Origin of the sequence: Sulfurivirga caldicuralii, from assembly GCF_900141795.1 — a bacterium.
GTDB classification, from domain to species: Bacteria; Pseudomonadota; Gammaproteobacteria; order Thiomicrospirales; family Thiomicrospiraceae; genus Sulfurivirga; species Sulfurivirga caldicuralii.
This window is the reverse complement of record NZ_FSRE01000003.1, coordinates 166,115-388,444: the sequence shown is the minus strand read 5'-3', so window position 1 is coordinate 388,444 and position 222,330 is coordinate 166,115. Positions and strand designations below refer to the sequence as shown.

224 protein-coding genes, 7 tRNA genes, 1 other RNA gene and 1 pseudogene (2 of these 233 only partly in view) are annotated in these 222,330 nt (G+C 59.9%); 137 read left to right on the top strand and 96 right to left on the bottom strand.

Annotated features, from left to right (window positions below):
• On the bottom strand, positions 1-1,690 hold the 5' portion of the coding sequence (locus BUQ81_RS07735) for a valine--tRNA ligase (protein ID WP_074201802.1). The gene continues 1,085 nt to the left of window position 1, outside the view; only the first 1,690 of its 2,775 coding nucleotides appear in the window; it begins with the start codon at positions 1,688-1,690; its stop codon lies beyond the left edge, outside the window.
• Between the two features lie 298 nt (positions 1,691-1,988).
• Here BUQ81_RS07735 and BUQ81_RS07730 point away from each other — a divergent pair, with 298 nt between their 5' ends.
• Entirely contained in the window at positions 1,989-2,414 is a 426-nt protein-coding gene (locus tag BUQ81_RS07730) for a hypothetical protein (protein ID WP_074201801.1), read from the top strand.
• 140 nt (positions 2,415-2,554) lie between these two features.
• Here BUQ81_RS07730 and BUQ81_RS07725 read toward each other — a convergent pair whose 3' ends face one another.
• The 3 genes from BUQ81_RS07725 to BUQ81_RS07715 all read right to left on the bottom strand — a co-directional run bounded on the left by BUQ81_RS07725 (position 2,555) and on the right by BUQ81_RS07715 (position 5,074).
• Positions 2,555-3,331: a flagellin N-terminal helical domain-containing protein gene (locus BUQ81_RS07725; protein WP_074201800.1), complete on the bottom strand. Its 777-nt coding sequence runs from the start codon at positions 3,329-3,331 to the stop codon at positions 2,555-2,557.
• 141 nt (positions 3,332-3,472) lie between these two features.
• Positions 3,473-4,717, bottom strand: a complete 1,245-nt coding sequence (locus BUQ81_RS07720; protein ID WP_074201799.1) for an ammonium transporter — start codon at positions 4,715-4,717, stop codon at positions 3,473-3,475.
• Positions 4,718-4,735: 18 nt separating this feature from the next.
• Positions 4,736-5,074, bottom strand: a complete 339-nt coding sequence (locus BUQ81_RS07715) for a P-II family nitrogen regulator (RefSeq protein WP_074201798.1) — start codon at positions 5,072-5,074, stop codon at positions 4,736-4,738.
• Positions 5,075-5,267: 193 nt separating this feature from the next.
• Between BUQ81_RS07715 and BUQ81_RS07710 the strand changes: the two genes are divergently transcribed.
• From BUQ81_RS07710 to fabB, 4 genes are read left to right on the top strand one after another with little or no spacing between them, the layout of a single operon-like run.
• Positions 5,268-6,053 (top strand): class I SAM-dependent methyltransferase, encoded by a 786-nt coding sequence (locus tag BUQ81_RS07710; RefSeq protein WP_084188308.1) that lies wholly within the window; start codon positions 5,268-5,270, stop codon positions 6,051-6,053.
• Entirely contained in the window at positions 6,037-8,775 is a 2,739-nt protein-coding gene (gene glnE, locus BUQ81_RS07705; protein ID WP_074201796.1) for a bifunctional [glutamate--ammonia ligase]-adenylyl-L-tyrosine phosphorylase/[glutamate--ammonia-ligase] adenylyltransferase, read from the top strand. The genes BUQ81_RS07710 and glnE overlap by 17 nt, the downstream gene beginning before the upstream one ends.
• 37 nt (positions 8,776-8,812) lie before the next feature.
• Positions 8,813-9,328 carry a 3-hydroxyacyl-[acyl-carrier-protein] dehydratase FabA gene (fabA, locus tag BUQ81_RS07700; protein WP_074201795.1) on the top strand — a complete coding sequence of 172 codons (516 nt, stop codon included), beginning with the start codon at positions 8,813-8,815 and terminating at the stop codon, positions 9,326-9,328.
• Positions 9,329-9,339: 11 nt separating this feature from the next.
• Positions 9,340-10,560 (top strand): beta-ketoacyl-ACP synthase I, encoded by a 1,221-nt coding sequence (fabB, locus tag BUQ81_RS07695; protein WP_074201794.1) that lies wholly within the window; start codon positions 9,340-9,342, stop codon positions 10,558-10,560.
• Positions 10,561-10,823: 263 nt separating this feature from the next.
• On the opposite strand, the gene BUQ81_RS07690 is transcribed toward fabB, so the two are convergent.
• The 4 genes from BUQ81_RS07690 to ftsY form a co-directional block, all read right to left on the bottom strand.
• Positions 10,824-11,201, bottom strand: a complete 378-nt coding sequence (locus BUQ81_RS07690; RefSeq protein ID WP_074201793.1) for a hypothetical protein — start codon at positions 11,199-11,201, stop codon at positions 10,824-10,826.
• Positions 11,202-11,278: 77 nt separating this feature from the next.
• The gene (locus BUQ81_RS07685; protein WP_074201792.1) at positions 11,279-11,839 is read right to left on the bottom strand and encodes a transglycosylase SLT domain-containing protein; all 561 of its coding nucleotides are present in this window, start codon (positions 11,837-11,839) and stop codon (positions 11,279-11,281) included.
• A gap of 1 nt (position 11,840) precedes the next feature.
• A complete protein-coding gene (locus tag BUQ81_RS07680) occupies positions 11,841-12,851 on the bottom strand; it encodes a DUF2914 domain-containing protein (protein ID WP_074201791.1) in 1,011 nt (336 codons plus the stop codon).
• Complete coding sequence (ftsY, locus tag BUQ81_RS07675) at positions 12,848-14,122, bottom strand: signal recognition particle-docking protein FtsY (RefSeq protein ID WP_074201790.1); 1,275 nt, start codon at positions 14,120-14,122, stop codon at positions 12,848-12,850. Before ftsY ends, BUQ81_RS07680 begins: the two co-directional genes overlap by 4 nt.
• Positions 14,123-14,373: 251 nt before the next feature.
• Here ftsY and BUQ81_RS07670 point away from each other — a divergent pair, with 251 nt between their 5' ends.
• The 9 genes from BUQ81_RS07670 (at position 14,374) to folM (ending at position 21,090) form a co-directional block, all read left to right on the top strand.
• Complete coding sequence (locus BUQ81_RS07670) at positions 14,374-15,735, top strand: M16 family metallopeptidase (protein ID WP_234947399.1); 1,362 nt, start codon at positions 14,374-14,376, stop codon at positions 15,733-15,735.
• 8 nt (positions 15,736-15,743) lie between these two features.
• Positions 15,744-17,051 (top strand): M16 family metallopeptidase, encoded by a 1,308-nt coding sequence (locus BUQ81_RS07665; protein ID WP_074201842.1) that lies wholly within the window; start codon positions 15,744-15,746, stop codon positions 17,049-17,051.
• Positions 17,052-18,086, top strand: a complete 1,035-nt coding sequence (locus tag BUQ81_RS07660; protein WP_074201788.1) for a nuclease-related domain-containing DEAD/DEAH box helicase — start codon at positions 17,052-17,054, stop codon at positions 18,084-18,086.
• A 129-nt stretch (positions 18,087-18,215) separates the two neighbouring features.
• The gene (locus BUQ81_RS08735; protein WP_159432277.1) at positions 18,216-18,368 is read left to right on the top strand and encodes a hypothetical protein; all 153 of its coding nucleotides are present in this window, start codon (positions 18,216-18,218) and stop codon (positions 18,366-18,368) included.
• A gap of 340 nt (positions 18,369-18,708) precedes the next feature.
• Complete coding sequence (locus tag BUQ81_RS08730) at positions 18,709-18,876, top strand: hypothetical protein (RefSeq protein ID WP_159432276.1); 168 nt, start codon at positions 18,709-18,711, stop codon at positions 18,874-18,876.
• Entirely contained in the window at positions 18,876-19,466 is a 591-nt protein-coding gene (gene rsmD / locus BUQ81_RS07655; protein ID WP_074201787.1) for a 16S rRNA (guanine(966)-N(2))-methyltransferase RsmD, read from the top strand. Before BUQ81_RS08730 ends, rsmD begins: the two co-directional genes overlap by 1 nt.
• On the top strand, positions 19,463-19,939 hold the full coding sequence (coaD, locus tag BUQ81_RS07650) for a pantetheine-phosphate adenylyltransferase (protein WP_074201786.1): 477 nt from the start codon (positions 19,463-19,465) through the stop codon (positions 19,937-19,939). The genes rsmD and coaD overlap by 4 nt, the downstream gene beginning before the upstream one ends.
• Positions 19,939-20,337: a gamma-glutamylcyclotransferase family protein gene (locus BUQ81_RS07645; RefSeq protein ID WP_074201785.1), complete on the top strand. Its 399-nt coding sequence runs from the start codon at positions 19,939-19,941 to the stop codon at positions 20,335-20,337. Before coaD ends, BUQ81_RS07645 begins: the two co-directional genes overlap by 1 nt.
• Before the next feature lie 33 nt (positions 20,338-20,370).
• Entirely contained in the window at positions 20,371-21,090 is a 720-nt protein-coding gene (gene folM, locus BUQ81_RS07640) for a dihydromonapterin reductase (protein WP_074201784.1), read from the top strand.
• Positions 21,091-21,272: 182 nt separating this feature from the next.
• Here the strand turns inward: folM and BUQ81_RS07635 are convergent, their stop codons facing one another.
• The 3 genes from BUQ81_RS07635 to BUQ81_RS07625 form a co-directional block, all read right to left on the bottom strand.
• A complete protein-coding gene (locus BUQ81_RS07635) occupies positions 21,273-21,836 on the bottom strand; it encodes an HdeD family acid-resistance protein (RefSeq protein ID WP_074201783.1) in 564 nt (187 codons plus the stop codon).
• Positions 21,837-22,141: 305 nt separating this feature from the next.
• The gene (locus tag BUQ81_RS07630; RefSeq protein WP_074201782.1) at positions 22,142-23,518 is read right to left on the bottom strand and encodes an NAD-dependent succinate-semialdehyde dehydrogenase; all 1,377 of its coding nucleotides are present in this window, start codon (positions 23,516-23,518) and stop codon (positions 22,142-22,144) included.
• A gap of 9 nt (positions 23,519-23,527) precedes the next feature.
• Positions 23,528-24,862, bottom strand: coding sequence for a dihydroorotase (locus tag BUQ81_RS07625; protein ID WP_074201781.1), 1,335 nt, complete (start codon positions 24,860-24,862; stop codon positions 23,528-23,530).
• Between the two features lie 131 nt (positions 24,863-24,993).
• Between BUQ81_RS07625 and BUQ81_RS07620 the strand changes: the two genes are divergently transcribed.
• Together BUQ81_RS07620 and yidD are read left to right on the top strand one after the other, a co-directional pair.
• Positions 24,994-26,985 (top strand): putative bifunctional diguanylate cyclase/phosphodiesterase, encoded by a 1,992-nt coding sequence (locus tag BUQ81_RS07620; protein WP_084188306.1) that lies wholly within the window; start codon positions 24,994-24,996, stop codon positions 26,983-26,985.
• Positions 26,967-27,248, top strand: a complete 282-nt coding sequence (gene yidD, locus BUQ81_RS07615) for a membrane protein insertion efficiency factor YidD (RefSeq protein ID WP_074201779.1) — start codon at positions 26,967-26,969, stop codon at positions 27,246-27,248. Before BUQ81_RS07620 ends, yidD begins: the two co-directional genes overlap by 19 nt.
• A gap of 102 nt (positions 27,249-27,350) precedes the next feature.
• On the opposite strand, the gene folE2 is transcribed toward yidD, so the two are convergent.
• The 7 genes and pseudogenes from folE2 to BUQ81_RS07585 form a co-directional block, all read right to left on the bottom strand.
• Positions 27,351-28,301, bottom strand: coding sequence for a GTP cyclohydrolase FolE2 (gene folE2 / locus BUQ81_RS07610; protein WP_074201778.1), 951 nt, complete (start codon positions 28,299-28,301; stop codon positions 27,351-27,353).
• 74 nt (positions 28,302-28,375) lie between these two features.
• Positions 28,376-28,729, bottom strand: coding sequence for a CZB domain-containing protein (locus tag BUQ81_RS09025; RefSeq protein WP_234947409.1), 354 nt, complete (start codon positions 28,727-28,729; stop codon positions 28,376-28,378).
• Between the two features lie 114 nt (positions 28,730-28,843).
• A pseudogene (locus BUQ81_RS09020) lies at positions 28,844-29,260 on the bottom strand (methyl-accepting chemotaxis protein); the annotation flags it as partial.
• Between the two features lie 611 nt (positions 29,261-29,871).
• The gene (locus tag BUQ81_RS07600; RefSeq protein ID WP_074201776.1) at positions 29,872-30,420 is read right to left on the bottom strand and encodes a PAS domain-containing protein; all 549 of its coding nucleotides are present in this window, start codon (positions 30,418-30,420) and stop codon (positions 29,872-29,874) included.
• Positions 30,421-30,432: 12 nt separating this feature from the next.
• On the bottom strand, positions 30,433-31,614 hold the full coding sequence (locus BUQ81_RS08930) for a methyl-accepting chemotaxis protein (RefSeq protein WP_084188305.1): 1,182 nt from the start codon (positions 31,612-31,614) through the stop codon (positions 30,433-30,435).
• Between the two features lie 43 nt (positions 31,615-31,657).
• The gene (locus tag BUQ81_RS07590) at positions 31,658-32,626 is read right to left on the bottom strand and encodes a CobW family GTP-binding protein (protein WP_074201774.1); all 969 of its coding nucleotides are present in this window, start codon (positions 32,624-32,626) and stop codon (positions 31,658-31,660) included.
• Positions 32,623-33,279 carry a metal-dependent transcriptional regulator gene (locus BUQ81_RS07585; protein WP_074201773.1) on the bottom strand — a complete coding sequence of 219 codons (657 nt, stop codon included), beginning with the start codon at positions 33,277-33,279 and terminating at the stop codon, positions 32,623-32,625. Before BUQ81_RS07585 ends, BUQ81_RS07590 begins: the two co-directional genes overlap by 4 nt.
• A gap of 102 nt (positions 33,280-33,381) precedes the next feature.
• On the opposite strand from BUQ81_RS07585, the gene BUQ81_RS07580 reads away from it, so the two are divergent.
• Positions 33,382-34,599 (top strand): Nramp family divalent metal transporter, encoded by a 1,218-nt coding sequence (locus BUQ81_RS07580; RefSeq protein WP_074201772.1) that lies wholly within the window; start codon positions 33,382-33,384, stop codon positions 34,597-34,599.
• Positions 34,600-34,610: 11 nt separating this feature from the next.
• Here BUQ81_RS07580 and BUQ81_RS07575 read toward each other — a convergent pair whose 3' ends face one another.
• The 5 genes from BUQ81_RS07575 to BUQ81_RS07555 form a co-directional block, all read right to left on the bottom strand.
• A complete protein-coding gene (locus tag BUQ81_RS07575; protein WP_074201771.1) occupies positions 34,611-35,570 on the bottom strand; it encodes a chemotaxis protein in 960 nt (319 codons plus the stop codon).
• A 53-nt stretch (positions 35,571-35,623) separates the two neighbouring features.
• Positions 35,624-36,760, bottom strand: a complete 1,137-nt coding sequence (locus BUQ81_RS07570; protein WP_074201770.1) for a GGDEF domain-containing protein — start codon at positions 36,758-36,760, stop codon at positions 35,624-35,626.
• Positions 36,757-37,128 carry a dihydroneopterin aldolase gene (locus tag BUQ81_RS07565; protein WP_074201769.1) on the bottom strand — a complete coding sequence of 124 codons (372 nt, stop codon included), beginning with the start codon at positions 37,126-37,128 and terminating at the stop codon, positions 36,757-36,759. Before BUQ81_RS07565 ends, BUQ81_RS07570 begins: the two co-directional genes overlap by 4 nt.
• Positions 37,129-37,226: 98 nt before the next feature.
• Positions 37,227-38,387, bottom strand: a complete 1,161-nt coding sequence (locus tag BUQ81_RS07560) for a DUF5666 domain-containing protein (protein ID WP_074201768.1) — start codon at positions 38,385-38,387, stop codon at positions 37,227-37,229.
• Entirely contained in the window at positions 38,384-39,220 is an 837-nt protein-coding gene (locus BUQ81_RS07555) for a DUF6502 family protein (RefSeq protein WP_074201767.1), read from the bottom strand. The genes BUQ81_RS07560 and BUQ81_RS07555 overlap by 4 nt, the downstream gene beginning before the upstream one ends.
• 140 nt (positions 39,221-39,360) lie before the next feature.
• On the opposite strand from BUQ81_RS07555, the gene BUQ81_RS08725 reads away from it, so the two are divergent.
• Entirely contained in the window at positions 39,361-40,092 is a 732-nt protein-coding gene (locus BUQ81_RS08725; protein ID WP_074201766.1) for a hypothetical protein, read from the top strand.
• Positions 40,093-40,178: 86 nt separating this feature from the next.
• Positions 40,179-40,877: a hypothetical protein gene (locus BUQ81_RS07545; protein WP_074201765.1), complete on the top strand. Its 699-nt coding sequence runs from the start codon at positions 40,179-40,181 to the stop codon at positions 40,875-40,877.
• On the opposite strand, the gene bioD is transcribed toward BUQ81_RS07545, so the two are convergent.
• The 3 genes from bioD to BUQ81_RS07530 are packed head-to-tail and all read right to left on the bottom strand — an operon-like array spanning position 40,858 to position 42,970.
• On the bottom strand, positions 40,858-41,583 hold the full coding sequence (gene bioD, locus BUQ81_RS07540; protein ID WP_074201764.1) for a dethiobiotin synthase: 726 nt from the start codon (positions 41,581-41,583) through the stop codon (positions 40,858-40,860). The two genes, BUQ81_RS07545 and bioD, sit on opposite strands and share 20 nt — an antisense overlap.
• Positions 41,576-42,469 (bottom strand): phosphoribosylaminoimidazolesuccinocarboxamide synthase, encoded by an 894-nt coding sequence (locus tag BUQ81_RS07535; RefSeq protein WP_074201763.1) that lies wholly within the window; start codon positions 42,467-42,469, stop codon positions 41,576-41,578. The genes bioD and BUQ81_RS07535 overlap by 8 nt, the downstream gene beginning before the upstream one ends.
• 9 nt (positions 42,470-42,478) lie before the next feature.
• On the bottom strand, positions 42,479-42,970 hold the full coding sequence (locus BUQ81_RS07530; protein ID WP_074201762.1) for a phosphate-starvation-inducible protein PsiE: 492 nt from the start codon (positions 42,968-42,970) through the stop codon (positions 42,479-42,481).
• A 107-nt stretch (positions 42,971-43,077) separates the two neighbouring features.
• Here BUQ81_RS07530 and rpe point away from each other — a divergent pair, with 107 nt between their 5' ends.
• The 11 genes from rpe to BUQ81_RS07475 all read left to right on the top strand — a co-directional run bounded on the left by rpe (position 43,078) and on the right by BUQ81_RS07475 (position 51,974).
• On the top strand, positions 43,078-43,785 hold the full coding sequence (rpe, locus tag BUQ81_RS07525) for a ribulose-phosphate 3-epimerase (RefSeq protein WP_074201841.1): 708 nt from the start codon (positions 43,078-43,080) through the stop codon (positions 43,783-43,785).
• Between the two features lie 66 nt (positions 43,786-43,851).
• Positions 43,852-44,538 (top strand): phosphoglycolate phosphatase, encoded by a 687-nt coding sequence (locus BUQ81_RS07520; protein WP_074201761.1) that lies wholly within the window; start codon positions 43,852-43,854, stop codon positions 44,536-44,538.
• A 4-nt stretch (positions 44,539-44,542) separates the two neighbouring features.
• A complete protein-coding gene (gene trpE, locus BUQ81_RS07515; protein ID WP_074201760.1) occupies positions 44,543-46,027 on the top strand; it encodes an anthranilate synthase component I in 1,485 nt (494 codons plus the stop codon).
• A 146-nt stretch (positions 46,028-46,173) separates the two neighbouring features.
• Positions 46,174-46,353, top strand: a complete 180-nt coding sequence (locus tag BUQ81_RS07510) for a hypothetical protein (RefSeq protein WP_074201759.1) — start codon at positions 46,174-46,176, stop codon at positions 46,351-46,353.
• Between the two features lie 10 nt (positions 46,354-46,363).
• A complete protein-coding gene (locus BUQ81_RS07505; RefSeq protein ID WP_074201758.1) occupies positions 46,364-46,948 on the top strand; it encodes an anthranilate synthase component II in 585 nt (194 codons plus the stop codon).
• The gene (trpD, locus tag BUQ81_RS07500; protein ID WP_074201757.1) at positions 46,945-47,970 is read left to right on the top strand and encodes an anthranilate phosphoribosyltransferase; all 1,026 of its coding nucleotides are present in this window, start codon (positions 46,945-46,947) and stop codon (positions 47,968-47,970) included. The genes BUQ81_RS07505 and trpD overlap by 4 nt, the downstream gene beginning before the upstream one ends.
• Positions 47,967-48,776, top strand: a complete 810-nt coding sequence (gene trpC, locus BUQ81_RS07495) for an indole-3-glycerol phosphate synthase TrpC (protein WP_074201756.1) — start codon at positions 47,967-47,969, stop codon at positions 48,774-48,776. The genes trpD and trpC overlap by 4 nt, the downstream gene beginning before the upstream one ends.
• A 5-nt stretch (positions 48,777-48,781) precedes the next feature.
• Positions 48,782-49,219, top strand: coding sequence for an OsmC family protein (locus BUQ81_RS07490; protein ID WP_074201755.1), 438 nt, complete (start codon positions 48,782-48,784; stop codon positions 49,217-49,219).
• A gap of 192 nt (positions 49,220-49,411) precedes the next feature.
• Complete coding sequence (gene speD / locus BUQ81_RS07485; protein WP_074201754.1) at positions 49,412-49,897, top strand: adenosylmethionine decarboxylase; 486 nt, start codon at positions 49,412-49,414, stop codon at positions 49,895-49,897.
• Positions 49,894-50,748 (top strand): polyamine aminopropyltransferase, encoded by an 855-nt coding sequence (gene speE / locus BUQ81_RS07480; protein ID WP_074201753.1) that lies wholly within the window; start codon positions 49,894-49,896, stop codon positions 50,746-50,748. Before speD ends, speE begins: the two co-directional genes overlap by 4 nt.
• Before the next feature lie 41 nt (positions 50,749-50,789).
• Positions 50,790-51,974: a type III PLP-dependent enzyme gene (locus BUQ81_RS07475; RefSeq protein ID WP_084188303.1), complete on the top strand. Its 1,185-nt coding sequence runs from the start codon at positions 50,790-50,792 to the stop codon at positions 51,972-51,974.
• 24 nt (positions 51,975-51,998) lie between these two features.
• Here BUQ81_RS07475 and BUQ81_RS07470 read toward each other — a convergent pair whose 3' ends face one another.
• The 4 genes from BUQ81_RS07470 to BUQ81_RS07455 form a co-directional block, all read right to left on the bottom strand.
• Positions 51,999-53,048: a succinylglutamate desuccinylase/aspartoacylase family protein gene (locus tag BUQ81_RS07470; protein WP_074201752.1), complete on the bottom strand. Its 1,050-nt coding sequence runs from the start codon at positions 53,046-53,048 to the stop codon at positions 51,999-52,001.
• A gap of 3 nt (positions 53,049-53,051) precedes the next feature.
• Positions 53,052-53,957, bottom strand: a complete 906-nt coding sequence (gene rimK, locus BUQ81_RS07465; protein ID WP_074201751.1) for a 30S ribosomal protein S6--L-glutamate ligase — start codon at positions 53,955-53,957, stop codon at positions 53,052-53,054.
• Entirely contained in the window at positions 53,954-54,421 is a 468-nt protein-coding gene (locus BUQ81_RS07460) for an ATP-dependent zinc protease family protein (RefSeq protein ID WP_074201750.1), read from the bottom strand. The genes rimK and BUQ81_RS07460 overlap by 4 nt, the downstream gene beginning before the upstream one ends.
• Positions 54,422-54,698: 277 nt before the next feature.
• Positions 54,699-55,595, bottom strand: coding sequence for a LysR family transcriptional regulator (locus tag BUQ81_RS07455; RefSeq protein WP_074201749.1), 897 nt, complete (start codon positions 55,593-55,595; stop codon positions 54,699-54,701).
• A gap of 104 nt (positions 55,596-55,699) precedes the next feature.
• On the opposite strand from BUQ81_RS07455, the gene BUQ81_RS07450 reads away from it, so the two are divergent.
• The 15 genes from BUQ81_RS07450 (at position 55,700) to BUQ81_RS07380 (ending at position 71,530) form a co-directional block, all read left to right on the top strand.
• Positions 55,700-56,263, top strand: a complete 564-nt coding sequence (locus tag BUQ81_RS07450; RefSeq protein WP_074201748.1) for a flavodoxin family protein — start codon at positions 55,700-55,702, stop codon at positions 56,261-56,263.
• Between the two features lie 38 nt (positions 56,264-56,301).
• The gene (locus tag BUQ81_RS07445; protein WP_074201747.1) at positions 56,302-56,715 is read left to right on the top strand and encodes a hypothetical protein; all 414 of its coding nucleotides are present in this window, start codon (positions 56,302-56,304) and stop codon (positions 56,713-56,715) included.
• Entirely contained in the window at positions 56,712-57,266 is a 555-nt protein-coding gene (locus tag BUQ81_RS07440) for a cytochrome b/b6 domain-containing protein (RefSeq protein WP_074201746.1), read from the top strand. Before BUQ81_RS07445 ends, BUQ81_RS07440 begins: the two co-directional genes overlap by 4 nt.
• Positions 57,266-58,219 carry an MFS transporter gene (locus tag BUQ81_RS07435; RefSeq protein WP_074201745.1) on the top strand — a complete coding sequence of 318 codons (954 nt, stop codon included), beginning with the start codon at positions 57,266-57,268 and terminating at the stop codon, positions 58,217-58,219. Before BUQ81_RS07440 ends, BUQ81_RS07435 begins: the two co-directional genes overlap by 1 nt.
• On the top strand, positions 58,158-58,409 hold the full coding sequence (locus tag BUQ81_RS07430) for a hypothetical protein (protein WP_159432275.1): 252 nt from the start codon (positions 58,158-58,160) through the stop codon (positions 58,407-58,409). Before BUQ81_RS07435 ends, BUQ81_RS07430 begins: the two co-directional genes overlap by 62 nt.
• A gap of 31 nt (positions 58,410-58,440) precedes the next feature.
• Entirely contained in the window at positions 58,441-59,517 is a 1,077-nt protein-coding gene (locus BUQ81_RS07425; protein WP_143598479.1) for an efflux RND transporter periplasmic adaptor subunit, read from the top strand.
• Positions 59,510-62,596, top strand: coding sequence for an efflux RND transporter permease subunit (locus tag BUQ81_RS07420; protein ID WP_074201742.1), 3,087 nt, complete (start codon positions 59,510-59,512; stop codon positions 62,594-62,596). Before BUQ81_RS07425 ends, BUQ81_RS07420 begins: the two co-directional genes overlap by 8 nt.
• Positions 62,597-63,341: 745 nt before the next feature.
• Entirely contained in the window at positions 63,342-63,629 is a 288-nt protein-coding gene (gene groES / locus BUQ81_RS07415; RefSeq protein ID WP_074201741.1) for a co-chaperone GroES, read from the top strand.
• A gap of 37 nt (positions 63,630-63,666) precedes the next feature.
• Positions 63,667-65,301: a chaperonin GroEL gene (groL, locus tag BUQ81_RS07410; protein ID WP_074201740.1), complete on the top strand. Its 1,635-nt coding sequence runs from the start codon at positions 63,667-63,669 to the stop codon at positions 65,299-65,301.
• Positions 65,302-65,403: 102 nt separating this feature from the next.
• Entirely contained in the window at positions 65,404-65,943 is a 540-nt protein-coding gene (locus tag BUQ81_RS07405) for a hypothetical protein (RefSeq protein ID WP_074201739.1), read from the top strand.
• On the top strand, positions 65,940-67,598 hold the full coding sequence (locus tag BUQ81_RS07400; RefSeq protein WP_074201738.1) for a GNAT family N-acetyltransferase: 1,659 nt from the start codon (positions 65,940-65,942) through the stop codon (positions 67,596-67,598). Before BUQ81_RS07405 ends, BUQ81_RS07400 begins: the two co-directional genes overlap by 4 nt.
• A 534-nt stretch (positions 67,599-68,132) precedes the next feature.
• Positions 68,133-68,426, top strand: coding sequence for a hypothetical protein (locus tag BUQ81_RS07395; RefSeq protein ID WP_074201737.1), 294 nt, complete (start codon positions 68,133-68,135; stop codon positions 68,424-68,426).
• A gap of 120 nt (positions 68,427-68,546) precedes the next feature.
• A complete protein-coding gene (locus BUQ81_RS07390; protein ID WP_074201736.1) occupies positions 68,547-69,866 on the top strand; it encodes a porin in 1,320 nt (439 codons plus the stop codon).
• A gap of 12 nt (positions 69,867-69,878) precedes the next feature.
• Positions 69,879-70,790 (top strand): metal ABC transporter substrate-binding protein, encoded by a 912-nt coding sequence (locus BUQ81_RS07385; protein ID WP_074201735.1) that lies wholly within the window; start codon positions 69,879-69,881, stop codon positions 70,788-70,790.
• Positions 70,790-71,530, top strand: coding sequence for a metal ABC transporter permease (locus BUQ81_RS07380; protein ID WP_074201734.1), 741 nt, complete (start codon positions 70,790-70,792; stop codon positions 71,528-71,530). Before BUQ81_RS07385 ends, BUQ81_RS07380 begins: the two co-directional genes overlap by 1 nt.
• Before the next feature lie 51 nt (positions 71,531-71,581).
• On the opposite strand, the gene BUQ81_RS09015 is transcribed toward BUQ81_RS07380, so the two are convergent.
• Both BUQ81_RS09015 and BUQ81_RS07370 read right to left on the bottom strand, forming a co-directional pair.
• Positions 71,582-71,887 carry a hypothetical protein gene (locus BUQ81_RS09015; RefSeq protein ID WP_074201733.1) on the bottom strand — a complete coding sequence of 102 codons (306 nt, stop codon included), beginning with the start codon at positions 71,885-71,887 and terminating at the stop codon, positions 71,582-71,584.
• An 81-nt stretch (positions 71,888-71,968) separates the two neighbouring features.
• Positions 71,969-72,967, bottom strand: coding sequence for a hypothetical protein (locus BUQ81_RS07370; RefSeq protein ID WP_143598478.1), 999 nt, complete (start codon positions 72,965-72,967; stop codon positions 71,969-71,971).
• A gap of 255 nt (positions 72,968-73,222) precedes the next feature.
• Here BUQ81_RS07370 and BUQ81_RS07365 point away from each other — a divergent pair, with 255 nt between their 5' ends.
• Positions 73,223-74,038 (top strand): esterase/lipase family protein, encoded by an 816-nt coding sequence (locus BUQ81_RS07365; protein WP_074201731.1) that lies wholly within the window; start codon positions 73,223-73,225, stop codon positions 74,036-74,038.
• Positions 74,039-74,107: 69 nt separating this feature from the next.
• Here BUQ81_RS07365 and BUQ81_RS07360 read toward each other — a convergent pair whose 3' ends face one another.
• The 10 genes from BUQ81_RS07360 to BUQ81_RS07315 all read right to left on the bottom strand — a co-directional run bounded on the left by BUQ81_RS07360 (position 74,108) and on the right by BUQ81_RS07315 (position 83,693).
• Entirely contained in the window at positions 74,108-74,788 is a 681-nt protein-coding gene (locus BUQ81_RS07360; protein WP_074201730.1) for a c-type cytochrome, read from the bottom strand.
• 12 nt (positions 74,789-74,800) lie between these two features.
• Positions 74,801-76,093, bottom strand: a complete 1,293-nt coding sequence (locus tag BUQ81_RS07355) for an FAD-dependent oxidoreductase (protein WP_084188301.1) — start codon at positions 76,091-76,093, stop codon at positions 74,801-74,803.
• A 15-nt stretch (positions 76,094-76,108) separates the two neighbouring features.
• Entirely contained in the window at positions 76,109-76,474 is a 366-nt protein-coding gene (locus BUQ81_RS07350) for a c-type cytochrome (RefSeq protein WP_074201729.1), read from the bottom strand.
• A 13-nt stretch (positions 76,475-76,487) separates the two neighbouring features.
• Positions 76,488-77,711, bottom strand: a complete 1,224-nt coding sequence (locus BUQ81_RS07345; RefSeq protein ID WP_074201728.1) for a hypothetical protein — start codon at positions 77,709-77,711, stop codon at positions 76,488-76,490.
• 14 nt (positions 77,712-77,725) lie between these two features.
• Positions 77,726-79,093 (bottom strand): c-type cytochrome, encoded by a 1,368-nt coding sequence (locus tag BUQ81_RS07340; protein ID WP_074201727.1) that lies wholly within the window; start codon positions 79,091-79,093, stop codon positions 77,726-77,728.
• Positions 79,094-79,231: 138 nt separating this feature from the next.
• Entirely contained in the window at positions 79,232-79,699 is a 468-nt protein-coding gene (gene msrA, locus BUQ81_RS07335) for a peptide-methionine (S)-S-oxide reductase MsrA (protein WP_074201726.1), read from the bottom strand.
• A gap of 4 nt (positions 79,700-79,703) precedes the next feature.
• Positions 79,704-81,152, bottom strand: coding sequence for an NAD(P)H-hydrate dehydratase (locus tag BUQ81_RS07330; protein ID WP_234947397.1), 1,449 nt, complete (start codon positions 81,150-81,152; stop codon positions 79,704-79,706).
• On the bottom strand, positions 81,140-81,904 hold the full coding sequence (locus BUQ81_RS07325; RefSeq protein ID WP_074201724.1) for an undecaprenyl-diphosphate phosphatase: 765 nt from the start codon (positions 81,902-81,904) through the stop codon (positions 81,140-81,142). Before BUQ81_RS07325 ends, BUQ81_RS07330 begins: the two co-directional genes overlap by 13 nt.
• Complete coding sequence (locus tag BUQ81_RS07320) at positions 81,871-82,431, bottom strand: mechanosensitive ion channel domain-containing protein (RefSeq protein WP_074201723.1); 561 nt, start codon at positions 82,429-82,431, stop codon at positions 81,871-81,873. Before BUQ81_RS07320 ends, BUQ81_RS07325 begins: the two co-directional genes overlap by 34 nt.
• Before the next feature lie 83 nt (positions 82,432-82,514).
• Positions 82,515-83,693, bottom strand: a complete 1,179-nt coding sequence (locus BUQ81_RS07315) for a class I SAM-dependent methyltransferase (RefSeq protein ID WP_074201722.1) — start codon at positions 83,691-83,693, stop codon at positions 82,515-82,517.
• 76 nt (positions 83,694-83,769) lie between these two features.
• Here BUQ81_RS07315 and BUQ81_RS07310 point away from each other — a divergent pair, with 76 nt between their 5' ends.
• The gene (locus BUQ81_RS07310) at positions 83,770-84,234 is read left to right on the top strand and encodes a FliG C-terminal domain-containing protein (protein ID WP_074201721.1); all 465 of its coding nucleotides are present in this window, start codon (positions 83,770-83,772) and stop codon (positions 84,232-84,234) included.
• Entirely contained in the window at positions 84,234-84,701 is a 468-nt protein-coding gene (locus tag BUQ81_RS07305) for a FliG C-terminal domain-containing protein (protein ID WP_074201720.1), read from the top strand. Before BUQ81_RS07310 ends, BUQ81_RS07305 begins: the two co-directional genes overlap by 1 nt.
• A 3-nt stretch (positions 84,702-84,704) precedes the next feature.
• Here the strand turns inward: BUQ81_RS07305 and folB are convergent, their stop codons facing one another.
• Complete coding sequence (gene folB, locus BUQ81_RS07300; RefSeq protein WP_200770569.1) at positions 84,705-85,073, bottom strand: dihydroneopterin aldolase; 369 nt, start codon at positions 85,071-85,073, stop codon at positions 84,705-84,707.
• Positions 85,074-85,103: 30 nt separating this feature from the next.
• Here folB and plsY point away from each other — a divergent pair, with 30 nt between their 5' ends.
• The gene (gene plsY, locus BUQ81_RS07295) at positions 85,104-85,715 is read left to right on the top strand and encodes a glycerol-3-phosphate 1-O-acyltransferase PlsY (RefSeq protein ID WP_234947394.1); all 612 of its coding nucleotides are present in this window, start codon (positions 85,104-85,106) and stop codon (positions 85,713-85,715) included.
• Here the strand turns inward: plsY and BUQ81_RS07290 are convergent, their stop codons facing one another.
• The 4 genes from BUQ81_RS07290 to tsaD form a co-directional block, all read right to left on the bottom strand.
• Positions 85,716-86,417 carry a PepSY domain-containing protein gene (locus tag BUQ81_RS07290; protein WP_074201718.1) on the bottom strand — a complete coding sequence of 234 codons (702 nt, stop codon included), beginning with the start codon at positions 86,415-86,417 and terminating at the stop codon, positions 85,716-85,718.
• Positions 86,414-86,911 (bottom strand): FMN-binding protein, encoded by a 498-nt coding sequence (locus tag BUQ81_RS07285; protein WP_074201717.1) that lies wholly within the window; start codon positions 86,909-86,911, stop codon positions 86,414-86,416. Before BUQ81_RS07285 ends, BUQ81_RS07290 begins: the two co-directional genes overlap by 4 nt.
• Positions 86,912-86,956: 45 nt before the next feature.
• Entirely contained in the window at positions 86,957-88,060 is a 1,104-nt protein-coding gene (locus BUQ81_RS07280; protein ID WP_074201716.1) for a porin, read from the bottom strand.
• A gap of 158 nt (positions 88,061-88,218) precedes the next feature.
• Entirely contained in the window at positions 88,219-89,247 is a 1,029-nt protein-coding gene (gene tsaD / locus BUQ81_RS07275; protein WP_074201715.1) for a tRNA (adenosine(37)-N6)-threonylcarbamoyltransferase complex transferase subunit TsaD, read from the bottom strand.
• A 231-nt stretch (positions 89,248-89,478) separates the two neighbouring features.
• Between tsaD and rplU the strand changes: the two genes are divergently transcribed.
• The 11 genes from rplU (at position 89,479) to ssb (ending at position 101,810) form a co-directional block, all read left to right on the top strand.
• Positions 89,479-89,793: a 50S ribosomal protein L21 gene (gene rplU, locus BUQ81_RS07270; protein ID WP_074201837.1), complete on the top strand. Its 315-nt coding sequence runs from the start codon at positions 89,479-89,481 to the stop codon at positions 89,791-89,793.
• A 19-nt stretch (positions 89,794-89,812) separates the two neighbouring features.
• Complete coding sequence (gene rpmA, locus BUQ81_RS07265) at positions 89,813-90,070, top strand: 50S ribosomal protein L27 (RefSeq protein ID WP_074201714.1); 258 nt, start codon at positions 89,813-89,815, stop codon at positions 90,068-90,070.
• 165 nt (positions 90,071-90,235) lie between these two features.
• Positions 90,236-91,327 carry an Obg family GTPase CgtA gene (gene cgtA, locus BUQ81_RS07260; protein WP_074201713.1) on the top strand — a complete coding sequence of 364 codons (1,092 nt, stop codon included), beginning with the start codon at positions 90,236-90,238 and terminating at the stop codon, positions 91,325-91,327.
• A complete protein-coding gene (gene proB, locus BUQ81_RS07255; RefSeq protein WP_074201712.1) occupies positions 91,314-92,441 on the top strand; it encodes a glutamate 5-kinase in 1,128 nt (375 codons plus the stop codon). The genes cgtA and proB overlap by 14 nt, the downstream gene beginning before the upstream one ends.
• A 201-nt stretch (positions 92,442-92,642) precedes the next feature.
• Positions 92,643-94,646: a transketolase gene (gene tkt / locus BUQ81_RS07250; protein ID WP_074201711.1), complete on the top strand. Its 2,004-nt coding sequence runs from the start codon at positions 92,643-92,645 to the stop codon at positions 94,644-94,646.
• An 81-nt stretch (positions 94,647-94,727) separates the two neighbouring features.
• Positions 94,728-95,732: a type I glyceraldehyde-3-phosphate dehydrogenase gene (gene gap / locus BUQ81_RS07245; RefSeq protein ID WP_074201710.1), complete on the top strand. Its 1,005-nt coding sequence runs from the start codon at positions 94,728-94,730 to the stop codon at positions 95,730-95,732.
• A gap of 105 nt (positions 95,733-95,837) precedes the next feature.
• Positions 95,838-97,040 carry a phosphoglycerate kinase gene (locus BUQ81_RS07240; RefSeq protein WP_074201709.1) on the top strand — a complete coding sequence of 401 codons (1,203 nt, stop codon included), beginning with the start codon at positions 95,838-95,840 and terminating at the stop codon, positions 97,038-97,040.
• Positions 97,041-97,174: 134 nt separating this feature from the next.
• Positions 97,175-98,626 (top strand): pyruvate kinase, encoded by a 1,452-nt coding sequence (pyk, locus tag BUQ81_RS07235; RefSeq protein WP_084188297.1) that lies wholly within the window; start codon positions 97,175-97,177, stop codon positions 98,624-98,626.
• Positions 98,627-98,681: 55 nt separating this feature from the next.
• On the top strand, positions 98,682-99,746 hold the full coding sequence (gene fba / locus BUQ81_RS07230) for a class II fructose-bisphosphate aldolase (RefSeq protein WP_074201708.1): 1,065 nt from the start codon (positions 98,682-98,684) through the stop codon (positions 99,744-99,746).
• A 74-nt stretch (positions 99,747-99,820) separates the two neighbouring features.
• Positions 99,821-101,239, top strand: coding sequence for an MFS transporter (locus BUQ81_RS07225; RefSeq protein WP_074201707.1), 1,419 nt, complete (start codon positions 99,821-99,823; stop codon positions 101,237-101,239).
• Positions 101,223-101,810, top strand: coding sequence for a single-stranded DNA-binding protein (gene ssb, locus BUQ81_RS07220; RefSeq protein ID WP_074201706.1), 588 nt, complete (start codon positions 101,223-101,225; stop codon positions 101,808-101,810). Before BUQ81_RS07225 ends, ssb begins: the two co-directional genes overlap by 17 nt.
• A gap of 66 nt (positions 101,811-101,876) precedes the next feature.
• On the opposite strand, the gene BUQ81_RS07215 is transcribed toward ssb, so the two are convergent.
• Positions 101,877-102,077: a YgaP family membrane protein gene (locus tag BUQ81_RS07215; protein ID WP_074201705.1), complete on the bottom strand. Its 201-nt coding sequence runs from the start codon at positions 102,075-102,077 to the stop codon at positions 101,877-101,879.
• 105 nt (positions 102,078-102,182) lie between these two features.
• Between BUQ81_RS07215 and BUQ81_RS07210 the strand changes: the two genes are divergently transcribed.
• The 4 genes from BUQ81_RS07210 (at position 102,183) to BUQ81_RS07195 (ending at position 105,217) form a co-directional block, all read left to right on the top strand.
• The gene (locus BUQ81_RS07210) at positions 102,183-102,584 is read left to right on the top strand and encodes a winged helix-turn-helix domain-containing protein (RefSeq protein ID WP_074201704.1); all 402 of its coding nucleotides are present in this window, start codon (positions 102,183-102,185) and stop codon (positions 102,582-102,584) included.
• Positions 102,585-102,588: 4 nt separating this feature from the next.
• Positions 102,589-103,644 carry an N-acetyl-gamma-glutamyl-phosphate reductase gene (gene argC / locus BUQ81_RS07205; RefSeq protein ID WP_074201703.1) on the top strand — a complete coding sequence of 352 codons (1,056 nt, stop codon included), beginning with the start codon at positions 102,589-102,591 and terminating at the stop codon, positions 103,642-103,644.
• Positions 103,645-103,705: 61 nt separating this feature from the next.
• Positions 103,706-104,050 carry an iron-sulfur cluster insertion protein ErpA gene (gene erpA, locus BUQ81_RS07200; RefSeq protein ID WP_074201702.1) on the top strand — a complete coding sequence of 115 codons (345 nt, stop codon included), beginning with the start codon at positions 103,706-103,708 and terminating at the stop codon, positions 104,048-104,050.
• 9 nt (positions 104,051-104,059) lie between these two features.
• Positions 104,060-105,217, top strand: coding sequence for a citrate synthase (locus BUQ81_RS07195; RefSeq protein ID WP_074201701.1), 1,158 nt, complete (start codon positions 104,060-104,062; stop codon positions 105,215-105,217).
• Positions 105,218-105,514: 297 nt separating this feature from the next.
• Here BUQ81_RS07195 and BUQ81_RS07190 read toward each other — a convergent pair whose 3' ends face one another.
• The 4 genes from BUQ81_RS07190 to proC form a co-directional block, all read right to left on the bottom strand.
• Positions 105,515-105,745 carry a hypothetical protein gene (locus tag BUQ81_RS07190; protein WP_074201700.1) on the bottom strand — a complete coding sequence of 77 codons (231 nt, stop codon included), beginning with the start codon at positions 105,743-105,745 and terminating at the stop codon, positions 105,515-105,517.
• A 106-nt stretch (positions 105,746-105,851) separates the two neighbouring features.
• Positions 105,852-106,124, bottom strand: a complete 273-nt coding sequence (yggU, locus tag BUQ81_RS07185; RefSeq protein ID WP_074201699.1) for a DUF167 family protein YggU — start codon at positions 106,122-106,124, stop codon at positions 105,852-105,854.
• A gap of 3 nt (positions 106,125-106,127) precedes the next feature.
• A complete protein-coding gene (locus tag BUQ81_RS07180; protein WP_074201698.1) occupies positions 106,128-106,706 on the bottom strand; it encodes a YggT family protein in 579 nt (192 codons plus the stop codon).
• Positions 106,706-107,545, bottom strand: a complete 840-nt coding sequence (proC, locus tag BUQ81_RS07175) for a pyrroline-5-carboxylate reductase (RefSeq protein ID WP_074201697.1) — start codon at positions 107,543-107,545, stop codon at positions 106,706-106,708. Before proC ends, BUQ81_RS07180 begins: the two co-directional genes overlap by 1 nt.
• A gap of 106 nt (positions 107,546-107,651) precedes the next feature.
• On the opposite strand from proC, the gene BUQ81_RS07170 reads away from it, so the two are divergent.
• The gene (locus BUQ81_RS07170; protein ID WP_074201696.1) at positions 107,652-108,665 is read left to right on the top strand and encodes a hypothetical protein; all 1,014 of its coding nucleotides are present in this window, start codon (positions 107,652-107,654) and stop codon (positions 108,663-108,665) included.
• 28 nt (positions 108,666-108,693) lie between these two features.
• Here the strand turns inward: BUQ81_RS07170 and BUQ81_RS07165 are convergent, their stop codons facing one another.
• The gene (locus BUQ81_RS07165) at positions 108,694-109,434 is read right to left on the bottom strand and encodes a YggS family pyridoxal phosphate-dependent enzyme (protein WP_074201695.1); all 741 of its coding nucleotides are present in this window, start codon (positions 109,432-109,434) and stop codon (positions 108,694-108,696) included.
• Between the two features lie 58 nt (positions 109,435-109,492).
• On the opposite strand from BUQ81_RS07165, the gene ppk2 reads away from it, so the two are divergent.
• From ppk2 to BUQ81_RS07145, 4 genes are all read left to right on the top strand, one after another.
• A complete protein-coding gene (gene ppk2 / locus BUQ81_RS07160) occupies positions 109,493-110,290 on the top strand; it encodes a polyphosphate kinase 2 (RefSeq protein WP_074201694.1) in 798 nt (265 codons plus the stop codon).
• A 3-nt stretch (positions 110,291-110,293) separates the two neighbouring features.
• Positions 110,294-110,527, top strand: coding sequence for a hypothetical protein (locus BUQ81_RS07155; protein WP_074201693.1), 234 nt, complete (start codon positions 110,294-110,296; stop codon positions 110,525-110,527).
• A gap of 235 nt (positions 110,528-110,762) precedes the next feature.
• Positions 110,763-111,236 (top strand): YbhB/YbcL family Raf kinase inhibitor-like protein, encoded by a 474-nt coding sequence (locus BUQ81_RS07150; RefSeq protein WP_084188296.1) that lies wholly within the window; start codon positions 110,763-110,765, stop codon positions 111,234-111,236.
• 49 nt (positions 111,237-111,285) lie between these two features.
• Positions 111,286-111,975 carry an SIMPL domain-containing protein gene (locus tag BUQ81_RS07145; protein ID WP_074201692.1) on the top strand — a complete coding sequence of 230 codons (690 nt, stop codon included), beginning with the start codon at positions 111,286-111,288 and terminating at the stop codon, positions 111,973-111,975.
• Positions 111,976-111,993: 18 nt separating this feature from the next.
• Here BUQ81_RS07145 and BUQ81_RS07140 read toward each other — a convergent pair whose 3' ends face one another.
• Entirely contained in the window at positions 111,994-112,383 is a 390-nt protein-coding gene (locus BUQ81_RS07140; protein ID WP_074201691.1) for a zinc ribbon-containing protein, read from the bottom strand.
• Positions 112,384-112,437: 54 nt separating this feature from the next.
• On the opposite strand from BUQ81_RS07140, the gene leuS reads away from it, so the two are divergent.
• From leuS to BUQ81_RS07120, 4 genes are read left to right on the top strand one after another with little or no spacing between them, the layout of a single operon-like run.
• Complete coding sequence (gene leuS, locus BUQ81_RS07135; protein WP_074201690.1) at positions 112,438-115,026, top strand: leucine--tRNA ligase; 2,589 nt, start codon at positions 112,438-112,440, stop codon at positions 115,024-115,026.
• Complete coding sequence (locus BUQ81_RS07130) at positions 115,023-115,505, top strand: LPS-assembly lipoprotein LptE (protein WP_074201689.1); 483 nt, start codon at positions 115,023-115,025, stop codon at positions 115,503-115,505. The genes leuS and BUQ81_RS07130 overlap by 4 nt, the downstream gene beginning before the upstream one ends.
• 42 nt (positions 115,506-115,547) lie before the next feature.
• Entirely contained in the window at positions 115,548-116,531 is a 984-nt protein-coding gene (gene holA / locus BUQ81_RS07125; RefSeq protein WP_074201688.1) for a DNA polymerase III subunit delta, read from the top strand.
• On the top strand, positions 116,528-117,784 hold the full coding sequence (locus BUQ81_RS07120; protein ID WP_074201687.1) for a glutamate-5-semialdehyde dehydrogenase: 1,257 nt from the start codon (positions 116,528-116,530) through the stop codon (positions 117,782-117,784). The genes holA and BUQ81_RS07120 overlap by 4 nt, the downstream gene beginning before the upstream one ends.
• A 296-nt stretch (positions 117,785-118,080) precedes the next feature.
• Here the strand turns inward: BUQ81_RS07120 and BUQ81_RS07115 are convergent, their stop codons facing one another.
• Both BUQ81_RS07115 and BUQ81_RS07110 read right to left on the bottom strand, forming a co-directional pair.
• On the bottom strand, positions 118,081-118,668 hold the full coding sequence (locus BUQ81_RS07115; protein ID WP_074201686.1) for a DUF302 domain-containing protein: 588 nt from the start codon (positions 118,666-118,668) through the stop codon (positions 118,081-118,083).
• A gap of 153 nt (positions 118,669-118,821) precedes the next feature.
• A complete protein-coding gene (locus BUQ81_RS07110; RefSeq protein WP_074201835.1) occupies positions 118,822-119,964 on the bottom strand; it encodes a 4-phosphoerythronate dehydrogenase in 1,143 nt (380 codons plus the stop codon).
• 4 nt (positions 119,965-119,968) lie between these two features.
• Here BUQ81_RS07110 and BUQ81_RS07105 point away from each other — a divergent pair, with 4 nt between their 5' ends.
• The 6 genes from BUQ81_RS07105 to BUQ81_RS07080 all read left to right on the top strand — a co-directional run bounded on the left by BUQ81_RS07105 (position 119,969) and on the right by BUQ81_RS07080 (position 127,860).
• A complete protein-coding gene (locus tag BUQ81_RS07105; protein WP_084188294.1) occupies positions 119,969-120,580 on the top strand; it encodes an alpha/beta hydrolase in 612 nt (203 codons plus the stop codon).
• Positions 120,581-120,697: 117 nt separating this feature from the next.
• Positions 120,698-122,065, top strand: coding sequence for a TolC family protein (locus tag BUQ81_RS07100; RefSeq protein ID WP_074201684.1), 1,368 nt, complete (start codon positions 120,698-120,700; stop codon positions 122,063-122,065).
• A 12-nt stretch (positions 122,066-122,077) separates the two neighbouring features.
• On the top strand, positions 122,078-123,190 hold the full coding sequence (locus tag BUQ81_RS07095) for an efflux RND transporter periplasmic adaptor subunit (protein ID WP_074201683.1): 1,113 nt from the start codon (positions 122,078-122,080) through the stop codon (positions 123,188-123,190).
• A 3-nt stretch (positions 123,191-123,193) separates the two neighbouring features.
• Complete coding sequence (locus BUQ81_RS07090; protein WP_074201682.1) at positions 123,194-126,526, top strand: efflux RND transporter permease subunit; 3,333 nt, start codon at positions 123,194-123,196, stop codon at positions 126,524-126,526.
• A gap of 902 nt (positions 126,527-127,428) precedes the next feature.
• A complete protein-coding gene (locus BUQ81_RS07085; RefSeq protein WP_074201681.1) occupies positions 127,429-127,638 on the top strand; it encodes a hypothetical protein in 210 nt (69 codons plus the stop codon).
• 12 nt (positions 127,639-127,650) lie between these two features.
• Complete coding sequence (locus BUQ81_RS07080; protein WP_074201680.1) at positions 127,651-127,860, top strand: hypothetical protein; 210 nt, start codon at positions 127,651-127,653, stop codon at positions 127,858-127,860.
• A 39-nt stretch (positions 127,861-127,899) separates the two neighbouring features.
• Here BUQ81_RS07080 and BUQ81_RS07075 read toward each other — a convergent pair whose 3' ends face one another.
• Entirely contained in the window at positions 127,900-128,901 is a 1,002-nt protein-coding gene (locus BUQ81_RS07075; RefSeq protein ID WP_074201679.1) for an FAD:protein FMN transferase, read from the bottom strand.
• 77 nt (positions 128,902-128,978) lie between these two features.
• Between BUQ81_RS07075 and BUQ81_RS07070 the strand changes: the two genes are divergently transcribed.
• Positions 128,979-129,611: a hypothetical protein gene (locus tag BUQ81_RS07070; RefSeq protein ID WP_074201678.1), complete on the top strand. Its 633-nt coding sequence runs from the start codon at positions 128,979-128,981 to the stop codon at positions 129,609-129,611.
• 20 nt (positions 129,612-129,631) lie between these two features.
• Here BUQ81_RS07070 and ispB read toward each other — a convergent pair whose 3' ends face one another.
• Positions 129,632-130,600, bottom strand: coding sequence for an octaprenyl diphosphate synthase (gene ispB, locus BUQ81_RS07065; protein WP_074201677.1), 969 nt, complete (start codon positions 130,598-130,600; stop codon positions 129,632-129,634).
• A gap of 283 nt (positions 130,601-130,883) precedes the next feature.
• Between ispB and rpsU the strand changes: the two genes are divergently transcribed.
• The 5 genes from rpsU (at position 130,884) to BUQ81_RS07040 (ending at position 135,610) form a co-directional block, all read left to right on the top strand.
• Entirely contained in the window at positions 130,884-131,105 is a 222-nt protein-coding gene (rpsU, locus tag BUQ81_RS07060; protein WP_074201676.1) for a 30S ribosomal protein S21, read from the top strand.
• 12 nt (positions 131,106-131,117) lie between these two features.
• Complete coding sequence (locus tag BUQ81_RS07055) at positions 131,118-131,567, top strand: GatB/YqeY domain-containing protein (RefSeq protein WP_074201675.1); 450 nt, start codon at positions 131,118-131,120, stop codon at positions 131,565-131,567.
• 98 nt (positions 131,568-131,665) lie between these two features.
• Complete coding sequence (gene dnaG, locus BUQ81_RS07050) at positions 131,666-133,387, top strand: DNA primase (RefSeq protein ID WP_074201674.1); 1,722 nt, start codon at positions 131,666-131,668, stop codon at positions 133,385-133,387.
• A 267-nt stretch (positions 133,388-133,654) separates the two neighbouring features.
• Positions 133,655-135,436 (top strand): RNA polymerase sigma factor RpoD, encoded by a 1,782-nt coding sequence (gene rpoD, locus BUQ81_RS07045; protein WP_074201673.1) that lies wholly within the window; start codon positions 133,655-133,657, stop codon positions 135,434-135,436.
• 100 nt (positions 135,437-135,536) lie between these two features.
• Positions 135,537-135,610: transfer RNA gene (locus tag BUQ81_RS07040), tRNA-Ile, on the top strand.
• Between the two features lie 168 nt (positions 135,611-135,778).
• On the opposite strand, the gene BUQ81_RS07035 is transcribed toward BUQ81_RS07040, so the two are convergent.
• The gene (locus BUQ81_RS07035) at positions 135,779-136,369 is read right to left on the bottom strand and encodes an IMPACT family protein (protein ID WP_074201672.1); all 591 of its coding nucleotides are present in this window, start codon (positions 136,367-136,369) and stop codon (positions 135,779-135,781) included.
• Between the two features lie 20 nt (positions 136,370-136,389).
• Between BUQ81_RS07035 and BUQ81_RS07030 the strand changes: the two genes are divergently transcribed.
• On the top strand, positions 136,390-136,956 hold the full coding sequence (locus BUQ81_RS07030; RefSeq protein ID WP_084188293.1) for a M48 family metallopeptidase: 567 nt from the start codon (positions 136,390-136,392) through the stop codon (positions 136,954-136,956).
• A gap of 199 nt (positions 136,957-137,155) precedes the next feature.
• On the opposite strand, the gene nrdA is transcribed toward BUQ81_RS07030, so the two are convergent.
• From nrdA to BUQ81_RS07000, 6 genes are all read right to left on the bottom strand, one after another.
• Complete coding sequence (nrdA, locus tag BUQ81_RS07025; protein ID WP_074201671.1) at positions 137,156-139,423, bottom strand: class 1a ribonucleoside-diphosphate reductase subunit alpha; 2,268 nt, start codon at positions 139,421-139,423, stop codon at positions 137,156-137,158.
• 380 nt (positions 139,424-139,803) lie between these two features.
• A complete protein-coding gene (locus BUQ81_RS07020) occupies positions 139,804-140,781 on the bottom strand; it encodes a CobW family GTP-binding protein (RefSeq protein ID WP_074201670.1) in 978 nt (325 codons plus the stop codon).
• The gene (locus BUQ81_RS07015; protein WP_074201669.1) at positions 140,778-143,864 is read right to left on the bottom strand and encodes an EAL domain-containing protein; all 3,087 of its coding nucleotides are present in this window, start codon (positions 143,862-143,864) and stop codon (positions 140,778-140,780) included. Before BUQ81_RS07015 ends, BUQ81_RS07020 begins: the two co-directional genes overlap by 4 nt.
• A complete protein-coding gene (locus BUQ81_RS07010) occupies positions 143,861-144,886 on the bottom strand; it encodes a cytochrome-c peroxidase (RefSeq protein WP_159432274.1) in 1,026 nt (341 codons plus the stop codon). The genes BUQ81_RS07015 and BUQ81_RS07010 overlap by 4 nt, the downstream gene beginning before the upstream one ends.
• The gene (locus BUQ81_RS07005; protein ID WP_074201668.1) at positions 144,883-145,929 is read right to left on the bottom strand and encodes a GGDEF domain-containing protein; all 1,047 of its coding nucleotides are present in this window, start codon (positions 145,927-145,929) and stop codon (positions 144,883-144,885) included. The genes BUQ81_RS07010 and BUQ81_RS07005 overlap by 4 nt, the downstream gene beginning before the upstream one ends.
• A 2-nt stretch (positions 145,930-145,931) precedes the next feature.
• Complete coding sequence (locus BUQ81_RS07000; protein WP_074201667.1) at positions 145,932-147,119, bottom strand: pyridoxal phosphate-dependent aminotransferase; 1,188 nt, start codon at positions 147,117-147,119, stop codon at positions 145,932-145,934.
• Positions 147,120-147,235: 116 nt separating this feature from the next.
• Between BUQ81_RS07000 and uvrB the strand changes: the two genes are divergently transcribed.
• The 3 genes from uvrB to BUQ81_RS06985 are packed head-to-tail and all read left to right on the top strand — an operon-like array spanning position 147,236 to position 151,226.
• Positions 147,236-149,245: an excinuclease ABC subunit UvrB gene (uvrB, locus tag BUQ81_RS06995; protein ID WP_074201666.1), complete on the top strand. Its 2,010-nt coding sequence runs from the start codon at positions 147,236-147,238 to the stop codon at positions 149,243-149,245.
• Complete coding sequence (locus BUQ81_RS06990) at positions 149,242-150,165, top strand: nuclear transport factor 2 family protein (protein ID WP_074201665.1); 924 nt, start codon at positions 149,242-149,244, stop codon at positions 150,163-150,165. Before uvrB ends, BUQ81_RS06990 begins: the two co-directional genes overlap by 4 nt.
• Entirely contained in the window at positions 150,162-151,226 is a 1,065-nt protein-coding gene (locus BUQ81_RS06985; protein ID WP_074201664.1) for a L,D-transpeptidase family protein, read from the top strand. Before BUQ81_RS06990 ends, BUQ81_RS06985 begins: the two co-directional genes overlap by 4 nt.
• 146 nt (positions 151,227-151,372) lie before the next feature.
• Here the strand turns inward: BUQ81_RS06985 and lysA are convergent, their stop codons facing one another.
• Together lysA and lptM are read right to left on the bottom strand one after the other, a co-directional pair.
• On the bottom strand, positions 151,373-152,647 hold the full coding sequence (lysA, locus tag BUQ81_RS06980; protein ID WP_074201663.1) for a diaminopimelate decarboxylase: 1,275 nt from the start codon (positions 152,645-152,647) through the stop codon (positions 151,373-151,375).
• Positions 152,644-152,769 carry an LPS translocon maturation chaperone LptM gene (lptM, locus tag BUQ81_RS08860; protein ID WP_234947390.1) on the bottom strand — a complete coding sequence of 42 codons (126 nt, stop codon included), beginning with the start codon at positions 152,767-152,769 and terminating at the stop codon, positions 152,644-152,646. Before lptM ends, lysA begins: the two co-directional genes overlap by 4 nt.
• On the opposite strand from lptM, the gene BUQ81_RS06975 reads away from it, so the two are divergent.
• Positions 152,768-153,406 carry an alpha/beta hydrolase gene (locus BUQ81_RS06975; protein WP_074201662.1) on the top strand — a complete coding sequence of 213 codons (639 nt, stop codon included), beginning with the start codon at positions 152,768-152,770 and terminating at the stop codon, positions 153,404-153,406. The genes lptM and BUQ81_RS06975 overlap by 2 nt on opposite strands.
• Positions 153,399-154,334 carry a PilZ domain-containing protein gene (locus tag BUQ81_RS06970; RefSeq protein WP_074201661.1) on the top strand — a complete coding sequence of 312 codons (936 nt, stop codon included), beginning with the start codon at positions 153,399-153,401 and terminating at the stop codon, positions 154,332-154,334. The genes BUQ81_RS06975 and BUQ81_RS06970 overlap by 8 nt, the downstream gene beginning before the upstream one ends.
• A gap of 235 nt (positions 154,335-154,569) precedes the next feature.
• Here the strand turns inward: BUQ81_RS06970 and BUQ81_RS06965 are convergent, their stop codons facing one another.
• From BUQ81_RS06965 to metX, 5 genes are all read right to left on the bottom strand, one after another.
• Positions 154,570-154,830 carry a FeoC-like transcriptional regulator gene (locus BUQ81_RS06965; protein ID WP_074201660.1) on the bottom strand — a complete coding sequence of 87 codons (261 nt, stop codon included), beginning with the start codon at positions 154,828-154,830 and terminating at the stop codon, positions 154,570-154,572.
• Positions 154,831-154,833: 3 nt separating this feature from the next.
• Positions 154,834-157,155 carry a Fe(2+) transporter permease subunit FeoB gene (gene feoB, locus BUQ81_RS06960; RefSeq protein ID WP_084188313.1) on the bottom strand — a complete coding sequence of 774 codons (2,322 nt, stop codon included), beginning with the start codon at positions 157,153-157,155 and terminating at the stop codon, positions 154,834-154,836.
• Between the two features lie 58 nt (positions 157,156-157,213).
• A complete protein-coding gene (locus tag BUQ81_RS06955) occupies positions 157,214-157,486 on the bottom strand; it encodes a FeoA family protein (RefSeq protein WP_084188290.1) in 273 nt (90 codons plus the stop codon).
• Between the two features lie 213 nt (positions 157,487-157,699).
• A complete protein-coding gene (metW, locus tag BUQ81_RS06950; RefSeq protein WP_074201659.1) occupies positions 157,700-158,335 on the bottom strand; it encodes a methionine biosynthesis protein MetW in 636 nt (211 codons plus the stop codon).
• Positions 158,332-159,468, bottom strand: a complete 1,137-nt coding sequence (gene metX, locus BUQ81_RS06945) for a homoserine O-succinyltransferase MetX (RefSeq protein WP_074201658.1) — start codon at positions 159,466-159,468, stop codon at positions 158,332-158,334. The genes metW and metX overlap by 4 nt, the downstream gene beginning before the upstream one ends.
• A gap of 44 nt (positions 159,469-159,512) precedes the next feature.
• Here metX and BUQ81_RS06940 point away from each other — a divergent pair, with 44 nt between their 5' ends.
• Entirely contained in the window at positions 159,513-160,079 is a 567-nt protein-coding gene (locus BUQ81_RS06940) for a Tll0287-like domain-containing protein (RefSeq protein ID WP_074201657.1), read from the top strand.
• Positions 160,080-160,379: 300 nt separating this feature from the next.
• Here the strand turns inward: BUQ81_RS06940 and BUQ81_RS06935 are convergent, their stop codons facing one another.
• A complete protein-coding gene (locus BUQ81_RS06935) occupies positions 160,380-161,453 on the bottom strand; it encodes an anhydro-N-acetylmuramic acid kinase (protein ID WP_074201656.1) in 1,074 nt (357 codons plus the stop codon).
• The gene (locus BUQ81_RS06930) at positions 161,454-162,794 is read right to left on the bottom strand and encodes a peptidoglycan DD-metalloendopeptidase family protein (RefSeq protein WP_074201655.1); all 1,341 of its coding nucleotides are present in this window, start codon (positions 162,792-162,794) and stop codon (positions 161,454-161,456) included.
• A gap of 121 nt (positions 162,795-162,915) precedes the next feature.
• Here BUQ81_RS06930 and glyQ point away from each other — a divergent pair, with 121 nt between their 5' ends.
• From glyQ to thiO, 13 genes are all read left to right on the top strand, one after another.
• A complete protein-coding gene (glyQ, locus tag BUQ81_RS06925; RefSeq protein WP_407702709.1) occupies positions 162,916-163,833 on the top strand; it encodes a glycine--tRNA ligase subunit alpha in 918 nt (305 codons plus the stop codon).
• Positions 163,833-165,902, top strand: a complete 2,070-nt coding sequence (gene glyS, locus BUQ81_RS06920; RefSeq protein WP_074201654.1) for a glycine--tRNA ligase subunit beta — start codon at positions 163,833-163,835, stop codon at positions 165,900-165,902. Before glyQ ends, glyS begins: the two co-directional genes overlap by 1 nt.
• 2 nt (positions 165,903-165,904) lie before the next feature.
• The gene (gene gmhB, locus BUQ81_RS06915) at positions 165,905-166,447 is read left to right on the top strand and encodes a D-glycero-beta-D-manno-heptose 1,7-bisphosphate 7-phosphatase (RefSeq protein WP_074201653.1); all 543 of its coding nucleotides are present in this window, start codon (positions 165,905-165,907) and stop codon (positions 166,445-166,447) included.
• Positions 166,438-167,280: a lysophospholipid acyltransferase family protein gene (locus tag BUQ81_RS06910; RefSeq protein ID WP_084188289.1), complete on the top strand. Its 843-nt coding sequence runs from the start codon at positions 166,438-166,440 to the stop codon at positions 167,278-167,280. Before gmhB ends, BUQ81_RS06910 begins: the two co-directional genes overlap by 10 nt.
• 7 nt (positions 167,281-167,287) lie before the next feature.
• Positions 167,288-168,115, top strand: a complete 828-nt coding sequence (locus BUQ81_RS06905) for a motility protein A (RefSeq protein ID WP_074201652.1) — start codon at positions 167,288-167,290, stop codon at positions 168,113-168,115.
• A complete protein-coding gene (locus tag BUQ81_RS06900; RefSeq protein ID WP_074201651.1) occupies positions 168,116-168,847 on the top strand; it encodes an OmpA/MotB family protein in 732 nt (243 codons plus the stop codon).
• Positions 168,840-169,595 carry an OmpA/MotB family protein gene (locus tag BUQ81_RS06895; RefSeq protein ID WP_074201650.1) on the top strand — a complete coding sequence of 252 codons (756 nt, stop codon included), beginning with the start codon at positions 168,840-168,842 and terminating at the stop codon, positions 169,593-169,595. Before BUQ81_RS06900 ends, BUQ81_RS06895 begins: the two co-directional genes overlap by 8 nt.
• Positions 169,596-169,896: 301 nt before the next feature.
• Positions 169,897-170,172, top strand: a complete 276-nt coding sequence (gene rpsT, locus BUQ81_RS06890; protein WP_074201649.1) for a 30S ribosomal protein S20 — start codon at positions 169,897-169,899, stop codon at positions 170,170-170,172.
• A gap of 67 nt (positions 170,173-170,239) precedes the next feature.
• Positions 170,240-171,769, top strand: coding sequence for a murein biosynthesis integral membrane protein MurJ (murJ, locus tag BUQ81_RS06885; protein WP_268807733.1), 1,530 nt, complete (start codon positions 170,240-170,242; stop codon positions 171,767-171,769).
• A complete protein-coding gene (gene ribF, locus BUQ81_RS06880) occupies positions 171,770-172,741 on the top strand; it encodes a bifunctional riboflavin kinase/FAD synthetase (RefSeq protein ID WP_074201647.1) in 972 nt (323 codons plus the stop codon). It begins immediately after the preceding gene.
• Positions 172,734-175,556 (top strand): isoleucine--tRNA ligase, encoded by a 2,823-nt coding sequence (gene ileS, locus BUQ81_RS06875; RefSeq protein WP_074201646.1) that lies wholly within the window; start codon positions 172,734-172,736, stop codon positions 175,554-175,556. Before ribF ends, ileS begins: the two co-directional genes overlap by 8 nt.
• Positions 175,549-176,037, top strand: a complete 489-nt coding sequence (lspA, locus tag BUQ81_RS06870; RefSeq protein WP_234947388.1) for a signal peptidase II — start codon at positions 175,549-175,551, stop codon at positions 176,035-176,037. Before ileS ends, lspA begins: the two co-directional genes overlap by 8 nt.
• Positions 176,034-177,140, top strand: coding sequence for a glycine oxidase ThiO (thiO, locus tag BUQ81_RS06865; RefSeq protein ID WP_200770568.1), 1,107 nt, complete (start codon positions 176,034-176,036; stop codon positions 177,138-177,140). Before lspA ends, thiO begins: the two co-directional genes overlap by 4 nt.
• On the opposite strand, the gene BUQ81_RS06860 is transcribed toward thiO, so the two are convergent.
• Positions 177,137-177,499, bottom strand: a complete 363-nt coding sequence (locus tag BUQ81_RS06860; protein ID WP_074201644.1) for a PilZ domain-containing protein — start codon at positions 177,497-177,499, stop codon at positions 177,137-177,139. The two genes, thiO and BUQ81_RS06860, sit on opposite strands and share 4 nt — an antisense overlap.
• 39 nt (positions 177,500-177,538) lie before the next feature.
• On the opposite strand from BUQ81_RS06860, the gene BUQ81_RS06855 reads away from it, so the two are divergent.
• The 4 genes from BUQ81_RS06855 (at position 177,539) to BUQ81_RS06840 (ending at position 181,730) form a co-directional block, all read left to right on the top strand.
• Positions 177,539-177,832, top strand: a complete 294-nt coding sequence (locus BUQ81_RS06855) for a heavy-metal-associated domain-containing protein (protein ID WP_074201643.1) — start codon at positions 177,539-177,541, stop codon at positions 177,830-177,832.
• Positions 177,829-180,063, top strand: a complete 2,235-nt coding sequence (parC, locus tag BUQ81_RS06850) for a DNA topoisomerase IV subunit A (protein ID WP_074201642.1) — start codon at positions 177,829-177,831, stop codon at positions 180,061-180,063. Before BUQ81_RS06855 ends, parC begins: the two co-directional genes overlap by 4 nt.
• A gap of 90 nt (positions 180,064-180,153) precedes the next feature.
• On the top strand, positions 180,154-180,996 hold the full coding sequence (locus BUQ81_RS06845; protein ID WP_074201641.1) for a motility-associated protein: 843 nt from the start codon (positions 180,154-180,156) through the stop codon (positions 180,994-180,996).
• A 2-nt stretch (positions 180,997-180,998) separates the two neighbouring features.
• Positions 180,999-181,730 carry an OmpA/MotB family protein gene (locus tag BUQ81_RS06840; protein ID WP_074201640.1) on the top strand — a complete coding sequence of 244 codons (732 nt, stop codon included), beginning with the start codon at positions 180,999-181,001 and terminating at the stop codon, positions 181,728-181,730.
• Between the two features lie 68 nt (positions 181,731-181,798).
• Here the strand turns inward: BUQ81_RS06840 and BUQ81_RS06835 are convergent, their stop codons facing one another.
• The 4 genes from BUQ81_RS06835 to hemA are packed head-to-tail and all read right to left on the bottom strand — an operon-like array spanning position 181,799 to position 185,755.
• A complete protein-coding gene (locus tag BUQ81_RS06835) occupies positions 181,799-182,551 on the bottom strand; it encodes a HesA/MoeB/ThiF family protein (RefSeq protein WP_074201639.1) in 753 nt (250 codons plus the stop codon).
• On the bottom strand, positions 182,539-183,393 hold the full coding sequence (gene prmC, locus BUQ81_RS06830) for a peptide chain release factor N(5)-glutamine methyltransferase (RefSeq protein WP_074201638.1): 855 nt from the start codon (positions 183,391-183,393) through the stop codon (positions 182,539-182,541). The genes BUQ81_RS06835 and prmC overlap by 13 nt, the downstream gene beginning before the upstream one ends.
• A complete protein-coding gene (gene prfA / locus BUQ81_RS06825) occupies positions 183,390-184,478 on the bottom strand; it encodes a peptide chain release factor 1 (RefSeq protein ID WP_074201827.1) in 1,089 nt (362 codons plus the stop codon). Before prfA ends, prmC begins: the two co-directional genes overlap by 4 nt.
• Entirely contained in the window at positions 184,478-185,755 is a 1,278-nt protein-coding gene (gene hemA / locus BUQ81_RS06820; protein WP_074201637.1) for a glutamyl-tRNA reductase, read from the bottom strand. Before hemA ends, prfA begins: the two co-directional genes overlap by 1 nt.
• A gap of 114 nt (positions 185,756-185,869) precedes the next feature.
• Here hemA and BUQ81_RS06815 point away from each other — a divergent pair, with 114 nt between their 5' ends.
• The 8 genes from BUQ81_RS06815 to BUQ81_RS06780 all read left to right on the top strand — a co-directional run bounded on the left by BUQ81_RS06815 (position 185,870) and on the right by BUQ81_RS06780 (position 191,462).
• Positions 185,870-187,570 (top strand): tetratricopeptide repeat protein, encoded by a 1,701-nt coding sequence (locus BUQ81_RS06815; RefSeq protein WP_159432273.1) that lies wholly within the window; start codon positions 185,870-185,872, stop codon positions 187,568-187,570.
• Between the two features lie 87 nt (positions 187,571-187,657).
• Positions 187,658-187,732: transfer RNA gene (locus BUQ81_RS06810), tRNA-Gln, on the top strand.
• 39 nt (positions 187,733-187,771) lie between these two features.
• Positions 187,772-188,737: a ribose-phosphate pyrophosphokinase gene (locus BUQ81_RS06805; protein WP_074201635.1), complete on the top strand. Its 966-nt coding sequence runs from the start codon at positions 187,772-187,774 to the stop codon at positions 188,735-188,737.
• 187 nt (positions 188,738-188,924) lie between these two features.
• Positions 188,925-189,521 (top strand): 50S ribosomal protein L25/general stress protein Ctc, encoded by a 597-nt coding sequence (locus tag BUQ81_RS06800; protein WP_074201634.1) that lies wholly within the window; start codon positions 188,925-188,927, stop codon positions 189,519-189,521.
• Between the two features lie 33 nt (positions 189,522-189,554).
• On the top strand, positions 189,555-190,142 hold the full coding sequence (gene pth / locus BUQ81_RS06795; RefSeq protein ID WP_074201633.1) for an aminoacyl-tRNA hydrolase: 588 nt from the start codon (positions 189,555-189,557) through the stop codon (positions 190,140-190,142).
• Positions 190,143-190,144: 2 nt separating this feature from the next.
• Positions 190,145-191,236: a redox-regulated ATPase YchF gene (ychF, locus tag BUQ81_RS06790; protein WP_074201632.1), complete on the top strand. Its 1,092-nt coding sequence runs from the start codon at positions 190,145-190,147 to the stop codon at positions 191,234-191,236.
• A gap of 49 nt (positions 191,237-191,285) precedes the next feature.
• Positions 191,286-191,372 (top strand) — tRNA-Leu (locus tag BUQ81_RS06785).
• 13 nt (positions 191,373-191,385) lie between these two features.
• Positions 191,386-191,462, top strand: a tRNA-Val gene (locus tag BUQ81_RS06780).
• Between the two features lie 5 nt (positions 191,463-191,467).
• On the opposite strand, the gene BUQ81_RS06775 is transcribed toward BUQ81_RS06780, so the two are convergent.
• From BUQ81_RS06775 to smpB, 7 genes are all read right to left on the bottom strand, one after another.
• Complete coding sequence (locus tag BUQ81_RS06775; protein ID WP_074201631.1) at positions 191,468-193,117, bottom strand: Na/Pi cotransporter family protein; 1,650 nt, start codon at positions 193,115-193,117, stop codon at positions 191,468-191,470.
• Positions 193,118-193,353: 236 nt separating this feature from the next.
• Positions 193,354-194,444 (bottom strand): IS3 family transposase gene (locus BUQ81_RS06770; protein ID WP_143598477.1). Its coding sequence is split into 2 segments (ribosomal slippage): positions 193,354-194,189 and positions 194,189-194,444, totalling 1,092 coding nucleotides; the frame shifts between segments, so codons are not numbered across the junction.
• A 79-nt stretch (positions 194,445-194,523) separates the two neighbouring features.
• Positions 194,524-196,287, bottom strand: a complete 1,764-nt coding sequence (locus tag BUQ81_RS06760; RefSeq protein ID WP_074201628.1) for a DUF262 domain-containing protein — start codon at positions 196,285-196,287, stop codon at positions 194,524-194,526.
• 39 nt (positions 196,288-196,326) lie between these two features.
• The gene (locus tag BUQ81_RS06755; protein WP_074201627.1) at positions 196,327-196,527 is read right to left on the bottom strand and encodes a hypothetical protein; all 201 of its coding nucleotides are present in this window, start codon (positions 196,525-196,527) and stop codon (positions 196,327-196,329) included.
• 32 nt (positions 196,528-196,559) lie between these two features.
• A protein-coding gene (locus BUQ81_RS06750) for an IS3 family transposase (protein ID WP_407702708.1) occupies positions 196,560-197,647 on the bottom strand; the annotation gives its coding sequence in 2 pieces (ribosomal slippage) (positions 196,560-197,389 and positions 197,389-197,647; 1,089 coding nt in all).
• Between the two features lie 442 nt (positions 197,648-198,089).
• Positions 198,090-198,444, bottom strand: a transfer-messenger RNA (tmRNA) gene (gene ssrA, locus BUQ81_RS06740).
• Between the two features lie 58 nt (positions 198,445-198,502).
• Positions 198,503-198,988, bottom strand: coding sequence for an SsrA-binding protein SmpB (smpB, locus tag BUQ81_RS06735; RefSeq protein ID WP_084188311.1), 486 nt, complete (start codon positions 198,986-198,988; stop codon positions 198,503-198,505).
• Between the two features lie 31 nt (positions 198,989-199,019).
• On the opposite strand from smpB, the gene BUQ81_RS06730 reads away from it, so the two are divergent.
• Positions 199,020-199,454, top strand: a complete 435-nt coding sequence (locus BUQ81_RS06730) for a type II toxin-antitoxin system RatA family toxin (RefSeq protein ID WP_074201623.1) — start codon at positions 199,020-199,022, stop codon at positions 199,452-199,454.
• Complete coding sequence (locus BUQ81_RS06725) at positions 199,444-199,755, top strand: RnfH family protein (protein ID WP_074201622.1); 312 nt, start codon at positions 199,444-199,446, stop codon at positions 199,753-199,755. The genes BUQ81_RS06730 and BUQ81_RS06725 overlap by 11 nt, the downstream gene beginning before the upstream one ends.
• Before the next feature lie 19 nt (positions 199,756-199,774).
• On the opposite strand, the gene BUQ81_RS06720 is transcribed toward BUQ81_RS06725, so the two are convergent.
• A complete protein-coding gene (locus BUQ81_RS06720; RefSeq protein WP_074201621.1) occupies positions 199,775-200,143 on the bottom strand; it encodes an outer membrane protein assembly factor BamE in 369 nt (122 codons plus the stop codon).
• Positions 200,144-200,241: 98 nt separating this feature from the next.
• Between BUQ81_RS06720 and fur the strand changes: the two genes are divergently transcribed.
• The 5 genes from fur to BUQ81_RS06695 all read left to right on the top strand — a co-directional run bounded on the left by fur (position 200,242) and on the right by BUQ81_RS06695 (position 203,611).
• On the top strand, positions 200,242-200,688 hold the full coding sequence (gene fur / locus BUQ81_RS06715; protein WP_234947386.1) for a ferric iron uptake transcriptional regulator: 447 nt from the start codon (positions 200,242-200,244) through the stop codon (positions 200,686-200,688).
• 4 nt (positions 200,689-200,692) lie between these two features.
• Positions 200,693-201,403, top strand: a complete 711-nt coding sequence (locus BUQ81_RS06710; RefSeq protein WP_074201619.1) for a BamJ family beta-barrel-assembly machinery protein — start codon at positions 200,693-200,695, stop codon at positions 201,401-201,403.
• Positions 201,404-201,456: 53 nt separating this feature from the next.
• Positions 201,457-201,533, top strand: a tRNA-Met gene (locus BUQ81_RS06705).
• A 56-nt stretch (positions 201,534-201,589) separates the two neighbouring features.
• Complete coding sequence (locus BUQ81_RS06700; protein ID WP_074201618.1) at positions 201,590-203,038, top strand: glycosyltransferase family 39 protein; 1,449 nt, start codon at positions 201,590-201,592, stop codon at positions 203,036-203,038.
• Positions 203,039-203,611, top strand: coding sequence for a PhnA domain-containing protein (locus BUQ81_RS06695; protein ID WP_074201617.1), 573 nt, complete (start codon positions 203,039-203,041; stop codon positions 203,609-203,611). It begins immediately after the preceding gene.
• 61 nt (positions 203,612-203,672) lie between these two features.
• Here BUQ81_RS06695 and ubiB read toward each other — a convergent pair whose 3' ends face one another.
• Genes ubiB through hslU form a run of 7 tightly spaced genes read right to left on the bottom strand, consistent with a single transcriptional unit; the run spans position 203,673 to position 208,902 of the window.
• Complete coding sequence (gene ubiB, locus BUQ81_RS06690; protein ID WP_074201616.1) at positions 203,673-205,295, bottom strand: ubiquinone biosynthesis regulatory protein kinase UbiB; 1,623 nt, start codon at positions 205,293-205,295, stop codon at positions 203,673-203,675.
• Complete coding sequence (locus BUQ81_RS06685; protein ID WP_074201615.1) at positions 205,282-205,932, bottom strand: ubiquinone biosynthesis accessory factor UbiJ; 651 nt, start codon at positions 205,930-205,932, stop codon at positions 205,282-205,284. Before BUQ81_RS06685 ends, ubiB begins: the two co-directional genes overlap by 14 nt.
• Positions 205,932-206,681, bottom strand: coding sequence for a bifunctional demethylmenaquinone methyltransferase/2-methoxy-6-polyprenyl-1,4-benzoquinol methylase UbiE (gene ubiE, locus BUQ81_RS06680; RefSeq protein WP_074201614.1), 750 nt, complete (start codon positions 206,679-206,681; stop codon positions 205,932-205,934). Before ubiE ends, BUQ81_RS06685 begins: the two co-directional genes overlap by 1 nt.
• Positions 206,659-207,015 (bottom strand): gamma-butyrobetaine hydroxylase family protein, encoded by a 357-nt coding sequence (locus BUQ81_RS06675; protein WP_074201613.1) that lies wholly within the window; start codon positions 207,013-207,015, stop codon positions 206,659-206,661. The genes ubiE and BUQ81_RS06675 overlap by 23 nt, the downstream gene beginning before the upstream one ends.
• Positions 207,012-207,338, bottom strand: a complete 327-nt coding sequence (locus BUQ81_RS06670; RefSeq protein WP_074201612.1) for a type II toxin-antitoxin system PemK/MazF family toxin — start codon at positions 207,336-207,338, stop codon at positions 207,012-207,014. Before BUQ81_RS06670 ends, BUQ81_RS06675 begins: the two co-directional genes overlap by 4 nt.
• Complete coding sequence (locus BUQ81_RS06665; protein ID WP_074201611.1) at positions 207,332-207,544, bottom strand: antitoxin MazE family protein; 213 nt, start codon at positions 207,542-207,544, stop codon at positions 207,332-207,334. The genes BUQ81_RS06670 and BUQ81_RS06665 overlap by 7 nt, the downstream gene beginning before the upstream one ends.
• A 38-nt stretch (positions 207,545-207,582) precedes the next feature.
• On the bottom strand, positions 207,583-208,902 hold the full coding sequence (gene hslU, locus BUQ81_RS06660; RefSeq protein WP_074201610.1) for an ATP-dependent protease ATPase subunit HslU: 1,320 nt from the start codon (positions 208,900-208,902) through the stop codon (positions 207,583-207,585).
• 110 nt (positions 208,903-209,012) lie between these two features.
• Here hslU and dapF point away from each other — a divergent pair, with 110 nt between their 5' ends.
• The 5 genes from dapF to BUQ81_RS06635 are packed head-to-tail and all read left to right on the top strand — an operon-like array spanning position 209,013 to position 212,538.
• Positions 209,013-209,852, top strand: a complete 840-nt coding sequence (gene dapF, locus BUQ81_RS06655) for a diaminopimelate epimerase (protein ID WP_074201609.1) — start codon at positions 209,013-209,015, stop codon at positions 209,850-209,852.
• Complete coding sequence (locus BUQ81_RS06650; protein WP_074201608.1) at positions 209,842-210,534, top strand: DUF484 family protein; 693 nt, start codon at positions 209,842-209,844, stop codon at positions 210,532-210,534. The genes dapF and BUQ81_RS06650 overlap by 11 nt, the downstream gene beginning before the upstream one ends.
• Positions 210,515-211,438 carry a tyrosine recombinase XerC gene (locus BUQ81_RS06645; protein WP_074201607.1) on the top strand — a complete coding sequence of 308 codons (924 nt, stop codon included), beginning with the start codon at positions 210,515-210,517 and terminating at the stop codon, positions 211,436-211,438. The genes BUQ81_RS06650 and BUQ81_RS06645 overlap by 20 nt, the downstream gene beginning before the upstream one ends.
• A 1-nt stretch (position 211,439) precedes the next feature.
• Positions 211,440-211,991, top strand: coding sequence for an ATP-dependent protease subunit HslV (gene hslV / locus BUQ81_RS06640; RefSeq protein WP_074201606.1), 552 nt, complete (start codon positions 211,440-211,442; stop codon positions 211,989-211,991).
• Positions 211,978-212,538 carry a YqhA family protein gene (locus BUQ81_RS06635; protein WP_200770566.1) on the top strand — a complete coding sequence of 187 codons (561 nt, stop codon included), beginning with the start codon at positions 211,978-211,980 and terminating at the stop codon, positions 212,536-212,538. The genes hslV and BUQ81_RS06635 overlap by 14 nt, the downstream gene beginning before the upstream one ends.
• A gap of 16 nt (positions 212,539-212,554) precedes the next feature.
• On the opposite strand, the gene BUQ81_RS06630 is transcribed toward BUQ81_RS06635, so the two are convergent.
• The gene (locus BUQ81_RS06630) at positions 212,555-213,364 is read right to left on the bottom strand and encodes a YdcF family protein (RefSeq protein WP_074201825.1); all 810 of its coding nucleotides are present in this window, start codon (positions 213,362-213,364) and stop codon (positions 212,555-212,557) included.
• Positions 213,365-213,499: 135 nt separating this feature from the next.
• On the opposite strand from BUQ81_RS06630, the gene clpB reads away from it, so the two are divergent.
• The 4 genes from clpB to BUQ81_RS06610 all read left to right on the top strand — a co-directional run bounded on the left by clpB (position 213,500) and on the right by BUQ81_RS06610 (position 217,628).
• Entirely contained in the window at positions 213,500-216,073 is a 2,574-nt protein-coding gene (clpB, locus tag BUQ81_RS06625) for an ATP-dependent chaperone ClpB (protein WP_074201605.1), read from the top strand.
• 112 nt (positions 216,074-216,185) lie between these two features.
• Positions 216,186-216,261: transfer RNA gene (locus tag BUQ81_RS06620), tRNA-Thr, on the top strand.
• A gap of 12 nt (positions 216,262-216,273) precedes the next feature.
• Positions 216,274-216,350 (top strand) — tRNA-Pro (locus tag BUQ81_RS06615).
• A 219-nt stretch (positions 216,351-216,569) separates the two neighbouring features.
• Positions 216,570-217,628 carry a porin gene (locus BUQ81_RS06610; protein ID WP_074201604.1) on the top strand — a complete coding sequence of 353 codons (1,059 nt, stop codon included), beginning with the start codon at positions 216,570-216,572 and terminating at the stop codon, positions 217,626-217,628.
• Positions 217,629-217,805: 177 nt separating this feature from the next.
• Here the strand turns inward: BUQ81_RS06610 and BUQ81_RS06605 are convergent, their stop codons facing one another.
• A complete protein-coding gene (locus tag BUQ81_RS06605; protein WP_159432272.1) occupies positions 217,806-219,017 on the bottom strand; it encodes a hypothetical protein in 1,212 nt (403 codons plus the stop codon).
• A 28-nt stretch (positions 219,018-219,045) separates the two neighbouring features.
• Here BUQ81_RS06605 and BUQ81_RS06600 point away from each other — a divergent pair, with 28 nt between their 5' ends.
• The 4 genes from BUQ81_RS06600 to recA all read left to right on the top strand — a co-directional run.
• Complete coding sequence (locus BUQ81_RS06600) at positions 219,046-219,471, top strand: methylated-DNA--[protein]-cysteine S-methyltransferase (protein WP_074201602.1); 426 nt, start codon at positions 219,046-219,048, stop codon at positions 219,469-219,471.
• Positions 219,472-219,660: 189 nt separating this feature from the next.
• Entirely contained in the window at positions 219,661-220,947 is a 1,287-nt protein-coding gene (locus BUQ81_RS06595; RefSeq protein WP_234947383.1) for an OmpP1/FadL family transporter, read from the top strand.
• Positions 220,948-221,127: 180 nt separating this feature from the next.
• Positions 221,128-221,988, top strand: coding sequence for an SDR family oxidoreductase (locus BUQ81_RS06590; protein WP_074201601.1), 861 nt, complete (start codon positions 221,128-221,130; stop codon positions 221,986-221,988).
• Positions 221,989-222,051: 63 nt separating this feature from the next.
• Positions 222,052-222,330: the 5' end (the start) of a recombinase RecA gene (recA, locus tag BUQ81_RS06585; protein WP_074201823.1), read on the top strand. 753 nt of this gene lie beyond the right edge of the window; the window shows 279 of its 1,032 coding nt (coding positions 1-279); it begins with the start codon at positions 222,052-222,054; its stop codon lies beyond the right edge, outside the window.

The following is a 222,330-nucleotide window of genomic DNA, read 5'->3' as shown; positions in this document are numbered from 1 at the left end:
TCTTTTTCGCCTTCTGCGGCTGCATCATGCCGTAGGTGCGTTTCTTGACCAGGCTTTCCAGATCGATGCCGTCGATAATGTCCAGCGGGTCGAGCACGTTGCCCTTGGACTTGGACATCTTCTGGCCTTCGGCATCGCGCACCAGGCCATGTACGTAAACCTGGTGGAACGGTACTTCGTCCATGAACTTCAGGGTCATCATGATCATGCGCGCGACCCAGAAGAAAATGATATCGAAGCCGGTCACCAGCACATTGGTGGGGTGGAACTTGCGCAGTTCTTCGGTATCCTCCGGCCAGCCGAGGGTGGAGAAGGTCCACAGCGCCGAGCTGAACCAGGTATCCAGCACGTCCTCGTCCTGCTTCAGCGGCGTGTCGTCCAGGTTGTATTTTTCGCGCACTTCCTCTTCCGAGCGGCCTACATAGACGTTGCCGGCCTCGTCATACCAGGCGGGAATGCGGTGGCCCCACCACAGCTGGCGGCTGATGCACCAGTCCTGAATATTGCGCATCCACTCGAAGTAGGTGTTCTCCCAGTTTTTGGGTACGAATTCGATATCGCCCTTTTCCACCGCTTCGATGGCCGGCTTGGCGAGGGATTCCACCGCTACATACCACTGGTCGGTCAGGTAGGGTTCGATCACGGCGCCGGAGCGGTCGCCGCGGGGCACCATCAGCTTGTGATCTTCGATCTTTTCCAGCAGGCCCAGCTTTTCCATGTCGGCAACGATGCGCTTGCGCGCCTCGAAGCGGTCCAGGCCGCGGTAGGCGTTCGGCGCATTATCGTTAATGGCCGCATCGATGGTGAAGATGTTGAGCAGTGGCAGATTGTGGCGCTGGGCGATCTCGTAGTCGTTGAAATCGTGGGCCGGGGTGATCTTGACGCAGCCGGTGCCGAACTCGGGGTCCACGTAGTCGTCGGCGATGATGGGAATGTCGCGGTCTACCAGCGGCAGGCGCACGGTCTTGCCGATCAGGTGCCGGTAGCGCTCATCCTCGGGATGCACGGCCACGGCCTGGTCGCCCAGCATGGTTTCCGGACGGGTGGTGGCCACCACCAGATGGCCACTGCCGTCGCTGAGGGGATAGCGGAAGTGCCACAGGTGGCTGTTTTCCTCTTCGTTGATCACTTCCAGATCGGAGATGGCGGTGTGCAGCACGGGGTCCCAGTTCACCAGGCGCTTGCCGCGGTAGATGAGCCCTTCTTCATACAGGCGCACAAACACTTCGCGCACTGCATTGGACAGCCCTTCGTCCATGGTGAAGCGCTCGCGGCTCCAGTCCAGGCTGGCGCCCATGCGGCGCAACTGGCGGGTGATGGTGTTGCCGGACTCTTCCTTCCACTGCCACACGCGCTCGAGGAACCTTTCGCGTCCCAGATCGTGGCGGGACTTGCCTTCCTCGCGCTCCAGCAGGCGCTCCACCACCATTTGCGTGGCGATGCCGGCGTGGTCGGTGCCGGGCTGCCACAGGGTTTCATCACCCTTCATGCGGTGGTAGCGGATGAGGATGTCCATGATGGTGTCCTGGAACGCATGCCCCATGTGCAGCGAGCCGGTGACATTGGGTGGGGGAATGACGATGCAGTAGTGCTCACCGGTGCGGCTGGGCTGGGGTTTGAAGTAGCCCTTGCTTTCCCATTCTGGATACCACTTGGCTTCAATGTTTTTGGGGTCGAAATGCTTGTCCATGCTGCAAAATCCGTCAAATTCGTTTAATCGTGCAATTATAGCAAGGGGGCCTGCTCGGCACGCCGAATGCATGCGCATTGCGACAAAAAGCGAAGGCGCGCAATGGCGTAAGCGGGGTACAGGGCATGGACGTCGAATTCAGACAGATGAAGCATGGGGGTATTGCGGCACTGAGGGGCGGGCGCAGGTGGCATTCGGGAGGGGGGGGGGCCGACTTTTTCAAGGTCGGTTTTTTGTCGCGTGTCTGCGGGCCTCAGTAGAATGGAGAAAAACGGTTTTCACAAGGAGAAAAGCCCCCATGAGCTGCTGTGGCGGCAATTTCTGCAATTTTGAGTTTCCGCCGGGGCCGCCCCTGCTGGATCTGCCGGTGGCGCACCTGAAGGCGCGGTATCTGTTTCTGCCCTACGGCACCCTGCTGGAAAGGGGGGAGAAAGTGCGCATCTGGATGGAAAACGGCAAAACGGAAACCGTGTTCATCGGTGACAAGTGGCCGGTGGACTTTGCCGTGAATCCCCCGCGAATCATAGCGGAGGCGCCTCCCACATGGGCGCAGGTGGCGCTCGATTCTGGTCGGGAAGAAGATGACCTGCTTGGCTGGGCGTTCAACCCTCTGCATAATCCGCAGGCACCCGCCTGCGTGGTGCGATTCGAGCACATCGCCGTGGCGCAGCCCACACTTAAACAGCGCCTGTACGCCTTGCTCTACAAGCTACGCACTCTCTAGCCTCTGACTACTCGCCAGCACTCACCGGGTCTGTCGTGTTCTGATCGCGAAGGCGAGGTGCCACATGTCGGGCGGCCACGCGTCCGCAGAGGGCGTCTTTTACGGCGACGGGGTCGTGGAGGTTTTTTATCAGGGTTGTGTTAACTCAGCAGGTTAAGCACGTCTGCCTGACTGTGATTGCGGTGGCTCAGCATGGCGATATGCGCCTGTTCCAGAATGCGATTGCGGGTCAGTTCGGCAAAGGCTCTGGCCATGTCGGCATCACTGATCTGGCTGCGGCTTTCCAGTGTGTTGAGGCGCGTGTTGGCCAGGTTATCGGCCGCGTGGGTCAGGGCGTTTTGTTTGGCGCCGATTTCTGCACGGCTTTTGGTCAGCGTTTCCAGTGCGGTATCCAGCCCATTGATGGCGTTGAGCGCATTGGCCGGGTTGCTGATGTCCAGCGTGTCGATGCCCAAGGTTTGCGGGCGGGCATCAGGCAGGTTGATGGCCGTGCCGCTTTCACCCAGCTGAATATTGACCTGCTGCGCCTGCTTCAGCAAGGGGCGGCCATTGAACTGGGTGGATTCCGCCACGCGGCCCAATTCTTCGCGAATCTGGTCAAACTCGGCCTGCACTGCCTGGCGCTCCGCCGCATTCAATGTGCCATTGGCAGATTGTACGGCCAGTTCGCGCATGCGCTGCAGGCCTGCTGTGTAGCCTTCGAGCGCGCCGTCGGCGGTCTGCACCAGACTGATGCCATCGTGGGCATTGCGGTAGCCCAGGTCCTGACCGCGGATCTGTGCGGTCATGATCTGCACAATGGCCGCACCGGCCGCATCATCGGCGGTATGGTTGATGCGCTTGCCGCTGGTCAGCTGTTCGGCTGGTGTCAGGGTGTTGGCGTTTGAGATAAGGTAGGCATCATTCAAGGTAATCATGGTAGTCCCTCCCCTTTTCTTCTGAATATAGCACCTGAGCTTTAAAAATCAACTGCTTGGCCGCCTGGGCAGTTTTCAGGCTTGCACAAAAAAGCCCCGCAAAAGCGGGGCTGAACACTTGAACCGAAGTTGAGGAAACGATCAGCTCTTGGTGAACTCCGGATAGGCTTCCTGGCCGCACTCCACCAGATCCAAGCCTTCGTATTCGTGCTCCTCGTCCACGCGGATGCCCATCACAGCCTTGAGAATGGTCCACACGATCAGTGAGGTGAAGAAGACCCAGGCGAAGATGGTCAGGGCACCGATCAGCTGTGTGCCGAAGGTGGCGTCGCCGTTGGTCAGCGGCACGATCATCAGGCCAAAGAAGCCGACTACACCGTGTACGGAGATGGCGCCGACCGGATCGTCGATCTTCAGTTTGTCTAGTGCGATGATGCTGAAGAACACAATCACGCCAGCGATCAGGCCAAAGAGCGTTGCTTCCAGCGCGCTCGGGTTCAGCGGTTCAGCGGTAATCGCCACCAGACCGGCCAGAGCGCCGTTGAGCATCATGGTCAGGTCAACCTTGCCGAACACCAGACGTGAGCTCAGCAGGGCGCCGATGACGCCGCCGGCAGCCGCCATATTGGTGTTGACGAACACCATGGAGACGGCATTGGCTTCATCGATACTGGAGATCTTCAGCTCGGAACCGCCGTTGAAGCCGAACCAGCCCAGCCATAGGATGAAGGTACCCAGCGTGGCCAGTGGCAGGTTGGCACCGGGGATCGGTTTGATTTCGCCGTTGGGGCCGTATTTGCCCTTGCGAGCGCCCAGCAGCAGTACGCCAGCCAGTGCAGCGGATGCGCCGGCCATGTGTACGATACCGGAGCCTGCGAAGTCCTGGAAGCCCATCTGATCCAGGAAGCCGCCGCCCCATTTCCAGTAGCCTTCAACCGGGTAAATGAAACCGGTGAAGACAGTGGCGAAGATGAAGAACGCCATCAGCTTCATGCGTTCTGCCATGGCACCGGAGACGACGGACATGGCGGTTGCAACAAACACGACCTGGAAGAAGAAGTCGGCCATGTTGGAGTAGTAAGGTGCATCGTCGTCGCCTTTCAGCACGTCGGCCACAGCGTTGTCACCGCCCAGCAGGAAGCTGATGCTGGGAAATACGCCCGTACCGTCGCCGTACATGATGTTGTAGCCCACCAGCATGTACATCACACAGGCAATGGCGAACAGGCCGACGTTCTTGGCCAGAATCTCAGTCGTGTTCTTGGCGCGGACCAAGCCGGCCTCCAGCATGGCAAAGCCTGCGGCCATCCACATGACCAGTGCGCCGGATACCAGGGAGTAGAAGGTATCCAGTGCATAAGCGAGTTGAATTGCTGGTTGTTCCATAAGCGTTCCTCCAGTGTGTTACAGCGCGTCTTCGCCGCTTTCGCCGGTGCGAATGCGAACTGCGTTGTCCAAGGGGGTGATAAAGATCTTGCCGTCGCCGATTTTGCCGGTCTGTGCAGCCTGGACGATGGCTTCAACAGCCGCATCGACCAGGTCGGCCTTGACGGCCACTTCGACTTTCAGCTTGGGCATGAATTCAATGGCATATTCCGCACCGCGGTAGATTTCGGTGTGGCCCTTCTGGCGGCCATACCCCTTTACCTCGGTGACGGTCATGCCTTCGATATGGATCTCGTGCAGTGCTTCACGCACGGCATCAAGCTTGAACGGCTTGATAATGGCGGTGACCAGTTTCATACTAACTCCTCATAAGGTTGCACATGTTTCAGGTTTGCTCGGCATGCCCCGAATTGGAACGGCATCGACCGGTTTCCAAGCTATCAAGGCGCCAAGCTTAACAAGGCCTTTTATTACAATGCGTTAAGGCGTTTTCTTATATGTTTGCTGCCGGACTTGACCCCTTGAAAGTGGTGCAAAATTGAAAATATTGGTGCAATCCCTGCTGCTTCAGGGGGTGGTTTTCGCCTTGCTATGGATGAGCGTGCGCTTTTTGCCCGTGTGGGTGCCGCCGCCCTATCCCCTGTGGCCTTTTGTGGCCGCCCAGTCGCTGCTGACCGCCGCTATCGCCTGGATGCTGCGCTGGCCGCGTTGGTGGGTGGTGATCCAGCTGCTGTTTCCTCCGTTGCTGGTCGGAGCCCTGGCGTGGCAGGTGCCGGGCTGGATTGTCGTTGTCCTGGTAATCCTGCTGGTGCTGGTGTTCTGGAACGCCGGCGGTGAGCGGGTACCGCTTTATATCAGCAATGCGTCCACACAGCGTGCGCTCGGGCAGTTGACCCGGTCCTTGGCGCCAGTGCGTTTTGTGGATCTGGGCTGTGGCTGGGGCGATGTGGTGGCGGCCATGGCGCGACAGACTCATGTGGAGGAAAGTGTCGGGGTGGAAACAGCGCCGCTGAGTTATCTCATCGCCCGTTGGCGCGCCCGTGCCGCGGGTGGTATCGTGCTGGGCAAAAGCCTCTGGGATATGGATCTGAGCCGTTTTAATGTGGTGTACGCCTTTCTCTCGCCTCAGCCCATGGCGCAGTTGCAGGACAAGGCGCTGGCCGAGATGGCGCCGAACAGTCTGTTTGTCAGCAATAGCTTTCCCTTTCCTGATGTCGAGCCTAGCGAAATCTGGCAGGTCAATGACCGTCGCCAGACGCTGCTCTATGTGTACCGTTTTGATGAGAACAGGCAGCTTGTGCCGCCCGAGGATGTGAGCGATGAGCCAGCGTATTGAACCCGTACTACAGTGGAGCCCTTTTGTCGCCGAGGTGTTGCGGCGCTTCCCCGAGGTGGGCGAGGAGGCCTTCTGGGGGCCGGCGTGGCCCGAGTGGTCGGCATTGCGCTGTGAACTGGCTGATGCCGTGCGGGCCAGTCTGAATCTGGAGGATCTCAAGCAGCGTACGCGACGGCTGCGCCAGCAGTACACCGCTCGGGTAGCCATTCGCGATGGACTGGGTCTGGATGGCGTGCAGACAACCCTGCAGGCGCTGACGGTCATTGCAGAAGGCATTGTCGCCGGCACGGTGGACTGGCTGCATGCGCAACTGGTGAGCCGCTATGGCGAGCCCATTGGCGAGGAGAGTGGCGCGCCGCAGCGGCTGTCGGTGTGGGGCATGGGCAAGCTCGGTGGCGGTGAACTCAACTTTTCCAGTGATATCGATCTGATCTGCTTTTATGCGGAAAACGGCCAGTGCGATGGCCCAGGGCAGCTGGATAATCAGCAGTTCTTTATTCGGCTGGTGCAGCAGCTGGCGCCTGCTCTGTCAGACATGACGGCCGATGGTTTTGCCTATCGTGTGGACCTGCGCCTGCGCCCCTTCGGCAGCAGCGGACCGCTGGCGATCAGTGCAGGGGGCATGCTGCAGTATTACGAAACCCACGGGCGCGCGTGGGAGCGCTATGCGTTGGTGAAGGCGCGCACCATCGCCGGCGACATCGAGACGGGCGAGGCGCTGCTGGCGCAACTGTCACCCTTCGTCTATCGCCGTTATCTCGATTTCAGCGCGCTCGATTCCATGCGTGAGCTGAAGCAGAAAATCAGCGCCCAAGTGGCGCGGCGCGGGCTGGCGGACAACATCAAGCTGGGTCCTGGCGGTATTCGCGAAGTGGAATTCTGGGTGCAGGCGTTTCAGCTGATTTACGGCGGTCGCCGTGCTGCTTTACGCACGCCGAGCCTCTATGCGGCGCTGGATGCGCTGGTGGCAGAAGGTCTTGTTGAGCAGAATGAGGCTGCCGCTCAGCGAGCTGATTACGAGTTGCTGCGGCGCGTGGAAAACCACCTGCAGATGATGCGCGATGAGCAGACGCATGCGCTGCCGCAAACGGTTGATGCTCAGCAGGCGCTGGCGCTTTCGTTCGGCCACGACGACTACGAAGCCTTTCTGGACACGCTGGCACCGGCGCGCGCTCGCGTGCAGGCACGCTTCGATGCCCTGTTTGCGGAGGAAGAGGCCTCGGACATATCGCCGTGGCGCCAGCTGTGGGATGGTGTGCATCCCGAGCCGGATACGCTGCTTGAAGCCCATGGACTGGACCCGGATGCCGTATTGAAGCAGCTGGCACAGTTGCGTGACAGTGCGTCTGTGCGGCGCCTCAGTGAAACGGCGCGCAGCCGACTGGATGAAACCCTGCCGCTACTGCTGGAGACACTGGTTGGGGCAGAGGATTGCGACCGTATGACCGCGCTGGGGCGGCTGCTGGATCTGGTCGCGGCCATTGCGCCGCGCAGCGTCTATCTGCTGCTGCTCAAGGAAAATCCCCAGGCGCGGGTAGAGCTGATTCGCCTAATTTGTGCCAGCACCTGGCTGGCGCAGATGCTTACACGAACACCGGCGCTGCTGGATGCCTTGCTCGACCCCGCGGCGCTCTATGCGCTGCCGCAGGCAGATGATTACCGTCGCGAGGCTGAAACGCTGGCGCAGGATTACTATGATGATGAAGAGCGGTTCATGGATCAGCTGCGTCAGTGGCGCCATCGTCAGGTCTTCAAGGTGGCGGCCATGGACGTGATGGGCGTGCTGCCGGTGATGCAGGTGAGCGATCACTTGAGCTGGATCGCCGAAGGTGTGCTGGATGCTGCGGCAGACTGGGCGGTGCACTGGATGCGGGCGCGCCATGGCGGGTTTGCCGCGCTCAAGGATCCGCTGGAAGGTCTGCTCATTATCGGCTATGGCAAGCTGGGCGGCTACGAGCTGGGCTATGGATCTGATCTGGATGTGGTCTTTCTCTATCACGGTCTGCAGCCGGCGCAGTGGAGCGATGGCGCGCAGCCGCTGGAGGCGCAGACCTGGCATATCCGTGTGGCGCAGAAGATTCTTAATCTGCTGACGCTGCCCATGCCCTCGGGTCGCGCCTATGAAGTGGATACCCGTCTGCGTCCCAACGGCAAGGACGGTCTGCTGGCCAGCAGTCTGGAGAGTTTTGAGCAGTATATTGAAGATAAGGCGTGGGTATGGGAGCACCAGGCGCTGGTGCGTGCCCGCGCCGTGGTGGGCAGTGCAGATGCGCGACAGGCCTTCACGGTGTTCCGTGAAGCGTTTTTGCGTCAGTCCCGCGATGTTGCTCACGTGGCGAAGGAAGTGGTGGCCATGCGCAACAAGATGCGTGCGCACCTGGACAAGAGCAACGCCGAACTGTTTGACCTCAAGCAGGGACGCGGCGGCATGGTGGACATCGAATTCATGGCGCAGTATCTTGTCCTGACGCAGGCCTGCGAGGCGCCCGAGCTGGCGCGCTGGACCGATACCATGCGCATTCTCGAGACGGCCGGCGAGGCCGGTGTGCTGGCATCAGAGCAGGTGCATACGCTGCAGCGTGCCTGGCAGCACTATCGTACGCTGGGCCATCGTCTGGCCCTGCAGGATCGTCCGGCGCGCGTGCCGCATGCACAGGTGGCTGAAGATGTAGAGCGGGTGCGCGCGCTCTGGTCCGCCATGTTGGGTGATGAATTGATATAATTTGCAAGTTATATCAAAAGGATTTACAGGAGTTGGCATGGAGCGCAAATCAAGCTACGACTACGATGACCTGATCGCCTGTGGCCATGGCGAGCTGTTCGGCCCGGGCAACGCCCGCCTGCCGCTGCCGCCCATGCTGATGTTCGATCGCATTACGCACATTTCGGACGAAGGCGGTGCGCACGGGCTGGGCGAGATCAGGGCGGAGCTGGATGTAAAGCCTGATTTGTGGTTCTTCCAGTGCCACTTCGAGGGGGATCCGGTGATGCCGGGCTGTCTGGGGCTGGATGCCATGTGGCAGCTGATCGGCTTTTTCCTCGGCTGGAGCGGTGGCCCCGGTCGCGGGCGAGCACTCGGCGCCGGTGAAGTGAAGTTCTACGGTCAGGTGCTGCCGGATGCGAAGAAGGTGGAATATCACATCGACATGAAGCGCGTCATCAAGCGTAAGCTCTATATGGGCATCGGCGATGCGAAGATGTATGTGGATGGGCGCGAAATCTACAGCGCCAAAGACCTGCGTGTCGGTCTGTTTACCGATACCAGCAAATTCTGAGGAGCGGCGAGATGAAGCGTGTCGTCATTACCGGCCTGGGTGTGGTTTCCAGTCTGGGTAACAACAAGGACGAAGTGACCGAAAGTCTGCGCGCCGGACGCAGTGGCATCGTGTTTGCGCCGGAATATGCCGAGGTAGGCATGCGCTCACAGGTGCACGGCGCGGTCAAGAATCTGGACTTCTCCGACTGGATCGACCGCAAGCAGTTACGTTTCATGGGGGATGCGGCCGCCTATGCCACCATCGCCATGAAGCAGGCCATCGCCGATGCGGGGCTGAGCGAGGAGGAGGTGTCCAATCCGCGCGTGGGCGTGATTGCCGGCTCCGGCGGCGCCTCCAACGAAAACGTGGTGGAAGCGGCCGACATCGCCCGCGAAAAGGGCGTCAAGCGCGTCGGTCCCTATCGCGTGCCGCGCACCATGGGCTCCACGGTATCCGCCAACCTGGCCACGGTGTTCAAGATCAGGGGGATCAACTTCTCCATCAGCTCAGCCTGCTCCACCAGTGCCCACTGTATCGGCACTGCCGTCGAGCAGATCATGCTGGGCAAGCAGGACATGATCTTTGCCGGTGGTGGCGAGGAACTGCACTGGACCCTTTCCATGCTGTTCGACGCCATGGGCGCGCTCTCTACCAAGTACAACGACACGCCAGAGAAGGCCTCGCGCGCCTATGACGCCAATCGTGATGGCTTCGTCATCGCCGGCGGCGGCGGTATCGTGGTGGTGGAAGAGCTGGAGCATGCGCTGGCGCGCGGCGCGAAGATTTATGCCGAAATCGTCGGCTATGGTGCCAACTCCGACGGCTACGACATGGTGGCTCCGTCCGGCGAGGGCGCCGAGCGTTGCATGCGCCTTGCGCTGGAAACCGTGGATGGGCCCATCGATTACATCAATCCGCACGGCACCTCCACGCCGGTGGGCGATACCAAGGAAATCGGCGCCATCAAGGCCGTGTTTGGAGACGCCATTCCCCGCATCAGCTCCACCAAGTCCATGTCCGGCCATTCGTTGGGCGCGGCCGGGGTGCACGAAGTGATCTACTCCCTGCTGATGCTGGAAAACGACTTTATCGCCCCATCGATCAATATCGAACAGCTCGACCCCGAGTGTGAAGGGGTGCCCATCGTTACGGAAAGGGTGGACAACGCCGGCCTGAAGCGGGTGATGAGCAACAGCTTCGGTTTCGGTGGCACCAATGCGTGTGTCGTGATGGAGAAATACGACGGCTGACGGACTTTTTGCAGCGTTCACATCCCGGCCGCATCCGAGAGGGTGCGGCTTTTTTATCGGGTCTGGAAAATGCCTGTCGTCCTGCAGCGATGTATTTATCGCGGCTTGCGGTTTTTTGTCGCTTCGGATCATTTCAAGTCCTGCGGCGAGGAGCAACAACAGTCGAGAAAGATTGGGAAGCGGCGTGCTTACAGTGGAGCTTCATGCCGGTGCCGGCATTGAGGGGCATGAGCATGCAAATGTGCCCGGGCTGCGGGCCGCTCTCAGGGATTGCTGGCGGCGACAAGGGGCGCTTGGCAGCCCATGACCATGGTGGTGGCGGTGCCACTGATGCGCAGAATCACCTTGCTCTGGCCGCCGTCTTCGTCAATCACGCAGGCGTGCAGCAGTCGATCCGGGCTGCTGAAGTAGCGGCGATTGGCCTTGGTGAGGGTCTGCATGTAGCGGACGTTGCCGACTTGTAGTTGATCGCCCGTATCTGTGACCTGCATGACTTGTTTGTTATCCACCGTGACGCGTTTGCCGTCCTTTTGCGCCCACTTTACATGACACGTGAGTGGGGTGGTATCACTTGCGGGTTGTGCAGCTGCAAGATGCAGGGGCAAGCTCAGCAGAAAAAGGGGCAGCAGTCTGTTCAGCATGGATTGTCTCATGGGTTGGACAATTCAAATATAACCAAGGCTTTCATCCGCGTAAAATTTCGCCATGGCAGGGGTGGTTACAGACCGCAGCGTTTCATCTGCTGGCGGTAGCGCCAGGCCTGATTGGCCACCTTTTTGGCCAGGTCCTTCACCCACGAGCGGCGCTCGTAGCTCTTGCGGGCAAAGCCGCCACGCCCTTCGTGGTAGGCGAGATAGAGGTTGTAGGCGTCCCAGCGGCTGATGCCAAGGCGCTTGTGGCTGAGGTAGTTGTACCAGCCGATAAAGTCCAGTGCATCGTAGATGTCCTCGCGACTGGCATCCCAGTGGCCGGTGGCCTTGCGGTATTCATCCCAGGTGGCATCTTTGGCCTGCGCGTAGCCATACGCTCCGGAGCTGGATTCGGCATCGTGGAGAAAACGGGACTCCTTGTGAACAAACGCCAGCAGGATATGCGCCGGTGTGCCCCACTTGCGTTCCGCGCGCTTGGCGGCGTCGTAGAAGATGCGGTCGTGGGCTGTTAAGGCACAGATGTTTTTTTGAGTGTGCGCCGGCGGCTGCTCCGGGCTGTAGGTGGGCGTGCTGGAGCAGCCGCCGAGAAGGAGCAGAGCGCTCAGCAGTGTCAACAGGTGTTTATTCATTTTAATGGGTCTGACCGTAGATAAAGAATTTCCGTGCAATGACCTGTCCTTTTTCATCGGTAACATCGATATGCCAGCGGCCTTGCCATGCCGGGCTCATACGCTTGGACGACCAGGTGCGGTAGCGGTCGCTGCCAATGGGCAGGGTGATGTCAGCCATCAGGGTGTCGCCATAATACCAGCGGTGGTGCAGCGAATGGCCTGCGCCATTGGCCACCTCGGTAAAGAAATAGAGCTGGCGCACCGAGCGTGGAATGGACTCGCCAAGCAATTCGCCAGGCTCCCGATTTTGAATGGTGCGTGCAAGCGAGCTGCGTGCAATCCTGATGGCATGGTCGACTACGGGGGGCAGCGTTTCTGGGCGGGTGGGTCTGGCAGCAATACGCTGCTTGGCGCGCGCTTCTTCATCCAGCAGGCCCGTATCCTGTGGAGCGGGCATTTCCGTTTCAGAAGATGAGAGAGCTGCGGCCGTTTGCGGCGGTTGCCCTTCAGCCTGCTTTTCAGGCTGCACCACAGGCGACTCATTAGTTGAAGCGGACCTTGCCTGTATGCCGGCATTATCCGACTGAAGGCTCAGCGAAGAGGGGTCCCCGACTTTTTCAGATGAACTTTTTTCCGCGGCCGGTTCCTCGGTGGGTTTGGCAGGCTCTGGGGCCGTCTTAATGGCATTTTGCGCCATTGGCCCCTCTTTTGAGGCATTGGCAACGGCCTGAACCGAATCAGGCCGCTTGTCCGCCTGAATCTGCTGGATCATGAGCCAGGCGGTGCCCACGCCGGCCAGCGCGGCGAAGAACAGCCAGATGATGCGCTTGCGCGGAGTCAGGCCGTCGCCTCGGGGCGGGGTCAGTTCTGCCTGCGCCTGCTCGTAGCCCTGCATGAAATAGTCGCGCAGCCACGGCTGGGCGCGCACAGTGACGGGCATTTCGTTGAGCGGCTTGCCCTGCTTGCCAAAGCGGTAGCCCTTTTTGAAGGCCCAGATGGCCTCGGCGCTGTCGGTATGCGGCAGCCTCATTGGTCGCTGGCAGTTTCCCGGTCAAACAGGGCGGCGACGAAGGCCTCGGCATCGAAAGGCTGCAGGTCGTCGATGCCTTCGCCCACACCGATATAGCGAATGGGGATGCCGAACTTGTCGGCCAGTGCAATGACGATACCACCCTTGGCGGTGCCGTCCAACTTGGTGAGCGTCAAACCGGTCAGGCCGACGGCGTCGTTGAAGATCTTGGTCTGGTTCATGGCGTTCTGGCCGGTGCTGGCGTCGATCACCAGCATGACTTCATGCGGTGCCCTTTCATCCAGCTTGGCCATGACGCGCTTGACCTTTTTCAGCTCTTCCATCAGGTTGGACTGGGTGTGCAGTCGCCCCGCGGTATCGGCAATGAGCACATCCATGCCGCGGGCCTGAGCGGCCTGTAGCGCATCGAAGATAACGGCGGCGCTGTCGGCACCGGTCTGCTGAGCGATGACCGGCACATTGTTGCGCTCGCCCCAGGTCTGCAACTGCTCCACTGCGGCGGCACGGAAGGTGTCGCCGGCGGCAAGCATGACTTTCTTGCCGTCTGCCTGCAGTTTTTTCGCCAGCTTGCCGATGGTGGTTGTTTTGCCGACGCCATTGACGCCCACCATGAGGATGACGAAGGGCTTGTCGCTGGCGGGGATTTCCAGCGGCTGGGCTACCGGCTTGAGGATGTCCAGCAGCTGCTGGCGCAGGGCGTTGAGCAGGGCCTCGGGGTCCTTCAACTCCCTGCACGATACCTGCTTGGTCAGTGCCTGAATGATGCGATCCGTGGCGTCAATGCCCACATCTGCGGAGAGCAGGATCATTTCGATCTCTTCCAGCAGCTCGTCGTCGATCTGCTTGCGCCCAGCAATCAGGCTGCCGAGGGCATCGGCCAGACCGCGCCGGGTTTTGCTCAGGCGCTCGCGCAGGCGGGCAAAAAAGCCGCCCCTGGGTTTTTCGCGCACGGGTTCGGCAGAGGACGCGGTGGTTTCTTCAGCAGCCGTCGCAGGTGTGTCTGGACGTTCGGCCAATGCGTGTGTTTCGATGGGGACGGTCGCAGGCGTGGGTGGTTCGGTTGGTTCGAGCGGTGCTGGCTCGGCATGCGGTGCCGAGGCGGGTTGCTCCTCCGCCACCGCCCCAGCCTGCGCGGCAGAGGCTGTTTCAGCAGTTTCCTCCGGCGCAGGCCTATCGGATTCAGCAGGCGTTTCATCCTGCTGCACAGGCTGTTCTGCAGGCGATTCTTCTTCGGCGTGCGTTTTCTTTTTGCGCTTGAATAGTCCAAACATAATGACTTCACTTGAATATCACATTACCCGTATTATAAAGGCACCTGCGCAAAACCTCTGGATACGCTCACGTCTGCAATCCAAAGGGACAGAGCGACTCTGGCTCAAGGCGGTGTTGTGGCTCGCTTACATGGAATGACCATGCTGCGCTCACCACGCTTTGCCTTGAGCCAGAATCGCCACTGTCGTGACCGTTCAGAGGCTTTGCGCAGGTGCCTAAACGTCCATTATTAAACGAAACCGGGATGCCCATGAAACGTCTTGCCTTTCTGTTGCTGTTCATGCTGGCCCTGCAGCCGGCGTGGGCGAAGATCTACAAAACACAGCTGGAGAACGGCCTGACGGTGCTGGTCAAGCCGGATCACCGTGCACCCGTGGTCGCACACATGGTGTGGTATCGCGTGGGTTCCAATTACGAGCCCAACGGCATTACCGGCATCAGCCACATGCTGGAACACATGATGTTCAAGGGCACCGAAACACTGGGGCCGGGCGAGTTTTCCCGCCGCGTGTCGCGCATGGGGGGGCGGGAGAACGCCTTTACCAGCCGTGACTACACCGCCTATTTCCAGATCGTCGGCAAGCAGCATCTGAATGATGTGATGGCATTGGAAGCCGACCGCATGCGCCATTTGAAGCTGGACGATAAAGAGTTTCAGAAGGAACGGCAGGTGGTGATGGAGGAGCGACGCTGGCGCGTGGAGGATCAGCCGCCAGCCAAGCTGTTCGAGCTGTTTAATGCGGCCGCGTTCGTCAACAGCCCGCCCCATCATCCTGTTATCGGGTGGATGACCGATATTGAACACTACACCATTGATGACCTGCGACAGTGGTATCAACGCTGGTATGCGCCCAACAATGCCATTCTCGTGGTGGTGGGCGACGTAACGCCCGAACAGGTGGTCTCGTTGGCGAAAAAGCACTACGGCCCGCTCAAGCCGGAAACCATCGTGCCGCCCAAGCCGCAGAAGGAGATCGGGCAGAGCGGCGTCCGCACGATGGAGATGAAAGGGCCGGTAAAAGTGCCGCAGCTCCTCATGGGCTTTCATGTGCCCTCGCTGGTAACGGCGAAGGATAAGAAAGAGGCCTGGGCGCTGGAGCTGGCAGCAGCCATTCTGGATGGCGACAGCAGTTCGCGCCTGAGCACGGAGCTGGTGCGCGGCAAGCAGCTGGCGGCGGCTGCGGGTGCCGGCTACAACAGTATCAGCAAGTGGGACCCTTTGTTTGTGCTGGAGGGTACGCCGGCGGATGGCGTCAGCATTGAAAAGCTGAAACAGGCATTGCTGGAGCAGGTGGAGCGTCTCAAGACGACGCCCGTCTCCGAGAAGGAACTGGCGCGGGTACTGGCCCAGGTGGAAGCCAGCCGGGTGTACAGCAAAGATTCGGTCATGGGGCAGGCGATGGTGATGGGCATCCTTTCCGCTGTCGGGTTGCCGCCGGATCTGGACGAAAAATGGGCGGACAAGCTGCGCGCGATCACCCCCGCAGACATTCAGGCGGTGGCGAAAAAGTATTTCACCCAAGACAACCTGACGGTGGGCATCCTCTACCCCAACGGTGAGGCACCGAAAAAGGCGGCAATGCCGGCAGCCATGGGAGGACACCTGCGATGAAAGCGATCATGCGTGTAATGACGGGCCTGCTGTTGCTGGCCTGGCTGGCAACGGGCTGGACGGCGCCCAAAATTGAAACCTGGCACACCGCCAACGGCGCGAAGGTGCTCTATGTGCATACCCCCGATCTGCCCATGGTGGATATCGAAGTCACTTTTGATGCCGGTTCGGCCCGGGACGGCAAGGCATGGGGGCTGGCTGCCATAACCAATGCGCTGCTGGATGCCGGCACGAAAGGGCACGATGAAAACGCCATTGCCGAGGGCTTCAACGCGCTGGGCGCACAGTTCGGCACCAGTGCCGACCGGGACATGGCCTCACTCACGCTGCGCACCCTGGCACGCCAGCCCATCATGGACGAGGCGGTAGCGCTGTTTACCGAAGTGCTCAGCCAGCCTGCCTTTCCGGAGGGTCCCTTTGTGCGCGTCAAACGCAATACGCTGACGGCGCTGAAGGAGGAGGAAATGAAACCCTCCACGTTGGCCGCACGCGCCTTCTGGAAAGCGCTTTACGGTGATCACCCCTACGCTCATCCCGTCAGCGGCCTGCCGGAGACGGTGAAAGGGCTGCAACTGGAGCAGGTGCGCGCCTTTTACAAGCGCTACTATGTGGCCAAAAACGGCCTGATCAGCATCGTCGGTGCCGTTGATCGCAAGCAGGCCGAAGCGTTGGCCGAGCGCATTATGGGTGCCCTGCCTGCCGGTAAAAAAGCCGCGCCGCTGCCTGCACCCAAGCCACTGGACAAGGCCGTGGACATCGAAAAACCATTTCAGTCCACCCAGACCTACTACTACCTGGGTCAGCTGGGCATCAAGCGCGGCGATGCGGACTATTACGCCCTGTTTCTCGGCAACCATCTGCTCGGTGGCGCCGGTTTCGGCAGCCTGCTGATGGAAGAGGTGCGCGAAAAACGCGGGCTGGTGTACAGCGTATACAGCTACTTCCTGCCGTTGAAACAGCCGGGCCCGTGGTTGGTGAGTCTATCCACCAAAAATGCCACTGCATACGAGGCTGACAAGGTGGTGCGCCAGACGCTGAAGGCCTTCATGCAGCACATCGACCCCGACAAGCTGCAGGCCATCAAGGACAATCTGCTCGGCGGCTGGCCGCTGCGCTTCGATAGCAACGCCAAGATCCTCGGCTATATCAACATGATCGGCTTTTACGATCTGCCGCTGGATTATCTGGAGCGCTTCCCCAGGGAGATCGAGCGCCTCACTGCTGATGATGTGTTGGCAGCCTGGCGACGTCACATCCATCCCGACCGCCTCGTCAAGGTCATGGTGGGTGGATTCAAGGCGTCCAAGGCGCAGTAAATGGCCACCGAAAACGCCTTTCCCAGTCTGGGGACCGTTCAGGCGCGCATGACGGCGGGCGAGCGCCGTCTGTATCAGCAGCTGCAGAAAAAACTTCTGCCCGATGACTGGTTCTGGTACGACCAGCCCATGAAGCAGAGGGGCGCATGGGCCGACTTCGTCATTCTCAGTCCGGAACAGGGCATTCTGCTGCTAGAGGTGAAGGACTGGAAGGCGGAAACCATCCTCTCTGCCGATCCGGAAAACTTTGAAATTCAGACGCCCCAGGGCCCCAAGCGGGTGGCCAATCCCCGGCAGCAGGCATGGCGCAACCTGCTGGCGCTGGTGCAACGGCTGCAAAAGGATCCTGTGCTTGTACAGAAGGACGGTGCCTATCGAGGCAATCTCGCCTTCAATTATGCCCACGGTGTTGTTTTTCCAAACTTGACACGCAAGCGTTTCGAGGCGCTGGGACTGGATGGCGTGATGCCAGCCGAACAGGTGCTCTGCGCCGACGAAATGACAGGTAGTATTGACGCAGGCGCTTTCCGTCAGCGTCTGTGGGGAATGTGTGAATACCGCTTTCAGCGTCCCTTGTCACCCGCGATGGTGGATCGTGTGCGCTGGCATCTTTTTCCTGAAGTCCGGGTCGGTCAGCAGACGCAGTTGTTCGATGATGTGGAAGCGCTGCCGTTGGATGAACAGATCCGCCTGCTGGATCGGAAACAGGAACGACTGGCCCGCTCGCTGGGGGATGGTCATCGGGTCATTCATGGGGTATCAGGCTCCGGCAAGACACTGGTGCTGATGACGCGCGCCCGCCTGCTGGCCCAGGCCGGCGTCAAGCCTGTTGCGCTGGTCTGCTTCAACCGCACGCTGGCCAAGGTATTGCGTGATCGGGTTGCGGATGACTCAGGCGCAATTGAGGTGCTCCACTACCATGGCTGGGTGCGCCAGCGATTGGAACAAACGCTTGAAGCGCTGCAAGCGCGCGAGCCGCGGATGCTGGAGTACAAAATTCAGCAGGGATCCTCGTTGGAGTGTGTCAGTGCGTAAGGTGCTGCTGTGCGTATCGGGTCTGTCGCCGCAGGTGGTGACGGAAACGGTCTAGGCGCTGGCACACCAGCCCGCCCCCTCGTTGCCGGATGGAATCTGGTTGCTGACCACACGCTTGAGCGCGACGGCATGACACATGCCTTTGTGCGTGATCGCAAGAACCGCATCAAGAGTGCGTTGGTGGAAGCGCTGGGCGTGGCAGGGAAGCAGTATGCCATTTCCAGTGTGGGTCGCGGCCTGCAGGGGCTGGTCATACCGGGGGAGTTATTCCATTTTGTTTAGGCACCAGCGCAACATCTCTGAATGGGCTTGCGTTGCAGGTGCATGACAGCCGATACAAGATGCGCGTTGCAGGGTTTGGCGTGTTCAAATCCCGGATGTGCAACGCAGTCGATGCTGTCATTTTGTCGCAACCCGGAGGTATCAGGTGATTTTGACGCAATGCAGTGTTATACCAGGTGGTGAAATGACCGTTTGGTGCGTCCTTGAACCAAAATTGCCACTGTCGCGACCGTGCAGAGGTTTTGCGGATGGGCCTTTGGACGTTGGGAGGCGTGATGGTTTGGATCCGTCCTGCCCCACAGTGAATCCGGCAACGGGGCTGCCCATGGCGGATTGCAGCATGGATGTGGCTGGCAATTCCTATGGTACTGGCGAGAATAGGCTGCATAGCGGCGTAAGTGATGCGCTGTTTTCTGACACGTTTTCAGACAGCTTTGGTGATACATGGAGTGACCCCTTTGATGACTGGGCCCACACCGATGATATGTTTGGCCGCTGGGATGATTGATGGCAGGTCATAAGGGAAAGGGGCGTATCCGCATTGTCGGCGGCGAGTGGGCGCGGCGGCAGCTGCCGGTGATCGATGCGCCGGGGCTGCGGCCCACATCGGACCGCATGCGCGAGACGCTGTTCAACTGGCTGCAGTTTGACCTGCCGGGGGCACGGGTGCTGGATGCCTTTGCCGGGACGGGCGCGCTCGGCCTTGAGGCCCTGTCCCGCGGCGCGGAGGCGGCGGTGTTTCTGGAGCGCTCGGGCAAGGTGGCGCGGCAGCTGGCGGCGAATCTGAATACGCTGGGTGCTGCAGCACGGGGGCAGGTTGTTAACACGGATGCATTGCGCTGGCTGCGGCAGCCGGCTGCGCACGTCTTTGATATTGTGTTTATCGATCCGCCGTTTGATGCCGCCCTGCAGCAGGTCGCGCTGGATGCGCTGGAGGAAAATGGCTGGCTGGCACCGGGTGCGCGGGTGTATGTGGAGCAGCCCAGGGGGCAGGCATTGCCGCAGGTTCCGCCAGACTGGGCGCTGCACCGCGATAAAATAGCCGGTGAGGTGCGCTATCTGCTCTATCACCTGCCCACAACGGACACCGACGCATGACTATTACCGCCGTCTATCCCGGAACCTTCGACCCCATTACCAACGGCCACACTGATCTGGTGGCCCGCGCCGGCCGCCTGTTCGACCACATTATCGTGGCCGTGGCGGATAACCCGAAAAAGCAGCCGCTGTTCACGTTGGATGAGCGCATTGCATTGGCCAGTGCGGTGTTTGCAGAGATGCCGAACGTGAGCGTGTGTGGCTTCTCGGGCCTGCTGGTGGATTTCGTGCATGAAAAACAGGCGCAGGTTATTCTGCGCGGGCTGCGGGCGGTGTCGGACTTTGAGTATGAATTCCAGTTGGCCACCATGAACCGCCGGTTGGCCCCGGAAGTGGAAACCGTCTATCTCACGCCGGCGGAGCAGAACACCTTTATCAGCTCTTCGCTGGTGCGCGAAATCGCGCTGCTGGGCGGCGATGTCAGTCAGTTCGTGCACCCTGCGGTGGCGGAGGCGCTGCAGCGCAAGCGCTGATGGGACGGGTGTTCGTCTATGGCAGCCTGATGCGGGGTGGCGAGGGTCATTATCTGCTGGCGCGGGCGCGCTATCTGGGGGAGGCGCGCACCTGTGAGCCCTATTTTCTGCACACGGGCTGGCGCTGGCCGCTATTGATCGATGAAGCGCCGGATGCGCTCAAGGCGTCCATCTGCGGTGAATTGTATGGTGTGTCGCAGACATTGCTGCGCCAGCTGGACGCCTTCGAAGACGAAGGCACACTGTATGCACGTAGGCAGATTAGGGTGTGCACAAAAATGGGCGAACAGGCCGCCTGGTGCTGGTTTGCTCGCGATAAACGGCTGATTGCCGCCGCCTTGCGCACCCCCAGGCCCGCTTGGGCGGCAGATCGCCGCTGTCAGAAATTTCGCGTTTGAAAAAAGTCGGGGACCCCCCCCTCTGGAGAAGCCATGTCGCACGTGCGTAATGCCATTTTGATCACCGGTGCGGGCCAGCGCATCGGTCTGCATCTGGCCGAACGTTTTCTGGATGAAGGCCATCCGGTGCTGTTTACCTACCGCACGCCGCGGCCCAGTGTTGCAGCGCTGGAAGCAAAGGGTGCCCATGGCCTGCTGGTGGATCTGGCGGAAGCGGATGCCAGCCAGAAGGTGGTAGGCTTTGTGGCCGAGCATGCGTTGTCTCTGCGCTGCGTGATTCACAATGCCTCGGTGTGGCTCAAGGATGTGGAGCTGCGCAACAGCCCGCAGAATCTGGCGGCGCTGATGCGGCTGCACCTGCAGGTGCCCTATGAGCTCAATATCCTGCTGGAGCCGTGGCTGCGCGCCAGCGATGCCGAACTGAAGGACATTATCTCCATTTCCGACTTCAATACTGCCCGCGGTTCGGATCAGCATGCCTTCTATCTGGCCACCAAGGCCGGGTTGCAGAACCTGACCAAGTCCTTTGCCAAGAAGTATGCGCCCGAAATCAAGGTCAACGACATTGCGCCGGCGCTGATCCTGTTCAACGAAGACGACAGCGAAGAATATCGTGCGCAGCGCCTGAAAAAATCCCTGCTGCAGATCGAGCCGGGGCCCGAAGTGGTATGGCAGACGGTGAAATTCATCATGGAAAACCGCTATCTCACCGCCACATCCATTCCTCTCGACGGCGGGCGCAGTGTGGTATAAAGAAGGCGGACAGCTGTCCATCGTTCAGGCAACAGGGAGGGGATGTCATGAACTTCGCATGGATGGGGCTTGGAGCGGCTGCGCAGGCGATCGCCCAGACGCACCACCGTTTCATCTGGTCGGGCAAACAAAAAGCGCACCCGTGGGTGCGCTATTTATGAAAGAGCCAACGGAGCATAAGCTTATTCGATTTCCACCTTATGCTTTTTCTTCAGCTCCCAGCCGACGCGGGTAAATACGGCGCCGTCCAGAAACAGGCTGATGCCCACAATCACGCCGAGGAAAACGCCCGATGTTTCCGGCCAGCCATAAGCCGCCAGCAGGGCCAGCACAAAGGTGACGATGCCGTTGAACACCATCCAGCCCCAGCCTTTCATGGGATAAATCTGCCTGGCCAGCGCGAAGTTGATGGCGGCATCCATGATGAAATAGAGCGCCAGCAGCAGGGTCAGTGTGGCAATACCTGCCGTCGGAAAGACGAACAGCAGAATGCCTACCGCCAGCAGTAGGATGGGCTTGAGCCAGCTGGACAGGTCCTTATAGGGGGTAATCCAGGTGAGATAGCCCATGAACACGGCGGCCAGAATCAGCAGCCAGGCGAGAAAGTAGTTGATGGTCAGCGCCAGAAACTCTGGCAGGAAAATCCCGATCGCACCGACGATCAGCAGGGCGATGCCCAGCCAGAAGGTCTGCTTGCCCAGCTTTTCCGCCACCGGTTCGGGGCCGATTTCAAAATAGATACTCATGGTGTCACCTCCTCATTGAAAAAATGTCGCTGTGATTTTCATGGCCCCGATTCAGGGGTTTTCAAGTGATGCAGGCACTTTCGCACGCCACTGAATGGTCGCGACAGTAGCGAGTTTGTCCCAGGGCAGGGTGTGACGAGCGCAGCATGGTCATCCCATGCACGCGAGCCGCAACGTCCCATGGGCGCAAAAGCGCCCTGCCCCATGGGGTTGCGGCACGATGGCGCAACTGCGCAGTAGATCACCTGAACTTGAGTCCGTTTACGCCTGTGGTTCGGGTTTTGCCTGCGGTAACGAAAGCGTATTTACTTTATCCACAGGGTCTTGATGTTCACAAACTCACGGATGCCATATACGCTCAGTTCGCGCCCATAGCCGGAGTCCTTGATGCCGCCAAAGGGCAGGCGCGGGTCGGACCTGACCATGTCGTTGACAAAAGCGCAGCCGCACTGCATGCCGCGGGCGATGGCCTCGCCAGTGGCGATGTCCGTCGTCCACACGGAGCCACCCAGCCCAAAGCGGGTGGCATTGGCTAGCCCCAGCGCATGAGAGGGTTCGGTGTAAGTTGTGACCGTTGCCACCGGGCCGAACAGTTCTTCCTGAAACGCCGGGTTGCTGGTGGTGACATTGGTCAACAGCGTGGGCGCATAGTAGGCGCCGGGGCGATCCAGTGTCTGGCCGCCGGTTTCCACCGTGGCACCATAATCCTGAGCGCGGATCACCTGGTTGTGCAGCTCCTCCATCAGGTCGCGGCGTGCCATGGGGCCGAGGGTGGTGGCAGGGTCCATGGGATCGCCGGGCACAAAGTAGTCTTCAATGGCGACCTTGAAGCGCGCCACAAATTCATCGTGCATGGTTTTATCCACCAGAAAGCGCTTGGCCGCAATGCAGCTTTGCCCCATGTTGATAAAGCGGGCCTTGAGCGCCATGGGGACCACTTCGTCCAGATCAGCATCGGGCAGGATCACAAAGGGGTCGGAGCCGCCCAGCTCTAGCACAGTCTTTTTCAGTTCACGTCCGGCGATGCTGGCCACGGCGCGGCCGGCGGGTTCCGAGCCGGTGAGCGTCACGCCGCGCACGTCGGGATGACAGATGGCGCGTTCCACCTGCGCGGAGGTGATCATCAGGCTCTGGAACAGGTCTTCGGGGAAGCCGGCTTCCTTGAACAGTCCTTCGATGGCCAGCGCACACAGGGGCACATTGCTGGCGTGCTTGAGCACGACGCCGTTGCCGGCCACCAGTGCCGGCGCTGCGGCGCGGAATACCTGCCAGTAGGGGAAGTTCCACGGCATGACAGCGAGGATGACGCCCAGCGGCTGATAGACCACCAGTGAGCGAGTGGCTTCCGTTTCCACCACCTCGTCCGCCAGCATGGCGGGGGCCTGATCAGCATAGAAGTCGCACACCCAGGCGCACTTTTCCACTTCGGCTTCGGCCTCGCCGATGCGCTTGCCCATTTCCCGCGTGGCCAGTTCGGCCAGTTCGCGCTTTTTGACGCGCAGCAGTTCTGCGACATTGCGCAGCAGTTCACATCGGGTTTCAAGGGGTGTCTGCTGCGCCCAGTCGCGTTGTGCGTAGCCGGCGTAGCGCAGCGCCGTGTCCAGCTTGTCGTCATCCCAGACGGGGATGCGGGCGTTTTCTTCCTCGGTGGCGGGGTTGATGGAAATGAATTCCTGAGCCATGACCTACTCCTATCGGTTGAATTCTAGCCGCTTGCCCGGTGTGAAGTCGCTGAAGGCGCCTTCCCAGTACTTCAGTTCGCCATTGACCAGTGTGCCGACAATGGTGCTCTTGAAGGTGTGTCCTTCCCACGGCGACCAGCCGCACTTGTAGAGCGCCTTGTCGCGGGTGTCGGTTTCGGGTCGGTTGAGGTCCACCAGCACCAGATCGGCCCAGTAGCCTTCGCGGATATAGCCGCGGTCCCTGATTTGGAAGCGTTCGGCCACGGCGTGGCTGGTCTTTTCAACGATCAGTTCCAGCGGGAACACGCCCTGATGGTACAGATCCAGCAGCGCCTGCAGGCTGCGCTGCACCTGCGGCAGGCCGGCGGGCGCCTTGAAGTAGGGCTGCGCCTTTTCCTCGAGCGTGTGCGGGGCGTGGTCGGTGGCGATCACATCGATGCGCCCGTCGATGACGGCCTGGCGGATGGCGTCGCGGTCGGCGCAGCTTTTGATCGCGGGGTTGCACTTGATCAGGCTGCCCTTGGCGTCATAGTCCTCGTCGCCGCAGAACCACAGATGATGCGTGCAGGCTTCACTGGTAATCTGCTTGCCGGTGACGGGGCCGGGCTCGAACAGATTTAGCTCCTCGGCGGTGGTGATGTGCAGGATATGCAGCTGCGCGCCGGTCTCTTTCGCCAGCGCCACGGCGTGGGAGGAGGATTTGTAGCAGGCTTCTCGGCAGCGGATCTCCGGGTGGGCGCTGAAGGGGACGTCGTCGCCATAGCGTTGCCGATACTCTGCCTCTCGGGCCTGAATCATGGGTGTATCTTCGCAGTGGGTAGCGATGAGCACCGGGCTGTGGGTAAAAACCTGCCGCAATGCTTCGTCGCGATCCACCAGCATGTTGCCGGTGGAGCTGCCCATGAAGATTTTTACCCCGCACGCCTGTTTGGGATCGAGGCGCTTGATTTCTTCGATATTGTCATTGGTGGCGCCCAGATAGAAGCTGTAGTTGGCCCAGCTAACTTCGGCAGCGCGGGCGTGTTTGGCTTCGAGCGCTTCCAGCGTGACCGTGGGTGGATTGACATTGGGCATTTCCATGAAGGTGGTGGTGCCGCCGGCAACCGCCGCGCGCGATTCAGATGCGATGTCGGCTTTATGGGTGAGGCCCGGTTCACGGAAATGCACCTGATCATCGATCATGCCGGGCAGCAGGGTCAGGCCTTCGGCGTCAATGGTGCGGGTGGCGCGGATGTCGATGGTGGGTGCGATTTTTTCGATGCGGCCATTGCGAATCAGTACGTCGGCTTGGGTTTGCGCCCCTTCGTTGACGAGGGTGGCGTTTTTGATGAGAAAGGTGTTCATGGTGTGTCTCGTTATCGTTAGTGTGTCATTTTTCTATTATGCCCACAAATCATGGGTGAGGCGGATTTGTATATTTTGATTTTCGGCCCTGTGTGATAAGGTTTGATGCATCACATTTTTTGGGAGTTCTGATGAAGACACCCATGAAAAAATACCAGCGGCTGGTGTATGCCATGCTGGTGCTCTTTTTTGTCGGTACGGTGCTGTTTAATGTGTTCTGGCAGCGATGGGCCGGGATGCATGTATCGGACTATCACTTTTCGTGGGGACAGCTTGCTCTCGTCGTTGCGGTAGCGCTGGCAATTGTCGTCTGGCTGACCGCACTTTATCGGCGCACATTGCGCATGGAGCGTGATCTGGCACTGGAAAATGCGCACCTGACAGCACTGGCGCAGTCGGTGCCGCTTGCGCTGGTCGAGGTGGATCGGGCTGGTCACGTGGTGCGTTTCAATGGGGCGGCCGAGCAGCTGTTTGATGTCATCAGCGAGAACGTCTGTGGTCAGACCATCGATGCCATTGCCGACTTTGAGCTGGATGAGGAAAGTCAGGGTGGCGTGCTGCAGGCGCTGGGGGTGAACTTTGATCAACCGGGTCAGCAGGTCTGTGCACGGCTCGAGGCGGTGTTGAAAAGCGGCCGCGAGGTCAAGCTGGATGTGGATGTCACCGTGGTGGAAGTGCCAGCTACCCAGGGAGAGGGGACGCGTCCGCTTGCGCTGGTGGTCTTTCGTGACGTCACCGAGGAGGAAAAAACGCGTAAGCACATCATGCACCTGGCCTACTATGATCAGCTGACCCATTTGCTGAACCGAAATGGTCTGTTTGAGCGGGTGCGGCGACTGGCCTCGCAAATAAAAGAGAATGATGCACTGGCTCTGATCCTGATTGATGTGCGCCGTTTCCGCGAAACCAACGATTTTCTGGGGCAGGAGGGGGGCGATGAACTGCTTAAAATTATCGCACAGCGGCTGCGTGGAACCGTGCGCAGTCGGAATGTGAACCTGCTCGCACGCACGGGACCAAACGAGTTTGCCATATTGCTGTGGCTGCCGCGCATTGCTGGTGAACATGACAGGCAGATCAGTCTGGTGGAGCGGATTTGTCAGCGTGTTCACGAGCGTCTGAAGCAACCCTACGAGATCGAAGGCAAGTGCGAGCAGATTAGCGTCAATTTCAGCATGGGCGCGAGTCTGGAGAATGGTGGCGCAGCCATTGAGCAGCTGCATCGGCAGGCCGATTTGGCCCTGGCTGCAGCCAAGCGGGATGAGGAAAACCTGTGCCACTTCTTCGATGAGAGCATGGAAACGCGCCTCATGCGCACCAAATTGATCGAACATGCGCTGCACGAGGCATTGGCGCAGAATCAGTTTTTCCTGGTCTATCAGCCGCAGTTTAGCGCACAGACGGGTGCGCTGGTGGGGTGTGAAGCGCTGATTCGCTGGATTCATCCCGAGGAAGGCTTTATTCCGCCCGACGAGTTTATCAGTGTGGCCGAGCATGTCGGGCTGATCAGTGCCATCGGCGAGTGGGTCATTGATGAGTCCATTCGCCAACTGGTGCGCTGGCGAGAAATGCCAGTTCTCAAGAATATCCGCATTGCCATTAATCTCAGCAGTGTGCAGCTGGAGGACAAAACACTGCTGGATCGCCTTCAACGGAAGCTGAAGCAGGCTGGCGTTGCGCCCGACCTGCTCGAGCTGGAATTGACCGAGCGCGTGGTGATGACCGATGCGGCCGAAAACGTATCGCGCTTCCAGGCTATTCGCGCCCATGGGTTCGATCTGGCGGTGGATGACTTCGGTACCGGTTACTCGTCGCTGGCCTATCTGCAGAAGTTCCCCCTGTCGGTGCTGAAGGTCGACAAGCAGTTCGTGGATCCTATTCCGGATGACGAAGGCGCCTGCGCCATCGCCAACGCCATTGTTTCGCTGGCGCACAGTCTTGACATGAAAGTCGTGGCCGAAGGTGTAGAGACGGGTGAACAGGTGCACTGGCTGTACCGCGCTGGCTACGACCTGTTACAGGGCTATTACCTGGGCCGCCCCATGAAGGCGGAGGACTTCCAACAGTGGGCGCTTACCGACTATCCTGTTATCGTGGCGAAAGTATGGGGCCATCCGAGCTGATCCGCAAGGTCACCACCTGGCCGGTCATCCTGCTGGTCCGTGGCTATCAGCTGTTTATCAGCCCGCTGCTGGGGCCGCGCTGCCGTTTTTATCCCACCTGTTCCAGTTACACCATCGAGGCGCTGCGGCGGCATGGATTGATTTGCGGCGGCTGGCTGGCCATCAGACGCATCGGCCGCTGTCATCCGGGCAGCGAGGGGGGTGTGGATCCCGTGCCGTCCTGCGGCTGCCACTGCGACGAGAAGCATCAGGAGCCTGAGTAATAGGGGGGGTCCCCGACTTTTTTAAGAAGCAATTTCTTCGCGGGTGGAAAGGATTGGCCCCTGAACGGTTGTAAGGGCATAAAACGATGGATCAGGCGTGTTTTAGCGCTTGCAGACCAGTTCGGGATCGTCTGAATAGCCCCCGGGCACGCCCTTGGTGACCACGGCCACGGCGTCGTGGGGGTGCAGGCTTTCGTAGTGGTTGACGCGTGCCCAGAAGTCGGCGAAATGGCTCTCCGCCGCATTCAGCGCGGCCTGCAGGCGGCGCGCAGCATCTTCGCAGAACATGAGATTGGCGGCGTTCAGACGGGCGAACTCCTGCTCATCCTCGCGCTTGACAGCAGCCTGTACCGGCGTCTGCAGCGCCCCTTCAATCAGGCTGATCAGTGCGGAAATATCGATTTCCTGCCCGGGTTGCAGGCGTACGCGGATCTGGGCGATGGAGCGCTGGCTGTGCGGGGTGGCATTGACGCCTTCGGGGGTGGCCAGCCAGGCTAGCGCTTCGTCCAGCGCCACCGATTCCTGTCCGGCGAAGCGTTCGGCAAAGTGTTCCATGATCAGCTGGCGGGACAGTGCGGCGGAGCAGGGGCAGGTGGATGAGTAGGGAATTTCAACCCCCAGTTCGCACATAAAGCCGCCCGGACCGAGCTGGGCACGGATTTCGGCCGGGTAGTGCTTCCAGCCGCTATTGTCGCTGAGCAGCGAGGCGCGGCGCTCGTAGTAGTCGAAGCGAAACGCCACATGCGCGCGGTCGCTGAGTCCCGCATGCGAGTCGATAAAGTCGGCCAGCAGTCCCTGTAGCCGCTCGACACTGACAGCCCCCCCCAGCGAGAACTGATCCAGTCGCAGATAGAGGCGCGACATGTGGATGCCCTTGCTGTTGGGATCGATCAGATTGACGAACGCGTCAGCCAGTGTGGGTACGCGTACAGGCTGATCTTCACCGTCCAGCACTTCGATGGGCAGCTCGATCTGGCTCATGCCGACCCAGTTGAGGCGACCCCGGGTTTCGGACTGGGCTTCACAGGCGACGTCAGGCAGGGGCTTTTTCATGGAATTTAACCACCAAGTTTCGTAAAGAATCGCATTTTAGCAGATTCGTGCCTGCCTATTGATCACCCCCATTTTCATGCATTTTTTGGCGGGTTTTCGCTGTGGCGCTGCTGCAGCAGCGCGTCGATCAGCTGGATTACATGATGGCTGGCTTCCTGCGCCTCACGCATGGCGGTGATGATGCTTTCCAGCGCGTGGTCATCGTGCATCCAGTCCTCGCGGGCGGCCTCCAGGGCCCGGTGCACGCCGGTATGCACCTGCGCATGCCAGGGCTCCAGTTCGCGATAGGCGGGCAGATCTGCAAAGCGTTTCTTGCCATAGCCTTCGTAATACCACTTGCCGAGACGGCAGTTGTGATGGTCCACGAACACGGCTTTCGCTTCGTCACTGTCGGCGCCTTTTTCTGTGGCGATAAAGGCGCGCTGCATGTAGATGATGTGATCCAGCTTGACCAGTGCGCCGAATAGCCAGTCTTCTCCCTTGCGCAGAGCGTCGGCGATCTGCTCCGAACTTTTTGCCAGCTGCGCGAACTGCTGCTCGAAACGGGCGATTTCCTCATGAATGGCCGCGCTCTGTTCACGCATCTGCTGGGTGCTGGTAACCATTTCATTGATGCGCCCCTGCAGGGAGTCAATGATCTGTTGGATGTCTTCGGTGGCGTGGGCGGTGCGCTCTGCCAGCTGACGCACTTCGTCGGCGACGACGGCAAAGCCGCGGCCGTGTTCGCCCGCACGGGCCGCTTCGATGGAGGCGTTAAGCGCAAGAAGATTGGTCTGCTCGGCAATATCCTTGATGACATTGACCGTTTCACCGATGGAGGCGCTGGCCCGATCGAGCTGTTCAGCATCGGCGCCCATGGCGTCCATCTGCTGATGGAATGTTTCCACGGTGGCGGTGATGCCGGCGACCACCTTGCGGCTGGCAGAAGCCTGCTGGCGATTGGCTTCGGAGACGGTCATGACTTCTTCCAGCTGATTGTTGACCTGGACGACGGATTGCTGATTGGCCAGCAGCGAGGGCACCAGATTGGTGATATTGAGGTGATGCAGTTCGCCCATGAGGCGGTTGCGCTGCGCAAACTCGTGCGACTGGTGCATGGCCTCAATGCCGGCGTCAATATTGCCCAGTGTCATGCGCCAGTTGGCCGGGAAGCCCTGCTGAATGGGCTTGCGAGCGTAGTCGTTGCGGCTGGCGGCGGCAAAGACATTGTCCGCTTCCTTGAGGAAGATTTCCACGATGTCGAAAAAGTCATTCAGATCCCAGATGATTTCGCCCAGTTCGCCGAGACCTTGGGTATCCAGGACGCGGTAGGCGGTATTGCCGGCGAGCGCTTCGTTCAGGCTGGTTTTCACTCCTTCAAGAGCGCGGCCAGCCTGTTTGAAGGTGCGCCAGGTCCAGGCGGAGATGCCCGAAAAGACAAGCAGGGCAATGCCCAGCAGCACGGTAAACAGGTCAGCGCCCTCCATGACGATGTTCGCCACGAGCAACAGGGCGGTAAAAAGAGGGGGGACAGCCAGCAGGACTTGAATCTTGCGGCGCAATAGCGGGATTCGGGCGCTGATGTGCTGTCTCATGCAAACGCCTCCTCACACGCTGGTGCGTGCTGCAGATAGCTCTGAAGGATAAAGTCCCGGTAGCTTGCATAACCTGCCTGGTGGATGGCCGCCATCAGGTGTTTTAGTGCCGCCTCCATGTCCGCCTTGTCGCCGTATCGGCTTTCGATCTGACGCATTTCGGCATACAGCGTTTCAATGGTGGGCTTGAGTGCATCGGGCATGGTGCGTCGTACTGAGTAGTAGCCGATGGGTTTGCCATCCTGATAATCAGTGGTGACATGGGCAAACACCCAATAGTAGTTGCCGGTGCGGGTTCGGTTCTTGACATAGCCAAACCACTCCTCCCCCCGTTTTATGGTGTGCCAGAGGTGATAGAACGCGGCCTTTGGCATGTCAGGATGGCGAATGATGTTATGCGGCTGACCGATCACCATGACATGGGGATAGTCCGCCACCTCCATGAACGTGCGGTTGACGTAGGTGATGATTCCTCGGGGATCGGTCTTGCTGATGATGAAGCGGTCTTCCGGTACAGGGACTTCATGAGGGGTGTGTGTTGTCATTGTGGGCACTCCTTACCGGGTCTTGAAGCTGCGTACCAGCGTTTCGAGAGCCTGTACGAGTTCATACAGCTGAGCACTGGCAGAATGCAGGTCCTGTGCGGCCTTGTCCACGTCTGCAAAAGAGATGTTCAGGGTTTCGATTCGCTGGCTGGCGGTGGCTACCAGTTGATCCTGATGGCGGCTGGCCTCGGCAATTTCGCGGTTGAGCTGGTGCACGCTGTTCACCTCTTGCTCAATGCGCTCGAGCGCCTGCTTGGCTTGCGAGCTTTGCCTGGTGCTCTCCTGTGCCAGTTCGCGGGCGGAAGCGGCACGTGCCTGGGTGCCCCGCGCCTGCTCCTGCACATCGCTGACCATCTGCTGGATTTCACTTACGGAGGTTTCGGTGCGGCTTGCCAGCTCGCGCACTTCATCGGCGACGACGGCAAAGCCGCGACCGTGTTCGCCCGCGCGGGCCGCTTCGATGGCGGCATTCAGCGCCAGCAGGTTGGTTTGTTCGGCGATTTCACGAATCACTTGCAGGATGGTATTCATGGCGTCACTCGCCTGAGTCAGGCGCTCGATGCGCTGGGCGATCTCTTCGGTGCTTTCCGCCAGCGACTGGATCGAGTGCAGGGTGGCCTGGATCTGCTGGCTGCCTTCGCGCGTCAGCTGACGGGCGCGTTCCACGGCATCTCTGGCCCGCTCGCTGCGGATGGTGACGCCCTGGGCCGTTTCCTTGACCTGTTGCATTTCCTGCTGAATGTTTTCGGCCTCGGCGCGTTGCGATAGTACTTCTTCGCAGGATGCGTCGGCCCGTTCACCCAAGTGTTTGGAAACCGAGTCCAGTTGGGTGGCGTTGCTGTTCAGTTGCTGCACGATATCGCGCAGGTTCGCGGTCATGCGGTTGATGCTGTCGATGATTTCTCCGAGGGTATCGGCACTCTGCATGGTGCAGGCGTGACTGACGTCGCGATTGCTCACGGCATCGGCAATTTCGGCGATGCGCTGTAGCTTGCCCAGCAGAATGATGCGCATCATCCAGTAGTTGATCAGCCCGACCATGACACCGGCCACCAGTGCGGCCGCCACAAACCAGCCATACATGCCCGGCTTCCATTCCACGAACAGGCTGGCGAAAAACGGAAAAATAATGCCCATGACCAGCCCGAAGGCCAGATAGGACAGCAGCAGGCGTCTCAGAATGCTAGGGCGCACGGGAATTCACCTTGTCGAATCAAACCATCCGGAAATTAAGCACTTATTGTGCCAGCTTCAGCAGAATCGAGTCTTTGAGGCGGGTTTCAAATGGCTCAATGGCGTCCGCACGATCGAAAAAAACAAGCAGGCGGCTGTCGCGTTGCCAGGCTGTTTCCTGAAGCGACAGGATATTGTCGGCCCATTGCAGACTCTGCCAGCGCTTGCCGGTGCGAATCAGCCCCTTGCCGCGGTGCGGGGCGGTATCGGCAAAGACCTGCCGCAGGGCAGGCCGGGAAAAGACCGCCTCCGGTCCCCAGCGATAGCCGAGGGTAATAAGTCCGTCGCTTTCGCTTCGTTGAGCGTCGATCAGCCCCGGCAGATCGGTTTCGTGGGGCATGAACGACGTGCATTGATGGGGTTTGTGCTGCCAGATGAGCAGCGGCGGCGGGCTGTGGGGTTTCAAAAGGTCATGCAGCTGGCAGTCTGCATGGCTGGCGCGCAGGATTGTTTGCGGCGGACGTGGTTGCTGGCACAGCAGTTGTTCCGCCTGTTGGATTACGTCAGCCGTGGCCAGGTCAATCTTGTTCAGCACGACGAGATCGGCCAGCATGGCCAGATCGCGCATGAGAGCCGACTTTTCCCAGCGTGCCGGTGTGAGCTGTTGCGGGGTCATGACGGCGACAATGGCCTGCAGCTCGAGCGCGGGATGGTGCAGAAACAGATCGGTGATCTCGGCGGGGTGGCTGACGCCGGTGGGTTCGACCAGAATGCGGGTAATACCCGCTTTCAGCAGGGCATCCAGCGCCTGACGCAGGCCGTGCTGGGCGCTGCAGCACACACAGCCGCCGCGCACTTCGACGATTTTATCGGCGCCGGCAACCAGCGTCGCGTCAATGGTGAGTGGGCCAAAGTCATTGATGATAATGCCCCACTTTTCTTCGGACGGCTTCTGTTTCAGCAGGTTTTGCAGCAAAGTGGTCTTGCCGCTGCCGAGCAGGCCGGTAATCAGGTGAACGGGTGTGGTGCTCATTGCACGTGAATGGCCTGCGCCAGTTCCGGCGAGAGGCTGGTTTCGCCGCTGGCGGTGCGTATGGTGATGGGGCCATCAAAGGGCGCGCGTTGCACAATCTGCACCGCTTCGCCGGGGCGGATGCCCTGCTGGGCGAAGTAGCGCAGCTCTTCGGGCGAGCGCTCCACCAGACGCACGATGGTCGCAGGGGTGTTATCGGGCCATTCGCTCAGCGGCGTGCCTGGCTGGTGCGGCACATGGCCATCGGCATCCGGAATCGGCGAGCCGTGAGGGTCGTGGCTGGGACGGCCGAGGACTTCCCACATGCGATCCACCATCTTGTCGGAGACGGCGTGCTCCAGTACCTCGGCCTCTTCATCCACCTCGTCCCAGCGATAGTGCAGGACTTCCTGCAGGAACTGCTCGATGATGCGGTGGCGGCGCACCATGTTGACCGCTTCGCGGCGGCCGCTTTCGGTGAGACGGCTGCCCTGATAGGGGACGTGTTCGACCAGACCGGCGTCCGCCAGTTTCTTGATCATGGCGGTGGCCGATGCCGGCGCGACATGCAGGCGTGCCGCCAGCTCCGAAGTGCTGACCGGCGTATCGTTGTGTTGCAGTTTATAGAGCGCTTTGAGGTAATCCTGAACGCTGCGGCTGTGCATATCGGGCATGGGCAGAAAACTTTTTTCCGTATTTTAGCGACAAGGTTGCTGGTTGAAGGTGTCTAAATTATAATTTAGGCAAGGCTAAAAAATGATTTTAGGGGTATTGATATGTTGCGTCGTCCTTTCTGGTTTTATCTTGGACCGGCCTTTCTGGTGTCGGTGGGCTATATGGACCCCGGCAACTGGGCCACATCCCTGGAAGCGGGCAGTCGCTATGGCTACGCCCTGCTGTGGGTCATCACCCTGGCGTCCGCCATTGCCATTCTGATGCAGCTGCTGGCCGCACGGTTGGGTGTGGTCACCGGGCAGGATCTGGCGCAGCTGATCGCGACCCGCTACAAGGGGTGGCGTGCCAGGGGGCTTTTGAGCACGGCGGTGCTGGCGATGATGGCCACGGATCTGGCCGAGTTTCTCGGTGTGGCGGTGGCGTTGAACCTGCTGCTGGACATTCCGCTAGTGCTGGCCATTTTCCTGACCGTTTTTGACGTGCTGCTGATCCTGTGGCTGGAGCGTTTCGGTTTCCGCTGGGTGGAGATGACCATCATTGCCTTTGTGGCTACTATCGGCTTGGGCTATGTGGTGGAACTGTGGATTGTGCAGCCGGACTGGACGGATGTGGCGGTCAACTGGTTTGTGCCCAATGCGCAGGTGTTTGACAATACAGCGCTGTTTATTGCACTGGGCATCATCGGCGCCACGGTGATGCCGCACAACATTTTTCTGCACTCCTCGCAGGTGCTGACGCGCATGAGTGATGAGGGGGATCATGACAGGCGCCGGATACTCAAGTTGATGCGCTGGGATACGGTGGGCGCCTTGACAGCCGCATGGCTGGTCAATTCGGCGATTCTGATCACCGCGGCGGCTGCCTTTCACGAAAAAGGGCTGCTGATTACCGATATCGATCAGGCCTATGTAACGCTGGGACCCCTGTTTGGCGAGGCGGCAGCACTGACGTTTGGTTTTGCACTGCTGGCATCGGGGATTGCCAGCTCGACCACGGCGACCATGGCGGGGCAGATCGTGTTCGAGCCTTTCCTTGGCCGCAAGGTGAATGTGGCCAAGGTCAGGCTGTGGCTGCGCCTTGCCACCATGATCCCGGCGGTGATCGCCATCCTGCTGACCGCCAAGCCATTGAGTCTGCTGGTGCTGTCGCAGGTGATTCTGTCCATGCAGCTGCCATTTACGCTGGTTCCGCTGATTCTGTTCGTGAGCAGTCGTTCGCTGATGGGCGAATTCCGTCCACCACAGTGGCAGCTCAACCTGGCGTGGGCGTGCGCCCTGCTGATTATTGCGCTGAACCTGTGGTTCCTCGGGGCGGCCTGACGGCGCGGGGATTAGCCCGTTTGTTTGCTCAAACGTTGCTGAGCCAGCGCCAGCAGACGTTCAGCGAGGGTGTTGGCGTCCCACTTGGTAAGGAAGTCGCTGGCACCGGCTCGCATGGCGGCCTGCTCGCCGATCTCTGAGCTGATGGAGGAGTTGAGGATAATGGGTGTTGTTTTCAACTGGGGGTGGCGGCGAATGGCTTCTGTCAGCATATAGCCATCCATTTCCGGCATTTCCACATCGCTCACCACCGCCAGCAGGCGTTCGTGCACGGGCGGTGCCATGCCGTCCTCTGCGTCCATCACCATCCTGCCGAGCAGGTCGAGCGCTTTCTTGCCGTCCTCTGCCAGCTGGAAGTCCACACCCAGGTGCTCGAAAATCTTTTTGAGGTGATTACGCGCCACGCGCGAATCGTCCACGCCGATAACGGTGAACCGCTTCATTTGTTCAGGATCAATATCGACTGTGCTGTCCAGTTCCAAGCTCTCCGGCAGAATATCGGCCAGCACGCGCTCGATGTCGATGATCTGCACCAGTTCGCCTTCAAAGGGGGTGATGGCGGTGAGATAGGGGTTGTGAGACAGGGTTTCCGGTGGCAGGCGCACGTCATGCCAGTGAACGTAGATGATTCGCTCCACATTGCGCACCAGAAAACCCAGCTGCTGGCGGCTGAATTCGGTATAGAGGCAGGTGGCTTCTTCGCCCTGGGGATCGAGCGGCGGCAGCTCAAGGGCGCGGGCCAGATCGACCACCGACAGGATCTGGCCGCGCAGGTCGATCAGGCCGATAGTGCGCGGATCGGCCATGGGCACCAGGTTTACCGGTGGGCAGGGCAGGATTTCCTTGATCTTGAAGACATTGATGCCATACAGCGTCCTGTCGTCCAGACGGAACAGCAGCAGTTCCAGCTGACCAGCACTCTTGCCGGTGCCGGTGCTGGTTTCAATACGGGATAGCAGGTCGGATTTCATAATGGGCGCTATTGCATTTTGATGCCTAAAAAACAAGCAGGATTGATGCCAGTTTAGCGTGCTGCGGTTGGCGGTTCGAAAGAGAGCAGAATTGGGGTGCATGCATGCGGCGCACATACGTGGCTGCGTCCCTTTTCCTTGGCACGATAGACCAGTTTGTCGGCCGCCTTGAGCAGATCCTTGAGTGCATGATGCGAGTTGATGTCCAGAGCTTCTACACCGATGGACAGTGCAACAGGGAGCGGTTCACCATTCCAGCGCGGCGGGTTTTCCTGCAGGTGCCGGGCCATTTCTGTCAATCGCTGGTGAGCAAGGTCCAATGGGGTATTCGCGGCAATGAGCACAAACTCATCCCCACCCAGACGGGCGACCAGGTCACTCTTGCGTTTGAAAAAACGATGTATCAGGTCCGTGAGATATTTGAGGACGTGATCGCCTGCATCGTGGCCGAAGGTGTCGTTTACGTGCTTGAAATAGTCCAGGTCAATCACGGCAAGAGCAAGCGGGGATACGGTGCGGTAATGGGTGTTGAACAGGACTTCGCCATGTTCCTTAAGTCCGCGGCGGTTGAGTGCGCCGGTCAAAGGGTCGTGGGTGGCCGAATGGCTCAGTTTTTCCAGTGTGGCATGCAGTCGTTGCAGCAGGGAGCGCAGCAGCATGCCGAGCGTTCCGGTAACCAGTGCCGAGGCACCCAGCGTCATTTCGTAGATTAGAATCTGGACATATGAAAGCATCTCCTGGTTGCCCGCTTCGAGCAGGAAGGGCAAGGTCGCTGCTACGGCCGTGGTCAGCAGCCCGGCTGAGCTATTTATGATCAGGAACGCGAGCATGACTGGAATCAGCGCGGTGAACAGAGCCGGAAAAAGCGTCGGAACGGAAAGGATGATGGGCACGAGTCCCGCACAGTAGATGAGCAGGTTGAAAAGCAGGATAGTACCACTGCGTTCTGGGGACAGCCAGGTGGCCGCCGCACTGCCCAGATGGATAAAAATGAGTGCTCCCAGCACGACGGCGTGCAGGCTGCCCAGCGGGAAAAGACCTGCTAACCCTGTGACAAGGAAAAACCCCATCAGCGCGGCATTGGTCAGCAGAATGAGACGCACGAGATCGGGGTTCAGCAAGGTGTCAGACAGCGCATCCTGCTTGCCATAGAGCAGGCGGGCGAAGTGTCGGCGGATTAAGCGGATCATGTACGTTCGGCTTCCAGGGCAATGGAGACGGATTCGGCAAAGCGGATGGCGTGGGGCTTGTCGATCTCCACGCGGGCCCACTCGACCCCTTCGAAAGCCATGACTTTGTCGAGCACCTGTCGCACCATGACTTCCAGCAGCTCGAAGCGGTTTTCCTCTACAAATGGGATGATGGTCTTGACCACCTTCTTGTAGTCCAGGGTCTGGTCGATGGCGCCTTCGGGTGCGTTGAGGATGCGGCTGCAGCGCAGGGTGATGTTGATGAGGACGTCCTGCTTCTTGACCTTTTCTTCCGGGTTGATGCCAACGTAGGTGCGCAACAGCAGGTTCTTGATATGAATGGTGCCCTGAGTGTAGTGCTGGGGCATGAGCGAGCGCCTTGTCTGAGTCAAGTGATAGGATCGTTCATTATAGAAAAAGGGAAAGGTAGGAGAAAATGAATGGAAAAGGGAAAAGGCGAGCTTAATCAGTCGTCCTGCCTCCCGTAGCCCTCTTTTTGTTCCTTGATATCCTTGATCATTTCGCGCTGTTCCTTAAGCGCTTCCCGCTGTTCCTTGAGTTGCTCCTGCTGGTCTTTGAGCGCATCTCGCTGTTCTTCCAGCAGAGACTTCTGCGCCTTGAGCATGTCCTGCTGATCCTTCAGCTCGTGCTTGCTTTCTTGAAGCGCTTCCCGACTTTCCTGCAATGCTTCCCGCTGCTCCTTGAGCACGTCGCGCTGGTTCTTCAGGTGCTCGGTCCGTTCGTGCATGGCTTCGCGGGTGTGTTCAACGTCGAGGCGGTTACGATACACTCTTGGCTGTGCCATCTGTTCGTACCGCTCCCGCACCAGTTCGTGCCAGTCCACCTGCCAGCTATGCAGGGCGCGCACGGCCGTCATGCGCCAGCCTGCACGCTGCTGCTCCACGGCTGCAAGCGCGAGGCGCTCGCCACGCCAGTCTGCGGCATCGCCCAGTTTGAGATGGTAGGGCTCCAGCCAGGCGCTGCCGTCCCGAATTACGACGCCCCCTTCAATCAGCGCCTTGCGGCTGTTGAGGGCATCAAGGGCGGGTTTTTCCACGCGGGCCATATGGGTCGGGTTTGGATCGATGCGCGTCGCCAGCCAGCGATCCGTGCCCTGCGGCCAGCCGCTAACTGCAACCCAGTCGCCCGGCTGCAGTGTTTTCAGACCGCGGGTGTGTGCGTCGAGGGTAATCAGTTGGCCATTGACCACAATGCGGTTACCGTCCCGTTGCTGAACCTGTCCGCTTATGGGATAAAACACTTCCACATAGTCGGTCAGCAGGGCGTCTTGCCGGGTGCGGGTGATCACTTGTTGGCCGATTGCGAGTTCGACAGGGTGGCCTAGATTGCTGGTGATGGTCAGGCCAGAGGCCAGTTCGATCTCGAGGCCATTGACCCAGATGGAGCCAAAATCCGTAATGGTGCCGATGACGCCGGTGCCGCCAAAACCGCAGTCAGCGGTATGGCCAGTGCCGCCAAAGCCGCTATCGCCGGGGAGGAGGGCGGCAGCCGGGCAGCTTGGCGCCATTCCGGTGCCGCCAAAGCCGGACTCGGCAGCCAGTTGTGTCCCGACAGGCTGGGCACAGCTTGCAAGCAGCAGGCTCAGAATCATCAGCAAACGAATCATGATGGCTCCGAGGCGTCTCGATCGCGATAGAAATAGGCACCCAGGTGAACCTGCTCGGTCGCTTCTTCAGGTGTTTCGAGGCTCTCGAACTGGAGTCGCGCCGCCTCCTTGTTGAAGCGTATCAGCAACTCCAGGGCATGCTCGCGCGCCCACTCTTCCAGCGTGTCTGCCGCCTCGGGGGTCAGGTGGTAGTAATAGACGGCGCGGTCAAGGCGCGGAGGCTGTTCTTTGAGCAGATTGTGGACGACAGTATCGCTGTGGGCGCCCAGATTCTTGCCGGCAAAAAACAGCTTTTCTTCCCAGCTCTGGTCAGGCACATAGCCCGCTTCTGCAAGTTCGATCAGACCATCTTCCCGTTGCTGCACCAATCCGACGATTTTGAGTGATTCCAGCAGCGTTCTCGGATGAACATCCTGCGTAATGCCCCGAACCAGCGCATAAAACGACGGCGTGTCTGGCTCATCACTTTGGTATGGAAGGGGGCGAGGGCGGCCATCGCTGAGGGTTGTGGCGTCGCTACCAAGCCATTGGCTGACGATCTGGGCGGAGACGGATGCCTTGCGTTCTTCCAGACTTTTGGGTTGGTCGAGGGTTTCCAGCAGGCGCTTGATCTCCTTGCGGTGGATGCCGGTCAAGGTGCTCAGACGGCTTACGGTCACCCTGCCTTCTTTCCGCTCTTCTTCGGCCAGCGCAGCTTCTACATATAACTGTTTCGCCAGTTCCTGAAGCGCCTGCAGGGCGATGCCTTTTCGCACGAACAGACGAAAAAGCGGCCGCAGGGCGTTGCGCAGGGCCTTGAGTAGCGCTGAGTGTTGAGGTGTCCCAGTATCCATGGATTTTTATTATACCTACATATCAAATGTAAAAAAACACCATTTTTTATTGAGAAGGGGTTGACCCTGCTCCGAGTGTCATTACAATGCAGACACACAGAATGTAAAAATTTCCCATTTAAGCAAAAAGGAGAAGTGTGATGAAAATGAAAGCGGTTGCTCAAGTCTTGATTGTTGCAGGTGTCATAAGTGCAGCGCCTGTGTACGCAGATATGGACGTAAGCGCAAGCATGGAAGTGCAGGAAGAACATGCAGAAAAGGCTGTTCGACTGCAGGAGAAGGCTGAGCGCATGCAGGAGCGCTTTGCCGAGAAAGCCGAACGCATGCAGGAACGGGCTGACGACATACAGGAACGTTTTGCTGAAAAGGCGGAGCATATGCAGGAGAAGGCTGAGCATATGCAGGAACGCTTTGCTGAAAAGGCCGAACATATGCAGGAAAAGGCCGAGGACATGCATGAGCGCTTCGCCGAGAAGTCGGAAAAGATGAAAGAGCGTGCCGAGCACATGCGCGAGAAGTTTGAAGAAAAGGCCGATCGCATGCAGGAGAAAGCGGCAGAAATGAAAGCCAAGTTCATCGAAAAGGCCGAAGGCGTTGAGGTTGAGCATGATGTTGAGGTCGAACATGAAAATGACATGGAAGGCGACGGCAGCACAGCAATGACCATTGAGAGCTCAACCGAGGTGGACAACACCGTTGTTGTCGAGCCCGTAGCCGGTGCAACCGATACAACCGGGGCTACTGATGCTGCCGGTACAACTGATACAGCCGATACTGCTGGTACAACCGATACTGCTGGTACAACCGATACTGCTGGTACAACCGATACTGCTGGTACAACAGCTGTAGCGGATACAACCGGGCAGCTCTGATATACCCCGGTACAGGCAAGGCGCGACGGTCTATAATGGCCTTCGCGCTTTATTGATGTAAAAATATTTGAATGAAGGAGATGCGTATGAAACGCATTGTATTGGGATTGTGCGCCTTGGGTGTTGCAGCTTCCGTGCAGGCAGCGCCCACTGTGAAGCTGTCTACGGGCTATTTCTATGCCGATGGTCAGAGCAATGATTTGAATACACCGGACAGCACCATTCAGTCGGTGCCATTCAGCGTCAAGATCAAGGAGGGGCCCTGGGGGCTGCGCCTTGGCAGCAGCTGGCTGGAAATCAAGAACAAGGGCAGCAAGGCCGAGTCTGGCATGGGGGATGTCACAGCAACGGTCAGCTACGACCTGAATGACGCCTGGAGTGTCAGTCTGAAGGAGAAGTTTACCACGGCGGACAAGGACAAGGGCCTGACCACCGGCTTTAACGACACCAAGGTGCAGGTGGATTACTTCGCTACGCTGGATAACCGTCATTCCTTCTTCGCAACCGCTGGCTATACCTTTAAGGGTGGTCAGGATGACAAACCCGACTATCAGAACGGCGTTTATCTGTCAGCAGGCATCGGCCGTGTGCTTGCAACCGGCTGGACGGGCGGTGTTTCACTGGACTGGACACAGGCCACCAACCGCAAGCTGGACGACACCTTTGGCGGGTCGCTGTTTATTGGGCATAAGGTGAATGCTCAGTGGAGCGTGAGCCTTTTCGGTGGTTATGACAACAACAGCACCACCTCTGCCGGGCTGGGGATCAGCTATAAACTGCAGTAATCCACGCGCTCAGTGCCGGATCGAGCCGCTGCGGGCCACAGTGCCACAGCGGCTTTTCTTTTAGATAACGTTTCAATTCCTGAGGCGTAGGGCTGTTTTCAACTGGCAGCGGCCCGTCATTGAGCACCACGCCCGCCAGTTTCAGCCCGCGGCGCTCAATCGCTTCCAGTGTAAGCAGGGTGTGGTTAATGCATCCCAGTCTATGCGCCACCACCAGCAGGACCGGCAGGCCAAGCGCTTCGGCTAGGTCGGCATTAAGGCTGCCGTCAGAGCCCAGTGGGGAGTAGAAGCCGCCGGCGCCTTCCACCAGCGTCCAGCGCCTTTCCGGCACGCGGCAGGCATCGATCAGCTTTTCCAACGATGTATCGCAGCCTGCCTGCCGTGCCGCCTCGGCGGGGGAGATGGGTGGTTCAAAGGTGTAGGGGGTGATGCGCTGCAGTGGCTCGCCGGTGGCATCGGCAAGGGCAAGGGTGTCAGGTGCCCACAGTCCGCGGCGCGTGCGCTGGGCACCGCTGGCGACGGGCTTGCGGGCGCTCACGGGAGGGGGGTCCCCGACTTTTTCAGCGGCCGGTTTTTTTCCGGTGGAACCGGTGCCTGAAAAGGCAGGGTTTTTAAGGCTTTTAAGCAGGTTTTGGCTCACCCACGTCTTGCCGACGTCGGTATCGGTGCCGGTGACGAACAGTCCCCGTTTGGGCAGCTCAGTCATCCGGGTTTTCGACCAGGCGGTCCTTGGCTTCGGTGTATTTCTCGATGGTCTTGCGCACCACGTCATTCGGCAGCTCCGGACCCGGCGGGGTCTTGTCCCAGTCGAGACTTTCCAAATAGTCGCGGATGTACTGCTTGTCGAAGCTCTTGGGATCGGTGCCTGGCTGGTAGTCCCGGGCTGACCAGAAGCGGGAGCTGTCGGGTGTGAGCGCCTCGTCGATCAGGTAAAGTGTGCCAGCCTCATCCAGTCCGAACTCGAACTTGGTGTCGGCGATGATGATGCCGCGCTTGAGGGCGTAGTCGGCGGCGAAGGTGTAGAGTTTCAGGCTGATGTCGCGCACCTGCTCGGCCAGTTCGCGTCCGATGCGCTCGGCCATTTCCTCAAAGGTGATATTGATGTCGTGATCACCCACGTCGGCCTTGGTGGAGGGGGTGAACAGCGGCTCGGGCAATTTGGCCGCCTTGGGCAGCCCTTCCGGCAGTGGAATGCCGCAGACGGTGCCGGACTGCTGGTACTCCTTCCAGCCGGAACCGATCAGGTAGCCGCGCACGATGGCCTCGATGGGCAGCGGCTTGAGCTTTTTCACCACCATAGCGCGGCGGCTGATCTGCTTACGTTCTTCAGGCGTAAGCAGGGGGTTGACGTCAAAATCCTCGTCCAGATGGTTGGGGATCATGTGCGCCGTCTTGTGAAACCAGAACTCGGCCACTTCGGTGAGGATGCGCCCCTTGCCTGGAATGGGGGTGGGCAGGATGACGTCGAATGCACTGATGCGGTCGGTGGTGACGATGAGCATGCGTTCGTCATCGATATCGTAAATGTCGCGCACCTTGCCACGGGCAAGCAGGGGCAGGCTGGTCAGATGGGTTTCGTAAACGGCGTCCATGTGGGTTCCTCAGTCGTCAATGCGCTGGCGGGTGAATGGGGGCTCGGGGTGGCGCCCTGGTGCTTGACGCCCCGGAATCTTGCGGGCCCCCCAACGCTCGCTGTTCTTGTACGGGAACTTCTGATGGCCGTAACGCAGCACCAGCACCGCGCCTGCCAGCAGCAGGATGGTGGCGGCGATAATCAGCATGGACAGGGCGTCCAGCTCCTTCATGTCCAGTACCAGAAAGCGCGCTAGCGCCACAATGGCGATGTAGATGGGTAGGCGAATCGGCAGCTTGCCGCTGTCCAGATAGATGGCGGTCATGGCCAGCACCTCCAGGTAGAGGAAGAGCATGAGCAGGTCCGCCAGCGTGACGCGGTGGGCGTTGATCATGTTGCCGATATCTTCCACCGCTGCGAAGATGGTGGCGATGGCGATAATGATCAGACCAACGATTTCCAGCAGGTGGATGCTTTTCTTGCCGACCTGGGCCAGGGTGCGTTCAAGACGTTCAGACATTCGGTCGCCTTTGCAGTCGTGATAAAATGCGATAGGTGAGAATTTTAGTGCATTCGGCAAAGGCCGCACAGCTTTTGCTGAATGCATTTTTGAATGAGGATGAAAACATGGCCAAGAAAGAAAACTGGATCGCGCCTTCCATTCTGTCTGCGGACTTCGCGCAGCTGGGTCAGGATGTGAAGGATGTATTGAACGCCGGTGCCGACGTGGTGCACTTTGACGTCATGGACAACCACTATGTGCCCAACCTGACCATCGGGCCGCTGGTGTGCGAGTCGCTGGCCAACTACATGAGCCGCGAAGGGCTGGAAGCGCCCATCGACGTGCACCTGATGGTTAAGCCGGTGGATCGCATTATTCCCGACTTCGCCAACGCGGGTGCCAGTTACATCACCTTCCACCCGGAAGCGTCCGAGCACATCGACCGTTCCCTGCAACTGATCCGCGACAGCGGCTGCAAGTCCGGGCTGGTATTCAACCCGGCGACCCCGCTGGACTACTTGGATTACGTCATGGACAAGATCGACATGATTCTGATCATGTCCGTTAACCCGGGCTTCGGCGGTCAAAGCTTCATTCCTACCGCCCTTCGCAAGCTGAAGGAAGCCCGTCAGCGCATTGACGAAAGCGGCTATGACATTCGCCTGGAAATCGACGGCGGCGTGAAGGTGGACAATATCGCCGAAGTGGCGGCAGCCGGCTGTGATACCTTCGTGTCCGGTTCCGGCATCTTCGGGAAGGCGAACCCCAACGACCCGAACCGTTTCGACACGGTTATCCAGCAGATGCGTGACGAGCTGGCCAAGGTTGGCTGAATCGCGCACGCCGAAACAAACCCTGCGGAGCCGCCGTGTGGCGGCTTTGTTGTAAGGATTGAATACATGGAAAAAATGCGACCCGATTTCGTGCTCATTGATCTGGATGGAACGCTGATCGACTCGGTACCTGACCTGGCCTACTGCGTCGATGAAATGATGAAGCGCCTGGATATGCCTGTCCGCGGTGAAGCCTCGGTACGCAACTGGGTGGGCAATGGCGTAGAGCGCCTGGTGCAGCGTGCGCTGATAAACGCCATCGATGGCGAGCCCGACCCTGAGCTTTATGCCAGGGCGCTGCCGATTTTCAAGGAACTCTATGCCGAGAACACCTCGCAGCGTTCCGTGGTCTATCCCGGCGTCAAGGAAGGGCTGGATTGGCTCAAGGCGAATGACTACCGTATCGGCTGCGTTACCAACAAGGCAGAAGCCTTTACCATCCCGCTGCTCAAGGACAAGGGTCTGTACGATTACTTTGAAGTGGTGGTCAGTGGCGACACCTGCAGCAAGAAGAAACCCGATCCCGAGCCACTGCTGTATGCCGCGAAGCAGATGGGCGTCGCTCCCGACCATGCGTTGATGATTGGCGACTCCAAGTCGGACGTCAAGGCCGCGCGCGCCGCCGGCTTCCGTATTTTCTGTGTGCCCTACGGCTACAACCACGGCGAGGACATCCGTGCCTATGAACCGGATGTGGTCATCGACAGCTTTGCCGATCTGCCCAAGTATCTGAAAGCGAAGGGCGAGGCCTGACGTGATGGACGCTGCCCGCTTCACCGCCTACGCCGAGCAAGGCTATCGCGCCGTGCCGCTGATGCGCACGGTGCTGTCCGACTTCGATACGCCGCTGTCGGTGTATCACAAGCTGGTGGATGGGCCGTGGGCCTATCTGCTGGAGTCGGTGCAGGGCGGCGAGAAGTGGGGGCGCTATTCCATCATCGGCCTGCCGGCGAAAGAGCGGGTGGAAATCCGCGGCCATCAGCTGCGCCATGTGCATGCCGATGGGCATGAGCAAACCATTACCCATGACGATCCACTGGCCTGGGTGGAGCAGCTGCGGCAAAGCTATCGCGTTGCCCCGGTGGAAGGGTTGCCCAAGTTCCATGGCGGGCTGGTGGGCTATTTCGGCTACGACACAGTGCGCCTGATCGAACCGCGTCTGGCTGAAACTGCGCCAAAGAACGACCCGCTGGGCACGCCGGATATTCTGCTGATGCGTTCCGACGAAGTGGTGGTGTTCGATAATCTTTCCGGTCAGGTGCACGTGATCGTGCACGCCGATCCCACCGAAGCGGGGGCCTATGAGGCGGCGCAGGCGCGGCTGGATGATTTGCAGCGTGCCCTGCGCCAGCCCCTGGCCATGCCGGACGACAAGCCACTGGCGCAGCCGCTGGACGAGAGCCAGTTTGTCTCCAGCTTTGGCGAGAACGCCTTCAAGGACGCCGTCGCCCGCATCAAGGAATACATCCTCGCAGGCGACGTGATGCAGGTGGTGATCTCTCAGCGGCTCTCCATTCCGTTCGAACAAAGCCACAGTATGGATCTCTACCGCGCGCTTCGGCACCTGAATCCGTCACCCTATATGTATTATCTGGATCTTAAGGATCATCACATCGTTGGTTCCTCGCCGGAGATTCTGGTGCGGCTGGAAGACGAGGAAGTCACCGTGCGCCCCATCGCCGGCACGCGCAAACGCGGCGCCACGCCGGAGCAGGATCGGGCGCTGGAGCAGGAGCTGCTCAACGATCCGAAGGAGATCGCCGAGCATCTCATGCTTATCGACCTGGGGCGCAACGATGTGGGCCGTATCGCCCAGATGGGCAGCGTCAAACTCACCGACAAGATGGTGATCGAGCGCTATTCCCACGTGATGCATATTGTCTCCAATGTGACCGGTCGGCTGCGTTCGGGCATGAGCGCCATGGACGTGCTCAAGGCCACCTTCCCGGCGGGCACAGTCTCCGGCGCGCCCAAGATCCGCGCCATGGAGATTATTGATGAGCTGGAGCCGGTGCGTCGTGGCATCTACGCCGGTGCGGTGGGCTATCTGGGCTGGCATGGCAATATGGATACCGCCATTGCCATCCGCACCGCCGTGCTCAAGGACAATGTGCTCAATATTCAGGCTGGTGCGGGCATCGTGGCCGACTCCATTCCCGAGCTGGAGTGGAAGGAGACCATGAACAAGGCTCGCGCTATGTTCCGTGCCGCCCAGTTTGTCAGCGAAGGCCTGCAGCCGTGACGCCGCAGATATTGTTGCAACAGGCGCAAGGCGTGCTTGACAAACTGAACCGGCAACGGGAAGGTCTTGATCAGGCCCGCAACGTCGTTGTGCCACTTTTTCCGCTGAACGAGGAACGGCTTGCGGCGCTCGATGTGTAGGAGAGCATGCTGCTGGAGCGTAAGGGGTTGCTGGATGAGCGTGCCCGCGGTGGCGATGTGGATATTCTGCTGGTGGCGGAGGATGCGCTGGATATGCCGGTCGATTTTTTAGGGTACAGCCGCCGATCGACCACTGGGCCTGCTGTGGTTCGGCAGGCCTTTGCCACAGGGCAACGTTTACTATAAGGAATTTACCATGTTGTTGATGATCGACAACTACGATTCGTTTACCTACAACCTGGTGCAGTATTTTGGCGAGCTGGGGCAGGACGTGGTGGTGCACCGCAACGACCAGATCACGCTGGATGAGATCGCAGCGCTGAAGCCGGATTATCTGGTCATCTCGCCCGGGCCGTGTACGCCCAACGAGGCGGGCATTTCTGTGGCCGCCATCCGCCGCTTTGCCGGGGAGATTCCCATCCTGGGCGTGTGTCTGGGTCATCAGTCTATCGGCCAGGCGTTCGGCGCCAGAATCGTGCGTGCCAAAGAGGTGATGCACGGCAAGACCTCGCCGGTGTATCACAAGGGTGTGGGCGTATTCAAGGGGGTGGCCAACCCGGTCACGGTGACCCGCTACCACTCGTTGGTCATCGACCGTGATAGCCTGCCGGATGAACTGGAAGTCACGGCCTGGACGCAGACGCCGCAAGGCGAGTTTGACGAGATCATGGGTGTGCGCCACAAGACCCTGCCGGTGGAAGGTGTGCAGTTCCATCCGGAGTCCATTTTGACCGAGGCGGGGCACAAGATGCTCAGCAACTTTCTGGAGCAAGCGCGATGAACTTCAAGGCGATTCTGCAAAAACTGCTCGACCGTCACGATCTGCACCACGATGAAATGCATGCCCTCATGCAGGCGCTGATGCAGGGTGAGGCCACCCCAGCGCAGATCGGTGCCGTGCTGATTGCCCTGCGCATGAAGGGTGAAACGCCGGCGGAGATTGCCGTTGCGGCTGAAGTGATGCGTGAACTCTCTGCCAGGGTGCCGGTGCGCAGCGTGGCCCATCTGGTGGATACCTGCGGCACCGGCGGCGACGGGGTCAACACCTTCAACATTTCCACTGCGGTCGCCTTTGTGGCGGCGGCGGGCGGTGCGAGGGTGGCCAAGCACGGCAATCGCTCCGTCTCCAGCAGCACTGGCAGCGCCGATGTGCTGGAAGCGGCTGGTGTCAATCTGAACCTGACACCGGAAGAGGTGGCCGAATGCATCGAAACCGTGGGTGTGGGCTTCATGTTCGCCCCGGCGCACCATTCTGCCATGAAGCATGTCATCGGTCCGCGCCGCGAGTTGGGCGTGCGCACGATTTTCAACATGCTGGGGCCGCTCACCAACCCCGCCGGCGCGCCCAATCAGGTGGTCGGGGTGTATGACGCTGAGCTGTGCGATGTATTTACCGAGGTATTGCAGCGCCTCGGCAGCGCCCATGTAATGGCGGTGCATGCGGAAGATGGTCTGGATGAAATTAGCATCGCCAGTCCCACCCGCGTCAGCGAGCTGAAGAGCGACACCATCAAGCCGTGGTGGATCGATCCGGCCGAGTTCGACGCGGCTCACGAAAGCCTCGAGCCGCTGAAGGTTTCCAGTGCCGAGGAAAGTCTTGCCATGATCCGTTCGGCCTTTGCTGGGGAGACAGGACCGCACGCCGACATTATCGCCCTCAACGCCGGTGCCGCCCTGTATGTGGCTGGACTGGCCGCCGACTACGCCGAAGGCGTGCGCGAGGCTCGTAAGGTGCTCGCCAGCGGTGCCGCGCAGCAGAAACTGGACGAATTTATCCAAGCAACGCAGCAGTTTGCGTCATGAACGATACGCCTACCATTTTGAAAAAGATTGTCGCCCGCAAGGCGGAGGAAGTGGCCGACGCTAAAACGCGGGTGCCCCTGCGTGAACTGGAAGCACGGTTGGCGGATGCCCCGCCCGTGCGCGACTTTGTCGGCGCGCTGCAGACGAAACTGGATGCCGGGCAGAGCGCGGTGATTGCTGAGGTAAAAAAGGCCTCGCCTTCAAAGGGTGTGCTGCGGGAAGGTTTCGATCCAGCTGCCATTGGACGCAGCTATGCCGAGCACGGGGCCGCCTGTCTGTCTGTGCTGACCGATCGGGATTTCTTTCAGGGGGCGCCGGAATACCTGCAGCAGGCGCGTAATGCCTCCGCTCTGCCGGTGCTGCGCAAGGATTTCATGATCGACTCCTATCAGGTGGTGGAAGCACGCGTCATGGGTGCCGACTGCATTCTGCTGATTGCCGCCTGCCTGAGCGATGCGCAAATGGATGAATTGGCGGCGCAGGCGAAGGCATTGGGCATGGCGGTGCTGGTAGAAGTGCACAATGCGGACGAGCTTGAACGTACGCTGGCGCTGTCCACGCCGTTGCGCATGGTGGGCATCAACAACCGCAATCTGCACACCTTTGAGGTGAGCCTGCAGACCACGCTGGATCTGCTGCCGCAGATTCCCGAAGACCGTCTTGTGGTGACGGAGAGCGGCATACTGGGGCCGGACGATGTGGCACTGATGCGCAGCCACGGCGTGAATGCGTTTCTGGTGGGGGAAGCGTTCATGCGCGCCGATGAACCGGGCGAGAAGCTGGCAGAACTGTTTTTCAAGGGGTGAACAAAATGGAAAAAATTACCACGGTTAAATGGCTCGACAACCTCACCATGGTGGCGGAAACCGCCTCCGGCCATGCGCTGGTGATGGATGGTCCGCCCGACATTGGCGGCCGGAATCTGGGCCCACGTCCCATGGAAATGGTGCTGGTGGGCCTGGGCGGCTGCACCAGCGTGGATGTGATCATGATTCTGCAGAAGGCGCGTGAACAGGTACGCGATTGCCGCGTGGAAGTTTATGCCGAACGGGCCGACACGGTGCCGAAGGTCTATACCAAAATCCACGTGCACTATGTGGTCAGTGGCCACAATCTCGATCCGAAAAAGGTGGAGCGGGCGGTCAAGCTCTCTGCCGAGAAGTACTGCTCGGTTTCGAAAATGCTGGAGCAGGCCGCAGAGGTGACCCACGACTTTGAAATCGTGGACGAAACTGCGCCAAGTGATTGACATGCCTATTAAAAAGCGCTAATATTTACAAATTCGATCCCGTGAAACAAACGGGCGAAAGCAGAACCTCTGGTTGGCGGTGATCGCATCACCCAATCAGAGGTTTTTGTTTTGGGCTGGGGTGCATGTGCACTTTGGTATGGATGGGCGAGCGTTGAGCACGCCGCCCTTGTGATGAGGTGAATACAGACCATGTCAGAAAACGTTCTGGTAACCAAGAACGACCATTTCGAAGTGGTGGAAAAAACGACGCTGGTGGACGATAGCTGGCCCACCCATGACCAGGCCGTTGCCGATAGCACGCTGGACCATTTTATCGTGCGCGACGGCAAGGTTTTTGCCGGCACGCATCTGATCGCCGATTTCTGGGGGGCGAGTCGGCTGGACGACCTCAAGCTGATGGAGGCGGCGCTGCGCAAGGCGGTAGAGAAGGCAAAGGCGACGCTGCTGCATATTCACCTACATCACTTCACCCCCAATGGCGGCATTTCCGGCGTGGCCGTGCTGGCGGAGTCGCACATTTCCGTGCACAGCTGGCCGGAGCGCGATTTCGCCGCCTTTGACGTCTTCATGTGCGGTGATTCCGAGCCGGAAAAGGCGATCGAGGTGCTGAAGGAAGCCTTTACGCCTGATCGTGTCGAGTTGCATACCGTCCTGCGTGGCGAGGTGAAAGAATGAGCGCCATGCTGTTTTCGGAAACGTTGCACCGCGGCTGGTGGCAGACTTTCGAGGTGGAGCGCATTCTGTTCGAGGTGCGTACCGAACACCAGCATCTGGTGATCTTCAAGAACCCCTTCTGGGGCACCGTCATGGCGCTTGACGGCGTCATTCAGACCACCGAGCGTGATGAGTTCATCTATCATGAGATGATGACGCATGTGCCCATCCTCGCCCATGGTGAAGCCAAGAAGGTGCTGATCATTGGCGGCGGCGACGGCGGCATCCTGCGGGAAGTGGCGCGCCACAAGCGCATCGAGGCCATCACCATGGTGGAGATCGACGGCAAGGTGGTGGAAATGTGCAAACAGTATTTGCCCAACCATTCCGCCGGGGCCTTCGACGACCCGCGCCTGAATCTGGTCATCGACGACGGCATCCGCTTCGTGCAGTCCACGCGCGAAACCTTTGATGTCATCATTTCCGACTCCACCGACCCTATGGGGCCGGGCGAAGTGCTGTTTACCTCTCCCTTTTACAAAGGCATCAAGCGCTGCCTGAACCCGGGCGGCATTTTTGTGGCGCAAAACGGCGTGGCCTTCATGCAGGCGGACGAGGTGGAAACCACCTACAAGCGGCTCTCGCCCCTGTTTGCGGATGCCGCCTTCTACCACAGCGCGGTGCCCACCTATGTGGGCGGCAGCATGACCTTCGCCTGGGCGAGCGATGATCCGACCAAGCGTCAGCAGCCGGTGGAGGTGATCCGCGAACGCTACGAAGCCAGCGGTATCGACACCCGCTACTACACGCCCGAACTGCATGTGGGCAGCTTTGCCCTCCCCAAATATGTGCAGGACTTGATGAAGGCCTGATACCAGCCGCCGTCAGGCGGCTTTTTTGTCTGGAGCCCAGCATGGATTCACAAGCGCTCAACCACCAGTTCGCCACCCACAGCCACTCCCAGCCTCTGAGTGATCTGGACCGACAAACGCTGCGGCAGCTGGCCCAGATTCATGGCACGCCGCTGCTGGTGCTCAATCTGAAACGGGTGGACGAACAGTATCAGCGTCTGCAGGCGGCGCTGCCAGGCGTCAAGCTATTCTATGCCGTCAAGGCGCTGGCCCATCCGGCGCTGCTGATGCGCCTCAATCAACTGGGCGGGCACTTTGACCTGGCCACGGCCGGCGAGGTGAACATGGTGCGCGATCTGGGCATTGTGGCCGAGCGCTGCATTCACACCCATCCCATCAAGAAGGATAGCGAGATCCGTGAAGCGCTGGATTTTGGCTGCACGCGCTTTGTGGTGGACAATCTGGCGGAAGTGGACAAGTTCGTGCCTTACAAGGACAGGGTGCAGCTGATCGTGCGCGTCAGCTACCGCAGTCAGGATGCGGTGGTGGATCTGAGCCGCAAGTTCGGCTGCGCGCTGGAGGAACTGCACACGCTGCTCGAGCATGCGCAAACCCAGGGATTGACGATTCATGGTCTGTCCTTTCATGTGGGATCGCAGTCCGGCAGCCCGGCGGCGCATGTGAAGGCCATTGAGGCATCCATTGAGGCCATGCGCACCTTTGATCAGATCGACTGGAAATGGCTCGATATCGGCGGAGGCTTTCCCGTGAGCTACCAGACGCCGGTAATGGAAATTGAGGACTTCTGCGCACCCATCCGCGAAGCGCTCGCACAGGTACCGGAGAATATTGAAATCTGGGCCGAGCCGGGTCGCTACATCGCCGCCCCCAGCATGGTGGAACTGCTCTGCGTCATGGGGCGCGCCCGCCGCGGCACGCGCATGTGGTACTACCTGGACGACGGCGTCTATGGCGCGCTGTCCGGCCAGATCTACGACCATGCGCTCTATCCCATCTGCCTGCTGGAGCCGCGCGAAGATGACCTGCAGCCCAGTGTGCTTGCAGGCCCCACCTGCGACTCCATCGACGTCATCGACGAAGACATCGACCTGCCGGAACTGCAGATCGGCGATCTGCTAGTGGCGCGCATGATGGGTGCCTACACGCTGGCCTCCGCCACCGAATTCAACTTCTACCCCAAACCGCAGGTCGTGGTGGTGGAGGATCTTTCTCAACCGGGCGGTTAAACCTGAGAGGATTCTACGGTATAGTCAGAGCAGCTGCCAGGGCGGCAGGAAGGGGTCTTCCTGATCATCGAACGCATTCAGCTCGGAGGCGAGGGTTGCCGCCTGCGCGGCTTCGATACAGCCAATGTGAATTATGGCTTCACCTTCATTGACCAGCGGGAGGGTTGCCGTACCGATAATGACGCCGTCGTAGGGTGCATAAAGATCGATGCGGTTGCTGCCATAGGGATCGGTTATCTGCCCCAGAATCTGTCCAGTGCTCACGTGGCTGCCCAGCTTGACGGCGAGGTGGAGCAGGCCGCTTTCCGGCGCGCGCACCCAGCTGGAGCGGTAGATTTTCATCGGACTACCCCGATTTTCCTGACCGGCGTGTTTGGATGGAATCATGCCTGCCTGGCGCAACACGTTAATGACGCCACGGGTTCCCGCACGAATGGACACTTCATCAAAGCGCAGCGCTTCACCGGCTTCATAGACCAGCACTGGGGTATGTCCCTCCGCGTGCAACGTTTCCCGCAGAGAGCCGGGGCGCAGGGGGGCGTGCAGCACCACGGGTGCGCCAAAGGCTTCGCTGAGGGTTTGGGTGCGCTCATCCTTCAGATCGCAGCGAATCTGCGGCAGATTGGTGCGGTAAATGGCGGCCGTGTGCAGATCGATGCCGCAGTCGAAGCCCTTTACCAGCTGCAGGAAGGCGTCCGCCAGCCGAGCGGCCATGGAACCGCTGGGGCTGCCGGGAAAGGAGCGGTTAAGATCCCGCCGGTCGGGCAGGTAGCGGCTCTTGTTCAGAAAGCCCCATACATTCACCACCGGGATGATCAGCAGGGTGCCGCGCACATGCCGCAGCGCGGAAGACTTGATCAGCCGTCGGGCGGTTTCCACGCCGTTGATTTCGTCGCCGTGAATGCCCGCGCAGACAAACACCTTCGGGCCCGGGCGGCGTCCATGAATGATGTGCACCGGCATAACGACGGGCGTGTGGGTGTAGAGTTTGGCGATGGGGATATCGAGGGTTTGTCGGCTGCCGGGCGCCACTCGTGTGCCGGCAATTTCGATCGCTTCCGCCTTGGTGCGCATGGATCAGCCCTTGCCGCGCGTGCGCGTGGTGCCCTTGGCCGCGTTGCGCTCGAGAAACTGGATGATCATACCGGCGATGTCCTTGCCGGTGGCCTTTTCGATGCCCTCTAGTCCCGGCGAGGAGTTGACTTCCATCACCAGCGGTCCGTGGTTGGAACGCAGCAGATCCACGCCGGCCACATTCAGTCCCATGACCTTGGCGGCGCGCACGGCAACGGAGCGCTCCTCCGGTGTGATGCGCACCACCTTGGCCTCGCCGCCGCGGTGTAGGTTTGAGCGGAATTCGCCCTCCTTGGCCTTGCGCATCATGGCGCCGACCACGCGGTCGCCAATGACGAAGCAGCGGATATCGGCGCCGCCGGCCTCCTGAATGAATTCCTGCACGAGGATATTCTGTTTGAGGCCCATGAAGGCCTCGATAACGCTTTCCGCCGCCTTCTGCGTCTCCGCCAGCACCACGCCGATGCCCTGGGTGCCTTCCAGCAGTTTTATCACCACCGGTGCGCCGCCCACCATCTTGAGCAGATCGTCCACATCGTCTGGCGAGTGGGCGAAGCCCGTCACCGGCATGCCGATGCCCCTGCGCGCCAGCAGTTGCAGCGAGCGCAGCTTGTCGCGGGCGCGGGAGATGGCGACCGATTCGTTCAACGGATAGACGCCCATCATTTCGAACTGGCGCACCACCGCCGTGCCATAGAAGGTGATGGAAGCGCCAATGCGCGGGATGACAGCGTCGAAGCCGGTGAGCGCCTGGCCGCGGTAATGGATCTCGGGGCGGTGCGAGGCAATGTTCATGTAACAGCGCAGGGTGTCGATCACATGGATTTCATGCCCGCGCGCTTCAGCAGCTTCGACCAGCCGACGGGTGGAGTACAGTTTCGGGTTGCGGGAAAGCAGTGCGATTTTCATGGTGTGTCTTTTAAATGAGTGGGGTGTCCCAGCGTTTGTTTCAGGCGGCAGTCCACCAGAAAGTGGTTCGCCAGTGCGGTGCGTCCCACTAGCATGCGAAACTGCATGGTATCTCGCGCGGTCAGGGTCATTTCGATCAAATAACGCTGGTTCCCCATTTCAAGCGGTGTTTCAATCACAAAGCGTTCCTCCACCTCGCCGTTTGAGCTGCGAACCGGCCGTCTGTCCTTGACGGGCAGCACCCGCTCCACCGCCATGGAGTCATCACCATGCAGCGGGTGCAGGCCGAAGCGCACATGGGGGATGCCGTCGATTTCGCAGGGTTCCGTGTAGTAGGCGTGCAGGGCACTGGTACGTGCGCCTGTGTCTATCTTGGCCAGCACGGGCGGGATTTCCAGCGCGGGGAGTATCACCCATTCCTGCCAGCCGATGATAGGAAGATCAGGTTCAGGATGGTGCGTCATCGGATCACCTATTGACGTAAGGTTAATTTAAACACATTATAGGCCAGGGAGATCAGGGCGTGATAAAACAGACTGATCGTGTGTCCGCTGTTTAAGGCTGGAAGAAGAAGGGCGCATCTATCCCAAGCCACAGGTCGGCGTGAAAGGCCTTTCAATTTCACTTCCGCCGTGTACTGGCGTCGGCAGGAGGATCACTAACAGAGGGGGTCCCCGACTTTTTTCAAGCCCCTTTTTCGCGCTGCGGTGTGCAGGCTCATTTTTCCCTCTGCTGGGTGCCTTAAAGCCTTAGTGCACCAGCCTTGAGCTGCTCTACCAGCCAGTGCAACCCTTTTCCTGTAAGTGGTGTGAGCCAGGCAGCGTTAAGGCTCGGCGCGGGCGGCTGCTCTTGCGTTGGCAGTACAACCAGTTCGCCAGCCGCAATGGCCTTGTCAATCAGATGGTAGGGTAGCCAGCCGCACCCCAGCCCCAGTTTTTGAGCTTCCACTTTTTGCGCGAGTGTGCCGACCCGAAAGACGGGTTGGCCCGGTTGCAGTCCGATACTGCGTTGTGGCAATTTCTGTGCACTGTCTGCGACGGTTACGATGCGATGTTGTCGGATATCGTCGGCCGTGAGGGGGCGTTTGAGGCGTGCGAGCGGGTGGTGCGGCACCACTGCAAACACCATTTTTACCGTGCCCAGTGTCATGGCTTCCGTGTTGGGCAGCTCGGGTCGGGGCTCTGGAGCGCCAATCACCAGGTCAGCCCGATCCATGACCAGCGCATCCCAGCACCCGTTGAGCACCTCGCGATGCAGTGCTAACTCGCACATGTCCGGCGCTATATTCAGATAGTTCTCACACAGTTTCAACACGGGCTCAATGGGGACGATGTCGTCCACGGCAACTCGTAGACACCGTTCCCAGCCGCTGGCGACCGTTTGCACGTGGCGCTGCAGCTGTTGGGCGCCGGTGAGCAGTTGCGCGCCCTCTTGGCGCAGAAGTTCGCCTGCAGCGGTGAGCTTGAGGTGTGGCCCTGCACGGGCAATGAGCGGTGTCCCCAGATGCTGTTCCAGTTTTTTGATGCTGTGATGAAGTGTGGATGGGCTCTTGTGCAGGTGTTCACTGGCAGCAGTAAGGCTGCCATGTTCGCACAGGGACAGAAAAACCTGTAGGGCATCCAGAGGAAGCGGCTTCATTTTGCATAATCTCGAAAATTGTTGTTATTGTTTTTCAATTTTAACGGAGAGGACGGGCGGTAATCTATTCGTGCGGGTTTGATTCGCCATCGGGAGGAAATGGAATGAAGCATGTGGAAATTGTCTATCACTCAGGTTATGGCCATACGGCAACCCTCGCAGAAGCCGTGCAAACAGGGGCTGCGCGGGTGGAAGGGATCGAGGTGAATCTCCAGCCTGTGGAGGCGCTGGACTGGGACCGGCTGGATGCGGCCGACGCCATCATTTTTGGCTCGCCCACCTATATGGGCAGCGTGTCGGCGCCCTTCAAGGCGTTCATGGATCAAACCTCCCATCGGTGGTTCGAGAGAAAGTGGTGCAACAAGCTGGCGGCGGGATTTGCCTGTTCGGCCAGCTGGTCCGGCGACAAACTGAATACGTTGATCCAGATGGCGATCTTCGCGGTGCAGCACGGCATGATCTGGGTCGGGCTGGATGTATTGCCCGGTTACAACAGTTCCAAGGGCACGCCGCAGGACCTCAACCGTGTCGGCAGCTATCTGGGCGCGATGGCGCAGGCCAATAACGACGAGGGACCGGATGTGGCCCCGCCGCAGGCAGACAGGGAAACGGCTGCACTGCTGGGGGAGCGTGTGGCGCGTGCCACGCTGGCCTGGCGGGGTCTGTAAGAATTTTTTTCTTAAAAGTCATAAAAGGAGGACAAGACATGTCAGGAAAAATCAATGTTGTATTCGGGTTTGCCTATTTCGTTACCACGCTGGCGCTGGGCATGTATCTGGCCAGCAAGTTTCAGCAGCCGCCCGAGGCGCTGCAGGCATGGATGCAGTCACCGCATCATGCCATGCTAAAGGCGGCCCATGTGCATGGCAATATGGAAAGTTTGCTGAATATTGTCATCGGTCTTGTGCTGATGAAATTCGCGCTTAAGGCTTGGATCGCGCGCACGGTAAGCCTTTTGCTGATCGTTGCGGCGATTTTCCACTCCGGCATGCTCTATCTCACCGGTCTTGGGGTAGGCGGTGCCGCAGCATTGACACCGATTGGCGCCATTGCGCTGATAGCCGTCATGGTGCTGATGGCGCTGGGCTTTGCCCAGTATCGCAATGATGCCAAGGCATGAGCTGGCCTGCGGTCGTTCGCGCCACCCATTGGGTGAATGTTCTGCTACTGAGTCTGTTGTGGCTCAGTGGCGGGGTGCTCTGGCTTGAGGGCGATGCCGCCCTCGGCTGGCTTGTGCACGCCCATGCCCTTACGGGTTTCGCGCTGATGACCAGCCTGCTGATCCGCATTGCGGCGCTATTCGATTCTGAACAGCCGCGCGCCCACTGGCGCGACATGGTGCCGCTGACTGCCGGGCAGCGCGCCGTTTTTCGTGCCACGCTCAGACACTATCTGACCCTCGGGCGCGCGCCCGATCCCGACTGGCAGGGGCATAATCCGCTGGCGGGCATGGTTTATCTGCTGCTGTTCGCGCTGTTGCTGCTGCAGGGCTTGCTGGGCGCGCTGATCTATCTGCAGGGCGTGGATGCGCTCAAATCCGTGCATGGGGTGCTGGCGCTGGTGTTGCTCGTGCTGGCGAGCGGGCATGTGCTGATGGTGTTTTATCACGAATGGCGGCAGAAAGGCTGTCGCATTTCGGCCCTAGTGCATGGTGGAAATGACCCGCCGTGATGTCTGACCGACGCCTGATCGCTATCGTGGTGCTGCTGTCGATGCTGGGCCCTTTCAGCATCGATGCCTATCTCCCATCCTTCCCGGATATAGAGCAGGCGCTCAACAGCGACCGCGCGGCCATGAGTCAGGCGCTGGGACTTTATCTGTTTGCTTTTGCGGTCAGTGCGCTGATCTGGGGGCCGGTGGTCGACAGTGTCGGACGCAGAAAAACGATCCGGCTGGGATTGTGGCTCTATCTGCTGGGCTTGGCGCTGGCAGTGTTGGCGCCTCAGGTGGATGTCCTGCTTGTAGGCCGATTGCTGCAAGGGGGGGCTGGGGCTTTCGTGGCAGGCCGTGCGCTGCTGCTTGACGGCCCCGCGCCGCAGGTCATGTTCTGGTTTACCATCGCGCCGGCGCTGGCGCCGGTGCTGGGCGACTGGCTGGATCACGCCTTCGGCTGGCGCAGCGTGTTTAGCTTTCTTCTGCTCTATGCGGCAATCCTGTTGCTGCTGAGGTGGCGCTTGCCGGAAACACTGCCGGATGCCCACCGCCAGTCCCTGCACTGGCGAGCCGTTGCGTGTCGTTACCGCGATGCGCTCGCAGATCGCACCTTCCGCAACACGATTCTCACTGCGATGATGGTGTTCGCCGCCCTTTTTCTCTATATAGCCGGGGCGCCCACGCTGTTGCATGACCTGCTGGGCCTGGGGGCTCGACTTTGGCGCCCAGTTCATCCCTATGGTGGCAGGAATGATGGCAAGTTCATTACTATCGGCTCGTCTGAGTGGACATTGGGCGCCGGATCGGGTGGTGAAGGCAGGGCTTGCCGTGATGTTGCTGGCAGTTGGCGGGCAGGGATTGCTCCTGCAGCTGATGCCGTTTTCCCTGTGGCTGCTGGTGGGGGCGCTGATGCTATTCGCCTCAGGTCTGGGCATGGCCATGCCGGCGTTGAGCCTGCTGGTGATGGATAGCCTGCCCACGCAGCGCGGGCTCGCCACCTCCCTGCAGGGTGCGGTGCAGATGATGGGTAATGCGGCGGTGGCCAGTGTGGTGGTGCCACTGTTTGTCGTGCATCCGGCGGCGGATGCCTTCTGGGGGGTGCACGCCGCCTTCTTTGCCGCGGCGCTGTTTTTCTGGTGGCGGCGGTGCACAAGCTCTTAAAATGAACGCCTGACATTTCAGGGACATGGGCATGAAACTATTCAAGGGCTTTCTGGCGCTGGTGATTCTAGCGGCCGCCGTGGGCGGGTTTGTCTGGCTAAAGCAGACAAGGCCTACTCCGCCGCAGAGCAGTCTGCCATCGAAAAGCTGGCCGGTGGCGGTGGTCACGGCTATGCCCGGCGAATATGTGCCGGTGCGTGAGGTCTTCGCCGATGTGGTGCTGCTGGGCAGCGGCTGGCAGCTGCAGGCGCCCTTTGCCGCTTGGGTGCGTGCTGTGCCCGTCAAGCCGGGTGATCAGGTGCAGGTAGGCACCTCGCTGGTAAAGCTGGATGCTACTGATGCGGTGGTGGCGCGGGTCAATGCCGAAGCACAGGTGGCCCAGCTGGAGGCGAAGATTGCCCTGACCCGTCAGCAGCTCAAGGCACGCCAGAAGCTGGCGCGCCAGAAATTGGCCGGCGAACTGGATGTGGAAACCTTCCGTCAGCAGCTCAAGGAGCTGCAGGTCCAGCTGAAGCAGGCGCGGGCGCAGCTGAAACAGGTGCAGCGGGATACAGCCGAACCGGTGCTGAAGGCGGATGCGGACGTGCGCATTACTGAGGTGAAGGTGGCTGCAGGACAGCGTGTCAATGTGGGGCAGACGCTGGTAATGGGCTACCGCCCCGAGGATGTGCGCTATCAGGTGGTGCTGCCGGAAAGTGTCTGGCGGCAGGTTGAAACGCATTTGCATGAACTGGCACTGACTGACGGCGTGCACCAGTATGCTTTTGATCGCGCAGCAGAACAGGTTTCGCCGCTGGGCAAGACACTCTGGTTTCGGGCCGATAACACCGCCCGCCTGGGTGACCTGCGCAAGCTGACGCTAAAGCTGCCGCCGCTGACCGATGTGGTGGCGCTGCCTTACAGCGCTCTGTATGGCGAGGATCATGTCTATCTGGTGCAGGACGGTATCCTGCACCGTCAGCCAGTGCAGTGGCGTGGCGAAATCCGCCGCGATGGCAAGACCTGGGCGCTGCTCGAAGGCGTGCCGGATGGTGCGCAGGTTATGATCACCCATCTGCCCAATGCCATCGACGGTCTTCGCGTCAAGGTGAGCGCGGCCAATGGCTAAGGTTCACTCCCATGGCCTGATTGGCGCCTTCGCCCGCCATCCTGTGGCGGCGAACCTGACCATGATCATCATACTGCTGCTGGGTGCCGTGGCGCTGATGAAGCTCAATGTACAGTTCTTTCCCAACTTTCAGCTGGAGATGATCCAGATCAGGGTGATCTGGCCGGGCGCTAATGCGGAGGATGTGGAGCGCAGCATTACCCGGTCCATTGAGCGCGCCTTGCGCACGGAAGATGGACTGGATCAGATGAGCTCCACCTCGTCGGAAGGCATGGCGGTGATCATGCTTAAGTATCTGGACGGCACCAATATGATCGAGGCGCTGGAACGGGTACGCCAGAAGGTTACTGCGCTGCGCAACCTGCCCGAGGATGCGCAAAAGCCGGTGATCGAGCATGTGCAGCGCTACGAGCGCATCGCCAAGATCACGCTGGTGAGCGAGCAGGGCGACCTGATGGCGCTGCGTGCCTGGGCGCAGCGCTTTGAGCGGGAGCTGCTGGATGCGGGCGTGGATCGGGTGATCTTTTCCGGTCTGCCGGATCTGCGCCTGCGGGTGGAAATCCCGCAGGAAAACCTGATTCGCTCAGATCAGACGCTGCCTCAGTGGGGCAGCCTGATCGCCCGCCAGAGCCGGGACCTGCCGTTGGGCAGCGTGGGCGAGCGGGAGAGCGCCCGCGACCTGCGCTTCAGCGAAAAGCGCGAATCGCCCACGGCAGTGGCCAACCTGTCCGTGCCGACAGCGGATGTGCCGGATCTGCGCCTGCGCGATATCGGCACGGCGCGCTGGGCGGTCTCCTCCTCGGCGCCGCTGGAGTGGCTGGGGCAGGCCCGTGCCGTAACGCTTGAGGTGCAGCGCTCGGAAAACGGCAACACCCTCAAGTCGGCCAAAATCGTCTATGACTGGCTGCAGCGGGCCCGTGCCGAACTGCCGCAGGGCATGAAGCTGGTGATCCACGACGAAACCTGGAGTCTGGTCAAGCAGCGCATCATGCTGCTGGTCAACAATGGTCTGGGGGGCCTCCTGCTGGTGCTGGCAGTGCTGTTCATTTTCATGAACGGTCGGGTGGCCTTCTGGGTGGCGGTGGGTATCCCCACCAGTTTTGCCGCCACGCTGGCGATCATGTGGCTCACCGGTGGCAGCATCAATATGGTGAGCCTGTTCGCGCTCATTATGGCGCTGGGGATTATCGTGGATGATGCCATCGTGGTGGGCGAGGACGCACTGGCCCACTATGAGCGGGGCGAGCCGCCGCTTCAGGCCGCCGAAGGGGGCGCCCACCGCATGGCCGCGCCGGTCACCGCCGCCAGTCTGACGACCATTGCGGCGTTTCTGCCGCTGATGATGCTCACAGGCACCATGGGCAACATTCTCGAACCCATTCCCATGGTGATGGTGGCGGTGGTGGCGGCCTCGCTGCTGGAAAGCTTTCTGGTGCTGCCCGGGCACCTGCGTCATGCACTGGCCAAAATCGACCCCCAAAAGCCCAATCCCATTCGCCAGAAGCTGGAACGAGGCATCGACCATTTTCGTTTTGTGTGGTTCCGTGCAGTGGTGCGCTGGGCGCTGGCCAACCGCGCCCTCGTGCTCAGCGCCACGCTGGGGCTGATGATTCTCGCCATCGGCCTGCTGGCGGGCGGGCGCGTGCCGTTTACCTTCTTCCCCTCACCCGAGTCCAACAAGGTGAGTGCCTACATTCAGTTTGTTGCCGGGACGCCTGCGGAGGATACGCAGGCCTATGCGCAGCGGGTACGTCAGGCGGCGCTGGATACTGCCGATGCGCTGGAGCCGGGCATGCTCAAGGTGGCGATTCTGCGCCTGAACAAGACCCGTGCGGCGACCGGTCAGCACTACGCGACGGTGGATCTGGAGTTTGTGGATTCCGACCAGCGCCAGACGCGCAACACCACCTTTATCGAAGAGTGGCGCAAGCGCATTGGGCCGGAGCCGCCAGGACTGGACAGTCTGATCATTGCCACGCCCAAAATGGGGCCACAGGGCGCGGATTTCGAGGTGCAGATGTACGGCGCCCCGCTGGAGAAATTGAAGGCGGCGTCCCTGCGCCTGCAGCAGGCGCTCTCCGAGCAGCCGGGCGTGTATGCCATCGAAGATGACCTGCCCTTTGGCAAGGTGCAGTGGGTGCTGCATCTGACGCCCGCGGCGCAGGCGCTGGGCATGACAGTGGAGGATCTCGCAGCCCAGCTTTCGTCCGCCTTTGCTAGCAGACTGGTGCAGATCTTTACCCACGGCGAGGACGAGGTGGAGCTGCGCGTACAGCTGCCGCAGGCGCAGCGCACCGAGCTGGCCACCTGGCGCGCGCTGCAGATCAGGACGCCGCAGGGCTGGGCGCCACTGGATCAGCTGGTCCACATCGAAGAGAAGCAGGGCTTTGAGGTATTGCGCCATGTGGATGGCCGCCTGGGTGTGACCGTGCGGGCAGATGTGGATCATACGCGCAACAATGCCAATGCCCTGCGTGCGCAGTTTGAAAAGACGCTGTTCCCGCAGCTGGCGCAGGAATATGGGGTGAAGTTCAGCGAGCAGGGGCGCGCCCGCGACCAGAAGGCAACGCTGGAGAACATGAAGATCGGCATGTTGGTGGGGCTGGCGCTGATCTATCTGATTCTTGCCTGGGTGCTGGCCAGCTACGGCTGGCCGCTGCTGGTGATGATGGCGATCCCATTTGGCCTGATCGGTGCGATTTTCGGCCACTGGGTCATGGGGCTGGACCTGACCATTTTGTCCCTGTTCGGTTTCTTTGCGCTGGCGGGGATCGTGGTCAACGACTCCATTATTCTGGTGACTTTCTACAAGCAGTTGCGCCAAAAGGGCATGGCGGTGCAGCAGGCACTGGAAGAGGCCTCCGTGCAGCGGGTGCGCGCGGTGCTGCTCACTTCGCTCACCACCATCGGCGGGTTGCTGCCGCTGCTGTTTGAAAAGTCCTTGCAGGCGCAGTTCCTTATCCCCATGGCCACTGCCATCGCCTTTGGTCTGATGGCCTCCACGCTGCTGATCCTGCTGGTGGTGCCGGTGCTGCTCAGTCTGTACGAGCAGTTGGCCGGTGAGAAGATGCGCGCCTAGGCGTCCGGATTGGGGGTGAGCCGTTTCAGAAACGCTTCGCTCACATCTGCCCAGCGGTAATCTCGCACGCTTTGTTGTTCTGTTCCATTCCCTTCGGAATCAGATAGCTGGCTTGCGCCAGTAGTGGACGGCAAACCCGACCAGAATCAGCGCCACGATCAGCAGCCCGAGCTGCGCCCGGCGTAAGGCACTATATCGGGCAAAACCTGCTCCCTCTGCCTGGCCTCATGGACGTCCTGGCCATTGTGGAGCACAGTCACCGGTTCACTCAACATGTGCGGCAAGGGTATCGACAGGGCAACGGTTTACGGGCACGGGCGGCCAGGCGCGCAACGCTTTTTTCCGCGCAGCTGAGCTGCCTGCCATCGTCATTAATGAAGCGTGCGTCGTAGCGATTAGGCGGGAAAGGTTTGATAGAAACGATCCGTGCCTGTTCCTGCTGCAAGGTGGATTTGGCAGGCAGCCATTGAACAAATGATCAGAGTGACTGCAATGGCGCTGTACATGCTCAGCACCCGCAGCTTGACGGGGGTGCTTTATTGGCATGCTACCGTTGATGACGCTCAAGTTGCCAGCTTGCCTTGAAAAAGTGGTTTTGACCTCTTGAAAGCTGTTTTTTCATCCCCATTGGATAGTTGACACGCTGTGAGTGCTGGCTACAATTGTTAGCACTCTCGTCCGGGGAGTGCTAACAGCAGCGCTTGAGTCAATTACCGGAACCGAATTCAAACAAAGGAGTGGAACTATGGCTGTTAAACCTCTGCACGATCGCGTCATTATCCGTCGCATGGAAGAGGAAGAAGTCACTGCAGGCGGCATCGTGCTGCCCGATACGGCTAAGGAAAAACCCCTGAAGGGTGAAGTGGTGGCCGTAGGCCCCGGCAAGGTGGCTGACAATGGTCAGACCATCCCCATGAGTGTAAAAGTGGGCGATACCGTGCTGTTTGGCAAGTATGCCGGTCAGGACATCACCGTGGACGGCGAAGAGCTGCTGGTGATGCGTGAAGACGACATCGTGGCCATCATCGAGTAATCCAACGGAATTCCACAGCTAAAGGGAGAGGACGAATATGTCAGCGAAAGAAGTGAAATTTGGTTTTGATGCGCGCGAGCGCATGGCCGACGGCGTGAATGTGCTCGCCGACGCAGTGAAGGTTACTCTGGGTCCCAAGGGCCGCAACGTGGTGCTGGAAAAGTCCTTTGGTGCGCCGACCGTGACCAAGGACGGTGTGTCCGTCGCCCGTGAAATCGAGCTGGAAGACAAGTTCGAGAATATGGGTGCGCAGCTGGTCAAGGAAGTGGCCTCCAAGACCAACGACGAAGCCGGTGACGGTACCACCACCGCGACCGTGCTGGCGCAGGCCATCGTGCGCGAAGGCATGAAATCCGTGGCTGCCGGCATGAACCCGATGGACCTGAACCGCGGCATTCACAAGGCGGTGAACGCCATCGTGGAAGAAATCAAGGCCATGAGCAAGCCGTGCGACACCACAGAGGCCATCGCGCAGGTAGGCACTATTTCTGCCAACAACGACCCCGAGATTGGTAACCTGATCGCGCAGGCGATGGAAAAGGTTGGCAAGGAAGGTGTTATCACCGTCGAGGAAGGCAACAGCCTGACCGACGAGCTGGAAGTTGTAGAAGGTATGGAGTTCGACCGTGGTTATCTGTCCCCATACTTCGTGAACAACCAGGAGAAGATGATCGCCGAGCTGGACAACGCCTTCATCCTGCTGCATGACAAGAAGATCAGCAACATCCGCGACCTGCTGCCGATTCTGGAGCAGGTTGCCAAGCAGGGCCGTCCGCTGTTGATCATCGCCGAAGACGTGGAAGGCGAAGCGCTGGCCACACTGGTAATCAACAACATGCGCGGCATCGTGAAGGTCGCAGCCGTTAAGGCGCCTGGCTTCGGTGAGCGTCGCAAGGCCATGCTGCAGGACATCGCCGTATTGACTGGCGGTACTGTGATCTCCGAAGAACTGGGCATGACGCTGGAAAGCGCCACCATTGACGATCTGGGTCAGGCCAAGCGCGTCGTAGTCGGCAAGGACAGCACCACCATCGTTGACGGTGCCGGCTCCAAGGAAGACATTGAGGCACGCATCGCGCAGATCAAGGCGCAGATCGAGCAGACCACCTCTGATTACGATCGCGAAAAACTGCAGGAGCGTCTGGCCAAGCTGGCAGGCGGTGTTGCCGTGATCAAGCTGGGTGCGGCCACCGAAGTTGAAATGAAAGAGAAGAAGGACCGCGTGGACGACGCCCTGCACGCAACCCGCGCTGCGGTGGAAGAAGGCATCGTGCCCGGTGGTGGTGTTGCCCTGATCCGCGCCAAGGCGAACCTGGGTGATAAGGTAAAAGGCGACAACCAGGATCAGCAGGTTGGCGTGGAAATCATCATGCGCGCCGTGGAAGAGCCGCTGCGTCAGATCGCCTTCAACTGCGGTCTGGAAGGCTCTGTAGTGGTGAACAAGGTGGCTGAAGGCGAAGGTAACTTCGGCTTCAACGCTGCCACCGAAGAGTACGGCGACATGATCAAGATGGGTGTGATCGATCCGGCCAAGGTGACCCGTACTGCGCTGCAGAACGCGGCATCCGTTGCAGGTCTGATCATCACCACCGAAGCCATGGTGGCCGAAAAGCCCAAGCCTGAAGCGCCTGCCTCGGCCGGCGGCATGGGCGGCATGGGCGACATGATGTAATCAAGCCTCCTCGTTGCTTCAACGCGAACCCCGCAGCCCGAAAGGGCGCGGGGTTTTTTCGTTTTGCTATGATGAAAGTTGTCACAAACGGAGTCATGCATTATGCGCTTGTTAACCCTTTTTCTAGCCGCGCTGATACTGGCGGGGTGCCAGAGCACGTCCCCCCGTCCCTATGCGGGCATCAAGCATTTCATGCTTGAGAAGCCTGTGGCCATTGCTGCCGGCACGACACGCACCTTCTTTCAGCAGGGTGTCGCCAAGCCCTATATGGCGGTGGACTGGTATGCACCATGGTGTGCGTTGGAAGTGCGCACCCTGAAGGAAACGGCCACAACCGTCCAGCCCGATACCTTTGCCATCACCCGCGTTCAGCTGGATGAAATGGAGGTGGCGGTGCGTCCGGGTGTGCAGCTGGCCGCACTGTGGAAGGGCGGCGTGGCGCTGGCGCTTGGAGGGCAGGAGCGGCCTCAGACCATGGATGCCGTGCATCTTTACCTGCACAGTCCCCGGCAACCGAATGTGCTGCGCCTTACCTGTGCCGGACGGCTCAGCGATGGCGATCCGCAGGATGCCCCCGACAGCTGGCGGCCCGATCCGGCACGTATCAATACCATTCTGGGGCCGTACGGACGGCTTGAATGAGTCTGAACGCCTGGCTGCAGCAGGCAAGGAAACGCCTGCATGCCGGTCGTCAACGCAGCCTGTTGTGGCTGGCCGATGAGCCGGGCGCTTTGCAAGCTGCGATCGATGCGCTTACTGAGCCAGCGCAGTGGCTCTGGCTCGACAGCGGCGGGGTATCCCCCCTGCATGTGCCAGACGGTGTGGTGCAGGTGTATCCCAATCAGGCGCAGCATTATCTGGGTAGCGAATGGCAGGGGCTGATCGTTGATGGCTTCAGCGGCTTTGACCCGGACATGTTGCTGGCCCTGAGCGCTACGCTACAGGCCGGCGGTGTGTGCCTGTTGCTCACGCCGCCGAACTGGTCGCAGCAATCCAACCAGGCCCTGCAACGCTGGCTGAGTGCCGGCCAGCGGCTGCCGATCAAAAGTCGCCTGGCCGCCTGGCTTGGCCAGCCGTGGCAACATTATCGGGGCTCACTATCTGAACTACCTTCTCTACCCACCTGTACCCCTCAACCACGACCTGAAGGGCTGACCTATGATCAGCAGCAGGTGCTGGCTGCGCTGCATACCCTCAATGACTCGGATATCTGGCTGATCCGCGGGCGCCGTGGTCGCGGCAAAAGCACGCTACTGGCCGAGCTGGTGCAGGCTGCCCGGCCCGCCCGAACGATCCTACTCAGCAATCATCCCGCGGCGCTGCGCACCTTTCTTAACCGCCTGCAGGCACTGGGATGGCAAAAAACCGCCCGAAACGCCTGGCAGGCAGGCACTGGCGCAACCGCGAAAAATGTGCCGTTGAAAAAGTCGGGGACCCCCCTTCCAGAATTGAAAATCATGGCGCCGGATACCTTTCTGGCTACATCCCCATCGTGTGATCTGCTGCTGATTGATGAGGCGGCGCGGCTGACCCTGCCGGTGCTGGCGCGGCTGCTGTTGACGCCTGCACCCATTATCATGGCCAGCACGGACGAGGGCTATGAAGGCGCAGGGCAGGGGCTGCGTCTCAAACTGAATCAGCACATTCCCGCAGGGCGCGTGCTGCGCACGTTTGAATTGAATACGCCTACCCGCTGGTCAGCCGATGATGCGCTGGAGCGGATACTCGATCAGACCCTTCTGCTGCATGCCGAACTCCCAGAGGCGCCGTGCGGCGATGGGGTCAGCATTGTGCCCTGGAATCGGGATGACATGCGTCTGTTGCCGCACCTCTGGGCGCTGTTGCGCACGGCCCATTATCAGACGCGCCCGCGTGATCTCCTGCAGCTGCTGGACGCGCCGGGGCAGCATGTATGGTTGGCGTGGCGAGCGAGTCAGGTGGTGGGTGCCGTATGGGCATTGGAGGAGGGCGGACTGGATGCAGTGGAAGGGCATGTGCGCGGCCATCTGGTGGCGCAGCGGCTGGCGCAGCTCCGTGATGATTCGCTTTGGCTGCGCCAGCGCAGCCTGCGCATTACCCGCATCGCCGTACATCCTGCGCTACAGGGGCAGGGCATTGGCAGCCAGCTGGTGCAGGCGGTATTGCTGGCGCCGGTGGATTTTGTTTCCGTCAGCTGTGCCGCAGAAGCGTGCTTGCAGCGGTTCTGGCAGCGGCAGGGTTTTGAACAGGTTCATGTGGGTGCCAAACCCAATCGCGCCAGCGGAGTACCCTCAGCCATTTTTATCAATCATCGTTGATTTACAAGTTATCCAGCATGGTTTTTCTCTAAAAAACCTTTACTGACAATCACTTATATGTTGGGAGCAAATAAACTGTCCGGACTTGTAGCACGTGATTTGTCCGGTTTCATGATCACCAAGGAGGTGAGCTATGAGACGGATAGAACTGCTACAGGAGATCCGGAAAATGCGATTCGAAGAAGCCTATACGGGATGGACCGAGAAACGGCTGACCCAAAAAGAGGCGGCGCGGCTGCTGGCCTTTTTCTACGCCACGCTGCACCTGCTGGCGTTTGAACTGAATCTCTGCTCAATGAATTGCCCGCACAGGTGCTGGAAAAGCCCTATGTCACGCTGGGCATGGCCGCCTGGCTGCTGCTGGCGCCGCTGGCGCTCACCTCCACCACGGGATAGCAGCGGCGCCTGAATCCTTGCGGTTGGGCGCAAGCCATATGGGCATGGCGTGGGGCAGGTATCTTGCGTCTGCCGTCTTCCTGTCTCCGGGGGCTGTGGTTATAATCCCGCGGTCGAGATTGAGCGAAGCGAGTTGGGATGAAGCACGGAATACAGGCACCATGGCTGGCCGCACTGCTGGCATTGGCTGTCGTGCTGGCCCAGTCCATCGTGGTGGTGCACGATGAAGTGCATCTCGGCTTGGATGGCGACGATCACTGCCTCATTGCTCAATTCGCTAATACCCTGCACGCCTCATCCGAGGCGCTTGCCTTTCATTGGACGCTTGTCAGCCTGTCATGGCAGCGGCTGAATCCCCCGCTTTTCTTTCCGCTGTTTTCACATTTTTTTCGCTTTGACGGCAACCCCCGCGCACCGCCTGTTCTGTTTTAAATCGCTTTCCCAATTTTGATCCTTAAACAATGCAAGCCTATCGAATCAGGTTTTTTTCCTGTTCAAGGGTTTGTAGTGTGCATTGACTTGAATTAATAAAAACAGAACAGGAGTTATCCCATGTTTAAAAAACATTATCTGGCTGTGGCATTGGCCTTGGCCACCAGTGCCCATGCAGCTGACACGACTGAACAGCAGCGCCTGCAGCAGCTGGAAGCCCAGCTCAAGCAGTTGCAGCAGACTTATCAAGCGCAGCTGCAGGCCATGCAGCAGCAGATTGAAACATTGAAAAAGCAGGCGGCCGCCCAATCCAAGGCTGCTGTGGCTGCCGCACCTGTGACGCCTGCACCCGCTGGAGATACTACGCGAGCGAACGGTTTCAATCCGGCCATCAGTGCCGTTCTGACAGGCACCTATGCCAATCTGAGCAAGGATCCGGAAGACTATCGCCTGGCGGGGTTTGTGCTGGGGGATGAAGAAGTGGGCCCTGGCAGCCGGGGTTTTTCGTTGGGTGAATCTGAGCTGACCTTGTCCGCTACGGTGGATAACTGGTTCTACGGTCAGCTTACTGCTGCGCTGACGCCGGAAAACGAGGTGGAGTTGGAAGAGGCCTATATTCAGACCCTGGCATTGCCGGCAGGGTTGACCGGCAAGTTCGGTCGTTTCAAGTCGGGCATCGGCTATCTCAACAGCCAGCACAGCCATGTGTGGGACTTCGTGGATGAGCCGCTGGTTTATCGCGCCTTCTTCGCGGGCCAGTATGCGGATGATGGGGTACAGCTGACCTGGCTGGCACCCACCGACACCTATCTGCTGATCGGCGGCGAAGTGTTCCGCGGCGACAGCTATCCCGTCGCCGGAGCAGCCCACGACGGGCAGGGCACCTATACCCTGTTTGCCAAGCTGGGCGGTGATGTGGGCCTGAGTTCCAGCTGGCAGCTGGGACTTGGTCATCTTCATGGGGACGCCAAGGAACGCGAAACGGATGATCTGATCTTTACCGGCGAAAACAGCGTCAATGTAGTGGATTTTGTGTGGAAGTGGGCGCCCAATGGCAATACCACCGTGCGCAACTTAAAGCTGCAGGCGGAGTATTTCTGGGACAACGAAAAGGGCACCTATGATGGCCTGGGCAAGGTCGATCTGCACCGCAAGGGCTGGTATGCGCAGGCCGTCTATCAGTTCATGCCGCGCTGGCGTGTCGGCGCCCGCTACGATGAGTTGACGCCGGATAAGGTGCCGACAGCATTGCAGGGAACGGCGCTGGATGCGGAAGGTAAAACACCCCGTCGCAGCAGCGTGATGCTGGATTACAGCAACAGCGAGTTCAGCCGCGTGCGCCTGCAGTTCAACCGCGACGAATCCAGTGGGAAGGCGGATGATCAGGTGTATCTGCAATACACCATGAGCCTGGGTGCCCATGGCGCGCACAGCTATTGAGGAGTGAAGGTCATGAAAAAGTTTGTATTGGTTGTATTGGCCTGGTTGGTGGTTCAGGCGCCTGCTTACGCCAAGTTGAATGTGTTCGCTTGCGAACCGGAATGGGGCGCGCTGACGCGTGAGCTGGCGGGCGATGCAGCAGAGGTGTTTGTCGCTACCAGCGCATTGCAGGACCCGCACCACATTCAGGCGCGCCCCAGCCTGATCGCCAAAATACATCGTGCAGACATGGTGGTATGCACAGGTGCGGACTTGGAAGTGGGCTGGCTGCCTGTCCTGTTGCGTCGCGGTGCCAACCCGAAAGTGCTGCCGGGACAGCCCGGCTATTTCGAAGCCGCGGCCCATGTGCCACTGCTTGAACGGCCGCAGCGGCTGGATCGCTCAGAAGGGGATGTGCATCCACAGGGCAATCCGCACATTCAGACGGACCCACGCAATATCTATCGTGTGGGTCAGGCGCTGGCACAACGCTTGATGGAGATAGATCCCGAGCACGCGGCCCATTACCGTGTCCGCTGGGCGGCCTTCTCCACCCGTTGGCAGCAGGCCATGCAGCACTGGAATGCCCTGGGTGCGCCGCTGAAGGGCATGCCGATCGTCACCCATCACAAGGGCTGGACTTATCTTGTTCACTGGCTGCAGCTCAATGAGGTTGCCACGCTTGAGCCCAAGCCAGGCATTCCGCCGTCCAGTGCACACCTGCAGAAACTGGTTGCGCTGCTGAAGGTGAAGCCGGCCAGGGCGATTATCCGTGCCCCCTACCAGGATCCGAAACCGTCCGAGTGGCTGTCGGCCAAAACCGGCACACCGGCTGTCGTGCTGCCGTTTACCGTGGGCGGTACACCGCAAGCTAAGGACCTGTTTACCCTGTTTGACGACACCCTGGCGCGCCTGCGCAAGGCCGCCGGTGTGGGTACACCATAATGTTCGATTGGGGACTGTTGCTCCCGCCCTTTGTGGCGGGTGCGCTGGTGGCGCTGACCCATGTGCCCCTGGGGCGGGAAGTGCTCGCTCGCGGCGTGATCTTCATGGATCTGGCCGTGGCGCAGATTGCCGCGCTGGGCTATCTGATGGCGCAGCTGTTGCACTGGGACCAACCTTTTCAGGCGCAGGCTGCGGCAGGTGCAGCCGCCCTGATCGGTGCGGGATGGCTGCTGCTGTGTGAGCGCTACTGGCCAGCTATTCAGGAAGCGCTGATCGGTGTCACCTTTGTGCTGGCATCGACAGCCAGCCTGCTATTGCTGGCCAATAACCCCCATGGGGGTGAACACATGCGGGACCTGCTCAGCGGGCAGATCCTGTGGACCCTGTGGGATCAGTTAATACCGCTGGCTGGTGTGACAGTTGCTGTGGGCCTGCTGCTGTTCGCACAGCGCTGGCTGGGGCGGGCGGCATTCTATATTGCCTTCGCACTGGCGGTGACTGCTTCCGTGCAGTTGCTGGGGGTCTATCTGGTGTTTGCGACACTGATTGTGCCGGCGATTGCCGTGCGCCATCTGCATGGGTGGCGAGCGGCAGGCATGGGCTATGCCATCGCTGTGATGGCCTATGCCTTGGGGCTGGTGCTCTCCAGCCTGTATGACCTGCCTGCAGCGCCACTGATCGTCTGGTGTATCGTGGCGGTGGCGCTGGCAAGTCGTCTGATTCCCTTGCGGTCTTCCTGAAGACTGGAATCAACCGTGCGTGCTGCCGCGTCAGGCTGCACGCCTTTTCATTTATTCACGTCCCGCCGAACATGTCGTGGTGCAGGCATCGCCACCGCTGCTGGGGGTTTCCGCTTCGCCTTTCTGGCTGTTGTGTCTGCTGCTACAGCTGTCGTTGCAGCCTCCGGAAAGTATGGCTTCTTCCTTGCGCGCATCGTCCAGAATGCGCCGGGCACCGCGCAGGACCACGGCGGCGATAATGAGTCCAATGATCAGATCCGGCCAGCGCGTATCCAGCGAGTCGGCGATGAGCGCTGTGGACTGGGCCAGCCAGCCGACGATAATCTCCAGCAGGAACAGGGTGGCATTGATGCCCAACAGCCAGTGGAGGGTTTTCTTCTGGCTGGCGTCCTTGATTTCAACTTCGCATCCGCAATCGCTCAGGCACGATCTCCCGTCTTAAAAGTGCCACAGTGCCCGGGCACCATAGACCCATGTATCCGTCTGTTGGCGGATAAATTGCACATCGGCGCTGATATCCCAGTGGGCATTGATACGGTAGCGCAGATAGCCTTCGCTCATATGGCGATCTGGCGCATTGAGCGGGCCGCTGCCCAGTGTGGTGGCATGACCAAGGCCAAGGGTCCAGCGGTTCCAGCTTTTTTGCGCAGCGAGGCTGGCGAAGCGTGCCGCATCCTGGGCCGTGTCATCGGCCCACCCCAGGCGCAGGTTCCAGTCCAGCCCGCCCAGTGATTGATCGGTGGTGAGATAGGTTCCCCAGCTGTCTTTTTCGTCCTCTGCACCTTCTCTATACCATGCGCCGATATGCAGGGATTCATTCAGCCAGTGGGTTTCAGCTAAGGTAAAAATGCCAGTGCGATGGTTGGTGAGAGAAAAGAGACGGTGATAGTCGCTGCCGTTATCAGCAAGGCCAGTGTTTTTTGCCAAGAGAATATTGAGGCGCGCTGATGTCCAGGCAAGGCCCAGGTCGTGATCCGGAAATGAAATGGTGCTGTTGTTTACCAGATCGGCATTGAGGAACTGGGTGGTTTCGTCATTGGCGACGTCAGAGGTATCGGCAAAACCGGCCAGATCGATCAGCCCAATGTGGAGTTGGCCGTTTAACATGCCGAAGCTGGCAAAGGCTTCGGAAAGCTGGATGCGGCCCTCGCCGTCCTTGTCGGTGGCGACACCGGCTGCTGCCTGGGCACCCAGTGCACTGGGGCCGCGTGCGTCTGGGGTGTTGTTGCCTTCCAGGTGCACCAGCCAGCCAATTTGTTTCCAGTGTCCTTCGGCGAGGAAATCGCCGGAGAGGGTGTTTTCCGGTTTAACGGCTCCCAGATCGGAACGCTGATGCGTCCACATCAGATTACCGCTGACTTCGGCGGGTGCAGCAGCAGTTGCGCTAACTGTGACTAGCCAGATCAGAAAGAAATAGGAAAGGGAGTGCTTACTCATGATAATGGTTCACATTTGTATTGGGTGAAAGCATTCTAATGGGATTTTCCCGATGAGTAAGGGGGGGTCCCCGACTTTTTGAAATCGATTTTTTTCACATCCTCGCAGCGGGGCACTTATATAAGCGAAAACTCAAGCATTTGCCTCAAAAAATAGGCCTTTTTACAATCATATCAATGGCATCCGCGCCAAACCCGTCCCATTGCGACCATTCGGGATAGATTGTGCGGGATGCCCCACCAGAGGAGGGGGGTGATGAAACGTGCAACGCTGCTGGTTATTCTGCTGGTTTCGCTGCTTGCGGGCAGTGCGTGGGCGCGCACGGCGGTGCTGATTTACGGCATGGTGAGCAATCCGGATGCGTGGTACAAGCACAAGGTCATTCAGCCGCTGCTGGCCAGTGGCTGGGCAGATGGCGGCATGTTGCCAATGCTGCCCAATTGGGCGGCGCAGAAGGCACCGGATGTGGTTTATACCGTGCGCATGCCCTGGTGGCTGCCGTTGGAAGCGCAGGCGCGCTATCTGGATCAGGTGTTGCGGCGCATTTATGCGCTGCGCAAGGAGCCTGTGATTCTCGTCGGCCACTCCAGCGGCGGTATCGTGGCGCGGCTCTATTCGCTGGCACCGGAAAAATGGCGTGTACCGGTGGCGGGCGTGATTACCATTGCGTCGCCCAATCTGGGCACGCCGTGGGCAAAACTGGGCTGGCAGATGTTGCGTTCTCCCATGGGGCGCATGCTCAAGGAGATGGACGACAAGTCCGAGCGGCTCTACGCCGCCCGCTACCTGCTGTGGGAGCTGGCCTCCGACAAGCGCGGCAACACCATCCACCGCATGGCTTACATGCGCCATCCGGAAGGGGTGAAATACATCAGTCTCGTGCATATGCGCAAATGGGGTGGGCGACGCATGGATGACTGGGTGGGGATGATGGTGCCGCCCAAGTATCAGGATCTGCGACGGGTGCCCGCACTGAGTGGGCGCGCCATGACCATTCCGGTGTCGGCAGGCCATCAGCTGGACAAGCGTGATGGCTGGGTGCTGGCGCAGCTTTTGCGGCGCGAGTTCTGACAGGCAGACAATATCGGTATAAAAAAGCCCCGCAGCGCGGGGCTTTTTGTTGGCAGGCAGAAGGACAGGTTATTTCTGTCCGTTGCCGTAGTACTGCGCCAGCGCCTCGATCTCCTCGTCGGTGAGCTGCTCGGCGACAAAGCGCATGCCTTCTTCCACATCGTTGCGACGCTTGCCGGACTTGTACATTTCCAGCTGACGCTTGATGTAGAAGGCACTCTGGCCGCTGATCATGGGCGTTTCATTCACGCCGCCCTCACCGCGCACCCCGTGGCAGGAGCTGCAGGGTGTCAGCAGGCGGGTGTGGTCGCCGCGGCGAGCCAGTTGATCCGCCACGTGATTGGGCTTTTCCACCCGCTTGAAAAACGGCTTGGGCTGCTGTGCATAGTAGGCGGCCATGTCGGCATAGTCCTGCTTGGTGAAAGTGATGGCTGCATTGTGCATCACGTCATCCTTGTGGTCAGCCCACCAGCGCTTGCTGGCAAAGTCCAGCATGGTCTTGTAGAGGTAGGCCTGGTTCTGACCGGCCAGGGAAGGCGCGTTGCGTGACGGTGCATAGCCGCGATCGCCATGGCAGGTGTAGCAGTAGCCTTCCTTGGCCAGCTGTGCCCCTCGCGCTGCATTGCCATAGGGCATGTTGCGCAGGGTTTCATGCCAGGCTTCAGCCGTCCATTCCGGGGCTGTATTTTGAGGCTCGCCGGCCCACAGGGGGCTGGCAAAGGCCAGTAAAAGCAGAAGTCGCTTGTTCATCGGTCACCTCCCTTATTCAAAAATGTCGCGACGGAATGTACGCTGCCAGTTGCGCGCGATGGCAACCCGTTCAGCGTTCAGGTGCGGATTGAGGTTGACGGGCGACTGGATAGTCTCCTGCAGCTCAATCTTGCCGTCGTGGTAACGGAAGGTGTCAGTAATGGTCATGCCGAAATCTTCGCCGGCCATGGCCACACAGTTGTTGGTCCACAGTGGATAGCCGGGATCCTTGCCGGTCATTTCGGCAAGGATCACCTGTGCCACCCACTTGGCCTGGTTGGAGGCCAGGTAGCCGGTTTTTACCATCGGATCTGCTTCGGTGGTATCGCCGATGACAAACACGTTCTTGTCCACTTTGGAGCGGAAGTCGAACGGATTGATCGGTACCCACTGCTTGCCCATGGTCAGGCCGGTATCAAAGGCGAACTTGCCGGCCTTGTGCACCGGGATGATATTGATGACATCGGCCTTGATGGTTTCGCCATCCGCGGTTTTGACGCTGCGGGTATTCGGGTCGAGGCTGACCACCTTGCCGCCATTGTGTTCCCCGACCCACTCGATCATGGCGTTGTCGGTGCCATAGCCGAATTTTTCTTTCCAGTAGGTTTCATAGTGGGGCTGGAAGATGAAATCCGGTTTGCTGTCCAGAATGAGGATCTTCGCAGTGGGGTTGTGTTCCTTCAGCCACTCCGCCATGAAGCTGGCGCGCTCATAGGGTGCTGGTGGGCAGCGGTAAGGCATGGGCGGGGCGGAAATCACCACCACGCCGCCGGTGCGCATGCCCTGATACAGCTTTTTCAGCTTCAGGGTCTGTGGGCCAGCTTTCCAGGCGTGCGGGAAGTCGCCTTCTGCCAGTTCACGGCTGTAGCCTTCTACCGCATCGAAGACGAAATCCGGACCGGGAGAGACCACCAGCCAGTCGTAAGCGATGCGCTCGCCCTTGGCGGTGCGCACGGTCTTCTTGTCGTAGTCGATGGCGGTGGCCTTGTCCAGCACCACATTGACGCCATAGCGGTTGCGGATGCTGTCATAGGTGACAGTCTGTTCCGCTAGGGTGACCTCATCGTTCAGCACCTCGTTGCTGCCCGGACAGAAGACGTATTCCCTGTTGGGCTCAATGAGTGTGATGCGAATGCTGGGGTCCAGCATGCGCATGTATTTGGCGGTGGCCGTGCCACCCACGCCGCCGCCCACGATCACCAGGTGGGGTGCCGACGCAGAAAAGGCTTTGGGGCTGACACCCAGCGCGGCTGTGGCCGCCGAGGCGCCAAACAGCTTAATCAGGTCTCTGCGAGTCAATAACATGATGGGTTCCTCCCATTAATGCAGCGTTTGTTTTTTCCAGGGCAAGGCGGGAATGCTGGAGAAATAATCCGCCATCCGTTCGATCTCTTCGTCCGTGTAGGCCTTGGCGACGTCGTTCATGACGATGGTGGGACGCACCTCGTTCTTGAAATCCTTCATCAGCTTGATAAAGGTGTCCCGATCCATGCCGGCCAGTGGCGGCATACTTTCGTCAAACACGGCGCCACGGGTACCGTGACAGGCGGAGCAGTTGTCCCCCAGCACCCGGCCGCTCACGGCCGGGTCCTTGGCATAACGCTCGGGTGGAATAAAGATATCGGACTCGGCCCACGCGTTCAGGCCGATCGTCAGCAACAGGTTCAAAAGCAGTATCCGTTTCATGTTCGTCCCTCCCTCAGAAGCTGCGAATGGTCATCAGCAGGAAATAGACTGCGGTCCAGAAGACCATCAGACCAATGTTGAAGCGAGCCCATACATGCATGATGGGCGAGGCTTCGTACACGCCTTCGGTCTTGCCGGCTTTCCATACCACGGTCAGCAGATAACCCAGAGTGGAGAAGCCGAGTACCAGGAAGGTGAACAGGAACACATCCGTGGTGAACCAGTCCAGATTCACCTTGTAGTCCATGAAGTTGTAGTAGGGGATAACCGCATAATAGCGCAGCATTTCCCGGGCGATGGCAATCAGCAGCATGCCCACAAAGGCCACGATAAACGGGCGGTAGCCGCAGCGATACCCGGCCTTGCCGGCACGCCAGGCCACTAGCGCAGGCAGCAGGGCGCCGATGACCCACAGCGCAGCCCAGAGGGAGGTCTGGAACGCATGCAGTTTCTCGGGCAATGTGGCCAGATAGACGATGGCCAGTGTTGTGGTAATCGCTGCCCCCACCATGGCCAGCTTGCGACCCAGGGTAAAGGCGAACTCAAGGTAGGCCGCATCCTGATCCTTGCGGGTGGACCAGTAAGTGGCATAAGCCATCAGGTAGGTGCCGATCACCGGTACGCTCAGCAGGATAAAGAACACATAGCGGATCACGTTGAAGTCATGCAGCTTGGTGCCACTGTTGTCCACCACGCCATTGGGGGCATACCACTGCAGCCACTTTTCCGGGCTCAGGGTCTGATAACCCAGGCTGTGCATGATGAAGCCCACCAGCAGGTAGCCCAGCAGCGCACCGCCCAGTGACCACAGCGACTTGGGCGTGCCCTCGCGCTTCTTGTTGCGGAAATAGAACACATAGTGCAGTGAGTAGGCCACGATCAGCGCCAGCACGAAGGTAATGACCCAGTAGGCGCTGAGCACGTTGGAGGTGTACCACATGGGGTCGTAATACACCTGCACGGCCAGCAGGGGCGCCACGCCCAGCACGATGGCGACGGACACGGCGATCTTGCTCACGTCGGCCATGGCGTAGCCCAGCTTGCGCCAGTAGGGGTTGTCCTGGCGCACGCCGTAGAGGGCCACGCCTGCACCGCCGATCATCACGGCCACGGCAAAGAAGTGCATGGCGAAGGTGAGAATGCCTACGCCCCAGAATGCCCACGGGAAGAAGGGCAGGCCTGCAGGATCCCGCAGGGCATACAGCATGTCATGAACTGCAGCTGGATTCATATCCATTGTTTGGTTCCTCCTTATTTCGCTGCAAGCGTTTTGGCGTTATCGCCATTGAGATGGGCGATATAGGTGGCCAGTGCGTCCAGTTCGGCCTCCTTCAGCGGAATGCGCGGCATGTACATGATGTTGCCGGCCACCACGGTGCCCTTCAGATAACGCTTGATGCGATCCACATTGGTTTCACCCCCAAAGTAGTCGGTCAGCGGGCGGATGCCTTCCGTTTTGGTGACCTGGTGGCAGTTGGAACACATCACCACGGCGATCTGCTTGCCCACGGCCAGCTTGTTCTCGGCTGTCACGGTGCGCAGATTATCCGGCAGGAAAGGGTGAACCTTCAGAATGCCATATTTCTCTACCTTGGGCAGTTCCGCCTTGATGCCCATGCCCGGAACGTCGCGAGCGATGATCTGGTTGGAGTAGACATACTGCCCGGCCACATAAGGCTTGCGCATGGACTCGCGGGTAATCTCTTCCGGGAACAGACCCAGCACGGTAATCACCACCACCATCGCCCCGGCAATTACCGGCGTCAGCAGCCGAGTGTTGAACAGGGCGACGATGAAGTAGAGCAGCATCAGTCCGAAAGTGGCGATGATGGCCGGCGCGAACCAGCTCGGCATGCGGTTATGCATCACTTCCAGTGCATTGGCGGGAACGGTCTGCACGTACCAGAAGTAGGTACCGATCATAATGCTGACGCCCAGCAGCCCGAAGCCGGCCAGCTTGCGCAGCACTTCATCCTTGAGCGCGTCATCCTTGAAGGCGGATGCAATGATGCTGCCCACTACTGCAGTGACCGCCATGGCAAAACCGGTGCGGATCATCAATTGGGCAAAGGTGTTCTGGCCAAAGAAGGAATACAAGGTGCCGCCTTTCTCGAACCACTCTGGTGAGCCAGGCCACATCATGAAGGAGAGGATACCCAGGATCAGCATCATGGTGGCATATGATGCCGCGGCGAAGATGAATGCAATATAGGTGTGTGTCCGCTTGTCCACCTTGCCGACCAGGTATATCACCAGATAGACGCCCACTACCTCAATGACGAAGAAGACCCATTCGGTTGCCCATTTCCATACGAAGGAGTGAATCAGGGCGGAGATCCCCTTCGGCGAGCCGACCGTGGTGGAGTACCAGATACCCGGCCCGGTGATGGAGCCCATTACATAGGAGAAAATGAGCAGGAAAATACCGTATTTCTTGACGAATTCCAGCAGCTCCGGCCGATCTTCGCGATACGCCTTGTTTACCAGATAGGCGAAGAAGATCGCCGCCCCGACCGAGGTATGGGAAAAGAGCACGTGGATCGTCGCGATGAGCGCAATCCAGTAGCCGGATCCCATGGCCGGATCATACCAGGTGGGATAGAGGCTGATCAGTTCCATGATAATGACTCCTTATTGCCCGCATTAAAAAAAGTCAGGGTTTCAGTGTAGATAATAGAGGTATCAACAAAATTTATTAAATAGAAATTATTGAACTGCAGGTATTAATAAATTTTTTATTAGAGTATGTGTGGAAATTTACAGGTGGCAGTGGCCGCCACGGCGCTTGAGATAGTGCTGGTGGTAGTCTTCCGCCGGCCAGAAGGTGTCGGCGGTTTCAATGGTGGTGACGATGGGGCGAGGGAAATGCCCCTGCCAGCGCTGAATACCCGCTTCCGCTTCGGCGCGCTGGCGGTCATTGACGGGAAAAATGGCGCTGCGGTACTGGGTGCCGATGTCGGGACCCTGTCGGTTCAGCTGGGTGGGGTCGTGCAGCTGAAAGAAGGCGTCCAGCAGATCCACATAGGCGATCTGCTCCGGGTCGAACACCGCCTTGACCGTTTCCGCATGGCCGGTGGCGCCGCTGCACACGCTGCGGTAGTCCGGATTGGGCAGGTGCCCGCCCATATAGCCGACTTGCGTTTCCACCACGCCCGGCAGGGCATCGAGGCGCGCCTGCACGCCCCAGAAGCACCCTGCAGCGAAGTAGGCTGTTTCCCGTTTCATGGAGCTAATTTAACAGATGCTGCATCGGGGCGAGCAGCTGTGTGGGATCAAGCCCGCGCGTGCCGTGCTGAGCCGCAGCCAGATCAGCCGCCGCAGCGTGCAGGCAGACACCGCTGCGGGCGGCCTCGGGCAGCGGCAGCCCTTGGGCAATCAGGGCGGTGAGGATGCCGGTGAGTACATCCCCCATGCCGCCGGTGGCCATGCCGGCATTGCCGTGCAGACACAGATCAACATGTTCGCCATCATCAATCAGGGTGCCGGCGCCCTTGAGCACGATCACGCCACCATAACGCTGCTGCAGTTTGCGCACTGCCTGAATGCGGTCGGCCTGCACCTCGGCCACGCTGCAGCCGAGCAGGCGCGCCGCTTCCCCGGGGTGTGGGGTGAGAATCCAGTTGTCGGCCCGCATGGCTGTCTGTGCCAGCAAGTTGAGAGCGTCGGCGTCCAGTACCCGCGGCGTGTCGCGATGCAAAATCTGGCGCAGCAACTGTCGTCCCCAGTCGTTTTGTCCCAGTCCGGGGCCGATGCCAATGGCGCTTGCCGCTTCTATACGGTCTGGCGACAGGGTGTCGTACACCATGAGCGCCGGATTGCGGCACAGCAGGGCAGTGCGGTGTTCGGCTCGGGTCACCACCTGCGTGAGTCCTGCACCGGCGTGCAGGGCGGCTTCCGCCGTCAGTGCAATGGCGCCCGCCAGTGCGTCGCCGCCGATGAGCAGGGCGGTGCCGCAGCGGCCCTTGTGGGCATGGGCCGGACGAGGCGGTAAAACGCAATCCTGCCAGCGAAGACCGCGTGCCACTGGCGTTTGCATGGCAAGGGTATGAAGGGGGACGCCTAAATTTTCGCAAACGATTTTTCCGGCGCATTCCCGTCCCTGCTCCATATAGAGGCCCACCTTGGGCACGATGAAGGTGGTGGTCAGATGGGCCTTGACGGCGCTGCCCAATACCTGGCCGGTGTCGGCGGAAAGACCGGAAGGAATGTCCAGCGCCAGCACCGGTCTGCCGCTGGCGTTGATGGCCTCAATGGAGTCGCGGTAGGCGCCTTCAACCGGGCGATCCAGCCCGGTGCCCAGCAGGGCGTCCACAATGACATCCGCCTCGGCGAGGGTATTGGTGTCAAACGGCAGACCGCTCAGGCCCAGATCGGCCATTTCGTGCAGCATGGTGAGCGCATCGCCACGGATTTTATGGGTGGGGCCCACCTGCAGCACATCCACCTGCAGGCCGGCAAGAGTGGCGTATTGCGCCAGCGCAAAGCCGTCGCCGCCATTATTGCCTACACCGCAGACCACGGCGATGCGCTGCGCCTGAGGCCAGTGGGCACGCAGGTGTTGAAAGGCGCTGAAGGCGGCCCGTTTCATCAGCAGAATGCCGGGCACGCCCGCCTGTTCGATGGCGATGCGGTCGATGGTGCGGGCCTGTTCGGCGCTATAGAGGTTCAGTACAGCCACAGCAGCAGGACTCCAAAGGCGATACGGTACCAGCCGAAGGCGCGGAAGGTAAAGCGTTGCAGAAATTCCAGAAACAGCTTCATGGTGAGCCAGGCGGTGATAAAGGCCACGGCAAAGCCCACCGCCAGCGGTGCCCAGCCGGTGGTGGCAAAGTCATCGTAATGCTTCACCAGATCAAAGCCGCAAGCGCCAGCCAGAACCGGCAGGGCCAGCAGGAAAGAAAACTCCGCCGCCGTCTTGCGGTCCAGCCCGGCCACCACGCCGCCCACAATGGATGCACCGGCCCGGCTCGTGCCCGGGATCAGTGCAAAGGCCTGAAACACGCCGATCCACAGCGCCTGGCGCAGGGAGACCTTTTCGATGTCGCGGGTGCGGTGGGTGCCTTCATTATAGAGCGCTTCCATAATGAGAAACACGATGCCGCCAATAATGAACATCCACGCCACCACTTCCACCGTGAACAGCGCCTTGATCTGATGGTGAAACAGCAGCCCCAGCGCGCCGATGGGCACAAAGGACACCGCCACCTTGAACCACAGTGGCAGGTGCTCGACAGAGAACTTGTCGCGGTAGTGGGTAATGACCGCAAGAATGGCGCCCAGCTGGATAATGACTTCGAACGCCTTGTTTTCGGCGTTCTGCGGCAGGCCGAGCCAGTCGGCCACAATGATGAGATGCCCGGTGGAGGAAATGGGCAGATATTCGGTCAGGCCCTCGATCAGGCCCAGGATGGCGGCTTGCAACAGATCCATGGAGTCTCCTCAGTTTTGCGGTTGGGGTGGCGTTGGCACGCGGACGGGGGTTCCCCCTCGCCGTGATTGCGGCGCAGCACCACTTCGATGGGCTTGACGACATCCAGGTGCACATCCCGCTGCGGGAAGGCGATGACGATGCTCGCCTTTTTGAAGCGGTCGTTGATGGACTGATTCAGCTCCGAGCGAATGGTGAAGAGGTCGTCGATGTTGTCGATGTAGGCTCGGAGCACCAGATTGAGGGTGTTGTCGCCAAAGCCGCTGAACCCGGCGGACGGACGGGGGTTGCGCAGGACCTTGGGGTGCGCCTGCGCCTGCGCCAACAGGGCGGATTGTGATTTGGCCGCGGCGTCCGTGGCGTTGTTCAGCGCCTGCTGCGCCGTCTGAATCTTGCGGGCAAGCTGATCCAGCTGTGCCTGCAGGGTCCCGGCGGCATAGACAGCGGGAAAGGCGCTGGCGAGAAGCAGACCGGCCAAAAACAGGACAAGGCGGAGGCCTGAAGCGGGGTGGATGGACAAGATGCGCACGCAAACACTCCAGTCATAAAAAGGTAAGTCGTAAGCCCGCTTAACCGACAGGCGTCCCGCTATTGTATGAATTTCGGGTCGATCTAAAGCCTGTCACGCAGATCCACCAGCTGAAAGCCCATCAACGGCGTATCCACTCCCTTGGTCAGCGCCATCACCTTGAAGATTTCGCCCATTTCATCCGGAAGGGTGAGCGTCTTGATCTGCTGGCTCAGCTTGAGCTGTTCGGTCACAGGCAGGTCGGCGGGGATGCTTTCCAGCAGGCCGGTGCTCATCAGAAAATGTGCCTGGGTGGTGAAGCCCGCCACGCGGAAACCGGCGTCGAAGCCCGACTCCGCCACTTCGGTGAAGTCCACATGGGCGGTGATATCCTGCAATCCCGGCCACAACAGCGGGTTGTCGTGCACGCGGTGCTGGTAAAAGCAGCGCAGGGTGCCGTTGAGCCGTTCCTTCTGATAGAGCTCCTGCTGCGGAAAACCGTAGTCGATGAGCAGCACGGCGCCGGCCGCCATAAAGTCGCTCAGGCTTTTGAGCCAGGGGTGAATGTTGAGGTTCACTTCCGCCTTGTAGCCCAGCGATGTGGGCTTGATCAGGCTGCGCAGGCCATTGACAACCCGCTGCAAGGTGGCATCGCTGATGGGCAGCTGCGTCCAGATCAGTTGACCGCTTTCATCGGCATCCACGCCCATACGCCAGCTGGTGCCCGGTTCCAGATAGAAGCGTTCCACCGGCATGGCGTCCAGTACTTCGTTGGCCACCACCACACCGCGCCAGCCGGGGGCGGGCAGACGCTCCAGCCATTCGACCCGCGCATACAGCTCGGGCGGGAGCGATTCCTGCAGAAAGGCCTGCTGGCGGGCGCGTAGGTCGGCGCTCAGGTCGAGAATCTGGTAGCGTTCCGGCAGGGCGTCCGCATCGGCCAGCGTAAGCAGGATGTCCCGCGCCATGCGCCCGGAGCCGGCACCGAACTCGAGAATATTGCCGCCGCCCAGTGCTCCCAGGATCTGATCCAGCTGCCGCGCCACGCATTGGCCGAACAGAGGCGAGCTTTCCGGTGCGGTGGTGAAGTCGCCCGTCGGCCCCAGTTTGGGCAGGCCATTGCTGTAATAGCCGAGACCGGGTGTGTACAGCGCGCGCTGCATGTATTCGGAAAAGGGCATGGGGCCGTTCTGGCGGATGGCGCGCACAATGCGTTCGCGCAGGGTTTCGCTGCGCTGCAGGGCGTCGGGGTCGGGCGTGGGCAGGTTGAGCTGTTTTTTCATGATGGTCTCGCAAGGCCTTTTTTGGCGCAATGCTTGCTATGATTGCACTATTCAGAAATCGCGCGGTGATTGTACGATGAAAGTGGGCATACGCAAGGTGCATGAGGATGAATGGTGGGTGGAGGCCGGCTGTGCGACGGTACGGCTCAACTACTTTGAGGTGGAACTGCTCAATATCCTGCTGCAGGAAGGGGTGCGTCTGAGTGAAGGCGGTGAGTACAACCTGCTGGCCGGGTTTATCAAGCTGGCGCACAAGCTGGACCTGCTCAGCGATGAGGATTTGCAGAAGGTGTTGCGGGCGGTCAGTGATCGGGATCTGGTGCTGATGCTGCGTGCCTTGAATGAGGGGGATTTTCGCGCCCGCATCCTGCGCAATGTGGGCCCGCTGCTGGCCAAGCAGCTGGAGCGGGATCTGCACATGGACGCGCCGCTGGATGTGGAGGCGGCCAAGGCGGCCATCGAGCGGATCATGCGCACCGCCTTTGAAATGGAGGCACGCGGCGAGATCGAGTTTCAGACGGCGGTGACGGAGTATATCTGATGGATATTGAGGTTAGACGCCTGAAAAACGGTGAGATTCAGCTGGATTTCGGCAGGGTGATGCTCAATCTGCAGCCTGCGGTGATCAAGGCGCTGCAGCAGGCGCTGGATGCGCGTCTGAACGCCTGCGGTGAAAAGGAGCGGGCAGCCATCAAGAAGAAGCTGGCAGTATTTAGCGATCTGGCAAAGAAGCTGGCGGCGGTGGATGACCGCATCATGCAGCGCATGTTGTCGCAGTTGACCGCCGAGCAGCTGGTGACACTGGCGCGTCTCGGCGGTGAGGCGGTGCTGCGTAAGATCGAGCGCAATCTTTCCAAGACCAACCGACGCCAGTTTGAAGAGGATTACGCCCGGCTCAACCGCATTACTGAGCACCAGGCGGTCATTTATATGGAACAGATCGTGCCGGTGCTCAAGAAGATTGCGCAGGAGCAGAAGGCGCTGGAAGCGCAGATGGCGAAGGAATAAGCGTCAGCGCCCCCGCCAGATCTCCACACCCACGCTGCGCGCAGCCTGCACTGCCGCGGGCTTGTGCACACGCAGGTGTACCTGCTGTACGGCCGGGTAGGTGCTCAGCAGCGCATGGCAGACCTTTTCCGCCACGGTTTCGATCAGTTCGTGGGGCGTGCTTAACAGGGATTCGATACGCTGCGCCACCTCGGCATAGTCCACCGTTTTTGACAGGTCATTTTCTTCGCCCGCTGCCCTGAGCGGAAGCAGCAGCTCAATATCAAAACGCAATGGTTGCGGCACCTGCTTTTCCCACGGCAGGATGCCGATAATGCACTTCACTTCCAGCTGTTCGATAAAGATGCGATCCATGGGCGTTTGCGCCTGCATGCTAAAATCTCCGTTCATTTTTACAGGGGAATGGTATCACCGATGCTGTGGGGATTGAGTGCACTCGCCTATCTGCTGGGTTCGGTTTCGTCGGCCATTATTGTCTGCCGGCTGATGGGGCTGGGCGATCCGCGCGAAGCAGGTTCCGGCAACCCGGGTGCGACCAATGTGCTGCGCATTGGTGGCGAGCGCGGCAAGCTGGCCGCGGCGATTACGCTGCTGGGTGATCTGCTCAAGGGCCTCGTGGCGGTGCTGGCGGCGCGCTGGGCGGGTCTGGAGGGCTGGCAACTGGGTGTGGTCGGTTTTGCCGCATTTCTCGGTCATCTCTATCCGCTCTTTTTCGGGTTTCGCGGCGGCAAGGGCGTGGCCACGTTTCTCGGTGTGCTGTTTGGCCTGAACCCGTTGATGGGGCTGGCGTTTGCCGTGATCTGGCTGTTTGTTGCCAAGGTGCTGAAGATTTCCTCGGCCGCTGCCCTGGCGGCCAGCGCCCTGTCGCCGCTGTACGTGTGGTGGTTGTCGGGGCAGGATCAGGCGCTGACAGCGGTGATCACGCTGATGGCGGTGCTGTTGTGGTGGCGCCACCGCAGTAATATCGTGCGCCTGCTGCGCGGCGAGGAAAAGGCGCCGACACAGTCGAGGTAGTCAGTGCTTGCGGCGGCGCAGCGCCAGCCCGCTGAGGATCATGGCGATGATCAGCAGGCCGAATGCGTCCAGCAGCCACGGCCCGGCACGCCCAAAAAGTGTGCCGTTGTGCAGCTTTAGCAATAGCGTTTCCCAGCTCAGGTGCTGCGCCCGTTTCCACGCCTGCAGAACCTGTTCCCGTGCCATGAGGGATGCGCTCGCCTGGGCGGGAAGTGGGAGCGTAGATGCGACAGGGGGTCGAGAGCAGGGGTGCCATTGCAGAGTGGCCATGTCCAGTTGCGAGCAGCCGGTTTTTTCGTCGTCAAAAGTAATGGGCCACGCTTCGGCCAGCTGTCCGGGTGGTTTGCCCAGTTGCGTAATCAGCGCGCCGTTTTTGTCATATAAAAACAACTTCTCTCCAGCAACCACCAGCCAGCCAATGGACAGGGTGTAAACGCTGATTCGGGTTATCTCCTCCAGCCAGTGGGGGGACACCAGACTACCGGCGTCTGTGCTGACGATCGGTGTTTTGGCCAGCATCCAGCTCTGACGGATGTGGGGATGTTGTGCATCCATAAGGTACGTTGCTATGGCATTGGGCAGGAGGCGCTGATCCAGTTTCAGGTCGTGGCTGTGGTTGAGCAGCAGGCCGGTGCCGGTAAGAAAAAGCAGGATGATGGCGCCCGTCAGCGCCAGCGCGTGATGAAAGCGACGCCATTTCATGGGCGTATCACCTGCCGGTGCAGATAGAGGGCCAGGCGCACGAGGCGTTTTAGACCGCGAACCGACAGGGTGGCGCCGGTAATGCCGTCGATGGTGCGGGACAGGCGCTGGTCATCGGTCAGTTCAATGCCCCGATATTGGCGCAGATAGCCGGGGTCCATGATCTCCCAGCCACGCGGTTCCTTGAATTCGAGAATGCGGGTGGTGATGACGCGCCCATTTTCAATGACAATGCCGGCGATAAAGTATTCATCCTTGCCTTTTTCCTGCAGAATCCAGACTGTACGAGACCCCTGCTGCCAATAAGGCACGGCAAGACGTGGATAGGGATGGCCGAGGATGCGGATGGCGGCCTGCTTGTGTTTTCCGGTAAACCAGAATACCTTTTGGTGTCGCTCGGGGGCATCGATCCATTGTTGAAGGAAGTCGTCATATTGGCCCGCCGTTGCTCCGGCCGACACGCACAAACCGAGTGTGAGCAGTATCCATTTCATAATGCAATCGCTGAAAAGGCCCGACCCGTTGGCCGGGCGGGTTGATCAGAAGCTGTAACCAATACCAAGGTTGAAGCCGCTGTTATCCTTCTGGGATTGATAGTCGGCCTTCAGCACGGCACGGGGGTGCAGCCAGTAGTTGACGCCCACGTCCCAGCGATCCTTCTTGTCGTCCGCATCGGTGTACCAGTTGCTGTAGCGGGCAAAGGCGCCCAGCTTTTCGGTCAGCTTGTAGCTGGGCTCCAGATAGTAGCCGGTCTGCTCATCCCGGTTGGCCTGTCGCGCGGCGGTGCCCGACAGGCGCCACTGGGCATAGAGCGCTTTCAGGGTTGCGTTGCCGAACTCAAACTGGCCGTGGACTTCCCCCAGCGTGGCGCTGACTGCTTCGTTTGTCTTTGAGCGATCACCCTGGGTGATATCGTTCTGGTAAAAGAGGCTGACGCCCAGGTTGACGCCCGGTGCAGGAGAGACGCGGTAGGCAAGGGTGTAGCCCAATGATTCGGAGCGGGTCTTGGCGCTTTTTTGCCGCGCTTTGCGGATCTGAGTGCCGCTGGGGTCGTAGAGGCCCTCGGTCACCATCAGCTGCCATTGGCCAGTGCCGCTGTTACGGACTTTCATGCCCACGCCGGCGCCCCACCAGGTGGTGGGGATGATGTCCTTTTCCACAATGGGGCGTTCGACGCCGTAGAAAGTATCCGGTTCATGGGTTTCGTTAAGAAAGCCGATGGGCTGCAGCATGACGCCACCCTGCAGGCTGACACGGTCATTCAGTGTCCAGTCCAGATAGGCCTGTTCCAGTTCGACTTCGCCTTTCTGGCCGTCGCCGCTGATGGCGTGTTCCAGCTCAAGCTCGGAGTAGAGCTTCAGGTTTTCGCTGAAGGTGTGGTTGAAAAAGAGTACGAAGCGGTGGAAGTCGAAGGTTGGTGACTTGCCTTCAATATTGTTATAGTGAAGTTCGCCATACCCTCCAATGGACGTTGCGGGGGCGGTGGTCGGATGCACTTGGGTCGCAGCAAGTGCATCCACTTTTTCTTCCAGCTGCTGGATGCGCTGTTCCAGTTGCTTCTTTTCCAGGTCATTTTGTGCCCAGCCGGGCAGGCTGGCGGCTGCCAGCAGGGCGGCGACAGTCGCAGATGCCGTTCGCTTCATATTGACACTCCATTTGTAAGTGAAAGTGAGAATGATTTCCATTAACTGGAATGGGTGTGCATTATGCATTCATCTGGCGGCGTGTCAATGCAAATGGGAGTGATTATCAAAAATATTTTCAAGAGGGTGTGGTTAAAGAAGAGAGCGTGCTGGAAAGCTCAGGCGATGGGAGGCAGGTCTTCCAGCGACCAGCGTGCTCTGGGAGAGAAGTCGAGCCCGGTGCGTTGCCCGGCCTTGAGGCGCAGGTGGCCGGCGTAGGCGATCATGGCGCCATTGTCGGTGCAGAATTCGGGACGGGGAAAGAAGGCTTCGCCGCGCAGGGCCTCTGCCACCTGGGTGAGGCGCTGGCGGATGGTGGTGTTGGCGCTGACGCCGCCGGATACGACTAAGGTGCGGTAACCGGTTTGCTGCAGCGCACGCTTGCACTTGATGGCGAGGGTTTCGGCCACGGCGGTTTCAAAGGCGCGGCAGATGTCTGCCTTTGTCTGTTCGCTGTCGTCGCCGGCGGTCACCGCCTTGTTCCAGGTATTGAGTACGGTGGTTTTCAAGCCGGAAAAGCTCATGTCCAGCCCGGGGCGATCCACCATAGGACGGGGGAAGGTATAGCGGTCGGGATCCCCCTGTTGCGCCAGCTTTGACACGGCCGGGCCGCCGGGGTAGCCCAGTCCCAGCAGTTTGGCGGTCTTGTCGAAGGCTTCGCCGGCGGCATCGTCGAGGGTTTCGCCCAGCACGGTGTAGCGGCCCAGTGCTTCGACGCCCACCAGCATGGTATGCCCGCCGGAAACCAGCAGCGCGACAAAGGGGGGTTGGATGGCGTCGGTCTCCAGCATGGGCGCGAGCAGATGGCCTTCCATGTGGTGCACGCCGATGGCGGGAATATCCAGCGCGTAGGCGAGTGAGCGGGCGACGCCCGCGCCGACCAGCAGCGCGCCCAGTAGGCCGGGGCCGGCGGTGTAGGCGATGCCGCTGATGTCCTGCAGAGTGCAATTGGCCTGGCGCAGCGTTTCCTGAATCAGTGGCACGACACGACGGATATGGTCGCGCGAGGCCAGCTCCGGTACCACACCGCCGTATTCGGCGTGCAGCGCCACCTGGCTGTGCAGGGTGTGCGCCAGCAGGCCGTCGGTGTCGTGATACAGCGCGACGCCGGTTTCGTCGCAGGAGGATTCAATTCCCAGGGTGATCATGTTGCTTCTCGGTGGGTGCTGGCGGTATTCTAACCGGTACCGTCGCACGGGGGTCCCCGACTTTTTCACGGCGCGATTTTTGCCGCCTGCAAAAAGTTGGCTAAAGTTTTGACCTCACAGGCTTTCATGGCTATAATTCCGCTTTTCTTGAATGCATGGCAGCGCAAGTCATCTGAATTTGAGCGGCGTCAGCCGGCGCGCTGGCGTTTGAAAGTTGTGGGAGAAACACACATGTACGCAGTCATTAAAACCGGTGGCAAGCAGTATAAAGTGCGCGAAGGCGACGTGCTGCGCATCGAAACCATTGAGGCCGGTGAAGGCGACAAGGTTGAGTTCGACGAGGTTCTGCTGGTCGGCGAAGGCGAAGACATCAAGGTGGGCGCACCTGTTGTGGATGGTGCCAAGGTTGAGGCAGTGGTCAAAGGTCACGGCCGTGGCAAGAAGGTCACCATCATCAAGTTCCGCCGTCGCAAGAACCGCTCTCGTCTGAAGAAGGGTCATCGTCAGAACTTCACCGAGGTTGAAATCACCAAGATTTCCGCATAATTGCAAGAGGATTTGAGACATGGCACATAAGAAGGCAGCAGGTTCTACGCGTAACGGTCGCGATTCCAACGCCAAACGCCTTGGTATCAAGCGTTTTGGCGGTGAAGCGGTTCGTGCCGGAAACATCATCGTGCGTCAGCGTGGCACCAAGTTCCACGCGGGTGACAATGTTGGTCGCGGCAAGGACGATACCCTGTTCGCGCTGGCGGACGGCAAGGTAGCATTCGTGCGCAAGGGCAAGCCGGTTCGCACCTACGTGACCATTGTGACTGAATAAGATTCGGCCGCAATCGCACGCAGTACGCCCCGCTTGTCGGGGCGTTTTTGTATGGCCCGACTGCAAATGCCCCGTAGGCGTGCAGGGGGCGGATTAAAATGAATGGGTGTATTGCGCTGAATGCCACATTCAGCGGAGTGCATCCTTGCAGAAAGGATAGGCAGCATGAAATTTGTAGATGAAGCCACGATTCACGTGCAGGCCGGTCGCGGCGGCGACGGCATCGTCAGCTTCCGGCGTGAAAAATACATTCCGTTCGGCGGCCCCAATGGTGGCGACGGCGGCGACGGTGGCAGCGTGTATCTGGTGGCTGACCGCAATCTGAACACGCTGGTGGACTTCCAGTATGTGCGCGACTACAAGGCGGAAAACGGCAGGCCCGGGCAGGGGCAGCAGAAAACCGGCCGCTCCGGCGAAGATCTTTATATCAAGGTGCCGGTGGGCACCACGGTCATCGACGCGGATACGCAGGAGGTGATTGGTGATCTGACCGAGGATGGGCAGACGCTGCTGGTGGCGCGGGGCGGCAAGCACGGGCTGGGCAACGTGCACTTCAAGTCCAGTACCAACCGCACGCCACGGCAGTGCACCAAGGGTGAGCCGGGTGAGGCGCGCAACCTGAAGCTGGAAATGAAGGTGCTGGCAGACGTGGGGCTGCTTGGCCTGCCCAATGCCGGCAAGTCCAGCCTGATTGCAGCCGTTTCCGCGGCGCGGCCCAAGATTGCCAACTATCCCTTTACCACGCTGTACCCCAATCTGGGCGTGGTGCGCATTTCTCCCGAATTCAGTTTTGTTATCGCCGACATTCCGGGACTGATCGAGGGCGCTTCCGAAGGCGTGGGGCTGGGGGTGCAGTTCCTCAAGCATCTGTCGCGCACCGGGCTGCTGCTGCACGTGGTGGATATCGCCCCTATGGACGGCAGCGATCCGGCGGAGAATGTGCGCATTGTGGAGCGCGAGCTGGCGCAGTACAGCGAAGAACTGGCTAACAAGCCACGCTGGCTGGTTTTCAACAAGATCGATCTGCTGCCGGAGGATGAGGTGCAGCCGCGGGTGGACGAGATTGTGCAGCAGCTGGACTGGAAAGGGCCGGTGTTCGCCATTTCCGCCGCCGAGCGCCGCGGCACGGATGATTTGATGAACGCCGTGGCGAAAGCGCTGGCCGCCCGCCGCAAGGCAGCCTTCGAGGCGGATGACGCTGCTGCAGAACAGGCGAGTGCTGAACAGGAGGAGGCGACAGTCCATGATCCGGCGTGATCGCCTGCCCGAAAGCCGCCGTTGGGTGGTCAAGATCGGCTCCAGTCTGCTGACCAACGACGGCCGCGGGTTGAACCTGCCCGCCATTCACGACTGGGTGCGGCAGATGGCCGCGCTGCGCGAGCAGGGCGTGGAGGTGCTGGTGGTGTCGTCCGGTTCGGTTGCGGAAGGTATCAAACGGCTGGGCTGGTCCGAGCGGCCCAGTGAATTGAGCAAGCTGCAGGCGGCTGCGGCGGTCGGGCAGATGGGGCTGGTATGGGCCTATGAGCAGGCTTTCAGCGAGCATAATTACCATACTGCGCAGATTCTGCTGACCCATGCGGATCTCTCCGACCGACAGCGTTATCTCAATGCCCGCAATACCCTGCGCACGTTGCTGGACAATCAGGTAGTACCTGTCATCAATGAAAACGACACGGTGGTCACCGACGAAATCCGTTTTGGTGACAACGATACCCTGGCGGCACTGACGGCCAACCTGGTCGGCGCGGACGTGCTGGTGATTCTGACTGACCAGCAGGGCCTGTACGAAGCCAATCCCCGTACCCACCCCGATGCGCGCCTGCTGCACGAGGTCAGGGCCAGCGAGCCGGGTCTGGAGCAGATGGCCAGCAGCGAGGGCGGTGCACTGGGGCGCGGCGGCATGTATACCAAGGTGTTGGCGGCGAAGCGCGCAGCGAGATCCGGCACGGCGACGCTCATCGCCAACGGGCGCGAGAAGGATGTGCTACTGCGCCTGCATGCCGGTGAGGAGCTGGGCACGCTGTTTGTGCCGGATCTTGAGCCCTATTCAGCACGAAAGCGCTGGATTGCCAGTCAGCTGCAGGTAAAGGGTCGGGTGTGGCTGGATGCCGGTGCGGTACGCGCTCTACGGGAAAAGGGGCGCAGTCTGTTGCCCGTGGGCGTGACCCGTGTCGAAGGCAATTTCCGCGCGGGGGATGTGGTGGCGTGCCTGGGGCCGGATGGCCGGGAAGTGGCGCGGGGCCTGGTCAACTTTGACGCTGAGCAGGCGCGACAGATCGCGGGGCGGGATAGCGGGGCGGCACGCGAAATCCTCGGATTCGAGACGGAAGAAGAGCTGATTCACTGCGACAACCTCGTTCTTGCGGACTGACGCTTAACCCGCCCTTTCCTTGCAACTTTTTCCCCAATCGGCGAAAATGTCCGGCTAATGCCCCTATAAAGCATTGTTTTTGCACTGCTTCGGGCCTGGCGCCGATTCCGGGTGGTATCCATATTGAGTGAACACCTCTGTGCGGACGTCCAATGCGCCTGCAGAGACGTGTTAATTCTTTTAGTCAAGAGGAGGCGTAGTATGCCTACACGCAGAGATCTCGCCAATGCCATCCGTGCCCTGAGCATGGATGCGGTTCAGAAGGCCAAGTCCGGCCACCCGGGTGCGCCCATGGGAATGGCGGACATCGCCGAAGTGCTGTGGAACAGCCACATGCGCCACAACCCCAACAACCCCAAATGGGCTGACCGTGACCGCTTCGTGCTCTCCAATGGTCACGGCTCCATGCTGATCTACTCCATTCTGCATCTGACCGGCTATGACGTGTCCATGGAGGACCTCAAGCAGTTCCGTCAGCTGCACTCCAAGACGCCTGGCCACCCCGAATATGGCTACACACCGGGCGTGGAAACCACCACAGGCCCGCTGGGTCAGGGCATTACCAACGCCGTGGGCTTTGCCCTGGCCGAGCGTACCCTGGCGGCTACATTCAACCGTCCGGGTCACGACATCGTTGACCACTACACCTATGTGTTCATGGGCGACGGTTGTCTGATGGAAGGCATCTCGCACGAGGCCTGCTCCTTTGCCGGCACCATGGGGCTGGGCAAGCTGATCGCCTTCTGGGATGACAATAACATTTCCATCGACGGTCACGTGGACGACTGGTTCTCCGAAGATGTGCCCAAGCGCTTCGAAGCCTATGGCTGGCATGTGATCCGTGACGTGGATGGCCACGATGCGGAAGCGGTTGATCAGGCAATCCGCGAAGCGAAAGCGGTCAACGACAAGCCGACGCTGATTCAGACCAAGACGACCATTGGTTTCGGTGCGCCGAACCTGTGCGGCACCCACGACTGCCACGGTGCGCCGCTGGGCGAGGAAGAGATCAAGCTGACGCGCGAAAATCTGAACTGGCCGTATGCGCCGTTTGAAATTCCGGAAGAAATCTACGCCGGCTGGGATGCGCGCGAGAAGGGTCAGAAGCTGGAAGACGAATGGCAGGCGAAATTCGAAGCCTATCGCAAGGAATACCCTGAACTAGCCGCCGAGTTCGAGCGCCGCATGAACATGCAACTGCCGGCGCAGTTCGATCAGGTGATGATGGACTATGCGCGCGAGCTGCAGAAGGAGGGTCCGGTGGTGGCCTCCCGCAAGGCGTCACAGATGGCCATCGAGAAGATGGGGCCCATCGTGCCCGAGCTGCTGGGCGGTTCTGCCGACCTGACGCCGTCCAACCTGACTGCGTGGTCCGGCTCCAGGAAGATTACTCGCACCGTGCACGACGGTAACTACATTTCCTACGGCGTGCGCGAGTTCGGCATGGCGCACATCATGAACGGTATCGTGTTGCACGGCGGTTTCCGTCCCTATGGCGGCACCTTCCTGATGTTCATGGAATACATGCGCAATGCGGTGCGTATGGCTGCGCTTATGAAGGTTCCGACCATCTTCGTCTATACCCACGACTCCATCGGTCTGGGTGAAGACGGACCAACCCACCAGCCGGTTGAGCAGATCGCCACGCTGCGTGTGATCCCCAACATGGAAGAGTGGCGTCCGTGTGATGCGGTTGAATCCGTCATCGCATGGAAAGAAGCGATGGACCGCAAGGACGGGCCTACCTGCCTGATCTTCTCTCGCCAGAATCTGCAGCATCAGCAGCGTGACGATGCGCAGTTGGAAAACATCAGCAAGGGTGGCTACATTCTGGTGGATACGGACGGTAAGCCGGATCTGATTATCATCGCCACGGGCTCCGAAGTGGCTCTGGCTGCTGATGCCGCCAAAGTGCTGGCTGAAAAGGGCATCAAGGCGCGCGTGGTGTCTATGCCCTCCACCAAGCGTTTCGACGCGCAGCCGCAAGCCTACAAGGACATTGTCCTGCCGGCTGATGTGCCGAAGATGGCGGTGGAAGCCGGCGTGTCCGACAGCTGGTACAAGTATGTCGGTCTGAACGGCGAAATCGTGGGCATGGATCGCTTCGGCGAATCCGCACCGGCCGGTGAACTGTTTAAGGAGTTCGGCTTCACCGTGGACAATGTCGTGGCCCACGCCGAAACCCTGCTGGAAAAGAACAAGTAAGCACGGCTTGCCGCCCCGCCTGAGTGCGGGGCGTCCTTCTTCTGTTTAAATCTGTTTAAAAATGCTCCAAAGGAGATAACCATGACTGTACGAGTTGGTATCAACGGCTTCGGCCGTATCGGCCGCATGGCGTTCCGCGCCATCGCGCAGGAAGCGGAATTCGACAATCTGGAAGTGGTCGCCATAAACGACCTGCTGGACCCTGATTACCTGGCTTACATGCTGAAGTACGACTCTGTTCACGGTCGCTTCAAGGGTGATGTCTCCGTTGAAGGCGGCAACCTGGTGGTCAACGGCAAGACCATTCGCATCACCGCTGAAACCGATCCGGCCAACCTGAAGTGGGATGAAGTGGGCGTTGATCTGGTGCTGGAGTGTACCGGTTTCTTCCTGACCGAGGAAAGCTGCCAGAAGCATATCCAGGCGGGTGCTAAAAAGGTGGTTCAGTCTGCCCCGTCCAAGGACCACACCCCCATGTTCGTGTATGGCGTAAACCACAGCGACTATGCCGGTCAGGCGATCGTTTCCGCTGCGTCCTGTACCACCAACGGCCTGGCGCCTGTGGTCAAGGTGCTGAACGACAACTTCGGCGTGAAGCGCGGTCTGATGTCCACCGTTCATGCTGCCACAGCCACCCAGAAAACCGTTGACGGTCCGTCCAAGAAGGACTGGCGCGGTGGCCGCGGTATTCTGGAAAACATCATTCCGTCTTCCACCGGTGCTGCAAAGGCCGTTGGCAAGGTGCTGCCCGCACTGAACGGCAAGCTGACCGGCATGGCGTTCCGCGTGCCCACTTCTGACGTGTCCGTGGTAGACCTGACCGTTGAGCTGGAAAAGGAAACCAGCTACGACGATATCTGTGCTGCCATGAAGGCCGCCTCTGAAGGCGAGTTGAAGGGTGTTCTGGGCTATACAGACGAAGCCGTGGTCTCTACCGACTTCCGTGGCGTGGCGCAGCCTTCCATCTTTGACGCCAAGGCGGGTATCCAGCTGGATCCCACCTTCGTCAAGGTGATCGCGTGGTACGACAACGAGTACGGCTACACCTGCAACATGCTGCGTGTCGCCCGTCACGTTGCCGCCTGATCATGCCTGCATGAGGGGTGCTTTGGTACCCCATTCACTGAACCCCATCGCAGTCGCGGTGGGGTTTGGTGAATGAATTCAGACCAACCTTAAAGGAGCCGCATCATGGCAATCATCAAAATGGAAGATCTGGCCAAAGAAGGCAAGCTGGCCGGCAAGCGCGTGCTGATCCGCGAAGACCTGAACGTACCCGTCAAGGACGGCAAGGTCACCTCTGACAAGCGTATCGTGGCATCCCTGCCCACTATCAAGATGGCAATGGACGCCGGTGCGAAAGTGATGCTGATGTCCCACCTCGGCCGTCCCACTGAAGGTGAATACGACGAGCAGTATTCTCTGGCGCCCGTCGCTGCAGACCTGTCCGAAAAGCTGGGTCGCGAAGTGCCGCTGATCAAGGATTACCTGGACGGTAACGTTGAAGTGGGTGAAGGCGAAGTGGTGCTGCTGGAAAACGTCCGCTTCAATGTGGGCGAGAAAAAGAACGATGAAGCGCTGGCGAAGAAATACGCCGCCCTGTGCGACGTATTTGTCATGGATGCATTTGGTACTGCCCACCGTGCACAGGCGTCCACCTATGGTGTCGGCGTTTACGCACCGATCGCGGCAGCCGGTCCGTTGCTGGCAGCCGAGCTGGAAGCGCTGGGCAAGGCGCTGGAAAACCCGGATCGCCCCATGGTGGCCATCGTGGGTGGTTCCAAGGTGTCTACCAAGCTGACCGTGCTGGAATCCCTGGCAGAAAAGGTGGATCAGCTGGTTGTGGGTGGCGGCATCGCCAACACCTTTATCGCCGCTGCGGGCTACAACGTGGGCAAGTCCCTGTATGAGCCCGATCTGATTCCCACCGCGAAGCGCCTGATGGAAACCATGGAAGCCCGTGGTGCAGGCGTGCCCATCGCCAAGGACGTGGTCGTCGCCAAGGCGTTCGCTGAAGACGCCGAAGCTACGCTGAAGAAGGTGGATGAAGTGGCTGACGACGACATGATCTTCGATATTGGTCCCGAGTCCGCTAAGGAGCTGGCCGACATTATCATGCAGGCGGGCACAGTGGTGTGGAACGGTCCCGTGGGCGTGTTCGAGTTCGATCAGTTCGGGAAGGGAACCGAAACCATCGCCAAGGCGATTGCTGCCTCCAAGGCCTTCTCCATCGCAGGGGGTGGTGACACGCTGGCCGCCATCGACAAGTATGGCGTGGAAGACGGCGTGTCCTACATTTCTACTGGTGGTGGTGCATTCCTGGAGTTCCTGGAGGGCAAGAAACTGCCCGCCGTTGAAATGCTGGAGAAGAAAGCCGCAGAACTGGGCCTTTAATCTCTGATAGAACACGTCTGCCACATGTGCAGGCGTGTTCATCGTTCTGTCATGCAACGCATGGCAGAATGCTTCCAAAATAGCCCTTTTGAAAGCATTCTGACAAATATCATTGAAAAAGGATAAGCAATCCTATGAGCACCCGTCCCGTTTTGCGTCGCACCAAAATTGTTGCCACGCTCGGCCCAGCAACGGACAAGCCCGGTGAATTGGAGCGGCTGATCAAGGCTGGCGTCGATGTGGTTCGCATCAACATGTCTCACGGCGAGGCGCAGGATCACATTGATCGTGCAGCCAAGGTGCGTGAAATTGCCAACAAGGTGGATCGCCAGGTGGGGATCCTGGTGGATCTGCAGGGCCCCAAGATTCGCATCGCCCGGTTCCGCGAGGGTGTGGTGGAGCTGATGGAAGGCGCAAAGTTTGCGCTGGACAGCGAATGGGATCCCAATGAAGGCGATGAGCATATCGTCGGGCTGACCTACAAGGAGCTGCCCAACGATGTGGAGCCAGGCGACGAATTGCTGCTGGACGACGGTCGCCTGGTGCTGCGCGTTGATTCCGTTGAAGGCACCCGCGTCAACACCACCGTGATCGTGGGTGGCCAGTTGTCCAACAACAAGGGCATCAACCTGCGCGGCGGCGGTCTGTCGGCTTCGGCCATTACCGAAAAGGACAAGGAGGACATCAAAACGGCCGCGGTGATCGGTGCCGATTATCTGGCGCTCTCCTTCCCTCGCAGCGCCGAAGACGTGGAAGAGTGTCGCCGCCTGGCGCTGGAAGCCGGCCTGAATGCAGGCATTGTCTCCAAGATCGAGCGCGCCGAAGCCGTCGCCGATGACTATACACTGGACAGCATTATTCTGGCGTCCGATGCGGTCATGATTGCCCGCGGCGACCTGGGCGTGGAAATCGGCGACGCGCAGCTGCCCGCCATTCAGAAGAAAATCATTAAGCGTGCCCGGCAGCTCAATCGCGTGAGCATTACCGCGACGCAGATGATGGAGTCCATGATCAACAACCCCATCCCGACCCGCGCCGAAGTGTTCGACGTGGCCAACGCGGTCATGGACGGCACTGATGCGGTGATGCTGTCCGGAGAAACCGCAACCGGCAAGTTCCCGGCGCTGGTGGTGGAGTCCATGGGACGCATCTGCAAGGAGGCGGAAAAGGCGCGCATCACGCGCGAATCCACGCACCGTATCGATGAAAGCTTCGCGGCTATCGACGAAACCATCGCCATGGCCACCATGTACGCCGCCAATCACTTTCCGGGCGTGCGCGCCATCGCAGCACTGACTGAGTCCGGTAATACGGCACTCCTGATGAGCCGCATCAGCTCCGGCATCCCAATTTATGCGATGACGCCGCATCTGGAAACACGCCGCAAGGTCACGCTGTATCGCGGCGTGTACCCCTCCACCTTCGAATACGGTGACGAGGACGATGCAGCATTGCAGAATCGCGTTCTGGAGACGCTGAAAGGCTATGGTGTGGTGGCGTCCGGCGATCTGGTCATCATGACCCGTGGCGCTGCGCGAGGTGTACTGGGCGGTACCAACAGAATGGAAATCGTCAAAGTCCCCTGATAAGATAGCTCGATAGACTTTTTTGCATTTTGAAAACCATTAAGGAGTCCGACCTATGGCAATGATTACATTGCGTGAGCTGATGGATTACGCGGCAGAGCATGGCTTTGGCATGCCGGCGTTCAACGTGAACAACATGGAGCAGGTCAAGGCCATCATGGAAGCGGCCAAGGAAACCAACTCGCCGGTTATCCTGCAGGGTTCTGCCGGTGCGCGCAAGTACGCAGGCGAGCCTTTCCTGCGTCACCTGGTAGCGGCAGCCGTTGAAATGTATCCTGATATTCCGATCGTCATGCACCAGGACCACGGTTCTGATCCGGGCGTATGTCTGCGTGCGATCCAGTCCGGCTTCACTTCTGTAATGATGGACGGCTCTCTGATGCCTGACATGAAGACCCCATCCACCTACGAATACAACGTGGAAGTAACCCGCAAGGTGGTTGAAATGGCGCACTCTGGCGGTGTATCCGTGGAAGGTGAGCTGGGCTGCTTGGGTTCACTGGAAACCGGCAAGATGGGTGAAGAAGACGGTCACGGCGCGGACGGCGTATTGGATCACTCTCAGCTGCTGACTGACCCCGACGAGGCAGCAGATTTCGTTAAGCAGACCAACGTTGACGCCCTGGCGGTTGCTGTAGGTACCTCTCACGGTGCTTACAAGTTCACCAAGAAACCGTCTGGTGACGTGCTGCGTATCGACCGCATCAAGGAAATCCACGAGCGCATCCCCACCACGCACCTGGTCATGCACGGTTCTTCTTCCGTACCGGAAGAGTGGCTGGAAATCATCAACAACTACGGTGGTGACATGGGTCAGACCTACGGTGTGCCAGTTGAAGCCATCGTGGAAGGCATCAAGTATGGCGTGCGCAAGGTGAACATTGATACAGATCTGCGCATGGCCTCTACGGGTGCAATCCGCAAGCATCTGGCGGAAAACCCATCCAACTTCGATCCGCGTAAATTCCTGAAGGCGGCACAGGACGCCATGAAGGAAATCTGTAAGGCACGCTTCGAAGCCTTCGGTTCTGCCGGCCATGCCGACAAGATCAAGCCGCTGGGTCTGGAAGTCATGTACCAGCGCTACGAGTCTGGTGAACTGGATCAGAAAGTTAACTGATACGGTTTCAGACCTTATGACAACGCCCGGCTTAGACCGGGCGTTTTTCGTTTAACCAGGATGGTTCAAGTCTTATGAAACAAATTCCCTTGAGCATGACGCCAGAAGAGCGCAAGGCCACCTTTGCCATTGCGGGCGTATTTGCCACGCGCATGCTGGGTCTGTTCATGATTTTTCCGGTGTTCGCCATTTTCGCCCACCAGGCCTTTGCGGAAGCCACCGGCACGCAGATCGGGCTGGCCATGGGAATCTACGGCCTGACGCAGGCCCTGCTGCAGATTCCGTTCGGACTGGCCTCTGACAAGTGGGGGCGCAAGCCACTGATTATCGGCGGCATGCTGGTATTTGCCATCGGCTCGGTGATCTGTGCCGTGGCGCCGGATATGGAAACCATGATTTTTGGGCGTGCCGTGCAGGGCATGGGTGCCGTAGCCGCAGTATTGACTGCTTTGGTCGCAGACCTGGTGCGCGAGCCGCTGCGCCTGCGCGCCATGTCCATCGTCGGCATGACCATTGGCCTGTCGTTTACTCTGTCCTTGATTCTGGGTCCGATTCTGTCCCAGTTCTGGGGTGTGCGCGGCATCTTCTGGGCCATCGCGGCATTGGCTGTGATCGGCATGCTGCTGGTGATTTTTGTGGTGCCCACGCCAAAAACACACAAGTTCCAGCGCGAGGCCGAAGTGGATCCACGCATGATCGGCGAGGTGCTCAGGCATCCTCAGTTGTTGCGTCTGGATTTCGGTGTCTTCAGCCTGCATGCGATGCTCACAGCGATGTTCGTGGTGGTGCCGCTGTTGATCGCGCACAAGGCCGGTCTGGATACACAACACCACTGGAAGCTCTATCTCCCTGTGATGTTGCTTTCCTTCCTGCTCATGGTGCCCTTCATTATTCAGGCGGAAAGCAAGGGGCGCATGAAGCAGATTTTCATCGGCGCCATTGCAACCCTGGGGCTGGTAAACATTGCCTTCAACCTGGTGGCGCCCGGTTACTGGAGCCTGTTTATCCTGTTGATGGTGTTCTTTACTGCTTTCAATTTGCTGGAAGCTTCGCTGCCATCGCTGGTGGTCAAGCTGGCCCCGCCGGATAAAAAAGGCACCGCCTCAGGCGTCTATTCCACCAGTCAGTTCCTCGGTGCTGCACTCGGTGGTGCTTTGGGCGGTTGGCTCTATCAGTATTACGGCATGGAAGCGGTCTTCTGGGGCGTGGCGTTGCTGAGTTTGCTGTGGCTGGGTGTGGCCATTACAATGGAGAAACCACAACCTTTGAGTATCGCGTCCATCCCCATTCCCTTTGCGGTGACCGAAACCAACAAGACGCTGGTGGAACTGCTGATCAGTGAGCAGCCGGGTGTAGCGGCCGCTGTCGTGGTTCCGGAGGAAAACACCGCTTACGTGAAGATCGACCGCAAGGTCACCAACGAGGTGATTCTGGGCGAGGTGCTCGAAGACTCAAATGAAGACAAGGATGTAAAAGATGGCGAGAGGCGTTAACAAGGTTATTCTAGTGGGCACCTTGGGGCGTGACCCCGAAGTGCGTTATGCGGCCAATGGCAATGCCATTGCCAACCTGAGCGTGGCCACCAGCGAACAGTGGAGCGACCGTCAGACCGGGCAGCGCCAGGAGCGCACCGAGTGGCATCGCGTGGTACTTTTCGGCAAGCTGGCGGAAATTGCGGCGCAGTATTTGCGCAAGGGCCAGCAGGTCTATCTGGAAGGCAAGCTGCAGACGCGAAAGTGGACCGACCAGAATGGCATGGATCGCTATACCACCGAAGTGGTCGTGGATCAGCGTGGCACCATGCAAATGCTGGGTGGCGGTGGTGGCCGTGGCCAAGGCGGCGATGTGCCCTTTGATGACGGCGCGGCCTATGGTGACGCACCGGCAGGCGGTATAGGCGGTGAAGGCATGCCTGCTCAGCCATCGCAGGGCGCGGCGCCCGCTCAGCAGCCTGCTGGCCAGCCCAGGCCTGCGGCACAGCAGCAGACGCAACCCGCCAACTTCGCACCGCCGCCACCGACACCGGCCGGCATGGATTTTGATGACGATGATGTACCCTTCTGAAGTGCACCTGAGGTAAAAAAACCGGAGCAGCGCTCCGGTTTTTTTGTTGAAGGGTTATCGTTAAGATCAGCTACCGTATTTCTGCTCGGCCAGGCCGCAGGTCTGAAAACCAAATATGGCATACAGCGGGCACCAGCGGAACAGTCCGGTCAGCAGTGGAATGAGTCCGATCCAGCCCCAGACGCCAATGGCTCCGGCAGCAGCCAGGCCGACCAGAATAATGCCCACAAGAATGCGCAGCCAGCGATCCAGTCCGCATACGTTCATGTCTATTCTCCTCTTGATGAATTGCATGATTGAATTTAGCGAGAAACGGTGGATTTTGTCAAACAGATTAGCAACCGCTTAACCCCGGCGTGCCATAATAAAAGAATGTGTGCGGCACCCAAGACAGGCAACAAGTTGCCAGGCGATGCTTATACGGCTCATCTGCGTGCCCGCTTCTGGCTGGTAAACCCGGAAACGGGCGAATATGTGGGCAAGGGGCGCGTGGCCCTGCTGGAAGCGATTGCCCGCACCGGTTCCATTCGCCAGGCAGCGAAGGAGATGGGCATGTCCTACAAGCGGGCATGGACGTTGGTTCAGGCCTTGAATGCACTGGGACCTAAACCCATGGTGGAAAAGGAGGCGGGCGGGCGCGCCGGTGGTGGTGCGCGGCTGACCCCTTTTGGCGAGCGTACGCTGGCCGTGTATCATGGCCTGCAGCAGGATCTGGCCCGGCAGGCGCAGGAACTCGAGGCGCGCTGGCTGGCGCACTGGCTCAATGAGGAATGAAGACATGACTGAGAACGGCAAACTGGAAATCGGCATTGTGGGCGGCACCGGCTATACCGGTGTGGAGCTGTTGCGTATTCTGGCGCAGCATCCGAAGGCGTTCGTAAAGGTGATCACCTCCCGTTCCGAGACGGGGCTGTACGTGTGGGAGCTGTTTGCCAACCTGCGCGAGGCCTATCCCGACCTGCAGTACAGCGAGCCGGATGTTGAGAAGCTCAAGCGTTGCGACGTGGTCTTTTTCGCCACGCCCCATGGCGTGGCCATGAAGCTGGCGCCCGAGCTGGTGGAAAACGGCGTGAAGATCATCGATCTGGCGGCTGACTTCCGCATCAATGACCTGCGCGTGTGGGAAAACTTCTACGGCATGCCCCATGCAGCACCGGAATTGATGGAGGAGGTGGTGTATGGCCTGCCCGAGCTAAACCGCGAGCGTATCCGCACGGCGCGCATCATCGCCAACCCGGGCTGCTATCCCACTGCGGTGCAGCTGGGCTTCTGGCCATTGCTCAAGCACAGGCTGGTGGATGTGGATCATCTGGTGGCGGATGCGAAGTCCGGCGTCAGCGGTGCCGGGCGCGGTGCCAAGGTGGGCTCGCTGGCAGCGGAAACCTCCGAAAGCTTCAAGGCCTATGGCATTCACGGTCACCGCCATCTGCCGGAAATCGAACAGCAGCTCAACCACATGGCGCAGACTCATGTTAACCTCACCTTTGTGCCGCATCTGGTACCCATGATCCGTGGCATCGAGGCCACGCTGTATGGCAAGCTGACCCGCAGCATTTCCGAGGACGAACTGCAGCATATTTTTGAGGAAACCTACGCCGAAGAGCCGTTTGTGGATGTGATGCCGCGCGGCAGCCTGCCGGATACGCGCATGGTCAAGGGTTCCAACATGTGCCGCATGGCCGTGTACCGCCCGCAGGGGCGCGATACGGTGGTGGTCACCTGCGTGATCGACAATCTGGTCAAGGGTGCATCCGGACAGGCGGTGCAGAACATGAATCTGATGTTCGATCTGGATGAAACCCTGGGTCTGGAGGCGCCGGCGCTGCTGCCCTGATAGGCGGGCATGTTAGAATAGCGCCCTTATTTCGATTATCCCGAACAGGAAGGAGCAGGCCATGAGCGAACTGCCCAAGGATACGGTCATCTTTACCGATGCTGCGGCCAACAAGGTGAAAAGCCTTATCGAGGACGAGGGCAATCCCAACCTCAAGTTGCGCGTGTATATCACCGGCGGCGGCTGCTCGGGCTTCCAGTATGGTTTTACCTTTGACGAAAACCAGGCGGAAGACGACACCGTGGTAGAGAAGAACGGCGTCACCCTCCTGATCGACCCCATGAGCTTCCAGTATCTGGTCGGTGCCAAGATCGACTATCTGGAAGATCTGCAGGGCGCCCGTTTCGTGATCGAAAACCCCAACGCTACCACCACGTGCGGCTGCGGCAGTTCCTTCAGCGTCTGAGAGCGATCCATGAGTTGTAAAGAATATATTCCCGGTCTGGCGGGGGTGCCCGCCACCAAGTCGGCCATCTCCTGCATCGACGGTGAAAAGGGCATCCTCACCTATCGCGGCTACGATATTGCCGATCTGGCAGAAAACTCCACCTTCGAGGAAACCACGCTGCTGCTGCTCTACGGCGAGCTGCCCAACAGAGCGGAGTTGGAGGCCTTCGATCAGCAGATGCGTGAAAACCGCCGCGTCAAGTACAACCTGCGCGAGCTGATGAAAAACCTGCCGCACACCACCCACCCCATGCACATGCTGCAGACGGCGGTGGCGTCGCTGGCCAGCTTCTACCCCAGCACCGAATACCTGGAAGGGGGCGAGGAGAGCCGCGACTATATCAACGAGGTGACCATCAAGATCATCGCGCACATGGCCACGCTGGTGGCCATGTGGGAGCACCTGCGCCACGGCTATGATCCCATCGAGCCGCGCAAGGACCTCACCTACGCGGAAAACTTCCTCTACATGCTCAACGGCGAAGAGCCCGACCCGGAATGGGCGCGGCTTCTGGATGCCTGTTTGGTGCTGCACGCCGAGCACACCATTAACGCCTCCACCTTTACCACGCTGGTGGTGGGCTCCACGCTGGCCAACCCCTGTTCGGTCATGTCCGCTGCCATTGGCGCGCTGTCCGGTCCGCTGCACGGCGGCGCAAACCAAAAAGTGATCGAAATGCTCGACGAGATCGGCGACGTGAAAAACGTGCGCCCCTATATCGAAAAGCGCCTCAAGAACAAGCAGGTCATCTGGGGCATGGGGCATCGCGAATACAAGACCAAGGATCCTCGCGCCACCATTCTGCAGAAGCTGGCTGAGGAGGTGCTGCGCGACAAGGCAGGGCTGTCCAAGACCTTCGAGATTGCCCGCGAAGTAGGGCGGGTGTGCGAAGAGTATCTGGGGCCCAAGGGCGTCTATCCCAATGTGGACTTCTACTCCGGCATTCTCTACCGGGAGATGGGCTTCGATCCGCTGATGTTCACGTCTATCTTTGCGGTGGCGCGCACAGCCGGCTGGATGGCCCACTGGCGCGAACAGCTGCAGAACAACAAGATCTTCCGTCCTACGCAGATCTATACCGGCCCCGGCCCGCGCTGCTATATCCCGCTGGAACAGCGCGGCTGAGGTGTGGCCGCCCGCACCCCGGCACCCCCTTGGCGGCGCCCGCAGCCTATCGGCTTGCGCCCTCACGACACCGCATGAATCAACGCCCGGAGCGCCATGAACCTCTAAACGCTGATCAGTGAGTGCGGGTATCTCGCCATTATCGAGGGCACCTTTTTCGAGGGCGAGACCATTCTGGTTCTTGGAGCGGTGGCCGCCCGCCTCGGCTATCTCGAGCTGCAGTGGGTTATCGTCAGCGCTTTTGTCGGTTCATTGACGGGCCGATCAGCTCTGGTTTTTTCTGGGCCGCTATCGCACTCAGGCGCTGCTCAAGCGCTTTCCCCGCTGGCGCAGTTCGATCAGGTCGCCAAAGCGCTTCAGCCACCGCTCTTCTGGCAGACCACAGATTCTCAGCCAGGAGTTGCTCGCCGACTTGAGGCGCTCGGCGATTTCATCCAGGTCGGCGTCATCGATCTCCAGAAAACCATTTCGCGCATAGTCGATCAGATGAATTTCCGGCGATGGGCTGCTGTCGGCATTCTCGACCATGGGGGCAGTGCTCCGATTTGCGTGAAGGCATACAGGTTAACCCTCTTTTGTCTCTGTTTCACTTCGTCGCTCCCGGTGATTCGGCATGAGGGCGCAGTGGGTCCGCTCAGAGCTGCAGTTGCGGCGGCAGTTTTTGCGGTGCGTGAATGCGCACGCGCTTGTGGCGGTTCAATTCGCCCGCTTCCAGCGTGATGGCGCTTTTGGCTACCTTGAACTGCTTGCTGAGAAACTTGAGCAGATGGGCGTTGGCCTTGCCATCCACCGGCGGGGCGGTGATGGCGATTTTCAGCTCATCGCCCTGCCAGCCGACAATCTTGTCGCAGCTGGCCTTGGGCTGCAACAGAATGGATAGAATCAGATCCTCGCCGTCCCAGCGCATGGCTCACATGCCCATGGGTGGCACGAAGCCCTGTGCAAAGCCAGCCAAGGGGCCGACCAGCAGAATCTGCGCCAGCTTGATGGCCACAATGGCGACGATTGGCGACAGGTCCAGCCCGCCCAAGGGCGGGATCAGACGCTGGAAGGGGCGCAGGATCGGCTCGGCCATTTGCTGAAAAATGGCCAGGTTGGGGTTGTAGCCGGGCTGAATCCAGCTGAGAATCACCGCAATGATCACCAGCCAAAAGAGCGTATCCAGCAGGACATTCAGCGTTTCTGCCAGTGCGATAAAGACAACGCCCACGCCAAAACTGCGGCCGGTGACAGTGCCGATGAGCAGCACATAGACCATTTCGATCAGGAATGCGGCGGCCAGCGCGGCCAGATCCCAGCGGCCTCGGATAGGAATAATGCGTCCCAGCGGTGCACATGCCCAGTTGGTGAGGCGTGCGACCACGTGCACCAGCGGCAGGCGCCAGTCCACAAAGGTGGCGCGCATGAGAAAGCGCACGATAAACAGAAAGACCACCAGGCCGAAAACGACCTGCAGCAGAAATACCAGTGCCTGTGTGCCTGCGCCCATCAGTTTGTCTCCTTTGTATCGCGGCCAAGTTGTTCGGCCAGTTCACCAGCGCGCTGATAGGCGGCCTGTGCCGCCTGATCGATGATTTCGCTGCAGCCTTCGCGGCCAAATACCTTCAGTGCGGCTTCGGTGGTGCCGCCCGGTGAAGTGACTTTCTGCCGCAGCGTGGCAAATGGCTCTTCGCTTTCCATGGCCATGCGTGCCGCGCCCAGTGCGGTTTGCAGGGTCAGCAGGCGAGCATCCTCTGCCTCGAGGCCGAGCCGTTCGCCGGCTTCGCTGAGCGCCTCCATGAACAGGAAAAAGTAAGCCGGCCCGCTGCCGGATACTGCAGTGACGGCATCCAGCAGGGTTTCCTTGTTGACCCATACGGTGATGCCGACGGCGCGAAGAATATTTTCCGCCAGCTCCTTCTGTTCCGGTGTCACCGCTGCATTGGCGTACAAACCGCTGGCACCACTGCCCACCAGCGCAGGTGTATTGGGCATGGCGCGCACGATGGCCATGCTGCCGCCCAGCCAGCGGTCGATGTCGTCCGAGCGGATGCCGGCAGCAATGGAAACGATCAGCGGCTTGTGCTGCTGCACGGTGTCCGCCAGCTCGCGGCACACGGCCTGCAGCTGCTGCGGCTTGACCGCCAGCACCACCACATCGGCCTTGCCGGCGGCCTCGTGGTTGTCTGCCAGAGCGCTGATGCCCAGTGTGCTGGTGAGCTGCTGGCGGGCGTCCTCGTTGGGATCCGTCGCCAGCAGGCGCTGGCGGTCATAACTGCTGTTGATCAGTCCGCCGATCAGGCTGCGTGCCATGTTGCCGGCGCCGATAAAAGCGATGGTTGCGTCCATGCTTGTCCATCCATTGAAAGGTTATCCTCATTTTAGTGGCTGCAAGAGGCTTCTCAAGGTTTTCTTGCTGCTGCCGATAGCCTTCAGGCAGCAGGGAGAACGGGCCATGAACAACATTGCATCTGCCTCATCACTCCTCGGCGCTCTGGCCGAGCCGAACCGCGATAACCCACTGCTTGCCGGAGCTCGTCAGAAACCGGCACCACATCATGCAGAGCATGGTCACCCATCCCGCCGCCCCATCACGGCTGCGGCCATTGGTGCCCAGTCAATGTGGCAGGTGCGCATGAGCAATACCCTCACCTTCGAGCTGACTACGCAGGAAGGGGACCGTGTGCAGGTGAGCGTGCGCCAGAAGCTGGGGGCCATGCAGCAGACAACCCTGGTGGCCGCAGGTGCGACAGATGGACAGAACACCGCACTGGTGGGCAGCCTTTCTCAGCTGCAGGCCGGGCAGTTTGAAGCGGGCATCGGTATCCATGTACAGGGCGATCTCAACGAAGACGAGCTTGCGGCGCTGCAGGCGGTGATGAAGCAGGTGGGCGAGCTGGCGCAGGACTTTTTCAATGGCGACATGCAGGGTGCACTGGATGAGCTGAGCCAGATGCACTTCGATAAAAGCCAGCTGGCCTATTTTGATCTGAACATGCGCCAACGCGTACAGGTGCATCAGCGTCAGCAGGCGGCGGTGCAGGTATATCAGCAAGTGGTGCGCCCGGGGCATGGACCGCGACCCGCCCATCCGCTGGTGCAGCAATTGCGTGTGGAGCAGTGGCAGGCACAGATGACGCAGGCGGAGCAGTCGCTCAGCGCCCACTTCAGGTTTGCCGATACCTCTGTGGAAGGCATGATGGCTGCCTTGGGCAGTGAGGATGGTCAGGATGTGGATGCCTTGACCCAGGTTATCCAGCAGCTGCGTCAGCAGATGGCCGAACTGCTTGGCACCAGGCTGGATGCGCCGACTGCAAATGAGACTGAAACGGGCGAAGAAAACGAGCAGACAGGTGAGGCGGCAGCCGATCAGGCGTCAGCGGCGCAGGCTGCTGAGCAGGAATCCGTTGAATCCTCCGCTGCGCGGGCGGAGGCAAATACCCCGCGTCCGGAGACATCAACCGCCTGACGGTTGGGCCCGGCTTTCAAAAAGGAGATCACCCCGCCTTGTGCGGGGTTTCTTGTTTTTGCGCTCCGTAATCCCGCGGGCCGAACAGGTCGGTGCCGATGCGCACAATGGTGGCGCCTTCGAGAATGGCGGCTTCCAGATCGGCGCTCATGCCCATGGAAAGGGTGTCCAGCTGCAGGCCGCGCTGATTGAGCTGTTCCAGCAGCTCGCGCAGCATGCGAAAAGGGCTGCGCTGTTCCTCCAGTGTGGTGCTGCGCGCAGGAATGGTCATCAGGCCGCGCAACTGCAGGCTGTCCATTTTGGCAATGGCCTGGGCCAGTTCTTCTACCTGCTCGGGTGGCACACCCGCCTTGCTGGCCTCGCCACTGGTATTGACTTCAATCAGGACGGGTAATGGCCCCTTTTCGGGCGGGCGCTGTTCGTTGAGCCGCCGGGCGATCTTGAGGCGATCGATGCTGTGCACCCAGTCGAAATGTTGCGCGATCAGCTTGGTCTTGTTGGATTGAATGGGGCCAATCATGTGCCAGCACAGGTCGGGACGTTGCATCTGCTTGTCCACACCTTCCTGCACGTAGTTCTCGCCGAAGTGCTTCAGTCCCAGTTTCGCATAGGCATTGACCATTTCGATGGGTTTGGTCTTGCTGACCGCCAGCAGGGTAATGTCGGCCGGATTACGCCCGGCCTGTTCGCAGGCACGGGCAATGCGGCTCTGTACCGTTTCAAGACGTTGGCGTGCTTCGCTTTCAAATTGATCTGGATCAAGATTCATATAAACTCTAACTTATATAATTAATAGTTTATCGCTGATAAGAGAGGAGTCACTATCAATGGGTAAAAAGATTGTATCAAGCCAGAACGGCTACCCTTACGAAGAAAAGATGTCGCGCAATGAGTACGAGGCGCAGAAGCGCCTGCTGCAGATTGAGCTGCTCAAGCTGCAGAAGTGGATCAAGGAGTCCGGCGAGCGGCTGATGATCCTGTTTGAAGGGCGCGATGCAGCCGGCAAGGGGGGCACCATCAAGCGCTTCATGGAACACCTGAATCCCCGTGGCGCACGCGTGGTGGCGCTGGACAAGCCCTCCGAAATCGAAAAGGGGCAGTGGTATTTTCAGCGCTATATCAGCCATTTCCCCACCTCGGGCGAGATGGTGTTCTTCGACCGTTCCTGGTACAACCGTGCCGGCGTGGAGCGGGTGATGGGCTTCTGTACCCCCAGCGAGTACAACCAGTTTTTGCATCAGGCGCCCGAGCTGGAGAAGATGATCGTGGAGGAAGGCATCCACTTCATGAAGTTCTGGTTCTCGGTGAGCCGCAAAGAGCAGTTGCGGCGCTTCAACGCGCGCAAGAAGGACCCACTCAAGCAGTGGAAACTGAGTCCCATGGACCTGGCCTCGCTGGACCGCTGGGACGACTACACCAATGCGAAGGAAGACATGTTCTTCTATACCAACACCAAGCATGCACCGTGGACGGTGATCAAGTCGGACGACAAGAAACGCGCCCGTCTGGCGGCCATGCGCTATGTACTGAGCCATTTCGATTATGATGGCAAGGATCAGGAGGTGGTCGGGCAGCCCGATCCGCTGATTCTGGCCAGTGGCGACGATATTTTCAAGGAGGACTGAGTAATGAGAACACAAATCCGCAAGCGAGCTGAAGGGGTGGTGCAGCGTTTTGAAGAAATGCTGCCTGATGAGGTGGCGCAAACCATCGACCGTGAGCACTTTGATGAACTGTTGCTGCTGGTGGAGGCGGCCATTGGGGATGTCTATGCCACCACCATGCACGATGTGGCCAAGCGTCTCGAAACGCTGGCGCATGAGTTCCGTCAGGAAGAGCGTATTCTCAGCGAAGAGCTCTGATGCCTGGGGTACCGTTGCGCAGCCTGTGCGCCAGCGGCGTGGGATGCGGCGGTGCTTTTGGGAATGTGGCCTGACACACGCGAGGCGAGTGCCATCATCTTCTCGCTCTATTGTGACGGGCGGGCAACAGCTTTTGCGAATGGAAAGCTTAGCCCGTTCGCATAAGACAATGGCTTCTCTTTTTGCCTCCGTGGGCGTAACATGAAACTGTCAAACGTGGCAAAAGGAGGGTGTCATGGAGTTGAGAAGTCCAGCGCTGGGTGAATGGTTCCCGCTGCGCTATGTGTATCGCGGCTACGGCTGTACGGGGGATAACCTGTCGCCACCGCTGGAGTGGCGTGGCGAGCCGCCCGGTACGCAGAGCTTTGCCATCACCATGCACGATCCGGATGCGCCTCACCCCGGTGGCTGGTGGCACTGGATCGTATTCGATATTCCGTCCACCTTGCACAGTCTCCCGGAAGGGGCGGGGCCCTGGCTGCGGGAACTGGGTGCGGTGGAAAGCGTGACCACCTTTGGCGAGCCCGGCTATGGCGGCCCCTGTCCGCCCGTGGGGCATGGGCCGCACCGTTACTACATTACCGTGTGGGCACTGCCGGTGGCCAAGGCGCCGCTCACGGTGGATACACCGCCCGAGCAGGCCGCACGCTGGATCGAGGGGCATGCGCTGGATTCCGCCACCATCATGGCGCGCTTTGAGCGCAGCTAAGACGGGGGTCCCCGACTTTTTCAAAGCCACTTTTTCCGGAGATGCTTTCATGCCCCGTTATATTGCCCTTTTAAGCGCGTTTTTGCTGCTTTTGAGCCCAGTAAGTCAGGCGACGGACTGTGCCGGCACGCAGATCAGCTTCAGTGTGGCGCGCAGCCAGTCGGTTGAGGTGGATCGTCTGCACGCCAAGCTGTATGTGGAAGTGCAGGCAGGCAATGTGGCGACTATCAACCGCCAGCTCAACCGCATTTCCCAACAGGTTAAGGCGGCGGCAGAGCCTTATGCGCCGGAGGTAGAGGTGCAGACACGCACCTTTAGCAGCTGGCCGGTCTATGACAGCAAGCGCAAGGTGATCATTGCCTGGCGCGGGCGCTATGGGGTTCTGCTCAAGGGGCCGGTGGCGGATCAGACCACCCGCGCGCTGGCGGCGCTGCAGCGTTACCTGACCCTGTCGGGGATTACGCCAGTGGTGTCCGAGCTACGGCGTCGTGCTGCAAGGGAAGCGCTCGAGCTGGCCGTACTCAAGGAGGCCCGCAAGCGGGCCGAAGCTCATGGGCAGGCGCTGGGCCGCAGCGAAGTGGCGATTCAGACGGTTAATCTTTCCGGTGGTGAGGCGCCACGCCCCGTGTTTCGGGCCGCCATGGCCAAAATGATGGACGCAGCGCCTGCGCCCGCCATTCAGGCGGGCACGCAGGATGTGCGCGTTTCAGCGCATGTGCAGGCGTGCGTGATGCGGTAGAACGATCAGAAAGGGCGATTACGATTTGGACGTATCGTGCTTTGCGTGCGTTTTCATGGCTGCGAGCAAGCGCAGCTTGAGCAGTTCCAGCTGCGCCGGGTCGGCCAGCTTTTCCGACAGCTCGAGAAACTTCTCTTCCAGATAGGCCGCATCCATGGTGAGGATCTCTTCCAGCCCTTCGCCCACTTCTTCAAAGTAGTTGGCAACGGCGTTGAGGTCCTCTTTCAGGGCTGCCTTGACCTTTTCCAGCTCTTCCTTGCTCAGCTCGGCAAATTCGGCTTCCACTTCCGAGGCCTTGTCGATCACCTCGTGCATGGTCTCAAGGATTCTGTCTTCGGCTTCCTTTGCTGCTTCCTGCGCGCGCTTGAGCAGGGCAGCATAGGCGCGTTTCTGTTGTTCGTTGAGCATAGGGGTCTCCCGTTATAATTGTGCAATTGCGATTTTTTTATTATGGGGTTTAGCATGCAGGAATACCAGCCGCAGACGCTTGAAAAGGCGATTCAACAGGTTTGGAACGAAAACAGAACCTTCAAGGCCGTAGAAGATCCCGATCGGGAGAAGTTTTACTGCCTGTCCATGTTCCCCTATCCCTCCGGCAAGCTGCACATGGGGCACGTGCGCAACTACACCATCGGCGACGTGATCGCCCGCTTCCAGCGCATGCAGGGCAAGAATGTGATGCAGCCCATGGGCTGGGATGCCTTCGGCCTGCCGGCGGAAAATGCCGCCATTCAGAACAAGGTGGCGCCAGCGCAGTGGACACGCCAGAACATCGACTACATGAAGGGGCAGCTCAAGAGCCTTGGCTTTGCCTACGACTGGGATCGGGAGCTGGCCACCTGCGATCCGGACTACTACAAGTGGGAGCAGTGGCTGTTCACCAAGCTGTACGAGAAGGGGCTGGCCTACCGCAAGAAGTCGGTGGTGAACTGGGATCCGGTGGATCAGTGCGTGCTGGCCAACGAGCAGGTGATCGACGGCAAGGGTTGGCGCTCCGGTGCGCCGGTGCAGCGGCGTGAGCTGGAGCAGTGGTTTGTGAAGATCACCGACTACGCCGACCAGTTGCTGGACGACCTGGACAAGCTGGACGGCTGGCCGGAACAGGTCAAGACCATGCAGCGCAACTGGATCGGCCGCTCCGTGGGGCTGGAGATCGACTTCCCGCTGGCGGATGAGACCGACCGGCTTTCCGTCTATACCACGCGTCCCGATACCCTGATGGGCGTCACCTATGTGGCAGTGGCGCCGGATCACCCGCTGAGCAAGCGCGCCGCTGAGAACAACCCCGAGCTGGCGGCGTTTATTGAGAAGTGCGCCCATATCGCCACCTCTGAAGCAGTGGTGGAAACGCTGGAGAAGGAAGGCGTGGACACCGGCATCCGCGTCAGGCATCCCATTACCGGCGAGCAACTGCCGGTGTGGGCGGCCAACTTCGTGCTCATGGGCTACGGCACCGGCGCGGTGATGAGCGTGCCGGCGCACGACCAGCGCGACTGGGAGTTCGCCAAAAAGTATGGCCTGCCCATCAAGGTGGTGATCAAGCCGGTGGGCGGCGAGCTTCCGGATGTTTCCGAAGGCGCTTACACCGAAAAGGGGGAGCTGGTGAACTCCGGCGAATTCGACGGTATCAGATCCGAACAGGCGCTGGAGGTCTTTGCGAAAGTGCTGGGCGAAAAGGGTCTGGGCCGCAAGCAGGTCAATTACCGCCTGCGCGACTGGGGCGTGTCCCGTCAGCGCTACTGGGGCTGTCCGATCCCCATGATCTACTGTGACAGCTGTGGCGTGGTGCCGGTGCCGGAAGAGGATCTGCCGGTGCGCCTGCCCGAAGACGTGGTGCCCGACGGCGCCGGCTCGCCGCTGGCGAAAATGCCGGAATTTTATGAGACTACCTGCCCGAAATGCGGTGGCAAGGCGCGCCGCGAGACGGATACCTTCGACACCTTCTTCGAGTCCAGCTGGTACTACGCCCGCTACGCCTGCCCGGATCAGGACAAGGCCATGCTGGACGAGCGTGCCGACTACTGGCTGCCGGTGGATCAGTATATCGGCGGCATCGAACACGCCATTCTGCACCTGCTGTATGCCCGCTTCTTCCACAAGCTAATGCGCGACTTCGGTCTGGTGCACAGCGACGAGCCGTTTGCCAACCTGCTCACCCAGGGCATGGTGATTGCGGAAACCTGGTACCGCCAGAATCCGGATGGCTCCAAAACCTGGTACAACCCGGCGGATGTTGAAGTCCAGCGCGATGACAAGGGTCGCATCGTTGGCGGCGTGCTCAAAAGCGATGGCCAGCCGGTGGAATTCGGCGGCATCGAGAAGATGTCCAAGTCCAAGAACAATGGCGTGGACCCGCAGGCGATGGTGGACAAATACGGTGCTGATACCGTGCGCCTGTTCACCATGTTCGCCGCGCCGCCGACGCAGAGTCTGGAATGGTCGGATGCCGGCGTGGAAGGGGCGCACCGCTTCCTCAACCGGTTGTGGCGACTGGTGCAGCGTCATGCCGAGGAGGGCACGGCTGCGGCCGTGGACAAGGCTGCACTGACGTCCGAGCAGAAGGATCTGCGTCGCGCTGCGCACGAAATGCTCAAGCAGGCCACTCACGACATTCGCGACCGCCTCCACTTCAACACCGCCATCGCTGCGGTGATGAGTCTGGTGAATACGCTGAGCAGGTTCGAGCCGCAGAACGATCAGGATCGCGCCGTGCTGCAGGAGGCGCTGGAACTGGCGGTGCTGGTACTTTCGCCCATTACGCCCCATATTGCCCAAGCGCTGTGGGAAGCGCTTGGCCATGAGGGGCTGATCGTGGATCAGCCCTGGCCGCAAGTGGACGAGGAGGCGCTCAAGCAGGACGCCATCGAGCTGGTGGTGCAGGTCAACGGCAAATTGCGCGGGCGCATTCAGGTACCGGTGGATGCCGACAAGACGGCGATACTCGCCGCTGCCCGGGCGGAGCCCAATGTGCAGAAGTTCATCGAGGGCAAGGAGATCGTCAAGGAGATCGTGGTGCCCGGCCGTCTGGTCAACCTGGTGGTGAAGGGATGAAGCGGCGCGCCTTTCTCTCCCTGCTGGGCGCAGTCACAGTCAGTGGCTGCAGCGGCTGGCACCTGCGCGGCATGAATGAGACCCGTGCCCTGCCGTTCAAACGGCTGGCCGTGGATGAGACGATCGCCGAACCGGCGCTGGTGCAGCGGCTGCTGGATCAACTGACGCAGCTGGGGGTGGCCGTGGACAGCACCGTCGACTGGCGTCTGCGCCTCGGTGAAACCCGCTGGCATGTCAGCCGCACAGCCTACACCCTCACCGGCGACACCGCCGCGGAAGCCCTCTCGCTCAAGCAGCCGTTTGAAGTCTGGTACAACGGCACGCTGGTGCTGCGCGACGAGGCGGTGGTGTATCGCGATCACCGTATCGACACCAATGCGCTGGCGGCGGCCGAAACCGAACGGCGCGACCTGCAGGACGCCATGCGCCGCGAAGCGGTTAACCAGATTCTGCGCCAGCTGAGTTATCTCAAGCCATGAGGTGCGGGTGCCCGAGCCGATGCAGCATGAGGACACGCATGTATGATCCCTGCTGACGCCTACTTGCGCAATCCGTTGCCCTTGCCGCCAATTGTGCTGGTGCATGGGGATGAGCCCTGGCACCAGCAGCAGGTGCGCGATGCCCTGTGGCGGCAGGCGCAGGAAAGGAGGTTGAGCGAGCGCATCAGCATCGAGGTGGGCGCCGACAGCGACTGGGATGCCATTGCCCAGCAGACGCAGTCAGGCAGCCTGTTTTCCGCCGGTCAGTATTTTCAGCTGGACCTGCCCAAGGGCACGCCCGGAAAGGACGGCGCCGCGTTTTTCCGCCAGTGGGCGCAGCAGCCGCCTGCCGATGCCGTGCTGGCCATCTTCAGCGGACGGCTGGACGGCCGCCAGCTAAAGAGTGCCTGGGTGCAGGCGATCGAGCAGGCGGGGCTGGTGATTCAGGCACGTGAAGTGCCTCCCATGCAGCTGCCCAACTGGTGCATCCAGCAGGCGCAGGCCCACGGGCTGACGCTTACGCCGGATGCAGCCGCGTTGCTGGCAGAGCGGGTGGAGGGCAACCTGCTGGCGGCGGCGCAGGCGCTGGAAATTCTGGCGCTGCGCTACGGCGAGGGCGCCACCATCGACGTGCCAGAGGTACGTGACAATGTGGTGGACGAGGCGCACTATCAGCTGTTCGCCCTGGGCGATGCGCTGCTGTTCGGCGAAGTGGGTCAGGCGCTGCACACCTTGCAGCGCCTGCGCCAGACTGGTACCGACGCCACTTTGATCGTATGGCTGCTGGCGCGGGAAATACGTCTCTATTATCAGCTGGCGTTGGGGCGCAGCGCACAGGCATTGAAGATCTGGCGCACTCAGCAGGCGCGTTACCAGGCGGCGGCACAGCGCCTTGACCCGGCACGCTGGGCGGCGGCGCTGGCACAATTGGGAGAGATCGATCAGATGAATAAGGGCATTCGCAGCGGCGATCCGTGGATCGCGCTGGATGGTATCGTGAACACGATTTGCGGAGAAACACTATGAACGACGTCAAGCAGTACATGCAGCAATTGGGTGCACAGGCGCGCGAAGCGTCCCGGACGCTGCGCCGTGTCTCCACCGCGCAGAAGAATGCGGCGCTGCAAGCCATTGCGGACGAGATCGCCCGCAAGCGGGAAACCCTGCAGGCGGAAAACGCCCGGGATCTGGAAGCAGGCCGTGCCAACGGGCTGGATGTGGCATTGTTGGATCGTCTCGAGCTTTCCGACAAGGTCATCGACACCATGATCGACGGCCTGAAGCAGATTGCGCAGTTGCCTGACCTGGTGGGCGAGATCACCGACATGCGCATGCGTCCGTCCGGCATTCAGGTGGGCAAGATGCGTGTGCCGCTGGGCGTGGTGGGCATCATCTACGAATCGCGTCCCAATGTCACCGTGGATGCGGCGGCGCTGTGTCTGAAGTCGGGCAATGCCGCCATTCTGCGCGGTGGCAGCGAGGCCATTCACTCCAACCGTGCGCTGGCCGAGTGTATCCGCACCGGCGTTGAGCAGGCGGGTCTGCCGTCGGCCACCGTGCAGGTGGTGGAGACCACCGATCGCGCCGCGGTGGGTGAGCTGATCACCATGCCGGAATATGTGGATGTAATCATCCCCCGCGGCGGCAAGGGACTGATTGAGCGCATCAGCCGTGACGCGCGCGTACCGGTGATCAAGCATCTGGATGGCATCTGCCATGTGTATATCGACCGGGACGCGGACGTGGACAAGGCCATTAAGGTGGCCTTTAATGCCAAGACGCAGCGCTACGGTGTGTGCAACGCCATGGAAACCCTGCTGGTGGACGACGATATTGCCGCAACCGTGCTGCCGCCGCTGGCGAAGCTGTATGCGGAAAAGGGCGTGGAGCTGCGCGGCTGTGAGCGCACCCGTGCCATTATCGATGCCAAACCGGCCACGGAAGAGGACTGGGCCAGCGAATATCTGGGGCCGATTCTCTCCATCCGCGTGGTGGATGATGTGGATGCGGCCATGGATCATATCGCGCAGTACAGCTCCGGCCACACTGAATCCATCATTACGGAAAACTTCACCACCGCACGGCGCTTTTTGGCCGAGGTGGACTCCAGCTCGGTAATGGTGAATGCCTCCACCCGCTTTGCCGATGGGTTTGAATACGGGCTGGGCGCAGAAATCGGCATTTCCACTGATAAATTCCACGCCCGTGGTCCGGTTGGGCTGGAAGGGCTGACTTCGCAGAAGTGGATCGTGTTGGGCGACGGCACCATTCGCGAATAACAGTACCTTAGACTCATCCAAATACGAAACGCCCCAAATGGGGCGTTTTTTATTATCGGGCCTGTGCTGTGTGCTGGCGATTTGTGGGACGGGAAAGTTTTCGGGAGGGGAAAAATGGACAGCCGTATCGCTGCTGCCCCTTGCAGGAGAGGGGTCCCCGACTTTTTGAAAAGGCGTTTTTTGCGCACTCGCTGGTGCACGGGCCAAGAAGGGCAAAAGGGCCCTTGCGTGCACAGCAGGCAATAAAAACCCCGCGCGAGGCGGGGTTGGATGATCGATGATGTTCGGGGTCGAACTTAGAAGGCGCCAGTAGCACCCGCTTCCATCATCTTGGCGATGGTGTCACGTACCTTGATAGCTTCCTTTTTCAGCTCCGGAGGCAGTTTCTTGCCCATCTTCACCATCATATCCATGTTGAGGGTGTAGAGCCACAGTTCGTTCTTGCCGGTCTTTTCGTTCTTGCGCTCGACCACAACGATACGGCAGGGCAAGTAGGCCGCCATGTGGGGTGAGAAGCTGACCATGTGGCGAGCAGTAACCGGGTTACAGAAGGAATACACTTTCAGGTAGCCGGTTTCGATGCCGCGCGCCTTCAGTTCGTCAGACAGGGGTAGGGTGCCGACCGGCTTGATACCCATTTCGGTGGCCACGGACATCAGGGCGTCTTCGATGTCTTCGGGGGTGATGCCCTCTTCAACCTTGCGCTCCCAGGTTGTGGCGCAGGCGATTTCGCCGCCACACTCAACCCATTTGTCCCACAGCTGCATGGCGGTTTCGCCAGCGCCGTCTTCCAGGTTGCTGACCGCTTTCATGGTGCCGCAGGCAGACAGGGTGGCGATCGCGGCGGTCAGGAAACCGAGCTTGATCAGATTCATTACTTTCATAGGGTGCTCCTCGTTGTAATTTAGGCCCGTTGTCATGCGTAAAGCATAGGGTGGTAGCTTACGCCCCATCAGGGCTATTGCAAATTTGAAAAATTTGTCGTTTTCATAACTTTTACTTATAAAGGATTGCTTATACAGTTAAATTAGCAATTCTTAATAGGTGGAAAAATCCAATGCGCACAAGCGCTTACGTCCGTCTTCCTGTGCGATTTGTGCCACTTGCCAGGCTGCCCATTCACGTCGAGGGGGATAGTGGCGGCGGTAGTATTCGAAGTGTGCATGGGTTTCTTCAATGTTCGGCTGCCGCAGCTGGGCATCGTCCTGATAAAAGTCATACGCCTGCTGCACGGCCCAGTGCAGCAGGGCTTCTCCCTGACACGCGGCGGGTGCTCGCAGGGGGGGCGGGGCAGGCGGCAGGCAGCCATCCACGACATCAGCCTCCAGCACTGGCAGCCCCAGAAAGCGGCGCAGGGCATTGCTGGCCATGACACCGCCGCGCAGCTTGGCATCGAGGCTGTGGCCGGCGATATGAGGTGTGGCCAGTTGAGCGGCCGAAAGCAGCGCAGCATTGATCTGCGGCTCGTTTTCCCAGCAGTCCACCACCTTGTCGCCTGGATGCTCGAGCCAGGCGGTTTCGTCGATGATGCCGCCCCGAGCTGCATTGATAATCAGTGTCTGGGGCGGCACGCGTGCCAGCCGTTCGGCATTCAGTAGATGGTGCGTGGGATGTGTGCCGGTTGTGATTAGAGGGGTGTGCACCGTGAGCAGATCCACCTGCGGCAGTAGGGTTTCCAACGGTGTATGGGGAAAATCGGCTTCTCTTTCGGCGCGGGGCGGATCGTTGAGCAGACAGCGCAGGCCGAGCGCCTCGGCGCGCTTGAGCACTTCTCGCCCCACATGACCCACACCGATAATGCCCAGTGTCCTGCCTCGCAGGGTGGTGCCGTGGCGATGGGCCCAGTCCAGTAGCGCAAAGATCACATATTCCGCCACCGCGACACTGTTGCAGCCCTGGGCGGAAAAGAAGTGGATGCCTGCCTGCCTCAGCCAGGGCTGATCCACATGATCCAGCCCCACCACCGTGCTGCCCACAAAGCGCACGCGGCTGCCGGCCAGCAAGCTGGCATTGACCTGCGTGCGCGAACGCACGATCAGTGCGTCCGCCTCCTTCACCGCCTCGGCATCGATGGCCCGGCCGGGCAGCAGGGTGCATTCACCCAGATCGCCGAACAGGGTTTCGGCGTGGGGTACGGCGTCGTCAATTACAATGCGGCGCAAGGGTTTACTGGAGGACATGAGCATGCATCCCAAGGCTGAAGAGCGGTTTGTCGAAGGGCCTGCCGGGCCGTTGCAGACCCGTATTTTAGACAACGGCGGCGGGCGTTGGGCGCTGCTGTGCCATCCCCATCCGCTGTATGGCGGCAGCATGGACAACAAGGTGATCGTGACTACAGAGCGCGCGCTGCAGCAGAAAGGGTGGAGTACCTGCGTGTTCAATTTCCGCGGCGTGGGCGAGAGTGCCGGTGAATACAGCGGCGGGCAGGGTGAGCGACTGGACCTGCTGGCGGTGCACCGCCATCTGCAGGATCAGCACGGCATGGCTCACCTGCTGCTGGGCGGCTTTTCCTTTGGGGCCTATATCAGCCTGAGCGCCTGGCCGCAGATCGCGCCGCAGCAGCTGCTGTCGCTGGCGCCGCCGGTGGGCTTGTGGCCCTTCGATGCCATCCGCACCCCCGAGTGCCCGTGGGTGGTGATTCAGGGGGGGGCTGACGAGGTGGTGGCGCCCGGTGCCGTGTGGGACTGGCTGTCTTCACTGGAGCGGCGACCAACCCTGTACTGGCGCGACGGTGTGTCGCACTTCTTTCACCGGCAGCTGATCTGGCTGCGTGAGGTGATAAAGCTGGAATATTAGATTTCTCTAATATAAAATAATCAGCATTTTCTTATATGGCGATAAGTTTGAGTTATGAATCAGGGCGGTTTACCCTGAATCCATTTGCCAACTGTCGCACAACGCGAGGATAAGCCGATGAAACTTCGACCCCTGGTGGCCGCTGTGGCCCTGAGTCTGCCTTTGTGGGCCCAAGCCGAAGTGTTGAGCCTGAAAGCCTGTGTGCAGCAGGCGCTGCAAAACAATCCCGAGATCGCCGCGGCGGATGGTCAGATCCAGCAGGCGGCGGCTGCGCTGAAGGCTGCGAAGCGCTCGCGACTGCCGCAGATCAATCTGGAACTGAACGTTATCAACAGCAACGATGCGTTGAATGTATTTGGCATGAAGCTGCAGGAGCGCCGTGCCACCTTCAACGACTTTGGTGCCAATGAATTCACGGGGCCGAGTGCGCTGGGCGTCAAGCCGAAAAACCTCAACCAGCCCGGTGACTGGACCCATTACAACGGCAAGCTGCAGCTGCTCATCCCCATCTGGAACGGCGGCAAGATCAGCGGTTTCCAGGATCAGGCCGGTGCACTGATGGAAGCGGCTCAATATGGCAAGGAGGCGGTGCGTCAGTTTCTCGCCTATAACGTCTTCCGCGCCTACGACGCCGTACACACGGCCCGCGCCTATATCGAAGTGTCCAAAAAGGCGCTGAAAGCCGCTGAAAGCTATGTGAAGACAACTCGCAACCTGGTGGAAGAGGGTGTGGTGGTCAAGGCTGAGCTGCTGCGCGCCGAGGTGCACCGTTCCGAAGCGGCGCTGGCATTGGAAACAGCGCAGAATCAGGAGCAGCTGGCGCTGGCCGCGCTGCGTACCCTGTTGGCACTGGACGAAAGCCACGAACTGGATGTGGCCCAGCGCGTGAAGCTGGAACTGCCTTCCGAGGATGTCGCCGAGATGGTCAGCATGGCATTGAGCGACAACCCCAAGCTGAAGGCGATGCGCAAGCAGTATGAAGCCGATCTGGCTGAAGTGAAAATTGCCCGCGCTGACAAGTACCCTCATCTGAACATGCTGGCGGAGGAGAACGCCTATTCCGACCACGCCGGGCTGGGCGAGTATGCCTATACCGTTGCAGCGCAGGCCAAGTGGAAGCTGACTGACTTCGGCGTCACTGATGCCGCCGTCAGCCGCATGCGTGCCAAGGCCTCTACCCGCATGAGCAAGCTGGCCTCGGCAGAAAACCAGACGCGTCTGGAAGTCATTCAGGCGTGGCGGAAGCTCAAGATCGCCAACCGCCGCATTCTCACCACGGATCTTAACCAGCGTCAGGCGCAAGAAGCGAACCGCCTGATCCGCAAGCGCTATGAGGCGGGTATTTCCACCATTACCGAATTGCTGGCCAGCCAGGCCCAGCTGGACAAGGCGCGTGCCGATCACGTGGCCGCCATTTATGACGCCAATATTCAGAAGGCGAAACTGCGCCTGCTGACCGGCACCATGACCCCGGATAGTTTTTAAGGAGTGATGACGATGAAAGCACGACAGTTTGCATTGTTGACCCTGCTGGCGGCCACCATCGGGCTGGTTGGCTGCCAGTCCGGGCAAAAGGAAACGGCTGCCAAAAGCGCAGCGCCTATGGAAACGGCTGATGTCACTGTTACCAAGGTCAATCTGGGGACCGTGCCCCTAACCGTCGTCGTCCCCGGGGCGGTGGTGCCCGATGAGCAGGCCCAGATCGCCTCGCGCCTGATGGGTTTTATTCACGATCTGAACGTGAAGGAAGGCGATCACGTCAAGAAGGGCCAACTGCTGTTCACGGTTGACCCCACTGACGTGAAGAGCCAGATCGCCCAGGCGGAGGCGGCTTACCGTCAGGCGAAGGCGGCGTTGGATGATGCGCTGGCCGATTACGAGCGCTTCAAGAAGCTCTACAAGGAAGCCTCCGTCTCCAAGCAGCAGTTCGACAAGGTACGTCTGCAGTATCAGGTGGCGCAGCAGAACCTGGCCGCTGCCAAGGCTGCATTTGATCAAGCCCGGGCGCAGCTGAAATATGCGCACGTGAAAGCGCCGTTTGACGGTGTGGTGGTGAAGAAAATGGCCGCCAACGGTGACCTGGCCGCGCCGGGCAAGCCGGTGCTGATCGTCGAAAACCTGGAGACCATGTCGGTACAGACCGATGTGGCGGAAGACCTGTATGCGCGCCTGCGTATCGGGGATGAGGCCACCATGTGGATCGACGGCGTGGATCATCCGGTCAAGGGTGTGATCTACACCATGGTCTCCGCCGCTGATCCGAAAACCCGCACCCACACCGTCAAGCTCAGCCTGCCCAAGGATCTGAAGAACATCAACTCCGGCACCTTCGTGCGTGTCAGCTTCAAGGTGGGCGAGCGTCAGGCCATGATGATTCCTGCGCAGGCAATGGTGGTGCGCGCCGGCATCACGGGCGTGTTTGTGGTGGATAGCGACAACAAGGCACATTTCCGCATGATCCGACCCGGTCGTCGCATTGACGACATGATCGAGGTGCAGGCCGGCCTGAGCCTGGGCGAACGTATCGTCGTCAGCCCCAACAACAAGACGCTGATGAACGACGAGCCGGTCAAGGTTGTGAAAACGCTGGACAGCGACAAGGGAGCCTGATCTATGGCACACGAAACCCATACACAGGAGCTGAATCTGGCGGGCAAGCTGGCCGCCATGTTCATCCACTCCAAGATTACCCTGCTGATCATGCTGGCGCTGTTTCTGGCCGGCATGCTGGCGCTGGTGCTGACGCCGCGGGAGTACAACCCGCAGATCGTGGTGCCGGCGGCCAATATCATCGTGCCCAAGCCGGGTGCGACGCCGCAGGAAGTGGAAAACATGGTGGTCAAGCCGCTGGAGAGCATCATGAACGCCCTGCCCGGGGTGGATCACACCTACGGCATGGCCATGAATGATGTGGGCATCGTCACCGTGCAGTTCGAGGTGGGCGAGGATCAGACCCGTTCGCTGGTGAACCTCTACAACCAGGTGATGCAGCACATCAACGAGATCCCGCCGGATACGCTGCAGCCGATTATCAAGCCCATCAATGTGGACGATGTGCCCATCATGACCCTGGCGGTGAGCTCCGAGCACCTGTCCAGCTTTGCGCTGCGCGATGTAGCGCTGAAGCTGGTGGAGCATATCCGCAATATTCCCGATGTCTCCTTCACCAATGTGGTGGGCGGCAAGCCGCGTGCCATCAATGTGTGGCTGGATGCACAGAAGATCGCCATGACCGGGCTGTCGCTGGATCAGATCCGCGACATGCTCAAGGGCAACAACGCCTCGCTACCCGTGGGCGAGCTGATCAACAGCAACAAGGCCCATCCGGTGCGCGTCTCCGGCTATCTGAAAAATGTGGATGAAGTGGGCGACATCATCATTGGCGTGGTGCAGGGCCGCCCCATTTTCCTGAAAGACATCGCCCATATCGTCGATGGCCCCATGGAGATTGATCAGGACACCCGTATCGGTTTTGGCCCGGACGGCGACAAGGCGGGCCTGCATGAGGAGATCCCGCAGGTGACCATTACTATCGCCAAGAAGCCGGGGACCAATGCGGTGACCGTGGCCAACCGCGTACTGGCCAAACTGGAAGAGATGAAGCGCTCCGTGATTCCGCAGGGCGTCGAGGTAGTCGTGACCCGTAACGATGGCGAAAAGGCCGACGATGCCGTCAACACGCTGGTGGAGCATCTGGGCATCGCTGTGGGCTCGGTGGTGATTATCCTGATGATCTTCCTCGGCTGGCGTGAAGCCGGTATCGTCACCCTGACCGTGCCGCTGATCCTGTTTGTGGTATTGGTGGTGGGCCTGGTGGCAGGGCAGACCATCAACCGTATTACCCTGTTCGCGCTGATTCTGTCGCTGGGCCTGCTGGTGGATGCTGCCATCGTGGTGATCGAGAATATTCACCGCCACATTCACGAGGGCTTCGATCCCAAGCGCTTCGATCAGATGCTGATCCAAGCCACCAACGAGATCGGCAACCCCACCAATATTGCCACACTGGCGGTGATTCTGGCGTTTATCCCCATGCTGTTCGTAACTGGCATGATGGGGCCGTTTATGGCGCCGATTCCCTTCAATGTGCCGGTGGCCATGATCGCCTCGTTGGTCATTGCCTACATCCTTGTGCCCTATGCGGTCTATCACTGGATGGGCAGGCGCGCCATCGCCGAAATGGAGAAGCGTGAGTCCCTGCTGGAAGAAGAGGAGCGCAAGGAAGACTGGCTGCAGCGTGGTTACGAGCGCTGGATCGTGCCGCTGATCGAAAGCCGCACCAAGCGCAATCTGTTCTTTGGTGCCACCCTGCTGGCGCTGATTCTGGCATTGTTGCAGCCGGCGCTGCCGTTCCTGCAGAAGGATCTGAACGGCCCGCTGCCGCCCATGGGCGTGGAAGTGAAGATGCTGCCCTACGACAACACCAACACCCTGCTGGTGGAAGTGAAGATGCCGGAGGACGCAGCCATCGAAGCTACCGATCAGGTGGCCCGTGCCGTGGGCGACGTGCTGCGTGATACCCAGTTTGTGACCGACTACAGCACCTATCTGGGCATTACCGCACCGGTGGACTTTGCGGCACTGGTGCGAGGTGACCTGCTCAAGATGGGGGCCTATCTGGCGCAGATTCGTGTCAATCTGGTCAACAAGCACCATCGCGATGTCAGCTCCCACGAAATCGCGCAGCGCCTGAACAAGGCGCTGGACAAGGTGCGCACCATCTATCCGGAAGCGGAGCTGAACATCTACGAAACCCCGCCGGGCCCGCCGGTGCCCAAACAGATTCTGGCCGAGCTGTATGGGCCGGACTATGATCAGCTGCGCACTGCGGCCCGCGAGGTGAACGGCCTGTTCAAGCAGGTGTATGGCATGATCAACGTCAACGACACGGTCACTGCCAATGTGGAAACCTACCGCATCGTCATTGACCGCGATCAGGCCAACCTGCTGGGCGTCGCGCCGGCGCAGGTGGGCAAGATGCTGCACGACTATGTCTCCGGCTTCAAGATTGGCGCCATGCACCTGGATGACGCCCGCGAGCCGGTGCATATTGTGGTGCGCCTGCCACGCTCCGAGCGCTCGGCGCCGGAGCAGCTGATGAGCTTGCGTGTGGCCTCGCGTACCGGTGCGGCAGTGCCAGTGAGCGCCGTGGCCAAAATCGAGAAGGTGATTCAGGCCAAGCCGATTCTGGATCGCGATCAGCATCAGATGGTGATGGTGGGCGGCGAGCTGCTGAAATCCAGTCCGGTGTATGCCGTGCTGACGCTGGACAAGTGGCTGGACGGACAGCCGCTGCCGAAGTCCGGGCTCACCTTCCATACCGCCAACCTGGGCTTTGTGGAAGCGCAGCCGAAGGACATCACCGACTACACCGTTCTGTGGGGCGGCGAGATGCGCCTGACGCTGGACGTGTTCCGCGACATGGGCAGCGCGTTCATCGTGGCGCTGATCTTTATCTACCTGATTCTGGTGGCTTACTACCGCTCCTTCATGATTCCGGTGATCGTGATGGGCGCGATTCCGCTCACCATGATCGGCGTGTTCCCGGGCCACTGGCTCACCGATCAGGCGTTTACTGCCACCTCCATGATCGGGGTGATCGCGCTGGCGGGAATCGTGGTGCGCAACTCGCTGCTGCTGATCGACTTTATCCTGGACTACCGCAAGCAGGGCTACAGCCTCAAGGATGCGGTGATCGAAGCCGGCAAGGTGCGGGCGCGCCCGATCATCCTGACCGCGCTGGCGATCATCTTTGGTTCCGCCATCATGATCACCGATCCGGTGTTTGGCGGGCTGGCAGTGTCGTTAATCTTCGGCACCCTGTCGTCCACCCTGCTGACGCTGTTCATCATTCCGCTGCTGTATTACATCTGGCAGCTTTATTTCGGCGACGAGGATCCGCAGGCGGATCCATCCATGCTGGAAAAGGAACTGAAACAGGCCTGATAGGCCCTTTCAGCATGCCATATCAACCCCGCCGCCCGGCGGGGTTTTTTGTGCCTTGAAAAAAAGTCGGGGACCCCCGATGCAGACTTACGAGTGAGCCCATAGGTTAGGATTAGAATGAGCACTCTGGTATTTGCAAAGGGTTTCCTATGGCGTCTTCAAAAAATTGGGGAAGTTCAGAAGTTTTTTCTCAGGGATTGTCTGGCAACGGCCAGCAGCCGTCAGTAGAACTGACACTATGTGTAATAAGAAAGGAATATAACCGGTGAGCAGTGAAAGGGAAGAGGGCACCGATCTGCCTTATTCTCTCTTTAAGGGATCTTGATACAAGTGGTCACATCATTATTTCAAAGAGTTTGCGAGATTGTGGCTGCTTAAATCAGAAAAGAGAGCTCCCCTGAAATCATTTCAAAGTGTTTTCAATTTCGGTTTGCGCGCGTCAGTTCATAATCGGCCACAAACAAAAATGTGGGGGTGCAAAATTTAAAGCGACCCCTTCCTCTTCCGTAAGGCTTTAATATGGCTTGCAAGAATTCCACAGGGCGCGAATTAGAAAATACCCAAAAGGGCTCCCGATGAGAAAAAAACCAAATATCAGGGCGCTTCGCAAGAGTATATCTTTCCGCCTGATGGTTTACCTTGCAGCGAGAAGCAGCGGCGGCTTACATGTATCGCGGCTATAAGATAGACAGTAAGAAAGATTTTCAATTGATAACATTGTATTCAGCGAGTTAATCACCGGGATGCACGAGGCGCTGGCATACGCCAAGGCCTTCACAAACACAAATATGAAGGGGCCCAAAGCGGTTTTTGGGGATCATGGCAGATAAAGACCTGCTGACGCGCTACCTTGGCATTCTTGAATGGGCAGAAGAGAAACGCAAACAAATGGAGGTTGCAAAATGAGAAAGGAAGACCCAGAGCTGCGAAAAATCGTGGAGAAGATGGTAGATGAATCAAAATCAGCCGGATATTTTAGGTATCTTGATCATATAATCACCAGAGATTTAACGCCAGAAGAGCGCGAACATCTCATTGACCTTATCCTTGAGGATGATTACGGAGCGATTAGAAAGCTTCCATTTATTCAGGTTTACCGTGCGATTGATTGATGGTGAAGGCCGATGATGCCGCAAAACGCCTTTAATGAAGCAACGGATGTCGTTGCAGTGGCTCAGGTTGCGCTTGACTATCTGGAAGACCCAGACGCAAAACAGGGCAAGGCGCAGACTGAAGAGGCGCGCGATGCGGCGCAAAACGCGGCGCGAATCGAGCAACATATAATCCGCCTTAAATCGGTTGCCATCATTGCACTGGTAACGAGCACACTCTGAAGTCTTGCGCAGCCTTCTTGGGGGGGGCACCTTTCAGGGTCAGGGAGGCATGGGGTGCCAGCGTGCCTGCATGGCGGGGGTCATCTGGATCATGCCGTGCTGATCGATGACCGCGGCGGTGGTGACGCCCATGCGTTTGGCCGCCGCGCGCCAGCGTTTGGGGCCGGCTACCAGCAGGGCGGTGGCGGCTGCATCGGCAGTGGTGGCATCCGGGTGGATGACCGTCACCGAGACCAGTCCATGGGCGGGCCAGCCGGTGGTGGGGTCGAGGATGTGACTGTAGCGGGTGCCCTGCCAGTCGAAATAGCGTTCATAGGTGCCGGAGGTGACCACCGCCTCCCCATCGCGCAGGTCGATGCGTGCCAGAATCTGACGCGGCTGAAAGGGATCTTCCACGCCAATGTGCCAGGGCGTGCCGTCTGACTTGCTGCCCAGTGCCTTCATGTCGCCGCCGATATTGACGATTGCATGGCGAATGCCGAACTGCTGCAGGGTTTCCAGCGCCATGTCCAGCGCCAGTCCCTTGGCATTGCCGCCAAAGTCGAGACGGACAGTGGGGTTGCGGCTGATGAGGCGGCCGCCCTGAAAGGCGAGGTCGCAGATGGAGGGACGCTGTTTGCGCCATCTGTCAATCTCATGCTGAGGTGGAGGCGGGCCGTGCCAGTCTTCGCCATGAAAGCCCCACAGGTCGATCAGCGCACCAATGCCCGGGTCGAACAGGCCGCCTGAGGCACGGCACAGCTGCTGTGATTTCAGAATGAACGCCTTGACGGAAGTGGGCACTTCGATGGGCTGGCCTGAAGCGATGGAGGCATTGATTCTGGCCACAATGCCGCCCGGTTCCCAGGCGTGCCAGTCGTGATGAAAGTGCTGAAAGCGCTGGTTCAATGCCGCAAAGGCCTGTTCAGCCTGTCGAGGATCGTCGGCATAGAGCGTCACGTTGACTTGCGTGCCGAAGACATAGAACGTTCGGCTGTGGGGCGCGGGTGCCTGGCTGCAGGCAGTCAGGAAAACAAGTAAAAATAGGATGATCGGGCGCATGAGGGCATTTTAGCCGCTGCTACTCTCCAGTTTTGCCTGCATCGGCCGATAGTGAGAGTATCGGGAGTGGAGAAACGATGGCAAAGCAGAAAAAGGAAACTCAGGATCGCAGACAGCGTCGGCGCAAGAACGAATTGCCGGCGCAACCGGCGCTATTCTATTTTATGCGCCTGCTGGAGCGGGCGGAAGACCGCGCCATGGTGCGCGAGTTTGAGCAGGCGGACAGCCACCATTTTGTTTCCTTTGAGTTGGTGGAAAAGTTCATGCGTCAGGTGCGCCAGCAGAACATCTTTGTGTTTGTGCCGGGGTGGAGCGGCAAGTCGGAAAGTCTGCTCATTACCAAGGTGAGCTTTTCCATGGGGGGCGTGGTCCGGCTTTACGAGGGCATCAGTGTGCGCGATGAGGACAACAGCTTCCTGCGCATCTATCCGGATCCCAAACGAGGCAAGATTGTAGTGGAGCGGCTCAGAGGGCCCGACTATGTGCCCAAACTGATCTATGCGCACCGCGACGAGTGCCACATCATTCGCTTTATCGCCCACTGGATTATCGACCGCATCGACTGGAAGAAGACACGCTTGCGCAATCTGGACCTGTACAAGCTGTTCGTGCGCACCCGTGATGAGCGCCTGCACCGTCAGCTGCGCGAGCTGAATGAGCACCGTCAGGTCAGAAATATCATGGGGCGCGGGCGCGCGGCGAACGGATAGTCGCCAGGGTTTTCGGTGGTTCAGTGATCCCGTTGGACGGCCAGTTCGGCCAGGGAAGCCAGGGCGTCCCGATAGGGGGATTCCGGCAGAACAAACAGCAGCTTCTTCGCCTTGTCGGCTTCTTCACGGGCACGCTGCAGCGTATAGTCCAGCGCGCCGCTGCGCTTGATCACTTCGATGACCTCGTTCAGATACTGCGCACCGTCTTCGGATTCGATGGCTTTCCGGATGAGCGCACGATCCGCTTCATTGCCCTGATGCAGCACGTGAATCAGTGGCAGGGTCGGCTTGCCCTCCGCCAGGTCGTCGCCCACGTTCTTGCCCAAGGTTTGCGGGTCGCCCATATAGTCCAGCGCATCGTCCACCAGCTGAAAGGCGGCCCCCAGATGGCAGCCATACAGAGCCAGCACCTCTTCCCAGTCGGGGCGGTCCACCAGAATGGGGCCCACGCGCAGGCCGGCCTCGAACAGCTTGGCCGTCTTGCGATTAATCACTTCCATGTAGGTGGCTTCATCCACATCGGCGTTGTGGATATTGAGCAGTTGCATCACCTCACCCATGGCAATGACGTTGGTGGCTTCCGCCATCATCTCCATCAGACGCATGGAGCCGGGTTCCACCATCAGCTGAAACGAGCGTGAATAAAGGTAATCCCCCACCAGTACGCTGGCTGCGTTGCCCCAGACGTCGTTGGCGGTGCGCCGTCCGCGGCGGGTATGGGATTCATCCACCACATCGTCGTGCAGAAGCGTGGAGGTGTGAATGAACTCGATGGCCGCCGCCATGACATGATGGTGTGTCCCTTCGTAGCCACACGCCCGGGCGCCAAGCAGGACCAGCAGGGGGCGGAAGCGCTTGCCACCACTGTTGATAATGTAGTGCCCAATCTGGTTGATCAGCACGACATCGGAGGCGAGGCGATTGAGGATCAACGCATCGGTGGCTTTTATGTCATCTTTAATCAGGGTGCGAATGGATTCCAGATTCATGCACGGCGTCCGTTAATCTTGAGTCGCTACATTGTAGCCAAAAGCGTCTGGTCGAGGGTTTGCGCTGACGCACAAATGCATGCGCTGAATAGCTGTATAAAGGTTATGGAGAGGGGAGCGTGTGCAGTCCGTGGCCGGCATGCTTGAGGCAGGCGTTATTCGTTCAGCATGGGCATGCCAGCGCGGCGTGAAAACTGAAATTGTGTAAACGTTTGCAATGACTTAACGCCATGGTTATAATTCGCCTTTCTTTGAAAACCCTTAACAGGACGGAAACAGAATTATGCCAGTAGTCAAGATTCGTGAAACCGAGCCGTTTGACGTCGCCCTGCGTCGTTTCAAGCGTGCATGTGAAAAGGCCGGCATCATCGCCGAAGCGCGTCGCCGCGAGTATTACGAAAAGCCCACCTGGGCGCGCAAGCGCAAGAAAGCTGCTGCGATCAAGCGTCTGGCCAAGCGCCTGTCACGCGAGCGTCGCCGCATGATGCAGAACCGCCGTCACTGATCGGTCCAGACCATGTCTGATCTCAAGGCGCAGCTGACTCAGGAAATGAAAGCCTGCATGAAGGCAGGCGACAAGAAGCGTCTGGGCGTCATCCGCAGCATGCTGGCCGCCATCAAGCAGGTGGAAGTGGACAGCCAGAAACACCTGAGCGATGACGACATCATTGCCGTGCTCGACAAGCAGGTCAAGCAGCGCCGCGATTCCATCGAGCAGTATGAAAATGCCGGACGCCCCGAGCTGGCCGAGCAGGAACGCTACGAGATGGAAGTCATTCAGGAGTTCCTGCCGCAGCCTCTGAGCGAAGCCGAGATCGACGCCATGATCGAGGCGGCCATCGCCGAAACCGGTGCCAGTGGCATGCAGGGCATGGGACAGGTCATGGGCGTGCTCAAGCCGAAAATGCAGGGACGTGCCGACATGGCTGAAGTCAGCAAGAAGGTGAAGGCGAAACTGGCCGGTTGAAAAAACGCCGGAATCACTGTTCAATGAAAAGCCTGCCGATGTGCAGGCTTTTCTGTTTCTGGTACCTGTAAAGGGGTGCCGCACCCATCAGGAGGCGTATGGCCGGTCAGATCCCGCGGGCGTTTATCGAGCAACTGCTGGCGCAGACTGATATCGTTCAGGTTATCGGCCAGCGCGTGCCGCTGAAAAAGGCGGGGCGCAATTACGTGGCCTGCTGTCCCTTCCACAGCGAAAAGACGCCATCGTTTAATGTCATTCCCTCCAAGCAGTTCTATCACTGCTTCGGCTGCGGTGCCAGCGGGGATGCCATCAAGTTCCTGCAGGAATACGATGGGCTTAGCTTTACCGATGCCGTTGAGGCGCTGGCGCAGCAGGTAGGCCTGCAGGTGCCCTATCAGAAGCTGACGCCGGAGCAGGCGCAGCGTCAGAAGGCGCAGGCCACACTCTACGATCTGATGGCACACGCCGCGCGCTTCTACCGCCAGCAGTTGCGCGACCATCCCGATGCGGAAGCGGCCAAGGCCTATCTGCGTCAGCGTGGCCTAACCCCCGAAATCGCCAAGCGCTATTACCTGGGGTTCGCGCCACCCGGCTGGAGCAGTCTCGATCGTGCCTTTACGCCCATCACAGACTACGAGGAGGCGCTGGAAACGGTGGGGCTGCGCATCCGCAAGGAAGGCAAGCAGGGAACCTATGATCGCTTCCGCAACCGCATCATGTTCCCTATCCGTGATGTGCGCGGCCGCGTACTGGGCTTTGGCGGGCGCGTGCTGGGCGATGAAAAGCCCAAGTACCTCAATTCGCCGGAAAGCCCCATTTTTCACAAGGGGCAGGTGCTCTATGGCCTTTATGAAATGCACCAGGCACGGGTCAAAGCCGATCTCATCATCGTGGTGGAAGGCTATATGGACGTGATCGCCCTCGCGCAGCACGGCTTTCCCAATGCCGTGGCGACGTTGGGCACCGCCGTGACCGAAGCGCATCTGGATCGGTTGTATCGCGAAGTGAATACGGTGGTGTTCAGCTTTGACGGCGATGCTGCCGGACGCAAGGCGGCTTGGAAGGCCGTGGAGCTGCTGTTGCCGCGCTTGAACGAAAGGCAGAGTGCGCGTTTTCTGTTTCTGCCCCCGGGTGAAGATCCCGACAGCTGGGTGCGCAAGCAGGGCAAGGCGGGTTTTCAGCAGCAGCTCGATTCGGCCCCGCCGCTGGTCGACTTTGTGGTCGAGCAGATCGTCGCCGCGTTGCCGGTGCCGCTGAGCGAGCAGGAGGGACGGCGGCTGTTTCTGGCGGAAATCAAACCGTGGCTGCAGCGGGCGAAGGGGTGGTATCAGTCCGCGCTGGCCGAGCAGGCGGCCGGTGCATTGGGCATTCCGGCATGGCGGCTGGGCAGGGAGCTGGGCATCTATCTGCCCTATGCCCGCAGCGAAGGCGTGAAGAAACCCCAGTGGCAGGCGCCGCCGGTGGTGGGGCTGGCGCATCGTCTGGCGCGTCATCTGCTGGCGGAACCTGCGAGGGCGCGCGCCTGGTTCAGTGCAGACGATGTGGCACTGTTGCGGGCGGCGCCGGTGGAGGGCGCACCCATGCTGGCGTGGCTGATCGAAACGCTTCTGAATGACGCGGACGAGGCCACCGTGGTGCAGGCCTTGCGAGAACATGGACAGGAGGCGCTGGTGACGATCCTGCAGCGGCTGGAGCTGCCTCCGCCCGGCGAAAATCGCGATGCCGAGTTTCAGGCGCTGCTGCAGCGACTGATCGAGGCCATCGAGCTGGCGACCACCGACGATATTTCCGCCATCGCCGCCTTGAAACGGGGTGAATAGGCCCTATTTACACGGCATGACCGTTCAAGTTTTTCGGCGTGGATGCCGATAAGCTGTTGAAAGGTGTTATAATTTATCATTTGATCCGACTTATTGGTTAGCAGAGTAGTCGCCCGAACATTTCCGGACTGACCCCCTGAAGCGTGATCCCGTCGCGGCACCTCAGCGAGTGTGTCACCGGTTGGCTTTTGAGCTCAAAACTGGCGAACATGCGTGACCCGTCCCCAGCTGGACACCGATTGCAATTGTGGAGGACACAGCACAACTATGGCCCAGGCTACTCGTCAAGAACGCAAACAGCAACTCATCGACCTGATCGAACGTGCCAAGGAACTTGGCTATCTGACCTATTCCGACGTCAACGACGTCATGCCGGAAGATGCGGAAGAGGATCAGGTCAATCAGGTTATCACCATTCTCAAGGACTTTGGCATCCCCTTCTTTGAATCCACGCCCGACTCTGACGAGTTGATGACCGTGGAAGGCGGCGTCTTTGATGAAAAGGCCGCCGAAGCCGCGATGATCGCCCTGTCTGAAGTGGACTCGGAATTCGGCCGCACCACCGACCCGGTCCGCATGTACATGCGCGAAATGGGCTCGGTGGAACTGCTCAGCCGCAAGGGCGAGATTGAAATCGCCAAACGCATCGAAGCCGGTCAGCGCGGCATGATGAGCGGCCTGGCCCGCTACCCGCTGCTGGCGGAGCGCATTCTCGAAGCCTTTGAGCGCATGGACGAGGGCGAAGGCAAACTGGCTGACGTTGTTCAGGGCTTCCTGCGCCCCGAAGATTTCGAGGATATTCCGGACGAAAAGCTCAACCCGGATATCGACAAGATGGACAAGGACGGCATGGACCCGAAAGAGGTCAAGGCGTTCGTGGACAAGCTTCGCAAGCTGCATACGGCCGCGGAAAAGGCCGAGCAGAAATACGGTGCAGACGATGAGCGTGCGCGCAAGAAGCGGGAAGCGGTGGTCGAGCACCTGAAAATGGCCAAGCTCACCCCTAACTTCACCAATGCGTTCCTGGCTGAGCTGAAGGGCAAGATTTCCGAGATCCGCAAGTTCGAGCGCGTTATTCTCGATCTGGTGGTCAATCAGGCCGGCATTTCGCGCAAGGACTTCCTCGAGCTCTACGTGGGGCACGAAATTGATCGCGACTTCGTCGATCGCCTCATCGAGCGCTTTCCCCAGAAGGCCGAGCAGCTGGAGGCGCTGCGTCCCGAGATCAACCGGGCGCAGAAGCGTCTCAAGATGATCGAAAGCCGCATGCCCATCAGCCACTTCAAGGAGCTGTACAAGGACATCAGTCGCCACGAGCAGAAGATGCGCGCCGCCAAGCGTGAAATGGTGGAGGCCAACCTGCGCCTGGTGATTTCCATCGCCAAGAAGTACACCAACCGTGGCCTGCAGTTCCTCGACCTGATTCAGGAGGGCAATATCGGCCTGATGAAGGCGGTGGACAAGTTCGAATACCGCCGCGGCTACAAGTTCTCCACCTATGCCACCTGGTGGATCCGGCAGGCGATTACCCGCTCCATCGCCGACCAGGCGCGCACCATCCGTATTCCGGTGCACATGATCGAGACCATCAACAAGCTCAACCGCGTGCAGCGTGTGCTCATCCAGAAGCTGGGCCGCGAGCCCACGCCGGAAGAGCTGGCCGAAGAGATGGAAATGCCGGAAGACAAGGTGCGCAAGGTGATGAAGATCGCCAAGGAGCCCATCTCCATGGAAACCCCGGTGGGGGACGACGAAGACAGCTCACTGGGCGATTTTATCGAGGACACCAATATTCCCAACCCGTCCGAAGTGGCAGACAGGGAAGCCATGTCCGAAACCGTGCACGAAATGCTGGCTTCCCTGTCGCCGCGCGAGGCCAAGGTGCTGCAGATGCGCTTTGGTATCGGCATGAACACCGACCACACCCTTGAGGAAGTGGGCAAGCAGTTCGATGTCACCCGCGAGCGCATCCGTCAGATCGAAGCCAAGGCGCTGCGCAAGCTGCGCCACCCCTCGCGGGCGGATCGCCTCAAGAGCTTTCTCGAATAAGCGGTTTATCAGCCGTTCGGGTATAATGCCAAGCCGCCTTCGGGCGGCTTTTTTGTGGCCGCTTCTTGCGAAATGGCTGCTGTTGTTCTGCCCGTATTATGCCCCCTTAGCTCAGTTGGTTAGAGCTGCCGACTCATAATCGGTAGGTCGCTGGTTCGAGTCCAGCAGGGGGCATACCCCCTTCCTTGTCCACGCCTGAAGGTACTGTAAATCATTTCGTTTTCGTTTTTGTTCCCGTTCAAATGTGCAGCCGTGTACGCAGTATTGCCCGCAGACAGCGCAGAGATTATGCGCCATGGCTTGAAAGAGAAGGTACCCAGCAAATTCAGGCAGGGCGCACTTTCAGACGGGTGTGATCTGCCATGTATGCGGCCACTCGGCCTGGCTGCCGGACGATTCGGGAAGGGATACCTCTGCTGCGATACCCTGGCTCTCATAGGTGAGGGTATCCAGCGTGCCGCCGTACTGAGCGAGCAGGTGTCGTAACGCATGTTCGTCTGAAAATGGGAGCGCAATGTGCAGCCGCTGCATGGGCGCGCGTTCCACCAGCTCGGCGTGGTCGAGCACCGATTGGGCGGCCTGACTGTAGGCGCGTGTTAACCCGCCGGCACCGAGCTTGATGCCGCCAAACCAGCGCACCACCACAATGAGGGTATCGCCCACTTTTTTGTGCTGCAGCACGTTCAGAATGGGGCGACCGGCGGTGCCGGCGGGTTCGCCGTTGTCGTCCATGCCGGCGGAAGCGCTGCCCGCCGGATTGCCGAGCAGATAGGCCCAGCAGTGATGTCGCGCATCTGGGTAGCGGGCTTTGAGCGCATTTACTTCTTGCAGGGCCTGTTCACGGTCGGTAATTGGGAAGGCAAACGCATGGAAGCGACTTTTCCTGATTTCGATTTCGGCATCGGCCGGGGCGGCAAGGGTCAGATAGGCCATGGGCGCATTATAATCGCGCTATGATGATTCACAGCCCACCCTTTCAGATTCCGGTCAAGGTGCATCCACGACGGCGGCGCATGGCGTTGGTAATGACCGATACCGGCGTGGAGGTGCGCGTGCCACCGCACGCGTCCCGCCGCACCATCGAAGCTTTCGTGGTGGCCAACCATGCCTGGATCGAGAGCGCGCTGTCCCGGCAGACACCGCGACAAACCTTTCTTTGGGGTGTGTCGCATCCGCTGACCAGCATTGACGCCCGCGATGCCCTGCAAGTGTATTTGTCGGAGCGGCTTCCAGTATGGAGCGCGCGCATGGGGTGTGAACCGAACCGTGTGGTCATTACCAACATGAAAAGCCGCTGGGGCAGCTGCTCCAGTCGTGGGCGTGTGGCCTTTGCACTCAATCTTGCACAGGTGCCTAAGCCGCTGGTGGACTATGTCATCGTGCACGAGCTGGCCCATTTGCATGAAATGAACCACTCCTCCCGTTTCTGGGCCCATGTGGCCGCCCAGCTCCCGGATTATCAGACCTTGCGGACCCAATTGCGCGATTGGGGCCGGCGCATCGGACCTCTGCAGCCCTGAGGTGAGGGGCGAAAAAAATTGCCGCTCAAAAAAGTCGGGGACCCCTTCGCAGAGCACCGCTTGGCGGCAGCATTTTCCTGAAACCATTCGTTGCTGGTGCACGGGCCGTTCGTGCATGCACAGCAGGGCTGTTTTCGGCAGAGGAATAAAAAACCGCGCCGGAGCGCGGTTCGTCAGTGGCCTGCGCTGCTGCAGGGTCTTACAGCTTGCAGGCGCCGCCGGCGCAGCCGTCGTCTTCCTGCGCGTCGGAAACGCCGTCGCGGGTGTTGTGGTAGTAGAGCGTCTTCACACCCAGCTTGTAGGCGTAGAGGATGTCCTTCAGGATCGCCTTGATGGGCACCTTTTCGTCCGGGAAGCGCTTGGGATCGTAGTTGGTGTTGGCCGAGATGGACTGATCCACGAACTTCTGCATGATGGCCACCAGCTGCAGATAGCCCTTGTTGTCCGGAATCTGCCACAGCAGCTCGTAGTTGTCGCGCAGCGTCTTGAACTCGGGCACCACCTGCTTGAGGATGCCGTCCTTGGACGCCTTGACGGAGACGTAGCCGCGCGGCGGCTCGATCCCGTTGGTGGAGTTGGTGATCTGCGAGGAGGTTTCGCACGGCATCAGCGCGGTGAGGGTGGAGTTGCGCATGCCGTGCTGTTTGATTTCTTCGCGCAGGCTGTCCCAGTCCAGATGCAGCGGCTCGTCACAGATCTCGTTGACATCGTCCTTGTAGGTGTCAATGGGCAGAATGCCTTGGGCGTACTTGGTTTCGTTGAACCACGGCGCCGGTCCCTGTTCCTTGGCCAGATTGACCGACGCCTTGATCAGATAGTACTGGATCGCCTCGAAGGTGCGGTGCACCAGCCCGTTGGCGGAGCCGTCGGAGTAGCGCGTGCCGTGCTTGGCCAGATAGTAGGCCAGGTTGGTCACACCCACGCCAAGGGTGCGGCGGTTGAGGCTGCCGCGCTTGGCCGCCGGGATGGGGTAGTCCTGATAGTCCAGCAGGGCATCCAGCGCGCGCACGATCAGCTCGGACAGCTCTTCCAGCTCGTCGAGATTCTCCAGTGCGCCCAGGTTAAAGGCGGACAGGGTGCACAGCGCGATCTCGCCATTGGGGTCGTTCACCTCTTCCAGCGGCTTGGTGGGCAGGGTGATTTCCATGCACAGGTTGGACTGACGCACCGGCGCTACCTGCTCGTCGAAGGCGCTGTGGGTGTTGGAGTGGTCCACGTTCTGCACGTAAATACGGCCGGTCTGGGCGCGCTCCTGCGCCAGCATGGTGAATAGGTCGATCGCCTTGATGCGCTTCTTGCGAATGGAGTCATCCGCTTCGTAGATGTGGTACAGGCGTTCGAATTTGTCCTGATCGTTGAAGAAAGCGTCGTACAGCCCGGGCACGTCAGAGGGGCTGAACAGGGTGATCTCGCCGCCTTCGATCAGGCGCTTGTACATGAGGCGGTTGATCTGCACGCCATAGTCCAGATGGCGAGCGCGGTTCTCTTCCACACCGCGGTTGTTCTTCAGCACCAGCAGGCTTTCCACTTCCAGATGCCAGATGGGGTAGAACAGCGTGGCTGCACCGCCGCGCACGCCGCCCTGGGAACAGGACTTCACCGCCGTTTGGAAGTGCTTGATGAACGGAATCAGCCCGGTGTGGAATGCCTCGCCGCCGCGGATGGGCGAGCCCAGTGCGCGGATGCGGCCGATATTGACGCCGATGCCGGCGCGCTGGGAAACGTATTTCACGATGGCCGATGCGGTGGCGTTGATGGAATCCAGCGAGTCATCGCACTCGATGAGCACGCAGGAGCTGAACTGGCGCGTGGGCGTGCGCACGCCGGACATGATCGGCGTGGGCAGGCTCAGCTTGAACTGGCTGGCGGCGTCGTAGAAGCGCTTGATCAGATCGAGGCGCTGCTCTTTTGGATAGTGGGCAAATAGGCACATGGGGATCAGCATGTAGATGAACTGCGGCGACTCGTAGATCTCGCCGGTGACGCGGTTCTGCACCAGATACTTGCCTTCCAGCTGCTTTACCGCGGCGTAGGAGAAGTTCATGTCGCGCTCGTGGTCGATGTGCTCGTCCAGCTCGGCGAACTCCTCGCGGGTGTAGTCATCCAGCAGGTGCTTGTCATAGCGGCCGGCGCGCACCATCTTGTTTACGTGCTCGAACAGCGACGGCGGGGTAAAGCGGCCGAAGGCCCGTTTGCGCAGATGGAAGATCGCCAGACGGGCGGCCAGGTGTTGATAGTCCGGCGCCTTTTCCGAAATCAGGTCGGCAGCGGACTTGATGATGGTCTCGTGGATCTCGGAGGTGGTCATGCCGTCGTAGAACTGGATATGGGCGCGCAATTCCACCTCGGAGACGGAAACATCCTCCAGCCCTTCGGCGGCCCAGGTGATCACGCGGTGAATCTTTTCCAGATCGAGCGGCTCCTTGCGGCCGTCGCGTTTGGTGACGAGTATCTGCTGTTCGGTCATGCTGCGATCCTGTGAATAACTGGCGGCTATAAAAACAAACCCTTGCACCGGCGCTCAATAACTTGGCTGCAGCAGGTGGCAGCGCATGTTAAGAACCGGGTGCTAACGTCTTGTGTGCGAATTTGCGAAAAAGCGCTATATATAGTTGTGACGTCATGCAAGGTTTCCAAATATAGTGTAATTGCGCAGGCGGTGCAACGGCAAAAATTGGCCCTTGTTCACAGGCATTTATCCCCATGACGGGGGCGCAGACGGCGTGATCAGAGGGATCGGCCTGTGGATAACTTTGTGCATGATCGCAAGGACGGGCTCATAAAAATTTTTTGGGGGGGATGTATAAATCCTGATCTGGGTGAAGAGGTTGGCGAAAGATGAGCAAGTCAGCGGATGCAGGTTTGCCGCAGGGCCTGTTCAAAGGCCGAGGTATCAAAGGACGCTCCGTGGATAATCTCCAGCCGTGAATCCCGCCGCCAGCTGCTTAGCTCGCGCGTCAGCTGACCATGCATCCATTGAAATGCCATCCAGCGCCCCTCGCCGATATGCAGCACCGCCTTGAGGCGCTGCACGTCTCCATAAGGGGGGTCCCCGACTTTTTCCAGCAGCCGTTTTGCGCCACGCCAGTCGAAAGCGGTTTCAGGTGGCCATAACCAGCCAGTGGAGGCCGAAATGCCCTGCTGGATGCGCTTTTCGCCGCCGTGGGGCCAGTTTTGCAGCGTTGTGGTGGTGACAGCACCACCGTGCTGGTGCGGGGCAGCGGGGGGCATAAAGCGCGGTCCGCGGTAGGGCTGCAGCGCCTCCAGCGTGGCGAGATCCAGCGTACCATTTTGCGTGCGCAGCACGGTTTTGGGTGGGTAAAGGCTGTCCAGCACCCGTTCAAGCGCATCACAGCGGCCGGGCGGCGCCAGATCGGTCTTGTTGAGTAGCACCAGATCGGCCAGTGTGAGCTGGTTGAGCACGCTCTGCCAGCGGATCAGTTCTTGTGGATCGGCGTGGGCGGCATCAAGCACGTAGATCACGCCGTGCAGTTCGATGCCTTCATGGCGCAGCAGCGTATCCACCAGCACATCGGCGACGCTCATGCCGGAGGGTTCGATGAGCAGGCGGTCGGGGGCATGGTTCATTGCCTCCTGCAGCGCTGCCTCCAGCGCACCCGCCCCGCTGCAGCAGGCGCAGCCGCCTTCGACGGCATGCACCGTGGCCCCCTGATTGGCCAGCAGGGCAGCATCCAATCCCACGGCGCCGAAGTCGTTGATGAGCAGCGCCCAGTGTTCATAAGCGGGTTTCTTGCGTAGCAGCTGTTGCACGGTGGTGGTCTTGCCGCTGCCGAGGCCGCCGCTGATCAGCCAGGTGGGAATCATGATGCGTGTTGGGCTTTGAGATAGGCCAGCAGCTCATCCAGCGGCAACGGACGGCTGAAGTAATAGCCCTGAATCATGTCGGCGCCGAGCTTTGCAAGGGTTCGGGCTTGCACCTCGGTCTCCACGCCTTCGGCGATGAGTTGCGCTCCCAGTGCGTGGGCCATGGTAATGGCCGCTTCGGGGATGGCGAAGGACTTGGGAACATTGGGATCGATGGGGTCGACAAAGGCCTTGTCCAGCTTGATCTTGTTGGTGGGAAAGTGCTGCAGGTAGGCCAGCGAGGCGTAGCCGGTGCCGAAGTCGTCGATGGCGGTTTGCACGCCCATGCCATGGCAGCGGTCGATAAAGGCGCGCGCCCTGTCCAGATCGGAAACGAGGGCGCTTTCGGTCAGTTCGAGGGTGATGGTGGCCGGATTGAGTCCAAGAGTCATCACCAGCTCGTGGGCGAGCGTTTCCAGCTCGGGGTCGTTCATCTGATGGCTGGAGAGGTTGATGGCCACACCAAAGCCGTCGCCGGCGACCGTCTGCATGTGGAGCAGATCGTTGAGGCCCTGACGTAATACCCAGCGGCCCACCTCGATCATCAGCTGCGGGTGTTCTTCGAGCACGGGGATAAACTGATCCGGGCGCACCAACTCTCCGTCCCGCCGCCAGCGCAACAGGGCTTCGACCAGCTGCGGCTTGCCCGTGCGGGCATCGACCACCGGCTGATAGTGCAACTCAAAGGCCGCCTGCCTCAGGGCGCGTTCCAGCGCGTTGCGCAGATCCAGGCGACGGGCGGCCAGCTGATCCATTTCCGGTGCATAGAACATACAGGTTTTCTGTTCGCTCTTGGCAGCACCCATGGCTGTGGTGGCGTGGGTGAGGATATCCTCAGCGTTGTCGGCGGCCGTGAACAGGGTAATGCCAGCATAGAATTCGAGGTGTATCTGGCGATCGCCTACGGTAATGGGTGCATTGAACAGCTCGCGCAGTTGCGCGGCAAGGGTGTTCCAGCTGTCCCGGGCCGCCTGTTCATCGCGATAAAACTGCAGTGGCACGATAAAGAATTCGTCCGCGCCATTGTGAGCGGTAATATGGGGGAAATCCAGCTTGCTCTGCAGGCGTTGGCCTACCTTTTTCAGCAGTTCATTGGCCTGCGTGAAACCAAGAGAGTTGTTGATGGTCTTGAACTGGCGCAGATTGAGCAGGATACACAGGCCGAGATCGTTGCGATCCATCACATTATCCAGCAGGGTCTGCAGCTGCAGCAGCAGACTCTCTCGATTGGGCAGGCCCGTGATCGCATTGGTATGGCGCTGGCGTTCCAGTGCCCGCTCCAGCGCGCGCTTTTCGCTCAGGTCGAGCGCCTGCAGAACATAGGCCGCCTGGTCGAAATCCTGCGGGACACGGGTGAGGGTAATGGCTGCCGGGATATGCTCGCCGTTGATGCGCTGCAGGGTGATCTCGCCATGCCAGGTATCCTGTTCGGCGTCGAGCAGGTTCATAAGCTGCATGAACAGGGTCTGATCGGCAAACAGCAGGTGCGCCCGCTTGCCTGCCAGTTCATTATCTGTCAGGCCGAGCATGGCGTGCAGGCTTTCGTTGGCGCGCAGAATGCGTCCATCGCCGTTGATAATGGCGATGCCTTCCTTGGCGTTGAAGGCGATTTCGGCCAGCTGCAGCTGGGCTTCCTGTGCCTTCTGCCGCTCGAGCATTTTCAGGCGCGTGAGGGCATAGCCGATGTCCTGGCGGATTTCGTCCAACAGATGCAGCAGCTCTGGCGTAAAGGCAGTAGGGTGCGTGTCATACAGCATGATGACCAGCTCGCAGCGCCCTTCAACTTCCACCGGCAGCGCGGCAAGGCTCTGGACGTTGTAACGCTGTCCCAGAGGCTTCCAGGGCGCAAAACGTGCGTCCTGCTGATAATTGTCCGCATGGGCGATGCGCAGGCTGCGGCAGGCTTCACCCGCCAGCCCACGCCCTTCGGGTCTGTTTTCATCCACGCTGATGCGCAGCTTCGCCATCGTGTTGCGCGCGTCCGGGTTGGCGCTGCTGCCGGCCACCAGTTTCAGCCAGCCGGAGCTGGGGTCCACTTCCAGAATGGCGGCGGCCAGCAGCTCGAGGGTTTCGTTGAGAATGCGGGCCGTTTTCTGCAGCAGAGACGATCGATCTGGCATGGCGACAATCGCTTCGTTGACTTCACTCAAGGCGCGGTAGAAGCGGTTGAGGCGCTTGAGGTCGTCCTGCTGCTTTTCTAGCGCTCGGGCGTGGCGCTGCAGGCTGATCAGGGCGGCAATCGCCAGCGCGGCGAGTACCAGTGTGGCCAGCAGCAGGATCTGGTTGAGGCGCTTCTGTTGGGCCCGGGCTTCATTCAGCAGGGTGTCGAAACGTCGGCCCAGATATTCTGTGCGTTGATACAGGCTGCTGAGGTCGGCCTGGCGTTGAAACTGGATCAGACGCGCATATTCGCGCACAAATGTCGTTGCGTGGCGCAAAAAGAGGCGGCAGGCGCTCGATTGCACCGAGGTATTGAGCAGGGTATCCAGCGTGTGCAGCTGGTTTAAAAGGGAGCGCTCGTCCACGCGCCCCATGAACGGAAGCCGGATCAGTTGATCAAGGATGGTGTGTGGATCAAATGAGGCTTCGACCGCTTTCTGTTGTTGCTGGCACTGATCGCCCAGGGGGGGCAGGGTGGCGTAGCTGTTGATCGCAATGGCATGAGCCTTTTGCGCATGGCGCAGTGCCTGTTTTTTTTGCTCGAACAGTGCGCGCAAATCACGAAAAAGCTGCTGGGCCTCGCTGTCGCCGCTGGCGTCCACCAAGGGGGCGGCCAGACGCAGATCAGACTCGATCAGTTTGATCAGGGAGTTCTGGGTGTCGTAACGGGTGCGTGCGAGAAGGTCCAGTTCGCCGGTCTGTTGTTGCAGCTGTAGCACGTGCAGTGTCAGCGACTGAAATTTTTCTTCCAGTTGGGGCCCCAGTTCAAGAAAGGGGTTGCGCGTCAGTGCAAAGGCCAGCAGCAGGGTGAATGCCAGGGCTGCCACGGCCACGACGCCAAAACGCAGCGTCAGCTGTTGGAAACGGGCGGGGATGCGTTTCATGAGCCATCCTCCCGCACCGGTGCAGACAAGGTCTTCAGAAAGGCGACCAGTGCTGTTACGTCGTGATCGTCGGGGATCAGGCCAAGTTGGTGCTGGATCATCAGGCGTACTGCCGTCTCTAGCGTTTTGACCTGGCCGTCATGGAAATAGGGGGCCGTCTCGGCGATGTTGCGCAGGGTGGGTACCTTGAGCATATAGCGGTCGGCAGGATCGTGGGTGACATGAAAGCGCCCCTGCCACTTTTCCCCGATGGTCAGCGGCTCGAATACGCCGGCTTTCTGAAACAGGTTGCCGCCCAGATTGATGCCCTGATGGCAGCCGATACAGCCGCGGGTCTGGAACAGCGCCCAGCCCTGTTTCTCCAGCGGCGTCAGCGCCGAGTCGTCCCCCTGCAGATAGCGGTCAAAGCGGCTGCCGGGGGTGATCAGGGTGCGTTCATACTCGGCGATGGCGAAGGTGAGCGCCTCAACACTGGCCGGCTGTCCAAAAGTATCCATGAAGCGCTGCCGCCAGGTGGCATCAGCATTGAGGCGTTCGATGACCGCCTGCAGAGAGGGGTTGCCCATTTCGTGTGCGGCGGTGAGCGGAAACGCTGCCTGCTCTTCCAGGGTAGTGGCGCGTCCGTCCCAGAACTGGGCCAGATTAAAGCCGGCATTGAGCACGGTGGGGGTGTTCAGCTCGCCTTTCTGACCGTGGATGCCGATGGAGACGGGGCGGTTGTCGTCGCCCCCCTGGGAGAGGATGTGGCAGGTGGCGCAGGCGATGGTGTTGTTGGCGGAGAGAAACGGGCTGAAATAGAGCTGTTTTCCCAGTGCGGCTGCCTTGTGGTTGACCGGCACGGTGTATGGAATAGGCTGCACCAGCTGGGTTTGGTTGGTGGTCAACTGGGCAACGAAGGTATCGAACAGGGCATTGTGAAACGCCGGCTTTTCGAGTGCTTCGGTGGAGCGGTCATTATCGCTGCAGCTCCACAGTAGTGGCAGCAGCACAACCAGACCAATCAGCGGGCGCAGCACGTTCACAGCAGGTCGGCTCCTCCGACAACGCGGTTGCGTCCCTGCTGCTTGGCGCGATACAGGGCGCGGTCGGCTCGTTCGAACACGTCTTCGATGCTTTCGCCGGGGCGCCACATGGCTACGCCTGCTGAAAGGGTAAAGCGCAATGGCTTGTTGTTAAGGCGGACGGCCAGCTTCTTGTTGGCGATGGTTTCGCGGATTTTTTCGGCCACGTGGCGTGCGCCTTCGTAGCTGGTGTTGGGCAATACGACCACGAACTCCTCTCCACCGAGGCGTGCGACCAGATCCTGCCCCTTGGTTTCGTTCTTGAGCACGCGCGCCACATAGCGAATGACGCTGTCGCCCACGGTATGGCCGTAGTTGTCGTTGATGCGCTTGAAATGATCGATGTCGCACATGATGACGGCAAAGGGCGTATCGCTCTCCTCGGCTTCGCTCACCAACCGCTTCAGTGCCTCCATGAGGCCGCGGCGATTCAGCAGGGTGGACAGAGGGTCAGTGCGCGCCTCCTCGTAGCTGCTGGTCAGCTTGGCACGCAGGCGTTCCATCTGCACGGCAAACTGCTCTACCTGCCTGACCAGGTTTTCGGAGCGCTTTTCGATGGCTTCGAGGCGCGGCAGGATCACCTTGTCAATGATTGCCTCGGCAATGTCGTGATGGTCTTCCCTGAGGGTTTCGATATCGACGCGCAGGGCGTTATGTTCGCTGCTGAACTCTTCCAGCCAGCGCTCCAGCTCTTCTTTCATGCGCCGCAGGGTATCTTCCGCCTGATCCACCGGCAGGTGGCGGCTGATGAGATGGGTGATGTAGCGCTGGTACAGCTCGTCGGCGGTGTCGTCGTTGTAGGCTTTCAGCTTGAGGGCCGTTTCCAGCTGCTCCATCAGAAAGGGATCCACTTCCGCCAGATAGTCGAACAGCAGCGTGTAGTGAATGGGGTTGGGCGGTACCCGCAGCAGGCGCGCCTTTTCCAGCGTTTTCAGCGCCGTATTTTCGCTTTCGGCGGCGGTGAGTGCCTCCAGATAGCGGTCGATCAGGCGGTTCTTTCCCATGTTCAGTCCCGATTAAGATGGCGTTCAATGCGGCTCAGCGCGGTGCGCAGGGCGTCCAGGCTGGTGGCGAAGCTGATGCGGATGTGTCCCGGGGCGCCGAAGGCGGTGCCGGGCACCACCGCCACCTCGGCGTTTTCAAGCAAGTCCGATGCCAGTTCGATGTCATCCGCATAGCCGTGCGATGCCAGCACGCCGTTGACGTCGATAAAGCTGTAGAACGCCCCCTTGGCCGGCAGGCTCTTCATGCCCGCGATCTGGTTGACCCGTTCATAAACAAATTCGTTGCGTTCCCGGAAGGCAGCCACCATCACATCAATGCAGTCCTGCGGCCCGTTGAGGGCTTCCAGCGCCGCATACTGGGAAATGGAGCAAGGGTTGGAGGTGCTCTGTGACTGCACCTTGCGCATGGCGGCGATGATCGGCTCAGGGCCGGCGGCGTAGCCGATGCGCCAGCCGGTCATGGCGTAGGCCTTGGAGACGCCGTTGCACACCACGGTGCGTTCATACAGGTCCGGCGCCACATTGAGAATATTGGTGAAGGGAACATCGTCCAGAATGATGTGTTCATACATGTCGTCGGTGACGATGAGGACCTGCGGGTGACGGCGCAGCACGCTGGCGATGGCTTCCAGTTCGCGGGCGGTGTAGACAGCTCCGCTGGGGTTGTTGGGGCTGTTGAGGATCAGCATGCGGGTGCGCTCGGTCATGGCGTCGGCGATCTGTCCCGCAGTAACCTTGAAGCCCTGGCGGATGCCCGCAGAAACAATCACAGGCACGGCTTCGGCCAGCTTGACCATGTCCGGGTAGGAGACCCAGTAGGGCGCGGGGATGATCACTTCGTCGCCTGGGTTGAGCAGCGCCTGAAACAGGTTGTAGAGGCTCTGCTTGCCACCGGAGGAGACCAGCACCTGCGCCGGGGTGAAGTCCAGCTGGTTGTCCCGCTTGAACTTGTCCACCACCGCCTGTTTCAGTTCAGGGATGCCATCCACCGCGGTGTAACGGGTCTTGCCTTCCTCGATGGCGCGGATGCCGGCGGCCTTGATGTGGGCGGGCGTATCAAAATCCGGTTCGCCGGCGCCCAGACTGATGATGTCGCGCCCCTGACGGCGCAGTTCTGCGGCCTTGGCGGTAATGACGAGCGTGGGGGAGGGTTGCACAGCGCTGACACGTTTGGACTGGGGGTACTCCATCGCAATACTCCTGCTGGTTCGATGCTGCGGCGGCCGGATTGACGGCGCCTGCAGGCGGTATAATCAATTGGATTGATTTTAACCTTATTTTTTTGCAGTTGTGAGGCGAAACACGCATGGGCAAGGCGTTTGAACTGGTGTCGGACTATCAACCCGCGGGGGATCAGCCCGAGGCCATCGCGCAGCTGGTGGACGGGCTGGAAAGCGGCGAGGCGTTTCAGACCCTGCTGGGCGTGACCGGTTCCGGCAAGACCTTCACCATGGCCAATGTGATCGCCGAGGTGCAGCGCCCTACTATCATCCTCGCCCACAACAAGACCCTGGCGGCGCAGCTGTACGGGGAGATGAAGCAGTTTTTCCCTCGCAATGCGGTGGAGTATTTCGTTTCCTACTACGACTACTACCAGCCGGAAGCCTATGTGCCGCAGTCCGACACTTACATTGCCAAGGACGCCAGCGTCAACGAGCAGATCGAGCAGCTGCGTCTGTCGGCCACCAAGGCGCTGCTGGAGCGGGAAGACGTGATTCTCATTGCCACGGTGTCCGCCATCTACGGTCTGGGCGACCCGCAGCAGTACCTGAAAATGATCCTGCAGCTGCGCCTGGGTGATACCATCCGTCAGCGCGAGCTGCTGCAGAAGCTGGTGGCCATGCAGTATCAGCGCAACGATGTGGAGCTGTGGCGCGGCACTTTCCGCGTGCGCGGCGAGGTGATCGACGTGTTTCCGGCCGAATCGGAGCAGTACGCCATCCGCATCGAGCTGTTCGACGACGAAGTGGAGCGGCTCAGCTGGTTCGACCCGCTCACGGGCGAGGTGGTCAAGGATGTCACCCGCATCACCGTCTATCCGAAAACCCACTATGTCACCCCGCGCGAACGCATTCTGGCAGCCATCGAGCAGATCAAGCTGGAGCTGAAGGAGCGGCTTGATGAGCTGCGCGCGCAGAACAAGCTGGTGGAGGCGCAGCGGCTAGAAGAGCGCACCAAGCTGGATATCGAAATGATGCTGGAGCTGGGCTACTGCACCGGCATCGAAAACTACTCCCGCTACCTCTCCGGGCGCGACGCCGGCCAGCCGCCGCCCACGCTGATGGACTACCTGCCGGCCAATGCGCTCATGTTCATCGACGAAAGCCACGTCACCGTGCCGCAGATCGGCGGCATGTACAAGGGGGACCGCTCGCGCAAGGAAAACCTGGTCACCTACGGCTTCCGTCTGCCCTCGGCCATGGACAACCGCCCGCTCAAGTTCGAGGAATTCGAGCGGCTGATGCCGCAGACCATTTTCGTCTCTGCCACGCCGGGGCCGTACGAGCTGGAGAAGTCCAGTCGTGTGGTGGAGCAGGTGGTGCGCCCCACCGGACTGGTGGACCCCGAAATCCACGTGCGCCCCGCCAGCACGCAGGTGGAGGATCTGCTGGGCGAGATCAATCTGGCCGTGGAGGCCGGTGAGCGCGTGCTGGTCACGGTGCTGACCAAGCGCATGGCCGAAGACCTCACCGAATTCCTCGAAGAGCACAACGTACGCGTGCGCTACCTGCACTCCGACATCGACACGGTGGAGCGCATCGAGATCGTGCGCGACCTGCGCCTGGGCGAGTTTGACGTCCTGGTGGGCATCAACCTGCTGCGTGAAGGGCTGGACATTCCCGAGGTGGCGCTGGTGGCCATTCTCGATGCGGACAAGGAGGGCTTTCTGCGTTCTGACCGCTCGCTCATCCAGACCATTGGTCGCGCTGCTCGCAATCCGAAGGGGCGGGCCATCCTGTATGCGGATAAAATAACTGATTCCATGCGTCGCGCTATCGAGGAAACCGAGCGGCGTCGCGCCAAGCAGATCGCCTATAACGAAGCGCACGGCATCACGCCCAAGGGGCTGAACAAGAAGGTCAATGACATCCTCGAGGATTCGCCCTACGCGCCGCGGCAGCAGAAGGCAGCCAAGGCGGCCGAGCCCCAGCCTGGCTATGATGTGCGCAACATGACTCCGGCAAAAGTCAGCCGCCTGCTCAAGAAACTGGAGAAAGAGATGTATCAGGCCGCCAAGGACCTGGAGTTCGAAAAGGCCGCGCAGCTGCGTGACCAGATCAAGCGCCTGCGAACCAACCTGGTGCAACTGGGGTGAAAACCACTCTTTTTGTCCTGTTTCTGCTGTTTTCACTGGCCAAAAGCGCCACCGCGCTGGCCGCCGAAAAAGCGGACGTTGAAAAAGTCGGGGACCCCCCTTATGGTGAGCTGCAGGCGCTGGTAAAAAAAGGTCTTTTTGTGCGCGCCAAAACGCTGCTGGAGAAAACGCGTGCCCAGTGGCCCAAGCAGGTGTGGCATGCCAATATGGGCGCGGTGCTGATCCGTCTGGGCAAGATGGAAGCGGCAGGGCAGCATCTGGAGGCGGCGCTGATGGCCGATGCGCGCAGCGCCACGATCTGGCAGATGCTCAAGGGGGTGCGCAGTTATCAGGCCCGTGCCGCTTACAAGGAACTGTTTCCCAAGGCGGCAGGGCCGCAGCGGGTGGCCATCAAACTGGTGCCACCGCCGCCTGCGAAAAAGGTTGCCGTAGCGCAGCCAGCGAAAACCTCGCCCTCTCAAGTCAAACCTGAGCCATTGCCTGTGCCGGCCACGGCGACAGCGGATAAATCCGTCCCTGCGGAGACAGCCGCGGCCAAGGCTGAGGCGCCTCAGCAATCGGCAGCGGTCACGAAAATGCCCCCGGCAGACTTGCGGGCAGCACTGGAGGCGTGGCGGGCTGCATGGAGCGCGCAGAACGTTGCTGCTTACCTGAAGGCGTATGCCGAGGATTTTCATGCGCCGGGCATGCGTGATCATGCCCAGTGGGTGCAGCAGCGGCGCTTGCTCATTAGCAAGCCGGACTTTATCCGCGTATCCCTGCAGAATATTCAGTGGAAGGCGGTGGATGCGCAGCGCTGGCAGGTGCGCTTCAAGCAGGTATATGAATCCAATCTTTTTAGAGATCAGGTGCTCAAGCGGTTAGAATGGCAGCAGCAGCCGAATGGCTGGAAGATCACCAAGGAAGAGGTCGTGCGGTGAAAGCAGTCTGGGGACTGATCATTGGATTGACACTCTCATTGTGTACCTTATCTGCGCCCGCTTTCGAAGACCCTGAAGCCCATCTTATCGGCATTCTGAAAGCCCTCCAGTCCGGCGACATTGATACGGCCCGTGCCCGGGCAGAAACGTTGCGAAGCCAGTTCCCCAATTACCCCATGGGCAAGGTGCTGAGCGTAGAGCTGAATGCTCGGCTGGCAGGGGATAAGGTGGTGCTGAAAAAGTTGCACGCCTGGCACCGGGATACGGTGCGTCAGATTCTGGCCGAGGCGCGCCTGCGCTGGCAGTATGCCGAGCAGGCTATTACGCCGGAGCAGTGGGTGCATAATCTGATTCTCTCGCCGGGTCAACAGCCATGGTGGGTGGTGGTAGATTTGAGCGCCTCGCGCCTGTACCTGTTCGAAAACCACTCGGGACAGCTTCGACTGGCGCTGGATACTTATATCAGCAAGGGCGCCGGCGGGATCGGCAAGGCGCGCAAGGGGGATCAGCGTACGCCGGTGGGGCTGTATCGCATTACCGAGTGGCGCAATGGTGCGGACCTTCCGCCCATTTACGGCGATGGGGCCTTGGTACTGGATTATCCCAATCCGTGGGATCGTTTTGTGGGGCGTACCGGTTCCGGCATCTGGCTGCATGGCACCCCGCCGGATCTATACGCCCGGCCCCCCGCATCCAGTAAAGGATGCGTGGTATTGAGTAATGGGGCGTTGGAGGCGCTCAAGGACCATCTCCAGCAGCCGCAGGGGACGCCGGTGCTGCTGGTCGAGAGTATCGACAAACTGTCCGCTGCTGACCCAGATACCCCGACATCGCTGATTGAGCGTGTGAAAACCGCTTCGCCTTCGCAAGCGTTGGAGCTGGTGCGCTATCCGGGAGAACAGGATATGTATTACGTGGCCTGGGTCGGGCATGGCGGGTTACACGCCCAGTTCTGGCGCCATGATCCACACAATGGCGTTGTGCTGGCGCTCGAACAGCGTCTCCCCCTTTCCGGCGAGGTCAAGCTGGCCGAGAAAGCAGCGCCAACGCAGATACGCTAGGCGTTCAGGTCATGGGCTGGAAAGCCTGTTCAGCCGTCTGCGTTTTTTGGCAAAATGGCCGCCGATTCAATAAGTTTGCAGATCCAAGAGGGTGCGGTTGTTGTCCTTCCTCTCCGAAGCTCTTGTGATCATGCAGCTTAAGGGCATTAACGTAGACAGGCGGCCTCGCTGCCGAACAGCATCGGCCAGTCTTCCCGCGGGCGAATCAGGCGTGCATGTTCCCCTTTCACCATCACTTCGGCGGCACGCGGGCGGGTGTTGTAGTTGCTGGCCATGGTAAAGCCGTAGGCACCGGCGCTCATCACCGCCAGCAGATCCTGCGCCTGTAGTGTCAGCTCGCGTCCTTTGCCAAGAAAGTCACCGGTTTCGCACACGGGGCCGACAATGTCCCACGCGGCGGTGGTGCCGGTTTTGTGAGGCTGCACCGGCACAATGTCCTGCCATGCCTGGTAGAGCGCAGGGCGGATCAGGTCGTTCATCCCAGCGTCCACAATGGCGAAATGGTGATCCTCGTTGTGCTTGAGGTATTCCACCCGCGTCAGCAGCACGCCGGCGTTGGCGGCGATGGCACGCCCCGGTTCGATGATGATTTCCATGTTCGGATCACTCACGGCCTCCACCAGCGTACGCACGTAGTCTGCGATGGCGGGCGGCTGTTCGTCGCGGTACTGCACGCCGAGGCCGCCGCCCAGATCCAGATGATGGAGGGTGATGTCGTGCTGACGCAGGGTATCCAGCAGGGCCATCACCCGCGCCACGGCGTCGCGGAACGGCGTCAGCTCGGTGAGCTGTGAGCCGATGTGGCAGTCCAGTCCCACAGGCTGCAGGTGCGGATGCGCGGCGGCCTCGCGGTAGAGCTGCGTGGCCGTGGCGATATCCACGCCGAACTTGTTTTCCTTCAGGCCGGTGGAAATGTAGGGATGGGTCTTGGCGTCCACGTCCGGGTTGACGCGCACCGAGACGGGGGCGACCACACCGTGAGCCTGCGCCACCTCTGCGATTCGTGCCAGTTCTGCGGCCGACTCCACATTGAGGGACTTGATGCCCGCTTCCAGCGCGCGGGCAATTTCATCATGGCGCTTGGCTACACCGGAAAACACGACTCGGGAGGGGTCGCCACCTGCAGCCAGCACCCGTTCCAGTTCGCCCACCGAGACGATGTCGAAGCCGGCGCCTTCCTGCGCCAGTGCCTGCAGCACGGAGAGGTTGGAGTTGGCCTTGACCGCGTAGCAGACGGTATGCGGCTGCGAGCCGAAGGCCTGGTCAAAGGCGCGATAGCGTTCGCGCAGCGCCGTTTCGGAATAGACATACAGCGGCGTGCCATACTCTTCGGCCAGCCAGGCGAGTGGCACGCTTTCTGCATGCAGCTCGCCATCGCGCCACGGGAAATGGATAAAACGATCCGGTATGGAGGGGCTCATTGCATCTGACTCATCTGTTTGGGGACTTCGGGCGGCAACTTGAGCGGCCCTTTTTTGCCGCAGGCGCCAAGCAGCAGCGCAAGGGCGGCTAAAATAACCACTTTATGACCGAGTTTTCTCATGCTGCAACCCTCGTTTGACAAGCCGCCCATTATAATCGAACCCCCGCAACCGCCACGGGCCGCCTGCATCTGGCTGCATGGTCTGGGGGCCGATGGACACGATTTCGAGCCGGTGGTGCACATGCTGCAGCTGCCCGTGTCGGTACGCTTTGTGCTGCCGCATGCGCCCGTGCAGCCGGTGACCATCAATGGTGGCCTGCCCATGCGCGCCTGGTTCGATATCCGCAGCCTGCAGCTGGATGAAGACGTGGATATTGAAGGTATAAACGGCAGCAGTGCCGCCGTGGCTGAACTGGCGCGGGCACAGAACCTGCCGGTGGTGCTGGCCGGTTTTTCCCAAGGGGGACTGATTGCCCTGCATGCGGCGCTGCAGGCGGGGGCGGCTGAGGCAGTGATGGCGCTGTCCACCTGGTATCCGTTTACGCCACCCACCACGGCGCTGCCGGTATTCATGGCTCACGGAACGGCTGATGAGATTGTGCCGCTGTCCCTGGCTGAAGAGAGTGCTGCACGGCTCGAGGCTGCGGGCGCGCAGGTGGACTGGCACACCTGGCCCATGGGGCATACGGTGATTCCTGAGGAGATTGCTGCCTTGAATCAATGGCTCAACCGCAAACTGGAGGCACTCGATGGCTAACATGCGCCGTTTCCTGCGCTATGACGTAGAGGTGCCCATCTATCTGGAGCCCTGCGATCAGGATGGTCATCGTGAGGGTTTCGACCCCCAGGCACTTTTCCCGGATCTGGAGCGCATGCGTTATGAAGGGCTGGGCGTCGAATTTAACACTATCCTGCGTGCGCTCGGAAAGGATAAGCCAAAGCTGGTATTTATGCTTTCGCACATGCAGGTGCGCCTGAACTTTCTGTTTTATCTGCTGCAGTGGCTGGCGGATGATCGCGATCCGCGCGAGGATGGGCGGTTCGAGTACCGCCTGCGTCAGGATGCCAAAATTGAATTTATCAATATTCTGCCAGAAGACAGCAAGCTGGGGCGTTTATTACAGGCATTGTGGCGGCACATGGACCTGACCATTCGTGAAGTGGTCGGCGTGGTGCAAACAAGTACCCAGGGGTTGTTTATTTACCCGCAAACGCCTGTGGCGCTGTTTGACCACACACGCTATATAACCAACCTGCGCGACGTGGCGGAAAAGGGTCACCCAGTCGCCGAAGCGTTGCTGCTGCTGGAGAAGATGTTGAACACCCTGCTGAAGGTCCTGCAACGGCTCAAGGCGTTTTACGCTGAGCGCGCCATGCCGCAGAGGTGGCCAAAGCTGACCGTTAACCTGAGTGCAGGGGGGCTTGGCCTGTGGGACAGTGAAAAATGGCCGCTGTATCAAAAAGTGAACGTATTCATGGCGCTGGAACAGCTTTTCGCCGGCCGGGGGCGCGTGGTATTCTGCCGGCAGTTGAAAACGGCCCCGGATCCGCAGCGCCCTTGGCGTGTCGGCGTGGATTTCGATTGGCTGCCTACCGAGCGGCAGGATCAGATCACCTTTTTCGTTCAGGCGCACGAAGTGGCTGATGCCATGGCGCGTTTCCCGCGCGAGCGCTTCGAAGCCTAAGGCCCCTTGGCAAAATCTCTGAATGCGCTCATGCTGCAGGCGCGAGGGCAGTGGAAGCAAGGCAAGCAACGCAGCGGGTGCCGCCACCCCGTCGCAACCCGAAGGAACAGGGCGACTCTAGCCCAATATGGCGTTGCGGCTCGTTTGCACGGCATGATCATGTTGTACTCACCACGCCTCGCCTTGCATCGGAACCCCAGCTGTCGCGACCTTTCAGAAGCTTTGCGGAGGTGCCCTAACTCTCTACATTGAGTGGAAAGGGCCGCACCCTGCGGCCCAGCCAGCGGTAATGTACCTGACCGGGTCCGCTGGCGGCGCAGCCGCCGCAGGCCGCAGTGCTGCAGCTGGGGGGATCGATGCGCTGGATCATTCCATTGGCCAGCAGGTAGTCCATCCAGCCGAATACGGTTTCCAGATCCACATCAAAATGCAGCGCGATGTCGTCAGCGCTTACCTGTTCCCGTTCGCGAATATAGTGTTTTACCTGGGCAAGCATGCTTCACGCCGTGTTGAGAAACGGATTGTGTTTCGGGTCCCGTCCGGCACGCCGCAGCCACCACCATGCCAGTGCCCAGGCGGCGGCAATGCCCAGCAGCCAGAGCGCGCTCTGTGCCGGGTGCTCAGTGAAAGTGGCAACCTGATAGAAGCCGACGGCCGCACTATAGCCGAGAAAAATGCTCCAGCCGCCGCTAAAGATCGCCCAGCGCCAGCCCAGCTCCTGGCGGATAGCGGCAAAGGTGGCGACGCATGGGAAGTAGAGCAGAATCAGCAGCAGATAGGCGAACGCCGCGGCGGTGCTGCCGAACAGCTCGGCAATCTTCTGCGCGGTCGCATCGCTGGCGCCCGCCTCTTGGGCACTGGCTTCCATGACGCCGCCCAGACCAATAGGGTCGAGCAGGGCATGGCCAAACTCGGCGAAATAGGCGGGAACGGTGGCCCAGGCAGCCTTGATGGTCTGCCACAGATCGTAGCGGCCTTTCTCGTCAGGGGCGGCATGACCATCCATCTGCGTGTAGAGGGCATCCAGCGTGCCGACGACCACTTCCTTGGCTAGCAGGCCGGTAAACAGGCCGACCGTCGCCGGCCAGTTTTCCTCGTTCACGCCGAGCGGTTCCACCAGCGGCGTAATGGTCTTGCCCACGGTGCTCAGCACCGAGTCGGGCTTGTTGGCGTGGCCGAAGGTGCCGTCGGTGCCCAGATCGTTAAAGAAATTGAGCATCAGCACCACGATAACGATGACCTTGCCGGCGTCGAGAATGAAGCCACGCAGCTTGTTGCGCACGTTGATGAGCAGGTTCAGCGGTGAGGGCCAGTGGTAGCGGGGCAGCTCCAGCAACAGCGGCTTGCGCTCCCCGGGCAGCACGGTCTGTTTCAGCAGCCAGGCGGTCAGCACGGCAGCGCCAATGCCGATGAGGTAGAGCAGAAACACCAGCAGGGCGGCATGTTCGCGGAAAAACACCGCGGCAAACAGTACATACACCGTCAGGCGGGCCGAGCAGGACATGAACGGGGTCATCAGAATGGTGATGATGCGGTCGCGCAGGCTGGGCAGGGTGCGGCTGGCCATGACGGCGGGTACATTGCAGCCGAAGCCGACCACCAGCGGCACGAACGCCTGGCCGGAGAGCCCGAGTTTCTGAAAGGCGCGGTCGGTAATCAGCGCCGCGCGCTGCATGTAGCCGGATTCTTCCAGCAGGGAGAGAAACAGGAACAGAAAGGCGATGACCGGAATGAAACTGACCACCACCTGCAGGCCGCCGCCGAGGCCGTCGGCCAGTAGCGCGATGAGCCATTGCGGTGCGCCCCAGCTTTCCATCAGGTGGCGCGGTCCATCCACGAACAGGGCCTGGGCAGTGAGGTCGAAGGCGTCCACAAAGGCGTTGCCCAGGTTGACCGACAGGGCAAACACCAGATACATGACGCCCAAAAAGATGGGCAGTCCAAGGACGGGGTGCAATGCCCGGTGGTCGAGGGTTTCGGTGGCGGAACGGGACAGGCGGTCGGTACGACGCACCACCTGTTGGGCGATCTCATGCGCCTTGCTGAAATAGAGGTCGGCAATGATGAGGTTGATGTCTTCAGTCAGTGCAGATTCCACTTGTCTGCGGGCATGCTCGACCATCTGGCGCAGGGTGTCCGGCGCCTCTTCCGGTGCGAGCAGCCAGCGCAGTGCCTGCCAGCAGGTTGGACGTGTGTCACCGGCAGCGGTGCGCAGTTCTTCCACTACCTGTCTGAGCGGTTCGGGCAGATCCAGTTGTAATGCAGTGGGCTTGTCCAGCTGGGTCTGCATGGCATCCTTGAATGCATCGATGCCCTCGTTGCGGTAGGCGGAAATGGGCACCACCGGGCAGCCCAGCAGGTTGGCGAGCTTTTCGGCGTCGATTTCAAGATTGGCTGACTTCAGCAGGTCGATGCGGTTGAGCGCCACCACTGCAGGCAGGCCCATATGCAGCAGCTGCACGGTGAGAAACAGCTGCCGCTCCAGCGCGGCGGCATCTACCACATTGACCACCAAATCCAGCGGCTGGCAGGTGAGGAAGTCTCGGGCGATGCGCTCGTCTTTGCCGCTCTTGCTGTCGTCGATCAGGCTGTATACGCCGGGCAGGTCGATCAGGCGCGCCTTGCGGTCGCCCAGGGTAAAGGTGCCTTCCTTGCGCTCCACGGTGACGCCGGGCCAGTTGCCGGTGGTCTGATGGCTGCCGGTGAGGCGGTTGAACAGAGTGGTCTTGCCACAGTTGGGCTGGCCTAGCAGGGCAATGCGCCACTGGCCCCTGACGGCATGGGCGGGTGGTTTTTGCGCGGCGTCACAACAGGATTTCATGGGCATTTCCGAGCATTCTGGTCAGGAATGGGGGCCGTAAAAAGGCCCGAGAGGACCTTCAGGCGCGCTTTTTCATCTGCACGGCCAGCTTGTTGGCCATGTCTTTCGAGAGGGCAAAGCGAGATCCGTCCACGCAGACGATGTAGTTGTTGTTGCGTACCTGAAGCAGCTTGACGTTGCTCTTGCGGTGAAAGCCAAGGTTGAGCAGGCGCAGACGTTCGGCGGCATCGCCGTTGATCTGGCAGATCTCGCATTCGCTGCCGACCGGACACTGATCCAGCGCGCAGAGGTCGGAGACTGGGATTTGCTGCAGCTTGTCGTTGGCGTTCATCGTGACTCGCTTCAAGTGAGAATGATTTTCGTTGATTGCATTATAGGGACAAACAAATACGAAAGCAAATAGGAATTGTTCTTATCTTGATCTGGGTCAATTTTTGCCTGGGAGAAGGGCTTTTTCAGGCGTGGGCCCCCGCAAGGCGTGCGCCGGGCGGGATTTGCGAGAGTGCCGAATTTTCGGACAGCAAAAAAGTCGGGGACCCCCCTCTCAGCCGTTACTCCGGTCCTTGCGACGGATCTGGTAGAGGGCGATCTGCCCCAGCAGGTTGGGGAACAGCGTCATGCCCAGGCTGGTCTGATGCTGCTGGTCCACCACGGCGCGGCGCACGATCTCGAAGCCCTTTTTGGCACACAGGGCTTCGAAGTCCTTGAAGGTGCACAGATGAATGTTGGGGGTGTCATACCAGTGGTAGGGCAGGGTTTCGGTTTCGGGCATGCGTCCGCTGAACATCAGCTGCACGCGGTTTTTCCAGTAGCCGAAGTTGGGGAAGGTGACGATGCTCTGCTTGCCGATGGTAAGCATTTCATCCAGCAGCAGGTCCGGCCGGTCCACCACCTGCAGCGCCTGGGTCATGATGACATAGTCGAAACTGTCCTCGTCGAAGTAGTCCAGCAGCGATTTCTTGTTCAGGTCGCTCTGGATGACGTTAATGCCGTTTTTGATGGACTCGATCACCAGATTGGGGTCCAGCTCCATGCCGTAGCCGCTGGCGTTGCGGGCTGACTGCAGGTGCGCCAGCAGGGTGCCGTCGCCGCAGCCCAGATCCAGCACGCGGCTATTGGGTTCGATCCAGCTGGAGATCAGCTGAAATTCGGGCGACAGGGTGCGGTTTTCGCTGCTCATGCGCCCACCTCCCTGGCTACGCGGTCCATGTAGGCGCTGAAAACCCCCTCATAAAATGGGTTGGGCAGCAGAAAGGCGTCATGGCCGTGCTGGGACTCGATTTCGGCGTAGCTGACATTCTTGTCGTTGTCCAGCAGCGCGCGCACGATCTCCTCGCTGCGTTCCGGGCTGAAGCGCCAGTCCGAAGTGAACGAAACCACCAGAAAACCGGCCTGCACGCGGGCAAAGGCCTTAGAGAGGTCGTGATCATACTCGGCGGCAGGGTCGAAATAGTCCAGCGCCTTGGTCATGAGCAGATAGGTGTTGGCGTCGAATTTGGAGCGGGTGGCGAACTTCTCCCCCTGATAGCGCAGGTAGCTCTCCACCTGAAATTCCACGTCGAAGTTGTATTTGAGCCGGTCGCGCAGCTCGCGGCCGAACTTCTTGCCCATCAGGTCATCGGACAGGTAGGTGAGATGCCCGAGCATGCGTGCCAGTGCCAGCCCACGCTTGGGGATCACGCCGTGCTCCAGATAGCGGCCGCCGTGGAAGTCGGGATCGGACATGATGGCGGTGCGCGCCACTTCGTTAAAGGCGATGTTCTGCGCGGACAGGCGCGGTGCGGCGGCAATGACCACTGCGTGGCGCAGGCGATCCGGCCTGTCGATGGCCCACTGGATGACCTGCATGCCGCCCAGCGAACCGCCCACCACAGCCGCCCACTGCTCGATGCCCAGGTGTTCGCGCAGCTTGTCCTGACTGACCACCCAGTCCTTGACGGTGATGATGGGGAAATCCGGACCCCACGGTCTGCCGGTTTCCGGGTTGATGCTGGCGGGGCCGGTGGAGCCGTGGCAGCCGCCCAGGTTGTTGACGCCCACCACAAAGAAGCGGTTAGTGTCGATGGGCTTGCCGGGGCCCACATAGTGCTCCCACCAGCCCGGTTTTTCATCGCCGTCATAATAGCCGGCCACATGATGGTTGCCGGAGAGGGCGTGACAGATGAGAATGGCATTGGACTTGTCGGCATTGAGCTGACCGTAGGTTTCGTACACCAGGTCATAGGCAGGAATGACGCTGCCGCTGACGGTATGCAGCGGTTCATCCACATGAAAGGTCTTGGGTTTGACCAGGCCGACACTATTTTCTTTCATGAGTGAAATTATAATGGACCCATTCCAACGATGGAGGACAACCGATGAAAAAGACCCTGATTGCAACGCTGATGGCGGCCATGGCAGGCACAGCCTGGGCCGGCGATGCGGATGTGAGCGCGCTCAAGGAGGAAGGGCGTGAGATCGCCAGGCAGTTTCTGGGCACGCTGAAGCCCGAGCTGCAGAAGGCCATGAAATCCGGCGGCCCCGTGCACGCCATCGACGTGTGTCACAAAAAGGCGCCGCAGATCACTGCCGAGCTGTCCAAAAAGACCGGTTGGGAGCTCAAGCGCACCAGCACGAAGGTGCGCAACCCCAACAATGCACCGGACGAGTGGGAAAAGCGCGTGCTGGCGCAGTTTGAGCAGCAGAAGGCTCGGGGCGCAGACGTGAAGAAGTTGGAAGTTGGGGAAGTGGTGGAAGAAAACGGCCACAAGGTGTTCCGCTACGCCAAGGCGATTCCCACCGGCAAGGTGTGTGTGGCCTGTCACGGTGCGCATGTGCATGCGCCGGTGATGGAAGCCATCAAGACCTATTATCCCCATGATCAGGCCACCGGCTTCAAGCCGGGTGATATCCGCGGTATGTTCAGCTTCAAGAAGCCGCTGTAAGCAACACTCGAGTCCATCAGCAGCCCCGCCGCGAGCGGGGTTTTTTATGGGCCTTTGAATGTGTTCGTGTTGCAGGGGCGATGATCGCAGATGGCAGGCGCGGCGCCCCCTTTGCTGGCGCCAGCGGCAGGGCGCGCGACGCAGAGGAGGCCACCGGCCCGTCTCAACCAAGGGAGGAAGGGCTGTAGCGGCTCAGGGTGGCGTTGCATCTCGCTTGCAGAGAGAGACCAGGCCACGGTCGCTGCGCCTCGAATCGGAACTTCTACTGTCTCAACCGTTCAGAGGGCTTGCGAAGGTGTCTTATGCCTGCCAGACGCTGCCGTAGAGGCCGGGACGGGCGGCGCCGGTGATGGCTGTGTAGTCAACGGCTTCGTTGTGCCAGCGTTTCCACGCCAGCCAGGCAAACAGCATGGCTTCGATGGCATCCACGGGGGGGTCCCCGACTTTTTTCAGGTCGAAAAATTCTGCCTCGGGCAGATGCGCCTGCAAAAGGGCCTGCAACGTGGTGTTATGGGCCCCGCCGCCCATCAGCACGACGGTTTTTGCTCCCACGGATGCCAGCGCCCGGGCAATGGTCTCGACCGTCAGGGCGGCGGCGGTGGCCACCTGATCTTCCGGGGCAAGCGGGGTGTCCTGCAGGCGTGCAAACCAGGCGCGGTTGAACTGTTCGCGACCGGTGCTCTTGGGGGGCGCTTCACTGAAGTAGGGGTGGCGCAACAGTGTGGCTAGCAGACCATCATTTACGCGACCGCGGGCAGCGGTGGCGCCATCTTGGTCAAAGGGCTGCCCAAAGTGATGCTGCATCAGCTCGTCGATAATGCCGTTGCCGGGACCGGTATCCCATCCCTGGATGCGGCCATCGGGCAATAGCAAAGTGACATTGGCAATGCCGCCAATATTGACCAGCGCAGCCGGTTTGGGCAGGTGTGCGAACAGCTCAGCGTGAAACAGCGGTGCCAGCGGTGCGCCCTGGCCGCCCAGGGCCAGATCGCTGTCGCGGAAGCCGGCGACCACAGGCACGCCCGTTCGTGCCGCCAGGGCGGCCGCGGAGCCGAGCGCCCAGCTGCTGCCGTGGCGGGGATCGTGCCACAGGGTCTGTCCATGGAAGCCGATCAGTTCGACAGGATCGCGATGCTGCGCCCGGAAGCGATTGACCGCCTGCGCAAAGGCTGCATCCAGCTGGTTCTGCAGCGTGGCCAGCTGTGCCAATGGGGCGGATCGGCCGGGCAGATGGCGAAGCTTGTCCTGCAGGGCGGCGGGGAAGGGAAAGGTTTCGAAGGCCGTCAGATATATCGGTCGGCCGGCCTCAATACGGCACAGCCCAAGGTCGATGCCGTCCGCGCTGGTGCCGCTCAGAACCCCCAGAACATTCATTTATTCAAATGACTGCGCCAGCTGGTGGGCCGTGTCGAGCCGCTGCAGCTGCGCCATCAGGAAACGGCTCTGCGCCTGAAAGGCGCTTTTGTATTGCGCGGGTACCGGGGAGGCGTCCGGGAACTTTACCAGCAGAGGATCCTTGTGTTTTCCGTCGATGCGGAACTCGTAATGCAAATGGGGGCCGGTGGCCCAGCCGCTCTGGCCGATATAACCGATGGTCTGCCCCATTTTCACATAGCTGCCCTTGCGGATCTTGCCGAAACGGGACAGGTGCGCATAGACCGTGGTGTACCTGCGTCCATGCTGTACAAAGACCACGCGCCCGTAGCCGGTTTTCCACCCCTTGAAGGTGACGCGTCCGTTGCCGGTGACGTGCACCGGCGTGCCGATTTTGCCACCGTAGTCCACGCCGCGGTGCGCTTTCCATTTGTGCTGGGTGGGGTGCCAGCGCTTGCGGGTAAAGCGGGAGGTGATGTGCACGAAATCCACCGGGTTACGCATGAAGGCCTTGCGTAGATTGTGGCCGTCCTCATCGTAGTAGCCGATGATTTTGCCCGATGCGTCGCGCAGGGCGAAGGCGGTGTAGGTCTTGCCGCTGGTATGCACTTCGGCGGCGAGTATGCGCCCGTCCCCCAGATAGGCGCCGTCAAGGTAGCGCTTTTCATAGATGACCTTGAAGGTGTCGCCGGGACGCAGCTGGCGGGCGAAGTCGATATCCCACTGATAGAGGTTGGCAAGTGCCATGATGGTCTTATCGGAGAGTCCCGCCTGCTTGCCGGCGTCATACAGGCTGTCTTCGATAGTGCCCTGGGCCATGGTGATGATGATATCCACCGGCTTTTTGAGGGTGTTGATCTTCCAGCCTTCGGCCCCTCGTTCCGCCACGATGTCGGTGACGGCGTTGACATGGCGGATAATGCGCTCGGGCTGCTGCTTCGCGTCGAATACCACGGTGAAGCGGTCGCCGGGATGGATCAGCACCAGTTTTCGCTCGGTATGATCCAGTTTGGCCAGTGTATCGATGGTGTTGTAATCCACGCCAGCGCGCATGAGCACGGTGCTGAATACATCGTTCTTGCCCGCCTGAACGGTTTTTTGCGTGGCGGATGGTGCAGGGTTCGTTTTAGTGGCGTGGTCAGGGGTGTTCGATTCCCAGGCCTGCGGGGCCGTGTTGTCCGCCTGGGGCAGGGGCGGCAGTGGCAGTTTGAGTAGTGCCAGCTGGCCGGCATCGTCGTTGGCTGCGCGACCGCTCATGGCATGAAACAGGGTAAAGGTCAGAACCACCCCCACCAGAAGGGTGAGAAGCAGAGAGCGGGAGCGTTGTAGCAGTGCGGCCATACAGAGTTCTCAAGAGTTTATAACATCAATTCTAAGCGACTTGTGTGCTATTGCAAGCCAAGCGGGCAAGCAAGCCCTTATAATTTCGCCCATTCAAGCGAACGAAAGCAGGTTGAAAACCGTGGCAGCGATTACCGATAACCCACAGGTCAGCACCTTTCAGGGGCTGATTCACACCCTCGAAAACTACTGGGCGCAGCAGGGCTGCGTGGTCATGCAACCCTACGACATGGAAATGGGCGCGGGCACCTTTCACCCGGCCACTTTCCTGCGCGCCATCGGGCCGGAGCCCTGGCGCGCCGCCTATGTGCAGCCGTGCCGCCGCCCCACCGACGGCCGCTATGGCGAGAACCCCAACCGCCTGCAGCACTACTATCAGTTTCAGGTGGTGCTCAAGCCCTCGCCCGACGACATTCAGGATCTCTATCTGAACTCGCTGCGCATGCTGGGCATCGACCCGCTGGTGCACGACATCCGCTTCGTGGAAGACAACTGGGAATCGCCCACCCTGGGCGCCTGGGGGCTGGGCTGGGAAGTGTGGCTCAACGGCATGGAGGTGACTCAGTTCACCTACTTCCAGCAGGTGGGCGGGCTGGAGTGCCGCCCTGTCACCGGTGAGATCACCTACGGGCTGGAGCGTATCGCCATGTATCTGCAGGGCGTGGACTCCGTATTCGATCTGGTGTGGGTGGAAGGGCCCGACGGACCGGTCACCTACGGCGACGTGTTCCACCAGAATGAGGTGGAAATGTCCACCTACAACTTTGAGAAGGCCAATACCGAGGTGCTGTTCCGCCACTTTGAAGAGTGCGAGGCGGAATTTGAAAAGCTGATCCATGATGGACTGCCCCTACCAGCCTACGAGCAGGTGCTCAAGGCATCGCATACCTTCAACCTGCTGGATGCACGCCACGCCATCAGTGTCACCGAGCGCGCCCGCTTTATCGGGCGCGTGCGCAACATGGCGCGTCAGGTGGCGCAGGCCTATTACGATCGTCGTGAAGCGCTGGGCTTCCCGCTGGTGAAGGAGGGCAAATAATGGAACGCAAGGATTTTCTGTTCGAACTGGGTACCGAAGAGCTGCCCCCCAAGGCGCTGAAACGCCTGCGCGACGCCCTGCGCGACGAGATCGTCAAGGGGGTGGAGGCGGCCGAACTGGCGTTTGAGTTTGCGCAAGCCTATGCCACGCCACGCCGACTGGCCGTGCTGCTGCGCGGCTTGCAGACGCAGCAGGCAGATCGCGAGATTGAGCGCCGCGGCCCGGCCAAACAGGCGGCTTTTGATGCCGACGGCAAGCCCACCAAGGCGCTGGAAGGCTTTGCGCGCAGTTGCGGCGTCACCCCTGATGAGCTGATCGAAATCGAAACGCCCAAGGGGGTGTGGATGGGTTATCGCCTGCAGCAGCCGGGCAAGCCCGCCACGGAGCTGCTGCCGGAAATCGTCAGCACCGCGCTGGATCGCTTGCCCATTCCAAAGCGCATGCGCTGGGGCGCCCGTGACGCGGCCTTTGTGCGCCCCGTGCACTGGGTGGTGATGCTGCTGGGCGAGAATGTGGTGCCCGCCACCATTCTGGAGCATGAGGCCGACCGCGCCACCCATGGTCATCGCTTCCATGCCCCGCAGGCGCTGACGCTGCAGCAGCCGGATGACTATGTGCGCGTATTGCGCGAGCAGGGTTTTGTGGAGCCCGATTTTGATCTGCGCAGTGCGCAGATTGCCGAGCAGGTCCAGGCAAAGGCGGCCGAAGTGGACGCGCACGCGGTGATCGACGGCGATCTGCTGGATGAGGTCACGGCCCTGAACGAGTGGCCGCGCGCCATTATGGGCAGCTTCGACGCGGCTTTCCTCGAGGTGCCGCCGGAGTGTTTGATTTCGGCCATGAAGGGGCACCAGAAGTATTTCCACGTGGTGGACAGCGACGGTAAGCTGCTCAACCGTTTCATTACCATCGCCAATATCGACAGCAAGAACCCAGATGCGGTGCGCGACGGCAACGAGCGCGTCATCCGCCCGCGTCTGGCCGATGCCAGGTTCTTCTGGGATCAGGACCGCAAGCAGCCGCTGGAAGACTTCCTGCCGCGGCTGAAGACCGTGGTATTCCAGCAGAAGCTGGGCACGCTCATGGACAAGGTGGACCGGCTGGAAAACCTGACTGTAAAGATCGGCCGCCTGCTGGGCGAGGACACCGCCCTGTGCGAACGGGCTGCCCACCTGTCCAAGTGTGACCTGATGACCGAGATGGTAGGCGAGTTTCCGGAACTGCAGGGCATCATGGGGCGCTACTATGCCCTTGCGCAGGGCGAAAACCCCAAGGTGGTGCAGGCACTGGACGATCAGTACAAGCCGCGTTTTGCCGGCGACAGCCTGCCGGCTGACGGCATCAGTCAGGCCTTGGCCATTGCCGACAAGCTGGATACCATCGCCGGCATTTACGGCATCGGCGAGGCCCCCACCGGCGACAAGGATCCCTATGGCCTGCGTCGTGCCGCGCTGGGTGCGCTGCGCATCATTATTGAAAACGAACTGGATCTGGACCTGGTGGAGCTGGTGGAGGCGGCGCTCAAGCAGCACGACGCGGTGGACTATACCGATGCGCTGCGCGAGGAAATCGTCGATTTCATGTACAGCCGTCTGCGTGCCTGGTATCTGGAGCAGGGCGCCACGCCCGAGCAGTTCGAAGCGGTGCGCGCCGTGCCCAGCCGCAAGCCGATCCAGTTTGCCCGTCGCATGGATGCGGTGCGCCGTTTCAGCACGCTGGAGGGCGCCGAAGCCCTGGCGGCGGCCAACAAGCGCATTGGCAATATTCTCAAAAAAGCGGAGCGGGTGCCGGACAGCGTGGATGAAAGCCGCTTTGAAGCGGACGAAGAGCGCCAGCTGTGGCAGGCATTCATGCAGCTGAAGCCCCAGGTAGATGCCGCCATCGAGGCGGGTGACTTCGTGGCAGCCATGGAGCAGCTGGCCACCCTGCGCCCTGTTGTGGATGCCTTTTTCGATCATGTGATGGTCAATGCCGAGGATCCGGCGCTGCGTGCCAATCGACTGGCGCTGCTGGCGCAGATCAAGGCGGCATTTGATCAGATTGCAGATCTGTCCAAGCTGTCGGCCTGAGCATGCGCCTTATCGTGCTGGACCGCGACGGCGTCATTAACGAAGACTCCGACGCCTTTATCAAGTCGCCCGAGCAGTGGGTGCCGGTGCCCGGCAGTCTGGAGGCGATCGCCAGGTTGAACAGGGCCGGCTGGACGGTGGCGGTGGCCACCAATCAGTCGGGCATCGCGCGCGGCTATTACGATCACGCCACCCTCAGCGCCATGCACCAGAAGCTGCAGGGCTTGCTGAGGCCGCTGGGTGGTCGTGTGGACTGGATCAGCACCTCTCCCTATCTGGATCATCACAATTCGCCGGCGCGCAAGCCGGGTGCGGGCATGCTGCGTGCCATCGCCGCCCGCTACGGCTGTGAACTGACGGGCGTGCCCTTTGTAGGCGATACTTGGGGCGATGTGCAGGCGGCGCAGGCAGTGGGCATGCAGCCCATACTGGTGCGCAGCGGCAAGGGGGAGCGCACGCTGGCCAGCCATGCGGAGGACATTGCTGCCCTGAACGTACCGGTTCATGACAACCTTGCTACCGTTGCGGAGGCATTATGTCCGTAAAGGAAAAGTCGTCCATCAGGCACACACTGCCAACGCCCGAGAGTTCGCCGCCTGCCCCGCAAGAGGCGTCGCCGGCGCCCGGCGGCTGGCAGCGCTGGCTGCCGGTGGTGCTGGTGCGCTCCACGCTGTTCGAAATCGGGCGGATTGCCTCGATGATCTTTTTTGCCGTCACCGGCCAGTTTCTGTGGCCGTTCTCGTTTAAGGTTCGCTACCGCTACATGACGCTGTGGGGCAAGTTCACCCTGTGGTGGCTCAAGGTGACCTGTGGCATTCGCTATCAGGTTGAGGGGTGTAAAAATATTGACACCCGAAAAAATGGCCTGATTTTTGCTCGTCACGAATCGGCATGGGAGACGATCGCACTGCAGTCGATTTTCCCGCCGCAGGTGTATGTGCTGAAGAAGGAGTTGCTACAGATTCCCTTTTTCGGCTGGGGCATGGCGCTGTTGCATCCCATTGCGCTGGACCGCAAGGCGGGGCGAAAGGCACTGCAGAAACTGGTCAGCGAAGGATTGAAGCGTCTGCAGGCGGGCCTGTGGGTGGCGATTTTTCCCGAGGGGACGCGCATGCCGCCGGGCGTGCTGGGCGAGATCAAGATTGGTGGCCCGATGCTGGCGGCCAAGGCTGATGTGCCCAGCTATCTGGTGGCGCACAATGCCGGTGAAATGTGGCCGAAGAACAGCTTTTTGAAATACCCGGGCACGATTCGGGTGGTGATCAGCGAGCCGTTCAATTTTTACGGTCAGCCGCCGAAACAGATTGCACAACAGATGAAAGCGTGGTTCGCCGCACACCTTTTAAGCCGAGCTGGAGGTGAGCCCGCCGTGACATAAGGGAGTTATGAGTAAAACCGCGACCATTTTGGGCGCTCTGATCGGCCTGATCGTTCTCCTGCTGGGGACGTATGATTTTGAAAAGGGTCAGATCATCAGCGCCTTTTTTAATATTCAGGCGCTCCTGCTGGTGGTGGGCGGCGTGGTTGCGGCAGTGCTGGTCAATTATCCATTGGATCAGCTCAAATGCATCCCTGTCGGGTTCTGGCGTATTTTCTGGCGGGAAGTGCCGGATCAGGCGTTCGTCGTTGCAGAGCTGGTGGAACTGGCCCATGACGTTAAACGCCACGGCCTCGTTCATATCGAAAGGCTCGTGGATACCATTGATGAGCCCTTTCTGCGCTTTGCCATTTCTGAAGCCCTCGTTTATCAGGATGAAAAAAGTCTGCGCAAGGCGTTGGGTATTCGCCTCAAGCTGGAGCAGCTCAAGGCGTCGGTCTGTGAAGAAGTGTTTCTCACCATGGCTTCCTATGCACCGGCGTTTGGCATGATGGGTACGGTGATGGGATTGATCATGATGATGGCCTCACAGGGCGGTGATCAGGCCGCGGCGGCCTTCGGTGCGGCCGAGTCGCAGAACATGATCGCCTCACTGATGACAGGCATGGGGGTAGCGCTGGTTACCACCTTTTATGGCGTGCTGCTCTCCAATCTGGTGTTCATGCCTATCGCCGGCAAGCTGAAAATGCTCAATGAAGCGGAACAGCTGTATCGGGAAATGGTCGTGGAAGGCGTCGTGGCGCTGAAGCGGGGAGACAGCCCGCTGATGCTGAAGGAACGCCTGTTGGCGTTTGTGGATGATCGTCTGGCGCAGAAACTGGAGGAGGTGCGCTAAATGGCTGCACCCGAGGAGGCATCGCCTTCTTCCCGTGAGTCGGATCAGTCTGGACGTTTTCAGCGCGTCTGGCTGCTGACCTTCGTTTCCCTTTTTCTGACCCTGCTGGCCTTTTTCATTGTGCTGATTTCGCAGGTGATCCTCGAAGGGGTGCCGGAAAAGCGCGCCTATCAGCTGATGCTGCAGGATCTGACGCAAGCCGTGCAGCGTTATGCGCATGAAGAGGGTCTGGACTGGTTGCGCGTGGAAAATGCCTTTCCCAAGGGGGTGCGCCTCTATCCGGATCCGGCTCTGTTTGCTGACCAGCCCCTGTTTTATTCCGCCCGCGCCCAGCTGAACCCCCGCTTTATCCCCTATCTGCGCGAGATCGCGCGTTTTTTGCACAGCCTGGATGTGCCAGCGTTTGATCGCGTTCACACCGCTTTGTTGCGGCCCGTTCATCGAAAAGGGCTGCGGGTGCAGCTGACCCTAAGGGTGGAAGGGCATACCGATGCCACGCCACCCGCCCCTAATGCGCCTTACCCCGATAATGTGACCTTGAGCGTGTTTCGAGCTCATGCGGTGATGAAGCGCTTGCAGGCCCTGTCAGCGATCCCGCCCCGTTATTGGGCCATTGCCGGCTATGGCGCCTGGCACCCCCTGTTTCCGGACCCGATGGATCCGCGCAATCGTCGCGTGGAGCTGTATCTACAGCCGCAGCTTATCAAGGCAGAAGGTGAAACGGATGGCTGAGGGCGTCAGGGCGCGGGCACAGATGGGCTGGCTGCTATCCTTTGGCGATACGGTTACGCTGCTGATCACTTTTTTCATCATGATGCTGGCCCTTAATTACGGTGCCATCTCGCGGGTGCAGAAGTGGGTGGATGACACGCTGGCCGAGACCCATGCCTTTCTGCAGGCGGAGGTCCGGTCGCGAGGGCTTACCTACTTTCGCATCTTGCGTGATCCTCGGGGGGTGTTGATTCGCATCAACAATTCCGATGCCTTTGAGAGTGGTTCTGCCGTCCCCAGTGCCAGTCTGCGCGAGCAGTTGAGCGAACTGGGCTATGTGCTGCGGCTGATGCCGCTGTTGAGTGTGCAGGAGACTGCCGCAGGGCGGCGGATTGTGTTGCGCGCTCGGGAGTACGGGCAGGTGTGGCAGGTAAATATTGAAGTGGAAGGGCATACCGACGCAGACCCCATCGCGCCCACGTCGCCGCTGCGCGACAACTGGATTCTGTCGGCGCTGCGCGCCGAGCGTGTCGCCGATCGATTGCAGAAAACCTCCCTGCTGCCGCGGCCGCTGTTTTCCATTGTGGGGTATGGTGATACCCGGCCGCTGGCGCCCAATGATACCCCTGCGCACAAGGCGCTCAACCGCCGCATCGACATCGTCATCAGCGCCCAGTTCGTCAGCGAAGCGCAGGCGGCAAAAAATCGCGTCGTGAAAAAGTCGGGGACCCCCTCTGCAGAGGCTGAAACCCCTGTTAGCAACAAATAGAACTGTCCGGTTTTGTAGCACATAAACTGTCCGCTTTGGGTTCACTGATGATCAGACCTGGCAGCGGACGTTGGCCGACGCCTGATCAATAGGTTCGAGGGGGTTCGAAGGGCAGTCCTTCTGGGGTGTAACTGGCCAGTCTTCTGGGTTGGCCGCCGCCATGGTGGTAATGCCCTGGGCTGCAACCCCTTGACATGGAAGTAGAATGCATGAATAATTCCCGGTTCCTCTCAGACTAAACGAACTGTACGGCGACGTTGGCCATTACGTTTAGCAACCGAATTGAACTGGAGAACCACAAGTGGCAAACATCAAATCTGCAAAGAAGCGCGCACGTCAGAACCCCAAGCGTCGTTTGCGCAACCGCATGCACAAGGGTGCGGCACGCACACTGGTGAAGAAAGTCCGCGCCTTCATCGAAGCGGGTGACTACGAAAACGGCATGGCGGCATTCCGTCAGGCCCAGTCCAAGCTGGACAGTGTCGCACGCAAGGGCATTATCCAGAAGAACACTGCAGCGCGCCTGAAGCGTCGTCTGAATGCCGGCCTGAAAAAGCTGGCGCAGTCTGCTGCGTAAGCCGCACTTGATTGCCTACAATAAAGCCGGTCTCTGACCGGCTTTTTTATTTCTGCAGACTGCCCCGGTGCTCAAGAACCTGTTTACCGTCAGCAGCATGACCCTGGTCTCGCGCATCCTCGGTTTTGTGCGCGATATGGTCATTGCCCGCTACTTCGGCGCCAGTGCCGGGGCGGACGCCTTTTTCGTCGCCTTCAAGATTCCCAACTTCTTCCGTCGCCTGTTCGCCGAGGGGGCCTTTTCGCAGGCGTTCGTGCCGGTGTTGTCGGAGGCGAAGGAAAAGGCGGGGATGGAGCGGGTGCGCCATCTGGTGGATGCCATCAGCTTCCGCCTGCTCATGGCGCTGCTGCTGGTGATAGGCATCGGGATGGTGTTCAGCGATGCGGTCATCTGGCTGTTTGCGCCCGGCTTTCACGCAGAGCCGTTCAAGTTTCAGCTCACCGCCGAGATGCTGCGCATTACCTTTCCTTACCTGCTGTTCATTTCCCTGGTCGCCCTGTCATCGGCAATCCTCAACACCTACAACCACTTTGCCGTGCCGGCGTTTACCCCGGTGTTGCTCAATCTCACCCTGATTGCAGCGGCCATTGGCCTGTCGCCCCATTTTGACATTCCCGTGCTGGCGCTGGCGTGGGGCGTCCTGTTGGCCGGCATCCTGCAGCTGGCGCTGCATCTGCCGTTTCTGTGGCGGCTCGGTCTGCTGCCGCGCCCGCGCCCCATCGACGATCCGGGCGTCAATGAGGTCAAGCGGCTGATGCTGCCGGCGCTGTTCGGCGTCTCCGTGGCGCAGATCAATCTGCTCATCGACACCGTGCTGGCCTCGTTTCTGGTCACTGGTTCGGTCTCATGGCTCTATTACGCCGATCGTCTGATGGAGTTTCCGTTGGGCGTGTTCGGCATCGCCCTGGCCACGGTGGCGCTGCCGGGGCTGAGCCGCGCAGCAGCACGCACCGACTGGCACGCCTACCGGGCACAGATCGACACCGCGCTGCGGCTGATCTGGCTGGTGGGCGTGCCCGCGTCTCTCGGTCTGATGCTGCTGGCCGCGCCGCTGCTGGCCACGCTGTTTCAGTATGGCGCCTTTACGCCCGAGGATGTCATGCAGTCCAGCCGGGCGCTGATGGCCTACGCACTGGGTCTGGTGGGCTTTATGCTAGTGAAGGTGCTGGCGCCGGCCTTCTATGCCCTCAAGGACATGAAAACGCCGGTGCGCATCGCCGTGATTGCACTGGTGGTAAATACGGTATTGAATTTGGTGTTCATCTTTCCGCTCGCCCATGTCGGCCTGGCGCTGGCCACCTCGCTGGCGGCCTTTGTCAATGCCGGCTTACTCTATCACCACCTGCGGGGGACGCACTTCGAGCGCCATGAAGGGTGGCGTGCGCTATTGTGGCGCGGCGTCCTGGCCATGGGCGGCATGGTGGCGTGGCTGCTGCTTTGGACGCCATCCACGACGGACTGGCTGAGTGCGGATGCCTGGCATCGCATCGGCTGGCTGGCGGCGCTGGTCGTCAGTGCCGTGGCGCTGTATGGCGCGCTGTTGTGGCTGTTGGGTGTACGCCTGCACCATGTGCGTCTCTATCGGGGAGAGGATTGAATGCATCTGATTCGCGGCCTGCACAATCTGCAGCACTCGGCCTGCGCGCCGCTGGCGCAGGGTGCGGCGGTTACCATCGGCAACTTTGACGGCGTGCACCGCGGTCATCAGCATGTGCTGGCGGCGCTGAAGCAGGCGGCCCGGCAGCGCAATCTGCCCACCGTGGTGATGCTGTTCGAGCCGCACCCCATTGAGTTTTTTGCGCCGGACAAGGCACCGGTACGGCTGATGAACCTGCGCGAAAAGGTGGAGGCGCTGGCCGAGCAGGGGGTGGACTATGCGCTCATGGTGCGCTTTGATGCCGCCTTTGCCGGCCTGAGTGCCGAGCAGTTCGTGCAGACCATTCTGGTGGATCAACTTCACATCCGCTTTGTCTCGGTGGGGGATGACTTTCGTTTCGGGGCCGGGCGCCGGGGCGACTTTCAGCTGCTGCAGGCGCTGGGGGCGCAGGCGGGCTTCGAGGTGGCCCATCAGCCCACCTTCACGCTCAATGGCGAACGGGTCAGTTCCACACGCATCCGCGCTGCCCTGCAGAAGCCAGATCTGCGCGAAGCCGAACGCCTGCAGGGGCGGCCGTTTGGTTTTACCGGCCGGGTCATTCACGGCCACAAGCGCGGTCGGCAGCTGGGCTTCCCCACGCTCAATATCAATCCGCGCCGGCAGCGCATGCCGGTGGAGGGCGTGTTCGCCGTGCGCGTGGATATCGCCGAAACCGGCGAGCGGGATCTGCCGGGGGTGGCCAATATCGGCGTGCGTCCCACGGTGGACGGGCTGCGTCCCAGCATTGAGGTGCACGTGTTTGACTGGGCAAAAATGGTCTATGGCGCCCATGTCAGGGTAAAATTGGCCCAATTCATTCGACCCGAACAGAAGTTTTCCGATCTGGACGCGCTGCGCGCGCAGATTGCGCAGGACGCCGAGGCGGCGCGCATCCTTTTGAACCTGAATCCGACTAAAGAGCATCATGGCTGACAACGACAAGAAATATCCGCTCAACCTGCCCGATACCGATTTCCCCATGCGCGGCAATCTGCCGCAGCGCGAACCCGAACGCGTGCGCCAATGGCTGGAGAATGGCCTGTATGAAAAGGTGCGCGCCGCCAAGGCCGGCAAGCCCAAGTTTGTGCTGCACGATGGCCCGCCGTACGCCAATGGCAATATCCATATCGGCCACGCCGTCAACAAGGTGCTCAAGGACATTATCGTCAAGGCCAAGGGCCTATCCGGCTTCGATGCGCCCTATGTGCCGGGCTGGGACTGCCACGGTCTGCCCATTGAGCTGAATGTGGAAAAGAAGGTTGGCAAGGTGGGGCAGAAGGTAGATGCCCGCACCTTCCGGCAGGCGTGCCGCGACTATGCGCAGCAGCAGGTGGAAGCGCAGATGGCGGACTTTCAGCGTCTTGGCGTCATGGGCGACTGGGACAATCCCTATCTGACCAAGGATTTCAGGTTTGAAGCGGACGAGGTGCGTGCGCTGGCGAAGATTCTTGAAGCCGGTCACCTGACCCGCGGCGTCAAGCCGGTGTACTGGTCGGTGGGCGCGCAGTCGGCGTTGGCCGAGGCGGAAGTGGAGTATCAGGACAAGACCTCCAACGCCATCTATGTGCGCTTTGCTGCCGTGGACCCGGACGATCTCGTCAGCCGCATGGAACCGGTGGACGGTGCCGTGGGCAGCGGGCCGGTGTCTGTGGTGATCTGGACCACCACGCCGTGGACCCTGCCGGCCAATCTGGCGGTGGCCATCCACCCCGATCTGGACTATGTGCTGGTGCAGCTGAATGATGAGCGCGTGCTGCTGGCCGATGGCCTGCTGGAAGAGACCCTGAAAACCTGGGGTGTGGAGGACGCGCAGGTGGTGGCCACCGCCAAGGGGGCCGAACTGGAGGGCGTGCAGCTGCGCCACCCCTTCTATGAGCGCATTGTTCCCATTATTCTTGGCGACCATGTCACGCTGGATGCCGGTACCGGCTGTGTGCACACCGCGCCCGGCCACGGTCAGGAAGACTTCGAGGTGGGGCGCCGCTATGGTCTGGAGGTGCTCTGCCCGGTAGACAGCCGCGGGGTGTTCACGTCTGAAGCCCCCGGGTTCGAGGGCAAGCATGTGCACAAGGTGGATGACGAGATTATCGCACTGCTGCAGGAGAAGGGTGCGCTGGTCCATCACGGCAAGATTACCCACAGCTATCCCCACTGCTGGCGCACCAAGACGCCATTGATCTTCCGCGCCACCAGCCAGTGGTTCATCAGCATGGATGCCAATGGCCTGCGCGACAGTGCCCTCAAGGCGATTTTGCAGGTGCAATGGGTGCCGGAGTGGGGGCAGGCACGCATTGAGAAGATGATCGAAGGTCGCCCGGACTGGTGTATTTCCCGCCAGCGCCACTGGGGGGTGCCCATTACGCTGTTCATTCATCGTGAAACCGGCGAGTTGCATCCACGCATGGTCGCGCTGATGGAGCAGATTGCCCAGCGCATCGAGCAGGATTCCATCGACGCCTGGTACGATCTGGATCCGGCCGAGCTGCTGGGCGACGAGGCGGCCGACTACGAGAAGGTCACCGACATTCTTGACGTCTGGTTCGATTCCGGCGTAACCCACTTCGCCGTGTGCCAACGCCGCGACGAGCTGACCCGTCCGGCCGATCTCTATCTGGAAGGCTCTGATCAGCACCGCGGCTGGTTCCAGTCCTCGCTGCTCACCTCACTTGCCATGGACGGGCGCTCGCCCTACCGGCAGGTGCTCACCCACGGCTTTACCGTGGACGCGCAGGGTCGCAAGATGTCCAAGTCATTGGGCAATGTGGTGGCACCGCAGGAGATCATGAACAAGTACGGCGCCGACATTCTGCGCCTGTGGATCGCCGGGGCGGACTACCGCTATGAAATGAGCGTCTCCGACGAGATTATCAAGCGCACGGCGGACGCCTATCGCCGCATCCGCTTTACCGCCCGCTTCATGCTGGCGAACCTGAACGGCTTTGAGCCGTCTGAACATGTACTGCCGTTCGAGCAGCTTCTGCCGCTGGATCAATGGCTGATCGACCGCGCCAACACGCTGCAGCAGCAGATCACGGCGGCCTATGACGCCTACAACTTCCACCGCATTAGTCAGTTGGTGCACCACTTCTGCTCGGAGGACCTGGGTGCCTTCTATCTGGACATCATCAAGGATCGCCAGTACACCACCAAGCCGGATTCGCAGGCGCGCCGCTCCGCGCAGACCGCGCTGTATCACGCCTTGGAAGCGCTGGTGCGCTGGATTGCGCCGATTCTGAGCTTTACCGCCGAGGAGATTTGGGCGCACATGCCGGGTGAACGCAGCGAAACCGTATTCACTGAGGAGTGGTATGAGGGCCTGAAGGCCATGGATGCCGAGCAGCCCATGAATGCCGACTATTGGAACCGCATTCTGGCGGTGCGCAAGGCGCTCAACAGGCAGATCGAAACCCTGCGCAACGACAAGGTGCTCAAGGGTTCGCTGACCGCCGAGGTGGACTTCTACGCCGAGGGGAGTGTGCTGGCGGATCTCGAGGCGCTGGAAGACGAACTGCGCTTTGTCATGATTACTTCCGATGCCCGGGTGCATCCGGCATCCGAGCGTCCAGTTGATGCGGTGGAAACCGAGGTGGAGGGGCTGTGGTTGCTGGTGCGGCCGACGGACAAGCCCAAGTGCGTACGCTGCTGGCACCACCGCGAGGATGTGGGTACGAATCCCGAGTATCCTGATTTGTGCAGCCGCTGCGTGGACAACGTGGCCGGCGAAGGAGAGGTGCGCCGCTTTGCGTGACAGCGCACTGCGATACTACTGGCTGGGTATGGCCGTGCTGCTGCTGGATTTGGCCAGCAAGTGGGCGGCCAATGCCTGGCTGACGCTGCATGAACCGCTGCCGGTTTTGCCGCACTTCAATCTTACCCTCAACTACAACACCGGTGCTGCATTCAGCTTTCTGGCCGAAGCCGGCGGCTGGCAGCGCTGGGGCTTTACCGTGCTAGCGGTCGTGATGGTGGCAGGGCTGCTGTGGTGGCTGCGCCGCCTGCCGCCGCGACTGACCTGCGAAAGCGCCGGCCTGTGGCTGGTGATCGGTGGCGCGCTGGGCAATCTGGTGGAGCGTATCTACGACGGACGCGTGACCGACTTTTTCGACTTCTACTGGGGCGACTGGCACTATGCCACCTTCAATGTGGCCGATGTGGGCATCAGCGTGGGGGCGGTCTGCCTGATTGTGCATGAATTCTGGGGTCGCAAGCGGCAGGAGGTCAGCCAGTGAGCGCACAAAGCTGTGATGTGCTGATTATCGGTGGCGGCATCAGCGGCCTGATGAGCGCCTGGTTTCTGCAGCAGGCCGGGCGGCAGGTGACCCTGATCGAACGCCACGTATGCGGCCGCGAAGCCTCCTGGGCCGGCGGCGGCATTCTTTCACCCATGTACCCGTGGCGCTATCCCGATGCGGTCAATGTGCTGGCGCAACACAGCCAGCCGCAGTTTGAACCGCTGTCGGCCGAGCTGGCGGAACTGACCGGCATTGACCCTGAGTATTTCCCCACCGGCATGCTCATGCTCGACAGCGAGCAGTGGGAAACGGCACAGGCGTGGTGCGAACGCTGGGGCTATGTGCTGGAAGTGTTGGACGACCGCGCTCTGAGCGTGTTCGAACCGCGCCTGCACACGGCGCGCAAGCTGGCGCTGTGGATGCCGGAGATCGCCTCTATTCGCAATCCGCGGATGGTGAAGGCGCTTGCCAAGGCGGTGCAGCTGAAGGGCGTTGCACTCATGGAGCACACCCCGGCCGAAGCGATTGACCCATCTGCAGAGCGGGTACGCGTGCGTACGCCGCAGGGCTGGCTGGAAGCCGAGGATGTGGTGGTGACGGCCGGGGCCTGGAGTGCGCAGCTGGTGCCGGAGCTGCCCATCGAGCCGGTGCGTGGTCAGATTGTGGCCATCGACGCGCCGGTTGGTTTTCTGCACCACATGGTTATGGAGCAGGATCGCTATCTGATTCCACGCAAGGATGGTCTGATTCTGGTGGGCAGTACGGTGGAGCAGGCCGGCTTCGACAAGCGGACCGATGAGGCGGCGCGCGAAGCGCTGCTTTCCTTCGCCTATGCACGCTATCCGGAGCTGGCAATGTTCGAGGTGGCGCACCATTGGGCTGGCCTGCGCCCCGGAAACCCGGACAGTATTCCCTACATTGGTGCGCATCCGGCGCATGCACGCCTGTGGCTGAATACCGGCCATTTCCGCAATGGCGTGGTCACCTCCATCGCCTCGGCGCAGCTGCTGCGGGCGCTGATTCAGGTGGAAACGCCACCATTTGACCCGAGCCCCTATGCCCTCGAGCGGTCGCACGCACTGTCGGTTTCCGCCCCTTAAGTGCTGCGGCGGCGGACGCTGGCATTTTGCTTGATGGATTCCACGTAATCGATATAGCTCTCAATCGCCTGCCTGAGGTCGTCGCCCGGGTTTTCAAACATGATCCCCAGCAAGTAATGGTCCCCTTCCTCGATCAGACGGGCAACTCGGCCGATGGTCTTGATGGGGATAAAGCGCTCGCGGGTGGGCAGGTCGAAAATCAGACCCAGTCGGGTGCCTTCGCGGGCGCGCACGGGGCTTTTCACCAGTAGACCGCTGGCGGAGATATTGATGATCTTGCCGTTGGCGCGTGCATGTTCCCCCTGCAGCGTAATGGGGCGGTTGGCTGTAACACGGCGGGCGCGGGGGGCTTGGGTCATGTTTATAATGCCTTGAGTGCCTGGGGTAGGAGCCTGTCGATGGCTTATTCTATCGAAGTTGAAAACATCAAGTGCGGCGGCTGCGCCAATAGTATCCGCAAGCGATTGCTGGCGATCGACGGCGTGGCCGATGTGTCGGTCGATATTGAAGCGGGTACCGTTACGGTGGAAGCGCCTGAATCGGCACGGGAAATGATCGTTGCCATCATGGCGCAACTGGGCTATCCGCAACGGGGCAGCGTGGCCGGACTGAAGGCGGCGGGTGCGAAGGCCAAGTCGTTCGTCAGCTGCGCCGCGGGTCGAATACGGGATGAGGATAAGCAGGATTCATGAGTCAGCACAGCATTAACTACGAAGGCATTGAGCAGCGCTCGGTCGGTGAGTTCGCGGAGCGCGCCTATCTGGATTACGCCATGTACGTCATTCTGGATCGGGCGCTGCCGCATATTGGCGACGGGCTCAAGCCGGTGCAGCGCCGCATCATCTATGCCATGAGCGAACTGGGGCTGAAGGCTTCGGCCAAGCACAAGAAGTCGGCTCGCACCGTGGGGGATGTGCTGGGCAAGTTCCACCCTCATGGCGATTCGGCCTGTTATGAAGCCATGGTGCTGATGGCACAGCCGTTTTCCTTCCGCTATCCCCTCATCGACGGCCAGGGCAACTGGGGCTCCATCGACGATCCCAAGTCGTTCGCCGCCATGCGCTACACCGAGGCGCGTCTGTCCCCGTTTGCCCAGCTGCTGCTGGAAGAGGTGGGGCAGGGCACCGTGGACTGGGTGCCCAATTTCGACGGCACCCTGAAGGAACCCTCGGTGCTGCCGGCGCGTGTGCCGCATGTGCTGCTCAATGGCACTTCCGGTATTGCGGTAGGCATGGCCACCGACATTCCGCCGCACAACCTGCGCGAGGTGGTGGCGGCTGCGGTGGCGCTGCTGGAGAAACCGTCCCTGTCGGTGGCGGAGCTGATGGAACACCTGCCGGGCCCGGATTACCCCACCGGCGCGGAGATCATCACGCCGCGGGAACAGATTCAGAAGCTGTATGAGACCGGCAATGGCTCGCTGCGCCAGCGGGCGCGCTGGCACGTGGAAGACGGCGTGAACGTGGTCATCAATGCATTGCCGTTCCAGACCGCAGCCACGCGCGTGCTCGAGCAGATTGCCGAGCAGATGCGCGCCAAAAAACTGCCCATGGTGGTGGATCTGCGCGATGAATCCGACAGCGAAGCCCCGGTGCGACTGGTGATCGAGGTGCGCAGCACGCGGGTGGATATCGATGCGGTGATGGGACACCTGTTTGCTACCACGGATCTGGAACGCAGTTATCGCGTCAACCTGAATGTCATAGGATTGGATGGGCGCCCGCAGGTGAAGCCGCTCAACCGGCTGCTGAATGAGTGGCTGCAGTTTCGCCTGCAGACGGTGCGCCGTCGCCTGCAGCATCGTCTCGACAAGGTGCTGGATCGACTGCATATCCTCGACGGTCTGCTGATCGCGTTTCTCAATATTGACGAGGTCATTCGCATCATTCGTGAAGAGGATCAGCCCAAGGCGGTGCTGATGGCGACGTTCAACCTCAGCGACCGTCAGGCGGAAGCCATCCTCGAATTGAAGCTGCGGCATCTGGCGCGACTGGAAGAGATGAAGATTCGCACCGAGCAGGCAGAGCTGGAAAACGAGCGCAAGAAACTGGAGCAGATCCTCGGCAGCGAGCGGCGCATGAAAACGCTGGTGCGCAAGGAACTGGAAGCCGATGCCGAGCAGTATGGCGACGACAGGCGTTCGCCCCTGGTGGAGCACGCGCCGGCGGCGCAGGCGCTCAGCAGCGAGCAATTGCTTCCGGCGGAGCCGGTGACGGTCGTACTGTCGCAGAATGGCTGGATCCGCGCGGCCAAGGGCAGCGATGTGGATGGCCGCAAGCTTAGCTATAAGGCCGGTGACGGTTTTCTGGCGCAGGCCAGCGGCAACAGCCGCATGGTGACGCTGATATTCGACGACACCGGGCGCGTGTACAGCCTGCCGACCCACGAGCTGCCCTCTGCGCGCAGTCATGGCGAGCCGGTCACCAGTCGCATCACCCTTCCCAAGGGCGCGCGGGTGGTGCAGGTGGCGCTGGTAAAACCGGACGACCATCTGCTGCTGGCGGCCACCTCCAATCAGGGCTTTATTGCGCCGGCGGGGGACCTGATCAGCAAGGTGCGCAAGGGCAAGCCGGCGATGACGCTGGCGCAGGGCAGCACGCTGTTGCCGCCGCTGAAACTGGATCCGGCAGCCGACTGGGTCGCCGTGACGTCCAGTGAACCGCGCCTGCTGCTGTTCCCGGCCTCGGAGCTGCCGGTGCGCGCCCGCGGCAAGGGGGTGAAGCTGATGCAGGTGCCTGACGGCGTTGCGATTACCGCGGTGGGGCGCTGGCAGCCGGGCAAGCGGCTGACGCTGACAGCGGGCGATTATGCCAAGACCCTGACGGCAGGGCAGCTGGAGGCGGCTCAGGGCGCACGCGGCAAGCGAGGCATGAGTCTGCCGCGCACCCTGCGCCAGGTGGACCTTATCCTCCTGGATGACTGATTGCTTTCAATTGCCTGTCCTGTTGGTTTGCTGTGGCATAGTGCTTGCTTTTAAGCCTGTATTGATACTTGATTTTCTGACAGGACTGTAATGGGTCTCGCCGCCAAGTTTTTTGCCATTATTCTGATTTTTGCCAGCTTGCTGGGCGGTTTCGCCCTTGAGGGCGGCAGCCTCATATCCCTGTGGCACCCGTCGGAACTGCTCATCATCCTCGGTATGGCTCTGGGTGCCTTTCTGGCCTCTACGCCTGTAGCGGTGTGGCTGCGCACGCTCATGTTCCTCCGGCGTTATTTCTCTGGCGACCGCATCAGCAAGGCGCTGTACAAGGAAGTGGTGATGCTGATGTACGACCTGTCGCGCTTTGCCCGTGCCGAGGGGATGCTGGCGATGGAAAAACATCTGCTCGAGCCGGCGGCCAGCCCGATCTTTGCCCAGTATCCTTCCGTGCTGCGCTATCCCGAGCTGCGCGACTTTGTCGCCAGCAATCTGAACTATCTGCTGCTCAATCCCCCGCAGAGTGAAGATTTTGGCGGCCTGCTGGAAATGCAGATCGACAACTACATGGATGCGTTGCAGGAAGTGCCGCGCGCTACCGGCAAGGTGTCGGACTGGCTGCCGGGTTTCGGTATCGTCGCTGCCGTGCTGGGGGTGATTCTGGCCATGGGACTGCTGGGGGGCGATATGGACGTGGCCGCCATCGGGCAAGCCATTGGGGCCGCGCTGGTGGGTACGCTCACCGGGGTGTTCTTTGCCTTTGCCATCGTCGCCCCTTTCAGTCATGCAGTGGAGGTCATGATTCGCCAGGAGCGCGCCCTGTTTGAGATGGTGAAGGTGCTTCTGGAAGCATTTGAGCACGGTGTATCCCCCAATCTGATTCGCGAGACGGGCAAGCAGCTGGTGCCGCCTGAACTCGAAATCGACTGGGAGAAATAGGCATGGCTGGGCGTGGACACGACGAGGGCGGTGCACACGGCGGTAGCTGGAAGATTGCCCTTGCCGACATGATGACGGTGCTCATGGCCTTTTTTCTGGTCATGTGGCTGGCGGCCATTGTGGAACCGGCGCAGCGGGAGCAGTTGGCGGATGCATTGCAGAACCTGAATGGCGCGCAGAAAACAATTCACCCGGATGAGCGTAAAGGGCAACAGACCATCGCTACGGAAGTGGTGACACCCATTCAGGATCTGAAGCCGCCGCTGACCCAGGAAGAGATTCTGCAGGCGCTGAACGATCCGAAGAATGTGGAGATCGAGGATACGGAAGACTACACCCGCATCACCCTCAAGTCGGATCACTTCTTCGAGCCGGGGCGCGCCACGATTTCTGACAAGGTGCGTGAAGAGCTGGAGCGCCTGGCCGAGAAGCTGGCAGGGCGCCCTTATCCCATTACCATTACCGGCTATACCGACATTGTGCCCATCCGCAACATTCAGTTCCCCTCCAACTGGGAGCTGTCCGCCGCCAGGGCAGGCACCGTGGCGCGCGTGCTCATCGACATGGGCGTGGACAAGCGCCTGATTACCATTCAGGGGCGTGCGGATAACGATGCTGTCGCCCCCAACGACACCAAATATGGCCGCGCCATGAACCGCCGCGTGGTCATCACCATCGACAAGAAACACCATCTGAACCCCAAAACGGGCAAGATCGAACCCTTTTCGCCCTGAACCCCGCTTCAGGAAAGACCCGAGCGGGTGGCGCAAAAAGGCGACTTTGAAAAAGTCGGGGACCCCCCTCAGTCAGGGTGGCAGACAGGGCAGGCGGGATCCTTGGGCAGGGTGAGGGTGCGGAACTGCATGGTCAGCCCGTCCACCAGCAGCAGCTTGCCCTTCAGCGTGGGCAGCCCGGCCAGCAGCTTGATGGCTTCCAGCGCCTGCATGCTGCCCATCATGCCTACCACCGGTGACATGACGCCGCTGTGGGCACAGGTCATGCCTTCCATGCTGGCATCCTTGTACAGGCACTGATAGCAGGGGCAGTCCGGGTCGGTAAAGTCGAACACGCTCAGTTGCCCTTCCCAGCGGATGGCGGCGGCGGAAACCAGCGGCACGCGCGCCCTGGCGCAGGCGGCATTGATAGCGAAGCGGGCGTCGAAGTTGTCGGTGCAGTCCAGCACCACGTCTGCACCTGAAATCAGATTGTCCAGGGTGTCTTCATCCGGTACACCGTTGAAGGTGTCGATGCGCGTCCAGCGGTTGAGCGCCTGCAGGGTGGTTTTGGCCGATTCCACCTTGGGTTGCCCGACCGAGCTTTCGCGATGCACGATCTGCCGCTGCAGGTTGCTCTCGTCCACGGTATCGAAATCCACCAGCGTCAGCCGTCCCACACCCGCGGCGGTGAGATACACGCTCACCGGCGAGCCCAGTCCGCCGAGGCCGAAAATGACTGCATGAGCGTTGTGCAGCCTGGTCTGGCCGTCCAGACCGAATTCCATCAGCATGATCTGGCGCGAATAGCGCTTGAACTGTTCCGGGGTCAGTTGTTCCATTGGGCGAGGCTCACTCTCGGTTGTCCGGCAAGGTCGTGCAGGCAGACGATGGCGTCGAAGCCCGCCGCCCTGAACAGGGATTCTACTGCGTCCTGTTGATCATAACCATGTTCCAGCAGCAGCCAGCCGCCGGCGTTCAGGTGGGCGGGGGCTCGCTCGATAATTGCACGCAGGTCGGCGAGGCCGTGTTCACCGGCTACCAGCGCCTGCTGCGGTTCATGGCGGATATCGCCGCGCAGATGCGGATCGGCCGAGTCGATATAGGGCGGGTTGCTGGCAATCACGTCGAACCGTTCCCCGGCAAAGGGTTCGAGCCAGCTGCCGTGGCGAAAGTCGATGTCCACGCCCAGCCGCTGGGCATTTTCCCTTGCCACTGTCAGTGCGGCGCAGGAGGCATCCGATGCGGCCACCGCTACTTCCGGCGCGTGGCGCGCCAGCGCAATGGCGATGGCACCGGAGCCGGTGCCTAGATCGACAGCGCAAACAGGGGGGTCCCCGACTTTTTTCGCGGCCGATTTTTCGCGGACTTTTTCCAGCGCCTGTTCCACCAGCAATTCCGTCTCCGGGCGGGGAATCAGTACGTCCGGGGTCACTTTGAGGGTGAAATCGTAAAAATCCGCACGGCCCAGCAGGTAGGCGACCGGTTCGCCCGCCGCGCGACGGGCAGTCAGCGCGGCAAACGCAGCCTGCTGGTCGGCGGTGAGAGCGTCGATGTCGTGAGCAAACAACCAGCTGCGCGATTTGCCGAGCACATGGGCGAGCAGCAGCTGGGCATCTAGATCGGGGGTGTCGCTGTGCTGCAGTTGCGCCTGGGCGTGGCGCAGGGCGTCGGCAACGGTCATGAGGGCCGATTGAGCTCGGCCAGCTGGGCGGCCTGGTGTTCCTGACGCAGGGGTTCGATGACGGGATCCAGATCCCCTTCGAGAATGTCGTCCAGCTTGTAGAGCGTCAGGTTGATGCGGTGATCGGTGACGCGCCCTTGCGGGAAGTTGTAGGTGCGGATGCGCTCGGAACGGTCCCCGCTGCCCACCAGCGACTTGCGCGTGGCTGCCTGCTCCGCTTCGCGCTGCTGGCGCTGCATGTCGGCAAGGCGGGCGCGCAGCAGCGACCAGGCGCGGGCGCGGTTCTTGTGCTGGGAGCGTTCATCCTGGCACTCCACCACCACGCCGGTGGGCAGGTGGGTGAGGCGGATGGCGGAGTCGGTTTTGTTGACGTGCTGACCGCCGGCGCCGGAGGCACGGAAGGTGTCTTCGCGCACATCTGCCTTGCTGATTTCAATTTCCTCGTTGTCGTCCGATTCGGGCATCACCGCCACGGTGGCGGCGGAGGTGTGGATGCGCCCCTGGGTTTCGGTTTCGGGCACGCGTTGCACCCGGTGGGCGCCGGATTCGAACTTGAGGTGGGAATAGACGTCGTCGCCGCTGATGCGTGCGATGATTTCCTTGTAGCCGCCGTGTTCACCCGGCTGAGCGTTGAGGATCTCCACCTGCCAGCGTTTGCGTTCGGCGTAGCGGCTGTACATGCGGAACAGGTCGCCGGCGAAGAGGGCAGCCTCGTCACCGCCGGTGCCGGCGCGGATTTCCAGAAATACGTCGGCGGTGTCGTTGGGGTCCTTCGGCAGCAGGTGCAGGTTGAGGGCGTGTTCGGTCTCTGCCAGCTCGGCTTCCAGCTGGGGCAGCTCCTCCTTCGCCAGCGCGGCCATGTCGGGGTCGCTGTCCTGTGCCAGCGCGTGTGCTTCCTCGAGGTTCTGCTGCAGCTGCTGATAGCGCTGCCAGGTCTCCACGATGGGGGTGAGCTGTGCGTGCTCCTTGCTCAGCTGCATGAAGCGCCTGTTGTCAGCGACCACGTCGGGGTCCGAGAGCAGGGCGTTGAGTTCTTCGAGACGCTCCTGCAGCTGCTCCAGGCGGGCACGGATGGACGGTGTCATCATGCGTTGGTGTCCTTACGCGGTTTCAGCCCCAGCAGTTCCGCCGCCATGTCCAGTCGGTGGGCGTCGCCGCTTTCCCCAGCCTGACGCAGATAGACGGTGGGGTGGTGGATCAGCTTGTGGGTGAGCTGATTGGCCAGCCGTGTCAGCACGGCTTCGGGATTCTGTCCGGCCTGCAGCTGGGCCAGTGCTTCTTCAAGCTGCGCGCTTTTGACGCGCTCGGCGCGCGTGCGGAAGTCGCGGATGAGCGGCGCGGCCATGGCCTGGGTGCGCAGGCGCGCCATCACTTTTTCCGCCTGCAGACGGATCAGCTCGTGTGCCTCGGCGGCGGCGGCTTCGCGGGCCTTGCGGTTGTGCTCGATAATGGATTGCAGATCGTCCACAGTATAAAGATACAGGTCTTCCAGATCGCCGGCAGCGGGATCGATGTCGCGCGGCACGGCGATGTCCACGGCGAAGATGGGGCGATGGCGCCGCTGTTTGAGCGCCTGGGCCAGGTCGTCGCGTTCTACCAGCAGGGTGGGGCTGGCGGTAGAGCTGATGAGCAGGTCGGCATCGGGCAGATGCTGCTTCAGTTCGTCGAGAGCGATGGCAAAGCCACCCAGTTGCTGGGCCAGATCGTGTGCCTTGTCAAAGGTGCGGTTGGCCACGATGAGGTGGCCGATTCCGGCTTCCCTGAGGTGGCGTCCCACCAGCTCGCAGGTTTCTCCGGCGCCGATCAGCAGCGCGGTCTGTTCGCTCAGGTCGCCGAAAAACTGGCGCGCCAGCGACACCGCGGCAAAGGCCACCGACACCGGGTTTTCCCCGATGGCGGTTTCCGAACGCACCTTCTTGGCGGTGGCAAACACCTGCTGCATGAGCCATTCGAGCCGCTGCTGCAGCGTGCCCGCCTGTTTGGCGGTCTGATAGGCGTCCTTCAGCTGGCCGAGAATCTGCGGCTCGCCCAGCACCAGCGAGTTCAGTCCGGCGGCCACGGCCATGATGTGCTCCACGGCCTGCTGATCGGTGTGGTGATACAGATAGGGAGAGAGGGTGCCGGCATCCAGGCCAAAGTGATTGTGCAGCCAGGTTTCCACCTGCTCGAGGTGCGGTGCGTCCTCAAAGGTACAGTAAAGCTCGGTGCGGTTGCAGGTGGACAGGATCATGCACTCGCGCACATGCGGCTGCTGCGCCAGCGCCTGCAGGGCGGGAACGATCACCTCCGGCCCGAAGGCCACGCGCTCGCGGATGTCCACGGGCGCGGTGGTGTGATTAAGGCCGGTGACGGATAGCTTCATTGAGCCCTGGGGTTCCCATCTGCTTGAAAACAGACAATTATACACGTTCACTGCCACGAGGATTGCCGCCGCCCCCGCTGAATCGTGTGGACGAAATAGGGTATTATGCCTGCCATGATGATGCGTAAATTTCTTCTCTCCGCCGCTACCGCGCTGGCGCTTGCCGGGTGCAGCGGCACCGCTCTGCAGAAGCCGGCTGACCCCACAGCCCCAGCGGCGACGTCGTCGCTGCCGCCCGAAGTCATGTATCAGGTGCTTGTTGCCGAGCTGCTGGCGCAGCGGGGCGATTACGACGGTGCCTACAAGCTGCTCGAGCCGCTGGTGCGACGCCTGCGGGATCCCGAGTTGGCGCAGTGGCTGTTTACGCTCTCCATGCAGACCTACGATCTGAAAAAGATCGAGGCGGCCTCGCTGTTGTGGCACGACATCGAACCGAAAAACCCCACGCCGCTGCGGGCAGCATGGCTGCTGGCCCTGCGTCAGGGCAATCTGGCCGAGGCGCTGAATCTGTTCGATCAGTATCAGCAGGTGACCCCCGAGTCCCTGGATGACGATCTGCTGCTTGCTGGAGAGCGTGTGGCCGGAGCGATTCGCAGCAAGGCCGCCGAAACTTTCGTCGAAGCGCTATTGAAGCGCTATGGCACGCACTGGGGTGCCCATGTGGCTGCCGGTCAGATTCTGGCGGCGCGCCAGCAGTGGGATCGGTCACTGGCCGCCCTGCGCCGCGCGCTGGAATTGGATGCGCCGCCGCAACGTGTTCATCCGCTGCTGGTGCGCACCTATCTGGCGGCCGGCCGCCACAGGGAAGGGCTCGAGGCGCTGGCGGATTATGTCAGGGCGCACCCGGAGGACTGGCAGACGCAGGCGGAATATGCCCGTCTTGAAGTGGCCACTGGACAGTTCCGCGAGGCCGAGGCGCGCTTTCTGGCCGTGCTGAAGCAGAAACCAAACGCGGATGTGGCGCGGCTGGCGCTGGGCCTGCTGCGGCTGGAAAGGGGGGATTACGCCGAGGCGGAACAGGATCTCAAGGCGGTGCTGGACAACCCGATTACAGCGCAGACGGCGGCCTATTATCTGGGGCAGCTGTACGAGAAGCAGGGCAAGGTGGATGAGGCCATCAAGTATTACGCTCAGGTGCAGCACCCCAAGTATCAGTTCGATGCGCAGCTGCGCATGGTGCGCCTGCTCTACCCGCGCATTGGTCTGAAGAAGGCGCTGGCGCTGCTAGACAAGTTTCATCCGAAGGATTTGGCACAGCAGATCGAGCTTTTGCTGACCCGGGCACAGCTTTATCAGGCCGCGGGTGATCGCGCGGGTGCCCTGGCGACGGCCAGCAAGGTTGAGACGCTGGCCGCAGATGATGTACAGACACTGCTTACGTTAAGCGCCCTTTACTATGATCTCAAGGCTTATGATCGCTACGAGGCGCTGCTGCGCAAGGTGCTGACGCTGGCGCCGGACAATCCTGAAGCGCTCAATGCACTGGGCTATTTCTATGTGGAGCAGAACCGCAATCTGGACGAGGCGAAGCAGTTGCTGGAAAAGGCGTTGAAACGCTCGCCGGACAGCTACTATATCCTCGATTCGGTGGGCTGGCTCTACTATCGCCTCGGTGATCTGGACAAGGCAGCCGACTACCTGCGCCGGGCACTGGCGCTGCAGGCGGACGAGGAAGTGCTGGCGCACCTGCTCGAGGTGGAAGCGGCGCGCGGCGATCGGCAGGCTGTGGAACAGCTGTTGCGCAAATATGACAAATTGATTGCAGGCAGCGAAATGTTGGGTAAACTGGTAAAGCGTTTGCGGCAGAAACCGTGACGTTGAGTACAGGGAAAAATTTTCCGTTCACAGCCCTTGATTTTGGGTGATCGATCGGCATAATACGCACCTGTCTCATTGCTCTGCTGGGCCGTCGCCAAGCGGTAAGGCAGCGGGTTTTGATCCCGTCATTCGGAGGTTCGAATCCTCCCGGCCCAGCCATTTTCCTCTAAGCATTCATGTCTTAGGAGACAGCCTTTCATGGCAAAGAATTCCTCCGTCATGGTGTTCGCCGGCAACGCGAATATCCCCCTTGCCGAAAGCATCGCATCCTATCTTGATCTTCCTCTGGGCAATGCCAAGGTTGGCCGCTTCAGCGACGGCGAAATCATGGTGGAAATCGAAGAGTCCGTGCGCGGGCGCGATGTCTATGTGGTGCAGCCCACCTGTCCGCCTCAGCCAGCGGCAAACCTCATGGAGCTGTGCACCATGATGGATGCGCTACGCCGTGCTTCCGCCAAGCGCATTACTGCGGTGATTCCCTATTACGGCTATGCGCGTCAGGATCGCCGCCCCCATTCGGCCCGCGTTCCCATTACGGCACGTCTCGCCGCGGATTTCATTACCGTGGCCGGCGCCAACCGGGTCATTACCGTGGACCTGCACGCCGATCAGATCCAGGGCTTCTTCGACATTCCCGTGGACAACATTTACGGTTCCAGTCGCCTGATCAAGGACATGTACGAGACCAAGCAGCTGGAAAACGTGGTGATTGTCTCGCCCGATGTGGGCGGTGTGCTGCGCGCCCGTGCCGTGGCCAAGGCGCTGGATGTGGATCTGGCCATTATCGACAAGCGCCGTCCGCAGGCGAACGTGTCCGAAGTGATGAACATCATCGGCGATATCAAAGGGCGTGACTGCATCATCATTGATGACATGGTGGATACGGCCGGCACCCTGTGCAAGGGTGCTGCGGCACTGATGGAGCATGGTGCCAAGTCGGTTTCCGCCTATGTGACCCACCCTGTTCTGTCCGGTCCGGCGGTGGAAAACATCAAGCATTCCGTATTGGATGAGCTGGTGGTGACCGACACCATTCCGCTGGATGTGCCGGCGCGCAATTGCGAGAAGATTCGCCAGATCAGCATCTCCCAGATTCTTGGCGAGGCCATTCGCCGCGTCAACCAGGAAGAGTCCGTCACCGAGCTGATGGGTTGGCGCGGCTGAAGCGCGCGCATCTCGATTGTCTGGAAACGCCCGCCTTGTCTGCGGGCGTTTTGCTTTCCGTGCTCGTTTTCTGGAATTTTCCAAAAAAATCAGTACAATACCGCCTTCCCCGCCGTTGCGGGGACCGTTGTCGGGCCTGGTCGCGGGTCAAGTCAGCGGTTCATGACTCAATTTTAGGAGAGACACCATGTCTGGATACGATACCGTTTGGAAAGTGCAGAAGCGCACAGACGAAGGGAAGGGTGCGAGCCGCCGCCTTCGTCGTCAGGGCAAGGTTCCTGGCGTTATTTACGGCGCTGACAAGGATGCCGTGCTGATCACCATCGACAGCAACTTCATCGAACACACCATCGAAGATCCGCGTGTTTACAACACCATCATCACCATTGAAGTGGAAGGTGGTGACAAGGAAACTGCCGTTCTGAAGGAGGTGCAGCGTCATCAGGTAAACGGTCGCGTCACCCACGTGGACTTTCAGCGCATCGACGAGAACCGTAAGATCAAGAAGCGCGTTCCGCTGCGTTTCGTTGGTCAGGATCGCGCCCCGGGCGTGAAGATGGGTGGTTTCATGACCTTCTTCCTCTCCTCTGTGGAAATCCGTTGCTATCCGAAGGATCTGCCCGCCGAAATCGTGGTGGACGTGTCCGACATGATGCCTGGTACCACCAAGCGTCTGTCCGACATCCCACTGCCCCAAGGCGTTGAGCTGACAGCACTGCTGCACGGCAAGCCTGAATACGACCAGGCGGTTGTAGCGGTGTCCAAGCCGAAGATCAAGAAGTAAGTTCCTCTTCGGACGACAAGCTGAAGCCGGCGTATGTGCAAGGTCAAGGCAATTGTCGGGCTGGGAAACCCCGGCCCGAAATACGCAGAGACCCGGCACAACGCCGGTTTTTGGTTTGTGGACGAAGTTGCCCGCCAGCAGGGTGTGCAGTTTCGTCCAGAGGCCAAGTTTCATGGCGAGGCTGCACGTGTCTCCATTGACGGCAATGACGTGTGGCTGCTCAAGCCGTCCACCTTCATGAACTGCAGCGGGAAGAGCGTGCAGGCGCTGGCACGGTTCTACAGGATTCCGCCAGAAGCCATTCTGGTGGCGCACGATGAGCTGGATCTGCCGGTGGGTACGGTTCGCCTCAAGCGCGGCGGCGGGCATGGCGGGCACAATGGCCTGAAGGATATCATCAAGGCACTGGGCAGCCGCGAATTCGGTCGCCTGCGCATTGGCATCGATCATCCGGGCGATCGCAATCAGGTGGTGGACTATGTGCTCAAGGCGCCTGGCAAGCTGGCGCGTCAGCTGATTGACGATGCCATTTACGAAGCGACCCGCTACCTGCCGGAGATCGTCTCTGGCGACTGGGAACGGGCGATGAATCATCTACACGCATTCAAGGCAGGGAACTGATCATGGGATTCAAGTGCGGTATCGTCGGGTTGCCTAATGTGGGCAAATCCACTCTGTTCAACGCATTGACCAACGCCGGCATCGAATCGGCTAACTATCCATTCTGCACCATTGAGCCCAATGTTGGGGTGGTGCCGGTGCCGGATCCGCGCGCAGACAAAATCGCCGAAATCGTCAAGCCGGAGCGCACGCTCTACACCACCATGGAGTTTGTGGATATCGCCGGACTGGTGGAAGGCGCCTCCAAGGGCGAGGGTCTGGGAAACAAGTTCCTCGCCAACATCCGCGAAACCGACGCCATTGCGCAGGTGGTGCGCTGCTTTGAAAACGATGACATCGTGCATGTGGCGGGCCGTGTCGATCCGCTTTCCGACATTGAGATTATCAATACCGAACTGATGCTGGCGGACATGGAGTCCGTGGAAAAGGCCATTGCCAAGGTGCAGCGCAAGGCCAAGTCCGGCGACAAGGAAGCCAAGGCGCTGCTGGAACTGTACGAAAAGGTGCTGGCAGGTCTCGAGGCCGGCACGCTGATCCGTGCACAGGGGTTGAGCGACGATGAGATCAAGGCGTTGTACGACCTGCACCTGCTCACCATCAAGCCGATGATGTACATCGCCAATGTGAACGAGGACGGCTTCGAAAATAATCCGCATCTTGATGCCGTGCGCGAAATGGCCGAGAAGGAAGGCGCTCCTGTGGTACCGGTGTGCGCGGCCATCGAGTCGGAAATTGCAGAACTAGAAGACGAGGAAAAGCTCGACTTCCTGCAGGAACTGGGGCTTGAGGAGCCCGGCCTGAACCGTGTGATCCGCGCCGGTTACGACCTACTCGGCCTGCAGACCTACTTTACCGCCGGGGTGAAGGAGGTGCGCGCCTGGACCGTCAAAAAGGGTGCAACCGCACCGGAAGCCGCCGGCGTCATCCATACCGACTTCCAGAAGGGCTTTATTCGCGCCGAAGTCATCGCCTACGAGGACTTTATCAGGTATGGCGGCGAGCAGGGCGCAAAGGACGCGGGCAAAATGCGTCTGGAAGGTAAGGAATATATCGTGCAGGATGGCGACATCATGCACTTCCGCTTCAACGTATAGCGGCTTGACTTGCCCCGGTTCCGTCGCTACAATGCGCCTCTCTTTCGAGGCCAGCGTGGCGGAACTGGTAGACGCGACGGATTCAAAATCCGTTGGGGTAAAACCCGTGTCGGTTCGAGTCCGACCGCTGGTACCAAAACTCGGTTTGTAGGCGCGTAGCTCAGCTGGTTAGAGCACCACCTTGACATGGTGGGGGTCGCTGGTTCGACTCCAGTCGCGCCTACCATTTTCCTAACGCTTCTCCTTTTCCTCGCCGTTCATATCCGTTGCCGGTGGCGCCAGTTCGTCAACCTTTGCATTCATCCAGTGGTAGGCCTTGCGCGCGGTCAGCGCAATCAGGCGGGCATAATTGGCTCGGGCGACCAGGCTTTCCATCTGCTCCACCTGCAGCTCATGATGTCTGAGACGTGCATAGACCCCCTGCTTGAACGCTTCGTAGGCACGCTTGATCTTCGTATAGGTCTGGTTCAGTGCTTCTTCTCCCAGTGGCGTCAGCGCCTGAGTGGGATCCACCAGTTGCAGAAAGGCACGCACCGACTGTTCCAGTCGCTCGATCTCCTGCTTGAGCCAGGGCGTGGGCTGATAGGCCAGCGTTTCCCGCTGCCAGCTTGCCAGCCAGCCGAGCAATTGGAAGTATTCGTGCAGCATGTGGATATAGCGGATCGCGCGAATATCCTGCTGGCTTTCGGGCAGACGCTGAATTAGCTCGATCATGTCCATTTCCAGTTGTTCGAGGTATTTGCGCGCTGCCGCCAATTCATCCTGACGCGCCGTCGTATTTTCCTGCAGCATCTCCTGCGCCAGTGAAAGCACATTGTGACCCGCGGCACGCGTATGCTGATCCAGCAGGGCAATCAGACCCTCCGGCAGTGTTTCTGCTGGCAGTGAAAGGGTGGGCGGCCGCCATCGGTCCAGCTGCTCGTTTTTGAACAGGCGATTCAGCCAGCGCGCCAAGCGGCTGGTCCACGGCCATAGCAGCATGACGCCGAACACATTGAACAGGGTGTGAAAGGCGGCCAGTTGCACCAGCGGGTCGTCGTACCCTTCCAGCGTTTTGGTCAGCAAGCGCACCACCATCAGGAACAGCGGCAGGATGGCCAGCGCAGCCAGGGCCGTGATCACATTGAAAATCAGGTGGGCCGTGGCCAGGCGTCTCGCCACGGGGCTGGCACCAATGGCAGCCAATAGGGCGGTCACAGTGGTGCCGATATTGGCGCCAATGGCCATGGGCGCGGCGTGTTCCCAGCTGATGGAGCCTGCGGCCAGTGCACTCAGAATGATGGCGGTGGTGGCGGAAGAGGATTGAATAAGCGCAGTGATGAGAGCGCCAAAGGCAACGTAGGCGAGGGTGGTGATGATCCCGGGAGCATCAAACTGGGGCAGCTCGAGGCCGATGATATGTCCGGAAAAGGCGCGTTGCATGTACTCCAGGCCGAGAAACAGCAGCCCAACCCCCCCGAGCGCTGTTCCCCAGGCGCCCCCGCGGTGCACGGGCCCGAAAAAGAGCCGCAGGGCTGTACCCAGGGCAACGAGCGGCAGGGCGCCGGCTATGACATCCACCTTGAGGCCGATGGTCGCCACCAGCCAGGCGGTAAAGGTGGTGCCCACATTGCTGCCGTACACCACCCAGATGCTCTTGTAGAGATTGAGCAGGCCGGCTTCCAGAAACCCCAGCAGCATCACGGTGACCACCGAAGACGACTGTAGCAGAGCGGTCAGCCCAAGTCCGGCGAGAAAGGCCTTCAGTGGTGTTTCCGTGGCGCGGTGCAGCGTTGCGGACAGGGTATGGCCTGCGCCGGTGCGCAGCCCCTCTGTCATCAGCAGCAGGCCAAGCAGAAAAAGTCCCAGTCCGCCCGCCAGAGTCAATAAGGCATTCAGCATGACGCTAGCGTATCACACTGGCGATATTGGTCGGCAGAGGATATTGGTTGGCTGTGAAAAAAATAGAATGAGAATAACCCATTCAGTCCAATTGTATTCCCCCCATTTTGAGCACCAGTCAGAAGTGGTCTATGCGGCCGTAATGGCCAACTTCTGTCTTGGGGGCATGCCGCCCAGGGCCATATTGGGACGCTCGTTATGTATTCCCCCCATTTTGAGCACCAGTCAGAAGTGGTCTATGCGGCCGTAATGGCCAACTTCTGTCTTGGGGGCATGCCGCCCAGGGCCATATTGGGACGCTCGTTATTGTAGACCCATAGCCATTGGGTTGCCTGCTCCCGAACCTGTTCGATGGATTCAAACAGGTGCTGATTGAGCCAGTCGTACCGTACCGTGCGATTGTAGCGCTCCACATAGCCGTTTTGCTGCGGCTTGCCCGGTTGGATATGCTCTATAAGGATATGATGTCTTTTGGCCCACTCCTGAAGGGTTCGACCTATGTATTCAGGACCGTTGTCACATCTGATCGTCTGCGGCTTGCCCCGCCACTCCATGATGTTTTCCAGCGCTCGAATGACTCTTGGTGCGGGCAGGGAAAAGTCCACTTCGATTCCAAGGCCTTCACGATTGAAGTCATCGATCACATTGAGCAGCCTGTATGAGCGGCCATCGTCCAGACTGTCGTGCATGAAGTCCATGGACCAGACCTGGTTGATATCCTGGGGTATGCTCAGGGGTTCCGGCTTGTCCCGCCTGATCCGTTTTTTGGGCTTGATGCGCAGATTCAGTTCTAATTCCCTGTAGATGCGGTATACGCGCTTGTGGTTCCACTTGAAGCCTTTGACATTGCGCAGATACAGAAAGCACAGACCAAAGCCCCAGTTGCGATAGGTGGCGGTCAGTCTGACCAGCCAGTCGGCAATGAGGGCATTGTCATCCGAGAGCCTGGGCTGGTATCGGTAGCAGTTGGGGCTGATGAACAGGGCCTTGCAGGCCTGGCGGATGCTGATGCCGTGTCTGTTGACAGCCGCTTTGGCCATCTCCCGCCGCTGAGATGGCCTTAGAGCTTTCCCTCCAGGGCTTCCTTGCGGATCTCGGCCATGAGCCGCTCTTCGGCGTACATTTTCTTCAGACGGCGGTTTTCCTCTTCAAGTTCGCGCAGACGCTTCATAAGGGATGCATCCATGCCACCGTACTTGGCTCGCCATTTGTAGAAGGCGGCACTGCTCATGCCGTGCTCACGGCACAGTTCGGCCACTGGGGTGCCAGCCTCCGCCTGCTTAAGAATGCTGATGATCTGGCTGTCACTGTAGCGGGATTTTTTCATGTGGAATCTCCTTGTCATCCATTATCGGAAAATTCCACTTCCGGCTGGTACCTTTTTTCGGGGGGAATACACCACCATCCTACTCTTCCTTGGTTACATGAAGAATTCGCCGCAATTCCTCTCGCAATAGCGCTTTTCGCTTTTCCACAAACTCCCTGAAGTTGGAGAATGACAAGTCCACATTCGGGATGAAATGCCGCTTCATGTAGTTCGCTCTCTCTTCGGCAGACTTGCAGGTTCTCGCAAGCCAGTCCGCGAAGTCCATATCGCTCTTTTCCTGGTTCGGGATACCCTCCAGGAGTTGAAGATTAGGCAAAAGGTCCACGTTCTCCAGATAGAACTCGATATCTGCGTCCCGAATGCCCTTCTGTCGCAACTTTGGTTTCTTGAACTTGCTTCGTGGATGAATGTGATCAATGTGGAATCTGTTTCGGAAATCCAATGTCGGATAAAGCAGGGCGAGGACCGAAAATGTATATCCTTTTCCGTACTTATGGCGGAGGAGGTTTTCCACATCATCTTCGGTGCAGACCAGTGATCTGGTGGTGCCTTTGAACCTGTGAACGATGTCCTGATAAGGGAAGCCGTCACGGGCCTCGCGCAGCATTTTTCTAACCGGCCGAAGTACTGTATCGGGTGAGCCGCCGAACACTCGCTTTACCAGAGAAAGGATGAACCAACGGCGAATCGCCTCACGGTCCTCGGCATAATGGGCCGAGGTGTCGAAGTTCTTCGGTAGCCCCCGTGCCTTCAGGTAGTAGGCTATCGGAATCACGGGGTAGTTCGCCGTCAGGGTATCGCGGCTATATCCAAAGCCAGCGACCAGGCTGACAGCCCCGCGCAGGGCGTCTTCGATGTCGTCCCATTGTTCCTCGATATTCAGCATGTTGGCCTTGTTGAAATTGTCAACCTTGAAAGCAATATCAGTGAAATCCGCCAGGACGAGGCAGCTCTTCAGCACGAAGTCCTTGTTGAAGTTGAATCCATCGCCCATGCCATTGAGTTCGTCGACAAACGACGTAATCTCCTCGCGAGCGTCCCGTTTCTTCCACTGCGCCGTGGCGACGGACAGTAGTAGGTCCGAGTAACTGAGAATTGTCCCGCTGCTATTGACGCGGATGAAGATGTTCAGAACCTTATCAAGGCTCTCGTCCTTCTCTAGAAAGTAGTTGATCACTTTCGCCTCGTGGACAACGGACCAAAGTTTGAACAGCGTTCTGTTTGCAAAGCGGGCTTGATCCTGGGGCTTCTGCGCCAACTCGTGCGAGATCAGATAATCATTCACCTCCCAGTGTTCTTTCAGGTTCAGGACCTCTCCGACCTTGAACCAGAACACGTCGTCACCGTCGGTGCTCGCCTCCTCGTCCGTTAGAAAGGCGAAGTCGTAAACCATGTCGGTCTCGTCGCCATTCTTTTTGGGACCAAGCAGGTTGATATAGAGCCGCCGAACCGGATACGCCCGAGGATTGTCCCAGCGCTTTCTAGGCTCTTTGTAAGCGTATGATCCCTTCAGCCCGAGGTAGAGCGACGTTAGCCTCTGCTGGCCATCCAGAATCGCCGTGATATCGTCCTCCCCGCTGACATCGGCCTTCGGGTTGTGGCACATGTTACGCTCATGATAGTCTCTCACGAACTCGTAGAACTGGTATTGGCCGACGTTCTTCTTCTCGACGTGCCAGAACAGAAACGAGCCGATGGGGTAATCACGCATCAGGGAATCGAACAGGCGGGTGATCTGGTCGACCTCCCACACGACCTCCCGTTGTATCGCCGGGAGTAGGTACTTCTTGGCGTGAATATTCTCCACGGCCTCCTTGACGGTTATGGGCGTTTGGAAGGACATCAGTGCTCTCCCCAATCCTCGGCCGCATCGCGGCGTTGTTCACTCGGCCTCGTCATCGGCATTCCCCTCATCGGTCGTGACCTCTGTGGTTGCGGTGACGCGCTTGCGATTCTTCTTTTTCCTCTTCGGCGGTGGGACCTCACATAGGTGCTCCAGGCCATGGGCGATGGCGATGGAGCGATCGGTTCGGCACTTTTCCTTCACCCGGTCCGGCCAGAGTTGTTGACCTTCCCCCACCATTTACTCCACCCCCAAGGTGAGACAAAGTCATCTTACGCCACCTGACATCTGGCGGCAAACTCCGCCGGTGGCAGATAATCAATCGAGCTATGCGGCCGCTCCGTGTTGTAGTGGTGCCGCCATTGCTCAATCACCACTTTGGCCTCTGTCATGGAAGCAAACCAGTGTTGATTCAGGCAGCTATTCCGGAATTCGCCATTGAAGCTCTCGATGAGGGCATTCTGGGTCGGTTTACCGGGCTGAATGAAGTGCAGCTTGACGCCTGTTTCCTGACCCCAGCGCAGCATGGCCTTGGAGGTGAATTCTGCCCCGTTGTCCACAACAACAGTTTTGGGCCGTCGTTTCAGGCTGCTGAGAAATCGTACAACCGCCTGACCTGTGATACTGGGAGCGACCAGTTGTCCGACGCACTCCTTGGTGAAGTCGTCCACAATGTTGAGCACCCTGAAGCGGTAGTCATTGATCAGCGCATCCGATACAAAGTCCATGCTCCAGCGCTCATCAGGCCGTGTGGGCACCACCATGGGTATTCTTGGGCGTTTGAGCTTCTTGCGTCTGGCGGTTCTGACCTGTAGGCCCAGCAGACGGTACAGACGGTACACGCGTTTGCGGTTGATGTGCTGCCCCTGATTGACCAGCATGGCATGGAGCATGAGATAGCCATAACGGGGATGGCTTTCAGCCAGGGTTTTGAGCTGATTGGCCAGCTTTTGATCCGAGATCAGTTTTTCCAAACTGGGCTTGTAGCGTAGGGTGCTGCGCTCCTGACAAATGAGCCGACAGGCTTTGCGCTGGCTATATTGCCAGGTTTGCTGTAGATACTCTACCGCCTGGCGTTTGGCTGGAACGCTCACCACTTTTTTGAGAGCACATCCTTCAGGGCCATGTTGTCCAGCATGGTGTCGGCCAGCAGTTTTTTGAGCTTGGCATTCTCTTCTTCCAGTTCCTTGAGGCGTTTGGCTTCAGAGACATCCATGCCGCCATATTTGGACTTCCAGCGGTGGATGGTGCCGGCAGCCACGCCGTGCTGTCGGGCCAGCTGAACAACAGGCACGCCGGCTTCGTTCTCCTTGAGGATCAGGATGATTTTTTCGATGGAAAAGGTCTTGCGCTTGCCCATGGTGAAATCTCCTTGGTATGGGTCTATTGTCGGAAATCTCACTTTGGATGTGGTGTGGTTTTTGGGGAGAAGGTCAGACTCCCCGCCTGGAAATCCGCATTAATCCCACTTCCCAAATCCTGCGACGGACTTTTGGTTCGAAAATTCGGGTGCTTTTTCGCACCACAGGCCGTGTTTCCAAACTTGCGAAAACGGCCGGCTGGCTCAATCCATTGATATAAAAGGGATTGCCCAACCGGACGAGCTTCGGACTTCGTCCGGAGAAAACAGAGAATCTGGGGGCAAACAGAGAATGAAAGGCGGGAAAAGAGGAAGAATCAGGCGGGTGGAGAACGGGTCTGGAAAGATGTGAAACGGACGCAAACCATTTGAAAACAAGAGAAAATAAAAAACCCGTCGTCCCGGAGAAGACCTACGGAGAGACGGGTTTGTCTTTTCTAAATGGTGGAGGTGGGCGGAGTCGAACCGCCGTCCGGGGTGCCTCCATTTAAAGATCTACATGCTTATTCAGTCTATTCGTTTAACCAGCCGCTACCCGACTGACAGGGATCACGACTGGCGAGCCTGTGAGGTTTAGCGTTGTTTCACCCAGGCCAGTGAACAACGCGATCCCGTTTAAGCCGATACCCAGCTGGGGCGATACGGGCATCGCACCCAGAGGGCACTCGCTGGATTAAGCAGCGAGAGCGTAGTTTTCGTCGTTTGCAACTATAACAAACTGGACCTGATTAGCGAGCGTGTCCAAGCTCGGCATGCACTTTAAACTTCGCACACCCCGTCGAAACCAGTGCACCCCCGAATTGGGTATGGATCGAACAGGATGTTGAACGTTTAAGTATACTTTGATTATGGGGATCAGCGCGTCATTTTCAAGAGGCGCTGTTTCTGGCGCTGCCAGTCGCGGTCCCGCTCCGTGGCGCGCTTGTCGTGCAGCTTCTTGCCCTTCGCCAGACCGAACTCCAGCTTGACTCGCCCCTTTTTCCAGTAGAGCTGGAGCGGCACCAGCGTGTAGCCCTGCTGGTCTACCTTACCCATCAGGCGGTCGATTTCGCGCCGGTGCAGCAACAGCTTGCGCGTGCGTGTGGGATCGTGATGGGTATGGGTGGAGGCGGTGGTCAGTGGCGTAATGAGTGCGCCGATGAGCCAGGCCTCGTTGTTGAGGATTTTGACCCAGGCATCGCGGATATTGACCTTGCCCGCGCGCAGGCTCTTCACCTCCCAGCCTTCCAGTGCAATGCCGGCCTCATAGGTCTCTTCGATGAAGTAGTCGTGCCGCGCTTTCTTGTTGACGGCGATGACCGGCGAGGGGGCTGCGTTTTTTTTCTTTGCTTTTTTTGCCATAATGCGCGGATTATAGCGTGTCAGGCAATCCATGAAAAAGATAACCCGTTCTGCCCTGCAGCCCTATCCGGTGGATCACCTCTACGATCTGGTCAACGATGTGACGCGGTACCCCGAGTTTCTCCCCTGGTGCAGTCGGGGCGAAGTGCTGGAAGCCTCCGACACGCACATGGTGGCGGGCGTCACCATTGCCAAGGGGCCGATCAATCAGCGTTTTGTCACCCACAATCGTCTCGTACTCAACGAGGCCATTCACATGAGCCTGGTCGAAGGGCCATTCAGGCACCTGGAAGGGGTGTGGCGCTTTACGCCGTTATCGGACACGGCCTGCAAGATCGAGTTTGAGATTGATTACGAAGTGGCCGGCGGCCTGTTCGGGCGCATGCTGGCCCCGGTATTTGAACAGATTGCATCCACGTTGGTGGATGCTTTCAGCCAGCGCGCGAGGCAGCTCTATGGCCAGTGAAAAGTCGGACAACATGATCACCATTGAAGTGGCGTATGCATTACCCGAGCAGCAGTGGTTGCTGGAAGAGAGGGTCCCGGAAGGCACGACCGTCAGTGAGGCGCTTGAGCGCTCGCTGATTCACGAATACGTGCCGGATCTCAAGATCGACAAGGTGGGCATCTGGAGCAAGCCGGTCAAGCTGGATCAGGTGCTACGCGACGGCGACCGCATCGAAATCTACCGTCCGCTGAAGGTGGATCCCAAGGCGCGTCGGCGCAAGGAAGCGCAAAAGAAAAGGGAAACCACCGCCACCCATTGAGTGGCTGGGCTGCGCGGCATCAGTTTTTCTCTGTCGCTGCTTTTTCTGCAGCCGCTGTGTTCTTCGGCTGCAGTTGTTGCCAGCGTAGCAGATAGCCTTCCTTGTCGAAGTACAGGCGCAGGTGCGGCACGTATTTTTCGCGCAGATCGGCCTGATCCGTATACAGCACATAGTCCCAGATGGTCGGGTCGAAGGGATCCTCGCCAAATGGCGGTCCCAGCAGTTCACGTACCTGTTCCCTGCTCAGCCCTTCCTGCAGTTGCGCGACCTTTTCAGGCTCGATGAGGGTGCCCTGTACCAGCGGCGGCTGATAGGCCTTCAGCCAGCTGCAGGCGGGGAAAGCGGTGAAAAGGGTGAGGCTCAGTGCAATCAAAAGCAGGCGTTTCATTGAGGAATTCTGTGCGTCTGGTTGAATTGTTGGTAGTATATGTAAAATGCGATAGCGGCGCGAGCCGGAATCACGTAACGACGTAGCGGGCGACAGGCATGAAAAAGAATATGGATCCCAAGACAGCCGACCTGAAGAAAGCCGGTCTCAAGGTGACGGTGCCGCGGCTGAAGATTTTGGAAATCCTCGAAAACGGTGGCGAAGAGGATCACTTTTCCGCCGAAGAGGTGTATCACATCCTGCGCGAACACGGTGAGGATGTGGGGCTGGCCACAGTCTATCGCGTGCTGACCCAGTTCGAGCAGGCGGGCATCGTACGCCGGCTCAACTTCGACAACAATACCTCCCGTTTCGAACTGGATCGTGGCGATAACCACGACCATATCATCTGCATGAAGACCGGGCTGGTGAAGGAGTTTGCGGATCCAGTCATTGAGCAGCGCATTCGCGAAATTGCCGAAGAAAAGGGGTTTGACCTGGTCGGCCACAATCTGGTGATTTACGGCACCTACAAACAAGAACAAGACAACGATACAGAGGAATGACACGATGAAATTTTACATGACCCGCGCCCTGCTGGGTGCAGGCCTGATTGTGGTGGCTTGGAGTGGGCAGGCGGCCGAACTGAAAACGTTTGAGCAGAAGCTGGGCTATGCGCTGGGTGCCGACATGGCCAAGGGTCTGCAGGAGCAGGGTCTGAAGGCAGACCCGGACGCACTGCTGCAGGGCTTCAAGGATCAGATGGCGGGTCGTCCCTCACGCCTGAGTGACGAGGAGCTGGCACAGCTGGCCAAGGAAACCCAGGCCCGCGTCATCGCGCATCAGCAGGCTGAGCTTAAGCGCCTTGCCAGGGAAAATGCTGAAAAGGAAAAGGCCTTTTTTGCCAAGCTGGCCAAGAAGAAAGGTGTTCATAAGCTGGCGGAAGGCATCTATTACGAAGTGCTTCAGTCTGGCAAGGGGCCGCAGCCCAAGGCAGACGACACGGTGGTGGTCCATTACACCGGCACGTTGCTGAATGGCAAGGTGTTCGACAGTTCCGTCAAGCGCGGCACTCCCCTGCGCCTGCAGGTGAATCAGGTGATTCGCGGCTGGCAGATCGTATTGCCGAAGATGCACGTGGGTGACAAGTGGAAGGTCTATATTCCCTCCAGACTGGCCTACGGCGAGCGTGGCGCCGGCAAGGCGATCGGGCCCAACGAGCCGCTGATCTTCGAAATCGAGCTGCTCAATATCGAGCCGCGCAAAGACGAGAAAAAGTAAGCGTCCGGCTTGATTTTTGATGCGGACTGCTTAAAATACCGCCATCATTTCCTGGCTGCATAGCTCAGTTGGTCAGAGCACATCACTCATAATGATGGGGTCCCTGGTTCAAATCCAGGTGCAGCCACCAAATGCAAAGCCACCTCGATTGAGGTGGCTTTTTTGTTTCTGGGCTAAAATGCCGCCATGACATCTCGCGCCCTGTTCTTCCTGCTTGCTTCTCTCGGGATTTTTCACCTGTGGCTGAATGCTTTGCTGCCTCTGGGGGTGGATGAGGCGCACTACGCACTCTACGGCTGGTATCTCGAGTGGAGCTATTTCGACCATCCTCCGCTGATCGGCTGGCTGGAAGCACCGGCGGTACACGCCTTTGATGCCAACTGGGCGGTGCGACTGGTGCCCATTGCGCTGGGGCTGATCGTTCTCTGGCAGCTGACGGCGCTGGCGCGCGACCTGTTTCCCGACACGCCGTCAATGGCAGGCTGGGTGCTGTTTCTGGCGCTGCTGAGTCCGTTGCTGCATGGCCTGACGCTTACCCCCTTGCCTGACCTGCCGCTGCTATTGGTAAGTATCCTGCTGGTGCGCTGGCTGTGGCGGCATCGCCATGATGAGCGGCTTTCCAGTGCCTGGATGCTGGGGCTGCTCATGGGACTGGCGGGGCTTTCGAAATATACGGCGATTACGCTGGTGGTAAGCGTGGCGCTGGTGATGCTTTTGTATGGGCGTTGGCGCTGGCTGCGACAGGGGCGTTTCTGGGGCGCGGTGGCGCTGGCGGCGCTTCTGCTCACGCCGGTGCTCTACTGGAACGCGCTGCATGACTGGGCGTCGTTTACCTACCAGCTGCATCATGGTACCAAACATGCAGATTGGTCGTGGGAACGCTTTGCCATTAGTCAGGGGCGCCAGCTGGGCGCCTATGGGCCGGTGCTCTATCTTGCCGGGGTGGCGCTTGCAGTGTGGACGCTACTGCGCTGGCGCAGCACGCCCGAAGGGGTGCGCTTTTTGTGGCTGTTTGCCGTGCCGGTGTGGGCCCTGTTTGCGTGGAGCAGCGGGCACGAGCCCATTCTGCCTCACTGGACTGCGCTGGGGTGGTGGCTGTTTCTCCCAGCCATCGCCTGGTGGCTGGCATCGCGACGTTGGGCACTGTGGCTGCACGGCGTATTGGGCGGCATGGCCTGGATCGGGCTGCTGCACGTGGTCATGACCGGGGCCTGGGCTTTCAAGGCACCGCATCCGTTATTGGAGGTAGCGGGCTGGGAGGCTGCGTCTGAGCGGCTGCACAGCTGGCAAAAGCGATTGCAGACCCAGTCAGGCGTTAAAATACATCAATTCGCCGGCAACTGGTCATTGGTGAGCCGCCCTGCGTGGTATCTGCGGCTTGCCGAGGATCCCCAGGTCTTTACAGCCGATGGCAAGCTGACCCAGTTCGATTTCTGGTTCGGACGTCCCTCGGCTGGCAGCCGTGGTGTGGTGCTGTGGCACAGCTATTTCGATGATGACCAGTCGCCGGCGCAAAAGGGCCTGTTTAAGCGCTGCAGTTTGCTGGAAAGCCAGCCGGTGCGGTGGCGCGGCAAGGATCTGCAAGCAACCTTTCGCTTTTACGACTGCGAAGGGTGGAAACGAGGACAACGTTAAATGTCAGTGAAAAATGCTTTGATGGAACGCGCCGGCGGCAAGTGTGAACTTTGCGGTGCGACGGAGAACCTGAGCGCGGTGGCGCTGGAACCCAGCGACGGCAGCGCGGATCAGTCCATTCTGGTATGCGACAGCTGCAAGGGCATGCTGGAAGGCGGTGAGCTGGACGCCAACCATCTGCGCTGCCTGAACGAAAGCGCCTGGTCGCAGGAGCCGGCGGTGCAGGTGGCTGCGTGGCGGCTGCTGTCGCGCTTGGCGGCAGAAGGCGAAACCTGGGCGCAGGACTTGCTGGACATGCTCTATCTGGAAGAGGATGTGAAGACCTGGGCGCAAGCCGGTCTGGCGGATGAGGGCGAGGATGAGCCGACCCTGAAGGATGCCAATGGCAATATTCTGCGCAATGGCGATAGCGTGATTCTCGTTAAAGACTTGGACGTGAAGGGTGCCGGCTTTACCGCCAAGCGCGGCACGCAGGTGAAGAACATACGTATCACCGACGACGGCAAGCATTTCGAGGGTAAGGTAAACGGCACCTCCATCTATATCGTGGCGGCCTACACCAAGAAAGCCTGAGGCACGCGATCATACGCTGCAGAAAAGCGCCGCATGGCGCTTTTTTTGTTCCTGCCCTTTTTTAGCGCCACACAATCAGCAGGAGCCCCACGCTAAGCATCAAAGCCTGAGTCACTTCGCTCAGCGGGAACAGCGGCAGTAGCGAGAGCAGCACGATCACGACGCCCAGTGTGCGGTTGCGCGCGGCACGACGGTTTTCTGCCAGCGCCTGCTCCACGGCTTTCAGGTTCGGCACGGGGTAGGTTCGCTTGTGGTGCGCGGTTTCGTCCAGCACGCGGTGGATCAGCCCCGGCAGTTCCGGTGCGCGCTCGATCCAGTAGGGCAACTGCTGCCTTGCGGTTTTGGCAAAGCCGCGCAGGCCGACGCGCTCCTTCATCCAGTTTTCCAGGAAAGGCTTGGCGGTATCCCACAGGTCCAGTTCGTCGTTGAGCTGGCGGCCGAGACCTTCGATATTGAGCAGGGTCTTTTGCAGCAGCACCAGCTGCGGCTGCACTTCCATGCCGAATTCCCGCGCAGTGCGGAACAGGCGTATCAGAAACAGCCCGAAGGAGATCTCCTTGATGGGGCGGCCCCACACCGGTTCGCTGACGGTGCGGAAGGCAGCCTCCAGCTCGTCCACGCGCACGCTGTCAGGTACCCAGCCGGATTCCAGGTGCAGCTCGGCTACACGCAGATAGTCGCGATTGAAAAAGGCGAGGAAATTTTCCGCCAGATAGCGCTGGTCTTCCGGGGTGAGGCTGCCCATGATGCCGAAGTCGATGGCGGCGTAGCGGCCGTCCGGCAGCACGAAAATGTTGCCGGGGTGCATGTCGGCGTGGAAGAAGTTGTGCTTGAACACCTGGGTGAAGAAGATGATGACACCGTTGCGCGACAGCTGTTCCAGATCCACGCCCTGACGCTTCAGTTCATCCAGTTCGCTGACGCGGGTGCCGTAGATGCGCTCCATGGTGAGCACCTGCTCGCTGGTGTATTCCCAATAGATGCGTGGTACATACAGCAGCTCCGAGCCTTCCCAGTTGCGGCGCAGCTGGCTGGCGTTGGCGGCCTCGCGCATCATGTCCAGCTCGTGGTGCAGCGTCTTGTCGAACTCGTGCACCACTTCCACCGGATGCAGACGGCGGGCATCGGGCACCGCTCGCTCCACCAGCTGGGCCAGCGAGTAGAGAATGGCGAGGTCCTGTTCGATTACCGGCTGAATGTCCGGGCGCACCACCTTGACCACCACATCCATGCCATTGTGCAGTGTGGCCGCGTGCACCTGGGCGATGGAGGCGGAGGCCATGGGCTCTGCCTCGAAGTGGGTATAGGCCGCTTCGATGGGGCGCCCCAGCGCCTGCTCGATGATGCGGCGCGCCGCGTCGGGATCAAAGGGCGGACAGTCGTCCTGCAGCTTGCTCAGCTCGGCGGCGATATCGTCAGGCAGCAGATCCTTGCGCGTGGACAGCGCCTGACCGAACTTGATGAAGATGGGCCCCAGCGCTTCCAGCGCCTGGCGGATGCGTTCGCCGCGGGTTCCCTTGTGGCGAGGTCGCCAGTTCCACGGCAGTAGCCAATTCAGCCATACCAGCCAGGCGAAGCGGCTGCCTTCAAACAGCAGGCGGTCGATGCCGTAGTAGCACAATGTGCGGTTGATCTCGATCAGGCGGCGCAGCTGCCGGAGTGGATTGCGGTTAAGACGGCGCATCGGAAGGGGGGTCCCCGACTTTTTCGGATTCGATTTTTTCGACCCGCGCTGCCAAGGCGTCCACACGCGGCTGCAGGGCGGCAATATCGGCCTTGAAGGTTTCAAATTCCTCGCGCGTGGGCAGCAGGCGCAGTTCGAACTGTAGATATTCCTTCAGCGCCTGCTCGGCGCCGTCGCTCAGGCGCGCTACAAAGTGGCGCAGCGCCTGCTCGCTTTCAGTGACGAAGCTGGCGGGCAGCTCGCCGGCCCAGCGCTCCACAAAGGCGCCCGCATCGGGCTGCAGCTGGCCGAGGCAGTCCAGCAGCTGTTCTGCCAGCGCCGTGTCGCCCTCTAGTGCGGAATGCCCGGCGGCGAGCACGGCCTTGCGGGTGTCGGCACGCTTGAGCAGTGGCCAGAAGGGCAGACCGGTGTGAATGGTGGCGTCTGAATCGCCTTCGAGGCTGCGGTTCAGGGTAATCAGCCCGGGTTGGATGATCAGGTAGAGCGTGCGATCCAGATCGGTGAGATGCACAGCCACGGTCTTGCCCACCAGCGGGGTCATGCAGGTGCCGCCGAAGCGGTCGTAGCGTACGCTGGTGTTGAGCAGCTTTTCCAGCGCTTCGTCCAGTGCGGCGGCGGCCAGTTTAGGGTCCAGCATCAGTATTTCCACCCTCGGTGCAGGGCGACGATGCCCTCTGACAGGTTGGTGTATTCAGCCTTGTCGAAGCCGGCGTCCAGCATCATGGCCTTAAGGGTTTCCTGATCGGGGTGCTTGCGGATGGACTCGGCCAGATAGCGGTAGCTCTCCTCGTCGTTGGCGATGGTCTTGCCCATGCGCGGCAGAATGTGGAAAGAGTAGAAATCGTAGGCCTTGGCCAGCAGGGGCTGCTCCACGCGGGAAAACTCAAGAATGAGCGCCTGCCCACCGGGCTTGAGCACCCGCACCATTTCCGCCAGGGCAGCGTCCTTGTCGGTGACGTTGCGCAGGCCGAAGGCGATGGTGACGCGGTCGAAGGCGTTATCCTCGAACGGTAGCTTTTCCGCGTTGGCGATGGTGAAATCCACCCACTGTGCCACGCCGGCGTCAACAAGGCGGCGGCGACCCACATTGACCATGTTTTCGTTGATGTCGGCCAGTACCACTTCACCTGTGGGGGCGACGCGGCGCGCCAGCGCCCTGGTGAGGTCGCCAGTGCCGCCGGCCAGATCCAGCACCTTCATGCCAGGGCGCACGCCGGCGGTTTCGATGGCGAAGCGCTTCCACAGGCGGTGGATTCCGAAGGACATCACGTCGTTCATGAGGTCGTACTTTTCCGCCACCGAGTCAAACACGCTCTTGACGTGCTTGACCTTCTCCTCCCACGGCACCTCTTTAAAGCCGAAATCAACTGTCTTTTTTTCGCTCATGGCCTGCTGCCTTCAATTGCTTCAGATATTCGGCCCAGTAGTAGCCGTAGTGCTTGCCCAGTTCGTAGAGGCGCTCCCACGTGTAGATACCGGTATCGTGGCCATCATCGAAATGGATGCGGATGCCGTAGTTGCCCACCGGCGTGATGGCTTCGCAAGCCACATTTTCCTTGCCCACCTGCAGCTGATAGTCCTCCGGGCGGTGCCCCACCACCTCGGCGGACTGGGAGTGTACGCGCAGAAACTCGCAGGTGTACTCGAAGGTTTCGCCCGTATCAAAGGCGATGGTCAGCCTGCGCGCCTGCGTGTCCACCTCGATGCGGGTGGGAATCATGTCACAATCCCCATGAATACGGCCAGTAATCGATTCAGGCGCAGCATGTCGTCCTCCGGCATCCGGCCGATGGGCTGCACCAGCCGCTTGCGGGCAATGGTCGTGGCCTTGTCGATCATCACCTGCGATGGGCGGTTCAGACCGGTGCGTTCCGGATCCAGAGACAGGCGAAACAGTGGCGCATCCACCATATGGCTGGTAATGGGGAGCACGGTGACAGAGGGGTGCTGGTCAAACAGATCGGACTGCACCACCAGCACCGGGCGCGGCTTGCCATAATCGCCCGGCAGCACAGCAGAGATGATGTCGCCCCGCTTTACCATGTCCACCCTTCTGTGTCCGTGGCGTGCTCAATCCACGTTAGGGTGTCGGCTTCGTTGGGATCATTTTTCAATCGCAGGGATTGCTCCCGGCACTGGCGTCGAAAGGCTTCGCTGCGGGTATCCGGCACCCACAGCTGGACCAGGCGAAAGCCTTCCGCCCGCATTTTTTCCCGATAGCGGCGTACCCGTTCGCTGGCTGTAGTCATAGTCGTGCCTCATCCCCGTAACATGTAACGTTATCTTATCACAGGATATATTGGCTCAAATCCACGTTCTGCGCCAGCTCGCCGAGGCGTTCGTTGACGTATTCGGGCGTAATGGTGAAGGTTTCGCCTTGGTGGTCCGGGGCGTCATAGCTGATCTCTTCCAGCAGTCGCTCCATGACGGTATGCAGGCGGCGTGCGCCGATGTTTTCGGTGCGTTCATTCACCTCATAGGCCACTTCGGCAATGCGGCGGATGGCCTCATCGGTAAACACCAGCTCCACGCCTTCGGTGGCCAGCAGGGCGATGGCCTGCTCGGTGAGGTTGGCGCGCGGCTCGGTGAGGATGCGCACGAAGTCGTCCACGGTGAGGCTCTGCAGCTCCACGCGGATGGGCAGACGCCCCTGCAGCTCCGGAATAAGGTCCGAGGGCTTGGCCAGATGGAACGCGCCGGAGGCGATAAAGAGAATATGGTCGGTCTTGACCATGCCGTACTTGGTGGAGACGGTGGCGCCTTCGATCAATGGCAGCAGGTCGCGCTGCACCCCTTCGCGGGAGACATCTGCGCCGCCGCGTTCGCCGCTTTTGGCCACCTTGTCAATCTCGTCGATAAAGACGATGCCGTTCTGCTCCACGGCCTCGACTGCCTCCGCCCTGATTTCCTCTTCGTTGATCAGGGCGGCGGCTTCCTCTTCGGTCAGCTGCTTGAGCGCCTGCGCGATGGTAGTGCGGCGCTTTTGCGTGCGGTTGCGGCCCAGCTGCTCGAACAGGCCCTGCAGCTGCTGGGTCATGTCTTCCATGCCGGGCGGGGCCATGATCTCCATCTGCACCTGCGGGGCGCGCATGTCGATTTCGATTTCCCTGTCGTCCATCTGCCCGGCGAGGATCTTTTCGCGGAACTTGGCACGGGTAGGCGCCATCTCGTCCACGCTGCGCGCCTCAAAGCCGCGCGCGGGTGGGAGCAACACGTCGAGAATGCGTTCCAGCGCACGCTCGCGTGCCTGTTCCTGCACGCGTTCCATCGCCTTTTCCCGCAGCATCTTCACCGCATTGTCAGTCAGGTCGCGGATGATGCTGTCCACGTCGCGGCCCACGTAGCCCACTTCGGTGAACTTGGTGGCTTCCACCTTGAGGAAGGGGGCATCGGCCAGACGCGCCAGTCGGCGGGCGATTTCGGTCTTGCCCACACCGGTGGGACCGATCATGAGGATGTTTTTCGGCGTCACTTCCTGGCGCAAGTCTTCCGGCAGCTGGCTGCGGCGCCAGCGATTGCGCAGGGCGATGGCCACGGCGCGCTTGGCGTCCGCCTGGCCGACGATGTGCTTGTCCAGTTCGGCGACGATTTGCTTGGGTGTCAACATGGCACGCTCAACTTGATGGGTTAATCACGGTATTATAGTGTGCGGCAGCAGGGACGGGGGTCCCCGACTTTTTACAGCGGCGTTTTTCGCACCGCGGCACGGAGGCTTGCATGGGGCTGAAATTTGCCAAAATGCACGGTTTGGGCAACGATTTCATGGTGGTGGACGCTATCTCGCAGTCGTTTGCGCCGGATGCGCAGACAGTGCGCAGACTGGCGGACCGCCATTTCGGCGTGGGCTTCGATCAGCTGCTGCTGGTGGAAAAGCCAACGCGGGAGGATGTGCTGTTTCGCTATCGCATCTTCAATGCGGACGGCTCCGAGGTGCAGAACTGCGGCAACGGCGCGCGCTGCTTCGCCCGTTTCGTGTATGACCGCGGCCTGACCGATCAGCGGGAAATCCCCGTGGAGACGGCTGCGGGCAAGCTGGTGCTTTATATTGAAGATGACGGCTGGGTGCGCGTCAACATGGGTCAGCCCCGCTTTGCGCCGCACGCCCTGCCGTTTGATGTGCCCACCGAACAGGCGCGCTATGATCTTGAGGTGCTGGGGCAGACGGTGGAAATCGGCGCGGTATCGCTGGGGAACCCCCACGCTATGCTGCGGGTGAGCAGTGTGAACGACGCACCGGTTGAGCAGTTGGGCCCGGCCATTGAAAGCCATCCGCAATTTCCGGAGCGGGTGAACGTGGGCTTCGCCGAGGTGGTGGATCGCCAGCACGTGAAGCTGCGCGTGTATGAGCGCGGCGCGGGTGAAACCTTGGCCTGCGGCACGGGCGCCACGGCGGCGATGGTGATGCTGCGCCGCTGGGGGCTGGTGGATGACGAAGTCACGGTTTCATTGCCGGGTGGCGATCTGCGCATTCGCTGGTCTGGCGATCCGCAGGAACCGGTTTGGATGAGCGGACCGGCCGAATGGGTCTTTACGGGCGAATTGTGCGATGCGAACTGACCTGACCGCACAGGAGGTGGCCAACTATCTGGCGCGCCATCCGGACTTCTTTCAGATTTTCCCCGATCTGGTGGAGCAGATGCGCCTGCCGCATCCGCGCAGCGGCGAAAGCATTTCCCTGCTGCAGCGTCAGCTGATCAGCCTGCGCGATAAGAAGGAGACGCTGGAGCAGGAGGTCTCTGCGCTGCTGGCCGTGGCCGGCGACAACGGCCGCCTGTTCGAAAAACTGCACCAGCTCACGCTGGCGCTGATGGCAGCGCGCAGCGAAAGTGATGCGGTGCACTGCCTGCTGGAACTGCTGCCGGCCCTGTTTGCGGTGGAACAGGTGCGCCTGCACAGCTGGCAGGCGCCGCGCGAGGCGGTGAAGGGGCTGCGTCAGCTGGGCATGGACCGCAGCTGGGTGCAGCTGCTGCGCGCGCATCTGCAACCGGGAAAACCCCGCTGCGGCGCGCTGGAGCCGGGCTGGCAGACGGGCCTGTTCGAGCCGGAGCCAGCGGTGCGCAGCGTATGTCTGGTGCCGCTGGGGTTCGAGCGGGTCTGGGGTGTGCTTGCCATCGGCAGCCATGACGCCGAGCGCTTTGCACCCGAACTGGACACCTATTTTCTGCGCGTGCTGGGCGAGCTGATCAGCGCTCGGCTGGGGCATCTGTTTGGAGACAGTCATGTCCTCCCGCGCTGTTGAAGCGCTGGATGCGGCCATCGGCGCATGGATGCGCCATCTGGCGGCCCGTGGGCTGTCGGAACACACGATGAAGAATTACGCCCGCGATGTGCGCGGCTTTGCCGCCTTTGCGCAGGCCGAAGCGGTTGTATCGTGGGGCGAGGTGGCCACGCTGCACGTTAAGCTTTATCTGCAGAAGCTGGCCAGCGAAGGCAAGTCGGCGCGCACCCTGGCGCGTATTCTTTCGGCGCTGCGTAGCTTTTTCGACTACCTGCTGCGCGAAGAGCAGGCGCAGAGCAACCCGGCGCGGGATGTGCCCCTGCCCAAAGTGGGGGCGCCGCTGCCGCGCACGCTGGATGTGGATCAGGTCAGTCAGCTGCTGGAGGGTTTCGATGACAGCTGGCAGGGGCGGCGTGATAGGGCAATTTATGAACTGCTGTACAGCAGCGGCATGCGTGTGGCCGAGTTGCATGGGCTGAATGTATCCCACGGCGAACAGATGCTGCGCGAGGGCGGCACCATCGTGCTGGGCAAGCGCGACAAGGAGCGCTGGGTGCCGGTGGGGCGCGTGGCCCGCGAGGCGCTGGCGGCGTGGCTCAAGGTGCGTAATGCCCACGCTGATGCGGATGAGCCGGCACTGTTCATCAACCCGCGCGGCGGACGCCTGAGCATTCGGTCCATGCAGCAGCGGCTGCGCAAGTGGGGGCGGCAGCGCGGTCTGCCGCAGGGCGTGACGCCGCACAAGCTGCGCCACAGCTTCGCCACCCACATGCTGGAGAGCAGCGGCGATCTGCGCGCGGTGCAGACGCTGCTGGGGCACGCCAGCCTGAATGCCACGCAGATATACACACGCATGGATTTCCAACAACTGGCGCGGGTGTACGACAAGGCCCATCCGCGCGCCAAACGCAAACGTGAGGAGTGAAATGAGCTTCAAGGGGACGACGATTCTGTGCGCGCGCCGCAATGGTCAGATGGTCATTGGCGGCGACGGGCAGGTGACGCTGGGCAATGTGGTGATGAAGGGCAACGCCCGCAAGGTGCGCCGCCTGTATAACGGCAAGGTGCTGGCCGGCTTCGCCGGCTCCACGGCGGATGCGTTTACGCTGTTCGAGCGCTTCGAGGCCAAGCTGCAGGCGCACAGCGGTCAGCTGCTGCGCGCCGCGGTGGAAATGGCCAAGGACTGGCGTACTGACCGTGCGCTGCGTCGGCTGGAGGCGATGATGATCGTGGCCGATCAGACCACCATGCTGTTGCTGTCCGGCACAGGCGATGTCATCGAGCCGGAACACGATTTCATCGCCATCGGCTCTGGCGGCAGTTATGCGCATGCGGCAGCGCAGGCGCTCATGGACAATACAGCGCTTTCGGCACTTGAAGTGGTGGAAAAAGCCCTTACCATAGCGGCTGATCTATGTATCTATACCAACCATCAGCTCACAATCGAAACCCTGGAGGCACCGAATGAAAAATCATGAGCAGGCGCTGGAGAAGGACAGAGCCCACACCAGCATGCTGGAACGCTATTTCGAAGGCGCGCTGTGGAACAGCCGCTGGGTGGTCATGGTGGCGGTGATCGCCAGCCTGATTACCGCCTTTGGCATTTTTTACATGACCGCCGTGGATGTGTACTACACCATGGCGCACCTGGTTCATTACGCACAGCTTGACGATGAGGCGCGCAGCCATCTGAAGGCCCAGACCGTAGCCCATGTAGTCGGCTCGGTGGATGGTTTCCTGCTGGGCACCATCATGCTGATCTTCGCGCTGGGGCTGTACGAGCTGTTCATCTCCAAGATCGATCAGGCACACGAATCGGGCGCCAGCAAGATTCTGTACATCAACTCGCTGGACGACCTGAAGGACAAGCTGGCCAAGGTCATTGTGATGATCCTGATCGTCATGTTCTTCGAGCAGGCGATTTTCCTCAAGCCGACTGCACCGCTGGAGCTGCTGTACTACTCGCTGGCGATCATGATGATCGGCCTGGCACTGTATCTGTCGCACAAGGCCTACGAGCACTGATCAGCCACGACATTTTTTATTGCTCGGTTTCTGCCGGCAGCCACTGACCGGTCTTGCCGCTGAGGTAGTAAACTGTCAGGCCGATCCACTCCTTCCAGCCGGGTTCCAGTGATTTCAGATGATCAAAAAAGTCGAAATCCACCTTGCGATAGGGCGGCTTGTAGCTGCGGTAGTCCACGGGGTAAGGGATGACGTTGACGCCCACCTTGCGAGCCACGCCCACCGCCCGTGGCATGTGAAAGGCGGAAGTGATCAGCAGATAGCGGCCGTCCGGCTTGGGTAGCATCAGCCGTACATTACGGAAGTTTTCATGGGTATTGCGCGAGCTGCTTTCGATGATCAGGCGGTTGGGGGGGATGCCCAGTTGTGTCAGCAGGGTGCGGGCAATATCCCCCTCCTTGCCGGTGTCCTGCAGCTGCACACTGCCGGAACCGCCGGCAAAGATGACCGGCACATCTTTATACAGGCGTGCCAGATACGCCGCGGCCACATAGCGATCGCCACCCAGTCCCAGTTCCGGCGTCTGCCAGCTGAGCGAGCGCCCGAGGCTTTCCCCGCCACCGAGAATGAGAATGCCGTCCACATCGTCCGGCATGGGGTGCGGCTTGTGAAAGCGCGCTTCCAGCGGCTGGATAATAAGGTCCCCAAACGGATAGGCCATATTGGCCAGCAGCAGGGCAAAGCCCAGCGTGGCCAGTGTGCCGCCAAATCGCCGCCAGCCCCACCATGCAAGCAGGACGCCCAGCAGGGTGAGCCAGATCATCAGGTTGAGCGGGCTCAGTAGCCCCCACGCCAATTTCGATATCACAAAAAAGAGGGTGTCCATGTCTTGCATTCTCCCGACAAATCCCCATATAGGGTACAGAAACATTGGCACCTCCGCCAATTCCTTCATTGCTCGCGTTGCGACCATTGAAGGGGTTGGTGGAGGTGCCCAAAAAATTTACGGGAGGCATCAGACATGATGGACAGAATGACAAACGCCCTGCAGCAGGCGCTGCAGGACGCACAATCGAAAGCTGTGGAAAACAGCAACCAGTTTATCGAGCCGCTGCACATTCTCGACGCCCTGATCGAGCCGCAGGGGAACCTGTTGCGGCTGGCGGGCGTTGACGTAAACACATTGCGGCAGAAGGTGGCCGAAAAGCTCAAGACGCTGCCGCAGGTATCCGGCGCCGCCGCCGGGGATGTAAAGATCTCCAACAAGACCGCCCAGGTGCTCAACCTGATGGACAAGCAGTCCAAGGAAATGGGCGACAGCTATATTGCCAGTGAGCTGTTCTTCCTGGCGTTGCTGGAGGTTGCGGACATCGCCGCCGATCTGCTGAAAGAAGCGGGGGCGAGCAAGGAAAAACTGTTGGAAGCCATTCAGAAAATACGAGGAGGTGAAACCGTGCAGGATCCAAACGCAGAAGATACCCGGCAAGCGCTGGAGAAATACACCATTGACCTGACTGCCCGCGCGGCAGAAGGCAAGCTGGACCCGGTCATCGGCCGGGACGACGAGATTCGCCGCACCATTCAGGTGCTGCAGCGCCGCACCAAGAACAACCCGGTGCTCATCGGTGAGCCGGGCGTGGGTAAGACCGCCATTGTGGAAGGGCTGGCGCAGCGCATCGTCAACAAGGAGGTGCCCGAAGGCCTGCGCGACAAGCGCGTTTTGAGCCTGGATCTGGGCGCGTTGCTGGCCGGTGCCAAGTACCGTGGTGATTTCGAGGAACGCCTCAAGGCGCTGATCAAGGACATCGAAAAGTCCGAAGGTCAGATCATCCTCTTTATCGACGAGATCCACACCATGGTGGGTGCCGGCAAGGCGGACGGCGCCATGGATGCGGGCAATATGCTCAAGCCTGCGCTGGCGCGTGGCGAGCTGCACGTGATCGGTGCCACCACGCTGGATGAATACCGTCAGTACATTGAAAAGGATGCTGCGCTGGAGCGTCGCTTCCAGAAAGTGCTGGTGGACGAGCCCAGCGTGGAAGACACCATCGCCATTCTGCGCGGCCTGAAGGAGCGCTATGAAGTGCACCACGGCGTGGAGATTACCGACAGCGCGATCGTGGCGGCGGCGACTCTGTCCCACCGCTACATTACCGACCGCAAGCTGCCGGACAAGGCGATCGACCTGATCGACGAAGCGGCGTCGCGCATTCGTATGGAGATCGACTCCAAGCCGGAAGAGCTGGACAAGCTGGAGCGCCGCCTCATTCAATTGAAGATCGAGCGCGAAGCGCTGAAAAAGGAAAAGGACGAGGCGGCGAAGAAGCGTCTCGCCGAGCTGGAAGAGAAAATCGCCGAGCTCGAGAAGCAGTACGCCGAGCTGGAAGAGATCTGGAAGCGGGACAAGGCGCTGCTCCAGGGCGTGAAGGAGCTCAAGGCGCAGCTGGACAAGGCACGCATCGAGCTGGAGCAGGCGTTGCGCGAAGGCAACATGAACCGCGCCGCCGAGCTGCAGTATGGCGTGATTCCGGAGCTGGAGCGCAAGATCAAGGAAGCGGAAGAAGCCGAGGCGAATGCCGACGAGCAGCCGCACCTGCTGCGCAACAAGGTCACGGAAGAAGAGATCGCCGAAGTGGTCTCACGCTGGACCGGCATTCCGGTCAGCAAGATGCTCGAAGGCGAGCGTGAAAAGCTGCTTCATCTGGAAGACGAACTGCGCAAGCGCGTCGTCGGTCAGGATGAAGCCGTGCATGCGGTGGCGGCAGCCATTCGCCGTGCCCGCGCCGGCCTTGCCGACCCGAACCGGCCCAATGGTTCATTCCTGTTCCTGGGCCCGACGGGTGTTGGTAAGACCGAGCTGACCAAGGCGCTGGCCGAGGTGCTGTTCGACACCGAAGAGGCGATCGTGCGTCTCGACATGTCCGAGTTCATGGAGAAGCACGCGGTGGCACGCCTGATCGGTGCGCCGCCGGGCTACGTGGGCTACGAGGAAGGCGGCTACCTCACCGAGAAGGTGCGTCGCAAGCCCTACTCCGTCATCCTGTTTGACGAAGTGGAAAAGGCGCACCCGGATGTGTTCAATATCCTGCTGCAGGTGTTGGACGACGGTCGCCTGACCGACAGCCACGGCCGTACGGTGGACTTCCGCAATACGGTCATCATCATGACCTCGAACCTGGGCAGCCACCTCATTCAGGAGATGGCCGGCGTCAAGGACTACGAGGCCATGAAGGCGGCGGTGATGGAAGTGGTTGGACAGCACTTCCGTCCGGAGTTCATCAACCGGATCGACGAGACGGTGGTGTTCCATCCGCTCGGCAAGGCGCAGATCCGCGCCATCACCAACATCCAGATTCGGCGCGTCGCCAGGCGCCTGGAAGAGCAGGACATCAAGCTGCAGGTGTCCGAAGCAGCGCTGGATCTGCTGGGTGAAGCAGGCTTCGACCCGGTCTATGGCGCGCGTCCGCTCAAGCGGGCCATCCAGCATCTGCTGGAAAACCCGCTGGCAGAACGCCTGCTCAAGGGCGAGTTCGCTCCGGGTGACACCATCATCGTCGATGTGGAAAACGGCGATCTGGCCTTCCGCAAGGGTTAATGCCCGGCGGAACCCTCCAAAAGGCGGCTTCGGCCGCCTTTTTTGTTTTCGGCTTTTGGGATATTGACATGCCTGACGCAAGGCGTATAATTCCCATCACCTTCCGATATGGGCCGACGTAGCACAACTGGTAGTGCAACTGACTTGTAATCAGTAGGTTGGGGGTTCAAGTCCCTCCGTCGGCACCATCTCTTTATTCTCGGGGCATAGCTCAGTCTGGTAGAGCACCGTCATGGGGTGGCGGGGGTCGCAGGTTCAAGTCCTGCTGTCCCGACCAATTTCATATCTCCAAGGTCTATTGAGGTCGCATGTTGCATAAATGCAACACTACCCAAATCCTTTTGAGCATCCGCCTGCATTCTTTGAAACGATCAGGTCAGATCCCTATAGTGAGCACTAACGCATTTAAGCGTAGACGCTGAAGCGCGGCGTGACAAACGCCACATTTCGGGGTTTAACTTAAGTTGAATCATCAACCAAAAAGAGGGTAAAACCTATGAAAAAGCAAATCATCGCTGCTGCGATCGCTGCTGCTGTAGCTGCACCTGCTGCCATGGCTGGTGCGCCGACTGTTTACGGCCAGATCAATATGTCTCTGGACCATGTTAGCATCAAGGATGCTCATGGCTATAAAGACAAGACCAACGGTGGTGTTCGTGTAACGTCTAACGCTTCACGTATCGGCGTTAAAGGTTCTGAAGATCTGGGTAACGGCCTGAAAGCTCTGTACAAGATCGAGTGGGGCGTTGACGTGGATGGCGACAAAGGTCGCAGCAAATATAAGGCGACTGAAAGCATTTCTGCTCGTAATGCTTACGTAGGGCTGGGTGGCTCTTTCGGTGCGGTTCTGCTGGGCCGTCACGACTCACCTTTCAAAATGGCACAGCCCACTGACACCTTTAACGATGGTTATGGTGACAACGGCCGCATGGCTGGGCTTCTGGGTCTGTACGGCGCTGGTGGTGAGCTGCGCGCAGGTAACGTGCTGGCCTATGTTTCACCTTCTTTCAACGGCATTAAATTCGTGGGTGCCTTGGTACCTAACGAAGAGCTAGGCGTTGCCAACAAGGAAAGTGGCCTGACAGACATTTATTCAGCAGCATTGATGTACGGCTCCAAGAAAAAAGGTCTGTATCTGTCTGCTGCTATGACTAACGCAGACAAGAACTCGGTTGACGGTACACACAGCTACAGCGAATACCGCCTGTCTGCACAGTACACTATGGGCGACTTGATGGCTAACGTTATGTATCAGGACTTTGATACATCCAAGGTTAAAGCTGCTAATGATGGTTCTAACTGGCAGATCAACCTGGCCTACACCATGGGTGCGGCGACCCTGAAAGGTAAATACTCTTCAGTTGATTACGATGTGAAGTCCCAGAAAGATGCCTCTGCTTACGGATTGGGTGTTGATTACGCTCTGGGCAAGAAAACAACTGCCTATGTTGAGTATGTTGCGACTGACAACTACTCTGCAGAAGCAGATGCTTATGCTATCGGCAAGAAAGCTGAAGATACCTATGTGTCTGTAGGTATGATTCACAAGTTCTAATCACCTGCAGTCGTAAGACTGTCTGATTGAACTTGTCAAACCCGTCGGCGTAAGTCGGCGGGTTTTTTTGTGTCTGGAAAAAATGCATGGCGCATGGGGCGGGGATGCGCCGTTCTGAAAAGCCCCCTGCAGGGCCCGGTCGACGCGCTTGTGTGTCGAGGCGGATGGTTATGGGTTTCAATCAGGGGAGGGCGACGCCGTGGCAGTCGGGCTGGAATGGGCATTCAGGTATGTGAGCAGCAGATTGCACTGCGCCAGCTGTTCGCTGTCGAGCAAGCGGTTGCCTGCCTGGCGCCCCTTGCCAAGTTGCCAGTGCCCATCGATAAAATCAATCTGCGCCGCCCAGGGGGTCGTCTTGTCTCTGGGACGAACAATCAGACCCGTGGTTTGGGTAAACCAGGCATGCCCCGTTGTCTGGCACAGTGCGTTGCAAGCATGCAGGCTGCGAATCAATTGCCAGCCAGCGGGGAGGGGAGGGGGGTCCCCGACTTTTTCAATGGGCATTTTTTGCCCGCTTTGTTCTGCCCTGGTTTTCAGACGTTTTAGCCCCTTTTGTAGCCACTTAGTATGGATTTCTTCCACTTCTACCAGAAAACGGCTGCTTTTGATCGGGTCGAGCGATTCACCCAGCCAATTGGCCAGTTCGATCGCGTCCTGCAGCAGTGCTTTCATTTGCTGGCACTGCTGCGGTCGGCAAGGCTGACGAGCAAGGCTCTGATGCAGTTGCGATCCGATTAGCTGCGGAAAATTGGCGGCGAGCGTGAGCGCCATGGAGTTGATGCGCGGCAGTTCGGTTGCACGGTGATAGATGGTTGGGTCCGCCAGACAGGTGTCAATCTGCTGCAGCATCTGCTCATCCATGCTGCGCAAGCGCAGTTTTTGCAGGAAACGGATGGCACGGCGGTCTTCCGGCCAGCCGATTAATCCCGTCATGTCTGTGCGGGGACGGGGAAACAGCTGTTCAAGCTGGTGTTCGTCCATGTTCGCATTGGCCAGCCGCCACGCAAGCACCGGCATCTTGTCCAGCAGCTCCAGCATTTGCGGATAGCGCGCGCTGAGAAACAGCAGGCGCAGCTGCCCTTTATTGGGCAAACGCTGCAGTGTGTCGCGCACCCATGCGGGGATTTGCCTGCGCCATGCGTGGACGGCGGGTGTATTCGGCCACGCCAGCACTGCCCATGCCGGTAACTCAGGTGTTTCACCGTGCCAGGTCAGCATGCGCTCCCAGCCTGGAATGGCGACCGGTTGTAGTTTGCTATCAAACGGGGTTAAATCAACCCAGAGGGTTGCTGTTTCTTCGTCCCACAGGCTATGGCGACTGAGCAGACGCCACAGCGCAGGGCGTGAATCATGGAGAATTTTCGTGCGCAGAGCAGATGCGTTGGTCATGCCCTTTATTGTAGCGAAAGGAGGTCATATGGAATACGAAGTGCGCCATGTGCACCTGCCGGAGAATCTTGGCTTGCTCCGTGTTGGATTTGATGAGGAAGGGCGTATTCGGCAGGCGATCTTTGCCACGTTGCCCGAAGGTCTGGCGCTTTCGTTTGATGATTTTATGGCGTTGCCTGTTGTATTGGGCGGCACGGAATTTCAACAGGCGCTATGGCATGGGGTGCAGTCTGTGCCTGCGGGCGAGGTACGCAGTTATCAGTGGCTGGCGCGGCAGGTGGGGCGGCCAAGAGCCTGTCGCGCTGTGGCTAATGCACTGGCGGCCAATCCGGTGGCCGTGCGCGTGCCCTGCCATCGGATTATTCGCAGCGATGGCGGCTTGGGCGGCTATGCCTGGGGTGAAAAACGCAAGGCTGGTTTGCTTGCATGGGAAAAAGCAGAATGGGATAAATAAGTAAATAATAAAATTCTGAAGTAAAAAAATCTTTTAAAAACAGAGGCTTGCATTCTTTTGGTATTTCCAATTGGCCAATAAAAAATTCTGATTTTTTTTTTGCCCTTTGCTGCGGCATAGTGAACCGCGACTTTTGGCGCGGCGCCACGCGCTGCCTCAGGTTCAATCTCGTATAAGGAAGACAACAGCATGATGAAAAAGACAACACTTGCTCTGGCGATTTCTGCCGCAGCCATGGCGGCCACACCGGCTTTCGCAACCAATGGTGACGCGCTGATCGGTCTGGGTGCCCAGTCCCGTGCGCTGGGTGGCACCGGTACGGCCGCATTCTATGGCTCTGAAAATGCCCTGACCAACCCGGCGCTGCTGGTAAAAGCCAAAAAAACCGAAATTTCCTTTGGCGGCACTCTGTTTAAGCCAAGTGTAAACACCGGCTATCCGGCAATGAACTATGACCACACCAGTAAGGCGGATACCAACGTGATCCCTGAGATCTCCATCGTGAACCCGGATGGCGGTCAATGGGCGTGGGGTATCGGTATGTTCGGTTCCGCCGGCATGGGTGTGGATCACAGCGGTGAAGCTTATTTGATGCAGGCGCGATCTACGCTGCAGCTGATGAAATTTGTACCGTCTATCGCTTTTAATGTGGGAAATGGTTTGTCGCTGGGCGGTGGCGTGGTGTTGCAGTACGGTGCATTGGATATCAACTACAAGATGAACGCTGATGATAGCGCTGATGGTAGCCAGGAGTATAACGTTGGCAGCGGCATGGATCAGGACTTTGGTCTGGGCTTTATTCTGGGGGCCGCGTTTGATCTGAATGACAACCTGACGCTGGGTGTATCTTATGATTCACCTATTACCATGACCTATAAAGGGCAGCTCTCTACAGCGTCACAACCCTTTGTGAACTTTGGTCTGTTCCCATCGGCCATGAGTGACAAACTGGAGCAGCCCGCCGTATTGGGTGCAGGTATTGCCTACACGACGGGTCCGTGGATGGCGACTGTTGACTACAAGAACATCAAGTGGGGTGATGCCAAAGGCTACAAGGAGTTTGGCTGGGAAGATCAGTCTGTCGTTGCGCTGGGTGTTAAATATACCGGTGCGGGCTACTGGTTGGGTGCAGGGTTCAATCATGGCTCCAATCCGATTAAAAAGAATAGTGCAGCGGGCTTCTTAACCCCAGGAACAGCGTCTGCTGCGGGTGCAACGCTTAACATGTTTAATTACCTGTTCTTCCCGGCGACCGTGGAAAACCACTTCACGCTGGGCGGTGGTTATAAGGTCAGCAGCAAGATGACTGTGGATGCGGCGATCACCTATGCGCCTGAAGTGTCGGATACTGTAAGTGCGTTGGGTTTTGCTAATGCTAATGATGGAAATCCATTAAATAATCAGCCAGTTGCCATTGATCTGAAAACCAAGCACTCGCAGCTCGGCTACACAGTATCCCTGCGTTATGAGTTCTGATCGCGTTTAGCATTCAGAAGCACTGATTTGCAAAACCGCCTTCGGGCGGTTTTGTCGTTTTAGGGGTGTTGCAAAAGCGCCACAGATGCAGGCTGCGTCACATTTGCGTGAAATTTACACTTGCGCGGTCGCGCTCTGCGGCATACTTTTCGCGGTTTCCATCAGCAAGAGAAGCACTACATGGCAAGGGTACTGATTGCAGGATGCGGGGATGTGGGCTGTCGTCTGGCGCACGAACTGCTGGCGCAGGGCGACGAGGTGTTTGCCATCCGCCGCAATATCGAAAATCTGCCGGAGGGCGTGCAGGGTATTCAGGGTGACCTGGCGTGTAGCGACTGCGAAGAGAAGATGCGGCTGCCCGACGGCATCGGGCATGTGTTTTATCTGGTGTCGGCGGACAAGCACAATGACATCGCCTACTACCGTGCCTATGTGGCCGGACAGCGCAACCTGCTCAAGCTGTTGGACGGGCAGTCGGTGAAGCGCTATGTTTTCAGCTCCAGCACGTCGGTTTTTGCCCAGAACGAAGGTGAGTGGGTGGATGAAGACTCACCGGTTGAGGGGCGCAACTTTGCCTCGCGCACGCTGCTTGAAGGCGAAGAGCTGGTTCGGGAAAGCGGCTTTCCTTATACCATCGTCCGCTTTGGTGGCATCTACGGGCCGGGGCGTACCCACCTGATCGATTTGGTGCGGGCCGGCAAGGCTACCTGCATGGAAGGTGTGTACAGTAACCGCATCCACGTGGAAGATGCGGCGCGGCTGCTGGCGCACATCCGCAATCTGGAAAATCCGGCCGAGCTATATGTGGGCGTGGACAGCGAGCCGGTGGAGCTGTGCGAAGTGTATGAGTGGCTCGCAGAACAGCTGGCGCTTCCGCTGCCGGAACACCGCGAGCCATCGGAAACGGCACGCCAGCAGCGGGGCAACAAGCGCATCTGCAATGCGCGTATCCGGGCCACGGGGTTCGAGTTCAAATACCCCACCTGGCGCGAGGGCTACAGTGCGCTGCTGGAAGAGATGGAGCAGGCGGGCCTGCTGTAAGTCATTGTGTTTTGTGTCATAATAACCGGTTCACGGAAATTAACGGAGTGCAGCGGAATGGCGATGGATGAGCAGCGTAAAAAGGCCCTGATGGCGGCGCTTGGACAGATCGAGCGCCAGTATGGCAAGGGCTCGGTCATGCGTATGGGCGACAACCCCATCGGTCACGATATCGAAACCATCTCCACCGGTTCGCTGGGGCTGGATATTGCGCTGGGCATTGGTGGGCTGCCCAGGGGGCGTATTGTGGAAATTTACGGCCCCGAGTCATCCGGCAAGACCACGCTGACGCTGCACGCCATCGCCGAGGCTCAGAAAGCCGGCGGCACGGCGGCCTTTATC

Excerpts from the sequence above, each read along its gene's own strand:
- BUQ81_RS07575 (WP_074201771.1), bottom strand. The coding sequence starts at position 35,570 with ATGAAATCCGACCTGCTATCCCGTATTGAAACCAGCACCGGCACCGGC.
- BUQ81_RS07055 (WP_074201675.1), top strand. The coding sequence starts at position 131,118 with ATGTCTGATCTCAAGGCGCAGCTGACTCAGGAAATGAAAGCCTGCATG.
- BUQ81_RS07085 (WP_074201681.1), top strand. The coding sequence starts at position 127,429 with ATGAGAAAGGAAGACCCAGAGCTGCGAAAAATCGTGGAGAAGATGGTA.
- speD (WP_074201754.1), top strand. The coding sequence starts at position 49,412 with ATGTCAGAAAACGTTCTGGTAACCAAGAACGACCATTTCGAAGTGGTG.
- coaD (WP_074201786.1), top strand. The coding sequence starts at position 19,463 with ATGACTATTACCGCCGTCTATCCCGGAACCTTCGACCCCATTACCAAC.
- smpB (WP_084188311.1), bottom strand. The coding sequence starts at position 198,988 with ATGGCAAAAAAAGCAAAGAAAAAAAACGCAGCCCCCTCGCCGGTCATC.
- BUQ81_RS07355 (WP_084188301.1), bottom strand. The coding sequence starts at position 76,093 with ATGTTATTGACTCGCAGAGACCTGATTAAGCTGTTTGGCGCCTCGGCG.
- BUQ81_RS06935 (WP_074201656.1), bottom strand. The coding sequence starts at position 161,453 with ATGAATGTTCTGGGGGTTCTGAGCGGCACCAGCGCGGACGGCATCGAC.
- BUQ81_RS07460 (WP_074201750.1), bottom strand. The coding sequence starts at position 54,421 with ATGACGCACCATCCTGAACCTGATCTTCCTATCATCGGCTGGCAGGAA.
- BUQ81_RS06800 (WP_074201634.1), top strand. The coding sequence starts at position 188,925 with ATGTCTGGATACGATACCGTTTGGAAAGTGCAGAAGCGCACAGACGAA.
- BUQ81_RS06760 (WP_074201628.1), bottom strand. The coding sequence starts at position 196,287 with ATGTCCTTCCAAACGCCCATAACCGTCAAGGAGGCCGTGGAGAATATT.
- glyS (WP_074201654.1), top strand. The coding sequence starts at position 163,833 with ATGGAACGCAAGGATTTTCTGTTCGAACTGGGTACCGAAGAGCTGCCC.
- bioD (WP_074201764.1), bottom strand. The coding sequence starts at position 41,583 with ATGACTGAGCTGCCCAAACGGGGACTGTTCGTCACCGGCACCGATACC.
- yidD (WP_074201779.1), top strand. The coding sequence starts at position 26,967 with ATGGGGCCATCCGAGCTGATCCGCAAGGTCACCACCTGGCCGGTCATC.
- BUQ81_RS07365 (WP_074201731.1), top strand. The coding sequence starts at position 73,223 with ATGAAACGTGCAACGCTGCTGGTTATTCTGCTGGTTTCGCTGCTTGCG.
- BUQ81_RS07560 (WP_074201768.1), bottom strand. The coding sequence starts at position 38,387 with ATGATTCGTTTGCTGATGATTCTGAGCCTGCTGCTTGCAAGCTGTGCC.
- uvrB (WP_074201666.1), top strand. The coding sequence starts at position 147,236 with ATGGGCAAGGCGTTTGAACTGGTGTCGGACTATCAACCCGCGGGGGAT.
- ubiE (WP_074201614.1), bottom strand. The coding sequence starts at position 206,681 with ATGAGCGAAAAAAAGACAGTTGATTTCGGCTTTAAAGAGGTGCCGTGG.
- BUQ81_RS07225 (WP_074201707.1), top strand. The coding sequence starts at position 99,821 with ATGAAACAAATTCCCTTGAGCATGACGCCAGAAGAGCGCAAGGCCACC.
- hslV (WP_074201606.1), top strand. The coding sequence starts at position 211,440 with ATGAGCTTCAAGGGGACGACGATTCTGTGCGCGCGCCGCAATGGTCAG.
- BUQ81_RS07325 (WP_074201724.1), bottom strand. The coding sequence starts at position 81,904 with ATGGATCTGTTGCAAGCCGCCATCCTGGGCCTGATCGAGGGCCTGACC.
- prmC (WP_074201638.1), bottom strand. The coding sequence starts at position 183,393 with ATGACCGTTGCCGACGCCCTGCGCCACGCCCAGGCGCAACTGCAGCAC.
- rsmD (WP_074201787.1), top strand. The coding sequence starts at position 18,876 with ATGGCAGGTCATAAGGGAAAGGGGCGTATCCGCATTGTCGGCGGCGAG.
- ispB (WP_074201677.1), bottom strand. The coding sequence starts at position 130,600 with ATGAATCTGGAATCCATTCGCACCCTGATTAAAGATGACATAAAAGCC.
- BUQ81_RS07170 (WP_074201696.1), top strand. The coding sequence starts at position 107,652 with ATGAACAACATTGCATCTGCCTCATCACTCCTCGGCGCTCTGGCCGAG.
- proC (WP_074201697.1), bottom strand. The coding sequence starts at position 107,545 with ATGGACGCAACCATCGCTTTTATCGGCGCCGGCAACATGGCACGCAGC.
- ssb (WP_074201706.1), top strand. The coding sequence starts at position 101,223 with ATGGCGAGAGGCGTTAACAAGGTTATTCTAGTGGGCACCTTGGGGCGT.
- pyk (WP_084188297.1), top strand. The coding sequence starts at position 97,175 with ATGAGCACCCGTCCCGTTTTGCGTCGCACCAAAATTGTTGCCACGCTC.
- BUQ81_RS06845 (WP_074201641.1), top strand. The coding sequence starts at position 180,154 with ATGGGTCTCGCCGCCAAGTTTTTTGCCATTATTCTGATTTTTGCCAGC.
- BUQ81_RS07210 (WP_074201704.1), top strand. The coding sequence starts at position 102,183 with ATGTGTGCGGCACCCAAGACAGGCAACAAGTTGCCAGGCGATGCTTAT.
- BUQ81_RS08735 (WP_159432277.1), top strand. The coding sequence starts at position 18,216 with ATGACACATGCCTTTGTGCGTGATCGCAAGAACCGCATCAAGAGTGCG.
- prfA (WP_074201827.1), bottom strand. The coding sequence starts at position 184,478 with ATGACACCGTCCATCCGTGCCCGCCTGGAGCAGCTGCAGGAGCGTCTC.
- tsaD (WP_074201715.1), bottom strand. The coding sequence starts at position 89,247 with ATGATCACCCTGGGAATTGAATCCTCCTGCGACGAAACCGGCGTCGCG.
- BUQ81_RS07405 (WP_074201739.1), top strand. The coding sequence starts at position 65,404 with ATGCGCTTGTTAACCCTTTTTCTAGCCGCGCTGATACTGGCGGGGTGC.
- BUQ81_RS06860 (WP_074201644.1), bottom strand. The coding sequence starts at position 177,499 with ATGACCCAAGCCCCCCGCGCCCGCCGTGTTACAGCCAACCGCCCCATT.
- BUQ81_RS07580 (WP_074201772.1), top strand. The coding sequence starts at position 33,382 with ATGTTGCGTCGTCCTTTCTGGTTTTATCTTGGACCGGCCTTTCTGGTG.
- BUQ81_RS07450 (WP_074201748.1), top strand. The coding sequence starts at position 55,700 with ATGAAGCATGTGGAAATTGTCTATCACTCAGGTTATGGCCATACGGCA.
- BUQ81_RS07115 (WP_074201686.1), bottom strand. The coding sequence starts at position 118,668 with ATGAAAGTAATGAATCTGATCAAGCTCGGTTTCCTGACCGCCGCGATC.
- folB (WP_200770569.1), bottom strand. The coding sequence starts at position 85,073 with ATGCAGGCGCAAACGCCCATGGATCGCATCTTTATCGAACAGCTGGAA.
- BUQ81_RS06695 (WP_074201617.1), top strand. The coding sequence starts at position 203,039 with ATGTCAGTGAAAAATGCTTTGATGGAACGCGCCGGCGGCAAGTGTGAA.
- BUQ81_RS07635 (WP_074201783.1), bottom strand. The coding sequence starts at position 21,836 with ATGAGTATCTATTTTGAAATCGGCCCCGAACCGGTGGCGGAAAAGCTG.
- yggU (WP_074201699.1), bottom strand. The coding sequence starts at position 106,124 with ATGCGCTGGGACGGCGAGGATCTGATTCTATCCATTCTGTTGCAGCCC.
- BUQ81_RS09025 (WP_234947409.1), bottom strand. The coding sequence starts at position 28,729 with ATGCAGCGCGCCTTTATCGCCACAGAAAAAGGCGCCGACAGTGACGAA.
- fabB (WP_074201794.1), top strand. The coding sequence starts at position 9,340 with ATGAAGCGTGTCGTCATTACCGGCCTGGGTGTGGTTTCCAGTCTGGGT.
- BUQ81_RS07430 (WP_159432275.1), top strand. The coding sequence starts at position 58,158 with ATGCTATTCGCCTCAGGTCTGGGCATGGCCATGCCGGCGTTGAGCCTG.
- ubiB (WP_074201616.1), bottom strand. The coding sequence starts at position 205,295 with ATGCGCCGTCTTAACCGCAATCCACTCCGGCAGCTGCGCCGCCTGATC.
- trpD (WP_074201757.1), top strand. The coding sequence starts at position 46,945 with ATGAACTTCAAGGCGATTCTGCAAAAACTGCTCGACCGTCACGATCTG.
- pth (WP_074201633.1), top strand. The coding sequence starts at position 189,555 with ATGTGCAAGGTCAAGGCAATTGTCGGGCTGGGAAACCCCGGCCCGAAA.
- BUQ81_RS06650 (WP_074201608.1), top strand. The coding sequence starts at position 209,842 with ATGCGAACTGACCTGACCGCACAGGAGGTGGCCAACTATCTGGCGCGC.
- trpC (WP_074201756.1), top strand. The coding sequence starts at position 47,967 with ATGAACGATACGCCTACCATTTTGAAAAAGATTGTCGCCCGCAAGGCG.
- rpoD (WP_074201673.1), top strand. The coding sequence starts at position 133,655 with ATGGCCCAGGCTACTCGTCAAGAACGCAAACAGCAACTCATCGACCTG.
- glnE (WP_074201796.1), top strand. The coding sequence starts at position 6,037 with ATGAGCCAGCGTATTGAACCCGTACTACAGTGGAGCCCTTTTGTCGCC.
- BUQ81_RS07000 (WP_074201667.1), bottom strand. The coding sequence starts at position 147,119 with ATGGAGTACCCCCAGTCCAAACGTGTCAGCGCTGTGCAACCCTCCCCC.
- BUQ81_RS07720 (WP_074201799.1), bottom strand. The coding sequence starts at position 4,717 with ATGGAACAACCAGCAATTCAACTCGCTTATGCACTGGATACCTTCTAC.
- BUQ81_RS07190 (WP_074201700.1), bottom strand. The coding sequence starts at position 105,745 with ATGGTCGAGAATGCCGACAGCAGCCCATCGCCGGAAATTCATCTGATC.
- BUQ81_RS07530 (WP_074201762.1), bottom strand. The coding sequence starts at position 42,970 with ATGTCTGAACGTCTTGAACGCACCCTGGCCCAGGTCGGCAAGAAAAGC.
- BUQ81_RS07310 (WP_074201721.1), top strand. The coding sequence starts at position 83,770 with ATGAAAGTGGGCATACGCAAGGTGCATGAGGATGAATGGTGGGTGGAG.
- BUQ81_RS07715 (WP_074201798.1), bottom strand. The coding sequence starts at position 5,074 with ATGAAACTGGTCACCGCCATTATCAAGCCGTTCAAGCTTGATGCCGTG.
- rpe (WP_074201841.1), top strand. The coding sequence starts at position 43,078 with ATGGCCAAGAAAGAAAACTGGATCGCGCCTTCCATTCTGTCTGCGGAC.
- BUQ81_RS06970 (WP_074201661.1), top strand. The coding sequence starts at position 153,399 with ATGGCTAACATGCGCCGTTTCCTGCGCTATGACGTAGAGGTGCCCATC.
- BUQ81_RS06965 (WP_074201660.1), bottom strand. The coding sequence starts at position 154,830 with ATGCTTGCCCAGGTAAAACACTATATTCGCGAACGGGAACAGGTAAGC.
- BUQ81_RS06930 (WP_074201655.1), bottom strand. The coding sequence starts at position 162,794 with ATGGCCGCACTGCTACAACGCTCCCGCTCTCTGCTTCTCACCCTTCTG.
- BUQ81_RS07725 (WP_074201800.1), bottom strand. The coding sequence starts at position 3,331 with ATGATTACCTTGAATGATGCCTACCTTATCTCAAACGCCAACACCCTG.
- BUQ81_RS07120 (WP_074201687.1), top strand. The coding sequence starts at position 116,528 with ATGAACGACGTCAAGCAGTACATGCAGCAATTGGGTGCACAGGCGCGC.
- BUQ81_RS06710 (WP_074201619.1), top strand. The coding sequence starts at position 200,693 with ATGAAATTTTACATGACCCGCGCCCTGCTGGGTGCAGGCCTGATTGTG.
- BUQ81_RS06940 (WP_074201657.1), top strand. The coding sequence starts at position 159,513 with ATGAAAAAGACCCTGATTGCAACGCTGATGGCGGCCATGGCAGGCACA.
- BUQ81_RS08725 (WP_074201766.1), top strand. The coding sequence starts at position 39,361 with ATGAAAATGAAAGCGGTTGCTCAAGTCTTGATTGTTGCAGGTGTCATA.
- folE2 (WP_074201778.1), bottom strand. The coding sequence starts at position 28,301 with ATGAAAAAGCCCCTGCCTGACGTCGCCTGTGAAGCCCAGTCCGAAACC.
- nrdA (WP_074201671.1), bottom strand. The coding sequence starts at position 139,423 with ATGACCGAACAGCAGATACTCGTCACCAAACGCGACGGCCGCAAGGAG.
- BUQ81_RS07510 (WP_074201759.1), top strand. The coding sequence starts at position 46,174 with ATGCTGCTGGAGCGTAAGGGGTTGCTGGATGAGCGTGCCCGCGGTGGC.
- BUQ81_RS07670 (WP_234947399.1), top strand. The coding sequence starts at position 14,374 with ATGAAACGTCTTGCCTTTCTGTTGCTGTTCATGCTGGCCCTGCAGCCG.
- tkt (WP_074201711.1), top strand. The coding sequence starts at position 92,643 with ATGCCTACACGCAGAGATCTCGCCAATGCCATCCGTGCCCTGAGCATG.
- BUQ81_RS07030 (WP_084188293.1), top strand. The coding sequence starts at position 136,390 with ATGATGATTCACAGCCCACCCTTTCAGATTCCGGTCAAGGTGCATCCA.
- BUQ81_RS07470 (WP_074201752.1), bottom strand. The coding sequence starts at position 53,048 with ATGCGCACCAAGGCGGAAGCGATCGAAATTGCCGGCACACGAGTGGCG.
- BUQ81_RS06840 (WP_074201640.1), top strand. The coding sequence starts at position 180,999 with ATGGCTGGGCGTGGACACGACGAGGGCGGTGCACACGGCGGTAGCTGG.
- BUQ81_RS07680 (WP_074201791.1), bottom strand. The coding sequence starts at position 12,851 with ATGAGGCTGCCGCATACCGACAGCGCCGAGGCCATCTGGGCCTTCAAA.
- BUQ81_RS07390 (WP_074201736.1), top strand. The coding sequence starts at position 68,547 with ATGTTTAAAAAACATTATCTGGCTGTGGCATTGGCCTTGGCCACCAGT.
- BUQ81_RS07020 (WP_074201670.1), bottom strand. The coding sequence starts at position 140,781 with ATGATTCCCACCTGGCTGATCAGCGGCGGCCTCGGCAGCGGCAAGACC.
- BUQ81_RS06815 (WP_159432273.1), top strand. The coding sequence starts at position 185,870 with ATGATGATGCGTAAATTTCTTCTCTCCGCCGCTACCGCGCTGGCGCTT.
- BUQ81_RS06685 (WP_074201615.1), bottom strand. The coding sequence starts at position 205,932 with ATGCTGGACCCTAAACTGGCCGCCGCCGCACTGGACGAAGCGCTGGAA.
- BUQ81_RS06835 (WP_074201639.1), bottom strand. The coding sequence starts at position 182,551 with ATGGAACAACTGACCCCGGAACAGTTCAAGCGCTATTCGCGCCAGATC.
- gmhB (WP_074201653.1), top strand. The coding sequence starts at position 165,905 with ATGCGCCTTATCGTGCTGGACCGCGACGGCGTCATTAACGAAGACTCC.
- BUQ81_RS06975 (WP_074201662.1), top strand. The coding sequence starts at position 152,768 with ATGCTGCAACCCTCGTTTGACAAGCCGCCCATTATAATCGAACCCCCG.
- BUQ81_RS07180 (WP_074201698.1), bottom strand. The coding sequence starts at position 106,706 with ATGGGCGCAGGCACACAGGCACTGGTATTTCTGCTGCAGGTCGTTTTC.
- BUQ81_RS07535 (WP_074201763.1), bottom strand. The coding sequence starts at position 42,469 with ATGGACGCCGTTTACGAAACCCATCTGACCAGCCTGCCCCTGCTTGCC.
- BUQ81_RS06855 (WP_074201643.1), top strand. The coding sequence starts at position 177,539 with ATGGCTTATTCTATCGAAGTTGAAAACATCAAGTGCGGCGGCTGCGCC.
- dnaG (WP_074201674.1), top strand. The coding sequence starts at position 131,666 with ATGGCCGGTCAGATCCCGCGGGCGTTTATCGAGCAACTGCTGGCGCAG.
- BUQ81_RS07490 (WP_074201755.1), top strand. The coding sequence starts at position 48,782 with ATGGAAAAAATTACCACGGTTAAATGGCTCGACAACCTCACCATGGTG.
- parC (WP_074201642.1), top strand. The coding sequence starts at position 177,829 with ATGAGTCAGCACAGCATTAACTACGAAGGCATTGAGCAGCGCTCGGTC.
- ychF (WP_074201632.1), top strand. The coding sequence starts at position 190,145 with ATGGGATTCAAGTGCGGTATCGTCGGGTTGCCTAATGTGGGCAAATCC.
- groES (WP_074201741.1), top strand. The coding sequence starts at position 63,342 with ATGGCTGTTAAACCTCTGCACGATCGCGTCATTATCCGTCGCATGGAA.
- BUQ81_RS06670 (WP_074201612.1), bottom strand. The coding sequence starts at position 207,338 with ATGGTAAAGCGGGGCGACATCATCTCTGCTGTGCTGCCGGGCGATTAT.
- BUQ81_RS07345 (WP_074201728.1), bottom strand. The coding sequence starts at position 77,711 with ATGGATATGAATCCAGCTGCAGTTCATGACATGCTGTATGCCCTGCGG.
- ppk2 (WP_074201694.1), top strand. The coding sequence starts at position 109,493 with ATGGGTAAAAAGATTGTATCAAGCCAGAACGGCTACCCTTACGAAGAA.
- BUQ81_RS06905 (WP_074201652.1), top strand. The coding sequence starts at position 167,288 with ATGAGTAAAACCGCGACCATTTTGGGCGCTCTGATCGGCCTGATCGTT.
- BUQ81_RS07285 (WP_074201717.1), bottom strand. The coding sequence starts at position 86,911 with ATGAAATGGATACTGCTCACACTCGGTTTGTGCGTGTCGGCCGGAGCA.
- metX (WP_074201658.1), bottom strand. The coding sequence starts at position 159,468 with ATGAAAGAAAATAGTGTCGGCCTGGTCAAACCCAAGACCTTTCATGTG.
- gap (WP_074201710.1), top strand. The coding sequence starts at position 94,728 with ATGACTGTACGAGTTGGTATCAACGGCTTCGGCCGTATCGGCCGCATG.
- BUQ81_RS06700 (WP_074201618.1), top strand. The coding sequence starts at position 201,590 with ATGACATCTCGCGCCCTGTTCTTCCTGCTTGCTTCTCTCGGGATTTTT.
- BUQ81_RS06775 (WP_074201631.1), bottom strand. The coding sequence starts at position 193,117 with ATGCTGAATGCCTTATTGACTCTGGCGGGCGGACTGGGACTTTTTCTG.
- BUQ81_RS07075 (WP_074201679.1), bottom strand. The coding sequence starts at position 128,901 with ATGCGCCCGATCATCCTATTTTTACTTGTTTTCCTGACTGCCTGCAGC.
- rplU (WP_074201837.1), top strand. The coding sequence starts at position 89,479 with ATGTACGCAGTCATTAAAACCGGTGGCAAGCAGTATAAAGTGCGCGAA.
- BUQ81_RS07290 (WP_074201718.1), bottom strand. The coding sequence starts at position 86,417 with ATGAAATGGCGTCGCTTTCATCACGCGCTGGCGCTGACGGGCGCCATC.
- BUQ81_RS07110 (WP_074201835.1), bottom strand. The coding sequence starts at position 119,964 with ATGTCCTCCAGTAAACCCTTGCGCCGCATTGTAATTGACGACGCCGTA.
- BUQ81_RS07690 (WP_074201793.1), bottom strand. The coding sequence starts at position 11,201 with ATGCTGAACAGACTGCTGCCCCTTTTTCTGCTGAGCTTGCCCCTGCAT.
- BUQ81_RS07140 (WP_074201691.1), bottom strand. The coding sequence starts at position 112,383 with ATGCTCAACGAACAACAGAAACGCGCCTATGCTGCCCTGCTCAAGCGC.
- msrA (WP_074201726.1), bottom strand. The coding sequence starts at position 79,699 with ATGAAACGGGAAACAGCCTACTTCGCTGCAGGGTGCTTCTGGGGCGTG.
- BUQ81_RS06590 (WP_074201601.1), top strand. The coding sequence starts at position 221,128 with ATGGCAAGGGTACTGATTGCAGGATGCGGGGATGTGGGCTGTCGTCTG.
- holA (WP_074201688.1), top strand. The coding sequence starts at position 115,548 with ATGATCCCTGCTGACGCCTACTTGCGCAATCCGTTGCCCTTGCCGCCA.
- feoB (WP_084188313.1), bottom strand. The coding sequence starts at position 157,155 with ATGAAATCCTGTTGTGACGCCGCGCAAAAACCACCCGCCCATGCCGTC.
- BUQ81_RS07570 (WP_074201770.1), bottom strand. The coding sequence starts at position 36,760 with ATGATCCGCTTAATCCGCCGACACTTCGCCCGCCTGCTCTATGGCAAG.
- BUQ81_RS07280 (WP_074201716.1), bottom strand. The coding sequence starts at position 88,060 with ATGAAGCGAACGGCATCTGCGACTGTCGCCGCCCTGCTGGCAGCCGCC.
- BUQ81_RS07455 (WP_074201749.1), bottom strand. The coding sequence starts at position 55,595 with ATGAAGCCGCTTCCTCTGGATGCCCTACAGGTTTTTCTGTCCCTGTGC.
- BUQ81_RS07100 (WP_074201684.1), top strand. The coding sequence starts at position 120,698 with ATGAAACTTCGACCCCTGGTGGCCGCTGTGGCCCTGAGTCTGCCTTTG.
- BUQ81_RS07315 (WP_074201722.1), bottom strand. The coding sequence starts at position 83,693 with ATGAAAAAACAGCTCAACCTGCCCACGCCCGACCCCGACGCCCTGCAG.
- BUQ81_RS07145 (WP_074201692.1), top strand. The coding sequence starts at position 111,286 with ATGCCCCGTTATATTGCCCTTTTAAGCGCGTTTTTGCTGCTTTTGAGC.
- BUQ81_RS07435 (WP_074201745.1), top strand. The coding sequence starts at position 57,266 with ATGTCTGACCGACGCCTGATCGCTATCGTGGTGCTGCTGTCGATGCTG.
- BUQ81_RS07590 (WP_074201774.1), bottom strand. The coding sequence starts at position 32,626 with ATGAGCACCACACCCGTTCACCTGATTACCGGCCTGCTCGGCAGCGGC.
- BUQ81_RS07080 (WP_074201680.1), top strand. The coding sequence starts at position 127,651 with ATGATGCCGCAAAACGCCTTTAATGAAGCAACGGATGTCGTTGCAGTG.
- BUQ81_RS06610 (WP_074201604.1), top strand. The coding sequence starts at position 216,570 with ATGAAAAAGCAAATCATCGCTGCTGCGATCGCTGCTGCTGTAGCTGCA.
- dapF (WP_074201609.1), top strand. The coding sequence starts at position 209,013 with ATGGGGCTGAAATTTGCCAAAATGCACGGTTTGGGCAACGATTTCATG.
- BUQ81_RS07155 (WP_074201693.1), top strand. The coding sequence starts at position 110,294 with ATGAGAACACAAATCCGCAAGCGAGCTGAAGGGGTGGTGCAGCGTTTT.
- BUQ81_RS07240 (WP_074201709.1), top strand. The coding sequence starts at position 95,838 with ATGGCAATCATCAAAATGGAAGATCTGGCCAAAGAAGGCAAGCTGGCC.
- BUQ81_RS07505 (WP_074201758.1), top strand. The coding sequence starts at position 46,364 with ATGTTGTTGATGATCGACAACTACGATTCGTTTACCTACAACCTGGTG.
- BUQ81_RS07660 (WP_074201788.1), top strand. The coding sequence starts at position 17,052 with ATGGCCACCGAAAACGCCTTTCCCAGTCTGGGGACCGTTCAGGCGCGC.
- BUQ81_RS07445 (WP_074201747.1), top strand. The coding sequence starts at position 56,302 with ATGTCAGGAAAAATCAATGTTGTATTCGGGTTTGCCTATTTCGTTACC.
- BUQ81_RS06595 (WP_234947383.1), top strand. The coding sequence starts at position 219,661 with ATGATGAAAAAGACAACACTTGCTCTGGCGATTTCTGCCGCAGCCATG.
- BUQ81_RS07150 (WP_084188296.1), top strand. The coding sequence starts at position 110,763 with ATGGAGTTGAGAAGTCCAGCGCTGGGTGAATGGTTCCCGCTGCGCTAT.
- BUQ81_RS07645 (WP_074201785.1), top strand. The coding sequence starts at position 19,939 with ATGGGACGGGTGTTCGTCTATGGCAGCCTGATGCGGGGTGGCGAGGGT.
- BUQ81_RS07090 (WP_074201682.1), top strand. The coding sequence starts at position 123,194 with ATGGCACACGAAACCCATACACAGGAGCTGAATCTGGCGGGCAAGCTG.
- BUQ81_RS07385 (WP_074201735.1), top strand. The coding sequence starts at position 69,879 with ATGAAAAAGTTTGTATTGGTTGTATTGGCCTGGTTGGTGGTTCAGGCG.
- BUQ81_RS06725 (WP_074201622.1), top strand. The coding sequence starts at position 199,444 with ATGGCCAGTGAAAAGTCGGACAACATGATCACCATTGAAGTGGCGTAT.
- cgtA (WP_074201713.1), top strand. The coding sequence starts at position 90,236 with ATGAAATTTGTAGATGAAGCCACGATTCACGTGCAGGCCGGTCGCGGC.
- BUQ81_RS07380 (WP_074201734.1), top strand. The coding sequence starts at position 70,790 with ATGTTCGATTGGGGACTGTTGCTCCCGCCCTTTGTGGCGGGTGCGCTG.
- BUQ81_RS07195 (WP_074201701.1), top strand. The coding sequence starts at position 104,060 with ATGAGTTGTAAAGAATATATTCCCGGTCTGGCGGGGGTGCCCGCCACC.
- leuS (WP_074201690.1), top strand. The coding sequence starts at position 112,438 with ATGCAGGAATACCAGCCGCAGACGCTTGAAAAGGCGATTCAACAGGTT.
- BUQ81_RS06665 (WP_074201611.1), bottom strand. The coding sequence starts at position 207,544 with ATGACTACAGCCAGCGAACGGGTACGCCGCTATCGGGAAAAAATGCGG.
- ftsY (WP_074201790.1), bottom strand. The coding sequence starts at position 14,122 with ATGTTTGGACTATTCAAGCGCAAAAAGAAAACGCACGCCGAAGAAGAA.
- ileS (WP_074201646.1), top strand. The coding sequence starts at position 172,734 with ATGGCTGACAACGACAAGAAATATCCGCTCAACCTGCCCGATACCGAT.
- BUQ81_RS07565 (WP_074201769.1), bottom strand. The coding sequence starts at position 37,128 with ATGCCCCAGCACTACACTCAGGGCACCATTCATATCAAGAACCTGCTG.
- BUQ81_RS07730 (WP_074201801.1), top strand. The coding sequence starts at position 1,989 with ATGAGCTGCTGTGGCGGCAATTTCTGCAATTTTGAGTTTCCGCCGGGG.
- BUQ81_RS07340 (WP_074201727.1), bottom strand. The coding sequence starts at position 79,093 with ATGGAACTGATCAGCCTCTATCCCACCTGGTATGATCCGGCCATGGGA.
- lysA (WP_074201663.1), bottom strand. The coding sequence starts at position 152,647 with ATGAGCCCCTCCATACCGGATCGTTTTATCCATTTCCCGTGGCGCGAT.
- trpE (WP_074201760.1), top strand. The coding sequence starts at position 44,543 with ATGGACGCTGCCCGCTTCACCGCCTACGCCGAGCAAGGCTATCGCGCC.
- BUQ81_RS06900 (WP_074201651.1), top strand. The coding sequence starts at position 168,116 with ATGGCTGCACCCGAGGAGGCATCGCCTTCTTCCCGTGAGTCGGATCAG.
- BUQ81_RS07520 (WP_074201761.1), top strand. The coding sequence starts at position 43,852 with ATGGAAAAAATGCGACCCGATTTCGTGCTCATTGATCTGGATGGAACG.
- BUQ81_RS07165 (WP_074201695.1), bottom strand. The coding sequence starts at position 109,434 with ATGAATCTTGATCCAGATCAATTTGAAAGCGAAGCACGCCAACGTCTT.
- BUQ81_RS06805 (WP_074201635.1), top strand. The coding sequence starts at position 187,772 with ATGGCAAAGAATTCCTCCGTCATGGTGTTCGCCGGCAACGCGAATATC.
- BUQ81_RS07015 (WP_074201669.1), bottom strand. The coding sequence starts at position 143,864 with ATGAAACGCATCCCCGCCCGTTTCCAACAGCTGACGCTGCGTTTTGGC.
- argC (WP_074201703.1), top strand. The coding sequence starts at position 102,589 with ATGACTGAGAACGGCAAACTGGAAATCGGCATTGTGGGCGGCACCGGC.
- metW (WP_074201659.1), bottom strand. The coding sequence starts at position 158,335 with ATGAGCAGCGAAAACCGCACCCTGTCGCCCGAATTTCAGCTGATCTCC.
- BUQ81_RS06955 (WP_084188290.1), bottom strand. The coding sequence starts at position 157,486 with ATGAACGCCAACGACAAGCTGCAGCAAATCCCAGTCTCCGACCTCTGC.
- BUQ81_RS07685 (WP_074201792.1), bottom strand. The coding sequence starts at position 11,839 with ATGAATAAACACCTGTTGACACTGCTGAGCGCTCTGCTCCTTCTCGGC.
- BUQ81_RS06720 (WP_074201621.1), bottom strand. The coding sequence starts at position 200,143 with ATGAAACGCCTGCTTTTGATTGCACTGAGCCTCACCCTTTTCACCGCT.
- hslU (WP_074201610.1), bottom strand. The coding sequence starts at position 208,902 with ATGTTGACACCCAAGCAAATCGTCGCCGAACTGGACAAGCACATCGTC.
- BUQ81_RS07425 (WP_143598479.1), top strand. The coding sequence starts at position 58,441 with ATGAAACTATTCAAGGGCTTTCTGGCGCTGGTGATTCTAGCGGCCGCC.
- folM (WP_074201784.1), top strand. The coding sequence starts at position 20,371 with ATGTCGCACGTGCGTAATGCCATTTTGATCACCGGTGCGGGCCAGCGC.
- BUQ81_RS07630 (WP_074201782.1), bottom strand. The coding sequence starts at position 23,518 with ATGGCTCAGGAATTCATTTCCATCAACCCCGCCACCGAGGAAGAAAAC.
- BUQ81_RS07350 (WP_074201729.1), bottom strand. The coding sequence starts at position 76,474 with ATGAAACGGATACTGCTTTTGAACCTGTTGCTGACGATCGGCCTGAAC.
- BUQ81_RS07555 (WP_074201767.1), bottom strand. The coding sequence starts at position 39,220 with ATGGATACTGGGACACCTCAACACTCAGCGCTACTCAAGGCCCTGCGC.
- BUQ81_RS07585 (WP_074201773.1), bottom strand. The coding sequence starts at position 33,279 with ATGCCCGATATGCACAGCCGCAGCGTTCAGGATTACCTCAAAGCGCTC.
- BUQ81_RS07370 (WP_143598478.1), bottom strand. The coding sequence starts at position 72,967 with ATGAGTAAGCACTCCCTTTCCTATTTCTTTCTGATCTGGCTAGTCACA.
- BUQ81_RS07400 (WP_074201738.1), top strand. The coding sequence starts at position 65,940 with ATGAGTCTGAACGCCTGGCTGCAGCAGGCAAGGAAACGCCTGCATGCC.
- BUQ81_RS07475 (WP_084188303.1), top strand. The coding sequence starts at position 50,790 with ATGGATTCACAAGCGCTCAACCACCAGTTCGCCACCCACAGCCACTCC.
- BUQ81_RS07395 (WP_074201737.1), top strand. The coding sequence starts at position 68,133 with ATGAAGCACGGAATACAGGCACCATGGCTGGCCGCACTGCTGGCATTG.
- rimK (WP_074201751.1), bottom strand. The coding sequence starts at position 53,957 with ATGAAAATCGCACTGCTTTCCCGCAACCCGAAACTGTACTCCACCCGT.
- BUQ81_RS07360 (WP_074201730.1), bottom strand. The coding sequence starts at position 74,788 with ATGAACAAGCGACTTCTGCTTTTACTGGCCTTTGCCAGCCCCCTGTGG.
- BUQ81_RS07440 (WP_074201746.1), top strand. The coding sequence starts at position 56,712 with ATGAGCTGGCCTGCGGTCGTTCGCGCCACCCATTGGGTGAATGTTCTG.
- BUQ81_RS07005 (WP_074201668.1), bottom strand. The coding sequence starts at position 145,929 with ATGGGAAAGAACCGCCTGATCGACCGCTATCTGGAGGCACTCACCGCC.
- BUQ81_RS06600 (WP_074201602.1), top strand. The coding sequence starts at position 219,046 with ATGGAATACGAAGTGCGCCATGTGCACCTGCCGGAGAATCTTGGCTTG.
- BUQ81_RS06630 (WP_074201825.1), bottom strand. The coding sequence starts at position 213,364 with ATGGACACCCTCTTTTTTGTGATATCGAAATTGGCGTGGGGGCTACTG.
- BUQ81_RS06605 (WP_159432272.1), bottom strand. The coding sequence starts at position 219,017 with ATGACCAACGCATCTGCTCTGCGCACGAAAATTCTCCATGATTCACGC.
- BUQ81_RS06895 (WP_074201650.1), top strand. The coding sequence starts at position 168,840 with ATGGCTGAGGGCGTCAGGGCGCGGGCACAGATGGGCTGGCTGCTATCC.
- BUQ81_RS06755 (WP_074201627.1), bottom strand. The coding sequence starts at position 196,527 with ATGGTGGGGGAAGGTCAACAACTCTGGCCGGACCGGGTGAAGGAAAAG.
- proB (WP_074201712.1), top strand. The coding sequence starts at position 91,314 with ATGATCCGGCGTGATCGCCTGCCCGAAAGCCGCCGTTGGGTGGTCAAG.
- speE (WP_074201753.1), top strand. The coding sequence starts at position 49,894 with ATGAGCGCCATGCTGTTTTCGGAAACGTTGCACCGCGGCTGGTGGCAG.
- BUQ81_RS07130 (WP_074201689.1), top strand. The coding sequence starts at position 115,023 with ATGAAGCGGCGCGCCTTTCTCTCCCTGCTGGGCGCAGTCACAGTCAGT.
- BUQ81_RS06910 (WP_084188289.1), top strand. The coding sequence starts at position 166,438 with ATGTCCGTAAAGGAAAAGTCGTCCATCAGGCACACACTGCCAACGCCC.
- BUQ81_RS07070 (WP_074201678.1), top strand. The coding sequence starts at position 128,979 with ATGGCAAAGCAGAAAAAGGAAACTCAGGATCGCAGACAGCGTCGGCGC.
- BUQ81_RS07545 (WP_074201765.1), top strand. The coding sequence starts at position 40,179 with ATGAAACGCATTGTATTGGGATTGTGCGCCTTGGGTGTTGCAGCTTCC.
- BUQ81_RS06645 (WP_074201607.1), top strand. The coding sequence starts at position 210,515 with ATGTCCTCCCGCGCTGTTGAAGCGCTGGATGCGGCCATCGGCGCATGG.
- BUQ81_RS07625 (WP_074201781.1), bottom strand. The coding sequence starts at position 24,862 with ATGAACACCTTTCTCATCAAAAACGCCACCCTCGTCAACGAAGGGGCG.
- BUQ81_RS06730 (WP_074201623.1), top strand. The coding sequence starts at position 199,020 with ATGAAAAAGATAACCCGTTCTGCCCTGCAGCCCTATCCGGTGGATCAC.
- BUQ81_RS07035 (WP_074201672.1), bottom strand. The coding sequence starts at position 136,369 with ATGGCCTATCTGACCCTTGCCGCCCCGGCCGATGCCGAAATCGAAATC.
- BUQ81_RS07600 (WP_074201776.1), bottom strand. The coding sequence starts at position 30,420 with ATGACAACACACACCCCTCATGAAGTCCCTGTACCGGAAGACCGCTTC.
- BUQ81_RS08730 (WP_159432276.1), top strand. The coding sequence starts at position 18,709 with ATGGATGTGGCTGGCAATTCCTATGGTACTGGCGAGAATAGGCTGCAT.
- plsY (WP_234947394.1), top strand. The coding sequence starts at position 85,104 with ATGGTATCACCGATGCTGTGGGGATTGAGTGCACTCGCCTATCTGCTG.
- BUQ81_RS07665 (WP_074201842.1), top strand. The coding sequence starts at position 15,744 with ATGCGTGTAATGACGGGCCTGCTGTTGCTGGCCTGGCTGGCAACGGGC.
- groL (WP_074201740.1), top strand. The coding sequence starts at position 63,667 with ATGTCAGCGAAAGAAGTGAAATTTGGTTTTGATGCGCGCGAGCGCATG.
- rpmA (WP_074201714.1), top strand. The coding sequence starts at position 89,813 with ATGGCACATAAGAAGGCAGCAGGTTCTACGCGTAACGGTCGCGATTCC.
- BUQ81_RS07620 (WP_084188306.1), top strand. The coding sequence starts at position 24,994 with ATGAAGACACCCATGAAAAAATACCAGCGGCTGGTGTATGCCATGCTG.
- BUQ81_RS06635 (WP_200770566.1), top strand. The coding sequence starts at position 211,978 with ATGAAAAATCATGAGCAGGCGCTGGAGAAGGACAGAGCCCACACCAGC.
- hemA (WP_074201637.1), bottom strand. The coding sequence starts at position 185,755 with ATGAAGCTATCCGTCACCGGCCTTAATCACACCACCGCGCCCGTGGAC.
- BUQ81_RS07095 (WP_074201683.1), top strand. The coding sequence starts at position 122,078 with ATGAAAGCACGACAGTTTGCATTGTTGACCCTGCTGGCGGCCACCATC.
- ribF (WP_074201647.1), top strand. The coding sequence starts at position 171,770 with ATGCATCTGATTCGCGGCCTGCACAATCTGCAGCACTCGGCCTGCGCG.
- fba (WP_074201708.1), top strand. The coding sequence starts at position 98,682 with ATGGCAATGATTACATTGCGTGAGCTGATGGATTACGCGGCAGAGCAT.
- lptM (WP_234947390.1), bottom strand. The coding sequence starts at position 152,769 with ATGAGAAAACTCGGTCATAAAGTGGTTATTTTAGCCGCCCTTGCGCTG.
- erpA (WP_074201702.1), top strand. The coding sequence starts at position 103,706 with ATGAGCGAACTGCCCAAGGATACGGTCATCTTTACCGATGCTGCGGCC.
- clpB (WP_074201605.1), top strand. The coding sequence starts at position 213,500 with ATGATGGACAGAATGACAAACGCCCTGCAGCAGGCGCTGCAGGACGCA.
- rpsU (WP_074201676.1), top strand. The coding sequence starts at position 130,884 with ATGCCAGTAGTCAAGATTCGTGAAACCGAGCCGTTTGACGTCGCCCTG.
- fur (WP_234947386.1), top strand. The coding sequence starts at position 200,242 with ATGAAAAAGAATATGGATCCCAAGACAGCCGACCTGAAGAAAGCCGGT.
- BUQ81_RS07215 (WP_074201705.1), bottom strand. The coding sequence starts at position 102,077 with ATGAACGTATGCGGACTGGATCGCTGGCTGCGCATTCTTGTGGGCATT.
- BUQ81_RS07305 (WP_074201720.1), top strand. The coding sequence starts at position 84,234 with ATGGATATTGAGGTTAGACGCCTGAAAAACGGTGAGATTCAGCTGGAT.
- BUQ81_RS07105 (WP_084188294.1), top strand. The coding sequence starts at position 119,969 with ATGCATCCCAAGGCTGAAGAGCGGTTTGTCGAAGGGCCTGCCGGGCCG.
- fabA (WP_074201795.1), top strand. The coding sequence starts at position 8,813 with ATGGAGCGCAAATCAAGCTACGACTACGATGACCTGATCGCCTGTGGC.
- BUQ81_RS07420 (WP_074201742.1), top strand. The coding sequence starts at position 59,510 with ATGGCTAAGGTTCACTCCCATGGCCTGATTGGCGCCTTCGCCCGCCAT.
- BUQ81_RS06675 (WP_074201613.1), bottom strand. The coding sequence starts at position 207,015 with ATGATTCCCACCCGCATCGAGGTGGACACGCAGGCGCGCAGGCTGACC.